Source organism: Tenacibaculum sp. SZ-18, assembly GCF_002813915.1.
GTDB lineage: Bacteria > Bacteroidota > Bacteroidia > Flavobacteriales > Flavobacteriaceae > Polaribacter.
In genome coordinates this window covers 2,084,521-2,315,206 of the sequence record NZ_CP019335.1, presented here as the reverse complement: position 1 = coordinate 2,315,206, position 230,686 = coordinate 2,084,521, and the positions used below count along the sequence as shown (strand labels likewise).

Annotated in this window: 215 protein-coding genes, 4 tRNA genes and 1 riboswitch (2 of these 220 running past the window's edge); of the genes, 128 read left to right on the top strand and 91 right to left on the bottom strand. The window is 31.2% G+C overall.

Annotated elements, in window-relative coordinates; all coding sequences use genetic code 11:
- Nucleotides 1–751, top strand: partial view of a TlpA family protein disulfide reductase gene (locus BTO06_RS10250; RefSeq protein ID WP_100925217.1) — the 3' portion only. The gene continues 287 nt to the left of window position 1, outside the view; only the last 751 of its 1,038 coding nucleotides appear in the window; the start codon falls outside the window, past its left edge; its stop codon occupies nt 749–751.
- Between the two features lie 545 nt (nt 752–1,296).
- Here BTO06_RS10250 and BTO06_RS10245 read toward each other — a convergent pair.
- Nucleotides 1,297–1,944, bottom strand: a complete 648-nt coding sequence (locus BTO06_RS10245; protein ID WP_157811804.1) for a hypothetical protein — start codon at nt 1,942–1,944, stop codon at nt 1,297–1,299.
- Nucleotides 1,945–2,552: 608 nt separating this feature from the next.
- Nucleotides 2,553–3,971, bottom strand: a complete 1,419-nt coding sequence (locus BTO06_RS10240) for a hypothetical protein (protein ID WP_100925215.1) — start codon at nt 3,969–3,971, stop codon at nt 2,553–2,555.
- An 815-nt stretch (nt 3,972–4,786) separates the two neighbouring features.
- Between BTO06_RS10240 and cobW the strand changes: the two genes are divergently transcribed.
- From cobW to cobN, 13 genes are read left to right on the top strand one after another with little or no spacing between them, the layout of a single operon-like run.
- A complete protein-coding gene (gene cobW, locus BTO06_RS10235) occupies nt 4,787–5,899 on the top strand; it encodes a cobalamin biosynthesis protein CobW (protein WP_100925214.1) in 1,113 nt (370 codons plus the stop codon).
- 3 nt (nt 5,900–5,902) lie between these two features.
- Nucleotides 5,903–6,484: a cob(I)yrinic acid a,c-diamide adenosyltransferase gene (locus BTO06_RS10230; protein WP_100925213.1), complete on the top strand. Its 582-nt coding sequence runs from the start codon at nt 5,903–5,905 to the stop codon at nt 6,482–6,484.
- Nucleotides 6,485–6,487: 3 nt separating this feature from the next.
- Nucleotides 6,488–7,189: a precorrin-2 C(20)-methyltransferase gene (gene cobI / locus BTO06_RS10225; RefSeq protein ID WP_100925212.1), complete on the top strand. Its 702-nt coding sequence runs from the start codon at nt 6,488–6,490 to the stop codon at nt 7,187–7,189.
- Nucleotides 7,182–8,549, top strand: a complete 1,368-nt coding sequence (cobJ, locus tag BTO06_RS10220) for a precorrin-3B C(17)-methyltransferase (RefSeq protein WP_100925211.1) — start codon at nt 7,182–7,184, stop codon at nt 8,547–8,549. The genes cobI and cobJ overlap by 8 nt, the downstream gene beginning before the upstream one ends.
- 2 nt (nt 8,550–8,551) lie before the next feature.
- The gene (gene bluB / locus BTO06_RS10215; RefSeq protein WP_100925210.1) at nt 8,552–9,205 is read left to right on the top strand and encodes a 5,6-dimethylbenzimidazole synthase; all 654 of its coding nucleotides are present in this window, start codon (nt 8,552–8,554) and stop codon (nt 9,203–9,205) included.
- Entirely contained in the window at nt 9,205–10,395 is a 1,191-nt protein-coding gene (gene cbiE, locus BTO06_RS10210; protein ID WP_100925209.1) for a precorrin-6y C5,15-methyltransferase (decarboxylating) subunit CbiE, read from the top strand. Before bluB ends, cbiE begins: the two co-directional genes overlap by 1 nt.
- 4 nt (nt 10,396–10,399) lie before the next feature.
- Nucleotides 10,400–12,250, top strand: coding sequence for a precorrin-4 C(11)-methyltransferase (cobM, locus tag BTO06_RS10205; protein WP_100925208.1), 1,851 nt, complete (start codon nt 10,400–10,402; stop codon nt 12,248–12,250).
- Between the two features lie 6 nt (nt 12,251–12,256).
- Nucleotides 12,257–13,000, top strand: a complete 744-nt coding sequence (locus tag BTO06_RS10200; RefSeq protein WP_100925207.1) for a precorrin-6A/cobalt-precorrin-6A reductase — start codon at nt 12,257–12,259, stop codon at nt 12,998–13,000.
- The gene (locus BTO06_RS10195) at nt 12,993–14,093 is read left to right on the top strand and encodes a cobalt-precorrin-5B (C(1))-methyltransferase (RefSeq protein WP_100925206.1); all 1,101 of its coding nucleotides are present in this window, start codon (nt 12,993–12,995) and stop codon (nt 14,091–14,093) included. The genes BTO06_RS10200 and BTO06_RS10195 overlap by 8 nt, the downstream gene beginning before the upstream one ends.
- Nucleotides 14,090–14,803, top strand: a complete 714-nt coding sequence (locus BTO06_RS10190) for a hypothetical protein (protein ID WP_100925205.1) — start codon at nt 14,090–14,092, stop codon at nt 14,801–14,803. Before BTO06_RS10195 ends, BTO06_RS10190 begins: the two co-directional genes overlap by 4 nt.
- Nucleotide 14,804: 1 nt before the next feature.
- Nucleotides 14,805–16,463 (top strand): AAA family ATPase, encoded by a 1,659-nt coding sequence (locus BTO06_RS10185; protein ID WP_100925204.1) that lies wholly within the window; start codon nt 14,805–14,807, stop codon nt 16,461–16,463.
- Nucleotides 16,464–16,465: 2 nt separating this feature from the next.
- Nucleotides 16,466–17,767, top strand: a complete 1,302-nt coding sequence (locus BTO06_RS10180) for a cobyrinate a,c-diamide synthase (RefSeq protein ID WP_100925203.1) — start codon at nt 16,466–16,468, stop codon at nt 17,765–17,767.
- 6 nt (nt 17,768–17,773) lie between these two features.
- Nucleotides 17,774–21,520 (top strand): cobaltochelatase subunit CobN, encoded by a 3,747-nt coding sequence (cobN, locus tag BTO06_RS10175; protein ID WP_100925202.1) that lies wholly within the window; start codon nt 17,774–17,776, stop codon nt 21,518–21,520.
- Nucleotides 21,521–21,565: 45 nt separating this feature from the next.
- Here the strand turns inward: cobN and BTO06_RS10170 are convergent, their stop codons facing one another.
- The 8 genes from BTO06_RS10170 to BTO06_RS10135 all read right to left on the bottom strand — a co-directional run bounded on the left by BTO06_RS10170 (nt 21,566) and on the right by BTO06_RS10135 (nt 29,237).
- Nucleotides 21,566–22,504 (bottom strand): sirohydrochlorin chelatase, encoded by a 939-nt coding sequence (locus BTO06_RS10170; protein WP_100925201.1) that lies wholly within the window; start codon nt 22,502–22,504, stop codon nt 21,566–21,568.
- Nucleotides 22,505–22,514: 10 nt separating this feature from the next.
- Nucleotides 22,515–23,237 carry a uroporphyrinogen-III C-methyltransferase gene (gene cobA / locus BTO06_RS10165; RefSeq protein WP_100925200.1) on the bottom strand — a complete coding sequence of 241 codons (723 nt, stop codon included), beginning with the start codon at nt 23,235–23,237 and terminating at the stop codon, nt 22,515–22,517.
- The gene (locus BTO06_RS10160; RefSeq protein ID WP_100925199.1) at nt 23,238–24,056 is read right to left on the bottom strand and encodes an NAD(P)-binding domain-containing protein; all 819 of its coding nucleotides are present in this window, start codon (nt 24,054–24,056) and stop codon (nt 23,238–23,240) included.
- On the bottom strand, nt 24,046–24,885 hold the full coding sequence (locus BTO06_RS10155; RefSeq protein WP_100925198.1) for a (2Fe-2S) ferredoxin domain-containing protein: 840 nt from the start codon (nt 24,883–24,885) through the stop codon (nt 24,046–24,048). Before BTO06_RS10155 ends, BTO06_RS10160 begins: the two co-directional genes overlap by 11 nt.
- Nucleotides 24,886–25,090: 205 nt before the next feature.
- Nucleotides 25,091–25,284, bottom strand: a riboswitch (cobalamin riboswitch).
- Nucleotides 25,285–25,292: 8 nt separating this feature from the next.
- On the bottom strand, nt 25,293–25,817 hold the full coding sequence (locus BTO06_RS10150) for an AAA family ATPase (RefSeq protein ID WP_100925197.1): 525 nt from the start codon (nt 25,815–25,817) through the stop codon (nt 25,293–25,295).
- A 3-nt stretch (nt 25,818–25,820) separates the two neighbouring features.
- The gene (gene cbiB, locus BTO06_RS10145; RefSeq protein ID WP_232731442.1) at nt 25,821–26,750 is read right to left on the bottom strand and encodes an adenosylcobinamide-phosphate synthase CbiB; all 930 of its coding nucleotides are present in this window, start codon (nt 26,748–26,750) and stop codon (nt 25,821–25,823) included.
- On the bottom strand, nt 26,738–27,760 hold the full coding sequence (locus BTO06_RS10140) for a pyridoxal phosphate-dependent aminotransferase (protein ID WP_100925195.1): 1,023 nt from the start codon (nt 27,758–27,760) through the stop codon (nt 26,738–26,740). Before BTO06_RS10140 ends, cbiB begins: the two co-directional genes overlap by 13 nt.
- Before the next feature lie 10 nt (nt 27,761–27,770).
- A complete protein-coding gene (locus tag BTO06_RS10135) occupies nt 27,771–29,237 on the bottom strand; it encodes a cobyric acid synthase (protein ID WP_100925194.1) in 1,467 nt (488 codons plus the stop codon).
- 390 nt (nt 29,238–29,627) lie between these two features.
- On the opposite strand from BTO06_RS10135, the gene BTO06_RS10130 reads away from it, so the two are divergent.
- The 7 genes from BTO06_RS10130 (at nt 29,628) to BTO06_RS10100 (ending at nt 39,079) form a co-directional block, all read left to right on the top strand.
- Entirely contained in the window at nt 29,628–30,863 is a 1,236-nt protein-coding gene (locus tag BTO06_RS10130; RefSeq protein ID WP_100925193.1) for a sensor histidine kinase, read from the top strand.
- Between the two features lie 499 nt (nt 30,864–31,362).
- Nucleotides 31,363–31,776 carry a response regulator gene (locus BTO06_RS10125; RefSeq protein WP_100925192.1) on the top strand — a complete coding sequence of 138 codons (414 nt, stop codon included), beginning with the start codon at nt 31,363–31,365 and terminating at the stop codon, nt 31,774–31,776.
- A 121-nt stretch (nt 31,777–31,897) separates the two neighbouring features.
- Nucleotides 31,898–34,210 carry a PAS domain-containing sensor histidine kinase gene (locus BTO06_RS10120; RefSeq protein ID WP_100925191.1) on the top strand — a complete coding sequence of 771 codons (2,313 nt, stop codon included), beginning with the start codon at nt 31,898–31,900 and terminating at the stop codon, nt 34,208–34,210.
- Nucleotides 34,211–34,221: 11 nt separating this feature from the next.
- Nucleotides 34,222–34,542, top strand: coding sequence for an Hpt domain-containing protein (locus BTO06_RS10115; protein WP_100925190.1), 321 nt, complete (start codon nt 34,222–34,224; stop codon nt 34,540–34,542).
- Nucleotides 34,543–34,557: 15 nt separating this feature from the next.
- Nucleotides 34,558–35,274 carry a LytR/AlgR family response regulator transcription factor gene (locus tag BTO06_RS10110; protein WP_100925189.1) on the top strand — a complete coding sequence of 239 codons (717 nt, stop codon included), beginning with the start codon at nt 34,558–34,560 and terminating at the stop codon, nt 35,272–35,274.
- A gap of 1,336 nt (nt 35,275–36,610) precedes the next feature.
- Nucleotides 36,611–37,816, top strand: a complete 1,206-nt coding sequence (locus tag BTO06_RS10105; protein ID WP_100926770.1) for a sugar isomerase — start codon at nt 36,611–36,613, stop codon at nt 37,814–37,816.
- Nucleotides 37,817–37,888: 72 nt separating this feature from the next.
- Entirely contained in the window at nt 37,889–39,079 is a 1,191-nt protein-coding gene (locus BTO06_RS10100; protein ID WP_100925188.1) for a glycosyltransferase, read from the top strand.
- A gap of 40 nt (nt 39,080–39,119) precedes the next feature.
- On the opposite strand, the gene bglX is transcribed toward BTO06_RS10100, so the two are convergent.
- Together bglX and BTO06_RS10090 are read right to left on the bottom strand one after the other, a co-directional pair.
- Nucleotides 39,120–41,417: a beta-glucosidase BglX gene (gene bglX, locus BTO06_RS10095; protein ID WP_100925187.1), complete on the bottom strand. Its 2,298-nt coding sequence runs from the start codon at nt 41,415–41,417 to the stop codon at nt 39,120–39,122.
- Nucleotides 41,418–41,547: 130 nt separating this feature from the next.
- Nucleotides 41,548–42,420, bottom strand: coding sequence for an AraC family transcriptional regulator (locus tag BTO06_RS10090; RefSeq protein WP_100925186.1), 873 nt, complete (start codon nt 42,418–42,420; stop codon nt 41,548–41,550).
- 215 nt (nt 42,421–42,635) lie between these two features.
- Here BTO06_RS10090 and BTO06_RS10085 point away from each other — a divergent pair, with 215 nt between their 5' ends.
- The 5 genes from BTO06_RS10085 (at nt 42,636) to BTO06_RS10065 (ending at nt 53,429) form a co-directional block, all read left to right on the top strand.
- Nucleotides 42,636–45,668, top strand: a complete 3,033-nt coding sequence (locus tag BTO06_RS10085) for a SusC/RagA family TonB-linked outer membrane protein (protein ID WP_100925185.1) — start codon at nt 42,636–42,638, stop codon at nt 45,666–45,668.
- Between the two features lie 23 nt (nt 45,669–45,691).
- Nucleotides 45,692–47,233 (top strand): RagB/SusD family nutrient uptake outer membrane protein, encoded by a 1,542-nt coding sequence (locus BTO06_RS10080; RefSeq protein ID WP_100926769.1) that lies wholly within the window; start codon nt 45,692–45,694, stop codon nt 47,231–47,233.
- Between the two features lie 114 nt (nt 47,234–47,347).
- Nucleotides 47,348–50,644, top strand: a complete 3,297-nt coding sequence (locus BTO06_RS10075; protein ID WP_100925184.1) for a VCBS repeat-containing protein — start codon at nt 47,348–47,350, stop codon at nt 50,642–50,644.
- Entirely contained in the window at nt 50,641–51,600 is a 960-nt protein-coding gene (locus BTO06_RS10070; protein WP_100925183.1) for an SMP-30/gluconolactonase/LRE family protein, read from the top strand. The genes BTO06_RS10075 and BTO06_RS10070 overlap by 4 nt, the downstream gene beginning before the upstream one ends.
- A 431-nt stretch (nt 51,601–52,031) precedes the next feature.
- Nucleotides 52,032–53,429: an MFS transporter gene (locus BTO06_RS10065; protein WP_100925182.1), complete on the top strand. Its 1,398-nt coding sequence runs from the start codon at nt 52,032–52,034 to the stop codon at nt 53,427–53,429.
- Nucleotides 53,430–54,167: 738 nt separating this feature from the next.
- Here BTO06_RS10065 and BTO06_RS10060 read toward each other — a convergent pair.
- The 4 genes from BTO06_RS10060 to BTO06_RS10045 form a co-directional block, all read right to left on the bottom strand.
- Nucleotides 54,168–56,267, bottom strand: a complete 2,100-nt coding sequence (locus tag BTO06_RS10060; RefSeq protein ID WP_100925181.1) for a thioredoxin domain-containing protein — start codon at nt 56,265–56,267, stop codon at nt 54,168–54,170.
- Between the two features lie 88 nt (nt 56,268–56,355).
- Complete coding sequence (locus BTO06_RS10055; RefSeq protein ID WP_100925180.1) at nt 56,356–56,781, bottom strand: DUF2147 domain-containing protein; 426 nt, start codon at nt 56,779–56,781, stop codon at nt 56,356–56,358.
- Between the two features lie 24 nt (nt 56,782–56,805).
- Complete coding sequence (locus tag BTO06_RS10050) at nt 56,806–57,333, bottom strand: KdsC family phosphatase (RefSeq protein ID WP_100925179.1); 528 nt, start codon at nt 57,331–57,333, stop codon at nt 56,806–56,808.
- Nucleotides 57,326–58,069 (bottom strand): Rossmann-like and DUF2520 domain-containing protein, encoded by a 744-nt coding sequence (locus BTO06_RS10045; protein WP_100925178.1) that lies wholly within the window; start codon nt 58,067–58,069, stop codon nt 57,326–57,328. Before BTO06_RS10045 ends, BTO06_RS10050 begins: the two co-directional genes overlap by 8 nt.
- Nucleotides 58,070–58,140: 71 nt before the next feature.
- Here BTO06_RS10045 and BTO06_RS10040 point away from each other — a divergent pair, with 71 nt between their 5' ends.
- From BTO06_RS10040 to BTO06_RS09985, 12 genes are all read left to right on the top strand, one after another.
- Nucleotides 58,141–59,292 (top strand): trans-sulfuration enzyme family protein, encoded by a 1,152-nt coding sequence (locus BTO06_RS10040; RefSeq protein ID WP_100925177.1) that lies wholly within the window; start codon nt 58,141–58,143, stop codon nt 59,290–59,292.
- A gap of 1 nt (nt 59,293) precedes the next feature.
- On the top strand, nt 59,294–59,713 hold the full coding sequence (locus tag BTO06_RS10035; protein ID WP_100925176.1) for an OmpA family protein: 420 nt from the start codon (nt 59,294–59,296) through the stop codon (nt 59,711–59,713).
- Between the two features lie 5 nt (nt 59,714–59,718).
- Complete coding sequence (locus tag BTO06_RS10030) at nt 59,719–60,132, top strand: OmpA family protein (protein WP_100925175.1); 414 nt, start codon at nt 59,719–59,721, stop codon at nt 60,130–60,132.
- Entirely contained in the window at nt 60,116–60,346 is a 231-nt protein-coding gene (locus tag BTO06_RS10025; protein ID WP_100925174.1) for a hypothetical protein, read from the top strand. The genes BTO06_RS10030 and BTO06_RS10025 overlap by 17 nt, the downstream gene beginning before the upstream one ends.
- Before the next feature lie 60 nt (nt 60,347–60,406).
- Complete coding sequence (locus BTO06_RS10020) at nt 60,407–60,586, top strand: hypothetical protein (RefSeq protein ID WP_100925173.1); 180 nt, start codon at nt 60,407–60,409, stop codon at nt 60,584–60,586.
- Nucleotides 60,586–61,302, top strand: coding sequence for a bacillithiol biosynthesis deacetylase BshB1 (bshB1, locus tag BTO06_RS10015; RefSeq protein WP_100925172.1), 717 nt, complete (start codon nt 60,586–60,588; stop codon nt 61,300–61,302). The genes BTO06_RS10020 and bshB1 overlap by 1 nt, the downstream gene beginning before the upstream one ends.
- Before the next feature lie 55 nt (nt 61,303–61,357).
- A tRNA-His gene (locus BTO06_RS10010) sits at nt 61,358–61,433 on the top strand.
- Nucleotides 61,434–61,539: 106 nt separating this feature from the next.
- Nucleotides 61,540–62,781 carry a tyrosine-type recombinase/integrase gene (locus BTO06_RS10005; protein ID WP_100925171.1) on the top strand — a complete coding sequence of 414 codons (1,242 nt, stop codon included), beginning with the start codon at nt 61,540–61,542 and terminating at the stop codon, nt 62,779–62,781.
- 475 nt (nt 62,782–63,256) lie between these two features.
- On the top strand, nt 63,257–63,436 hold the full coding sequence (locus BTO06_RS10000) for a hypothetical protein (protein ID WP_100925170.1): 180 nt from the start codon (nt 63,257–63,259) through the stop codon (nt 63,434–63,436).
- Nucleotides 63,437–63,563: 127 nt separating this feature from the next.
- Nucleotides 63,564–64,172, top strand: a complete 609-nt coding sequence (locus BTO06_RS09995; protein ID WP_157811803.1) for a hypothetical protein — start codon at nt 63,564–63,566, stop codon at nt 64,170–64,172.
- A 1-nt stretch (nt 64,173) separates the two neighbouring features.
- Nucleotides 64,174–64,398: a hypothetical protein gene (locus BTO06_RS09990; protein WP_100925168.1), complete on the top strand. Its 225-nt coding sequence runs from the start codon at nt 64,174–64,176 to the stop codon at nt 64,396–64,398.
- Between the two features lie 48 nt (nt 64,399–64,446).
- Entirely contained in the window at nt 64,447–64,956 is a 510-nt protein-coding gene (locus tag BTO06_RS09985) for an SHOCT domain-containing protein (protein ID WP_100925167.1), read from the top strand.
- A 64-nt stretch (nt 64,957–65,020) separates the two neighbouring features.
- Here the strand turns inward: BTO06_RS09985 and BTO06_RS09980 are convergent, their stop codons facing one another.
- Nucleotides 65,021–65,440, bottom strand: coding sequence for a hypothetical protein (locus BTO06_RS09980; RefSeq protein ID WP_100925166.1), 420 nt, complete (start codon nt 65,438–65,440; stop codon nt 65,021–65,023).
- A gap of 104 nt (nt 65,441–65,544) precedes the next feature.
- Between BTO06_RS09980 and BTO06_RS09975 the strand changes: the two genes are divergently transcribed.
- The 15 genes from BTO06_RS09975 (at nt 65,545) to BTO06_RS09910 (ending at nt 74,595) form a co-directional block, all read left to right on the top strand.
- Nucleotides 65,545–65,943 carry a hypothetical protein gene (locus BTO06_RS09975; RefSeq protein WP_100925165.1) on the top strand — a complete coding sequence of 133 codons (399 nt, stop codon included), beginning with the start codon at nt 65,545–65,547 and terminating at the stop codon, nt 65,941–65,943.
- 18 nt (nt 65,944–65,961) lie between these two features.
- Nucleotides 65,962–66,240 (top strand): hypothetical protein, encoded by a 279-nt coding sequence (locus tag BTO06_RS09970; RefSeq protein ID WP_100925164.1) that lies wholly within the window; start codon nt 65,962–65,964, stop codon nt 66,238–66,240.
- 226 nt (nt 66,241–66,466) lie between these two features.
- Complete coding sequence (locus tag BTO06_RS18485) at nt 66,467–66,679, top strand: hypothetical protein (RefSeq protein WP_157811802.1); 213 nt, start codon at nt 66,467–66,469, stop codon at nt 66,677–66,679.
- A gap of 182 nt (nt 66,680–66,861) precedes the next feature.
- The gene (locus tag BTO06_RS09965) at nt 66,862–67,059 is read left to right on the top strand and encodes a hypothetical protein (RefSeq protein ID WP_100925163.1); all 198 of its coding nucleotides are present in this window, start codon (nt 66,862–66,864) and stop codon (nt 67,057–67,059) included.
- A 60-nt stretch (nt 67,060–67,119) separates the two neighbouring features.
- The gene (locus BTO06_RS18480; protein WP_157811801.1) at nt 67,120–67,260 is read left to right on the top strand and encodes a hypothetical protein; all 141 of its coding nucleotides are present in this window, start codon (nt 67,120–67,122) and stop codon (nt 67,258–67,260) included.
- 71 nt (nt 67,261–67,331) lie between these two features.
- Nucleotides 67,332–68,216, top strand: a complete 885-nt coding sequence (locus BTO06_RS09960) for a recombinase RecT (protein ID WP_100925162.1) — start codon at nt 67,332–67,334, stop codon at nt 68,214–68,216.
- Nucleotides 68,217–68,220: 4 nt separating this feature from the next.
- Nucleotides 68,221–69,168, top strand: coding sequence for a hypothetical protein (locus tag BTO06_RS09955; RefSeq protein WP_100925161.1), 948 nt, complete (start codon nt 68,221–68,223; stop codon nt 69,166–69,168).
- 2 nt (nt 69,169–69,170) lie between these two features.
- The gene (locus BTO06_RS09950; protein WP_100925160.1) at nt 69,171–69,452 is read left to right on the top strand and encodes a hypothetical protein; all 282 of its coding nucleotides are present in this window, start codon (nt 69,171–69,173) and stop codon (nt 69,450–69,452) included.
- 17 nt (nt 69,453–69,469) lie between these two features.
- Nucleotides 69,470–69,652 (top strand): hypothetical protein, encoded by a 183-nt coding sequence (locus BTO06_RS09945; protein WP_157811800.1) that lies wholly within the window; start codon nt 69,470–69,472, stop codon nt 69,650–69,652.
- 26 nt (nt 69,653–69,678) lie between these two features.
- Entirely contained in the window at nt 69,679–70,431 is a 753-nt protein-coding gene (locus tag BTO06_RS09940; RefSeq protein WP_100925158.1) for a DUF4373 domain-containing protein, read from the top strand.
- A gap of 1 nt (nt 70,432) precedes the next feature.
- The gene (gene dnaB, locus BTO06_RS09935) at nt 70,433–71,821 is read left to right on the top strand and encodes a replicative DNA helicase (protein WP_100925157.1); all 1,389 of its coding nucleotides are present in this window, start codon (nt 70,433–70,435) and stop codon (nt 71,819–71,821) included.
- A 32-nt stretch (nt 71,822–71,853) separates the two neighbouring features.
- Nucleotides 71,854–72,078, top strand: coding sequence for a hypothetical protein (locus tag BTO06_RS09930; RefSeq protein WP_157811799.1), 225 nt, complete (start codon nt 71,854–71,856; stop codon nt 72,076–72,078).
- The gene (locus BTO06_RS09925) at nt 72,050–72,268 is read left to right on the top strand and encodes a hypothetical protein (RefSeq protein WP_100925155.1); all 219 of its coding nucleotides are present in this window, start codon (nt 72,050–72,052) and stop codon (nt 72,266–72,268) included. Before BTO06_RS09930 ends, BTO06_RS09925 begins: the two co-directional genes overlap by 29 nt.
- Nucleotides 72,246–72,800, top strand: a complete 555-nt coding sequence (locus BTO06_RS09920) for a hypothetical protein (RefSeq protein ID WP_100925154.1) — start codon at nt 72,246–72,248, stop codon at nt 72,798–72,800. The genes BTO06_RS09925 and BTO06_RS09920 overlap by 23 nt, the downstream gene beginning before the upstream one ends.
- Nucleotides 72,801–73,332: 532 nt before the next feature.
- Entirely contained in the window at nt 73,333–74,595 is a 1,263-nt protein-coding gene (locus BTO06_RS09910; protein WP_157811798.1) for a T9SS type A sorting domain-containing protein, read from the top strand.
- A gap of 248 nt (nt 74,596–74,843) precedes the next feature.
- Here BTO06_RS09910 and BTO06_RS09905 read toward each other — a convergent pair whose 3' ends face one another.
- Complete coding sequence (locus tag BTO06_RS09905; protein WP_100925151.1) at nt 74,844–75,056, bottom strand: hypothetical protein; 213 nt, start codon at nt 75,054–75,056, stop codon at nt 74,844–74,846.
- Between the two features lie 92 nt (nt 75,057–75,148).
- Here BTO06_RS09905 and BTO06_RS09900 point away from each other — a divergent pair, with 92 nt between their 5' ends.
- Both BTO06_RS09900 and BTO06_RS09895 read left to right on the top strand, forming a co-directional pair.
- The gene (locus BTO06_RS09900; protein ID WP_100925150.1) at nt 75,149–75,376 is read left to right on the top strand and encodes a hypothetical protein; all 228 of its coding nucleotides are present in this window, start codon (nt 75,149–75,151) and stop codon (nt 75,374–75,376) included.
- Nucleotides 75,377–75,381: 5 nt separating this feature from the next.
- The gene (locus BTO06_RS09895) at nt 75,382–75,606 is read left to right on the top strand and encodes a hypothetical protein (protein WP_100925149.1); all 225 of its coding nucleotides are present in this window, start codon (nt 75,382–75,384) and stop codon (nt 75,604–75,606) included.
- A gap of 145 nt (nt 75,607–75,751) precedes the next feature.
- Here BTO06_RS09895 and BTO06_RS09890 read toward each other — a convergent pair whose 3' ends face one another.
- The gene (locus BTO06_RS09890; RefSeq protein ID WP_100925148.1) at nt 75,752–75,970 is read right to left on the bottom strand and encodes a hypothetical protein; all 219 of its coding nucleotides are present in this window, start codon (nt 75,968–75,970) and stop codon (nt 75,752–75,754) included.
- A gap of 114 nt (nt 75,971–76,084) precedes the next feature.
- Between BTO06_RS09890 and BTO06_RS09885 the strand changes: the two genes are divergently transcribed.
- The 7 genes from BTO06_RS09885 to BTO06_RS09855 all read left to right on the top strand — a co-directional run bounded on the left by BTO06_RS09885 (nt 76,085) and on the right by BTO06_RS09855 (nt 81,648).
- Nucleotides 76,085–76,279 carry a hypothetical protein gene (locus BTO06_RS09885; RefSeq protein WP_100925147.1) on the top strand — a complete coding sequence of 65 codons (195 nt, stop codon included), beginning with the start codon at nt 76,085–76,087 and terminating at the stop codon, nt 76,277–76,279.
- 32 nt (nt 76,280–76,311) lie between these two features.
- Nucleotides 76,312–76,680, top strand: a complete 369-nt coding sequence (locus tag BTO06_RS09880) for a hypothetical protein (protein WP_100925146.1) — start codon at nt 76,312–76,314, stop codon at nt 76,678–76,680.
- A 163-nt stretch (nt 76,681–76,843) separates the two neighbouring features.
- Nucleotides 76,844–77,221 (top strand): surface-adhesin E family protein, encoded by a 378-nt coding sequence (locus BTO06_RS09875; protein ID WP_100925145.1) that lies wholly within the window; start codon nt 76,844–76,846, stop codon nt 77,219–77,221.
- Between the two features lie 173 nt (nt 77,222–77,394).
- The gene (locus BTO06_RS09870) at nt 77,395–78,096 is read left to right on the top strand and encodes a hypothetical protein (protein ID WP_100925144.1); all 702 of its coding nucleotides are present in this window, start codon (nt 77,395–77,397) and stop codon (nt 78,094–78,096) included.
- 277 nt (nt 78,097–78,373) lie between these two features.
- Nucleotides 78,374–79,699, top strand: coding sequence for a tetratricopeptide repeat protein (locus tag BTO06_RS09865; RefSeq protein WP_100925143.1), 1,326 nt, complete (start codon nt 78,374–78,376; stop codon nt 79,697–79,699).
- 76 nt (nt 79,700–79,775) lie between these two features.
- Nucleotides 79,776–80,579 carry a hypothetical protein gene (locus BTO06_RS09860; RefSeq protein WP_100925142.1) on the top strand — a complete coding sequence of 268 codons (804 nt, stop codon included), beginning with the start codon at nt 79,776–79,778 and terminating at the stop codon, nt 80,577–80,579.
- 79 nt (nt 80,580–80,658) lie between these two features.
- Nucleotides 80,659–81,648, top strand: a complete 990-nt coding sequence (locus BTO06_RS09855; RefSeq protein WP_100925141.1) for a hypothetical protein — start codon at nt 80,659–80,661, stop codon at nt 81,646–81,648.
- Nucleotides 81,649–81,681: 33 nt separating this feature from the next.
- Here BTO06_RS09855 and BTO06_RS09850 read toward each other — a convergent pair whose 3' ends face one another.
- Nucleotides 81,682–82,647: a transposase gene (locus BTO06_RS09850; protein WP_100925140.1), complete on the bottom strand. Its 966-nt coding sequence runs from the start codon at nt 82,645–82,647 to the stop codon at nt 81,682–81,684.
- Between the two features lie 243 nt (nt 82,648–82,890).
- Nucleotides 82,891–83,184 (bottom strand): hypothetical protein, encoded by a 294-nt coding sequence (locus tag BTO06_RS09845; protein WP_100925139.1) that lies wholly within the window; start codon nt 83,182–83,184, stop codon nt 82,891–82,893.
- Between the two features lie 32 nt (nt 83,185–83,216).
- Between BTO06_RS09845 and BTO06_RS18885 the strand changes: the two genes are divergently transcribed.
- The 22 genes from BTO06_RS18885 to BTO06_RS09730 all read left to right on the top strand — a co-directional run bounded on the left by BTO06_RS18885 (nt 83,217) and on the right by BTO06_RS09730 (nt 104,552).
- Nucleotides 83,217–83,348, top strand: coding sequence for a hypothetical protein (locus BTO06_RS18885; protein WP_257790633.1), 132 nt, complete (start codon nt 83,217–83,219; stop codon nt 83,346–83,348).
- 160 nt (nt 83,349–83,508) lie between these two features.
- Nucleotides 83,509–83,841 (top strand): hypothetical protein, encoded by a 333-nt coding sequence (locus BTO06_RS09840; RefSeq protein WP_100925138.1) that lies wholly within the window; start codon nt 83,509–83,511, stop codon nt 83,839–83,841.
- A gap of 20 nt (nt 83,842–83,861) precedes the next feature.
- Nucleotides 83,862–84,074 (top strand): hypothetical protein, encoded by a 213-nt coding sequence (locus tag BTO06_RS09835; protein WP_100925137.1) that lies wholly within the window; start codon nt 83,862–83,864, stop codon nt 84,072–84,074.
- Nucleotides 84,075–84,126: 52 nt separating this feature from the next.
- A complete protein-coding gene (locus BTO06_RS09830; protein ID WP_100925136.1) occupies nt 84,127–84,546 on the top strand; it encodes a terminase small subunit in 420 nt (139 codons plus the stop codon).
- A 4-nt stretch (nt 84,547–84,550) separates the two neighbouring features.
- Nucleotides 84,551–86,080 carry a PBSX family phage terminase large subunit gene (locus BTO06_RS09825; protein WP_100925135.1) on the top strand — a complete coding sequence of 510 codons (1,530 nt, stop codon included), beginning with the start codon at nt 84,551–84,553 and terminating at the stop codon, nt 86,078–86,080.
- 159 nt (nt 86,081–86,239) lie between these two features.
- Nucleotides 86,240–87,862 (top strand): zinc finger-like domain-containing protein, encoded by a 1,623-nt coding sequence (locus BTO06_RS09820; protein ID WP_100925134.1) that lies wholly within the window; start codon nt 86,240–86,242, stop codon nt 87,860–87,862.
- Nucleotides 87,843–88,169, top strand: coding sequence for a hypothetical protein (locus BTO06_RS09815; RefSeq protein ID WP_100925133.1), 327 nt, complete (start codon nt 87,843–87,845; stop codon nt 88,167–88,169). Before BTO06_RS09820 ends, BTO06_RS09815 begins: the two co-directional genes overlap by 20 nt.
- A 12-nt stretch (nt 88,170–88,181) precedes the next feature.
- Nucleotides 88,182–88,979, top strand: coding sequence for a hypothetical protein (locus BTO06_RS09810; RefSeq protein ID WP_100925132.1), 798 nt, complete (start codon nt 88,182–88,184; stop codon nt 88,977–88,979).
- A gap of 12 nt (nt 88,980–88,991) precedes the next feature.
- Entirely contained in the window at nt 88,992–90,014 is a 1,023-nt protein-coding gene (locus BTO06_RS09805) for a hypothetical protein (RefSeq protein WP_100925131.1), read from the top strand.
- Between the two features lie 3 nt (nt 90,015–90,017).
- Entirely contained in the window at nt 90,018–90,575 is a 558-nt protein-coding gene (locus BTO06_RS09800; protein ID WP_100925130.1) for a hypothetical protein, read from the top strand.
- Nucleotides 90,572–91,069, top strand: a complete 498-nt coding sequence (locus BTO06_RS09795) for a hypothetical protein (protein WP_100925129.1) — start codon at nt 90,572–90,574, stop codon at nt 91,067–91,069. The genes BTO06_RS09800 and BTO06_RS09795 overlap by 4 nt, the downstream gene beginning before the upstream one ends.
- A gap of 13 nt (nt 91,070–91,082) precedes the next feature.
- Nucleotides 91,083–91,964, top strand: coding sequence for a hypothetical protein (locus tag BTO06_RS09790; protein ID WP_100925128.1), 882 nt, complete (start codon nt 91,083–91,085; stop codon nt 91,962–91,964).
- A 150-nt stretch (nt 91,965–92,114) separates the two neighbouring features.
- The gene (locus BTO06_RS18475; RefSeq protein ID WP_157811797.1) at nt 92,115–92,558 is read left to right on the top strand and encodes a hypothetical protein; all 444 of its coding nucleotides are present in this window, start codon (nt 92,115–92,117) and stop codon (nt 92,556–92,558) included.
- On the top strand, nt 92,555–93,136 hold the full coding sequence (locus tag BTO06_RS09775; protein ID WP_100925125.1) for a hypothetical protein: 582 nt from the start codon (nt 92,555–92,557) through the stop codon (nt 93,134–93,136). Before BTO06_RS18475 ends, BTO06_RS09775 begins: the two co-directional genes overlap by 4 nt.
- On the top strand, nt 93,123–97,043 hold the full coding sequence (locus BTO06_RS09770) for a phage tail tape measure protein (protein ID WP_100925124.1): 3,921 nt from the start codon (nt 93,123–93,125) through the stop codon (nt 97,041–97,043). Before BTO06_RS09775 ends, BTO06_RS09770 begins: the two co-directional genes overlap by 14 nt.
- Entirely contained in the window at nt 97,043–99,247 is a 2,205-nt protein-coding gene (locus BTO06_RS09765; RefSeq protein ID WP_100925123.1) for a hypothetical protein, read from the top strand. The genes BTO06_RS09770 and BTO06_RS09765 overlap by 1 nt, the downstream gene beginning before the upstream one ends.
- A 3-nt stretch (nt 99,248–99,250) precedes the next feature.
- Entirely contained in the window at nt 99,251–101,266 is a 2,016-nt protein-coding gene (locus BTO06_RS09760) for a hypothetical protein (RefSeq protein WP_100925122.1), read from the top strand.
- Between the two features lie 291 nt (nt 101,267–101,557).
- Nucleotides 101,558–102,979 carry a hypothetical protein gene (locus BTO06_RS09750; protein ID WP_100925120.1) on the top strand — a complete coding sequence of 474 codons (1,422 nt, stop codon included), beginning with the start codon at nt 101,558–101,560 and terminating at the stop codon, nt 102,977–102,979.
- Between the two features lie 12 nt (nt 102,980–102,991).
- Nucleotides 102,992–103,207, top strand: a complete 216-nt coding sequence (locus BTO06_RS09745; RefSeq protein ID WP_100925119.1) for a hypothetical protein — start codon at nt 102,992–102,994, stop codon at nt 103,205–103,207.
- Between the two features lies 1 nt (nt 103,208).
- Nucleotides 103,209–103,700 (top strand): phage holin family protein, encoded by a 492-nt coding sequence (locus BTO06_RS09740; RefSeq protein ID WP_100925118.1) that lies wholly within the window; start codon nt 103,209–103,211, stop codon nt 103,698–103,700.
- On the top strand, nt 103,681–104,112 hold the full coding sequence (locus tag BTO06_RS09735) for a DUF5675 family protein (RefSeq protein WP_100925117.1): 432 nt from the start codon (nt 103,681–103,683) through the stop codon (nt 104,110–104,112). Before BTO06_RS09740 ends, BTO06_RS09735 begins: the two co-directional genes overlap by 20 nt.
- Nucleotides 104,113–104,219: 107 nt before the next feature.
- Nucleotides 104,220–104,552: a hypothetical protein gene (locus BTO06_RS09730; RefSeq protein WP_157811796.1), complete on the top strand. Its 333-nt coding sequence runs from the start codon at nt 104,220–104,222 to the stop codon at nt 104,550–104,552.
- Between the two features lie 697 nt (nt 104,553–105,249).
- Here BTO06_RS09730 and BTO06_RS09725 read toward each other — a convergent pair.
- Nucleotides 105,250–106,155 carry a lysophospholipid acyltransferase family protein gene (locus tag BTO06_RS09725; protein WP_100925115.1) on the bottom strand — a complete coding sequence of 302 codons (906 nt, stop codon included), beginning with the start codon at nt 106,153–106,155 and terminating at the stop codon, nt 105,250–105,252.
- An 89-nt stretch (nt 106,156–106,244) separates the two neighbouring features.
- Here BTO06_RS09725 and BTO06_RS09720 point away from each other — a divergent pair, with 89 nt between their 5' ends.
- Nucleotides 106,245–106,892, top strand: a complete 648-nt coding sequence (locus BTO06_RS09720; protein ID WP_198517068.1) for a rhomboid family intramembrane serine protease — start codon at nt 106,245–106,247, stop codon at nt 106,890–106,892.
- Nucleotides 106,893–106,967: 75 nt separating this feature from the next.
- Nucleotides 106,968–107,798 (top strand): caspase family protein, encoded by an 831-nt coding sequence (locus BTO06_RS09715; protein ID WP_100925114.1) that lies wholly within the window; start codon nt 106,968–106,970, stop codon nt 107,796–107,798.
- Nucleotides 107,799–107,834: 36 nt separating this feature from the next.
- On the opposite strand, the gene BTO06_RS09710 is transcribed toward BTO06_RS09715, so the two are convergent.
- A tRNA-Gly gene (locus tag BTO06_RS09710) sits at nt 107,835–107,907 on the bottom strand.
- A 150-nt stretch (nt 107,908–108,057) separates the two neighbouring features.
- A tRNA-Gly gene (locus BTO06_RS09705) sits at nt 108,058–108,130 on the bottom strand.
- 534 nt (nt 108,131–108,664) lie between these two features.
- Between BTO06_RS09705 and BTO06_RS09700 the strand changes: the two genes are divergently transcribed.
- A complete protein-coding gene (locus tag BTO06_RS09700; protein WP_100925113.1) occupies nt 108,665–109,102 on the top strand; it encodes a GNAT family N-acetyltransferase in 438 nt (145 codons plus the stop codon).
- The gene (locus BTO06_RS09695; protein WP_232731441.1) at nt 109,095–109,826 is read left to right on the top strand and encodes an MBL fold metallo-hydrolase; all 732 of its coding nucleotides are present in this window, start codon (nt 109,095–109,097) and stop codon (nt 109,824–109,826) included. The genes BTO06_RS09700 and BTO06_RS09695 overlap by 8 nt, the downstream gene beginning before the upstream one ends.
- Nucleotides 109,827–110,235: 409 nt before the next feature.
- On the opposite strand, the gene BTO06_RS09690 is transcribed toward BTO06_RS09695, so the two are convergent.
- A tRNA-Met gene (locus BTO06_RS09690) sits at nt 110,236–110,309 on the bottom strand.
- A 105-nt stretch (nt 110,310–110,414) separates the two neighbouring features.
- On the opposite strand from BTO06_RS09690, the gene BTO06_RS09685 reads away from it, so the two are divergent.
- Together BTO06_RS09685 and BTO06_RS09680 are read left to right on the top strand one after the other, a co-directional pair.
- Nucleotides 110,415–110,798, top strand: coding sequence for an START-like domain-containing protein (locus tag BTO06_RS09685; protein WP_100925112.1), 384 nt, complete (start codon nt 110,415–110,417; stop codon nt 110,796–110,798).
- A 95-nt stretch (nt 110,799–110,893) separates the two neighbouring features.
- Nucleotides 110,894–111,721, top strand: a complete 828-nt coding sequence (locus BTO06_RS09680; RefSeq protein WP_100925111.1) for an aminotransferase class IV — start codon at nt 110,894–110,896, stop codon at nt 111,719–111,721.
- A 10-nt stretch (nt 111,722–111,731) separates the two neighbouring features.
- On the opposite strand, the gene BTO06_RS18470 is transcribed toward BTO06_RS09680, so the two are convergent.
- The 3 genes from BTO06_RS18470 to uvrA form a co-directional block, all read right to left on the bottom strand.
- The gene (locus tag BTO06_RS18470) at nt 111,732–111,887 is read right to left on the bottom strand and encodes a hypothetical protein (RefSeq protein ID WP_157811795.1); all 156 of its coding nucleotides are present in this window, start codon (nt 111,885–111,887) and stop codon (nt 111,732–111,734) included.
- A 150-nt stretch (nt 111,888–112,037) separates the two neighbouring features.
- Nucleotides 112,038–112,589, bottom strand: a complete 552-nt coding sequence (locus BTO06_RS09675; RefSeq protein WP_100925110.1) for a YqgE/AlgH family protein — start codon at nt 112,587–112,589, stop codon at nt 112,038–112,040.
- A 167-nt stretch (nt 112,590–112,756) separates the two neighbouring features.
- Nucleotides 112,757–115,552 (bottom strand): excinuclease ABC subunit UvrA, encoded by a 2,796-nt coding sequence (gene uvrA, locus BTO06_RS09670; protein ID WP_100925109.1) that lies wholly within the window; start codon nt 115,550–115,552, stop codon nt 112,757–112,759.
- A gap of 811 nt (nt 115,553–116,363) precedes the next feature.
- On the opposite strand from uvrA, the gene BTO06_RS09665 reads away from it, so the two are divergent.
- A complete protein-coding gene (locus tag BTO06_RS09665) occupies nt 116,364–116,948 on the top strand; it encodes an RNA polymerase sigma factor (RefSeq protein ID WP_198517067.1) in 585 nt (194 codons plus the stop codon).
- Nucleotides 116,949–117,202: 254 nt separating this feature from the next.
- Here BTO06_RS09665 and BTO06_RS09660 read toward each other — a convergent pair whose 3' ends face one another.
- Nucleotides 117,203–117,859: an endonuclease III domain-containing protein gene (locus BTO06_RS09660; RefSeq protein WP_100926767.1), complete on the bottom strand. Its 657-nt coding sequence runs from the start codon at nt 117,857–117,859 to the stop codon at nt 117,203–117,205.
- A 35-nt stretch (nt 117,860–117,894) separates the two neighbouring features.
- Here BTO06_RS09660 and bcp point away from each other — a divergent pair, with 35 nt between their 5' ends.
- The gene (gene bcp, locus BTO06_RS09655; RefSeq protein WP_100925107.1) at nt 117,895–118,347 is read left to right on the top strand and encodes a thioredoxin-dependent thiol peroxidase; all 453 of its coding nucleotides are present in this window, start codon (nt 117,895–117,897) and stop codon (nt 118,345–118,347) included.
- A gap of 54 nt (nt 118,348–118,401) precedes the next feature.
- On the opposite strand, the gene BTO06_RS09650 is transcribed toward bcp, so the two are convergent.
- From BTO06_RS09650 to BTO06_RS09630, 5 genes are all read right to left on the bottom strand, one after another.
- Nucleotides 118,402–119,340, bottom strand: coding sequence for a sterol desaturase family protein (locus BTO06_RS09650; RefSeq protein WP_100925106.1), 939 nt, complete (start codon nt 119,338–119,340; stop codon nt 118,402–118,404).
- A gap of 107 nt (nt 119,341–119,447) precedes the next feature.
- On the bottom strand, nt 119,448–120,080 hold the full coding sequence (locus BTO06_RS09645; protein ID WP_100925105.1) for an alpha/beta hydrolase: 633 nt from the start codon (nt 120,078–120,080) through the stop codon (nt 119,448–119,450).
- Nucleotides 120,081–120,085: 5 nt separating this feature from the next.
- Nucleotides 120,086–120,415, bottom strand: coding sequence for a hypothetical protein (locus BTO06_RS09640; RefSeq protein ID WP_100925104.1), 330 nt, complete (start codon nt 120,413–120,415; stop codon nt 120,086–120,088).
- 4 nt (nt 120,416–120,419) lie between these two features.
- Nucleotides 120,420–121,679 carry a dihydroorotase gene (locus BTO06_RS09635; RefSeq protein ID WP_100925103.1) on the bottom strand — a complete coding sequence of 420 codons (1,260 nt, stop codon included), beginning with the start codon at nt 121,677–121,679 and terminating at the stop codon, nt 120,420–120,422.
- Nucleotides 121,676–123,610 (bottom strand): BatA domain-containing protein, encoded by a 1,935-nt coding sequence (locus tag BTO06_RS09630; protein ID WP_100925102.1) that lies wholly within the window; start codon nt 123,608–123,610, stop codon nt 121,676–121,678. Before BTO06_RS09630 ends, BTO06_RS09635 begins: the two co-directional genes overlap by 4 nt.
- 116 nt (nt 123,611–123,726) lie before the next feature.
- Between BTO06_RS09630 and bshC the strand changes: the two genes are divergently transcribed.
- The gene (gene bshC, locus BTO06_RS09625) at nt 123,727–125,337 is read left to right on the top strand and encodes a bacillithiol biosynthesis cysteine-adding enzyme BshC (protein ID WP_100925101.1); all 1,611 of its coding nucleotides are present in this window, start codon (nt 123,727–123,729) and stop codon (nt 125,335–125,337) included.
- Nucleotides 125,338–125,345: 8 nt separating this feature from the next.
- Here the strand turns inward: bshC and BTO06_RS09620 are convergent, their stop codons facing one another.
- The 6 genes from BTO06_RS09620 to BTO06_RS09595 all read right to left on the bottom strand — a co-directional run bounded on the left by BTO06_RS09620 (nt 125,346) and on the right by BTO06_RS09595 (nt 130,180).
- Nucleotides 125,346–126,254 (bottom strand): peptidoglycan DD-metalloendopeptidase family protein, encoded by a 909-nt coding sequence (locus tag BTO06_RS09620; RefSeq protein ID WP_100925100.1) that lies wholly within the window; start codon nt 126,252–126,254, stop codon nt 125,346–125,348.
- Nucleotides 126,255–126,317: 63 nt separating this feature from the next.
- Nucleotides 126,318–127,625, bottom strand: coding sequence for a peptidoglycan DD-metalloendopeptidase family protein (locus BTO06_RS09615; RefSeq protein WP_100925099.1), 1,308 nt, complete (start codon nt 127,623–127,625; stop codon nt 126,318–126,320).
- Nucleotides 127,618–128,001: a BlaI/MecI/CopY family transcriptional regulator gene (locus BTO06_RS09610; RefSeq protein ID WP_100925098.1), complete on the bottom strand. Its 384-nt coding sequence runs from the start codon at nt 127,999–128,001 to the stop codon at nt 127,618–127,620. The genes BTO06_RS09615 and BTO06_RS09610 overlap by 8 nt, the downstream gene beginning before the upstream one ends.
- 99 nt (nt 128,002–128,100) lie before the next feature.
- Nucleotides 128,101–128,640, bottom strand: coding sequence for an RsmD family RNA methyltransferase (locus BTO06_RS09605; protein WP_100925097.1), 540 nt, complete (start codon nt 128,638–128,640; stop codon nt 128,101–128,103).
- Nucleotides 128,641–129,468 (bottom strand): DUF3822 family protein, encoded by an 828-nt coding sequence (locus tag BTO06_RS09600; protein ID WP_157811794.1) that lies wholly within the window; start codon nt 129,466–129,468, stop codon nt 128,641–128,643.
- Complete coding sequence (locus tag BTO06_RS09595) at nt 129,443–130,180, bottom strand: hypothetical protein (RefSeq protein WP_100925095.1); 738 nt, start codon at nt 130,178–130,180, stop codon at nt 129,443–129,445. The genes BTO06_RS09600 and BTO06_RS09595 overlap by 26 nt, the downstream gene beginning before the upstream one ends.
- A 106-nt stretch (nt 130,181–130,286) precedes the next feature.
- Here BTO06_RS09595 and BTO06_RS09590 point away from each other — a divergent pair, with 106 nt between their 5' ends.
- The 3 genes from BTO06_RS09590 to BTO06_RS09580 all read left to right on the top strand — a co-directional run bounded on the left by BTO06_RS09590 (nt 130,287) and on the right by BTO06_RS09580 (nt 135,325).
- A complete protein-coding gene (locus BTO06_RS09590) occupies nt 130,287–131,714 on the top strand; it encodes an ATP-dependent DNA helicase (protein ID WP_100925094.1) in 1,428 nt (475 codons plus the stop codon).
- A 77-nt stretch (nt 131,715–131,791) separates the two neighbouring features.
- On the top strand, nt 131,792–134,290 hold the full coding sequence (locus tag BTO06_RS09585; RefSeq protein WP_100925093.1) for a PIG-L family deacetylase: 2,499 nt from the start codon (nt 131,792–131,794) through the stop codon (nt 134,288–134,290).
- Nucleotides 134,291–134,377: 87 nt separating this feature from the next.
- On the top strand, nt 134,378–135,325 hold the full coding sequence (locus tag BTO06_RS09580; RefSeq protein ID WP_100925092.1) for a hypothetical protein: 948 nt from the start codon (nt 134,378–134,380) through the stop codon (nt 135,323–135,325).
- A 25-nt stretch (nt 135,326–135,350) separates the two neighbouring features.
- On the opposite strand, the gene BTO06_RS09575 is transcribed toward BTO06_RS09580, so the two are convergent.
- The 9 genes from BTO06_RS09575 to BTO06_RS09535 all read right to left on the bottom strand — a co-directional run bounded on the left by BTO06_RS09575 (nt 135,351) and on the right by BTO06_RS09535 (nt 143,827).
- A complete protein-coding gene (locus BTO06_RS09575) occupies nt 135,351–136,967 on the bottom strand; it encodes a class I SAM-dependent methyltransferase (RefSeq protein ID WP_100925091.1) in 1,617 nt (538 codons plus the stop codon).
- Nucleotides 136,968–137,104: 137 nt separating this feature from the next.
- Nucleotides 137,105–137,860, bottom strand: a complete 756-nt coding sequence (locus BTO06_RS09570; protein ID WP_100925090.1) for a hypothetical protein — start codon at nt 137,858–137,860, stop codon at nt 137,105–137,107.
- On the bottom strand, nt 137,847–138,332 hold the full coding sequence (locus BTO06_RS09565; protein WP_232731440.1) for a DUF922 domain-containing protein: 486 nt from the start codon (nt 138,330–138,332) through the stop codon (nt 137,847–137,849). Before BTO06_RS09565 ends, BTO06_RS09570 begins: the two co-directional genes overlap by 14 nt.
- A 231-nt stretch (nt 138,333–138,563) precedes the next feature.
- A complete protein-coding gene (locus BTO06_RS09560) occupies nt 138,564–139,325 on the bottom strand; it encodes a hypothetical protein (protein WP_100925088.1) in 762 nt (253 codons plus the stop codon).
- 44 nt (nt 139,326–139,369) lie between these two features.
- Nucleotides 139,370–139,915, bottom strand: coding sequence for an NUDIX hydrolase (locus BTO06_RS09555; protein ID WP_100925087.1), 546 nt, complete (start codon nt 139,913–139,915; stop codon nt 139,370–139,372).
- A gap of 2 nt (nt 139,916–139,917) precedes the next feature.
- Nucleotides 139,918–141,078: an aminotransferase class V-fold PLP-dependent enzyme gene (locus BTO06_RS09550; protein ID WP_100925086.1), complete on the bottom strand. Its 1,161-nt coding sequence runs from the start codon at nt 141,076–141,078 to the stop codon at nt 139,918–139,920.
- Nucleotides 141,079–141,189: 111 nt separating this feature from the next.
- Complete coding sequence (locus BTO06_RS09545) at nt 141,190–142,281, bottom strand: M42 family metallopeptidase (RefSeq protein ID WP_100925085.1); 1,092 nt, start codon at nt 142,279–142,281, stop codon at nt 141,190–141,192.
- 59 nt (nt 142,282–142,340) lie between these two features.
- Nucleotides 142,341–143,153 carry a lysophospholipid acyltransferase family protein gene (locus BTO06_RS09540; protein ID WP_100925084.1) on the bottom strand — a complete coding sequence of 271 codons (813 nt, stop codon included), beginning with the start codon at nt 143,151–143,153 and terminating at the stop codon, nt 142,341–142,343.
- A 38-nt stretch (nt 143,154–143,191) separates the two neighbouring features.
- Nucleotides 143,192–143,827: an NUDIX hydrolase gene (locus BTO06_RS09535; RefSeq protein WP_100925083.1), complete on the bottom strand. Its 636-nt coding sequence runs from the start codon at nt 143,825–143,827 to the stop codon at nt 143,192–143,194.
- 99 nt (nt 143,828–143,926) lie between these two features.
- Here BTO06_RS09535 and BTO06_RS09530 point away from each other — a divergent pair, with 99 nt between their 5' ends.
- The gene (locus BTO06_RS09530; RefSeq protein ID WP_232731439.1) at nt 143,927–144,208 is read left to right on the top strand and encodes a hypothetical protein; all 282 of its coding nucleotides are present in this window, start codon (nt 143,927–143,929) and stop codon (nt 144,206–144,208) included.
- On the opposite strand, the gene BTO06_RS09525 is transcribed toward BTO06_RS09530, so the two are convergent.
- Both BTO06_RS09525 and BTO06_RS09520 read right to left on the bottom strand, forming a co-directional pair.
- Nucleotides 144,205–144,516 carry a DUF6787 family protein gene (locus BTO06_RS09525; RefSeq protein WP_100925081.1) on the bottom strand — a complete coding sequence of 104 codons (312 nt, stop codon included), beginning with the start codon at nt 144,514–144,516 and terminating at the stop codon, nt 144,205–144,207. The two genes, BTO06_RS09530 and BTO06_RS09525, sit on opposite strands and share 4 nt — an antisense overlap.
- Nucleotides 144,517–144,609: 93 nt before the next feature.
- Nucleotides 144,610–145,251: a DUF937 domain-containing protein gene (locus BTO06_RS09520; RefSeq protein WP_100925080.1), complete on the bottom strand. Its 642-nt coding sequence runs from the start codon at nt 145,249–145,251 to the stop codon at nt 144,610–144,612.
- Between the two features lie 160 nt (nt 145,252–145,411).
- On the opposite strand from BTO06_RS09520, the gene BTO06_RS09515 reads away from it, so the two are divergent.
- The 6 genes from BTO06_RS09515 (at nt 145,412) to BTO06_RS09490 (ending at nt 151,060) form a co-directional block, all read left to right on the top strand.
- The gene (locus BTO06_RS09515) at nt 145,412–146,737 is read left to right on the top strand and encodes a dicarboxylate/amino acid:cation symporter (protein WP_100925079.1); all 1,326 of its coding nucleotides are present in this window, start codon (nt 145,412–145,414) and stop codon (nt 146,735–146,737) included.
- Between the two features lie 118 nt (nt 146,738–146,855).
- The gene (gshB, locus tag BTO06_RS09510; RefSeq protein ID WP_100925078.1) at nt 146,856–147,887 is read left to right on the top strand and encodes a glutathione synthase; all 1,032 of its coding nucleotides are present in this window, start codon (nt 146,856–146,858) and stop codon (nt 147,885–147,887) included.
- The gene (locus BTO06_RS09505) at nt 147,877–148,719 is read left to right on the top strand and encodes a sulfurtransferase (protein ID WP_100925077.1); all 843 of its coding nucleotides are present in this window, start codon (nt 147,877–147,879) and stop codon (nt 148,717–148,719) included. Before gshB ends, BTO06_RS09505 begins: the two co-directional genes overlap by 11 nt.
- Nucleotide 148,720: 1 nt before the next feature.
- The gene (locus BTO06_RS09500; protein WP_198517066.1) at nt 148,721–149,047 is read left to right on the top strand and encodes a hypothetical protein; all 327 of its coding nucleotides are present in this window, start codon (nt 148,721–148,723) and stop codon (nt 149,045–149,047) included.
- A complete protein-coding gene (locus BTO06_RS09495) occupies nt 149,048–149,878 on the top strand; it encodes an N-formylglutamate amidohydrolase (RefSeq protein WP_100925075.1) in 831 nt (276 codons plus the stop codon). It begins immediately after the preceding gene.
- Nucleotides 149,879–149,899: 21 nt separating this feature from the next.
- A complete protein-coding gene (locus BTO06_RS09490; protein ID WP_335755671.1) occupies nt 149,900–151,060 on the top strand; it encodes a flavohemoglobin expression-modulating QEGLA motif protein in 1,161 nt (386 codons plus the stop codon).
- On the opposite strand, the gene BTO06_RS09485 is transcribed toward BTO06_RS09490, so the two are convergent.
- The 3 genes from BTO06_RS09485 to BTO06_RS09475 are packed head-to-tail and all read right to left on the bottom strand — an operon-like array spanning nt 151,038 to nt 152,823.
- Nucleotides 151,038–151,757 carry an SMI1/KNR4 family protein gene (locus BTO06_RS09485; protein ID WP_100925073.1) on the bottom strand — a complete coding sequence of 240 codons (720 nt, stop codon included), beginning with the start codon at nt 151,755–151,757 and terminating at the stop codon, nt 151,038–151,040. The genes BTO06_RS09490 and BTO06_RS09485 overlap by 23 nt on opposite strands.
- Nucleotides 151,757–152,407 carry an HAD family hydrolase gene (locus BTO06_RS09480; protein ID WP_100925072.1) on the bottom strand — a complete coding sequence of 217 codons (651 nt, stop codon included), beginning with the start codon at nt 152,405–152,407 and terminating at the stop codon, nt 151,757–151,759. The genes BTO06_RS09485 and BTO06_RS09480 overlap by 1 nt, the downstream gene beginning before the upstream one ends.
- Nucleotides 152,407–152,823, bottom strand: coding sequence for a thiol-disulfide oxidoreductase DCC family protein (locus BTO06_RS09475; protein WP_100925071.1), 417 nt, complete (start codon nt 152,821–152,823; stop codon nt 152,407–152,409). Before BTO06_RS09475 ends, BTO06_RS09480 begins: the two co-directional genes overlap by 1 nt.
- Before the next feature lie 125 nt (nt 152,824–152,948).
- Between BTO06_RS09475 and BTO06_RS09470 the strand changes: the two genes are divergently transcribed.
- The 5 genes from BTO06_RS09470 to BTO06_RS09450 all read left to right on the top strand — a co-directional run bounded on the left by BTO06_RS09470 (nt 152,949) and on the right by BTO06_RS09450 (nt 160,045).
- The gene (locus BTO06_RS09470) at nt 152,949–153,650 is read left to right on the top strand and encodes an ABC transporter ATP-binding protein (RefSeq protein WP_100925070.1); all 702 of its coding nucleotides are present in this window, start codon (nt 152,949–152,951) and stop codon (nt 153,648–153,650) included.
- 1 nt (nt 153,651) lies between these two features.
- Nucleotides 153,652–154,881: an ABC transporter permease gene (locus tag BTO06_RS09465; RefSeq protein WP_100925069.1), complete on the top strand. Its 1,230-nt coding sequence runs from the start codon at nt 153,652–153,654 to the stop codon at nt 154,879–154,881.
- A gap of 5 nt (nt 154,882–154,886) precedes the next feature.
- Nucleotides 154,887–156,128, top strand: coding sequence for an ABC transporter permease (locus BTO06_RS09460; RefSeq protein WP_100926766.1), 1,242 nt, complete (start codon nt 154,887–154,889; stop codon nt 156,126–156,128).
- Nucleotides 156,129–156,159: 31 nt separating this feature from the next.
- Complete coding sequence (locus tag BTO06_RS09455; RefSeq protein WP_100925068.1) at nt 156,160–157,278, top strand: efflux RND transporter periplasmic adaptor subunit; 1,119 nt, start codon at nt 156,160–156,162, stop codon at nt 157,276–157,278.
- 181 nt (nt 157,279–157,459) lie between these two features.
- Nucleotides 157,460–160,045 (top strand): T9SS type A sorting domain-containing protein, encoded by a 2,586-nt coding sequence (locus tag BTO06_RS09450; protein WP_100925067.1) that lies wholly within the window; start codon nt 157,460–157,462, stop codon nt 160,043–160,045.
- A gap of 463 nt (nt 160,046–160,508) precedes the next feature.
- Here the strand turns inward: BTO06_RS09450 and BTO06_RS09445 are convergent, their stop codons facing one another.
- Together BTO06_RS09445 and BTO06_RS09440 are read right to left on the bottom strand one after the other, a co-directional pair.
- Nucleotides 160,509–161,396 (bottom strand): 3-hydroxybutyryl-CoA dehydrogenase, encoded by an 888-nt coding sequence (locus BTO06_RS09445; RefSeq protein WP_100925066.1) that lies wholly within the window; start codon nt 161,394–161,396, stop codon nt 160,509–160,511.
- A gap of 26 nt (nt 161,397–161,422) precedes the next feature.
- Complete coding sequence (locus BTO06_RS09440) at nt 161,423–162,388, bottom strand: Gfo/Idh/MocA family protein (protein ID WP_100925065.1); 966 nt, start codon at nt 162,386–162,388, stop codon at nt 161,423–161,425.
- A gap of 119 nt (nt 162,389–162,507) precedes the next feature.
- Here BTO06_RS09440 and BTO06_RS09435 point away from each other — a divergent pair, with 119 nt between their 5' ends.
- Nucleotides 162,508–163,149, top strand: coding sequence for a protein-L-isoaspartate(D-aspartate) O-methyltransferase (locus BTO06_RS09435; protein ID WP_100925064.1), 642 nt, complete (start codon nt 162,508–162,510; stop codon nt 163,147–163,149).
- A gap of 172 nt (nt 163,150–163,321) precedes the next feature.
- Here BTO06_RS09435 and BTO06_RS09430 read toward each other — a convergent pair whose 3' ends face one another.
- The 10 genes from BTO06_RS09430 to rlmD form a co-directional block, all read right to left on the bottom strand.
- A complete protein-coding gene (locus BTO06_RS09430) occupies nt 163,322–163,858 on the bottom strand; it encodes a hypothetical protein (RefSeq protein WP_100925063.1) in 537 nt (178 codons plus the stop codon).
- A 69-nt stretch (nt 163,859–163,927) separates the two neighbouring features.
- Nucleotides 163,928–164,089, bottom strand: coding sequence for a hypothetical protein (locus BTO06_RS18465; protein WP_157811793.1), 162 nt, complete (start codon nt 164,087–164,089; stop codon nt 163,928–163,930).
- Nucleotides 164,090–164,112: 23 nt separating this feature from the next.
- A complete protein-coding gene (locus BTO06_RS09425; protein ID WP_100925062.1) occupies nt 164,113–164,967 on the bottom strand; it encodes a substrate-binding domain-containing protein in 855 nt (284 codons plus the stop codon).
- The gene (locus tag BTO06_RS09420) at nt 164,968–165,837 is read right to left on the bottom strand and encodes a nucleoside phosphorylase (RefSeq protein ID WP_100925061.1); all 870 of its coding nucleotides are present in this window, start codon (nt 165,835–165,837) and stop codon (nt 164,968–164,970) included.
- Entirely contained in the window at nt 165,837–166,760 is a 924-nt protein-coding gene (locus tag BTO06_RS09415; RefSeq protein ID WP_100925060.1) for a DUF1835 domain-containing protein, read from the bottom strand. The genes BTO06_RS09420 and BTO06_RS09415 overlap by 1 nt, the downstream gene beginning before the upstream one ends.
- Before the next feature lie 173 nt (nt 166,761–166,933).
- Nucleotides 166,934–167,257 (bottom strand): translation initiation factor, encoded by a 324-nt coding sequence (locus BTO06_RS09410; RefSeq protein ID WP_100925059.1) that lies wholly within the window; start codon nt 167,255–167,257, stop codon nt 166,934–166,936.
- Between the two features lie 2 nt (nt 167,258–167,259).
- On the bottom strand, nt 167,260–168,207 hold the full coding sequence (locus BTO06_RS09405) for an isopenicillin N synthase family dioxygenase (RefSeq protein WP_100925058.1): 948 nt from the start codon (nt 168,205–168,207) through the stop codon (nt 167,260–167,262).
- A gap of 61 nt (nt 168,208–168,268) precedes the next feature.
- Nucleotides 168,269–168,943 (bottom strand): DUF6048 family protein, encoded by a 675-nt coding sequence (locus BTO06_RS09400; protein ID WP_232731438.1) that lies wholly within the window; start codon nt 168,941–168,943, stop codon nt 168,269–168,271.
- Between the two features lie 25 nt (nt 168,944–168,968).
- Nucleotides 168,969–169,454 carry a DUF6452 family protein gene (locus BTO06_RS09395; RefSeq protein ID WP_100925056.1) on the bottom strand — a complete coding sequence of 162 codons (486 nt, stop codon included), beginning with the start codon at nt 169,452–169,454 and terminating at the stop codon, nt 168,969–168,971.
- A 6-nt stretch (nt 169,455–169,460) separates the two neighbouring features.
- A complete protein-coding gene (rlmD, locus tag BTO06_RS09390; RefSeq protein WP_100925055.1) occupies nt 169,461–170,912 on the bottom strand; it encodes a 23S rRNA (uracil(1939)-C(5))-methyltransferase RlmD in 1,452 nt (483 codons plus the stop codon).
- Between the two features lie 134 nt (nt 170,913–171,046).
- Here rlmD and BTO06_RS09385 point away from each other — a divergent pair, with 134 nt between their 5' ends.
- From BTO06_RS09385 to rocD, 3 genes are all read left to right on the top strand, one after another.
- Nucleotides 171,047–171,610 (top strand): RNA polymerase sigma factor, encoded by a 564-nt coding sequence (locus tag BTO06_RS09385; RefSeq protein ID WP_100925054.1) that lies wholly within the window; start codon nt 171,047–171,049, stop codon nt 171,608–171,610.
- Nucleotides 171,597–171,980, top strand: coding sequence for a DUF6768 family protein (locus BTO06_RS09380; protein WP_100925053.1), 384 nt, complete (start codon nt 171,597–171,599; stop codon nt 171,978–171,980). Before BTO06_RS09385 ends, BTO06_RS09380 begins: the two co-directional genes overlap by 14 nt.
- Before the next feature lie 141 nt (nt 171,981–172,121).
- Nucleotides 172,122–173,363 carry an ornithine--oxo-acid transaminase gene (gene rocD / locus BTO06_RS09375; RefSeq protein WP_100925052.1) on the top strand — a complete coding sequence of 414 codons (1,242 nt, stop codon included), beginning with the start codon at nt 172,122–172,124 and terminating at the stop codon, nt 173,361–173,363.
- Between the two features lie 42 nt (nt 173,364–173,405).
- Here rocD and BTO06_RS09370 read toward each other — a convergent pair whose 3' ends face one another.
- From BTO06_RS09370 to BTO06_RS09350, 5 genes are all read right to left on the bottom strand, one after another.
- Entirely contained in the window at nt 173,406–176,378 is a 2,973-nt protein-coding gene (locus BTO06_RS09370; protein WP_100925051.1) for a DEAD/DEAH box helicase, read from the bottom strand.
- Nucleotides 176,379–176,527: 149 nt separating this feature from the next.
- Complete coding sequence (locus BTO06_RS09365) at nt 176,528–176,863, bottom strand: CCC motif membrane protein (protein ID WP_100925050.1); 336 nt, start codon at nt 176,861–176,863, stop codon at nt 176,528–176,530.
- Nucleotides 176,864–176,874: 11 nt separating this feature from the next.
- Nucleotides 176,875–177,135, bottom strand: coding sequence for a DUF2752 domain-containing protein (locus BTO06_RS09360; protein ID WP_232731437.1), 261 nt, complete (start codon nt 177,133–177,135; stop codon nt 176,875–176,877).
- Nucleotides 177,136–177,196: 61 nt separating this feature from the next.
- A complete protein-coding gene (locus BTO06_RS09355) occupies nt 177,197–177,580 on the bottom strand; it encodes a VOC family protein (protein ID WP_100925049.1) in 384 nt (127 codons plus the stop codon).
- A gap of 8 nt (nt 177,581–177,588) precedes the next feature.
- Nucleotides 177,589–177,912: a YbaB/EbfC family nucleoid-associated protein gene (locus tag BTO06_RS09350; protein WP_100925048.1), complete on the bottom strand. Its 324-nt coding sequence runs from the start codon at nt 177,910–177,912 to the stop codon at nt 177,589–177,591.
- Nucleotides 177,913–177,978: 66 nt separating this feature from the next.
- Between BTO06_RS09350 and BTO06_RS09345 the strand changes: the two genes are divergently transcribed.
- Both BTO06_RS09345 and BTO06_RS09340 read left to right on the top strand, forming a co-directional pair.
- The gene (locus tag BTO06_RS09345; protein WP_198517065.1) at nt 177,979–180,141 is read left to right on the top strand and encodes a S9 family peptidase; all 2,163 of its coding nucleotides are present in this window, start codon (nt 177,979–177,981) and stop codon (nt 180,139–180,141) included.
- A 68-nt stretch (nt 180,142–180,209) separates the two neighbouring features.
- Nucleotides 180,210–181,208, top strand: coding sequence for a PLP-dependent cysteine synthase family protein (locus BTO06_RS09340; RefSeq protein ID WP_100925047.1), 999 nt, complete (start codon nt 180,210–180,212; stop codon nt 181,206–181,208).
- A 164-nt stretch (nt 181,209–181,372) separates the two neighbouring features.
- Here BTO06_RS09340 and BTO06_RS09335 read toward each other — a convergent pair whose 3' ends face one another.
- On the bottom strand, nt 181,373–182,605 hold the full coding sequence (locus BTO06_RS09335) for an exo-beta-N-acetylmuramidase NamZ family protein (RefSeq protein WP_100925046.1): 1,233 nt from the start codon (nt 182,603–182,605) through the stop codon (nt 181,373–181,375).
- 6 nt (nt 182,606–182,611) lie between these two features.
- On the opposite strand from BTO06_RS09335, the gene BTO06_RS09330 reads away from it, so the two are divergent.
- On the top strand, nt 182,612–183,844 hold the full coding sequence (locus BTO06_RS09330) for an ABC transporter permease (protein WP_100925045.1): 1,233 nt from the start codon (nt 182,612–182,614) through the stop codon (nt 183,842–183,844).
- 165 nt (nt 183,845–184,009) lie between these two features.
- Here the strand turns inward: BTO06_RS09330 and BTO06_RS09325 are convergent, their stop codons facing one another.
- Both BTO06_RS09325 and BTO06_RS09320 read right to left on the bottom strand, forming a co-directional pair.
- Nucleotides 184,010–184,873 carry a hypothetical protein gene (locus tag BTO06_RS09325; protein ID WP_157811792.1) on the bottom strand — a complete coding sequence of 288 codons (864 nt, stop codon included), beginning with the start codon at nt 184,871–184,873 and terminating at the stop codon, nt 184,010–184,012.
- Between the two features lie 333 nt (nt 184,874–185,206).
- Nucleotides 185,207–186,820, bottom strand: a complete 1,614-nt coding sequence (locus BTO06_RS09320) for a CTP synthase (RefSeq protein WP_100925043.1) — start codon at nt 186,818–186,820, stop codon at nt 185,207–185,209.
- A 218-nt stretch (nt 186,821–187,038) separates the two neighbouring features.
- Here BTO06_RS09320 and rpmH point away from each other — a divergent pair, with 218 nt between their 5' ends.
- From rpmH to BTO06_RS09285, 7 genes are all read left to right on the top strand, one after another.
- Nucleotides 187,039–187,200 carry a 50S ribosomal protein L34 gene (gene rpmH, locus BTO06_RS09315; RefSeq protein WP_028891113.1) on the top strand — a complete coding sequence of 54 codons (162 nt, stop codon included), beginning with the start codon at nt 187,039–187,041 and terminating at the stop codon, nt 187,198–187,200.
- Nucleotides 187,201–187,325: 125 nt separating this feature from the next.
- Nucleotides 187,326–190,178 (top strand): carbamoyl-phosphate synthase large subunit, encoded by a 2,853-nt coding sequence (carB, locus tag BTO06_RS09310; protein ID WP_100925042.1) that lies wholly within the window; start codon nt 187,326–187,328, stop codon nt 190,176–190,178.
- A 134-nt stretch (nt 190,179–190,312) separates the two neighbouring features.
- A complete protein-coding gene (locus BTO06_RS09305; protein WP_100925041.1) occupies nt 190,313–190,768 on the top strand; it encodes a MarR family winged helix-turn-helix transcriptional regulator in 456 nt (151 codons plus the stop codon).
- A gap of 9 nt (nt 190,769–190,777) precedes the next feature.
- Nucleotides 190,778–191,908, top strand: coding sequence for an efflux RND transporter periplasmic adaptor subunit (locus BTO06_RS09300; RefSeq protein WP_100926763.1), 1,131 nt, complete (start codon nt 190,778–190,780; stop codon nt 191,906–191,908).
- Nucleotides 191,909–191,911: 3 nt separating this feature from the next.
- A complete protein-coding gene (locus BTO06_RS09295) occupies nt 191,912–195,070 on the top strand; it encodes an efflux RND transporter permease subunit (RefSeq protein ID WP_100925040.1) in 3,159 nt (1,052 codons plus the stop codon).
- A complete protein-coding gene (locus BTO06_RS09290) occupies nt 194,989–196,407 on the top strand; it encodes a TolC family protein (RefSeq protein ID WP_232731436.1) in 1,419 nt (472 codons plus the stop codon). Before BTO06_RS09295 ends, BTO06_RS09290 begins: the two co-directional genes overlap by 82 nt.
- A gap of 75 nt (nt 196,408–196,482) precedes the next feature.
- The gene (locus BTO06_RS09285; protein WP_100925039.1) at nt 196,483–197,130 is read left to right on the top strand and encodes a hypothetical protein; all 648 of its coding nucleotides are present in this window, start codon (nt 196,483–196,485) and stop codon (nt 197,128–197,130) included.
- A gap of 63 nt (nt 197,131–197,193) precedes the next feature.
- On the opposite strand, the gene BTO06_RS09280 is transcribed toward BTO06_RS09285, so the two are convergent.
- The 6 genes from BTO06_RS09280 to pyrR all read right to left on the bottom strand — a co-directional run bounded on the left by BTO06_RS09280 (nt 197,194) and on the right by pyrR (nt 202,827).
- A complete protein-coding gene (locus tag BTO06_RS09280) occupies nt 197,194–199,599 on the bottom strand; it encodes a TonB-dependent receptor domain-containing protein (RefSeq protein WP_100925038.1) in 2,406 nt (801 codons plus the stop codon).
- A gap of 123 nt (nt 199,600–199,722) precedes the next feature.
- Nucleotides 199,723–200,661, bottom strand: a complete 939-nt coding sequence (locus BTO06_RS09275) for a ribonuclease Z (protein WP_100925037.1) — start codon at nt 200,659–200,661, stop codon at nt 199,723–199,725.
- Nucleotides 200,658–200,978, bottom strand: coding sequence for a T9SS type A sorting domain-containing protein (locus tag BTO06_RS09270; protein ID WP_100925036.1), 321 nt, complete (start codon nt 200,976–200,978; stop codon nt 200,658–200,660). Before BTO06_RS09270 ends, BTO06_RS09275 begins: the two co-directional genes overlap by 4 nt.
- Before the next feature lie 21 nt (nt 200,979–200,999).
- On the bottom strand, nt 201,000–201,332 hold the full coding sequence (locus tag BTO06_RS09265; protein ID WP_100925035.1) for a hypothetical protein: 333 nt from the start codon (nt 201,330–201,332) through the stop codon (nt 201,000–201,002).
- A 5-nt stretch (nt 201,333–201,337) separates the two neighbouring features.
- Nucleotides 201,338–202,270: an aspartate carbamoyltransferase catalytic subunit gene (locus tag BTO06_RS09260; protein WP_100925034.1), complete on the bottom strand. Its 933-nt coding sequence runs from the start codon at nt 202,268–202,270 to the stop codon at nt 201,338–201,340.
- A 2-nt stretch (nt 202,271–202,272) separates the two neighbouring features.
- On the bottom strand, nt 202,273–202,827 hold the full coding sequence (gene pyrR / locus BTO06_RS09255) for a bifunctional pyr operon transcriptional regulator/uracil phosphoribosyltransferase PyrR (protein ID WP_100925033.1): 555 nt from the start codon (nt 202,825–202,827) through the stop codon (nt 202,273–202,275).
- A 139-nt stretch (nt 202,828–202,966) separates the two neighbouring features.
- On the opposite strand from pyrR, the gene BTO06_RS09250 reads away from it, so the two are divergent.
- Nucleotides 202,967–204,595 carry a SulP family inorganic anion transporter gene (locus BTO06_RS09250; protein WP_100925032.1) on the top strand — a complete coding sequence of 543 codons (1,629 nt, stop codon included), beginning with the start codon at nt 202,967–202,969 and terminating at the stop codon, nt 204,593–204,595.
- 397 nt (nt 204,596–204,992) lie between these two features.
- Here BTO06_RS09250 and BTO06_RS09245 read toward each other — a convergent pair whose 3' ends face one another.
- The 9 genes from BTO06_RS09245 to BTO06_RS09200 form a co-directional block, all read right to left on the bottom strand.
- Complete coding sequence (locus BTO06_RS09245; protein WP_100925031.1) at nt 204,993–205,370, bottom strand: class I SAM-dependent methyltransferase; 378 nt, start codon at nt 205,368–205,370, stop codon at nt 204,993–204,995.
- Nucleotides 205,371–205,379: 9 nt separating this feature from the next.
- Entirely contained in the window at nt 205,380–205,817 is a 438-nt protein-coding gene (locus BTO06_RS09240; RefSeq protein WP_100925030.1) for a toxin-antitoxin system YwqK family antitoxin, read from the bottom strand.
- A 115-nt stretch (nt 205,818–205,932) separates the two neighbouring features.
- Nucleotides 205,933–206,226 carry an STAS-like domain-containing protein gene (locus BTO06_RS09235; RefSeq protein ID WP_100925029.1) on the bottom strand — a complete coding sequence of 98 codons (294 nt, stop codon included), beginning with the start codon at nt 206,224–206,226 and terminating at the stop codon, nt 205,933–205,935.
- A gap of 7 nt (nt 206,227–206,233) precedes the next feature.
- Nucleotides 206,234–206,620: a hypothetical protein gene (locus BTO06_RS09230; RefSeq protein ID WP_100925028.1), complete on the bottom strand. Its 387-nt coding sequence runs from the start codon at nt 206,618–206,620 to the stop codon at nt 206,234–206,236.
- A 565-nt stretch (nt 206,621–207,185) separates the two neighbouring features.
- Nucleotides 207,186–207,659 (bottom strand): hypothetical protein, encoded by a 474-nt coding sequence (locus tag BTO06_RS09220; protein WP_100925026.1) that lies wholly within the window; start codon nt 207,657–207,659, stop codon nt 207,186–207,188.
- Nucleotides 207,660–207,668: 9 nt separating this feature from the next.
- On the bottom strand, nt 207,669–209,405 hold the full coding sequence (locus BTO06_RS09215) for a M14 family metallopeptidase (RefSeq protein WP_100925025.1): 1,737 nt from the start codon (nt 209,403–209,405) through the stop codon (nt 207,669–207,671).
- Nucleotides 209,402–210,352 (bottom strand): TonB family protein, encoded by a 951-nt coding sequence (locus tag BTO06_RS09210; RefSeq protein WP_100925024.1) that lies wholly within the window; start codon nt 210,350–210,352, stop codon nt 209,402–209,404. Before BTO06_RS09210 ends, BTO06_RS09215 begins: the two co-directional genes overlap by 4 nt.
- A 12-nt stretch (nt 210,353–210,364) precedes the next feature.
- A complete protein-coding gene (gene coaD, locus BTO06_RS09205; protein WP_100925023.1) occupies nt 210,365–210,820 on the bottom strand; it encodes a pantetheine-phosphate adenylyltransferase in 456 nt (151 codons plus the stop codon).
- 6 nt (nt 210,821–210,826) lie between these two features.
- Complete coding sequence (locus BTO06_RS09200) at nt 210,827–211,801, bottom strand: D-alanine--D-alanine ligase (protein WP_100925022.1); 975 nt, start codon at nt 211,799–211,801, stop codon at nt 210,827–210,829.
- Nucleotides 211,802–211,911: 110 nt separating this feature from the next.
- On the opposite strand from BTO06_RS09200, the gene BTO06_RS09195 reads away from it, so the two are divergent.
- Together BTO06_RS09195 and BTO06_RS09190 are read left to right on the top strand one after the other, a co-directional pair.
- Nucleotides 211,912–212,469, top strand: a complete 558-nt coding sequence (locus BTO06_RS09195; RefSeq protein WP_100925021.1) for a PASTA domain-containing protein — start codon at nt 211,912–211,914, stop codon at nt 212,467–212,469.
- Between the two features lie 37 nt (nt 212,470–212,506).
- A complete protein-coding gene (locus tag BTO06_RS09190; RefSeq protein WP_100925020.1) occupies nt 212,507–213,544 on the top strand; it encodes an RluA family pseudouridine synthase in 1,038 nt (345 codons plus the stop codon).
- 418 nt (nt 213,545–213,962) lie between these two features.
- Here BTO06_RS09190 and cmk read toward each other — a convergent pair whose 3' ends face one another.
- Together cmk and porQ are read right to left on the bottom strand one after the other, a co-directional pair.
- Nucleotides 213,963–214,652 carry a (d)CMP kinase gene (gene cmk, locus BTO06_RS09185; RefSeq protein ID WP_100925019.1) on the bottom strand — a complete coding sequence of 230 codons (690 nt, stop codon included), beginning with the start codon at nt 214,650–214,652 and terminating at the stop codon, nt 213,963–213,965.
- Nucleotides 214,653–214,681: 29 nt separating this feature from the next.
- Nucleotides 214,682–215,731, bottom strand: a complete 1,050-nt coding sequence (porQ, locus tag BTO06_RS09180; protein ID WP_100925018.1) for a type IX secretion system protein PorQ — start codon at nt 215,729–215,731, stop codon at nt 214,682–214,684.
- Between the two features lie 162 nt (nt 215,732–215,893).
- Between porQ and BTO06_RS09175 the strand changes: the two genes are divergently transcribed.
- The 3 genes from BTO06_RS09175 to BTO06_RS09165 all read left to right on the top strand — a co-directional run.
- Complete coding sequence (locus BTO06_RS09175) at nt 215,894–218,131, top strand: gliding motility-associated C-terminal domain-containing protein (RefSeq protein WP_100925017.1); 2,238 nt, start codon at nt 215,894–215,896, stop codon at nt 218,129–218,131.
- Nucleotides 218,132–218,136: 5 nt separating this feature from the next.
- Complete coding sequence (locus BTO06_RS09170; protein WP_100925016.1) at nt 218,137–219,987, top strand: PorP/SprF family type IX secretion system membrane protein; 1,851 nt, start codon at nt 218,137–218,139, stop codon at nt 219,985–219,987.
- Nucleotides 219,988–220,082: 95 nt separating this feature from the next.
- Nucleotides 220,083–230,686: the 5' end (the start) of a T9SS type B sorting domain-containing protein gene (locus BTO06_RS09165; protein WP_100925015.1), read on the top strand. It continues 14,992 nt past the right edge of the window; only the first 10,604 of its 25,596 coding nucleotides appear in the window; it begins with the start codon at nt 220,083–220,085; its stop codon lies beyond the right edge, outside the window.

The following is a 230,686-nucleotide window of genomic DNA, read 5'->3' as shown; positions in this document are numbered from 1 at the left end:
GCTCTTTATTTCCTCTAATAGTAACATAATACTTTCAATAGATGAGAATCAACTTTTTGAATCTGTAAACTATTCTGGGAGTTTTGAGACACCTAACAACTTCTTAGCCTTTTCCAAGAATTACCAGAACGAATTGACTCAAATAGTTCGCAATGGAATAGAGGAGGATAAGCTAGAGAATATGATTAAAGAAAAAAGTAATTTAATTAATGAAAAGGGAAAAGCTTTAAAAATAGTCGATAGCCTTAGCTCTTATGTTGACCAAAAATTCAATGACTTTTCCGAAATTCTTAAGCAAAAAAACATCAAATACTTATACAAAGCCTCACTAATTGGTAAAATTGGTAACGATTTTAAATTCAAAGATTTAAAGAACAACGTTAAATCATTAAAAGACTTTAAAGGGAAATATGTTTATATCGATGTTTGGGCAACATGGTGTAAACCTTGTAAAGTAGAGTATCCTTTTTTAAGAAAGTTAGAACAATATTTCTCCAAGAGCAATGAAATAAAAATAATTTCGGTAAGTACCGATGAAAAGTTTGAAAAATGGAAAAAATATATCGATGAAAATTCAATTGAAGGTACCCAACTTTATTCGGGTGCAAATTCAGATTTTGTTAAATTTTACGATATTGGTGCTCTACCAAGATTTATATTTTTAGACAAAGAAGGTAAAGTTATTAATCCTGAAGAGATAAGACCATCTAACCCTGGATTATTGGAAAAACTAGAGGCAAACCTTCATTAAAACATGACTACAAAAGATTTAAAGAAAATTTATAAGCAAAACAAGATCGGAAACAGTATTACAGAAGAGAATCATTGTTACGAAAATGCAATTACTGAACGTATTTACTGAATTTTAAAATACCAATTATATCTCGACTAGGTCTTTGATAGCATACTACATGGAAAGCGTGTAACATTAAAATAAACAAAAAGGTTATAGAAAGATTGTGATTTTGAAGTCATAAAGTGACTCGTATGATAATCATTCTCGAAGAATTGTCAAGATAGGATCTGTATGAAATCATTAACGACAATTTATACATTAACAAGTTCTTATAGATAGAAAAAGCGAATTGGTTTACACTTCAGTAAACCCATTCGCTAATTTTATTTGTTAGATGATCTAATTGTCAAAAGGCTTCTATAATCTGGTCCATCAAAAAATTCGATCTTACAAAGATTATAGTACGTCTAGACCATTTAAGGTTTCGCTAGGAACGTTTTTTTTATATTGAATACCAACAAGCTTATTTAATGATAAAAAAGCAAGCTTTAACTCAAATACTAAAAAGCTCTTTGCTTCACTAAGGCTTTGACCATTCTTCTTACAATTCTCCTTGCAAGTTGGTCAGGCTTCGTATCTGGGCTTCCATTTGTAGCTCTTCCTTCAACCACAGCAACAGGGGCACTAAAGCCATCTTTTTTAGAATAAATTGTTAAACGTAAACTCATTTCGGTAATGAAATTAACGTTTTGTGTTGTACTTACAGAACCAGATGAAGAATTAGAATTTGCTTTGTATTTTCCCGCCCATCCATTGTTAGTTGCAGAGCTTGATCTTTCTCTTTTATTGTTTACCGAAGAATATGCAGAGGAGGTGGTTCTGCTCATCGTAGCCTCTGAAGAATCTATAACATCAACTGAGATTAAGGTTTTAATATTATTCTTGTCGAGGGTTTTTGCAAAAGCATCCTCAGATACTTCAGAACCTGGAAAGAAAAGAGAATTGTAAGATTTTATCTTAGCTCCAGCATCCGTAAAGTATTCGAGAGTTTTACTCATCAATTTTGCCTTTGCTTCATCAAATGAAATTAAGGTAGCTCCCTCTATTGAGTGATAGAGATCCCCGTATTTATATATTTTGTTACCAATTTTTTCTTGAGCTGTCACAAACGAAGGCAACACTAGTAATAATAAAAGTAGACGTTTCATAGAGTCTGATTTACAATTTAAATTATTTTAAAACCCACAAATATTACAATAAATTTTTGGGTTGACAAAAATACCAAAATTCAGCTAAATATGGAAAAAAATATGCTTGAATAAATTTAAAAATAGTTGGTTTTCAGATAGTATCATTAACCTAATATCTAAGAATAGATAAAAAGACAAATTGAAATTGAATGAAATGACTAATGAAAGTGTAAATAGAATGCCAAAAATAACGATCTTCAATATAGCATACTATTTATTGCTAGTTCTAACCTATTTACAAACATCCTCAACGTTTATTGTTCTACTTTTCTTTTTCTTAACTTCGTACTTAAAGGCACAAAAGAATATGCCGACATTGTGCTGAATATCGGAGTTTTTACAAATAGATTCTGATATAGTAGTGGTTTAGATGGGATTTTTCTGTTCTATTTTTAGAACAGAAGTCAATTAGAAATTAATATTATCATTTATGATGATTTTAGTGATACCCGAAACAATTGATTAGAAGCGGAATTCAACGAAGGTTAAATGTATAAAAACTATGTCGATCACAATAAGCCTTACTAGTTTAGGTAAGGCTTTATTTATTAGTTTTCTTTTTTTCATTAAAACATTTTTTTGTATTCCTTTGAGTCAATTACTTTGTTAATATGATCTTTAATTGCGACTGTTGTACTCGTCATATTTCCTTCTTTCGACTGGATTGTATACTCCATTATATATCCATCTATAACTCCTTTTTCTTGAACAAACCAGTTTGGTAATTTGATACTTGGAGCGGCCCAAAAGTTAATTTTTGTGGTACTATCAGCCATTGCATACTCATAACAAATTGTACCAAGAATAGTCTTAGAATTCCCTGTTTTTTTTAATTTTTTGTAATTATACTTGTTCATTTGATTGGTTAAGTCACTCATTTTTTCTTGCCCCATCATTCCATTGGACAAACGCATTTTCATACCATTACTTTCTACAAATATTTGTACATTTTCATTATCCATAACAATAATAGATTCTCCTTCCATTCCTCCGCTTGAATATGCTCCTAGGTCCGCTCGTATTGCGATATATTTTGCGTTGGGATTTAATAGATAGGATATTTCATAATTTTTGTCTTCTTTTGGAACTGTAATTTTTGTAATTGTTTCGTGACTAAATTGATAAATTCCAGGTGTTGTAGTGTGAGTATTATTAGTGTCTAAATTGTCTAATTCCCTAGATGACGGCTTATCATTTTTAGTATTATTTTTAACAATGGTTTCTTGATTTTGAAATAGAGGAGTTTTACCATCGATATTTCCACTTACAGTAGCGTCATATGGTATCTTATTATAGATTTCATTAGTTGAATTTTTGTTAAGTTTTGTAAGAGAGGTCCTTCCAGAAAAACTAATTTTAATGTTGTTATCAGAAATTTCATCAATATGAACTTCTCCTTTGGTGATATTGTATTTTTGATAATTTTCTGTGATAGCACGACTAAAACCATCTTCTGATTCTTTATTGTAAGGAAGTGTTGGGTCATACCCAACTTTGAGTGATGCTTCCTCTGGAATTTTAAAAGTAGCTTTCGTCTTTACATTGTTTTTCAAGTCCTTATTTGTAACTAGAGTGAGAAAAAAGCCATCATAAACATCTGCTTTATGTGACCACCAATTTCCATAAATGTTGTAACCTGTATTGGTTTTATCTACTTTTATCTGTCTAACTTCTGTTAAAGTTATATTTCCATAAGTTTTGGAGTGATTAATAGTTACATCACCAAAATCTTTTTCTTTTAAACTTGTCGCTTCCTCTTTTGGAGCTGTTTTTCTTTTTTTATTTTCTTTAGTTTCTACAGTTTGATCTATTGTTTTATCAATTTTTGTGTCAATTTTTTTATCGAGTTTATTGATAACTTTATTTTCAATACTTTTTGCCTTTTGATTAACTCTATTCTTTAATCGTTTAAAAAATTGTGCATCAGCGATTTGAATTGATGTTACGAAAGCGATAAAAAAGAATATGTGGAATTTTGATTTCATAATAAGTACATTTATTTACTATTTGTGTCTTCATTTAGATAAATATTAACAGTAAGGTTATTTTTTAGAAATTAATTTTCATTTAATTTTTGTATCAATAAATTAAAAATGAAGTACTAATGATAAACTCAGAATAAATAAAGAGTTAATTATGACAAAATTTTTCATCCTGAATATTTCAATTTTGGATTATGCGTTAATTTGAAACGAAATATTCAATCTATTTGTTTTGGTGGCTCGCTCAAATAAAAGAATAATATCATTCCTTACATATTGTTTTATTTTAAGCGTAGATATTAATTTACAATCTAAATGCAATATGGTTTTTAAAAGAATTAATACAAACTAGAAAATCTTGAGTGTCCAATACAACTTGAAGATTCCTAAATGATTTAAAGAGGAAAATGTATAAAACCACAAGTATATAGATAAAATACTGGATTACGAGTTGTGTTTTTGACAATTATTGGAAAATTAAATTGATAGACTAGTTTGGTAATAGTTGGGGTTCTCTGTGATATAAAATAATAGATAACAGTAAATTTAATTTTAAGATTATTTTGAATTCAAAAAATATAACCTTTTGATATGTTTATACATAAACAGGTGTAGTTTTATGTTTAATTAGTTAGAATTCTTTTTGAAGGTGTATCGTTAATTACGAAATTTTATCATGATTGAGTAATATATTTTAGAAGATTGGAAGATTTCTATTTTTTCAAATAACATATTTTAAATATAATTTCTTTGTGTAATTACTGTTTTAAAAGAAATTTAAAACCCGTATTTTTGACTCAAATAAATCTGAAAATACCATGTTTACAAACAAAATACCAGTAACCATTATAACCGGATTTCTAGGGTCTGGTAAAACTACATTAATTCATCAAATAGCAAAAAATGCCAATGGTAGGCGTTTAGCAATCATCGTGAATGAGTTTGGAGAGTTAGGAATGGATGGAGAGATTTTAAAAGGAAATGACTGTGGATGTGAAGAAGAGAATATTTTAGAATTAAGTAATGGGTGTCTCTGCTGCACTGTACAAGAAGAATTTTTACCAACAATGCTTCAGTTAATGGAGCGCAAAGATCAAATTGATCATATCATTATAGAAACATCTGGTTTAGCTTTACCTAAGCCATTAGTTAGAGCATTTAATTGGCCAGATTTAAAACCGCAAATTACAGTAGATGCAGTTGTTACTGTTGTGGATAGCGTGGGGCAAGCTACTGGAGAAATTTGTGATAGAGCGAAAGTTCAAGAGCAACGTTTAGCAGATGATAGTTTAGATCATGAGTCTTCAATTGAAGAATTATTTGAAGATCAATTGTCATGTGCGGATTTAGTAATCATGACAAAGTCAGATTTAATAGATGAAGAAAAATTCAATGAAGTAAGAGATATTATTCAGAATAAAATTGGAAATCAAATTAAGATTATTTCTGGTGTAAAAGGAAATATTCCTGTTGATGTTATATTAGGCTTAGATGCGAAATCTGAAGATTTCATTGAAGAAAAACATTCACACCACGAAGCAAATCATCACCATCACGACCATGATCAACATGGACATCATCATCATCACGAACACGATCATGACCATCACCACCATGATCACGATCATGATGATACAATTAACTCATTAGTATTATCGGTTAAAGTACCACATACACCAAAGCAATTAATAAGAGCTTTAGAAGAGCTTGTTGCGGAATTTGAAATTTATAGAATTAAAGGTTTTATTGACGTGCCATACAAACCTATGCGTATGATTGTCCAAGGTGTTGCAAGTAGATTTGAAAATTATTTCGATAGAAAATGGAAAGAAGGAGAAAATAGGGGAACTCGTTTAGTTATTATTGGAGAACAATTAGTTGAAAGCGATTTAGAGAAAGCAATTGAAAGTAAATTAACTGTTATAGCTTAATAAATGAAGATATATACAAGAAAAGGAGATTTAGGAAAGACTGGAGTTTTTGGAGGAAAACGTACTTATAAAAATTCTGCGAGAATTGAATGCATTGGAACTTTAGATGAGGTAAACTCAACAATCGGTTTATTAAGAGCAAAGTTAGGCCCAGAACATGAATGGCAAAATAATTTACATCGTATTCAAAAAGATATGATGGATATGATGTCACATTTAGCACGTCCATCAGATTCTAAAAAAGAAAATCCAAATCCGAAACCTATTGATGGTGCAGAATTCTGCGAGGAATGGTTAGATGCTCTAGAAGGAAGTATTAGTTCACCTTCAGACTATTTTATTTTACCAGGAGGAAACGAAATTTCTGCCTTATGTCATGTATGTAGAACTCAAATCCGTAGAGGAGAACGCACTTTAGTAACCTTAATGCAGGAAGATTCAGAAAGTGTTGAAGAGTATATTATGGCATATGTGAATAGATTATCGGATTTATTTTTTACTATGGCTAGAGCTGAAATGGATAAAGAAGGTGTAGCAGAAGAAAAATGGCAATTATTTCTTTACAAACGAAAGAAGAAAAAATAACCTATGGTATATGGAGTGGCTTTAGGCCCAGGTGACCCTGAATTGTTAACTATAAAAGCATTACGTATTTTACAAGAAAGCGATGTTATATTTTATCCAGGTTCTACTTTTAATGGTGTTCAAAAGAGTTTCGTTTATCCGTTACTAGAGTTTCATAATTTAAGGAATAAAGATCTTAGAGGGTTCTATTTAGAAATGTCCGATGATAGATCACAATCAAAAAAAATTTATGAAACTACAGCTTTTGAAATTCAGAAATTAGCTAATCAAGGAAAGAAAGTAGCAATTGTTTGTGAAGGAGATTTGAGTTTATATGCTTCTTTCACTTACATAATGCAACATTTACAAATATTAAACGTACCAATTTCGTTAATACCAGGAATTAATTCCTTTAGCCTAGGAGCGGCAAAACATCAAGTTCCATTAAGCCTTTTAAACGATAAAATCGCGATAGTACCGAGAGTAAAAACCATTGAAGAGATTGCAACATATTTTAATAGTGTAGATACTTTAGTATTAATGAAAGTAAAAACAAGTTGGAAGCATTTTTACGATCAATTGAAAACACAAACATGGCAATTTTATTATTGTGAACGTTTAGGAACAGATCAAGAGTATATCACCACGAACTTACAAGAAATTTCAGAGAGAGAAATACCGTATTTCTCCCTTTTAATTATAAAAAACAACAGAATAAATGATTAAAGTTGTTGGAATAGGTCCGGGAAATCATCAATATATGATTCCTATGGCTGCAGAAGTAATTGCAAAAGCAACAGTAATTATTGGGTATCATTACTACTTTCAATTCATTCAACATTTAATAGAACCTAATGCAGTTTGTATTGGAAAAGAGTTAAGTGAAGAAGAAAAAAGAGCAGAAATAGCAATAGAATATGCTCAAAAAGGAGAAAATGTAATTGTTATTGGTTCTGGAGATGCCAGTATTTACGCAATGGCTTCTATTGTATATCAGAAAGTAGCAGAACAACAATTAGAAATTCCAGTAGAAACTATTCCAGGGATTTCAGCATTTATTACAGCAGGAAGCAAACTAGGAGCAATTTTAGGACATGATTTTTGTTGTATTTCTCTGTCTGATTTAATGACATCATGGACAACTATTGAAAAGAGAATAAAAGCGGCAGCTCAAGGTGATTTTGTTACAGGATTGTATAACCCAAGAAGTAAGAAGAGATATTGGCAATTACAAGCTTTAAAAAACATCTATTTAAAGTATAGAGAAGCATCAACACCTATCGCTATTTGTAAGCAATTGGGAAGAACAGAAGAAAATATTCAAATAACAACGCTAGGAGAATTAAATGTAGAAGACGTAGATATGTTCAGTGTTGTCATGATTGGAAATAGCCAAACATTTAGGTATAGAGATCATTTAATTACACCAAGAGGATATTTAAATAGAAAACCAGAAACCGGACAAGAAATTCAGGATGCAAGCTTTAGAGAAATCTTAGAGAATTTACCTGAAAAAAATCTAGATAAAGATCATTTATGGGCAGCTATTCGTTGTATCCATACTTCAGGAGATTTCGATTATATCAACTATATAGAAACCTCGAAAGGAGCTATTGAAAAATGGAATGATTATTTGAAGAATGGTGGAGTAATTGTTACTGATGTAACTATGGTAAAAGCAGGAATCACAAGAGCTTTTACTGGAAAATATAACAATGAAGTTGTTTGTTTGTTAAATGATGAAGAAACGCTAAAGCTAGCAGCAGAAGAAGGATTAACCAGATCTCAGGCTGGGATTAAACGTGCTGCTATGAAATATCCAAACGCATTATTTGTAATTGGAAATGCACCAACAGCCTTAATTGAAATTGTAGATCAAGTTCATGAAGGAACAATACAACCAGTAGGAATTGTAGGAGCACCAGTAGGATTTATAAATGTGATAGAATCTAAAGAACGTTTAAAAATGCAAAAAGAGACTTCATTTGCGCTAATTACAGAACGGCGTGGTGGAAGTAATTTTGCAGCAGCTATTGTAAATGCAGCTTTTACTTTTGATGAAGTTTCTAAATTAGAATTATCCTAAAGATGGAAAGTGAAACACAACGTTTTTTCAATGAAAAAGAACAACAGGTTCTAGAAGAAATTCTACTGCATCGTAGAGATGTTAGAGGAAATCATTTTAAAAAAGATCCTATTGGAGAAGAGGATATAGATAGAATTTTACAAGCTGCCCTAGCTGCACCATCAGTTGGATTTTCACAGCCTTGGGAATTTGTTATTATTTATGATGAAAAAACTAAAAAAGCGATACGTAGTTCATTTCAAAAAGAAAATGAAAAAGCAATAACTCAATTTTCAGATGAAAAGCAACAAAAATATCTTCAATTAAAGTTAGAAGGAATTACTGAATCTCCATTAAATATTGCGGTGTTTTACAAGCCTAAAAAAGAACCGGTATTAGGACAAACAAGTATGCCGAATATGGGGAAATACAGCGTAGTTTGTGCAATTCAAAATATGTGGTTAATGGCAAGGTCACTAAATATAGGCATGGGTTGGGTAAGTATTTTAGACCCTAAAAAAGTGAAAGATATTTTAAATGCTCCTGTTGACAATCAATTAATTGGATATTTATGTTTCGGTTATACAGATAAGTTCTATAATAAACCCGAATTAGAAATTAAAAAGTGGGACTATAAAAAGTTTCAGCAAGAAGTTGTAATTCAAGAAAAGTATTAATGATATTTCATGTAATTGGTATAGGGAATTCAAAACCTGTTTTTTCCAATGAACAAAACGAGTTAATTAGAAATACAAAGGTTTTTAGTGGAGGTAAACGTCATTTTGAATTGGTTAAAGATGTACTTCCCGAAAACTACCGATGGATATATATTAAAAGTCCTATGGTAACTGTATTTCAGGAGTATGAAAGTTTACAAACCAATGTTGTGATATTTGCTTCTGGAAATCCATTATTTTATGGTTTTTCAAACACACTTCAGAATAAATATCCAAATGCTGTAATCCATACTCAGCCTTATTTTAGTTCGATTCAATTACTAGCAAATAAAACAAATACCAATAGTAATGAGTTAATAGCGGTTAGTGTACATGGAAGAACTTGGAAAGCACTAGATGCTGTATTAATTCAACAAAAAAGTTTGATTGGCGTATTAACAGATGTGGTTAAAAGTCCAAAGGCAATAGCAAAGCGATTACTTGAATATGGATTTACAAATTATAAAATAAGTATCGGAGAAGATTTAGAAGGTGAACAGGAAAAAGTTCAAACCTTAAAATTATCAGAAGCTCTAAACAACGATTATCATAAATTGAATTGTGTGTTATTGCATAGAATAGAGAAAAGAGAAAAGCATTTTGGAATTAAGGATGGAAATTTTAAAGGATTACCAGGTAGACCCAATATGATTACGAAAATGCCAGTTCGGTTAACGACTTTACATTTATTAGAAATACTAAAAACAAAAGTATTTTGGGATATCGGATTCTGCACAGGCTCAATTGCTATTGAAGCAAAGTTGAAAAATCCTAATATAGAAGTTATAGCTTTTGAAAAAAGAGAAGAATGTGAAGATATACTTTATCAGAATCAAAAAACATTCGGAGTCCCAGGAATTCGAGGAGTTATAGGTGATTTTTTTGAACAAGATATAGAAAATTATAGTCAACCAGATACAGTTTTTATTGGCGGACATGGAGGTAGATTAGAAGAGTTGCTAAAAAAAGTGAATCAAGTCATTACTCCTAATGCAATTATTGTTATGAATACAGTGAAAGAAAGGAGTAATAAAATATTTAAAGAGAGTTGTAAAATCCTAGGATGGGAATTAGTAGAAGAGATAAATTTAACCTTAGATTTGCATAATCCGATATGCTTATTAAAAGCAACTAAAACAGAAGGAAAGTAATAGTATGGCAGAGCAAGTTTTAAAAGTAGCAATTATCAGTTTTACAGATAAAGGATCAGATATTGCTATAACATTACAAAATGAGTTTTACAGAAGTAAAGTTTTTACAACAAGAGCAGTTGAAGAAACAAAAGATATAAAACGGATTGATTCTGTAAAGGAGTTAATAGAAGCTTCATTTCATAAATACGATGCTTGGCTTTTTATTGGAGCTTTAGGTATTTGTGTGCGAAGTATTGCAAATGTAATTCAAGATAAAAAAACAGATCCTGCGGTAGTTAATATCGATGATCAAGGAAAATTTGCACAGTCTGTGTTAAGCGGACATGTAGGTAAAGCGAATGAACTAACGGCTCAAATTAGTAGAATATTACAAGCAACTCCTGTTGTTTCGACATCTAGTGATTTACAAGATTTGTGGAATTTAGATATGTTAGCAGAACAATACGGTTGGACTCAGAAATGTAACACCGAATTAAATACTATAATTTCCTCATTTGTTAACAGAAAACCGATTGCTTTAGTTTTAAAAGTAAAAGATAAAGGAACTGAATTTTTAGAAAAAACCTGTCCGGATTTTATTACCATTTATTACAGTTTAGATAATGTCGTTAGAGACAAATATGAAGCTTTAGTATATGTAGGTTACGAGTTAATTGAATTAGATTTACCGACATTAGCATTTTATCCAAAATGTATTGCACTAGGAAGTGGTTGTTCTAAGGATATTGAACCAGAACTCTTTGAGAAAATGTTACGTGAGGAGTTGCAAAAGCAGAAAGTGGCAATTGAAAGTGTAATGGCTATTGGTTCTGCTGATATTAAAGCAGAAGAACAAGCTTATCTCAACATCGTTACCAAATTAGATATTCCACTAATTACCTATAATGGAGACGAACTTAATAGTATCGATGTGGCAAATCCATCAGAAGTAGTTAAGAAAAAAGTAGGAGTTTATGGTGTTTCCGAAGCATCTGCAGCCTTAATCGCTAGTGAAAGTGAATGGTTGGTAGAGAAAACAAAAGTAAATACCGATTCTGGTAAAAAATTCACTTATGCAATCAGTTTAGTTACTGATTTTGCTAGAAAACCAAGCATTGCAATTGTTGGAGCTGGTTCTGGAGATCCTGACTTTTTAACTTTGAAGGGTCAGCAATTATTGGAGGAAGCAGATTGTATTTTATATGCTGGGAGCTTAGTTCCAGAGGAATTAACACATATGGCAAAAGAAGGTGCTTTGGTTCGAAATTCTGCTTCGATGACTCTGGAAGAACAAATAGAAATTGTGGATAGTTATTATGAGCAAGGAAAAAAAATAGTAAGGTTACATTCAGGTGATCCTTCTATTTATGGAGCAATTCAGGAACAGATGACCATTTTTGACGCCAAAGGATATGACTATTTTATTGTGCCAGGAATTTCATCGTTTCAGGCAGCTGCCGCTTATTTAAAATCCGAGTTTACCATTCCAGAAGTTGCCCAAACAATAATTTTAACAAGAGGAGAAGGAAATACACCTACACCTGAACATGAAAATATTGCTGATATGGCAAAATTGCGTGCTACAATGTGTATTTTTCTAAGTGCAGGAATAGCAAAGAAAGTTCAAGGGGAACTACTAGAACATTATCCACCTGAAACTCCTTTAGCCGTATTATACCGAGTAAGTTGGAAAGATGAAGAGGTATGGACAGGGAAACTGACAGAATTGACTCAAATAATAAAGGATAATAAATTAACTAGAACGGTTTTAATAGTTGTTGGAGAAGCTGTTGGTGCAAGAAAGAATAGGTCTTGGTTGTACGATGATAATTGGCATCACATTTTTAGGAAAAAGGCAAAACTTGTAAAATAGTTTAATATGATACTGGTTTTTGGTGGAACTACAGAAGGCAAGCAAGTAGCATCATTTTTAGATGAAGCTTGTATTCCTTATTACTATTCGACCAAAACGAAAGTTTCATTTAAAGGTAAAGGAATTCCGATAAATGGAGCATTAACAAAGCATGAATTAGAGCAGTTTTGTATTGCTAATAATATCAAATGTATTGTTAATGCTTCTCATCCATTTGCTGAAATTCTTCATGATACAGTTGCTTCAATTGAAAATGATATTCCAATAATTCGTTTCGAAAGAGAATTTACCGCAAGAGTGAAACATAAACTTGTAACCTATACAAATTCTTATGAAGAGTCACTATGTGAATTTAATAAAAGACAGTATAAATCAATATTAGCACTTTCTGGAGTTCAGACAATCACTAGGCTCAAATCATATTGGGAAAATAATAAATCTTGGTTTAGAATTCTGGATAGAGATGTTTCCAGAAGTATTGCAAAAAAAGCAAATTATCCTTCGTCACAATTGCTTTTTGGATATCCTCAAAATGTAGAAGAGGAAATTAATTTGTACAAAGAGCTTAAACCAGATATAATATTTACGAAAGAAAGTGGAGTGAATGGAAAATTAGATCAAAAAATTTCTGCGGCGCTTAAAACTCATATTCCAATAGTTATTTTAAAAAAGCCTTTGGTGTCAAATAGGTATCTTTGTATAAATTCTATTGAAGAATTGAATCAAACGATTATAGCATATATTGAGTGATTTACAAGAAATACCCGATAAACCTCTTCGCAAAGGATATACAACAGGAGCTTGTGCTACAGCTTGTGTAAAAGGAGCTTTATTAGGTTTAATCTCTCAGGAGAAACAGGACAAAGTATCAGTATTACTTCCTGTGGGAGAAACAGCAATCTTTTATCTAAAAAATGCTACTATTTCTAAAGAAAGAAGTGTAATTACTACTGTTAAAGATGCTGGTGACGATCCGGATGTTACCCATCTTGCAGAAATTACAGCCAAAGTTTCATTCAATACAACTAAGAAAATTATTTTTAAAAGAGGAGAAGGTGTTGGTTTAGTAACTTTACCTGGATTGGAAATAGCTGTTGGTGAACCAGCAATTAATCCTGTTCCTAGAAAAATGATGACTACAGTATGTCATAAAATGTTATCAGATTATAACCTTACCGATAAAGGAGTTACTATAGAAATTTCTGTAAAAGATGGAGAAAAACTAGCAAAAAGAACGTTAAATGGTCGTTTAGGAATTTTATATGGAATTTCAATTTTAGGGACTTCTGGCATCGTAACTCCGTTTTCTGCGGCGTCATACATAGCGAGTATTCAACAAGGAATAGATGTTGCCTTGGCAAATAATAAAACTCAATTATTAATTAATTCTGGCGCAAGAAGCGAAAAATCACTTCGAAGCATTTTTCCTGATTTCCCAGAAGTAGCTTGTATTCATTATGGAAATTGGATTCAAGAAACTTTTGAGAAAATCCAGAAAGAAAAAGCTATAAAAATTGTGAATATGGGAATCATGTTAGGCAAGGCTTCTAAATTAGCTAAAGGTCATACAAACACACATAGTAACAAAGCAACTTGGGATAAAAACTTTATTTACAAACTGGCTTTAGATTCTGGTTATAATGAAGAAATTTCTAGTAAGGTTTTAGCACTAAATATGGCAGGTAGGTTGCAAGAAATCTTTACTTTTGATGCAGAAGAACCTTTTTATCAAATGTTACTTCAAAAATGTTACGAGCATTGTTGTAAAATAGCGCCAAATGTGACATTGAATTTGTATTTAATAAACAACAACAACCAAGTTATATCCTATAAAAAAGTATGAGTTTTTTAAACTTTACACGTCCATTAATCGCGGGAGTTTTACATTCTTTTGAACCAGATCACGTTTCTGCCGTTTCAGTATTAGCTGCGGAAAACGCAATTAACAAGAAAAAAGTAACTTTAAAAACTGTTTTTACAGCTTCACAATGGGCTTTTGGTCATTCTGTTACTTTATTACTTTTCGGAGGAATAGCATTATTATTTAGATCGGTATTATTATCATTTATCGAAGACATCTCATATTTTGCTGAATTGGCAGTCGGACCAATTATGATTTGGTTAGGAATTACAGCAATCAGAAGAAATCATAAATTAAAAGACATGATGTCGGATCACAAAAAAATTGAAGAACATGAACACGATCCGAATAATATAATTCACTTACATGGTAAATCGGGAGAGGAAATAGCAATGAATCCAATCAATAGATCTTTTTGGGTCGGTATGTTACATGGTTTAGCAGGTACTGGAGGTGCATTAACATCTGCGTTAGTAATTAGTGCAAGTACAATTGCTGAGGCGATTTGGATTTTAGTTATAGAATCTTTGGGTGTTATTTTTGCCATGGCTGCCTATAGTTATGTGCTTATTTTTACGATGAGTAGATTTATAGAACGAAACATGTCAATTTTTAAATGGTTAAATGCATCAATAGGAATTATATCAATAATAATTGGAGGCATTTGGGTATATAAAACTTTATTAGGTTAGTATGCAAAACAAAATTAATTTTCCATTTACAGCAATTGTCGGTCAAGATGATTTTAAATTATGTTTGCTACTGAATCTAATAGATCCAACTATTGGAGGAGTTTTAGCAACTGGAGATAAAGGAACAGGTAAAACAACCACGGTTAGAGCATTAAGTCAATTAATGGGAGAAGATTTTCCGTTTGTAAACTTACCTATTGGCGCAACTGAAGACCGTGTATTAGGAAGTGTAAATTTAGAAGCACTTATTAATCAGAAAAAAACTATTGTAGATAAAGGTTTATTAGCAAAATCACATCAAGGATTTTTATATATAGATGAAATCAACTTGTTGAATGACTACTTAATGGATGTGCTATTAGATGCTGCTGCATCTGGTGGATATCATTTAGAAAGAGAAGGGATCTCTGAATGGTTAGATAGTAGATTTTGCTTAGTTGGTACAATGAATCCTGAAGAAGGAGAATTACGTCCACAGCTAAAAGATAGATTCGGATTAAGTGTTGCTATTTCAACACCAAAAGATATTAAGCTTCGAAAAAAAATAGCATTACAACGTTTAAATTTTGACACGAATTCTACTGAATTTTATGAACAATTAAAAGAAGAAGAATCAGTATTAAGAGCAGAAATTATTTCAGCAAAAAATAAATTAGTAGACGTAGTATTAACAGAAAAAGTACAAAACGAAGCTGCTAAATTAACTGTTGAAGCCAATGTAGAGGGATTAAGAGCAGATATACTTTTATTAAAAACTACTAGAGCTTATGCAGCTTTATTAGGAGAAAGTGAAACTACAAAGGCAATGTTATATAAAATAGCTCCTTTTGTTTTAGCGCATAGAAGTAATGATTTTACTCCGTCAAAGGATAAAGAGAATTCAAGTGAGCGGACTTTAAAAGAAGAAGAGAAGAAAGAAAATAAAGAGCTTCAACAAGGATCAAATTCGTTTCAACTTCCAGAGAATATTAAAAATGGATTACAATTTTCTATTCCGCAGGCGTCAAAAAAAAAAGTAGAAGCACTACCAACGAATAATGAACTTGTAAAAAGTCCATACATTGCTAAAGAAGCAGATCATTTGGCAATTGTTAAGACAATTAAAAATTATATTGTAACTCGAAAGTTTACCAAGATATATCAACAGATTTCTGAGAAAGCATCGGCTAAAATTGTTTTTTTGTTAGACACTAGTGCTTCTATGGCAGTTGATAAACAATTAGGTTTTGTTAAAGGCATTATTCAGAAAACAATAGCTTCTTATCCTTCAAAAAAGATTGAATACGCTATTGTAGTTTTAGAAAATTCATCAGCAAAAATTTTACAATATTTTACTACAGATAGTAAGCGAATTCAAGAAGCTAGTTATCAATTAAAAGCTGGAGGTAAAACAAACTTAGGAAGTGCTTTTTTGAGAGTGTTTGAGTTGTTGAAATCAATAAATACTAAAACCGTACAACTATTTGTATTAACTGACGGAAAAATTAATGCGGGTCATGAAAGTCCATTTGATTTTGCTGTGAAAAATTACAAAATGTATTTGTCTAAATTATCAAATACTACAATTGTAGATACAGAAAACAGTTTTGTGAAACTAGGCAAAGCAAAACAATTGGCCAAAGCTTTAAATTTACGATATGTACCTTTTTCATCTTTATAATTATGGCAAAGGCATTTTTAATAGCAGCTCCTTGGAGCAACTCAGGAAAAACAACGATAACACTTGGTTTAGCTCGTTACTTTAGTAATAAGAACTATAAAGTACAAACTTTTAAATGCGGACCAGACTATATAGATACAATTCATCATTCCAGAGCAGCTAGAAGATCAAGCATCAACTTAGATAGTATAATGATGTCAGATACGCATATTCAAGAAGTATTCACAAAATATACTAATAAAGCTGACATTTCTATTGTTGAAGGCGTTATGGGATTGTTTGATGGAGCAGTTAAAGACAAAGGAAGCTCGGCTGAATTGGCAAAGAAACTTAATATTCCAGTCGTTCTAGTAGTTAATGCAAAGGCAATGGCCTATACGATTGCTCCAATTTTATATGGATTGAAAACGTTTGATCCTGAAGTTAAAATAGCAGGAGTATTGTTCAATTTTGTGAGAACAGAATCTCATTATGCATTTTTAAAAGAAGCTTGCGAAACCGCTGGAATTCCTTCTTTAGGATATATTCCTCCAAGCGACGATATTAAAATTCCTTCGAGACACTTAGGTTTACATATTGAAGATAAATTCGAAGAATTAATAGAAAACGCAGCAAGTCATATTGGTACACATACTAATCTAAAAGAACTTTTAAATGTTGCGACCTCGATTAAAAAAACTTCGATTGAAGATACAAAGAAACAAGTTAATCTTTCAGAAAAAAAGACTTTAAAAATAGCTGTTGCTAAAGATGAAGCATTTACATTTACTTATGTCGAAAACTTAGCCTATTTAAAACAGTTAGGTGAAATAACGTTTTTTAGTCCAATTCACGATACGAAACTACCTAAGGCTGATATTATTTATTTAGCGGGAGGGTATCCAGAGTTATACTTAGAACAATTAAGTTCGAATACTAAAATGAAAACAGCTATAAAAAATGCTGCTGAAAATGAGATTAAAATTTTGGCAGAATGTGGAGGAATGATGTACTTAGGAAATCAAATTATTAATGGAGAAGGAGATTCTTTCACCATGACAGGAGTTTTTGATTTTAGTACAACAATGGAGCAAAAGAAATTACATTTAGGATATAGAAAAGTTGTTTTTGAAGACGAAACGATTTGGGGGCATGAATTTCATTATTCCTCGATGATTCATGATAAATACAATTCTACAGCAAAAGTTTATACAGCAAGAGAAAAAGAAATAGCAACTAAAGTATTTTCATACAAAAATGTGATGGCAAGTTACATTCATTTGTATTGGGGAGCAGGAAACTTTAATTGGTTTACAAAAAAATAGAAAATTATGCATTTAATAGCAACAATACCTGGAGGTTGGAATCCAGACGATGACGGAGTTTTTTACATTGAACAAAAACCAGGAGATATTGTTTTTTTAAGTGCAGGTGATACCGAAATACATACGGTAAATGAAGCTTATAAAACACTTTATGCCGAAGAAAGTGATACACTGCCAAGTTTACGTATGACCAATTTGGTATATCTAAAACAAGAATTGACTATAGATAATTATGTAGAAGATGTTTTAGAAAAAGCGAAAGTTATTGTTTGCAGTCTCTTAGGAGGAATAAGTTATTATAAATATTTGGTTGAATCGTTAGTTGAACTACAAGAAAAAACCAATTGTGTGTTACTTTTTATTCCCGCTCATGAGCCCGATTACGAATTGATGAAGTTGTCTTCTGTACCAATACAAACGGTGCATCATTGTAGACAATATTTACAACAAGGAGGAAAAGCAAACGCAATTAACTTTTTAAATTATATCCGTAAGAACTTTTTCAATCAAACTGTTGAGGTAGTTACAGCTGAACAAGTAGAGGACTTATTCTTATATACATTTGACAACGGAATTGTCACACAAGAGGAATTAGATTTAAGTTTAGCTCATAGCCAACCAATAACAATTTTATTAGCATATAGAACTCATTTCTTGGCCAATAACTTAGAACCTTTAGAAGTTTTAAGCCAATCTTTATTAAATCAAGGAATACAGCCTGTTGTGGCTTTTGCGAATAATCTGAGAGATACTGATACCTTGTTTAATCTTGAAAAACTAATGACGAATTCAGGCACTAGAAAAATATCAGCCATAATTAATACAACAGGATTTACAATTAAATCTTCTGATACTACAGATTTTATATTTGATAGATTAGGAATTCCTGTTTTACAAGCCATTTTTTCTACTACAAATAAAACAGTTTGGGAAGAAGGTATGTTTGGTCTTCCACCTACTGATATTGCTATGAATGTAGCTTTACCAGAAATTGATGGAAGAATTATAGGTAGAGCAGTATCTTTTAAAAAAGAGGTTCAAAAAGATGAAATTACCGATAGTACAATCGTAAAATATGAAGCTCACAAACCAGCTTGTGAATTTATGGCGCGATTGGCAAAGAACTGGATTAAATTACAAGAAAAGAAAAATGGAGAAAAACGAGTAGCTGTTATATTACCTAACTATCCCAATAAGGATAGTCGATTGGCTAACGGAGTAGGGTTAGATACACCTGCAAGTTGTACCGTTCTATTAAATGCATTACAAGAAGCGAATTATAATTTAGGAGAACAATTACCACAATCTGGAACAGAGTTAATGCATTGGATTACCCAGGTTACAACCAATGATATTAGCACAACACAAACTCGTCCTCACGCAATTATATATGGTTTATCAGATTTTAAAAAACGATTCGCTAATGTTTCAAAAACATTACAAGAAAAGATAATTGAACAATGGGGAACTCCAGATAATGATCCTTATTTTACAGAAGGAGGTTTTATCGTTTCCGGATTTTTATTAGGAAATATTTTTATAAGTATTCAGCCTTCCAGAGGTTATAATCAAGATCCTCAAGCAATTTATCATTCTCCAGATTTAGCTCCAACATATCAATATTTAGCCTATTATTTCTGGTTACAAGATACATATCAAGCAGATGCTGTGATTCATTTAGGAAAACATGGAAACTTAGAATGGTTGCCAGGAAAAAGTGTGTCTTTAGATCCTAAAACTTGTTTTCCAGCGATGTTATTCGATGCGTTACCGCATTTTTATCCATTTATCATCAATGACCCGGGAGAAGGAACTCAAGCAAAACGAAGAAATCAAGCTGTAATTATAGATCATTTAATTCCACCGATGACAAGAGCTGAAAGTTACGGGAGTTTAATGAAACTAGAGCATTTAGTTGATGAATATTATGAAGCTTCAAATTTAGATCCGAAACGATCAAAAGCTTTAGAGAACGAAATTGCCAATTTGGTTAAAGAAACTAAACTGAATGTTGATTTAGGAATTACTTCGGATGATGTAGATGAACTTTTGGTAAAATTAGATGGATATTTATGTGAATTGAAAGAAGCACAAATTCGTGATGGATTGCATATTTTCGGAAAAGCTCCAGTTGATGAACAATTAATTGATTTATTAATTGCTTTACACAGAATGCCAACTTACGAGCAGAAAGGAATAACACAAGTTTTAGCCGAAGATCTTGGAATAGAACAAAATATTTTAGCATTAGATTATGCTGAAAAATTAGAGATAAAGATTGGTGAAAAAAAATGCAAAACTGTAGGTCAAGTTGTTGAGCAATTAGAGTTTATAGCAAAACAACAACTGATACAATTTTTAGATGCAAATATTTTATCTGAAACATACCCTAAACTAAATGAAGTTTTAGCAATCATAAAACATAAAACCTTAGTTGCTGTACACAACACAACTGAAGAAATTACAAATTTATTAGAAGGATTGAATGGAGCGTATATTCCTTCTGGTCCGTCAGGAGCTCCAACAAGAGGACGTGTAGATTTATTACCAACAGGTCGTAATTTTTATTCAGTTGATGTTCGAACAATTCCTACCGAAACTGCTTTTCGTTTAGGTGAAAAAAGTGCAAAACTAATAATAGATCGTTATATCCAAGAACATGGAGATTATCCCGAAACAATTGGAATTTCTGTTTGGGGAACCTCTACAATGCGAACTGGAGGAGATGATATTGCTCAAGCCTTTGCTTTAATGGGTGTAAAACCAATTTGGAAGAATGCTAATAGAAGAGTAAGCGATTTTGAAGTTATTCCATTACTTAAATTACAACGTCCAAGAGTAGATGTTACATTACGTATTTCTGGTTTTTTTAGAGATGCTTTCCCAGATGTAGTTAATTTATTCAATACTGCTGTAGCTAGAGTTGCTGAGTTAGATGAATCTTTAGAGGAAAACCCGATTCGTAAACGATTTGTAGAAGAATCTAACGATTGGAAAGCAAAAGGTTTAGTTGAGGAAGAAGCTAAACAACGCGCTTTATATCGAGTTTTCGGATCTAAACCAGGCGCCTACGGCGCAGGTTTACAAGCTGTGATTGATGAGAAAAATTGGGAAACACAAGAAGATTTAGCCAAAGTATATATTAATTGGAGTGGTTATGCTTATGGAAATTCTAAGAAAGGTGTTTCAGCACACGAATCATTTACAAACAGGTTGCAAGCGATGCAAATAGTAATGCATAATCAGGATAATAGAGAACATGATATTTTAGATAGTGATGATTATTATCAATTCCAAGGCGGACTAGCAAATGCTGTTGCTACCGTAAAGGGAAGTGAAGCTGAAGTATATTTCGGAGATCATTCAAGGCCAGAAACGCCAAAAGTAAAAACATTAAAAGAAGAGTTGTTAAAAGTATATCGATCAAGGGTGATAAATCCAAAATGGATTGCTGGTGTGCAGCGCCATGGGTATAAGGGAGCTTTTGAAATGGCGGCAACTTTAGATTATTTGTTCGCTTATGATGCAACTACAAACTTGATTGATGATTTTATGTATGAAGGTATCACAGAGCGTTATTTGCTAGATAAAAAAAATAGAACCTTCATTAAAGACAACAATCCGTGGGCGTTAAAAGATATGAGCGAGCGTTTGCTAGAAGCAATTCAACGTGGTATGTGGCAAGAACCTTCAAGCGAAATTAAACAACAACTAGAAGATCTATACCTTGAAGGAGAAGGAATTGTGGAGTAATATAAAATAGGCTAATCCAAGAGTATTAATCCATTAGATTCTCATTTAAATTCCTAAAATCTTTTTAATTGTATTACTGATACCTCCTTTCGTTTCTCCGGGTTTTTCATCTTCTTCAAATAAAACACCTTTAACATTTAAATGGTGTCCCATTTGCTCTTGACCTAAATATTCTTCAAAACCAACAACTTGCTTTCGGTATTTACACATCTGGCAATTCATATTAGCCATACCATTTTTAGCCTCATCTAAACGCTCATCAAAAGCTTTTAAAATTAATTCATCAGTCCCAAAAGGATCGGTATAAATGTATTCATGTTCAGACTTTTCATGCATGGCGGCAACTGCTCCGTAAATACGTTCCAATAATACACCGGTAAAGAAGAAAAACGGGATGATAATGGTACGTTTAAATCCTAATTTATTTACCAATTCTAAACTCTCTTTTACATTCGGATAAGCAGTTCCGCTGTAACCAACAGTGGCAAAACCAAAGCCTAAACCTTCCCAAAGCATATTCATTAATTTAGCAACATCACTATTCGCATCAGGATCTGTTGTGCCTCTACCTACCACAATTAAACATGTTTCTTTTCTATCTAAAGGAGTAAGTTTTGCTTCAGTTTCTGTGATTCGTTTCACGGCTAAATCCAATAAAAAAGAGCTCACACCAATATGTTTTGCCATTGAAATAGTTAGGTCATCGTGGTAAGTTTGTAAGGTGTTTAATTCAAAAGGAATATCATTTTTAGCATGCGATCCAGCAAACAAAATTACAGGTAAAGCATATATTTTTCGAACTCCATTTAAATACATTCGTTCAACAGCTGCTTCATAAGTTGGGTGGTTAAACTCTAAGAAACCATAATCAACTTCGTATTTGTCTTCATAACGTTCTTTTAAAACGGTAACTAATCTTTTAAACGATGTAACAGCAGCCGCTCGTCTAGAACCATGCCCGCATAATAAAATTCCTTCTTTCATTGGTTTTGTTTTAATGGATTGGAGTAGCTCCAATAATAAAAACTACAGGCATTGGAATAGCACTATCGGCTATTTTGCTTTCTATATTAGCCAAAGTACCTGTAATAATTTGTTGATTTTCTCTTGATACGTTTGAAATAGCGTTTACTGGAATCGTCTCATCTTTACAAACTTCTAAAAGTTTTGGAATAATTCTATGTAAACTTTTTAATCCCATATAAATAGAAATCGTATTTCCTGCTTTTAGCATATGTGCAATTCCGTTGAGTTGTTCAAAAGAATAATCAGCAGTATGAGCAGTACAAATGAGCATTGCATTTGAATGATTTCGTTCTGTTATAGGGATATTTAATGTGTTTGCAGCTGCAATTGAAGCGGTAATTCCAGGAACTACTTCAAACGGTAATTCATGTTTTACTAAGTATCGAGCTTCTTCAGCAGCTCTCCCATAAATATAAGGATCGCCTGATTTTAATCGTATTACTTTTTTGCCCTTTAAATAATATTCGTGTAACAATTGATTAATACGATCTTGTCTACTAATTTGATCTGATTGATCTCCAAATTTTCGACCTACATATATTTTCTCAGCAGCAATATTTAAATCTAAAATATTTGAAGAAACTAAGTTGTCATGTAAAATAACATCAGCATTTTTAATCAGTTTATAAGCTTTTACTGTTAGTAATTCTGGGTCTCCAGGACCTGCACCTATAATAGTTATCTTCTGCATTTACGAAACAAGAATTAAAGGATCTGGATATTTATAGTTATACTTTAGTAACATTTTACTTTTCGTGTTTGATATCTTTTTAAACTCAATACGGTCAAAAGCTTTAAATTCAGGAGGAATTAATCCCTCTTTTTCAGCAGCCAAAGTATAAAAAGTTTCTCGTAACGGATGCTCATCAGCACAACCATTAATTATAGTTCCCCAAGCATTTTCAGAAATAATAGCATTGATTAATCCGATACAATCATCTTGATGGATTACATTGATCGGAGCTTTACCATTTGCAACTTCTTTTTTCTTTGCTAAAAAACGTCCTGGGACTCTATCATAACCAATCAATCCAGCTAAACGAAGAATGGTAAGATTATTTCTCACATGTGCTTGTAAAAGTTGTTCAACAGCTAAAACTGCTTTCCCTGATTCTTTTTCAGGTTTGTTTTCTATGGTTTCAGTAACCCAATCGTTTGTGTTTTGGTATACAGAAGTAGAACTAACAAAAATTACTTTTTGTTCTGGTTTTATATATGGTAATATTTCTTTTATTTGTTCTTGGTACACATTGAAAATATTAGGAATACGTTTAGGGGGAAAATTGATGATAACTACTTCACTGTCTGAAAAGAATTCAGTCACTAAAGTTTTCTCATAGGATTCACCTAACTTAAACACGAAAGGAATAATATTACGTTCCTTAAGTGTTTCTTCTTTTGAATGTGATGTTGTTGAGCCTTTTACTCTATAATCTCTATCCATTAAATATTCAGCTAGAGGCAAACCAAGCCATCCACATCCTAATATGCTAATTTGTTTATTGTTCAACAGGTAAAACTATTTTAGGTTTTTTACTATCCATACTTAGGTAAATACTAAGAATATATTCCCAAAGTGTATTATTATTTTTTGGAATTCCCAATGATACTAAAAATTTTCCTTTCCTATTCTTTAAACGAATATGAGCAATGTAATCAGTGTCTTCTTGCTTCCAGATAACTTCTGCAACACCAACTTTTCTATCTTTAATTTCTTGAGTAACATCATTTTCCATTACTTTAGTAATCGGACCAATGGCTAATATTAAATATGTTTCTGGTCCTTCTACAACAATATCAAAATCGTCGGTATAAGTAACCTGATGCGATTGTGTGATTATTTTCTGATTTTCATTTGGAAAATTTACTTGAATATTAGATGGTGTTTCAAAAAGTTTTTTAAATAGTGGGTATAGAAATTGATCTGAAGCGGGAGAACGAGCTACTAATGCATTTCCATAATCTTTATCATCTTTCTCCTTAAAAACAATTGGTTTGACAGTTCTTTCATTTTCTGAATCCATTACTTCATCTCCATCTTTATACAAAAGATATGAATCGATATGTTTATTTTCATTGATATGAGTATCGATAATTTCAACAGCTTTTTCTGGAGTTACGTTTTTATACCAGTAATTTCCAGGTTGTACGATCCAAGTTGGAGCGTCTTCACAACGACCATTACATCGAGTTCTAATACTGTGAGTTTTATCCCAAAGTCCTCCATTTCTTAGATGTGCTCTGGCTTCACGAACAGCCATTTCACTTTTCGCTTTTTTACACGAACCACCATCACAAAATAAGAAAGTAGTTGTAGCTTTTGATACATCTTTACCCATATTTTATTCAATTTTTTGATTTTGACAATATGAGAATATGTTGTTTTTAGTATAATTATCAGTCTTTCGATTTTGAGATGATAAAAATACACTGCGCAATACTAATCTTTTCATTATTAAAAAAGAATTTTAGGCAGGTAATTTGTAGAAAACGCTACGTAATGTGTAGTTTATAATTTTCCAACTCTTTACCCGAGAGTTATTGATTATTTAATGAATTTTGGCAGGTCTCCTGACTCAGTTCTAAAAACATCGCCTTCCCACCTAATTGGTTTATTAAGCAGTGGCATCTTGATCTTTTTTTAAACGAACTTTACAGTTGCGGGAACAGTTTTGGATTTACACCAAATTCCCTTTTAATTTTTATTTTCATAAAAAACCTTAATCCAGTGTAAAAATAATGCTTTTTAATTTAACAAAGTGTTAATAAATTCTACACGTTTTTCAACTGTTGTTTTTGGTATTTCTAAAATTTTAAATCCTAAACTAATGTAAGTTTTTAACAATAACTGTTCTAATTCTTTTGCTTCTCCAAAAGTCTGTAATCTTTGTTCGTCTTGAGTATATATTTCCTTCCAAAGTGGACAGAATAAGACTGTTTTATGATAAAATTTGTGATAATTAAAATCTAAAAAGTCATCAGAAACAGGTTGTTTTTTTAATAATAAATAGGCAATGTTATCAGCCAAACCTCGATCTACAAAAGCATGTTTAAAAATAGGTGTACTCAATTCTTTAATAGTTTGTTGGTAAACAAGATTTGTAAAACCAAAAACATCTTCCCAAGGAGTTTTATTACTGTTTTTTTTCTGTTCAGAAATTATAATTTTTCGAGATACTTCCTCAAAAACAGTGTGATCGTTTTTCTGTAACCTATTAATAAGTGTCGTCTTACCAGTGCTTGGTGCTCCTGTAATAATGTATCTTTTCATATATCACCAACAAAGGTAGCAAAAGACCCCAGTTATACTAATAAAGAAAAAAGTAGTAAATTGATTTATTCTTGATACTGTATAAAAATCGTTATCCTCAATTTTACGATCATATATTCCTATAAATGGTTTTTGTACAAGTCTACCGTGATAATAATTTGGACCTCCAAATTTGGATTTTATAATATAGGCTAATGCTGCTTCAGGATATCCTGCATTTGGACTTGTATGCTTTTTCCCTTCTTTAAAAACACTAAGTGTATATTTCATTTTTCCTGAAATAAAGAGCATAATTATCGCTGTTATTCTTGATGGAATATAATTAAAGACATCATCCAGTTTCGCAGCAAATTTTCCAAAGTAAAAATAACGTTCATTTTTATAACCTATCATGGAGTCTAAGGTATTAACCATTTTATACAACATAGCGCCAGGGACTCCAAGTATTATATAAAAAAATAGAGGAGCAATTACACCATCACTTAAGTTTTCGGATAAAGTTTCAAAAACAGCTTTTTTAATTTGTTGTTCATTCAATTGAGAAGTATCTCTTCCTACAATCCACGACAACCTTTTTCTCCCTTGTGTAATTCCTTTAGCTAATTCATCAAAAACAGCTTTTCCTTCTTCAATCAAACTCTTATTAGCAATGGCATAGAATAAAAATATACTATGAACTATTATATATACAATAGGATACGGTTTTAATAGAAATTCTATAAGGTAAAATGAAAGAAATGTACCTGAAGTAAGTATTAAAGTTAATAACATACCTTTTGAAAATCGAGATTGACCTTGGTTCAATTTTCGTTCTCCAAATGCAATTAAATTTCCAAATAAACGAATGGGATGTGGTAACCATCTAGGATCACCTAAAATTAAATCTAATATATAAGCAATAATTAAAGGAATTAAAAACATTAACTGTTCCATGAGCATAAAGCTTTAATTAATAAGGTGTTTTTTTCCGGAGTTTGACTGGCAATTCTTATATAGTGCTCATCTAAAGACCTAAAGTTTGAAGCGTTTCGTATCAATAGTTGATGACAATTGATTAGATATGATTTTAATTCTGAAGCTTTTGGTTGAGATAAACGAATTAAAAAATAGCTTGTATTTGTAGGAATTACTTCAAAGTCATCCAGTTTGTCTATCTCATTTTGTAATATTTTTGCATCATAAAAATACGATTCAAAATCAGGTAGAATTTTGTTATAGTTTTTAAAAATGAATTGACCAGCTTGTAAAGCAAGACTATTTACATTCCAAGGCATTTTATGTTGTAAAAGTTTATTAATAATAGATGAGGAACTCAGTATATATCCTAATCGTAAACCTGGAATGCCAAATAGTTTTGTTAACGATTTTACAAGAATAATATTTTGATATTCTTTTAGCAAGTCAATACAAGATATAGAATTGCTTGTAAATTCAGTATATGCTTCGTCGATTACAAAATAGGTATTAGGATATAATGTTGCTATAGTAGCAATTTCTTCACTAGTATTTTCAAAACCATCAGGATTGTTAGGGTTACAAATAAAAGCGAGTTTTGCAGTGAATTTATGTTGGAGAATAGATTTACGCTCAATAAACTCTAACTGTAAATTATTAGCTTTTCCGGCTTGTTCATATTCAGAAAAAGAAGGCGTGCAAATGGTAGTATTACTTCCGTAAAAAGCATTGGTAATTAAATAAAAAGCTTCAGTTGCTCCGTTAGTTACCAGGCAATTTTGATTGGAAGTATTATGATGTTTACTAAGTAGTTCAATAAAATCTTCACTGCTGGGAGCAGGATAACTTTCTATTAAATCTAGTTGTTTTCTTAAATGTTCTTTAAGCTCTGTATGAGCGCCTAAATTAAATACATTAGAACTGAAGTTTGCTTTAAAATCAATTCCATTAAACTTATGCGTATCGTCTCCGTGGCCGTATTCTATCATATATTAAAAACTACGAATGCATTTGACGGATAATATAATCTATGTCTAAATTCGATTCTAAATGAATGGCAAGCTTATCATAATTATCTTCCTTATATTTTTGGTAATCGAAAGTTGTTGTGTTTTGTTTAATGCTAAAATTACTCAAAAGGTCATTAATAACTATGCTATTATCAAAGATTCCATGAATGTAAGTTCCCCAACAATTTTCATCAAAATATCCTTCTAAATTACCATTAAGAGTGTTTAATTTTTGTTGATAATCAAAAGTAGTAATTCCCATATGAATCTCATAACCAGTACAAATATTAGGGTATTCTTTGAATTTAAAATTACACTGTAATGTTGTTTTTTCTGAAGCCATTGTTGTGTCAGCGGGTATAATTCCTAAGCCAGGTATGGTTTGGATTTTATTTTCAACATGATGTGGATCAGAGATTGAACGTCCCAACATTTGAAATCCACCACAGATACCTATAATTTTTTTCTTACGTTCATATGCATTCAAGATTTCTTTAGCGATCCCAGCATTTCGTAAAAATTGCATATCAGAAATTGTATTTTTACTCCCTGGAATAATAATAATTTCTGCTTTTTTAAGGTCTTCTGGATTTCGAGTGTAAAATAAATGCACTCGTTCATCTTTTTCTAGTCTGTTAAAATCAGTAAAATTAGAAATAAACGGTAGTAATATTACAGCAATATTAATTTTTCCAGAATTGAAAGCTTTATTTTTAGTGTCTAGGGCTAAAGAATCTTCCTCTTCAATGTATATATCCTTGGTAAAAGGAATAACTCCTAATACTGGAACATTAGTAAGTTCTTCAATCATTTGTTTTCCTTCTTCAAATAAAGAAATGTCACCTCTAAATTTATTAATAATGATTCCTTTAATTAATTTTCTTTCATCTTCATCAAGTAATTCAATGCTGCCATAAACACTTGCAAAAACACCTCCACGATCAATATCTGCAACAAGATAAACATCAGCATTCGCATACTTAGCCATACGCATATTTACAATGTCCCGATGTTTTAAATTTAATTCGCTAATACTTCCGGCTCCTTCTAAAACTATTGGATTAAATTGTTCCTGAAGATTATTAAAGGCTTTTTTAACTTCTTTAAAAAGTTCTTGTTTGTTATTCCCTAAAAAATAGGAACGAGCAGTTTGATCTCCGATTGGTTTTCCGTTTAAAATGACCTGAGATTTGTTTGCTCCTGAAGGTTTTAGTAGAACGGGATTCATTTCTGTAGTACATGAAATTTTTGCAGCTTCTGCTTGTACTGCTTGTGCTCGTCCAATTTCTAATCCATCTTTAGTTACAAAACTATTTAAGGACATATTTTGTGCTTTAAATGGAGCAGGAGTAAATCCTTTTTGTCTTAAAATGCGACAAATACCAGTTACTAACATACTTTTACCTACATCAGAGCCAGTTCCAACTAGCATTATTGGACGTAATTTTTGAGTCATTATAAATTTCAAATTAAAACGCTAAAATAGTAAAGATTCTTCATGAATTGCCTTCTTGTCAGAAAGACACAAGTTTAATTACTGTCGTTATCAGAATAGGTCTTATTGGTTTTTAGTAAGGCTTTTGTGTTTTAATTATAGTTCTTCACATTATTCTATTATCCATCATTAGAACATATTCTTATTTTCTGTGAATTTGAGGAATACAAAAAGTAGTTTTACCAAGTGCTTTCTTCATTTTTCCAAATGAAAAATAAAATTTCTTTCATTCGGTTGATTAGGTTATATTTATATTTAACATCGATTCTTGAATGGCAGAGCCCTTTTTATATTGTTTCGTAGAATTAATATAATCCTCTATTGTTTGTCATTCTTTCAAAAAAATAACTTATGAAAAAAGCGCCTTTACCTCAAAATGAAGAAAAAAGAATTGAAGCTCTAAAAAGTTTTAATATCCTGGATACTTTACCTGAAGAGGCTTATGATAATATCACTAAAATTGCTGCTCAAATATGTGATGCCCCAATAGCACTGGTTTCTCTAATAGATCCAGATAGACAGTGGTTTAAGTCTGCTTATGGCATTGAGGTAACAGAAACCTCTAGAGATCTCGCTTTTTGTGCTCATAGTATTTTGGAGCCTGATAGTTTATTTATTGTTCCTGACGCAACTAAAGATGAACGTTTCCGTGATAATCCTTTAACAAAAAATGATCCAGGTGTGATTTTTTACGCAGGAGCTCCTTTAAATACCAATGAAGGTTATCCGATAGGAACTTTGTGTGTAATTGATAATAAGCCTCGAAAATCTCTGTCGGAAGGACAAAAGGAGTCGTTAAAAGCTTTGTCGCAACAAGTCATGAGATTGTTAGAATTAAGAAAGAAAAATGATATTTTAGAACAGGCAAATAAGGAGATTACAAGATTAAATGATGAGCTAAGTCATTTTGCATATCGATTAACACATGATTTAAAAACTCCGATTCGAGGAATTAATTCTTTGGCTGAATTTATAAAAGAAGATTTTGAGGAATCGAGTAATTATAAAGTAATGGAGTTGATTGATTTGATTTCTTCTAAAACAATTTACATGGAGTCAATGATTGAGCAATTATTACAGTATACTAAGGTTACAAATATTGATTTAAATTTTGAGAAGTTTAATTTGAAATCCATGTTCGCTGATATCTTGAAAAATTGTGATTTAGAAAATAAGATAAAGTTAAACTTTTCAGATATAACTCAGACCATCACACATTCTAAAATATCCTTTATCCAAATTTTTCAAAATCTTTTAACGAATTCTCATAAGTTTTGTGACGAAAGTCAATGTAATGTAGTAATTAAATTTAGCAAAACAGATGAGTTTTTGAAGTTCGTATACATGGATAATGGTCCCGGAATTTTGCAAGCATATCGAGATAAAATATTCTTAATATTTGAAACTTTAGAAAATGATAATTATCAAAGTACTGGAATTGGTCTAGCAACGGTAAAATCAATAGTTTCAAGGTTGGGTGGTGATATTTCCTTAACAGATCGACCTGATGGAGAGAAAGGAGTTTGTTTTGTTTTTACAATCAGAAGTTCGACTTATTTGAAAAATATTAAAGGAAGAAACTATTAGATTTTTGGAAATAATTGAATGAAGGTCAATAAAATTCACTGTTTCTATTTTTGTTAAATTCATAGGTTAATGTGGTTTTATAGATGACATAAATTGAAAACTAATATTATAAACTGAAAATAAAAGACTTTTTGTACAAAAAGGGGTAAATAAATAGGGTGTTCTATTAAAAATTAGAAAGCGCGTTTTACGCAGATTTTTATACTTATGTGTTCATTAAGTATAGTTTATATGAGAGTGGAGGGAGCTTTTATGTTGGTAGACTTTAAAGTTGCTCCTTAGAAAGGAAATAGAGTTCCTTAGAGGAGCTAATAAAAGGATAATATTTTGGTTTTATGATGACTAGATAAAATTGTATTTTGACAGTTAAACCTTATTTTACATCAACTCATCTATACTTATTGTTTTTTTATCGTTTAATAACATAGGTTAACCTAAAGAATGTAATCTTTTCATTAAATTATCTTAAATTGCATGTAGGGATTAAATAAACTTAGGAATGCAAAATGTATTAACGATCATGTTAATTGAAGATGATCAGATTGAAGTCATGAAATTCAATCGGATCCTATCCAAGATGGATTTAAAACACAATGTAATAGAGGCTCACAATGGAGAAGAAGCTTTAAATCATTTATATAAAAAAGAAAACCTTCCGAGTATTATTCTTTTAGATCTTAATATGCCTAAAGTAAATGGCATTGAATTTTTAAGAATTTTAAAGAATGACGATGTGTTGAAATATATACCTACAATAGTTTTAACTACATCAAATAATTATAAAGATATCTTCGAATGCTATAAAATTGGCATTGCCGGCTACCTCGTAAAGCCATTAAAATATGAAGATTATAAAAATAAACTAATAAAATTATTATCTTACTGGAGCGTTAATGAATTGATTACGGTTTAAACTTAAGCTGTCAATAAAAATTTTTGCTTTACCATTAGTATTTAAACTTGTAAATTCTTTCATTTCACAACATACATTATTTATCAAGGTAGAATTTAAAAAAATTCTAAAACTAAAGTTTATGAACGAGAATGAATTTCTAAGTTTAAAGAAAGCTTTAGAGGAGGAGCGAATTGCAAGAAAACTAGCCGAGCAAAAATGTGTCGAGTTGGAGGAGAGCTTTCTTCGCAAGGAATCTGAGTTTAGAGGCGTTTATGAGAATCTTAACGATGCATTTGTGTTAATCGATTTGTTCGGAAATGTGTTAAAGATGAATAGCATCGCACAAGGATTATTCGGATATACTTATGATGAAAATAATCCCTTAAATCTCTTAAAGCTTGTTCATTCTGACGATTATGAATATACCCAAGAAGCATTTAGAAAGCTGATGAAGTTTGGAAAGTACTCTAAGTATAGATCTCGAATAATTGCAAATGGAAATATTGAGAAAATCCTTGAGGTAAACTGTAGTTTAGTTCGAAATAAGGATAATAGTATTATTGGAGTCCAAGGGATTGCAAGAGATGTAAGTCAGGAAATTGAAGTCCAAGAGTTGTTAGAACAACAAAAGAAGCAATTAGATATTATTTTCAATAATTCTCCTGTGGGTATTGTTTTATCCAAAGAAAAAGATGATGATTTTCTGCTAATTAATAAAGCTATAGGCGACATGTTGGGGTATTCAATGGAGGAACTCCAAAATGTGAAGGTAGATCAGTTTACTCATCCAGATGACAGAGTGATTTCTCGCAGATATCGAGATCATTTAGAATCTGGAAAAATAGATAGTTTTAATATGGAAAAACGATACATTCGAAGAGATGGTGAAATTCTATGGGCAAAAACTATCGTGAATTCTGTAAAAAACTCCGAAGGCAAAGTAAATTTTCAAGTAGCAATTGTTGAAGATATAACAGAGAATAAAATTGATAAAGAGAAGTTAATAGAATCTGAAAACAGATTATCTTCTTTAATATCTAATTTAGATAGTGCTGTGCTATTAGAAAACGAAAAAAGAGAAATCTCTATAGTTAATAAGAAGTTTTGTAACATGTTTGGAATCTCGGTTCCAATTGAAAGTCTCATAGGTAAGGATTGTGGAAATTTATTTAAAGAAATTAAAAAGTATTTTGAACAGCCTGATAAATTAGAATATCGAATCAATAAACTTATAAAAGATAAAAAAGTAATCCTTGGGGATGAACTACGATTAAAAGATGGTAGGATTATAGAAAGAGATTATGCACCTATTTCTCAAAATCTCGAATATAAAGGTCACCTTTGGACGTACAGAGATGTTACTTTATCTAGAAGTTACCGAAAGAACTTGGAGGCTCAGAAAAAGAGGTATAGCAATATTATAGCAAATCTTAAATTAGGTTTAGTTGAGTTAAGTAATGAAGGTAAAATTTTGTCGGCAAATAAGAGTTTTGTTAAAATGACAAGTTTAGACGAGGAAGAAATTTTAGGTAAGAGTTTACGAGGTTTATTTAAAAGAGAACGTATTAAAGATTTAATACAACAGCGTAATAATGATAGAAGAGAAGGTAAAACAGGTTCCTATGAATTTAAGTTTATTAATAATGCAAATGAAGAAAAGATATTACTGGTGAGCGCAGCTCCAAGTTATAGTGTTCGAGGTGAAATGACTGGTTCTATTGGAATTATTTTGGATATAACTAATATTAAAAAACTGGAATCTCAAAAAGAAGCGCTTTTAAAAACTCTAGAAAGAAGAAATGTTGAACTGGAGGAATATGCTCATATTGTTTCTCATGATTTGAAATCTCCTTTAAGAAGTATATCTGCGCTTACAAGTTGGCTGAAAGAAGATTATGGAGATAAGCTAGATAGGGATGGTGCGAAAAATATTGACTTAATACAAGAGGTGGTTCAAAAAATGGAGAGTTTGATTAATGACATATTAAATTATTCAAGTATTAAAGAAAAATCTGAAGATCTTGAGAAAGTTGATATGTATGAATTAATTCAGGATATCAAAAAGTTGATATTTGTGCCAAAGCATGTAAGTATAAATATCGATGAAAATCTACCACTAATCCGGGCTGATAAAGTAAGAATTCAACAACTTTTTCAAAACTTAATTAGTAATGCTGTTAATTACTCTGATAAAGATGTAGCTTATGTTAATATCAAATATAAGGAAAAGAGAAAGCATCATATTTTTATGGTAGAAGATAATGGTGTCGGAATTCCTAAAGAGTATCATGAAAAAATCTTTCAAGTTTTTGAATCCTTAGGTAATCATAAAGATTCTACTGGAATTGGATTGTCTATCGTGAAAAAAATTGTTGATGTGTACGATGGAAAGATATGGGTAGAAAGCGAGGAAGGAAAAGGAACTACGTTTTTTATACAATTTAAGAAATAATTTAAAATCAAATGATTATTGAACAGCCAAATATTAACTACATTAAGGAGCTTTCTTGTGGTGATGTTGAGTTTGAAGAGAAAATGGTGTCAATTTTAAGAAGAGAGTTGCCAGAAGAGATGAAAAACTACTTAAAAACATTGGAAATCAACGATTTAAAACAAACAGCTGAAATCGTACATAAAATTAAACATAAAATTAGTATTTTAGGACTGGAAAAATCATACGAGTTTACAATTCGATACGAAAAAGAGCTATTAAACGGTGATAAAAGCAATCACGAAAACTTTTTTAAGATTTTGGCTACTATGTCTGATTTTTTGACCAAATAAATAAATACATCCTAAATGAATTGTTTAATTATTGACGATGAATCTGCTGCTAGAGCTATAGTAGCACAGTTGTGCAAAAATGAGGGAAACTTAACCGTTGTTGATCAATTTTCTAATGCTATTCAAGCAATAAAATATTTGAATCAAAATGAGGTTGATCTTATCTTTTTAGATATTCATATGCCTGATTTTACTGGTTTCGATTTAATACAAACGTTAAAGAATCCACCTAAAATAATTTTAACAACTTCGGATGCTAAATTCGCTATTGATGCATTTGAATACGAATGTATCGTAGATTATTTGGTAAAACCAATTACACTTAAGAGATTCCAAAAGGCAATAGAGAAAGCTAAAAAGATTTCTACCAAAATTCCAGTTCAGGAAGTTACTAGTTTAAATGGAGAAGCTAAAGAAGAAGAATCGCAGCTATATATTAATATTGATAGAAGATTAATTAAAATAGAAATACCAAGTATTTATTTGGTTGAGGCTAAAGGGGATTACATTTTAATTAAAACAGATACAAAAAACTACACTGTTCATTCGACTCTGAAGAAAATTGAAGAAAAATTGCCAAAAGATTTATTTTTAAAAGTACACAGATCTTACATCATTAATTTAAAAAGGATTATTGATATTGAAGATAATAGTGTTTTAATAGCTAACGACGTAGTACCAGTAAGCAGGTCAAATAGGTCTGAACTTATGAAAAGATTAAATTTACTTTAATCATTTAGTTATAGAAAAGAAATTTTATAGCATCGATTTTATAGTAAAGAGTTTTTTGTCGTTTAGTCCACATATATTCTCATTTTATCTACACTAACAAACCAAATAGCAAACTGGGTAAATTTATATCAGAAGTCTGTCTTATCTTTAAAACGTAATTAAGATTGACATTTTAAACATTACATTAAAACATTTATAAGTTTTTTTCATTTTAGAGTTCTTCAGCTCTGTAAAATTGAAGGTTTTTAGATTTATTTGGTTGATAATAAAACCCTTTCATACTTCGCCAATATGAAAGGGTTTTATTATTTTACAATATTGATTTTATTCGATTATCTCTATTGATAAAAATGTTTATCCAATAGGTATTTACTGATTTCTCTAATTTTAGCTTTTAGAAAAATATGTCCAAATAATACTCATATTTATTGTTTTTTGAATTGTATTTAAGATTGTTATGTTTTGTTAAAGTATATTTTTTTTGAAAAAAAGAGAATTTTAACTCTGAACCTAGTTGAACTTGATGAAATCCAAAATTTTAGATTTATTTGATTTATTCATAGAAGCCCTTTCATACTTTATTAAAAATGAAGGGATTCCATTATGACCTTTATTTATGTTGTTGATATAGTTTTAAAGGATTTTTGTTTTCACAGTTTATCGAGTGTTGCAGACAGCTGGTCTAATATAGTAGTTCGCTACAACGAAAAACAACAGTTTTTCCCTTGAATTGAGTGTATCTTTGAAACGTAGTTAAGTTTTAGTTTTTTTTCATTTAAAATACATTTAAAGAAAAAATAATTAAAGGTTTTTAGATTTATTTGGTTGATTAAGAACCCTATTGCCATTCTTCTTGTGCAATAGGGTTTTTCCTTTCCCAGAATTTAGTTAAAAGTAGAGCTTTTTCGGTTTATCGAATGTTTACTACCGTTAATCTATAGTTGTGAATGCACTTAGCGAATTTACAATTCTCAAATCGTAAGTCTTATATACTTTTGGAGAGTACAATAAAGCGTATATTCTATGTTTTGTGTACAAAAATATTTGTTTTTCATTCATTGAAAAACACACTTCATAAAATTGAAGGTTTTTAGATTTATTTGGTTGATTAAAAACCCTTTTACACCCCCAATGTGTAAAAGGGCTTTTTGTTTTTATGATGAATATGATTTTTTAAAAGCTTTTGTTTTATTACTACTTGTGTTTTTTTTATTCATAAAAAAATTAACTCTACATTGTTTTTATAGGTATATTTATGTAACTTAGAATGTAAACAAACTACCCCGAAAGCTTGAAAATTTTAAATAACAAATTGCTAACTCCAGAGAGAGTATTCATGCTAAGTGCAATTATCGTTAATGGAGGGAACTACTTATATAATTTATTAATTGGTAGAATTCTTGGACCAACAAAATTTGCCGATGCAGCTATTTTAATAACCTTTCTTTTGGTGTTATCTTTTATTGCGATGACTTTTCAATTGGTAACAGCAAAATATACTGTGCTTTTTGATAATAAGGTTTTTGAGCGATTTATGTTGTTTATTTTGAAAAGAGCGGTTCTTTTTGGAGTTGTCGTTGGTGCTTTGATTGTAATTTTTTCGAAACGACTTCAAGAGGTTTTTAATACTCATAATGCTATTATGTTTGTAGTATTTGGAGTAAGTGTGCCAATCTATTTTTTGATGAGTGTGAATAGAGGTATTTTTCAAGGGTGCAAAAATTTTTTAAAATTAGCTATTACATACCAAACGGAAATGATTTCTCGTTTATCAATTACTCTTTTACTATTGTATTTATTTGTTGAGATTGAATCCTCAATCCTCATTTCACTTGGCATCATCATTTCTTTAGTTTTTGGGTTGTTACCATTAAGTAGAAGTATGTCTTTTTTTAAAAGTGGAATTTTAAGTGATAAGAATAGGGAAATTGTTTATAAGTTTTTGTTGCTTACTGCCTTTTATGAGTGTACGCAAATCATTATAAATAATAGTGATATTCTATTGGTAAAGACCTATTTTGATAATTATAATGCTGGATTGTATGCTTCTCTAGCTTTAATTGGTAGAGTTGTGTATTTTATTGCTTGGATGTTTGTTATGTTGTTATTGCCTTCGGTGGTAAGCAAACAGAAAGAAGGAATTCCTCATAAAAATGTTTTGTTGAAATATGTCGGTTATATTTCATTGCTTTCTGGCTGCATCGTATTGGTTACGTTTTTATTTCCAGAGTTTGTTGTTGGTGTATTATTTGGAGAGGCTTACCTCGGTATTGCTTCTCTTTTGTGGCAGTACGCATTAGCTACTTCAATATTTGCTGTCTCTAATGTCTTTGCATATTATTTTTTATCTCTTGACGAGTATATACCGGTAATTTTAACTGGTATTCTAGGAATTGCACAAGTTTTTTTAATAGTTTTTTTTCATGAGTCGTTGAATGAGATAGTGATTATGCAAATTATTGCAATGAGTATTCTTTTAGTTGTACAGTTGTTGTTTTTCTATGGAAATACCAGCAATAAAACAAAACAAATCGAAAGTTAAAACTTGCCTATCTATATATAAACTAACCTCTCTATTAGGTGTAGTACACTTAATAGATAAACAAAGATTAATATGAAATTAGCCATTGTTACTGCGTTTCCCCCGAGTAAAGTCACGCTAAATGAATATGGATATCATTTAGTGAAACAATTTAGATTAAAAGATAAAGTTGATGAATTAATTTTATTAACTGATGAAACTGTGACTAAAGACGATGTTCGTTTTGACGAAAACGGATGTAAGATTATTGTGAAGAATTGTTGGAAATTTAATAGTCATAAAAATATCATTTCGATTAATAGAGCGGTAAAAGAAACTAAGCCAGATGCTGTGTTATTCAATTTGCAGTTTTTAAAGTTTGGTGACAAGAAAATTCCAGCGGCATTAGGATTATTAACTCCTTATATCTGTAAATCAAAGAATATCCCTACGATCGTTTTGTTACATAATATTTTAGAACAAGTAGATTTAAATAGAGCTGGTTTTACTAAAAATATACTGCTTCAAAAGGTTTATGGCTTAATAGGAACTGTTTTAACCAAGTTTTTATTATCTGCTGATTTAGTTGCTTTAACAATTCAAAAGTTTGTGAATACTTTAAAAGATAAATATAAAACAGATAAAGTAGTTCTTGTTCCACACGGTACATTTGAAATGATCGAAGAACCAGATTATACTTTACCTTCTGGGCCAAAACAAATTATGGCTTTTGGAAAGTTTGGAACGTATAAAAAAGTAGAAGTTATGATTGAAGCTGTTGAAGAGGTGAGAAAAAGTACTTCCGAAGATTTAGAAATTGTTGTAGCAGGAACTGATAGTCCGAATACACCAGGCTACTTAGATAATATGAAAGAAAAATATAAAAATGTTCCTGGGTTACGATTCACGGGTTATGTGGCCGAAGAAGATGTTCCTATCATATTTAACGAAAGTACAGTTGTGGTTTTTCCTTACACCTCTACTACAGGGAGTTCTGGGGTATTACATCAAGCGGGAAGTTATGGAAAGGCAGTTATTATGCCTGTTTTAGGAGATTTGAATGATTTAATCGAAGATGAAGGATATCGCGGAGAGTACTTCGAGGCAGATAATGTTGATTCTCTAGCTCAAGCAATTAAAAAAGTTGTAGAGAACGATTCTTACAGATTGAAATTAGCGAAAGCGAATTATAAGGCAGCAACATCATTGCCAATGTCGGAAATAGCAGAAATGTATTTAAATCATTTTGAGGCAATTCAAAAGAAAAAAAAGACTGATTATTAGAAATTATTAATCAGTCTAATTTATAGTAACGAATCACTATTTATTTAAGAACAAAAGTTTCTTTTAAAGTCTCTGTAGAATTTCCTCCGACAAAAACTTCAAATTCACCAGGTTCTACAACAAATTCACCATTTGCATTAAAAAATCCTAATTCATTATTGTTTAGTGTGAATTCGATTGTTTTTGATTCTCCTTTTTTAATTTTAATTAATTCAAAACCTTTTAATTCTTTTACAGGTCTTGTAATACTTCCAAATAGGTCTCGGATATAAAGTTGTACTACTTCTTTTCCATCATATCCACCAGTGTTTGTTATTTTTACAGACACCGTTAAATTGTTACCTTTATTAATTTCCTTACTACTTACAGTTAAGTCTGAATATTCAAATTTAGTATAACTTAATCCGTAACCAAATGGATAAAGCGGTGTGTTTTCAGAGTCTGTATAATGAGACCAGAAGACATGAGGTTCACGATTTGGTCTTCCTGTGCTCTTATAGTTGTAATAAATAGGGACTTGACCAACATTTCTAGGGAAAGTCATCGGTAATTTTCCACTAGGATTGTAATCACCGTAAAGTACTTGTGCCACAGCATTTCCAGTTTGTGTTCCAAGTTGCCAAGCTTCCACTATAGCTGGTATGTTTTTGTCTGCCCATTCAATTGCTAATGGTCTTCCGTTATTGAGAACAAGGACGACGTTTTTGTTTACGGCAAATACTTTTTCTAGTAATTCTTGTTGCTTACCTGGTAGGTCTAATTCAGTTCTACTTCTACCTTCTCCACTTTGAAATCCGTGTTCTCCTAAAACCATAACTACGACATCTGCACTTTTTGCTATTGAAATTGCTTTTTCGATATCATTGTCATTAATTGTTTTGTTTATAGTTAGAGGTTGAGTAAAAGCTTCGTTACCAGTAATTAAGTCAATTCCTTTTTGGAATGATAATTTGTTTCCTTTGTATTTAGACATTCCCTCATAAACAGAAACAGCAGAATTATCTTCAGAGGCTAACCTCCAGCTACCAAGCGGACTATTTTTATCGTTGGCTAGAGGACCAATTAACGCAATTTGTTGTCCTTCTTTTTTAAGAGGTAAAAGATTATTTTCGTTTTTTAATAGAACAATTGATTTTTTAGCGACATCTAAAACAGCTTCATGATGTTTGGCATTTCCGATATTTTCTTTTTCATTAGTAGAATCACAATATTTAAAAGGATCATCAAATAATCCTAACTCGAACTTTACAGTTAATATACGTCTTACTGCGTCATCAAGAATACTTTCTTTTACCGTACCATTTTTAACAAGACTTGTCAATTCTTCGATATATACATTTCCTTCCATGTCCATATCAGAACCAGCAGTTGAAGCAATACGAGCGGCTTCTTTTTTGTCTTTGGCATGTCCCCAAGCAATAAGCTCATTTAAAGAGGCCCAATCAGATACTACGAAACCATTAAAATTCCATTTTCCTTTTAAAATTTCTCTCTGTAAGAAGCTGCTTCCTGTTACAGGAACACCATTTAATTCATTAAATGAGTTCATAAGAGTTCTAACGTTTTTATCGACAGCTGCTTTAAACGGTGGGAGCACAATATTATAAAGAGTTGCTGTTCCTATATCAACAGTGTTGTATTCTTTTCCAGCTTCAGAAAACCCGTAGGCTGCAAAATGTTTCGCACAAGCCGCAATTGTGTTAGGTTTTGATAGGTCATCTCCTTGAAAACCTTTAACTCTCGCTTGAGCAATTTTCGAGCCTAAATAAGGGTCTTCACCGGCTCCTTCCATTACTCGTCCCCATCTCGCATCTCTAGAGATATCCACCATAGGAGCAAAAGTCCAGTTAATTCCAGCTGCAGAAGCCTCAATTGCTGCTACTCTTGCTGAGTTTTCTATCGCTTCTAAGTCCCAACTTGCGGATTCAGCAATAGGAATTGGGCTTAATGTTTTATAGCCATGAATAACATCAAATCCAATAATTAAAGGTATTCCAAGTCTGGTTTCTTCTACTGCAATTCTTTGAACTTCTCTTACGTTTTCAGTTCCACGAACATTTAGCATAGAACCTACCCAACCTTTTCTTAAGTGGTCGTACTTTTTTTTGGCATTACCCTTTTTAGGGATAGGTCCAGTAACATCCCAAAAACCATTATATTGATTCATCTGACCAACTTTTTCTTCAATTGTCATCTTTGAAAGAAGTTGACTCACTTTTTCGTTTACCGTCTCATTTTTTGTGTCTATCATCAAATTATCTTTTTTATCACCTGAGCATCCAGAAATAAATACCACAGTAGCATACGTTAAAATCATTTTTCCTAAATGACGTTTCATGAATTCTTGTTTTAGAAAAGTGATGTAAATTTATGATAGATAGGTGTAAAAAAATTCGCTCAAATAATCAAAATATGATACTTTTTTAATTTTTATTGTATTTTTTTGAAATCTATTTGACAAAATAATACTACAATGCTTTTTGGATTCCGTTGAATTCAGATCGAAATTCACTAGGTGTGTTGTTTTTGATTTTTTTAAACATTCTATTAAAGTTAGCTAAATTATTAAAACCGCATTTGTAAGCTATTTCTCCAACGCTTAAATCTGTTTCCAGTAATAATCTGCTTGCGTAACTAACTCGAGTGCTGTTGATGTAGGATATAAATGTTTTGCCTGTTCTTTTTTTGATGAAACGATTGAATGATACTGGTGTCATGTTAATTAGTTCTGATATTTCATCCAGAGTTATTTTTCTTTGGAAATTTTTCTGAACATATTCGTATACCTTTTTTATTTTATCACTATTTTCAAAGTCGTTATAATTTGAAAATGAAGTTGATAGTAATTTTTGGTTTCTTGAGTTTGATAGGTCGTGAAGTATGGAAATGAATTCTAAGAAATAGTCAATTCCAGAGATTTTCGGTAATTCCATTAATCGAGGCATGAGTTCTTTGATGGTTTTTTCTGAGAAAGAAATTCCATGTATTGATCTGTTTAACATGTCTCTTATTGATTTGAAAACCCTTCTTGATAAAAGTTTTTCATCTAATAAATCATTATGTATATGAATAGTGATTTCATGAATTTCTTTGTTGGTGCAGTTGTGTAATTCCCAACAATGTGGGAGGTTCGGTCCAACTAAAACAAGTTCGTAATCGCCGACTTCTCCCATGTGATCTCCTATGACTCTGCGTACTCCTTTTCCTTTATGGATAAAATTAAGTTCGTATTCGGGATGGAAATGCAAGGGGAAATCGAATTCGTCTTTTATTCTATAATATACTAAAAAGCTGTCGGATGGCGAGAGTTGAGTTATCTCTCTGTGGATGTTTTTGTTCATGGTTTGTCTATTTTTTTGTGTAATAATATTAAAAAATTATTAATGATTGATAAAATTATATTGATAAATTGTTAATATTGAGTATATTTTTGTGTAAAACAAATTAGTTTACTGATAAAAGTAGTTTTCAAATTGTTAGTTTTAGTTATTAGAATAATAATTTAGATACTGAATAGTTACTTTTTAGTCAAAAAAACGCCAAATTAATTATCAATATGAAAAAAAATATCTTTAAGTATTTTTTACTAGCGCTCACGTTCGTATCCTCAATAGCGGCAACTGCGCAAGATGTAAAAGGGGTAGTCTCTGATGCTTCTGGAGATCTTCCAGGAGTTAATGTATTAGTTAAAGGAACTAATAGGGGTGTCGAAACTGGATTGGATGGATCTTATGTTATAAAAAATGTAAAATCAAATGATGTTTTGATTTTTAGTTTTATAGGTTATAAAACTGTTGAAGTTCCTATAAATGGAGAATCTGTAGTAAATGTAACTTTAGAAGAAGATTCAGATACATTAGAAGAAGTAGTTGTTGTAGGTTATGGAACTAAAAAGAAAAGCTTGGTTACAGGTGCTATCTCTAGTATTGATAGTAAAGAAATTAAAAGTATTTCTAATCAAAGAGTAGATCAGGTTTTACAAGGTAGAGTTTCTGGTGTGACAGTTTCGTCTTCTTCAGGTTCTCCTGGCTCAGGAACAAAAATTAGAATTAGGGGTACAGGTTCAAGTGGAAGTGCAGATCCTTTATTTATTGTAGATGGTATGAAGGTTTCTACAATTGATAACATTGCACCATCTGATATAGCTAATATAGAGGTGTTAAAAGATGCTGCTTCTGCTGCGATTTATGGTACTGAAGGAGCAAATGGTGTAATTATTGTTACTACTAAAAAAGGAACAAGAGGAGGTTTGCAAGTAAACTTCAATACACAAATTGGTTTTCAATTTGTGAATACAGATATGGAGCTAATGAATGCTTCACAATTTGTTACGTATTTAAATGAAGCAGGAAATGCATCAATTGTAAACAATGGTGTGGATACAAATTGGATTGACGAAACTTTTGATACTGCATTTATGCAACGTTATGATGTTAGTTTATCTGGTTCAATGAAAAATACATCCTACTATTTTTCTGGTTCTCATACAAATCAAGAAGGTGTCGTTGTGGGTGATAATTCTTCTTTTAAAAGAAACACCTTCCGTTTAAATATTCAAAGTCAAGTTACAGATTGGTTAGAAATAGGTGTAAATTCGAATACTTCATTTATTGATAGAAAAGGTATTGTTGAAAATAGTGACACCAGAGGTGTAATTCAAAATATGTTAATCATTGATCCTTTAACTCCTGTAATTTATACTGATGGTGTGCCAGCCGATGTGTTTGATCGTTCGGAAGCTAATGGAGTTCCTGTTTTAAGAGATAAAGATGGTAATGTTTATGGGTATCCAACATATTCAACTGGTGAGGTAATTAATCCAGTAGCTTATGCTAACGCAATTCAAGAGAATATAAACGAAAATGATCAGTTTTTAACGACTATTTATGGGAAGTTTAGCATTATGGAAGGATTGACTTTTACTTCAAGATATGGTTATGAACAAAATCAATTTTTAAGTCAACGGAATACAAATGCTTATTACGTTGCTTCAGAGGCAGCAAATACCCAATACAATATTAACAGGTCTAAACAAAATTTTAGAAGATGGTTATGGGAAAATTTTGCGACTTACAACAAGTCATTCGATAATCATAACTTTAAATTACTTGCAGGGTATTCTGCAGAACAAAGTAGAAGACCGGCATTTACTAATGAAGCTTATTCTATTGCGGTAACAGATTTTAACGGTTTCAATATTAATTCACCAACAACAATTTTTGACCAAAATTCTCCAATACAATTAGCATATAGAGATAATTTAGTTTCAATTTATGGAAGATTATCTTACAACTATATGGGAAAGTATTTGTTTGAAGCATCTGTTAGGCGTGATAAATCAGATAAGTTTCCAGCAGGTAATAGAGCTGCTGTTTTTCCATCATTTTCTGCAGGATGGTTAATGTCTAAAGAAAATTTTTGGAGTGATGAGTCTGCTATTAATTATATGAAATTAAGAGCAAGTTGGGGTCAAAATGGTAATAAAAATAACTTAAGAGGTAATGCAGATATTATTGCAATTACAAATCAAGTAGGTGGTTTAGGTTTAAACTATTTAGGAAATGTAGGAGCTCAAATTACAGGTTTTGCTAATGAAAATTTAGTTTGGGAGACTTCTGAGCAATTGGGTTTCGGTGTTGATTTAAGAGCTTTTAATAGTAAATTGAATTTCACTGCTGATTATTACAAGAAAACAACAAACGATTTAGCTTTTGTTGCTGGTGAGTTAATTACACCAGGTTCTGCTGGTTTTGTTTCAAATGATTTTAATGGAGGTACAGTAGTTAATCAAGGTTTTGAATTCGAAGTAGGATATTCAGATACTACTGAAAGTGGATTTAGTTACCAAATTAACGCAAATTTATCTACCTTAGACAACGAGGTTACAGAGATTCAATTTGTTCCAGAAGGTACGTCAATTGTTGGTGCTGGAGCCCCTCAGAATGCTGACGGTGTTACAAGATTTACAGAAGGTTTACCAGCTTGGTATTTTTACGGTTATAAAACCGATGGAATTGACCCTGCAACAGGGGAAATTAACAGAGTTGATACAAACGGAGATGGAAGTATAACTAATGATGATAAAACTATGATAGGTTCTCCACATCCAGATGTGTTATTTGGTGGAAATATTAGATTAGGGTATAAAGGTTTTGATTTCAATGTACAATGGCAAGGAACTATTGGAAATGAAATTATAGCAACATATCACCAACCATCTCGCCCAATTACCAATAAGCCTTTACATTTCTTTGAAGGAAGATGGACAGGTGCAGGAGATTCTAATGCGACTTTCCCTTCACCAGGAAATATTACCTCAGCGTATGATACTGATTTAGTAGTGGAGGATGGATCTTTTATGAGAATCAAACAAATTCAATTCGGATATACTTTACCGCAAAGTATTACCGATAAATTACATGTAAGTAGTTTGAGAATGTATGTGTCATTTGATGATGTATTCACATTTACAAATTACAAAGGACTTGATCCGGAAATAGGAAACTTCGGATTTAATGATATAGGTGTTGATAGAGGGTTTTATCCAACTGCAGCAAGAGCTTTATTTGGTTTCTCTCTTAACTTTTAATGACTAAAAACTTACACAAAAAAATGAAAAGAACGACTTATTTCATAGCATCTGTTTTATTTCTAGGTGCTGTTTCATGTAGCGAAGATTTCACAAATAATCCTCGTGAAGATGTTCAAGATCTTGCAACTTTCTTTTTAGAAGAAGAGAATGTAGAACAAGCCGTAATTGGTGTTTACGATTTAATGCAATATAATTATAGTAGAGATTGGCATAGTGCTTTCTTGGTAAAATTGTTACCTGGTGATGATGCAAATGCAGCGGGAGGGAATTCAAATGACCAGCCACAATTGCAGGATATTGATGATTACGCAAATGTGGCAACTTCAAACCCTTCAATAGAAAGTGTTTGGAACTTGTTTTACCGAACAATTGCGATGTCTAACTTAATTATTGAAAACTTACAAGAAAGTAATTTGGCTAATAAAAATAAAGCTATTGCTGAAGCCAAATTCTTTAGAGCTTGGTGTTATTTTGAGTTAACTACAATGTTTGGTGATATTCCATTGCGTTTAACAGTACCAAAGGGAGCCGAAGATTTTGGATTGACTAAATCAAGCAGGACAGAGGTGTATGTAGCTATTGAAAGTGATTTAAATGATGCGATTGCAAATTTACCTGAAAAATCTGGAATCGCCGATCCTTTCAGAGTATCGAAAGGGACAGCTCAGGCTGTAATGGGAAAAGTGCTAGTTTTTCAGGAGAAATATGCTGAAGCTATTCCGTTTTTTGAATCAGTAATTAATAATCCATCTCACGATTTAGAACCAACTTCAGGTGATGTTTGGTCGGTTAATAATGAGTTTGGTATTGAGTCGTTATTAGAAATTGGATTTATTTCTACAACTGGAAGAGATTGGGGGAATGTTGCTTGGGGAGGAAGAAACGAAAGTAACTTACATATCCAGTTAATGGGGCCAAGAGGAGATGGTATTTTCGGTGTTGGTTCAGTTGGTCTGTTAAATGGTTGGGGATTCAATTTGCCAACCAGTAAGTTGGCTAATGCTTTTGATTCTGCGGGTGATACAGATCGAAAAGGAGCTACTTTAATGACAGAGGCTGAGTTAATTGCAGCTGGTGGTTCTGTTGATGCATCTGCCGCAACAGGAGGTGTTATTTGGGATTATGAAGGAGCGATTAGATTAAAATATGCAACAAAATCAGAAGATACTAGTGACGATGGTGTTAGAGAATTAAACTATAGTACAAACTTTCGATTATTAAGATATGCAGAGGTTCTTTTATTAGCTGCTGAGGCTTATAACATGTCAGGAAATGATTCTCAGGCGAGAATTGAGTTAAATAAGATTAGAAATAGAGCTGGATTAGCAGATATTCCATCTTCAACTGCTGGTAACGATTTATTTGATGCAATTGTAAATGAGAAGTTTTTAGAGTTAGCTCACGAAGGTCAACGTTTTTGGGATTTAGTTCGATGGGGAAGAGCCTCAACAGAATTATCAGGTACGGGTTATTCAGTTAAGAATAATTTGTATCCTATTCCACAAACAGAGATCGATAAAAATTCTGAGTTGACTGCTGCGGATCAGAATCCAGGATATTAAGTTTGTGAACTTAGATTATTTGTAGATTGTATTTGAATTAATAATCTAATTATAAGTAAAGCAGTATGAAAGTGCATACTGCTTTACTAATTTTAATCAATATCTTATTCCATAATGAAAAAAGTAACTACGCTTTTTTTACTTGTATTAATTGTTATTAATTGTGCTAAAGTTGAAAATCTAAAAAGGAACAGAAAAAAGTTTGTTCAGCTTTCCTCAAGTAAGTCACAAATTCATTTCAGTAATACACTAACAGAAACTGATTCTTTAAATTATTTCAAGTATACTTCAATTTACATGGGAGGAGGAGTGTCTGTTGGTGATGTAAATAACGATGGATTATTAGATATTTTCTTTACAGGAAATCAGGTTTCAAATAGATTATATGTTAATAAAGGGGATTTAACTTTTGAAGATATTTCTGAGTCAGCTAAAATTGCAGGTGATTCAAGATGGTACACAGGTTCGACAATGATAGATATTAATAACGATGGTTATCTAGATATTTATTGCTCTGTTGCGGGAAAAGATGGGAATAAGAAGAATCAACTTTTTATAAATAATAAGAATAATACATTCACAGAGTCTGCAGAAAAATATGGTCTAGCAGATGAAGGAAATTCTGTTCAAGCTACGTTTCTAGATTATGATAATGATGGTGATTTAGATATGTATTTAGCTAATTATCCAATGGCACATCCTTCAACTCCAAATATGATTTATAAAAATCGAATGCAAAATGTTAAAGATGTTGAGTCGGATAAGCTATTCGAAAATCAAGATGGAAATTTTATTGATGTTACAGAGAAGGCTGGAGTGAAAAATTATAGTTTTTCATTGGGTATTTCTGCAGCCGATTTAAATAATGATGGCTGGACAGATTTATACGTTTCAAACGATTACAGTATACCAGATTTCATGTATATGAATAATCAAGATGGTACTTTCAAAGAAGTAATTAAGGAAGCAACTAGTCAAACTGCTTTTTACGGAATGGGAATTGATATTGCGGACATCAATAATGATGGGCACTTAGATATTTTTCAAGCTGATATGGATTCAGATGATAATAGAAGGCAAAAGGCTAATATGTCGAGCATGAATCCAAGATTGTTTTATGAAACTGTTTTGTACGGTTTTCATTATCAATACATGCACAATTGCTTGCAATTGAATTCTGGTTATAACGAAAACGGAATTCCGAAATTCTCTAATATTTCACGATTAACGGGAACATCTTCTACAGATTGGAGTTGGGCTCCATTATTTGCAGATTTTGATAATGATGGATACAAAGATTTATATGTAACTAACGGAACAAGAAGAGAGGTGAACAATAAAGATTTTTTTAATAAAATCGATGGTGAAGAATTTAAAGAGGTGTCTCTTCTAGAAAAAACAAAAATGATCCCTAGTGAGAAAATAGACAATTTCATGTTTAAAAACTTAGGAGGAATTGAATTTAAAAAAGTAAATAGCGATTGGGGAATTTCTCATGAAGGATTTTCGAACGGAGTAGCTTACGCAGATTTAGATAATGATGGTGATTTAGAAATTATTGTAAATAATATTGATGAGGAGGCAACCATATTTAAAAATACTTCTTCTGAAGATAAAAACTTCTTGAAAGTACAATTGAAAGGTAATGAGAAAAATACTTTCGGATTAGGAGCAAAAGTGTTCGTTTATTCAAAGGATTCAAAGCAAGTTCAGGAGTTAACACTAACTAGAGGTTTTCAATCTTCTGTAGCTCCAGAATTACATTTTGGTTTGAATAAACAGAAGAGTATTGATAGTGTTAAAGTCCAATGGAATTCTCAGAAATCTCAAATCATAAAAGATGTAAAATCAAATCAAACTCTAGTTTTTGATTATCAAGAGGCTGATGAAAATTATGCTACAATAAGTTTACAAGAAAAGATGTTTACAACGAATTCTAATTTCAATAATAAGATTAAACATACCGAGAATTTACATGACGATTTTGAAACGCAGATTTTACTTCCTCACAAAATGTCAACATTAGGACCAGCAGTAGAGGTTGCGGATCTTAATAAAGACGGATTAGAGGATGTTTTTGTTGGCGGTGCTTATGGAAAATCAGGTGAATTGTATTTCCAAACTACAACTGGTTTCGAGAAACAAAATCAAAATGCATTTAAGCAAAATCAATTATCGGAAGATGTTGGTGCATTATTTTTTGATGTAGATAATGATAATGATTTGGATTTATATGTTGTCAGTGGAGGTTATGAGTTTGACGAAGACTCAAAAAGATTGAAAGATCAGCTCTACATCAATAATGGATCAGGTGAGTTTGAAGATGCTTCCAATTCATTACCAGAATTGTATTCAAGTGGATCCAAGGCTTATAATATAGATTTCAATAGAGATGGGAAACAAGATATTTTAGTTCTTGGTAGACAAATTCCAGGTAAATATCCGTTGCCAGCTTCGTCGTTTTTATTAAAGAATACTTCTGATTTAAACACTATACATTTTGAAAATGTAACGAACGATTCTGCTCAAGGTTTACTTGGTTTAGGGATGGCTACAAGTGCTGTGGTGACCGATTTTAATAACGATTCTTGGGATGATATTATAATTGTTGGAGAATGGATGCCAATAAAAGTATTTAAGAATAATAAAGGAGCTTTTGAGGATGTATCGGAAGAATTAGGATTATCAAGAGATACTACAGGATGGTGGTGGAGTATTCAGAAAGAAGATTTCGATAATGATGGAGACATGGATTATATTCTAGGTAATAATGGTCTTAATTATAAATATAAAGCTTCGGAAGATGCAACTTTTGATATTTATGCTAAAGATTTCGATAAAAATTTCACTTCAGATATTGTGTTGAGTTACTATAACAAAGGAAAGCAATATCCAGTAAGAGGAAAACAGTGTTCATCAGAACAGATTTCTGGAATAAAAAGAAAGTTCAAAAGTTATGATGCTTTTTCAAAAGCAACGCTAATAGATGTTTACGGTAAAAAGAATTTGGAAGATGCACTGCATTATCAAGTCAAATCTTTCGCTAGTATTTATCTAGAAAATAAAGGAAGTCAATTTGTGCGATATGAGCTTCCAATAGAAGCGCAGTTTTCGAGTATTCAGCAGATAATTGTAGAAGATATTAATAACGACGGGAATATGGACGCAATTATTGCGGGGAATCTCTATAATTCAGAAGTTGAAACTCCACGAAACGATGGTAGTTACGGACTAGTTTTAAATGGAAATGGAAAAGGTGAATTCAAAACCTTGTCAATTGAAGAAACAGGATTCTTTGCTTCGGGTGATGTAAAAGATTTAAAGAAAATATCAATAGGAAATACTCCTCATATCATTTCAGTAAAGAATAATGATTATTTGGAGTTTATAAAATTCAATAAGAAACAATGAATAAACTAGGATTATTTTTATTGGTATATCTTTTAGTTTGTTGTAAAGTAAATGAAAGAAAAGAAGGTAAAGTGGAGCTAGCAATTAAAATAAATGCTCAATTGGGTGAAGGTGCTTTTTGGAATTATAAGTCAGAAGAATTGTATTGGGTAGATATCGAAGGAAAAAAATTACACATATTCACTCCAAAAACAGAGGAGAATAAGACTGTTAAAATGCCTTCTAGAATTGGAACTGTTGTTCCTACGAATAAACAGAATAGTGCGGTTATAGCTCTAGAAGATGGAATCTACATTGTAAATACGAACACTAGTAAGTTAACCTTATTAATAGATCTTGAATCAGATGCCACTGAAAATAGATTTAACGATGGTAAATGTGATCCTAATGGCAATTTATGGGTGGGTTCAATGCATTTGCCTCAAACGCATCAAAAGGGAAATTTGTATAAAATTGATGGATCTGGAAACGCGAGTAAAATGCTAGGGAATATTACCATTTCGAATGGAATAGTATGGACTAGCGATAAAAGAACAATGTATTATATAGATACGCCAACGGGTCAAATTAAGGCCTTTGATTTTGATAACAAGAAAAATACAATTACCAATGAACGTATTGCTGTTACCATAGATCCTAAAGATGGATTTCCTGATGGAATGACTATCGATGAAAATGATATGCTTTGGGTAGGAATGTGGAATGGAAATGCGGTAGCAAATTACAATCCTAATACAGGTAAGTTAATTAAGAAGATTAAAGTTCCTGCGCATAATGTTACTTCATGTGCGTTTGGTGGAGAGAATTTAGATGTTTTATATATCACAACAGCAAGCACAGATATGACGGATGAAGAACATAAAAAGTTTCCTTTAGCAGGTTCCGTATTTAAAATTCAATTGAAAGAAAAAGGAGTGAAAGGAAGTTTTTTTAATTTGGTAAATAAATTGAAGTAAATCTTAATTCAACATACGAAGCCTAGAAATAAAAAGAATTTAATGTAAAAGCAATTTATAATTTAGTCTTTTTGTGTCAGCGTAAATCAGTTGTTATAATGAATAAAAATCTAAAAGCTGTTATGTTAATATCCATCTTGGATTTATTCTTTTTATAAATAGTTTTAGAAAAAAACAAATCAATTTTAATAGAGGTGAATTTAAAGTTGTGTTAGGAGAAGATAAACGGAACTAAAAAAACGTGGTAAGAGCTTTATAAGCTTTCTTTTGGTTTTGATTTGCTTTGAAGTACAATTAAAAATTATCAACACAAAAGAATATTGAATAGAGGCTTGTGAGGAATTTTTGTTATACATAGAATTTGAAATGGAAAAGCAACCATTTTTATTAGTAGTTTATAGCACTAAATATCGAATAAATAAAAATATAAAATGTCAGAAACAACGAAATTGTCAGTCAAAGAAAAAATAGGATATGCATTAGGAGATACTGCTGCTAACATCGCATGGAGAACTATCGGTCCTTTTTTACCCATTTTTTACACGGATGTTTTTGGTTTAGGAACAGCTGCGGTTGCAACTTTGCTTTTAGTGATTCGTTTAGGTGACGGTATTACTGATTTGATAATGGGTAATATTGCTGATAGAACAAGCACAAAATGGGGGAAATTCAGACCTTGGTTATTGTGGACTGCTTTACCATTTGGAGTTGCTTTAGTATTACAATTTACAACTCCAGATTTAGGCTTGTCAGGTAAATTGTTTTGGGCGTATGCAACATCTATATTTTATACATTAGCCTATACCGCTAATAATGTTCCATATTCGGCATTAATGGGAGTAATGACCCAAAACGTTGAGGAGAGAACAATATTATCGTCCTTTCGTTTTTTTGGAGCTTATCTGGGAGGAATAATTGCTACTATTGGTGTGATTTCTTTAGTCGATTTCCTTGGGAAGGGAAATGAGAACTTAGGATATCAATACACCATGTATGTACTAGCTTTTATTTTAGCTACTTTTTCGTTTATTACCTTTTATACTACAAGAGAACGTGTAAAAGCTGTAAAAACAGATAATATTTTTAAAGATTATAAAGATCTTTCTACGAATAAACCTTGGTTGATTTTGTTATTTATAGGATTTGTATTCGTAACATATAACATTATCAAACAAAGCTCAATAATGTATTATTTTACACATTATGTGCAAGATGAAAGTGGGTTTTTTGGAGCACTTACTAAATGGGGAGGCAAAAATGGACTAGCGGGATTGTATTTACTCTCGTTATTAGTTATATCTATGATTTCAACAGTTTTTGCTCCAATATTGACAAAGTATTTTGGAAAAGTAAGATTATTTATGTTGAGTATTTTGTTTTCAGCAAGCTTCGCTGGAGCAATGTACGTATTAGAGCCAAATGAAATCGGATCAATTTTTACACTAGGGATTTTATCTGAATTTGGAGCTGGATTAATGCCAATTTTATTTTTTGCAATGTTGGGTGATTCAGCTGATTATTCTGAATTAAAAAATGGTAGACGAGCAACAGGATTAATTTTCTCTGCAGGGACATTTGCTATGAAATTTGGTTCAGGTGTGGCCGGTGCGATAACATTAGCGGTATTGAATTTGTATAATTATGATGGACAATCTTTGGTAAAAACTCCTGAAATGTTAGAGGGAATAAAATTGAACATGAGTGTCGTTCCGGGATTATTTGTTTTATTGGCTATAGTTGCACTGTTGTTCTATCCTTTAACTCCTCGAGTTATGAAAGAGATTGAGAGAGCGTTACAGCAAAAAAGAGCAGAAAGTGTTACAGAATAAAAGAATAATATTCTTTTTGTCACATGGTTTGTTTTTGTGTAGCTGTACAAAATCTAAAATTATTTTTTCAGATAGTTTTGAGAATGAATTCCTAGATGAGTGGATCAAAAGTGGAGAAGGAAAAATGTATTTAGACACTTCAAAATCCTATTCAGAAAAAAATTCAATTAGTTTTTAAAGTTATTTGGAATTTTATGAAAAAAGGAAAAAGAAATGGTTTCCCTTACAATGTTTTTTCAATAGAAAATCGAGTAATGCTATATCTCTGATTGAAGGAGAGTTTGTGCACGAATTAAAGTCAATTGATATTGATAAATATTGTTTAGTTATTGATGATAATCAAAATTGAAACGTTCCTGTTTTAAACAATTTCCATTTGCTTGGAATGATTATCAACAAGGTGGAAATTCTAGAAAAAATTTGAATAATTCTGTTATTTTTTAAAAGAGGTTAAATTAGAGAATACTGTTATTCCTGAGTAATTAGTTATTATAGACAGCTGTAATGAGGTTTCTATTTTCACGGAAATGACGTTTTTTTTAAGTAATCTTTTAGTATACGACTTGTCGTTCCTACGTATATTGGAATCTGATGAACATTAAAAAAGAAATTTCATTGCTCATTACGAAGCTTAAGAAGCTGAAGTAATCTTTTACTTTCATCTTAAATTTGATTTAGATAAAGAAGGTTGCCATAAAAAAACTCTATTTTATACTATTTTTTTGCAATGAAATAACATCAATTCCTCATGAGTTGAATTGCTCTATCAATATCTTCAGTAGGTAATTTACAAGCTTTATTAACGCAGACATAAATTAAAGTTTTGTCCACATTGTATCGATTTAACAGAAGAGGTAACTCACTTTTTTGAGTACTTCCAGAAATCAACATATTAGGAGTGTATTTTCTTTGAAACAATTCTTTTGTTTTTTCAATAGCTCCCTTACCGCAAATAACAGTTTCAAAATATGGAGCTGTAAAGTTCAAATAGTTGTCTAGCCAGTTTGAATATGCGTGTGGGTATTTTTCAATTTTCGTTTCCATATTATGCAACATGGTTTTACTCAGTGCTAAGTACTCTTTGTTTTCAAAATAATGACTTAATAAGAGTAGGTTTTTACTCATTACAGAATTAGAAGAAGGAATAACGATATCTTCAATTTCAAAGTTATTAGCAATTAAACCAAAACTCTTCTTGGTTGAATATTTAAAAAGCTCCTGTTCTGCATCAAAGAAAATGTCAAAACTTACTTTAGCTAATGTATTCGAAATATTAAGCCAATTTTCGTTTAGCGTAATCTGATACAATGAGATATATGCGTTAATCAATAATGCATAGTCTTCTAAATAACCATCAATCTTTTTATTGCCTTTACCAATTGTTCTTAAAACATTTCCTGCTTTATCAATAGCTCCATTTTGTAGTGCTTTTCCATTTTTAATGGCTTTTTCTTTAAATTTTTCATCTCCAAAAACTTTGAAAGCATCCACATATCCTTGTAATAAAAGTGCATTCCAAGAAGTTAGAATTTTCGTATCTAAGGAAGGTTTTTGTCTTTTGAGTCTTGCTTCTAAAAGTTGTTTGTTCCAATTCATAACCAGATTTTTAAGCTTTTGAATGGAAATGTTGTTTGCTTTGGCAAATTCAGAATTAGGAGTTCTTTTGACTAATGCCGATTTACCTTCAATTTTTTCTATTTCATTAATTCCGTAATACGAATCAAAGAGTTTTTTGTTTTGGGTAATTAAGGAAATTAACTCTCCATTTGTCCAAGTGTAATATGCTCCTTCTTCCAATTTATTATGTTCATTAAAACTATCAGCATTTAAAGAAGAATAATACAGTCCATTTGCATGGAATTCTTTCTCGATAAATTCAATAGTCTTGTATACAATTTCTTTATATAAAGGTTTCTTGGTTATTTGATAAGCAATAGAATACAATGAGATGAGTTGGGCATTATCGTATAGCATTTTTTCGAAATGTGGAATGTGCCATTTGTTATCAACAGTATATCTGGCAAAACCTCCTTCTAAATGATCATGTAAACCACCCAAAGCCATTTTGTCCAATGTGTTAGTCACAAAATCAAGAAGTTTAGAGTCATTATTTTGATAAGCGTAACGCAATAAAAACTGATAGTTATTCGGTCTAGGAAACTGAGTTGATCCTATAAAGCCACCATTAATTGTATCCAGCTTTTCAAACCATAAATTCACATTTTTATCTAATGTTTCTTTAGAGAAATTGGTTTCTGAACTGTTCTTGCCAATCACTTGAAGTGACTTCATATCATTTGCTAATTTTTCGGCAAAGTCATCAGTCTTTTCTGGATTATTAGTATAAAATAATTGAATGTTTTTAAGATTTTCTAACCATTCATCTTTTTCAAAATACGTTCCTCCCCAAACAGGTTTACCATTAGGAAGAATTATACAGTTTAAAGGCCATCCTCCATTACCTGTCATAATTTGTACAGCAGTCATGTAGGTTTTATCAACATCAGGATGTTCTTCTCTGTCTATTTTAATATTGACAAAGTTTTCATTCATGAACTTTGCTATCTCTTCATCTTCAAAAGTTTCTTCCTCCATTACATGGCACCAATGACATGAAGAATAACCAATAGATAGTAATACAAGTTTGTTTTCTTCTTGGGCTTTTTCAAGATATTTAGTATCCCAAGGAAACCAATTTACTGGATTATGGGCATGTTGCAGTAAATATGGACTTGATTCATGTATTAAACTATTAGTATGTTTTTCTTTTGATTGAGAACAAGAAAAAAGAAACAATACTATAATAGGATAGAGGAAGTGGTTTTTATTCAGTCGCATAACCCAAATATAACGATTAGGAAATCACTGTAAACAAAAAGAGATTGCCAAAAATGACAATCTCTAGTATGATTTTTTCAAAGAATATTTATTTCTTTCTAAACCAGTATGCAGTTCTTCCAAGTAAAGAGAAACCAATATATCCTCTAATTTTTAATTTATCAGCTTCTACAAGTTGAATGTAACATTTATATTTTTTCCCATTTTTAGGGTCTAAAATTTTTCCGCCAGACCATTCCTCTCCGTCTTTTTCTAGTCCAGTTAAAATATTCATTCCTAATATTTTTTGGTCTTTGTTCTTTCCGCTACATTTCTCACAAACAGCGTTTTGTCTGTTTTGATCTGTTATTTCTACAATCTTAGCATATGCTTTTCCTTCTTTTTCATACACTTCAATTACACTATCGACTTTACCTGTTTCTTCATCTCGGTTTTCCCATTTTCCGAAAATGCTTTGCGCACCTACAGTTGTTGCAAACGCAACTAATAAAAATGTAAATACTACTTTTCTCATATATGTAAATTTAATTTGTTCTTGTTAATCGTACTGTGCATCAAAATTATCTTTCCATTTCTCTTGAACACGCATTACTTGTTCAATAACATCTCTTGCACAACCTTCACCACCGTTTTTATCGGAAATATAAACTGATATTGCTTGCAGTTCTCTAACAGCGTCATTAGGGCAACAAGGAATTCCAACTTTTCCCATTACTGGTAAATCTGGAATATCATCTCCCATGTACAAAACGTTTTCTGCTTTTAAATCGTATTTTTCAACTAACTCTTTATATTGATTTATTTTAGTGTGTGCTCCTAAATAAATATCAGTGATTCCTAAGCCTTCCAAACGTTTTCTTACTCCTTCATTTTTTCCTCCAGATATAATACAAACACGATATCCTGATTTTACAGCAGCTTTTAAAGCGTAGCCGTCTTTTATATTCATTTGACGAACCAATTCTCCGTTTGGAAAAACAGTTACAATTCCGTTTGTTAATACACCATCAACATCAAAAATAAATGTTGTTACGTCGTTAAAAAGTTGTTTATAGCTTTTATCCATTTTGGATTGATTTTGTTATAAGTTGATATATTTCTTTTTGTTTGATATCCAGTAAATTTAGATGTCTTTTAATAGTCTCTTGGTCATTACGTTTTGCAGGACCAGTTTGTGCTTCATTTGGAGAGACTTCTTCAATTTTCAAAGCAGTTTCTTTTATCAATGGCAACAATACTTCAAAAGGAACATCGTATTGGTTGCAAATATCATTCCCAATTTTATACATATGATTGGTGAAATTATTTACAAATACGGCGGCAACATGTAATTTACTTCGTTGTTCAGAGGATATTTTATAAACTTTTGGAGAGATGTAATGAGCAAGTTTTTCTAATAAACTTAGGTCTTTAGTGTTCTCAGCTTCAATACACAATGGAATTTCATTAAAGTCTACAGGTTTTGTTTTCGAAAAACTTTGAAGCGGATAAAAAATACCTTTTCGACCTTTATTTTTTAATGAGTTTATAGAAACACTTCCAGAAGTATGTGTTACTAATTTATTTTCAGGTAATTGATTCGATAATTCACTTATGGAATCATCGGAGATAGCTATAATGTACACATCTGCATCTTCTAACAAGGCTAAATCATCTGTTAGAGAAACTTTGTTTTGAAAATGGTTGATAGATTTTACATTTCGTCCATATAATTGTTTTAAAGTAACATCTTTAGAAGCTAAAAAAGCTTCTGCCAAATGATGTGCAACGTTTCCTCCTCCAAGTAATACAACAGATATCATAATAGCGAAGATATTGAATTTATTTGAAGCTGTAGAATGCTTTTAGTAAATTGGGGGACCAAATATTTATTATGAAAAAAACAGATCAACTTGGAATAAATACTATTTGTACGCATGTAGGAGAGTTAAAAGATGAACAATTTAAAGGGGCTGTTTCTCCGATTTATTTGTCTTCTTCTTACCAGTTTTATGATGTTGATGTTAAAAGATATCCTCGATATTTTAATACACCAAATCAAGAAGTACTATGTAAAAAGATTGCTGCGTTAGAAAAAACTGAAAATGCATTGATTTTTGGTTCAGGAATGGCAGCTATTAGTACAAGTTTAATGGCTTTTTTACACAAGGGAGATCATGTTGTTTTACAAGAAACTTTATATGGAGGAACTTATAACTTGGTAGTTGAGGAATTTAATAAGTTTGGAATTGAGTATACGTTTACAGAAAGTTTAGAAATTGAAGATTTTAAAAAAGTAATTCGATCGAATACAAAAGTTGTTTTTATAGAAACACCCTCCAATCCTCTGTTGAAGTTAGTTGATATTAAAGCGGTAGCAGATTTGGCAAAGAAACATGGGATTGTTAGTATGATTGATAATACTTTCGCTTCTCCTATTAATCAAACTCCAATTGATTTTGGTATTGATATTATGATTCATTCGGCTACGAAATATATGGGAGGACATTCCGATATTTTAGCTGGAGCAGTCGCTGCATCTAATGAGCATATTGATAAGATTTGGAATATTGCAAAGAATTTTGGAGGAAGTTTAAGTGATTTTACCGTTTGGATGCTGGAAAGAAGTATAAAAACCATGAATTTACGTGTGAAATGTCAAAATGAAAATGCGTTAAAAATGGCGAATTATTTAGAGCAAAATCCTAATGTTGATAAAGTGTATTATCCGGGATTAGAATCACATGAGAATCATGAACTAGCGAAAGCGCAAATGAAAGGTTTTGGAGGTATGTTGTCTTTCGAATTAAAAGAAGGAATTGATTCTATGGAATTTCAACGTAATCTAGAACTAATTAAACCGTCTATGAGTTTGGCTGGAGTTGAAAGTACTTTATTAAGCCCATCTCAAACATCCCATGCTTTATTGTCTCCGGAAGAAAGAGCAAAACAAGGAATTAAAGATGGATTAATTCGTTTTTCAGTAGGAATCGAAGAAGTAGAAGATTTAATTGCTGATATTGAACAAGCAATAGGAAAGTTGTAGTATGAATTATAAAGTTATAGTATCTATTTACTTGACGTTTTTATGTTTTGGATTGCAAGCGCAAGTAAGGTCGAATAAATCTTTAAACTCATTGGGTGATGATATTCAATTTGTTTATAAGGACACAATTTTAGAGAAAGGATCGATGGAGAAAATAAAGGAGGTGGCGGAGATTTTAAAACAAAGTGATAAAAAATATTATGTAGATAGTCATACTTGTGTTGAAGGTAATCAAAATGATAATTTTTTATTAACTAGAATAAGAGCTTCGATTATAAGAAAAAAACTAATTGAGTTGGGTGTTGATTCGTTAAAAATTACTCCTAGAGGTAGAGGTGAAATGTTTCCTGTTTATATTGTTGTTTCTCCTCGACATAATTTTAAAAATAGAATCATCCGATTTACAACAAGAAAGCAGTAAAAATTATGAGTAGATTAATGTTATTTGTTTTTCTATTTTTTTTAAATTTTATCAGTTTTGCTCAAAAAGAAAAAGAAGATGAATATTTGAAAAATCTAGCAAAAAAGATTCAATTTGAGAATAAAGAATTGTATTTCAAAGAAGGTTCTTTAGAGGCAATGAAGGATGTCGTGCATTATATTAATTCAAATGAAGGTTATTATTTAATTACTAGCAATACAAGTCTAAACGGTAGCGCTAATGCAAATCAAAAACTGACTAGTTTTAGGGCTAAAATGATAAAAAGACTAATGGTCAATCTTGGCGTAGATTCTTTAAAAATTAGAGTTGCAGGTTTAGGTGAAAATTACCCGATTAGTTCACATCCTTCAAAAGAAGATGATAGAATAGAAATAACGGTTTATGAAAAGAAAAAGTAAATTAAATTATAAAGAAGTTTTCTTTTTAGTCGGATTTCTGATTAGTTTGAGTGGAATTGCTCAAAAAGAAAAGAAAGACAGATATCTAAATGGTATTGTGAAAAAGATTGGGTTCAGAGGTAAGCAAGCTGTCTTTACGGAAGGATCGTTAGATGCTATGAAGGAAATGCTACTTTACATAAATAATAATGAAAGATATTATTTATTGGAATGACATACTTCAAGTGATGGACGAAAGGAAGAAAATCAGGAGTTAACTGATAAAATTGCAGGAATGATTGAAAGGATTCTGATTAATTTAGGACTAGATAGTTCAAGGTTTACTGTTATCGGAAAAGGAGAATTATTTCCTTGCTGCTTTTCTCCAACTAGGGCAGGTAGATATAGAAACCGAAGAGTTGAAATCAAAGAAATAAGTGAAGAAGAATTAATAAAATTAAAGAATAGTAAGTAATGAAACTAGATATATTAGCTTTTGGAGCGCATCCAGATGATGTAGAATTAGGTTGTTCAGCAACTATAGCGAAAGAAATTTCTTTAGGGAAAAAAGTAGGAATTGTAGATCTAACACGAGGTGAATTAGGTACGCGAGGTTCTGCGGAGCTTAGAGATATAGAGGCAACTAACGCGGCTAAAATATTAGGAGTTTCTGTTCGTGAAAACCTTGGTTTTGCTGATGGTTTCTTCGTAAATGATAAGGAGCATCAGTTAGAAATTATAAAAATGATTCGTAAGTACAAGCCTGAAATTGTTTTATGTAATGCAATTGATGATCGTCATATCGATCATCCAAAAGGAAGTAAAGTGGTTTCTGATGCTTGTTTTTTGAGTGGTTTGGTAAAAATTGAAACAGAACTTGACGGTGAAAAACAAGAAAAATGGAGACCGAAAGTTGTGTATCATTACATTCAGTGGAAAAACATTGAGCCAGATTTCGTTGTGGATGTTACAGGGTTTATGGATAAAAAAATAGCTTCCGTTATGGCTTATAGTTCTCAATTCTTTGATCCATCAAGTAAAGAACCAGAAACACCAATTACAAGTAAAAACTTCACAGAAAGTGTAGAATACCGAGCAAAAGACCTTGGAAGGCTTATTGGAGTGGATTATGCAGAGGGCTTTATCACAGAGCGTTACGTTGCGATAGAAAATTTAAGTAAATTAAAATAAAAAAATGTTTGGTCACATTTAAGAAAAGAATTATATTTGCACCCGCTAGATAAATGGTGATTGTAGCTCAGTTGGTTAGAGCGCCGGATTGTGGTTCCGGAGGTCGCCGGTTCGAACCCGGTCTTTCACCCAAATCTCGAAGCCCTTTGTTCAAAAGGGCTTTGAGGATTTTAAAAATTCCTTTGATTCTCCATTTTTTTATTGCCGTGTCAGCTGTCGTGTCAAAAACTTTGACTCATGACTTCAAAAAAAATTACATTAGTAAACGGTTGCTACGTAACAAAATTTAAAGTTTTTCCTTCAAATTGGAGAACAGGCGGAAAAGAATTACTTCTAAAAGATTGGATAATTTCATATTATTTTCATGATCCAAAACAAGATATAGAGCTTTTTAATTCTGGTAAAAGAATTCGTGTTAAAGGCATGAATGAATTCAAAACACTTACACAAAGAAGGGAAGCGACTGGAATAATTATTGATTCAATAAAGCATAGTTTAACAATTGAAAACTATAATCCCATTTCAGACAGTTATATGACTTGTGATAGTAAGTTATCCGTAATTGATGAGGACACTTCTATTATTGAACTCCTTAAATATGCTTTAAGTCTAAGGCAAGTTTCCAAGGAATACAGACAAGAAATGATTACTCTTATAGATAGAGTAGAAATTTCCTTAATTATTCTGGGGTATCAATTTATGAATATTACTGAATTTTCTAGAAAACATGTGAAAGCTGTTTTAAGAGATCAGCAGATGAGAAATAAAATTTCAAATAAGAGATATAATAAATATAAATCGATGCTTAGCTCACTCTTTAAAGAGTTGATTGAAGAAGAAATTATTGAATACAATCCAACATCTAACATTAAAAAATTAACGGAACAAAAAAATGTACGTGAGGTCTTAACTGATGATGATCGAAAATTAGTTTACTCTCACTTAAAAGAGAATTATTATACTTTCTGGAGGTTTATGATGATTTACTTTTCTTCAGGAGCTAGAATAAAAGAGTTGCTTCGTATGAGGGTGAGCGATGTAGATTTGAATAAGCTAGAATTTAAGGTGTATGTTTTAAAAGGCGGTCAAAATAAGGAGGTAATAAAGCCAATTAATAAGAATGAATTATACCTATGGAAAGAATTGATTAATGAACAAAATACTGATAGAATTGTTGTGAATTCAAGCTTTTTTATATTCTCTTCAAATCTCCAAAAAGGTGAGAAGCAAATAAGGAGAGAACAGATAACAAGAAGATGGAAAACCCATGTAAAAGATAAGTTAGGTGTTACCGCAGATTTCGCTTCTTTAACACACTTATATGCTGATACTGTTGCAAGTGAATTAGACTTAAAACATGCTCAAAAATTAAGATCACATACTACCGATAGAATGATGAAGAAACACTATGCAATAAACGAAAGTCAAAGACAGTTAGAAAGACTTAAAAATATTGATATACGTTTTGTTGTGGAGTAGAATTAAAATCAATAAAAAGCTCGTTGATTTTGGGAAGCTACCAAATATATAACAAATGAAGACTAGTGATTTACATGTACTAATGGTTTGTTTTTCTTGTCTTAGAGTGATGATGTTAAATTTGGCTAATTGATTATTATTTATAATTATTACGTTTGATTTATGTTTAAAACTGTAATAAGTCGCATAGTCGACTAAGGGTAAACCCTGAGATGAAAATAAGGGTATTTCCTACTTTTGAGAAATTATATAAGTTTATAATATTGTAAAGGATAAGGGAGTTTATAAATTTATAATTGTAGGTCAATCAAAAAATGATTAAAATTGTAATCCCTATAAAAAATTGTATTAATCCGTTTCCGCATAAAACTAACTGTTGAAAAACCGTTGGTAACTGAACTTGTACACATGCTATTAACGTAGTTTAATGTGTTAACTTTACTATAGTTATTAATTAAATTTAAATATAGTAAAGATGAAAAATTTAGGAAAAAAATTAGTGGTAGTATTAGTAGTAGTATTCGGATCATTAGCATTAGGAAGCTGTACTGATACTTCAAAAGAAGTAGAAGAATTATCTCAACAAAATGAATTACAACTTATCGAGCCAGGAAACGACGGAACGATCGAAACAGAAGACCCAGAAGAAGAATAAGAATATTTTATTCCCTTTATTGCAAGGGACATTCCTTTTTTTTATTGTTTCACTTTCCTTATTCCATATTTTCTTTAGCCCTAAAAGCGAGATGTATGGTGTTTACTCAAAACAGTACAAGGACAAAGTGAAAGAAAGAAATAAAGTTTTATTAGATCATTTTGAAAAAAATGGTGATGATAAAGCCAAGGAGATTTACATGTCCTACAAAAAGGAATTAAAAGAAATTAGTAATAAAAGAAAGGCAGAAGCTATTGCATTCTCATTCAGAGGAAGGAATAGTTTCCACTTTTGGATTTTTGTTTTTGGTTTAGTTACCGCAATTTTCTATTTCTCATGTAAATCATTACATGATGAATTTTCGAGAGGGAGTACTTTCAAACATCAGTTTGTTTCTCTTACTGGGATTGGAGTATCATTCTTCTGGTTTATTCATTTAATATTCTTCACACAAAATGACTTTAATAAGCACACATATTTTTACGCCATTTTTGGGTGTGCTGTGCTTTTAACAGTGTTTACATTTTATTTGGTTAAACACTTCACTTATAAAGACCAAGCAATAAACAATCTTACGAATCTCCTAGTTAGAACTAAAGAAGATCACTACGAAAAAGTAGCCGTTAAAGCTTATTACGCAGAGAAAAATGATAAACCTATTATATCTTTAGATACCACTAAACAAAATATTAAAGATTTTGATAAGGATGTAGAAGAAACTATAAAGGATTTATGATATGAGAAGTTCCCTGAAAAATAATATCATTGTTAGATTTTTACGTAAGCTTTTTCGAGATAGAGAAGTAATTACAAAAGACCAAAAGACAAGACTGACAAGACCGACTTTAGTAGAAGTATGTAAGAAGGTAGCTGAAGAAGAAATGAAAGAAGATAAACTTAAATCTTCTCTCAAACATAAAATAGAAGCTTTAGCTAAGGATTTAGACACTTTAGATGTATAAATAATATAGAAACTAAAAATACAATTATTCAAACTAAATTATCTACTAATGAAAATTAAAATATCACTAATAGCACTTCTCGTTACATTAGCTTCATTTAGTCAAAAAAAAGTTGAAAAACTTAAAGAGTATACCGCTCCTAATGGGGTAAATTATAAAATAGGAGACGAAATCACACTTAACAGAGGTTCAAATGATAACGGATCATTCAATTATGTTATGATTGGAGGTTGGGCAGCGTCAACTGCTAAATTACCAGCTACAAATAGTGGATTGGTTGTAACAATAAAAAAGATTAAAAAATATAACAAGAAAAGATATAAAGGCGTTGTCTTTACAGTAGGTGGAGGAAATATTACCAACTATCTAATAATGATTAAAGAGGCGATTGATTCTTGTGAAATAACTCCATGTAAAAGCGAAAATGAAAAAGTTGTAAAAACTGAGAGTAAATATGATAAGATAAAAAAGATTAAGGAGTTGTTAGATGATGGAGTCTTAACTAAAGAAGAGTTTGAAGCTGAAAAGAAGAAAATACTTAATTCAAAGGACAAATAATAATAAATAAAAATACTCTTTTATATTATAGAAAAAAGGCTCAATATTTAACTGAGCCTTTTTTTTATTTCTTCTTTAGTTCGTCTACAAGTTTAGTTAACTCATCAATCTTATCGTGCATGTTTTCAAGAGAATCTTGATTGTTTTTAGATTTTAAAATTCTATATAAAGCATCAATCTTAGGATTAGAAGTAAAATCGTCTATATACATAATGATATAGTCTAATATATCCTCTTTACTGAAATGCTGTAAATCGTTGTATTCGTAGCTTAAATTCATTTCACCTTGACCAGAAATCAACCATTCTTTATTGATTCTTAATTTGTCCGAAATGATATTTACATAAAAATCTTTAACATTATTTCTCTGAATAGCTTTTCTAATTGCATCACCACTAATACCTCCAATAAGGTCAGCCAGAGCCTGATAACTCTTGCCTTTTTGCTTTCTTAAAAATTCTAATCTTTCCCCTACTGTATTCATTAAAAATGTTAAAATTTAAGAATTATTCTTTAAAATTCTTGTTTATTCTGAAAATGTCCGTATATTCGTAATGTAAAAACAACAACAACAAATATAACATAAAAATGGAAACTTCATTAAAAATTCAAGATTTATCGATCACCGGAGAGATAATGACTTCACAAAAGGAGTTAAAGCTAAATAAAGTTTTGCCTTTCAGTTTATTAGTAGAGATAAAAAGCACTTTAGAAAACTCTCAAATCAGCCTTTTTTCTGACACGGCAACTGTTTTAACTGACGATTCAGATTTAGTTATTGATGCTACCGTAAACATTGATGGAGATAGTGAAGAGATTTATGTTTACAAGAATGAAGAGGAAATTGAGTTAACACAAAAACAAGCTGATTACATCATTGGATTTATGAAGGGTTTTCATGCTTATCATTTCTCTGGAAGTGTAAATACAAGTTACAGTTATGATATGTATGACTATAACGGAGTGAAGCTAGTAGATTTCGTGTAACCCATAAACCAACCTCACATGAACTTAGAATCAACTAATTATCAAGGAATACTTAATAATGGAAATAAATTCAAATTAAGATCTAAAACATCTTATAACGAAATATTCAATCAATTCTGTTTAATGGTTTCAGTAGAAGAATTCATTTACGATGGTTGGTTTACAGATTCGGATAAAACAATATCTATCTGGTACACTAGACCTGAAGAAAGACTTGAAAGCTTTAATACTTGCATTAAAGAATTAGAAAATAGAATTGGTTTTAAGCTAAGTAAAAACAATCTAAAAGCAGCCTAAAATTTGAAGGAAACAGAAGAACTTAATGAGATTGACAACATCAAGAGACTATATAATTTAATTAATAACAAGGATAGTTTTAAAGAGTTCGTCTCAGAGGAGTTTAAAATAAAGCTTAACACGGTTAATACTAACTGGTTTACAACTAAGAGATATTACATACCAGAGAAGCATTGGAGTAAGCTAATACAGATAATGCAAAACTGGATAAGAAATCAAAAGTAAAATGCAAAAAGAACACGATTTAATACTAAGAGCCTATGACATGATTTCACAGGGAAATGAGTTGGTTTCTAGAGGTCAGAATATTTTAAAATCAATCACGGAGAGTGCTGACATAAAGGAGAATCAAAGGAAAAATTCTAGAACCAGCTCGCTATCCCTTGAAACTAAAAATAGGTTGAGAAATCGTGTAGGAAATAGATCATCAAAAAGATAAACAAGTTCTCATTTATGCCCTCTCTCTGAGTTTAGTATTGGTTATTGGTTTTTTTGTGGGAGAGGGCTTTTAAAAGATTAAGGACAGTAGGAAGAAGTAATTTTTCATTGAATAGTTATTTGGTTGTGAGTTTACACGGAGGTTTTACTGTCGCCTCCTTCTTTTTAAAAAAATAATTAAAAATGTATTACAACGAAGAAGGTAAAGATGTTACAAGGCACATAATTAATAATAGAACATTATTAATCGAAGGAGAAGATTTGGAGACGAGAGATTTAGCTGATTTAAAAGCTAAAGAAATGAAAACTTCATCATACGAAGTCTTTAAGAAAAATGACAACGGGAGGTTAAGCTTCATTGGTTATGGAATCCCAAAATAGGCGATCAACTATAGGTTGGGGGACTGGTATTTGGTCGCCTTAATATTAAAAACAAAGAAAATGAATTTTGAATTATTAAGTGCATTGACAGCATTCTTATCTCTTGGGATTGCAGTTTACTACTGGAGACTTTCAGAAAAGTTATACCAAGAGAATCAGGATATTATTAAACATCAAATTAAGAAAGAAAAACAAAAATAAAAATAACGATTCCAGTTGATGGGTGCGATTACTTCAAACCCTGACTGGAAAAATTAAAACAACTGGAAAAAATGAGTACACAATTATCAACAAAGGATTTATTTGGACAAAAGTCTATACAAGAAAGATTTGAAAAATTACTTGGGAAGAAAGCACCTGGTTTTATCTCTTCCGTATTACAAGTAATTAATGGTAATAGACTTTTAAAAAACGCTGATCCAAATACAGTGTTAAATGCAGCAGCTACAGCAGCGATTTTAAACTTAGAGATAAATCCAAATTTAGGCTTTGCATGGATTGTTCCTTACAAAGGGCAAGCACAGTTTCAAATGGGATGGAAAGGTTTTGTACAACTAGCATTAAGAACAGGTCAATACAAGAGGATTAATGTTACTGAAGTTTATGAAAATCAATTTACTTCTTTTAATCGTTTGACAGAAGAATTAAATGCAAATTTTGATGTAGTTGGAACAGGAGAAATCGTGGGTTATGCTTCTTACTTTATGTTGAATAATGGTATGGAGAAAATGACGTATTGGAGTAAAGAAGAAGTTACAAATCACGCAAAAAAATATTCCAAAGCTTATGGTAAATCTCATTCTCCATGGAGTGATAAAGATCAATTTCATGCAATGGCTAAAAAAACTGTTTTGAAAAATATGATTTCGAAATGGGGAATCATGTCTATTGAAATGCAAAGGGCGCAATTGGCTGATCAATCTGTTCAAGAGAATGAAGGCAATTATCAATATATAGATAATGGTCATACTATAGATGTAACGCAAGAATCTATAAATGAGGAGAATGCTCGTATTAAAGAATTTATTAATAAAGCTGAATCAATTCAAGAATTGAAAGATGTCCAAGATTCTCTAGATAGAGAACAAATAACTCTATTTGATCAAGACCTCAAAAATAGGGAGAGTGAGTTACTTCAAAATGAACTTATAAACTAACATTATGAATTTCGATAATTATTTATTCAGACCTCATGCGATTGTTAATATTATGGGAGGAATTCCAAAACCATTAACAGAGAATCAGGAAAATACTTTGTCTGATTTAAAGAAAAGGTATGATGATGGAGAGAAACCATTAACGGAGAAACAACTTTCAACTTTAGGTGGGCTATTAGCAAGGAAAAATGAAAAATGTAAGTTAACTGATGGTTCTAAAAAGTATCTAGAAAGGCTAGTATATGAAACCTTGACGAAAAGGAGTTCAAGAGTAAAAAACAAGTACACTGATAAAGGAATTCAAGGCGAAGATAAATCCTTTACTACTTATTCAAGATACATCGACAAATTAATGTTGAAGAATAAAATTAGGAAAGAAAATGATTACTTCTCGGGCGAATGTGATAACGCCCAGGCAAAGATTAGGGATATAAAAACTTCATGGTCTTATGAAACTTTCCCACTGACGGATTCTAAGATAAAGAATAAAGGATATGAATGGCAATTAGATTGTTATATGGATCTATGGGGATTGAAGGAAGCTGAATTAATTTATGTCTTAATTGATACGCCAAGTCGCTTGTTAGAGGATGAATTAAGAAAATTGGATTGGAAGTTTTTCTTATTTAATCAAGATGCTGTCATTAAAGGAGATAAAGAGAAGGAATTAGTTGTAGAAACTATTTGTAATCACATTTTCACTACTCAAGGATTAACAGAGTTTATAGAAACTACCTCTTTCAATATTGAGTTAAGTTGGTTTGAAGGTGTTTTTGTGGAGATACCAGAAGAAATGAGAGTAAAAGTATTTCGTCATGAGTATTGCGAGGTTAGAAATAATCAATTAAAGGAGATGGTTGGTTTAGCTAGAAAATACATGAACGAAGTTCTAATGTCAATACCAGAAAATCAAAAAAGGTTAGTAGAGTTAATCGATAAAAAAGCAGCTTAAATATGCCATCAACTTCAGCTATAGTATTAAAAAAAGAAAAGATAAGTATTGTTAGAGGAAAAGGACTTCCAAATACTGAGAGAATTGATTTAATAGTAATGCCTGAAGGTCAAACAAAGGCTTGTCGTTTTCAAGTTAGAAAGGATAAGTATTCACTTTTAGAAAATATTAATGTTAAGGACTTTATACTAATTCATTTCATAATGGAATTTAATGAAGTTTTGAGAAGTGGAGAGAATAGAAGATTCGATAACAATATTTTGATAGGGTTAGAGAAGTGTTGATTTTAAAAGGAATTACTATGGAAGTTGTATTGACAATAGGGGATTATGTATATCCAGGGGGCTACCTTAATAATTTACAATTATTCATAGAAGAAGAGATAAGAGAAGGAGATCTATCAGAAAATCAGTTAGAAAAATTGAAAGGAGAAAAAAGAAGAGTTGAGGCTCAATTAGACCAATTTAGTAAAAGTAAATTTTAACAATTTAAACAGTTCTTTATCAAATTATGGCTAGACCAATAAAAAACGGTCTAGACTACTTTCCTTTCGACACTGACATATTCAGTGATAGAAAAGTTAGGAAATTACTTAAGACTCATGGTTGCAAGGGTTTTACAGTGTTTAGCCTCGTGCTTTGCGAGATATACCGAGGAAAAGGGTGTTTCGTCTTGTGTGATGATGATTTTTTGTTTGATGTGTCAGACAAGCTAAATATTGCCGAAACCGTAGTAAATGAAACAATAAACTTTTGTGTCTCTAATGGGCTTTTCAATAAGCGTGTTTTTGATTGTGAAAGAATTCTTACATCTGCATCCATACAAAAAAGGTATATCTCCGCAAAACGTGGTAAGGTAGTTATAGACACGAAAATAAATGTTCTTGAAACAGAAACCTCAGTTAATGTAGCAATAACCCAAGTTAATGAAACAGATAGTACACAAAGTAAAGTAAAGGAAAATAAAGTAAAGAAGAGTAAAGAAAGTACTATCACATCGAATGTCTTAAAGCCCATTGAACAATTATCTATTGAATACTTAAAAAACCAACGAGTATGTAATGCTGTTATAAACAATAAAAAAAACAGAATTCAAGATTTAACCCATCTAAAAACCAGAATAAAGGAGTTCGTTAAAACTTTAGAGGAGAGGAACACATTAGTAAAAACGGAAGAGGATTTTGCGAGTCATTTTAGAAACTGGCATCTGAAGTCTAAGGAACAAAAAACACATAATCATACAGATACAATACCACTAGTTTAAAATGGAAACAGAATTGAAAATATTGCCAAAAGCAATAGATTTAGAACAGGCTGTATTGGGAGCTATGTTAATTGATTCTTCTTCCGTAGGAATAATCATTGATGTTTTGCACGAGGAAGTATTTTTTGAGCCAAGAAATAGAGAGGTTTTTTCTTCAATAAAAAGATTGTTTTCCGAATCTAAGGCTATAGATATGCTTACTGTCTCTAGTGAGTTAAAAAGATCAGGTAAAACCGAGAAAGCAGGAGGTGTTGTTTATCCTATAGAGCTAAGTCAAAAAGTAGCATCCTCAGCTCATATTGAATATCATTCTAGAATATTGATTCAGACATACATTCAGAGATCAATAATTGTATCCAGTCAAAGCTTTTTGAAGGAGGCATATAAGGATGATGTTGATGTATTCAAATTACTAGATAAAACATATGACTTTCTTAATAATATAAGTGAATTAGCTGTTAAGAAGAATGAAGTAAGGTTTTCCGATATAGTGGATTATGTAAAGGAGAAAGGGAAAAAAATATATCGTGGAGAAATTACTCCAGGTTTAATAACACCAATAAAAAAATTAACAAATAGTTCTGGAGGTTGGAGAAATGGGGAGTTAATCATATTAGCAGCTAGACCAGGAATGGGGAAGACAGCCTTCGCTTTAAAAGCTGCTTCTACTCTCATGATGCTTGAAGTTCCAACAGCTTTCTTCTGTTTAGAGATGAGTAAGGAAACATTAGTGAGCAGAATAATTTCAATGGAGAATAAGATTCCACTTTCTAAATTCAATAAAGAAGGTATTAATGATGAAGATGAGAAGCTGGTAGATAGGTATCATCAGATCATTAAATCTAAACCATTATTAATTGATGATACTACTAGTTTATCTATCGAGCAACTTCAGATTAAAGCCCAAAGATTAAAGAGCGTGTATGGAATAAAGATATTGATTGTTGATTATTTGCAATTAATGACTTCTAGTAGTGTGAAATTTAATAGAGAACAGGAAATATCAAAGATTTCTAGAGGTCTGAAAACTATCGCTAAAGATCTGAACATCCCTGTAATTGCATTATCTCAATTATCTAGAGCTGTAGAGTCTAGAGGAGGAACTAAGCGTCCTTTGCTGTCAGATCTTCGTGAGTCGGGAGCTATTGAGCAAGATGCCGATATGGTTGGGTTTTTATATAGACCTGAATACTATGGAATGACCGAATGGGATGAAGAACATACTTCATGTCTTGGAGAGGCTGAATATATAGTAGCTAAAAATAGGAATGGTGGTCTAGTCAGAGCTAGAATGAAGTTTGAAGCTGAGTATACATTGTTTAGTGATCTAGAAAAAGACGAAAATTTTCAAGATCAGATTCAGGGAATAAGTCCAGAGGAGGCATTTTAGTTATGTTGAAATCCATTGAAATATCAAAAGCAATGTCTCTTTGTATTAATAACGGGGTTAGAATTTATCCGGTTACTTCAATGGGAAAGTATGTTAAAATTCAAGTAAATAATAATGGTAGAAAGCATACATATCCAGAAGAACTTCACAGGACAAAGGATATTAACAAATCTATTATCGAGAAGTATAAATATTATTCAAATAAAATTTTAAAACAATTTGAATTTCATGAAACTATTACAAATTATAAAAAATGAGACTGAGGTTTTTATGGAAAGATTACTGGACATGAAAATAGGAGAGAAGATCAAGTTTAAAACACTTCTTGATTTAGAATTGTTCTCCGAAAAAAGCGGAAATCCACCTAATACTTTATTTGATATGGACTTTAAAAACGAAGAATTTATCCTAACAAAACTTTGTGATGAAACTGGAAAAGTCAATTAACAGTTTAAGGCTAGTAACGATTTTAATGTTGCTCTATGTTTTGGGTTATACTTTCAAAGCTTACTATCTATTTTACGAAGCTTTAGGTGTAAACATTACCAACGAAAATAACAGGGTTATTGCTTCTCTTTTTAGTGCCTTAATTGCAGCTTCGTTTTTATTGGTTTCATACATCCATAAGGACAAATTGAAGATTAAAAATGTCTCGTATTACATCTTTTTCATTGATGTTGCCATGATGCTATTCATCTTAAGAGTATTTCAGAGTTCCGGTGTTGTGTTATTCAGGTCAATTTTTATAAGTGTGTTTTATGCCTTGATAGGACTGGTCTTAATAAGCATATACAAAGCAAAGTATGAGCAAGAGTTAGCAGAAGTTGAGCAAAAAGAAGCTAGAGAAAAGCTACTTGAAAAACACAAATGTGTATGTGGAGCAAGGTTCGAAAATGCAAGTCAATTAAGCGGACATAAAGCCCATTGTAAAATCTATAAAAAGCATAAAGAAAGTGAAGAACAGAAAGATAAAGTGTGATCAAACAATGTGTGAAAATCACCAAGGATGTACAACAGAGGGATATGTGAATTGTAAAACAAATCCTTTGATTGTAAAAGGGAAATGTTTGAGTTCAATCATAATATTAAAGGCAAAATCATTGTCGTAACGAATGAAATAATGATTAGTATTTCAGAATTATCAACTAAGGATCTCAATAATGTGGCTTCAATTTGGGCAATAAAAAGAGAACTGCCTCATCGTCATTACATGAATCTTTTGAAGAGAGTAAGAAAGGGAGAAATCGAAGTTGATGAATTACCTCTGTTTATTTGTAAAATTCTCAATGAGTTGGGGTATGAAATACCAATTATAAAAATAGTGTAGGTTCTCCGATACCTCAAAGGCGGAAAGTTCATTGACATAATTGTAGTAAATAATATTTTTTTCTAATTTTACTAGAAAGGTATATACATATTAATACGTCGATTTCTATACCAAATCGGGTGTATAACGACGTATTTTATGCGTATATAAACAAGTTACCTGCAAGCTGAAAAAAATGAAAAATATGAAATATCACTTTATAATAATCACCTTATTCTTAGCAATTTCAAATTGCTTTGGACAATACGAAGGACCAGTTCCAGCAATCACAAGTGGTTATGGTTCGTTTGGAACAAATGGAATTTCAGTATCATATATTACAAACGATAATTTCTTAGCACGGGACATTTCAGTCTTTTATCCAAAAGGCATAACAACAGCCGTTCCGACTATTTTCTTTTTACACGGATGGGGGGGGATTTACCCATCATTTTCCCAAGAAACTATCAATAACTTGGTTTCAAATGGATACGCTGTAGTACATGTGCCGTACAAAAGCTTTGGAGTTACCAATGCGGAAAGATATACCACGCTATTTGATGGCTTTGTCAAAGCAGCCCAAAATCTACCGAACATAATTGACACTTCACGCGTAGGTTTTTATGGTCACTCGCTTGGTGGTGGTGCTGTTCCGAGAATATCGTATAGGCTATTTACTGAAAATAATTGGGGTGCAAATGGAAAATTCATTTATTGTGATGCCCCTTATTATTCATTTGAGCTAGGAACGAGTTCTCTTGCGAATTTTCCGACCGATTGCAAGATGCTAACTGTTCTTTACGATAAAGATGACATTAACGATTTGAGAATGGGAATGGATGTTTTTAATAATATATCCATTGATAGCAATAACAAAGATTGCATTATCGTTTATCCTGACTCTGTTTCGGGATACGTTTATGAAGCGAATCACAGTGAAGCAGCGCAGTACACAACAAATAGTGTGTATAATGCTTATGACTATTACATTACATTTCGGTTACTCAATGCACTTGCAGACTATACTTTTACAGGTAACTTGACAGCTAAGGATATTGCACTTGGAAATGGAAGTGCTGCCCAAGTGAGCATGGGGTCACAATTAAACCCACTAACAGTTACAGATAACCCCTCACCAATTTATCCTGAATCGATATATACGAATCCTTGTAGTGACCCAATAAATGAAAGGACTGCATTTTGCTCAGCAATTCTTTCATTGAATGAAATTGATAGTCAATCAGAAAACATCAGTATTTATCCAAATCCTACAGAAAACCAATTAACAATAGATATTGATGAAATCCAATCGGAATTTACTGTATCAATATTTGATATGAATGGAAAACTTATTCTTGAAAGTTCAAATCAAAAAATATTAGACTTGAATGTGATAGAAACAGGAGTCTATTTTATACATGTAAACATAAATAGCAATCTTTCAAGCTATAAATTGATTAAGAAATAAGAAAGCCAGCAGGTAACAATGTATATAAAAAATAGGCGAAACAGCAATAAATTCAAAGCTTTTAGCTCTTATCAAACTTTGTGCTTAACCGAAAGTTTAATGCTTCGAAATCACCTACTTTTCATATACTAACCGTTAATATTATTTACTACAAACACCTTAATTAAGGTGTTTTTTTATGTCTAAAATTTTAGAAACAAATTATAAACTAATTGTAGTTAAAATAAAAGCTCCCTAAGGAGCTTTGATTAAGATAATTCGCTAAGTTCTTCTTTTATACAAAAGAATTCATCTCTCTTTGGAACTCCAATTGGAGCAACCCTAGATACTAAGAAATCAAAATTTCCAGAATGACCATTTTCAGAACTGGAAAACTCGGATTTCTCAAGAACTATTCTAACTGGAAATGATTCATTACTCGTAGCTGAAGTGAACTTGTAAGTTACATCTTTTTCTAACATATAATTTGATTTTAAAAATTGATAGTAACAAAAATAAATATAAAAACAACACACTCATTTTTGAGTAAAAAAAGAAAAAAATTAATGAAATTATGATTTGGAGAGATAAAGAAAATAATGAAATCAAAGATGGAAACACACTCCTTTTTACTTTAGAAGATAAAGTTGAAAAAACAGGTTTCAACAAATTTGTAACAGATGTTCAATTGTGTTTTTGGAGTGATATTGAAAAGAGGTATATCCCTTTTTCTGAACAATACGATCATACTTTTATCAAAGAAAGTGAGGTAGTCAAAAATCAAGTAAACCAAAAATATTAAAACTGATGACAAAAAATGATTTAATTGCGAAATACAAGCCATACCCAACTTATGTTCAGATTGCTAAAGAAGGTTACGAAGTAGGTTTAAAAGAGGGTAGAGAAGAAAATAAGAACCAATTAATAAGAAATCTCGAGAAAGAAAACGAAGAACTCAGAGCTTATAAAATCAGTATGGAAAGCACATTACATGATCCAGAAAAACTAGCTTGTTTAATTGGAGGTTTATAAAAGGTGGTGAAAAAATCTATCAATCAAAATTTTAGTGCTTGTGTTTGTTTTTTCGGATGTAGCTATTCAACCATACTCCAAAAAGCCAGATAATTATTAGAATGGGTATGTAAATAAGATCTTTCATTAAAGTTTCATGATTAAACTATCGCGATAATTTTTGAATAATGTATTTAGTACCTGATTTGGTTGTGTATTCAATTTTATCAGATTCTTTAAATTTTCTGAATAGGGAATCATATCCGAGAACTTCGGAGTCATATAGTTTTAATTGAACACATAGTGGTCTTAATGTAGTATCCCAAATAACAACTCCCTTTTCAGGGATTGAAGCCGTGTAAAATTTATTTGCTTTTAATGCCATGCTACAAATGTATATATTAATTACAAAAAAAAGTAACTTTTATTTGTAAAATAGCTTGTATAACAAATAAAAGTAACTTATATTTGTAGTGTAGTTATAAAACAAATAGAAATTATGAACTTTCAATTAAAATTAAACAAGGAGAAATTACAATCTTTAAATGGACAATTAGCCTATGCTAATGAGGCTTTATGTCAATCGGATATTAAAGATTGGGAGATTAAAGAGTTTGAATTTGTGAAACAAGAAGTAGAAAAGGATATTGTTAAAACTAAAGCCTTAATTGAAAGAATAATAGCAATAGTATAATACAAAGGTTGAAAGTTGCTTAAAAAATAAGTATGAATTACGTAGGTCAATCATTTCATAGTATGCAATGTGGTCATGCATGTATTTCTATGATAACAGGAGAATCAATTCAAGAGATTTGTAAAAATCTTCAAAACAATTGGTCATTAAGTCTAAGAGGAGACATAATGTTTTATCTGAATTCTAAAGGTTATAAAACAAGATTGGTTCAAGGAGTAGATATAACTCTTGATGAAATTCCTAATGATTCAGTAGTAAGGTTTCAATACCCTAATGAAATAGGTCATTTCGTATTAAAAAGAAACAATAAGTTCTATGATCCTAATATAGGAGAAGTTCTTAAATACAAAGATGATCATGTTGTTACACATTGGTTGCAATATCAAATTATAGAAAAGTAGCTATTCAGTAAAAACAAAAAAGTTAGCTTTTCATATTACACTGTTTTTGTAAATATCTTTATTTTCAATATTTTTGAAATTGTCCCGATAAAAAGAATATGTAGCATCATATTAGGTGTTATGTATGCTTGAACCAAAAGATAAATAAGACTAAAAACATTATATGAAATATTTAATAATCCTATTTTTTGCATTTAGTTTAAATAGTAATTCACAAACTTCGGATTGGAAATTGCTAGAGGAAAATGAAGAATTTAAAATCTTTACCAAAGATCATTCTAAAAAATCAGCATGGTATATGATGGAATACAAAAAGATTAAAATTGAGGAAACCATTTTAGGCAATAAACAGAAAATAAAAAGGGTTCTTATACTTCATGAGTTTGATTGTGAAAATAAAATGATGGGAACTTTAGCCGAAATAAGTTATGATGAAAATGGAAAAACTATAAACTCAAATGATTACGGAAAATATGCAGATTTAAAGCATGTTATTCCTAATACACTTGGAGAAAGGATATTATATAATTTTTGTAATTGATGGTCTTATTAAAATTAATTTCTCTAAGGAAATAATTTTCGATATTTTTGAAATCACCCCGATAAATATTAACACTAAAAAAATCCTATAGTTCTCGTTGTTCTTAATAATCAATCGATATAGAGAAATACATACCGATATAACGAGTTTTATCACATTAAAAACCAAACATTATGAAAACTTCAAAAATTACTCTAAATCTTCTTTTCTGTATTTTATTTACCAATTTGATTCTTGCTCAAAGTACATCAGATTACATTTCCTTTACTACACCATATAATTATGATGGGAATATTTATCACGTAGGCGATGATAATAAAATATCCAAAGCGGCTGTGAATGATTTAGCTCATGACAAAACATTACTAAAATCCTTTTCAAATATAGTATCTAATGTAACCGTTTATCAAATGACTAAAGAAGGAAAATTAGATGTTCTTGGAGTTGGTGTTTCAGTAAAAGACAAATATTATCAAGTAATCTATGATTTTTCTCAAACACAAACTTTAGATACCGACTTTAAAGAATATGAATCAATTTTAGTAGGTGTTGGTGTTAGAATGGTGGCTAAAATAAAGACTTTAAAAGCAGGTATAAATTTATCAAGTCCTTTTAGTTTAGTAGCAGATATTGATAAAGTTGAAGGAGCATTGGAAGTAAGAGTAAGTGGAATTGGTTCACAAAAAATAAATGATTTAATTCCGACTACTTCTGATTTATCACCTGCATCTATTTCTAACGCTCTACAAGCTGTTGCATCAATAAAATCACATATGTATGATAAGGAAACTATAATCAATCCTCAAATATTAGCCTATAGCTTAAAAGGCAAAAAAATAAATCAAGGTGTTACTAAACTGACAATAAATAAATAATAACTGCATACAACATTGTCTATAAGTAATTGAGTTTTCAAGTACATTTAAATTCAACAAGACAATTCAATAATCTCCTGAAGTAATTCCTCGGGAGATTTTTTATTAAGACGTACTATAAATTTATTTCCTAATAGAAATTATTTTCAATACTTTTGAGAAATACCCCGATAAATAGAAACACTAAAAAAATGCTATAGTTTTCGTTATCCGGAATATTTAATTGATAAATAGTAATATTTATGCAGATATAACGAGTTGTGGTTAATTAGATAAAATGAAATTATTCGGATTCAATAAGAAAATAAAAGAGCCAAAGTTTCGAATAACGGAACCTGATAGAGATTGGGTTGAGGATAATTTTAAATGGTTGATTAAAGTATTTGGCTACCCTAGTAGACAAAGTGAGCAAATTCTTATTACGGATAAATTCTTTCCAAAGACCTTTTCAACCAGTGATTTAATAGTCCAAAACTTGATTGAAGACCTCTGCAACTTGCTAGGAGTAGATTCTATTAAAATTAGGTTTGAGCTGCACGAGGATTTACGAGATGTTTATGGGATGCCATTTGAAATGGAAGGCAAGCCATTTGAAACTGAAACAGAGGTGACGGAGAACAATTACAAAATTCACATTGCCAAAAGTATTTCTAAACGACCAAACCGACTCGTATTTAGTCTAATTTATGAATTCATTAAAATTCGACTAAAAGAAAATAAACTGCAATACGACACAGGAGATGATACTTCATTATTCATATTTATTGCAGGAATCTATTTCGGCTTTGGAATTCCACTTTCTCAAAACTTAACTGATAGAGGAAGAATTGATGATGGATTTTGGGAAACCAAATGGAACTATGTTTCTGAAATGCCAAGTGAAGTAATGGCTTTCGGATTAGCAACTTATTCGAAGCTAATAGAACAAGATAATCCAGAGTGGAAAAATGAACTGTCTCAAGAAAATAAAATACTATTTGAAGGTGCTATTGCTTTTCTTAATGATTCGCCTTCGACAGTTTTCAGTAAAGCTGAACTTGATGCCAATGATTTATTTCATTTAGCTGACCAAGAGTATAAAAAAGGTAATTATGAAGAAGCTATTTCCAACCTTCAAAAAATCTTATTTCTAACGAACGATGAATTGCTAAAATCTGATGTTTACAATAATATTGGATATTACCAGATAAGAAGTGGTGCCTATGAGAAAAGCATTACAAATTTTGACAAAGCACTTCAAATAGATCCAAATTACGGTTTTGCCTATGACAATTTAGGATACTCCTTAATCCAAATGGGGCAAATAGAAGAAGGTAAGCAACAACTTGAAAAGGCTTTGAAAACGGAAAACAATGACAATGCCTATACATACAGAAACTTAGCCTTGTATCATCTAGCTAAAAATGAATTAGAACAAGCTGAGTCAAATTTTAAATTGGCTTTTGAATCCGAAACTGTTCCAGTCGACCTTTTGGAACTACATTACGCAAATTTCCTTATCAACCAGGGGGAAACTGAAAAAGGTATTGAGTACTTGGAGAAAGCCGTTGAAAAAGGTGAACCAGAAGCTATAGAACGAATGAACGAAATAAAGAAAAACTAACCACAACAAAGTGTATAGTGCATACCCTGCGGGATACGCACCATACACAAAACGTTAGTAACAATTAAAAAAAATAATGGAAATAAGAAATAAAGTACTTGGATTATATTTATTAAAAGATGAGTTAAATTATTTTCATGAATCTTTAAATAATGAATTTAATCCCATAAAGAAATTTAGATTAATAAAACAAAACCTCATTGTATTAAATACTTTTATTGAGTCTTTAAATAAATTCAATTTATATCTAAGAAACAATGATGAATTAAAAGATAAAGCGAGAAGCATTAGAAAAAGAGGAGGTTTAATTAATCATATGAGAAATAAAATTGGAGGACATTTAGATGAAGATATATTAAAAAGAGCAGCTCAATGGTCACCTGATTTTTTTTCTAAAAAAAATAAAGAAAATAAAACAGCTCAAATATTTATTGGATATAAGACAATATTGGAATCTTCAATCAATTCATATATTGATATAAATGATAATAAATTACAAAAAGAATTCGGAATAGAAATAGATTTAATGATTCCATCAGATTGTGAAATTTTTTTTAATTATTTAGGTTGTTTAAATGTTGATTCAATTAATTGGATATCAAATATAATTGAAGTTTTAGAATTAGATTTTGAATACTTTGATGATGATGAATTAATAAATAATTTTAGGATAGCTTCATATACTGACTTTAATTTAAAAAAAGACTTCAAATTACCAGAATTAGAAGAAATTGAAGATAATGAAATGGCAGATTTACTTATAGAGGCAATTAAAGAAACTGATTTATTAAAAAAAAATGAAAAATTAAATGATTTGATATTAAAACTTGAACAAAATAATGAAATGTTAAAAAAGGAATTAAAAAATAAAAGTTGCTAACAAAGTGTAAATTTCACTTCCTGCCGCAGGCGCAACACAGGAAGCAAAACTTACACAAACCGTTACCGACAATATAAGAATGCCATACAAAATAGAGGAATTAGATTTTAAAAGAGATGTAAAAGGTGAACAAGTAAGAACTCGGAAGATTTTTGAAAATTTAAAAGAAAAAGCGATAAACAATATAAAACTAACGGAGCATGAAAAAGATTTTTTTTGTTTGGGCGTCAAATTATCACAACTTGAAGACGGTTTTGTTAAAGACTATGACTGTTGCGAAAACTTTAGATTTAAAAGTTTATACCTTACTTACTTTAAGGATTTAACGGGTAAAAGTACTTATGAAAAAGTTAGAGGTACTTATTTATATAATCCTTCAGTATTTGAAATAAAGAAAGACCTGAAATTTCTTGATTTAATAAAGGAAAAATGGTATAAGACAATTAATATTACTAAGCACCGAGAGAAATTATTATCAGAAATATCAAAAGAGGTAAGAAATGATTTAAAGGAATTAGAAAAGAAAAAGGGTAAGTTATTTTTTAGACGTGATAAAGAAAAATATACCCTAAATAAAAAGAAGATATTACTCCAGTCTAAATACATTTATTGTATTTCTCTTCAAATTTTTGAATTATTTGATAACAAAGAATTTATTATTACACTCAATAAGACAAAAATTGAAATAAATGAATTCAGTATTATCCATATCCTGAATAGACATTTTGCAGAAATTACTAAAGTTAATACCACAAAAACTTTTCATAATGAGGATTTTGAACCTAAATTATTAAGTAAAAAATTGAAAGACATTTTTAATGAAATTGATAACTCTGGAATTTATGCCGGAGAATCTATAAATAAAATTTCTTTTCAGTACAATGGAACAGATTACCAAATATGGGTAAACAAAAGAATTAAACAAATTAAAGGAAAAGGAAATGTTGAATTTAATCGTTTAGAAACTTTTTACCCTTTAAAAGACCAACAGGAATTAACAAAACTATCTACTAATTATGATTTACATAAAATCAATGACGATTTATATGTATATAAGAAAAAACTGTAGGTAACAAAGAACTGAGATAAAAAACAAGCATTTTTAGCTTAATTTTGACACAAAGTTTTCATCATAAGGCAAACCACTTTTTACAATAGCAAAAGCCTGTTTTAATAACTTGTTACACACTGCTATTAATGCTAATTTCTTACTCTTCCCTTTAGCTACTAGACGTTGATAAAGTGCCTTACAAGCCTTATTATATTTATAAGCATTAAAACTACACATGAATAATAAATTCCTGAGTTTAGTATTACCTATTTTACTAATTCTAGGTTTCCCTTTTATACTGCTACCTGACTCTCTAATGATAGGGGTGATTCCTGCGTAACTACATAATTCTTTTGCTGAATCAAATCGTTGAAATCCATCGGTAAATACAATTAATGCTAAGGCTGTTTTAGAACCAATACTTGGAATTGATGTAAGTAAACTCAATTCTTTTTGGTGTTCTTCTTTTACCTTTAGGGTCAATAGTTCTTCTAAACTTACAACCTCTTTATTCAGCGATTTTAATTGTTTCTTCAATGATCTCAAAACAAATTTACTCGGGATTCCTAAAACTTCTTCTCCATGGATTTTATTCTTTAACTGAGTACGCTGCTTCGTATAAACACTTAATAAACGTACTATTTGCAAGCACTCCTGTTGAACTTTACTCTCTCCTTTCCATAAACTTGGCGACTGACTTAATGCATAATTATATATTTGTTTTGCATCACTCTTGTCTGTCTTTATTTTTGAAAGATTCATTTGAATATAACGCTTAATCTTTAGTGGATTTTCAACACAAACTCCAACTCCATTTTCCAATAAAAAATATGCTAAACGAACATGATAATAACCTGTTGACTCCATAACACATATACTGGAATATGAAGTCATTTTTAATAGCTTTTTAAAACCCCTAATTGAATTACTAAACTGATGAAAATTACCTTGATGATCATAAACATCTAAAACATCTTTACTTACATCAATACCAAAATATACTGTATTTTTATTCATAGAAAAAAAGATTAGAAAGAAAACTATTGACAATTCAACAACTTAAAATCGAGATAATATTCTCATAGAACTGAACGAATTTAAAATAGTAAAGCATAGGGATTATCAATGTTGACGAAATCTAGGTTTCTCGGTGTATCATAACCTTATTCTACGCTTTTTTCTTTCTGATTAATAAATCTAAAATTAATATATTGCTAACTTAAGTGGTGTATAATTAATTGCAACTGAAATTCTATTTCATCAATAAGAAAGTTCAATCATCTCCTGTAGTAATTCTTCAGGAGATAGTTTTTTAGTAAGTCTTTCCAAGTTCTTTTCAGCTTTAGAAACATGACCAAATAAGGAGTGCGATACTCCAATCTTTTTTATAAGATTAATAAAATATTCTAATGCTATTATGTTCTGATAGCGAACAAACTGATCAGCGTTTAAGTGTGGCACACCTTGACTTTTAACTACGTTGGAGAAATACTTTGAATACATATTGCAAAGTTCGTTATAATTTGTAGCATTGATTGCTTGATTTTGTAGCATGTTAATAAGTCTTTCCAAATTCAAACTAAATATTGGCTATACAGCTACAGTTATTATATAGTTTTATTAGTAAAAAGTTCGTTGATTATCCAGTAAGAAAAAAAAGAGGAAAACCAATGAATGATGCTGAAGGAATTGAACCTTTTTTCTACCCGGAACAATAGTCTTTATTTTAATAAATATATAGTTGGTCTTGAAATTATTACTTATATTTACTTAGTTAATCAAGTCAACTGACTTGTTTTCATTTTCTGTTTTAATTAATTTATTTACAACAGCTTTCCACAGACTTCAACAGACTTCTTTTTTTAAGAAAGAACACAGTTGAAAAAGCACATTCAAATTTATCATAAAACGTTAGGTTTAGATTTTTGTGATTATAGACCTTCGGAACTATCTAATGCTCCAGGAGTTGATTTACACCATATCGAATGTAAAGGTATGGGAGGGAATCCATCTGGAGACAAAGACCGTATAGAAAATATAATAGCTCTAACAAGAGAAGAGCATATTAAATACGGAGATAAGAAACACTTCATGTCATTTCTCTTTAAAGCTCACATGAGATATTTAGAGAAAAGAAAAATCCCATTTGACAAAGAATACATTTTACAAAAGATAAAGGCATACGAAGCTGTATGCGAAAACACCTATTAACATAGTAAAGAAAGCTAAAGATGGAAATAATCAATAAAAAAATATTCATAGAAGGAAAGGAGACAAGAGATCCTCAATTAATTGGTTTTGCAATGTTGGACCTATTAGATAACTATGATGAAGTTTCAATTATTTTTAAAAACAAAGAGACAAACGATTTTGTAAGTTTCAATAAAGAACTAGGGGAAAATCTAAAAGAAAACGGAATTGAACCTCCAAGAAAGGCATGTTAGAATTAATACTATACATGATCTTCATATTAGCAATTCGTAAAAGAAGAGAATAATGGGAAAAAACAAATACATAGAGACTCCTGAGAGAATGTGGGAACTCTTCACTCAGTATAAAGAAGATGTAGATACAAATCCATTAACTAGAAAGGATTGGGTAGGAAAGGATGCGGAAGTAGTTAATAGAGAATATACAAGAGCTTTAACTATGGAAGGTTTCGAGTGTTTTGTAATGAATCATACAGAAATAACCTATCCAGACTTAACAGAATATTTCGAAGGAAAGAATGAATCTTATAAAGATTATTTCCCTATCTGTTCACGTATAAGAAGAGAAATAAGAAAGGATCAGATAGAAAAAGGATTGGCAGGATTAATAAATCCAAGCATTACCCAAAGATTGAATGGTCTAGTAGATAAGAAAGAAACTAGACTAGATATAACTGAATTTTACGTAGGAGACGACGAAGATTAGATTAATGCCAAAGGTTAAATTAAAATTCAATTGGAAGTTATTTAATCCTAACTTTCATCATTTAGAGAAAGAGCTTACCAACATATACAGAAGATTTATTTGGTGTTATGGAGGCTCTTCTTCAGCAAAATCTTATTCTGTTGCACAGGCTATTCTAATAATTGGATGTTTAATAGAGAATTCAGATACATTAGTTTTTAGAAAAGTATCAGCAACTATTGATGAGACGATTTACAAGGACTTTAAGAACATTATTTATGATTTAAAACTCGATAGGTTCTTCAATTGTCAAGCAAAGAAGATTAAGTGTGTCAATGGAAGTCAAATTGTATTTAAAGGATTAGATGATCCTGAAAAAATAAAAGGAATTTCATCGTTTAAGAGGGTTGTGTTAGAAGAAGTGTCTGAGTTTGATTATGCAGACTTCAAGCAGATTAGAAAGCGTTTAAGAGGAATAGAAGGACAGCAGATTGTTTGTATGTTTAATCCTATCAATAAAGAACATTGGATTAAGAAGAAGGTTTTTGATATGGAAGAGCAAAACCAACTTTCTAAATCTTTGGTAGATCATAATGGAGTCTTAAGACTGAATGTTGAAGAAAAATATACTCATGTTTCGGAGAAATGGGAAGGAGGGAAAATAAAAGTCAATGGAGAGGAATATCCACCGAATTTTGTAGTTATCAAATCAACTTATCTAAATAACTTTTGGGTTGTTGGTTCTCCGTGTAAAAGCTTTGGCTTTATAGATATTCAAACCATAGCAGATTTTGATCATGATAAAAAGACGGATTATAATTTTTATTCAATATATGCTTTAGGTAATTGGGGTAAACTTAATAAAGGAGGTGAGTTTTATAAGAAGTTTAAAGCTGAAAAACATGTTACTGATAGAATACCTTATGAATCAAATAAACCACTACATATTTCCTTCGATGAAAATTTGCATCCGTATTTATCCTTATCTATTTATCAGGCTAGTGGTCTAAGGTCATGGAAGATTGACGAGATATGTTTAGAGCATCCTAATAATTCATTGGCTCATGTATTGAAAGAATTCAAACGTAAATATCCACCAAATAGAGAAAAGGTTTTTCTATATGGGGATAGAACCAGTTTAAAAGGAGATAGTAAATTAAAGCAAGGGGAGAACTTCTTTACTTTGATAGAAGATAGTTTAAAATCGGATGGCTATACTATTACAAGAAGGTTACCATCTAAAAATCCAAGTGTAAGTAGTAGAGGAAACTTTATTAATGAAATCTTTGAAGAGAATATCTTCGGTATTGAATATCTCATTTCAGATAATTGCACCAAAACTATAGAAGATTACGAAAGTGTTAAAGAAGCTCCCGACGGAACTAAACTAAAACAAAGGACTAAAGATCCTGTAACAAAAATCACCTACGAAAAATATGGACATCTAACAGATACAGACGACTATTTTATTTGTGAGTACTATAAACTTGAATACAACAAGTACTTGGGTAAAAGAAAAAAACACATCGTTTCCAAGCCAATTAATAGTCATTAAAAATATTATTTAGAATAATTCTAAATAAGAAAATAATTCATATATTTGTATTGCTTATTACTCTGATACACATTGGTGTAATGGGCAACCTATCAGTTTTAATAAGCATAGAAATCCTATTCACCATGAGTAGGATTTTTATTTTAAAACTGTTTGTCAATGACATTATCTACTGAAGAGATAATTGAAATAATCAAAAGCAACCCTAATAAAGCATCAATTACTGAGGCAATAAAGCAGCATAACGAGTTGAATATGCATGTTAATGCTGTTGGGGTACATGAACATCTTGCTTCGCTAAAAGATTATGAGACTGACTTACAAATTAAAGTAGGATCTAAAATTATAGAGTCAAACAAAGGTTTATATAATTCTTTATTAAATCCAACTACTAAAGTATTTTCTGCCAAAGGAGGAACAAAGCGCTATGAGTTACCTAATTCCTCAAAAGATAAATTTAGAGAGGAGCTAAACAATGTTGCGCATGGTCTAAATGTTAGAAAGTGGTTAGAAAAGAAAATATTCAATAAGTATATAACTGATCCTAACGGAATCATATTTATAGAGGTAGAGAATGAGAATCCTAAAGCAACTTTTAAAAGCATTACATCTATTTATGATTATAAACTAGTTGGGCAAAAAGTAGAATATGTTGTTTTTAATCCATTCAAGAAGGATGAAGACTCTGATAAATTTTATTATCGAGTAGTAGATGATCTTAACGATTACATCTTTGAAAAAGATAATGATACAGTAAGGTTAATTGAAGAGGAAACATTCGAGAACCATTTTAATGAGTGTCCTGCGATTGTTGTCTCGGATATTTTCGACGATGTTTCGGGAATAAAATCTTCATTTGTAAGTAACACTCTTGAAAAAGCTAATAAATTTTTATACGATAATTCAGTACACTCAAAACACAAGCTATTATTTGGTTTCTCTAAATATTGGGAATACGGTATAACTTGTAATACATGTAGTGGTGAAGGTGTTGTCAGAGGTGAAGACGGTGGAGAAGTAGAATGCTCCTCATGCCATGGAACAGGTGTACGTTCTTTAGGTGATGTAACCGACAAACGAGTGATTCCATTACCTATTGATAAAGAAAGTCCAGTATTAAAAGAGTTTTCAGGACATGAAACACCAGACCTTGATATTTGGAAACAATACAAAGAGGATTTAAAGGATCATAAGAAAGAGTTATACAAGGAACTTTGGAATGTAAATTATACCATTGAATCTCAAGGTCAATCTAAGACAGCAACTGAGGCTGTGATTGATGTTCAACCCATAAATGACAAGTTACACTCTGTTACTGATAATTTCGAAAAGTTAGAAAAGTTTGTAACTGATCTATATGGAGTTTTTCACTACGAATCGCAGTATAAAGGTAGTTCTATTAATTACGGAAGAAGATATTTAATCGAAAGCCCAGATGTTTTATGGAAGAAGTTATGTAATGCAAAAGCTGAGAAAATGCCTTATGTGTTCTTAATAAATCTTACCAAAGAATATATCCAATCACTTTACGCAAATAATGAGGAAGAATGTGCTATTCAGATGAAATTACTGAAGATAGAACCTTTTGTCTTCATGACTATTGACGAAGTGGTAAAATTAAACATTGATTCTATTGAAAAGAAAAAGAAGATATACTTCCAAGAATGGTATAAATCTAAATCAGAAACCCAATTATTACTAGGAAGAAAGGAAGAATTAGAGAAAGATCTAGAGGTATTTATTAATACAAAATCATACAAAGATGAAACAAAAAAGATTTAAAGAAATCGACAACAAAGGACAGGTTTGTCGTGTAGTAACTATTAACCAGGAGACTGCGAACAGATTAACGAAAAGTAAGAAGCACGAATTTACTTACGAGTTAGAAAAGAGAGAGTCTAATGAAGAATCTAAACTAATTGTTCTAAATGACAAGCAGTTCGATTTAAAGTTAGTCATTAATTCTTATAACCAATTAGAAGGTGTTGCTAAGATTAATAAGAATACTGGAGAAGAGAAAGTTTTAAAAGCCATTGAAGCTTTAGAGGCTGAAGTTAAAGAAGCTTTGGTTTCTAGTTTAACAAAATAATTTTTTTCCAGAATGAAAAGAGAAGAATTTATAAAAAGTCTAGCAGATACGCTAAAAGTTGATGCCAAGTTACTGGCGACCGAATTAAACAAAGAAAACGACATCAAGTTTGAATTACCAAAATTGAACTCATTTACAGATGAAGAATTATCTACGAGAGATGAGAACATCAAAAAAGTTGGTTATGACGAAGGTGTAACAGTTGGTTTTGACCGATCAGCGAAAAAGATAAAAGACATTTCTGGAGTAGAAGTTGAAGGAAAAGATATTACAAAGATTGTAGGAGCAATTGTAAGTAAGGCAAATACAGAAGCTAAGATTGAGCCAGACGCTAAACTTCAGGATGCATTGGATTCTATTACTAAACTTCAAGGTACTATTTCATCTTTAGAAGGAGAGCGAGATAAAGCAGTTGGAGATTTCCAATCATTCAAACAACGACAAACTATTCTAGCGGCAATTCCACAGAATACTGTAGGTCTGTCAAGTGAAACTATCTTAACAGAAATGCAAGCGCAAGGGTATTCTTTTACAGAAGAAGGAGTTCATTTGAATGGAGACTTAGTAAAGGATGATAAAATGCAAAATCCCATTCCTATGGTTGATGTATTTAATCAGTTCATGACTGATAAAAACTGGTTAAAGAAATCTAAACCAGGAAGAGGGGGAGATGATACGGCAGGTGCTACACCTGTTAATTACAAACAATTTATTGAACAATGTGAAAAGGATGGAATTAATCCAGCAGGAGAAGAAGCTATTGCACGAGCGAAAGAACTAGCTATGGATAATCCAGAGTTTTACGATTAAAAAAAATAAAAAATGTCATATAGTCAAACAGAGCTTTTAAAAGCAATCACCAAAGCAAATGGAGCTTTTCAAGAGGCTGAAATGCGCGAATTAAAAAGAGGGGCTTTAAATGTTTTCAGAGCGAACGAACCGCAAGTGTTTGTAAACTCAAAAGAGATGAAAAAGTCAGATTCTCAACCAACAAAAGCAATTTTATTTGCTAGAGATTATCAACCTTCAGGTGATACAAGAAAAGCTGACCACACTATGGGAGATTTAGGTAGTACGATGGAAAAAGATATTTCTTATAGTACAGTATCTCAGGTTTTTAAAGTGTCACATAAATTGGCAGATAGAAATCAAATGAGTTATGAAGAGATTTTTAACAATAAGCTTAGAAACGCTCTTTTAAACTTATATAGAGACGAGAATCAAGCAATTATTGATTGGTTAGCATTAAACAAGTCGCAGGTTGCAAGTAATGAAACTTTGATGACTTGGAACCCTACTAGTTTTGTATATGAGAATACAAATTCATCAGAGGAGAAGGAGTTTTTAGGTCAAAATATTCAAGCTGCAATGCGTGCAAACGGATATGATGGAGCTTATGATATAATTACAGATCAGAGAATGTTCGCAAATCTTCAAAAGTTAGGTTTTAATGGAGTTTCAAATGCTGATAATACAGCAGCTCAACTAAGTGGATTAACTATAGTTGAAGAAATAAAGGCTTCAAATGCGACTTACGGTGGATTCGGTTATGGAATGTTGAAGGGTATGGTAGGAATGTCTTCTTGGATTCCTTCTAAGAACAGAAAAGGTGATGGAAACATTGACGGAACTGCTGGTCTTTTCGCTACTATGATTGATCCTATTTATAACACTCCTTTAGCGGTACATGTTACTAGAAAAGTTGCAGATACACAATCTACTGGTGGAGAAGCTCAAGATATTGTTGATTTCTATGAAATATCTAGAGATAATACAATTGGAGGAGCTTTCTTAAGTACAGCTAATGAGTCAGCAGTTTTCGCATTTGGTCAACTTAAATCATAGTTAGTGAATCATTTAGAAGCATATGAATTATTAAAAACTCGTGTTGAGTGGAAAACTCCTCTTAACACTAGTTTTAGTTATTTGAATTTTAACTCACCTGAAAGTGGTCGTTACCTACAGGAAGAACATTCAAGTGTTCGAATTCCTATTATTTATGAAACGATTGTTCATATTGATATTACCAATACTCAATTCAAGGATGAATTAGATTCATTAAAGAAAAGAGCGATTCTTCAAATGCTTCATGATGTTTTCTATGACCAGAAAGAAATAAAGGAAATCTGGATAAATGAAAATATTTCTCTTTTTGATTATGCTATCATTTTAAAAAACACATCATCAGTATTGTTTGATATTCTAAACAGTACTCGAATTAATCTTACTGAAAAATTTAACACCAATAATATCAAACGTTGGTTTATTGATTTAAACGGTATTAATGATAAAGAGAATGGTGTTTTTGTGAAAGGTTTTATAAGTAGATATAAAAGAGAAATTGAAAGGATTCGTAAAGTATTATTTATCAATCAGAAGTATCACAAAATTGTAACTGCAAGATGATAGTACTTAAGATTAATCCAGTAGGAATTGATAGAGAAATACAGAATTTACAGAAGTATTTAGAATCAAAACTTTCTACTTGGAATTTGGAGATTTATGGGAGAGTCGAAACTATAGAGAATAAACTTCATATTCATTTTAAAAGAGATGATTATAAGGAAGTGTTAGTGTTAAATAATTCTTTTAGTGGTAGAGTTTTTTTCATCGACTCAAATAGTTATACGGTAAGTAGAAATAGAGTTAAGACAAAGCTAGAAATTGTTTTTCTGCTTGATTTATCAAAGATTAAAACTGGGATCTCTCATAGATGTGATGAAGAAGTTAGGGTTGAGTTAATCGAGTTGATTAGTAAAAAGATAGGTGATGATATTAATGTAAGTAAAGGTCAGGAAGTTTTGAAAAATTATCAGACTGAATTAACTGATATGCAACCTTATCATTTTATTGGCATTTCGTTCGATTATACTTACTCTCAAAATAATTGTTTTAAATAAAAAAATACCAAAAATGGCATATATCGGATTATGTACAAATAATAAAAAGAAATCTAAGAATACTGGAGCTTCTGATCAATGTTTAGAAAGTAGATTAAAACTACCTGTATTATCAAATGGGTTTAAGTTTCCAGATGTTAAAGCATTTAAAAATGTTGATGTATGGAAAGCTGCAATAGCTTCAAAAAGTTTAGTGCCTTTGTATGATGTATTTGAGTTAGCTGATGCTAGTACTGAGGATACAAAGTATGAGACAGGAAGTTTTTCACGAGTTGTAGAAAAAGGAGTTGAGAAAATCACCTTTGAGTGTTACTTGAGTCCTTGTTCATATGAAGCTTTGAAGTCCTACGAAGATACTGAATATGACGAGTTATTTGAATTCAATGCAGAAGGAGATTACTCAGGAGTTTTTGATAAAGACGGAAAGAGTGTTCGAGGGAGAAAGATCACAAATTTGAATGTTACTCGAATGAGGGCAACAAAAGAAAAAGTTCCTTATGTAAAAGTTGAAATCACTTTTCAAGATAAGGATGATGTTCTAGATCAAGTTATTGTTTCTGGAGACTTAACAAAAGAGGATTTAGAAGGCATCTATGATATTAATATAGATGTTATTGAGTCAACAATGACATCTTTAAAGTTCAAAGTAACTTCGGGATGTGCAGGAGGAACAGAAGTAAATACTCTTACAACTGATGATTTAGAGGTTAGACTTGCTGACGGAACATTATATCCTACTTCATTTATAAATCCTATTGATAGCATTTATGAAATGACAGGAGCGGAGTTTGTTTCAGGAATGGAATTACATTCTAAAGGTACTGGACCCGTTATTGTTCATTCTAATGCAATGTATGAAGCTGAACCTGTAAGTTTAACTATACCCTCTAATTAATGGAGAATTATAAAGGGATAGTCTTTGAGAAAGGATATAATCGTCCTTTCTCGGACTTTAAAAAAGAGTTTGGAGGTACTTTATATTTTAAAAGAATCCACCCAAACAAGAGAGAAGAAGAGCTGAAGAAAGCATATAAGGTAGCCACTCATGGGAACAATTCACGATCTTCAAGAAAGGGCAAAAAAGCTACGTCCACGGAAGATAAAGAATGATTTATATTCTTTCATTAGGACTCTTGAAGAAGAACTTGCAGCATATAATAGGGCTACAATAAATCAGGAAAGTGAAGATATTTTCGGGAAACCGTTGGGGTTTTATTCAAAAGCAACAGAATTAATCACAAACGGAAGAAAGAAAGCAGGTGATCCCTTTGATTTATTAGAAAGTGGAGACTTTTTAGATGGTTTATATGCTAAAGTTGATAGGGATAATGTCTTTTTTGACTCAAGAGATTCTAAGAGAAAAGAGGTTTTAAAACACCTGTTATCAAACAATGTTTTTGGATTACAAGATGCAGATAAGAATAAGGTAGTAGACACTAGGTTACTACCTTATTTTCAAAACTATTTTAGACGAGAGTTTTTATTATGATTTACGATTCTATTGATGTCATACCGGCTAAACTTTTTTTTAGAATTCTTGAAACTGGTGAAACTAGGTTATTGGGAAATGGAGAGAATTTAGAAGAAGTTAAACTCTCGGAAGCATGGGGAAAGATATTACATGAATACGAATTAGTAGATACTGACCAGAATAGTAAAAAAATACTTGAATTATCAACCCAGATAGAATCTATTAGGTCTAAAAGAATGTCAATTAAGTATGCTGTTTTGGCTTTGAAATACAGCAAGGATCAAGAATTAATTGAGCTTTTAAAGTCTTACAGATATAAACAATCAAATGAAGATTTTACAGCATTTCTCAATCGAGTGGAACGAGAAAATTCAAATGAATTAGTAAAGATTTCAAAGTATGAATCTCAACTAGATAAATTAAAGGGAGATGACCTACAAGAGCAAACCTCGTTTGATGAAGTTGTTATTAGTTACTCAGTTATAGCAGGTACAGGATTTATTGACACTAATAAAATCACACTTTCCCAATATTTAGCATTAATAAAAGTAGGAACTCAAAAAATACAAGCTTTAGAAGAAGATGTCGAAAGGTAAAATTAGTTTTAGTGATTCAATTGACGAAAAGATTTTCCAAATAGGAAATGATTTAGCAAAGAGTTTACAACCTGGTATTGATAAGGTCGAACAATTAAAAGGAGTTTTTGATGCTTTAAAATCATCAGCTCTTGCTCAATCTGAGATAGAGAAACAATTCAAGATTTCTAAAACTAGAAAGGATTTTCTGGAAATAAAAAAGAAGGAAGCTCAGGTTAGTCAGATTTCTCTTAAGGCTAAAATGCAAGAGGAGAAATTGAGGCAAACTATAATTAATACGGAAAAGAAAGAAATTGAATTAGCGAATAAAAAAGAAGCAGTTCAAAGAAGAAACAACAAATTAACCTTAGAAGAAAAAGTTCAAAATCAAGCTCTAAATCGAATTAAACGACTTCAAATTCGTGAACAATTGGGTCTTGTTGATGCTTATGAGAAACTTAACAGAAAAAGAACAGAAGCCCAAAGGAAGCTCAAAAATTTACTCAGTTCAGAGAAACTCAATGAACGACAAATTCGAAGAGCGAGAGCAGAATATGAAAAGTTAAATAATAGAATTTCTAAGGTTGACAATGCAACTGATGAGTTTAGTAAGAATATAGGTAACTATTCTTCTTCATTAAATTCTTTAAAAGGACTGTTGGCGAGTATCGCAACAAACTTTGGATTGATTGGAGGTTCATTTGCCTTTATTCAAGTTATGCGAAATGGATTAAAGATTATTCGTGATTTTGAAAAACAAAACGCAACACTTGCAGGAGTATTGCAGGTTGAAAAAGAAGAATTGAATGATCTGAGAGATAGTGCAAGAGAATTAGGAGAAACCACAGTTAAAACCGCAGGAGAGGTAACTACTTTACAAATTGCCTACGCTCGATTAGGTTTTAGTCAGAAGGAAATTTTAGATTTAACAGAATCTACAATTCAAGGTTCTATTGCGTTAAATTCCAATCTTGAAAGTACCGCAAAATTAACAGGAGCAGTTGTCAATACTTTTGATGACTTATCTACAACCGATGCGCCAAAAATTTTGGATGTTCTATCCTTGGCTACAGCAAAAAGTGCGTTGGACTTTGAAAAACTTGAAACAGGAATTCCAATTGTTGCGGGTGCTGCTAATTCTGCGGGAATACCTTTCACGAAATTAGTTGCTTTAATGGGTAAGCTCTCGGATGCAGGTATTGATGTATCTACTAGTTCAACTGCATTAAGGAATATATTCATAGAAAGTGCTGCGCAAGGTTTAAACTATGAGCAAATCTTAGAGAAGATTAAAGGAAGTCAAGATAAGTTAACAGCTTCTAATGATGAATATGGTAAAAGAGCTGCTGTATCTGCTTCTATTTTGGCAAACAATATAGATCAAACTAAAGAACTTGATTTAGCTCTTCAAAATGCTGGAGGAACTGCTGAAGGAATGGCGAATAAGGAACTTGATACTCTTGATGGAGCTTTACAATTATTGAAGTCGGCTTGGCAAGGAATAATTCTAGAGAATGATAAGGCAACAGGAACTTCTAATGTACTTAAAGAAGCTATTCAGTTTCTTGCAAATAATCTAAAGTTAATTGTTAAAGTAATTACAACTGCAACTGGTCTTTGGTTAGCTTACAAAGGAGCAATTGTAGCTGTTACTATTGCAAAGAGATTAGCAACATCTTTTACTGTAGCATATAGAATAGCAATAGTAGCACTAAATAGAGGTTTGATTCCTACTATTAAGAACCTGAAGTTGTTTAGAGTTGCGTTATCAAATCCAGTAATTGCAGCAGCAGTTGTAACTATTAGTGCTATTGTTATAGCGTTTAGAAAAATGAGTTCTGAAATGACTATTGCAGAGCGAAAAACTAAATTATTGAACAATGCGAGAAAAGAAGCTAAGAAGGCTATTTCTAATGAAAAGGCAAGTATTGATACTTTAATTAATACTGCTAAAAACGAAAATTTATCAAAGGAGCAAAGACTTAAGGCAATTCTAGATCTAAACAGTATTAGTCCAGAATATCTGGGGAATATTACTTTAGAAAATATCAATACAGAGAATACCACTAAAGCTATAAAATCTTATATCAAAGAATTAGATAAAAAAGCTCTTGCTCAAGCTTTAGCTGAGAAAAAACAGGAATTATATCAAAAGTTAATCGATGCGGAAAGTAAATCTATAGAGGACAATGTCAAATGGTATGAAAATGTTACAAATTTAGTTTTATCTCTTGGTGATGCACGTAAGGCAGCAGGTAAAAGTGTGAAAGATGGAATTCAGAACCGAAATAATGAAATTTCAGGAATTAAGGAAGAAATCAAAGCTATTGATAGCCTTATAAAAAAGAAAACGGAATCGGGCGAAATTTCTATAGGAGGAAGAAAAACTAAAGATCAAAAATCTAATAAAGTTACCAATCCAGATGACAATAAAAGAAGGTTGGAAAGAGAAGCGTATGAATTGGCTAAGTTTAGAATTGAAAAAGAAATAGAGTTACAACAAGAAATTGTAAAGAATGAAGAAAAGACATCTTTAGAGAGATTTGATTCCATAAAAACTAGGGTTGAAGCGGAGAAGAAGTTAGCAGAGTTAAAAAAGGAGTATTTATTATCTAATGAAAAACTTACGGCTAATGGGAAGCTTCTAATAGAGGAACAGTACCAAAATGATTTAGATAGTATTCGAAATCGTGAAGATGAAAGTTTAGTAGATCTTGAAGTCGAGAAAGAAAAAAGAAAGGCTGAGAGATTAAAAGATGAGCAAGAAAAAGCCTTAAATGATAAGCTTAAGTCAGAACATGAAGCATTTTCTAAAAGACAAGGTGTATATGAGAATGAAGAGAACCTTGTTGAGTTAAGGGAAAAGAGAATTGCTGAGATTAAGAAAGACTATGCTAAAAAGGCATTAGATTTTCAAATTCAAGCAATTGAAACTCTTTTAAATAATGAGCAGTTATCTGCCGAAAAAAGAGCAAAGTACGAGAGAAAATTATCTAAAATTAAGCTTGAAGTTGCTAAGATTTCATACGAAGATTTTATTGAAAAAAGTGATGGTGAAGTAAAGAAGACTGCGGATAAAGTAGATAAAATACTCAATATTTCCAGTCAATTAAACTCTGGTATTTCAGAATTATCAAATTCATTGTTTGGTACGACTATATCAAATATTGATGCTGAGATAGAAAAGAATGACGAAAAGTTTAGTAAGCAACTAGAAAATGAATCGTTATCTGAACAAAACAAAAAATTAATAGAGGATAAAAGAGAAAAAGAGAAGCAAAAGTTAGAGAAGAAAAGGAGAGCTGAAGAAAGAAAGCAAGCCGTTTTTAACAAGTTATCTGCTGCTGCACAAGCTGGAATCAATATCGGTCTGGGAATTACAAAGGCTCTTGCACAAGGAGGTTTTATACTCGGTATTCCTCAAGCTGCAATAGTTGCAAGTCTTGGAGCAATTCAATTAGCTTCCATATTATCTCAACCTATTCCGAAATATAAGCATGGTAGAAAAGGAGGACCTGCCGAGTTTGCTGAAGTTGGTGATGGTTATGTACATGAAGTTGTTGAGAAAAAAAACGGTGAGTTCTACATTACCCCAAATACTCCAACATTAACTTATTTAGAAGAAGATGACAAGGTTCATAGTAACATGGATGATTTTATTAAATCCAGAACACCAAAACAGTACGAAGAACTTTTTCGTAAAGGAAAATTGAGGTCAATAGACCAGAATGGAAAAAGAGCTATGGATCATAATCGTTTGGTAGTAGTTAAGAATGATTTGAATGAAAGATTGTTAACTAAGGTTATTAAGGATGCATCCAAAAGTACAGAGCAAAGTGTTTTAAGAGCTATAAATAAAAGTCTTCTTGGAACGAAAATTCATGGAGTTGTAAATATAGAATCGAATGATCTTTATAATAAATTCTAATGACGCTGATTACATTAAATACAAATATTGAAAGACATTATCTCCAACATGAGGATGATGTTCAACCTGTCTTAGTTGAAGAACCAATTGGATGGAAAGACAATTCAAATCAAGGCTTAAGTAGAAGTAAAGATTCTGATGAGTTTATTTCAAAGTCAGCCAAGCAAATTAAATTCATCGGTAAAGGGAGAGACTACATAAAAACCATCGAAAGTATTTATGGAACTAGAGCTAAAATTAGATACATTATTGTTAAGGAAAACCCAGAGGATTCATATGATTTTTATAAGGATATTTACTTCTTAGATCTTAAGACTTTTAAGGATAAATCTGGTCAAATCGAAGTAAAAGCTAATGAAGGAGGAATGGCTTCTGTGATTAAAAACAGGAAAGGGCACAAAGTTGAATTTGATAGAGAAACTACTATTGACGGTAAAGAAATTCAAAAAATTCCCACTCGTAAATTATTGTTATCTGGTAGAAGGATTTTTCTAAGATCTATTTTAAAAGAAGAAGGCGTAAGTTTTCAAATGAGAAATGGATCAAAACAAGATTCTAGGGTATTTCTTCAAACAGCAATTCCATTGAAAGTACTAAGTAGATCACATGAAGAAATTAAAGATGTTTATGCCGATGAATTCAGTCAGCAAAAAACTAAGAATCCAAATTTTGGAAGTATTGGTCTTGTTTTTTTTCTAAGTGCGGAGAGAGATAAAAATATTGACTTAGAATATAATATTGATTTACTACTCAAACGGACATCGTACCGAGGTAAAGAACGAGATGGAAACGTTACTATAAACCTTGTTGTTTATCAAAACAGTGCAGATTTAAACCTAAAAGAAAGAATTGAGATTTATAATTTACAGAATCCACACTCTGTAACTTCAAAAAGAATTCAAATACAGGGTAATAAGTATTTAGAGCTGAAAAAAGGAGATTCGTTAAGTATCGAAATTCTATCACATGCGAGATTGGGAACAGGTTTACCTTATTATAGTTGGGGAAGGTTTGATTGGGATGTAGAAAATTCGAATTGTACAATAAACCTATCCGAGGATAGCGAAGTTAAACCTAGTTATACAGATGTGGTTCAAATTCATGAATTACTGGAAAAGGAAGTTGAAATAATATCCGGTAAGGAAAAATCTTTCTATTCAGAGTTGTTTGGGCGTAAAGAATTAGGTTATGAGAATGATGGAGAGTTTAGTGGTATCACAGTTTCCAATGGACTTTGGATTAGAGGATTTGATTCTAAGGAAGATAAGAAACCTTCAATTTCATTTAAGGAAATATTTGATTCATTAAACGCATGCTGTGGAGTAGGAATGATGATTGAGAAGATCGGTTTTAATGAACGCTTAAGAATTGAGAACCTTGACTTTTTTTACATGCCTTATGTAACGATGGAGTTGCCCTTTGTTGTTAGTGAAGTCGATATTTCGCCTGCTATTGATTTTATGTATAGTAGTTATGAATTTGGTTATAAAAAAGGAGGTGATGGTTATGAAGAAGCCACAGGAATTGGTGAGTATAATGGAAAAGCATCATATAGTAATATCCTTGATCATATAGACCGAAATTTATCGGTTTTATCTGATATAAGAGCAGATTCTTCAATGCCAGAATTTGCAAGAAGAAAGCATAAATCTACACATCCATTGGATGATACTAGATATGACATGGATAATGTTTTTATAGATGCCTTAGAGTCAGAAACAGATATTCTAATTGAACGGAAATGGCAGCATGATTTTGATAAACAGCCAGAGGGAATTTATGATCCAGATAGTGCCACTAATTTGAGATTTACCCCAAGTAAAATGAGAGATCGTAGAAAATTGTTTTTGGCTTCTAGTTTATATCATCATCAAGATTCGGACATTCGATTTATCAGTTCTAATTGTAACTCAAATTTAAAAACGGAGTCAAGCGGTGCTATTAGCAAAGAAAATGGAGAAAAGAAGGTTAGCGAGTATGGTCGCCCAAGATTCAAGCCTTATTGGGTGAAGTTTACTCATCCTGTTAGTTATTCGATGTCAAAGAGATTAAGAAGTAAGGTTATTATTGAAGGTAAGGAACGTTATGTCTTTTATGGAATTCTAAAGTATAGAGTATCTGAAAATGTTTTTAAATATGGTTATTTATTCGAAGTAAAAGAAAAAGGTAAAGGTGAGTGGAAAGTTTTAATGGCAAATAGATAAGTTATGATTAAAAGTAAAATTACAATTGAAATCCCTGAAATGAGTATTGGTGATTATATCATCTTTGAAACTAATATCAATAATACTATTAAAACCTTTCGTGTAGATTGGGTTGCACAAGACTTAGGAAATACTATAATATCATTTTATAATATACTGCATGAGTCATTTCAAATATTTCCAATTCCATTTTATAATCCTATTGAGTATAGTAATAGACTTTCCTTAATTGACAATTTGAGTACTCTTGAAATAACAAGAGTTGGAAATATTATTAATATCCAATCAAATGTTGAGGGATTGAATTTTCAAAATGAGAATTCGAATAATTTAAACGTTGTTTTTTTGGTTGATAATCAAATAGAAGTAAGTGATCCTTTAACAATTGATAGTTATTCTTTTACTCAAGACAATAATAATCCTTGTAGTAATATCAATATTAGCATTAGTACTTCTAAAATTGCTGACGAAATTTTAAGTCCTTATGTAGAGGCTAATAACACGAATAACCCTATTAATTTTAGTTATCTAAGAGGGCAGATTTTAACTTTTACTGTTAAGGATTCTCAAACAGGAGTTCTTACAACTAAAAATATTCGTACCCCACAAATGCTCCTGGAGAATGATATTATAATAGAACAGATTAGTAATAACTTAGGAAACTCAATAAATGTTATTTATTCAAACTCTTCAAATATTAACCTCGATCTTGGGTTACAATATTCAATTGATGGTATAAGCTTTAGTTCGAGTAATGTTTTTAATGTTAGTGAAGGTCCAATAACAGTTTATGTTAAGGATTCCTATGGATGTCAGGTTACCAAGTCAATTAACTTTGTTGATACAACCACCAAGATTCCCTATATCTATATTCCAAAAACAAATTCAATAAGATTTGCAGAAAAGGTGCAATGGGATAATTTGATGACTTTTAAGAATGATGATAATACTTTATCCTATGAAAGTTTGAATGATCTTTCGTTGTCAGTATCTCAGCTTTTTCAAGTTAATGATAGCCCAATAACACAATTGAGAACTAATTATGATAATGTTGATGTTGAGATAATTTCAGAAACTAATTCCGTTATAAATGTTTCGAAAGTGAGAGAGTATCTCAATTTAAAGGATTCTAGAGATTGTATTATCTATGATAGAGGTTACGGAGAAGCAGGAATATATTTTTCTAGTGGATCTATCTATGATTATGATAGCGAAAACAAAATAGGAGACTTTACTCTTAATGGAAGCTTACCAACTTGGTATAAAGTAGGAACATCTATTTTTATTGAAGGAATTGGAGCTGTTGAGATTAAGGCTATAGTTTTTAATGAAGCCTTAAATGCTGAAGTAGCTGTGGTTGATTATAATTATAATCAAAGTCAAACCTTTACTAAAGTAAAATCGATATATGATTTAAGAGCTTTTAATTTATTTGAATTTACTTCTAATTTTTCTCAACATAACAATAAGTGCGTTCAGGTGGTAATTACATTTTCAGATCCTAAATTACCAACCAAGATTTATCATTCGGAATTTTTGCAGATTAAAGAGGTCCATCCTGAGTGTTTACAAATTGAGTATTACAATGAGTATAATGGAGACATTTATTATGAGACTGGAATTAAAAATTTGATTAGAGTTCCAGTAAATGATATTGTTGATTCACCAACAACCGAAGCTGAGATTCATACAGGTGATACAAATATAAGCCTTATTGAAAGTGAATATTATGAAGGTGATGAGTTTACTTTTTTACCTCTGTCTAAAGAACTTTCCAAGAAGTTAGAATTAGCATTATCTCATAAGTTTGTCATTATTAATGGAATTGGATATAAGCGAGCTGAAAATCCAGAAAAAGAAAAGCAAGGAAGAAGTAATTTATATGTTGTAAAAGCTAAAATGATAAAGTCAGGAAGTGCTTTTATAAATAATAGCGGAATAATTCTACAAGAGGAAAATACATCGATTACGATTCCATCAATTATAAATATTGGTAATGGGCAATATGTGGTTATTTAGTCTTTGGACTTTAACTTCTCTAATTGAGACTCAGTAATGTGAAGATGTTGCTCGGTAGTATATTGATTTATCACAATTTTAGTAGGTTTTTCACGGTCATATTTATCAATATTTTTATTGACATCTTTCACGAAAGCCTTCGTAATTCTTGTGGTAATCAGGTAAATAATAAATCCTATTGAAATATAAAATAGCATACTCAAATATAACCAAAACCATAGAGTTTAAATAGCAAAAATATTATTTAGAATGATTCTAAATAAATTGTATATTTGTGTAAAACAGTAATTTATGTCGAGCGTTGAAGCTTTATCTCAAAAGGTTCAAAACCTTACTAATTTGTTTCAAAAATTCATTGATAACTCTAAGAGCTATGCTCAATTAGAAGAAGCTAATGAAGTTGAAGATGGAATGCTGATTGCTGTTTATTCCCCAAATAAGACAAAGCTACTTAAGTACCCTTTTTCTAGTCCAAATTTGACAAGTTATCAAAGTATAAGTCAAAAAGATGAGCCAGAAGGTTATGTTGGATTAGATGAGAACTCACTCATATCGGACGGTTTTATTCCTCAGTTGGAAATTTCGAAGATTGACCTCTTAAAAGATGTTTTTAAGGTGGAAGGGATTATTGATGATGGATTTAGAACTTCCATTTTTGGACCAACCAACGGAACTGAATTAAAGGTTGATGACGATCAAGAGGATATTACTTTAAAAGCTGCTAATAGTATTAATCTCGAAGGAAATACTAATTTATTTGGGAACTTTGAAACCGAAAACAATCTACTTGTGAATACAACTGGAAGTCCTGTTTCGAATTCCTTAGGAACTAAAATATTCCTAAAAGACAATTCTACTTCAACAGGAACTTCAATACCGTTTTGGGTTGATTCAGTTAGACATAACGCTAATAGTACTGATGCTTTTTTTGGTGGTATGTTAAGAGCAGACTATAAAGGAGCTGATTATATTAAAGAGGTGTTTTCCTCTTATCATATAGGTCGTTCATCAGGAACAGGGTTTGTAAACAATCTAGGAGGTGCAATCATTCTAGGGAGTTATAGATCATCAGGAGGATGTGAGACCTTATTTGGTGTTGAAGCCATTGCAAATGTTGATGATTATAATGGTTCTTCTGAAATAACCACAGTTCTAAACAGGTTAACCGCAAAAATCAATGATGCTACGATGGAAATCGAAGATGTTTTCGCAGCTTCAGTAACATTAGATCTTAAGAAAGGTGAGATTGCGAATAGAGCCTATGTACTTGAACTTGACTGTAAACAACCTTCAGTAGCAGATGATCCATTATTAAATGTAGATGGAGACTTTGCTTACATTGGTTGTGACGATATATCATTAAATTTTTCTGCCGGAGGTGGTGCTTATTTTATAAAGTCTGAAGTGCAACTTCCGTCTAAATTAAGTGGTCCATTGATACTTGATGTACCATTATCTGAAATAGTAAACGGAAATAGTAAAAGAGCGATCAATAAAGAGTATTTAGAAAGCTTAGGGCTTCAAACCAATCAAGATGCAAGGATAGAAGTGTATGATAATTTTAATAACGTTACTAGTACTGTTTTAAATCTACATCGTCCAGCAGATCCTATTGGAACTTTTCTCGTAAATAAAAATAATGCACGTAAAGGAGAAGTCTATTACCGACACTCGCAAACAGAATGGATAAAACTAACAGGAGTAGTAATTTAATTTTAAAATATAATGGCAGTTAGAGAAAAGACACAAAAGACTGAAAAATCGGGTATAACTGATGAACAAAAGAAAGAACCATCAGGTTTAACGAACGAACAAAAGAAAGCAATTCAAGTTCTGTTTAATGTTGCTGATTTGGCAGTAAGAAAGGGAGTTTTTAATAATACTGATGATGTTGCCTTAGTTCATTCTGGAAAGTCTATTTTAAATGAACTAATCAAATAAGATGCTTTACCCCGAATCATTAAACCAAATAAAAGAAAGTTTTGAATGGGTTAAGTACCTGTTTTATGCTTTGTTCACCTTTTTAGGTATCAAATCTGATGTAGTAAAAATCTTATTCTGGTTAATGCTTATAGATACATGTTTTGGAATTATTAAAACGTTGTCTTTAGGACTGAAATTCAAGATTAAGAAATTGGCGTTAGGATTTATTTCTAAATTGAGTATTCTTCTAATTCCTATGACTATTGCTCTAATCGGGAAAGGTTTAAGTTTCGATTTTAAATGGTTTGTTACTGCGGTCATGAACATTCTAATTGTTAGTGAAGGAATCTCCATTTTTAGTAATTGGCTTTCCATAAGACAGAAAAAAGAAGTTAAGAATGATGATTTAATAACTAAACTGTTAAACGCTATCAGAAACTATCTATTAAAATTGTTTAATACTATCATTCAAACTGCTACAGATAAAACAAATGAAACTAGCCAAAATTGAAATAGTTAGAAAATGGCAAGATAATTTTCAATCTTCTGGAACTTGTACTATTTATGATGCTGACGGATTTCCTCTTTTTTCAGCTTTATCACTAGAGAGAGGCTGGAGAGATAATAAAAAAAATATTTCTTGTATTCCCGAAGGAATATATCCTGTAGTATTAGAACACTCTACTAGATTTAAGAAAAAACTATGGGAGATTAAAGATGTACCAAATAGATCAGAGTGTAAGTTTCACTCAGCCAATTATTGGCATCAGTTAAATGGATGCATAGCACTTGGCTTTAAATATCAGATGATCGATACTGATAATTACCAAGATGTTTCCGATAGTAAAATGATTATGGATGTATTTCATATTACCCTTGGAAAATTTGATGAAGTTGAACTTCACATAATAAACGATTTTTAAATCTAAGGTTTTCTCTACAATTTATATCCTAGAGCATATTTAAGTTTGTAAAATAATTAAAATCTCAGGGTTTCGTGTACAAATCAATTCGAGTAACATCCTTAGATTTGAAAAAAAATATAGATATGTTTGGTTTTAAGAGAAATAAGAAAAAGAAAATTCAATTAGCAGAAGCATTATCATACAATGTTTTAAGTTACAATTACTCTTCATTAATGAGACTTCAACCTGTACTTAATAGAACTGATGATGAAAACCTAATAGAAGATATTAATGCTGTAATCGATCAAATTCAACATGTAAATAAATTTATAAGAGAAACTTTTAAAGAAGAATTAGATTTGAAAAGAGGAAAAGGAAAAAAAGAATACTTTTCTACAGAAGAAAGAATTAAGTTATTAGAATTTATTTATGAAAATAAAGAATTGAAAGAAAGGTAATGATATTTTGCCGTGTCAATTGCCGTGTCAATTTAAATTTAAAGTACTATTTTAGTGTGATTTTAAAATATTAACACACTGATAAACTGATAGTTAACAATATTGAAAAGAGAGTCTTTGGATTGTGGTTCCGGAGGTCGCCGGTTCGAACCCGGTCTTTCACCCAGTAAAAAAGCTTCTCAACTAGAGGAGCTTTTTTGTTTTCAGTAAACTTTATTTAGAGGAACGGTCTTAGTTGTGTTTAATTGATTAAGAGGTTAAAAAAACTAAAACATCCAGTTAATCAATTAGAATTGAGCAATTAAAACTAATGCAAATAAACAATTTTGGAGGATTCATGCTTATTAGTATTTTTCTTCTTTTTCGATAGTAGTCATTTAAATTATATGAATTTATACTCATCAGGACTATTAGACATTTTAGTGTAATAATATCTATTCACAGTAATAATAAGTTTTGGAAATTTAATAACGTATTTATTTCCATATGATTTAATAAGTCGTACTAATATAGGTTTAGCTTTCATAATTCTTAATTTTATAGAAAAAAAGTAATTGATAAAATCTAATTATTAAAAAAAATCAGACAAAACTATAGGTAAGTTCAGGTAAAAAACAAAAAACGAATGATTAATTAAGCAGAAGAGTGATGAATATAGAAATAAAAAAAAGTGAACTTCGGTTCACTTTTTAAGAATTTATTTTTTCTTATATTTTTCTAACCATTCTTGATATCTATGTTTGTGTTTAAACCTTTTGTGTGTCCAAAGATAGTTTTCAGGTTGCTCTTTAATATTGCGTTCTGTTATTTCAAGGTACTTATCTGTAATTTGGTAATTGTCTAAATCACGTGGATTTTCAGTGATAACTTCAAACGTCGTTTCGTAATAACCTCTTTTTATTTTTTTTGTAGTGTAATTAATTATAGACATATCAAATTTCTTCGCCAATAATTCAGCTCCTGTATGAACGGGAACTTTTACTCCGAAGAATTCCTGCCAGTAATAAGTTTTTTGAATTACTGGAGATTGATCACTCAACAGAATATAGGCTCCTTGTTTACCTTCTTTTATGTTTTTCATCATTTTCGGAATCATTTCTCTGGTTTTATATGCAGTCAAATTAAACTTTGTCCTAGAGTTTTTCATGAAGTTGTTGAAGTATGTATTCTTAATAGGAGTGTAGGCTCCGTAAATATGAATTTTAGAAATTAAAGGCATAGAAACAGACCATTCCCAATTATTTAAATGCGCACCAGTAAGAATGATGTTTTTACCATTTTTAGCGGTGTTATTTAAAACTTCAGGATTCACGAACTTATATCTCTTAGAAACTTCTTTTTCAGAAATAGAAAAACTTTTGATGCTCTCAACTATGAAATCACAAAAGTGGTGTAACGCTTGTTTCGTGAGTTTTTTTAATTCTTCTTCTGATTTGTCAGGAAAAGCTAGTTTTAAGTTGCTAAAAACAACCTTTTTTCGATAACCAACAACATGATATACTAACAAGAATAAAAAGTCGGAAAATGCATATAATAGACGCATGGGAAGTCTGGAAATTATCCAGATAATAGGAAACACTAAAATGTAAATAAATAAATTCATTAAAAAATGATTTTTGCAAATATCGTATTTAAATATAAAATAGAACTACCTGAAACTTTTCATTAATTTTGTCCATTATATTAAGAGTTATGAATAAAATAGTTTTAGGATTGATTGTGGCTAATTTGTTAGCCTCGGTGAAAGGATTTCAAGATCAATATTTCTTTGATAAGTACAAGTTTCAAGTGGGAAAAATATTAAATGGAGAGAAGGTGAGAATGGTTACTTCTGGTTTTTTACATGCCGATTGGGTTCATTTTGGTTTTAATATGTATGCCTTGTATTTATTTGGTAGAATTGTAGGTTATAATTTTTCGGATGTAAATTTCTTGCTAATCTATTTCGGAAGTCTTCTAACGGGAAGTATGTACTCTTTATATCAAAATAAAAATGATTATTATTATTCTGCTATAGGTGCGTCAGGAGCTGTTTCTGGTGTAGTCTTTTCAGCTATAATGTTGTATCCGCAGGAGACATATTCCTTTATGTTTTTTCCATTTATTGAATTTCCAGGTTATGTGTTGGGGGTTGGTTACTTGTTGTATTCCATTTACGGAATGAAAGCTAAATTGGGAAACATAGGACATTCTGCGCATCTAGGAGGTGCTATTGGTGGTTTCGCAATAACTTTATTGTTAATGCCTAGCGTTTTTTATAATGATCCTACTGTTATTACCATAATGGGAGCTATAATTGTTGGTTTGCTTGTTTTTGGTGATAAATTAGATAATTTATAAAGTTACCTATTTATAGGGATTTGTGTCTTTGTTGTCTTGATTAGTTTTACGATAGAACTAATTAAATTTTTTAAAATGGCAAGAGGTATATCTTTACATATCGGTCTAAATTATGTAGATCCAAATCATTATAGTGGTTGGGATGGAAAATTAAATGCTTGTGAATTTGATGCAAGTGACATGGAATTAATTGCAAATTCTTGTGGTTTCAATTCAACTAAATTACTTAGGGAACAAGCGACACGTGAGAAAGTGTTTTCTTTTATAGAAAATGTTTCCTCAGAGTTGAAATCTGGTGATATTTTTTTGGTCACCTACTCAGGGCATGGAGGTCAGGTTCCAGATTATAATAGTGACGAAAAAGAAGATGGCCTCGACGAAACTTGGTGTTTATACGATGGTGAATTTATTGACGATGAATTAAGATATTTATGGACTTTATTTGAAGAAGGAGTAAGGGTTCTAGTTTTCTCAGATAGTTGTCATAGCGGAACCGTAATAAAAGAAATTGGAGATGAGAATCAGATTTTAAGAAGGAGTGATGAATTTTCACAATGGTCAATAAAGTCCATCCCAGATGAAGTTTCAAGTAGAAATTTCTTTAGGAATATAGATTTTTATGAAGGTATTTCTTCTAAAATGGCTAAATTCAAAGGAAAAGAAATCAAGGCTTCAGTTAAATTAATTTCTGGTTGTCAAGACAATCAATATTCCTATGATGGTCGTTTTAATGGTCAATTTACGGGCAGATTAAAAACAGTTTGGAATAGAGGGGCCTTTAATGGTAGTTATAAAAAATTTCATAAAGAAATAGCAGGAAGATTACCAGAGTATCAATCACCAAATTATTTGAATATTGGAAAGCTTGATTTAGAATTTAATAAACAAAAACCATTTCAGATATAAAATAAAAAAACCGAAACAAATGTTTCGGTTTTTTTGAGCGGGAGACCGGGTTCGAACCGGCGACATTCAGCTTGGAAGGCTGACGCTCTACCAACTGAGCTACTCCCGCGTTGGTAATGCGGTAGCAAATATAACATCCTTTTTTAATTCTGCAAACTTTTTTATGGAATGAAACTAAAAGTGAATGCTAGATTACTGTTACTGTTGATAATAAATTTGAAATTAAAAAAAAACCGAAACGAATGTTTCGGTTTTTTTGAGCGGGAGACCGGGTTCGAACCGGCGACATTCAGCTTGGAAGGCTGACGCTCTACCAACTGAGCTACTCCCGCGTTGATATTGCGGGTGCAAATATACTATCCTTTTTTTATTGAACAAGGTTTTTGAGTTTTTTTTTATAATAATCTTAATTCTCACATGAAACGTTTAAAAAATGGAACAGGTAAATCGCCTAAAATTTATTGTAGTAAAATTTACATGATTTAGTATTAGTCCCATAGTTGTTCAATTTTATAGATTCATATTCTTTGTATTTAATGGGTTTATTCATTCATAAAAGAAATTGTTTTCCTAATCCTATTTTTTAAATATTTGAGAAATAATTACGTCACCGAATTTAGTACTCTTACCGATATAATTTCATGTAGAGTTCTAAGGTATGTAAAGGCTAGTTATTTTTCCTTCTTGAGATGCTCTAAGACATTTATAATTTTGGTAATTTACCATTTCTAGAACTAGTATTTTTAGAATTTCTAAAGTAGTTTTTGTTTTTCTAATTGATGAAAGAGGAAAAATAGCTTGAGTATTTTCTTTGTCAATTAGTTTAAAAGTAACATGTTTAATAATAAAATTTCAAAGTAATAATAATGGTTTCCGTAAATAAAATTGATGTAAAAGATACTTACGCTTTAAGGTTAGAAGTTTTAAGAAAAAATATTGATTTACCTTATGAGTTTGATGGAGATTTAGATAATGAAACCTTTCATGTAGGAGTGATAGAAAATGGTAATATTGTTTGTATAGGTACATTTATGAAAAACTCTTTAAATGAATTAAATGGAATTCAATATCAGTTAAGAGGAATGGCAAGTTCTTCTGAGGCTAGAGGAAAAGGTTATGGAAAGTTATTATTGAAGTTTGCGACTAACGAATTGTTAAAATTAAAAGTTAAGTTTTTATGGTGTAATGCTCGAGAAGTTGCAGTTAAGTTTTATGAAAAAAATCAATTTGAAATTATTGGGGATCGCTTTGAGAATAAAGCGGGTCCTCACTATAAGATGTTTAAAACTATTAAGTATGAATAAATTCAATAGATATGTAAGTGTTATTTCTTTGTTTGGATTAATTTCGTTAAGTGGTCAAAATAAGGAAGTCATAATAGAGCCGATAAAAGTAAAAGACAATATTTATATGTTAAAAGGACAAGGAGGTAATATTGGACTTTTTATTGGTGAAGACAGTATGTTCATGATTGATGATCAATTTGCAAGGTTAACACCTAAGATTCTTAAAGTAATTAAATCTATTACGGATAAACCTGTTGCTTATTTAATAAATACTCATTGGCATGGGGATCATACTGGCGGAAATGAGAATATGAGCAAAGAAGGCGCCGTAATTATTTCTCACGAAAATGTCAGGAAAAGAATGAGTGTTGAAAGTGTTGTTCGTGGAAAGAAAAAACCTGCATCACCAAAGGAAGCTCTACCGGTTATAACATTTAGTAAAGATATGATGGTACATTTTAACTGCGAAGATGTATTAGTTAGTCATGTACATAATGCACATATTGATGGTGATGCTCATGTGTATTTTACAACAAGTAATGTTCTTCATATGGGAGATACATATTTTCAGGGTAAATTTCCGTATATAGATTTGTCGAGTGGAGGAAGTATCGATGGTTATATTGCTGCGATTGATAAGGCTTTAATAATGACCGACGATAACACAATTATTATTCCAGGACATAGAGGTTTGTCTTGTAGGAAAGAACTTCTTAGTTATAAAGAAATGTTAGAGACTTAAAGAAACAGAGTGCAAGTACAAATAGTAAAAGGAAAAAGTTTAAAAGAGGTCAAAGAAGATAAGTCAATAACGAAAGAATATGCAGAAGAGTATGGATTGGTTTATTTCATCAGAGGGGATTAGGGCTACAATCTATAAAAGTTTAAAAGAGAAATAGAAGAAAGCATTTAAGGCGCTTTTTTGTTTGACTTTATACACAAAAAAAACCCACTCACAGGATATGGAGTGGGAAAATTGCTATGAAAAAGAAAAAGTGTCTAGAACGTCTCCTAGACAATGTAAAAATAATAAAAAAATCATATTAAAAAAATATTTTTTACTTTTTTAATATGATTTTATGTTCTTAAAATACAAAATCCGTAATATCAATAAGTTATGATTTTACGGATTAAGAATTATCTTCACTTAGTAGCGAAGGGGGGACTTGAACCCCCGACCTCAGGGTTATGAATCCTGCGCTCTAACCACCTGAGCTACCTCGCCATTTGCGGGTGCAAATATAATGGAATTTTCATATTTAGCAATAAAAGAAGTTAATTTTTTTTAAAAAGAATAATTATCTATATTGTACAATAAACTTAAATATAAATGAGTAAAGTTAAATTTGAATTAGAGATACCATTACACGCCTCTCCGGCTTTATTATATCAATATTTCGCAACTCCTTCTGGATTGGAAGAATGGTTTGCAGATAAAGTAAACTCAAGAGGTAAAATCATCACTTTTTTTTGGGATGATAGTGAGGAGGAAGCTACTATAGTCACAAAAAAAGCAGACGAAAGAATAAAATTTAAATGGACGGAAAGTGAAGGTGACGAGAGTTATTTTGAATTTCGAGTACAAGTAGATCCTTTAACTAAAGATGTATCTCTAATTGTTACAGATTTTGCAGATGATGATGATGCCGCAGAAGAGGCAAAGATGTTATGGGAAAATCAAATAGACGAGTTAAGACATTTAATAGGTGCCTAAAATATTCAAAAAATAGAATTGGCTCGACATTTGTCGGGCTTTTTTTGTATGTAATCGCTAGATAATTTAGTAATTTCGCATTCTAAAATTTTCTTATGATTAATTATAACGGAAGTCTTATTACACCGGAAGAATTACAACTAACCCATGAGAATAGAGCTTTTAAATATGGTGATGGAATATTTGAAACAATTAAAGTTCAAAATGGGAAAATTGTTTTTTTAGAAGATCATTATTTCAGATTAATGGCTTCAATGAGAATGCTTCGTATGAAAATTCCTATGACTTTTACTTTAGAGTTTTTAGAAGAACAAATAAGGAAAACAATAACTACTTTTGATAAGAGGGCACTAAGAGTTCGTATAAATGTTTACAGGAAAGATGGTGGTTTATACAAACCTGAAACAAATGAAATTGATTTTTTAATTGAGGTGAAAGAGATTAGTCTAAAGACAAAATCAACTTACAGAATTGATTTATTCAAAGATTTTTATAATTACTCTGGGTTGTTATCAACTGTTAAGACTACCAATAGAATGTTAAATACTATTGCTGCTGTTTATTCAGATGAAAATGATTTAGATAATTGTATTTTATTAAACGAAAGAAAAGGGGTAGTAGAAGTAACTAATGGAAATATTTTTATCGTTAAAGATAACGTTATTAAGACTCCAAGTATTAATGAAGGTTGTATAAAAGGTATAATACGTAAAAAGGTTATTGAAATAATTGAGAAGAATCCTGATTATACTTTAGAAGAAACTTCAATATCGCCTTTTGAGCTACAAAAAGCAGATGAGGTGTTTATTACAAATGCCATTGTGGGAATTCAGCCAGTAACTAATTATAGGAAAAAAGAGTTTAATACGGAGATTTCAGAGAAAATAGGAAAAAGTCTTTCGGTAGTAGTTTTAACTAGCTAAGGTAGCTTTGTCAGTTAAGAAAAATGCTAACGTCAGTTTTATCGACAAAAAAACCTTGATTAGAATATCTGTTTACTGTTAATGTATAATCTGCAATAGCTAAACTTATTGTAAACTCATTTCCGTTCTCGGTAACAAAAGTTAATTTTTGATGGTTTTTTTTCATGACTTCAACATTGTTTTCAACAACGCAATACTACACATATAATGTTTTTCATAAATTTTTATTAGATGTATGGTTGATTATTGTTGGTGAATGGCAAGTGATTAAAGATTTTTAGAAATCACTAAACAAACAGAATAGCCAGATTGGAATCTAGTTCATGGTAATGTCAGCAGGGGCATTTGCCCAAATTTTGTATTTTCCGCCTTTTTGAAGGAGCTGATTTTTCCAAATAGATTCTTCGTCAACTAAGAAAATATTTTGAAAATCATTTTCAGTTATAAACCAAGAATTGGTGTTGAGTTCTTCGTTTAGTTGATTTGCTCCCCAACCAGAATATCCTAAAAAGAATCGAATGTCCGTAGATTCAATTAAATCATTGTTTAATAAGTTCTTTAAGGAGTTAAAGTTCCCTCCCCAGTAAATTCCATTAGCTACTTCAATGCTGTCGGGAAGTAAATCTGGTACTCTGTGAATAAAATATAAGTTGTCTTGCTCAACAGGTCCTCCTTGGTAAACTGTAAAATCACAATATACATCAGGAATTAAATCCTCTAAAACATAGTTAAGAGGTCTATTTAAAATAAACCCTACAGTACTATTTTCAGAATGTTCTGTAAGCAACACAGTGGTACGCTTAAAAGAGTCATCGTTTAATATTGATGGCTCTGCAATTAAAAGTCTGCCTTTTTTAGGGTTTAACATTCGTCTTTTCAATAAAATTCAATAGAAAAATAACAATATTTTTTTAAATTTTTAACTTTTTTTTTGTAAAAAGTGTATCGAACTGCAAGTTTTTTTATTTAGTTATTATAGGTTTTCTTAAAATTTAAAAGTTAATTTGTTTTTTATTAATGACTTAACTTTTGTTTTTACGTAGGATTAATTTTTTCTGCAATGTATTTTGCAGTGTAAGATTTTTTGTTTTTTGCCAATTCTTCAGGAGTTCCTTCAAAAATTAGTGATCCACCTTTTTTTCCACCTTCTAAACCTAAATCAATAATATAGTCAGCACATTTTATTAAATCTGTATTATGTTCAATAACGATTACTGAATGACCTTTGTCAATTAAAGCATTAAAAGAAGAAAGTAATTTATTGATATCATGGAAATGTAATCCTGTTGTTGGTTCATCGAAAATGAATAAGGCTTTATCTTTCGTGTTACCTTTTATTAAAAAAGAAGCAAGTTTAATGCGTTGCGCTTCTCCTCCAGATAACGTGGAAGAAGATTGCCCTAAAGTAACATATCCTAGTCCAACATCTTGAAGTGGTTTTAGTTTTTTCGATACTTTGATTGCACCATGTTCTGAAAAGAATTCGATCGCATCATCAATGGTCATGGTTAAAATATCATCAACATTTTTTCCATTAAAAGCCACTTCTAATACATCTTTTTTAAATCTTTTTCCATTACAACTCTCACATTTTAAATGAACGTCGGCCATAAACTGCATTTCAATGGTAACTTCTCCTTCTCCTTTACAAACTTCACAACGTCCTCCATCAACATTAAACGAAAAATGTTTTGGTTGATAGTTTCTAATTTTAGATAACTTTTGCTCCGATAAAAGCTTTCGAATATCATCGTATGCTTTTACATACGTTACAGGATTAGAACGTGATGATCTTCCTATTGGGTTCTGATCAATAAATTCAACATGTTTTAAACTTCCATAACTTCCTTCTACATCTGAATACTGCCCAACTTTATCACCATATCCAACAAGTTTTTTTTGCATAATTGGATAGAGAATTTTTTTAACTAACGTACTTTTTCCACTTCCAGAAACTCCAGTAACCACTGTTAAGTTGTTTAGCGGGAAGGTAACATCGATATTGTTTAAATTATTTTCACGAGCTCCTATAACTTTAATAAAGTTTTTCGTTTTTCTACGTTTCGTAGGAACCTCTATTTTTAATTTTTCAGATAAATAGTTTGAAGTAAGTGAGTTTGATTTTAAAATATCTTCATAGCTTCCTTCAGCTACAACGCGTCCACCATACGTTCCAGCTTCTGGACCGATATCAATAATGTAGTCTGCTTCTTTCATGATTTCTTCATCATGCTCTACAACAATTACAGTGTTCCCTAAATCTCGTAAGTTCTTTAATACTTTAATTAAGCGCTCAGTATCTTTAGGATGTAATCCAATACTTGGTTCATCTAAAATGTACATGGAACCTACTAAAGAACTTCCTAACGAGGTAGCTAAATTAATTCGTTGACTTTCTCCTCCTGATAGTGTATTTGAGGTTCTATTTAAAGTTAAATAACTTAAACCAACATCAACAAGAAAACCAAGTCTATTATTAATTTCAGTTAACAAACGCTTGCCAATTTTTTCTTCGTATTTATTTAATTTTATTGATTTAAAAAATGCTGCAAGTTCATCCAATGGAGCATTTACTAAGTCTGATATAGTTTTGCCATACACCTGAACATAGTTAGCTTCTTTACGAAGTCTCTTTCCGTCGCATTCGGTACACTTTGTTTTTCCTCGATAACGAGAAAGCATAACTCGATTTTGAATTTTATAACTTTTCTCTTCTAGTGTTTGAAATAAATGATGAATTCCATAAAATTTAGATGTTCCGTTCCAAACCAAATCTTTTTGTTCATTAGTTAATTCAAACCAAGGTTTGTGAATGGGTATATTAAATTCAGAAGCATACAGAATTAACGCTTCTTTATATTTTTTGTAAGAGTCTGTTTTAAAAGGAAAAATAGCATCTTCATAAATTGAGAGTCCAGTATTTGGAATCACTAAATCTTCATCTATTCCAATAACACTTCCATATCCTTCACAAGTAGGACATGCTCCATATGGATTGTTGAAACTGAATAAATGTGTATTGGGTTCTAAAAATGTAATGCCGTCTAATTCAAATTTATTACTAAACTCTTTACGGGTATTGTCTCCTAAATTTTCAATCACACAAACTCCTTTTCCTTCAAAAAAAGCAGTTTGAGTAGCATCAGCTAAACGATTAAAAAAATCTTCGTTATGTTGAATGATAATTCGATCAACCACTAATTCTAGTAATTCATCTTTATAATCATCTGTAGGGAATTTATCAATTCTGTAGACTTTGTCGTTAAATTTTAACCTAGCGTATCCTTGCTGTGTTAACACTTTTAATACGGTTGCTAAATCTCTTCCTTCAGGAATTGAAATAGGAGCTAATAATAAAAGTTTGGTGCTTTCATCAAGCTCCTTAATGTGATTTATAACATCCGTTACGGTATGTTTTTTTACCTCATTTCCTGAAATAGGAGAGAAGGTTCTACCAATTCTTGCGTATAATAATTTGATGTAATCATAAACCTCTGTTGATGTTCCAACCGTAGATCTTGGATTTGTAGAATTCACTTTCTGTTCAATCGCAATTGCTGGAGCAATTCCTTTGATGTAATCCACTTTAGGTTTATGAAGCTTACCTAAAAACTGTCGAGCATAAGATGATAAGCTTTCCACATATCTTCTTTGACCCTCTGCGTATAATGTATCAAAAGCTAGAGATGATTTACCCGAACCAGATAAACCTGTTATAACAACAAATTTGTTTCTAGGAATAACAACGTCTATATCTTTTAAATTGTGAAGCGAGGCTCCTTTTATGATTATATTTTCTTTAGGATTTACTTTAGAAATATCAACATTCATATACTCGAAAAATAAGTTGTAAAAATAAGGCTTTCCAATGTGGAAAAGAAATTGAAATAGGTGAAAAGAAAAACTTCTTCTTAGTCATTAAAGAGAAGGAGTTGTGAAATAGACATGAATGTTTGTTAAACTATTAGAAGAGAATTTGATTCATATAAATCTTGAAAGGATCTGTAAACTTCACTCTTTTTAAATAAGATTATTTTGTTCGTGACATTATCATCTGTAAAATTAAGTTTTTAAATGTAGTTTTCTTTTACTTTCATTTGATCTTTGGAGATTTTTTTGTTTTAATTTTGTTTTTTATGTGGCAATATTTGTACTCAAGTTGGTGAATATTCTTAGCTGCAAAATGGAATAATAGATGCTACAAAGTTTGTATTTTGAAGCCATATCATTCATATAAATAATTTGACTTTTTATTTCAGAAATTACCTCTAATCAAGAAGTTGGTGATTCAAATTCATATATATCATACATCTAGTACGAGAATAACAATAAAAAAGGTTATGTTAAAAGTTTAATTATAGTCTGTTGATTTTTTATTTTTGATTTACAAGCGTTTACATTCTGTTTGTTTTGATATAATTTAAGTTAAGCAACTTAAATTATAAATGAACTGTGATTTTTTAATGGTTTTTTGTATTTTTATATTATTTCTTTAAAAAATATTTGGTTTTCTTAAGAGAAAAACACATATTTGTCTAATATATTATGTATTAAATCGTTAGGCCTATAGTTAAAAACTACTTTTAAAATTATTATTATTTCAACTGAAGAGTCAAGTACTCTTCGTTTTAAAAGTAGAATTATGTTAAGGAGTCAATGTGATGATAGCGTTTTAGTAAAAGAGTATATTAATGGAAAAGAAGTTGCTCTAGAGCTTCTTATAAAAAAGCACCAGCAAAGAATATTTAGCTTCATTTATAGTAAAGTTCAAAATAGAGATATTACTGAAGATGTATTCCAGGATACTTTTATTAAGGTAATTAGAACATTAAAAAAAGGTAATTATAACGAAGAAGGAAAATTTCTGCCGTGGGTAATGAGAATAGCTCATAATCTAGTTATTGATCATTTTAGAAAGAATAATCGTCTACCTAAGTTTAATAACTCTGATGAATTCGATATTTTTTCAATCATAAGTGATAATACTTTAAATGCTGAAAAACGTATTATTAAAGATCAAATTTTAGCAGATGTAAGAAATTTAATAGAAGAATTACCTGAAGAACAAAAAGAAGTATTAAAAATGCGTATGTACATGGATATGAGTTTCAACGAAATTTCAGAATCTACTGGCGTGAGTATAAATACAGCATTAGGAAGAATGCGTTATGCGTTAATTAATTTGAGAAAAGTTATTGAGAAAAATAAAATTATTTTAGTTAATTAATACTAAACCAATAAATTGAGCGTTATTAATACAAACATTTTTACTAAATCAAATATATGGCGCACATTTACTCAAGTAAATCATCAAATTATAAGATGAACCCAAAACAAAAAACAGTAGAGTTTTTATTAAACTTTTCTAAAAGCTTCAAAACAGTAAGGACAAAAGCGAATGTTCTCATTGAATTGAATTTGAATTAAGAGTGAAAAAGCTTCAGCCTGAGAACTGAAGCTTTTTTATGTTATTCTTGCTAACTATTTCTTTTTTGAATTATATTGGTTAATAACAGATTTTCTTCCAATTGTTGATGTAATTATATCATTTTCCAGCTTCCAACCTCTTGCAGGTGAATATTCTCTTCCATAATAAATAATTTGTAGGTGAAGTTTATTCCATATCTCCTTTGGAAACAATCTTTTGGCATCTTTCTCAGTTTGCGCTACACTTTTTCCATTAGTTAAATTCCAACGAAACATCAATCTATGGATATGTGTATCAACAGGAAAGGCAGGGATGTTAAAAGCCTGTGCCATAACTACACTTGCAGTTTTATGTCCAACAGCTGGTAATTCTTCCAAAGCTTCAAAACTTTGTGGAACTTCTCCATTATGTTTCTCAATTAAGATTTTTGATAGTCCATGTATTCCTTTCGATTTCATTGGAGAAAGTCCCACTGGTTTTATGATTTCTCTAATCTCATCTACCGTAAGTTTTATCATGTCATAAGGATTATCTGCTTTCTTAAATAATAAAGGAGTAATTTGATTTACACGTTCATCGGTACTTTGAGCGGACATTAATACAGCGATTAATAACGTATACGGATCTTTATGATCTAAAGGAATTGGAGTTTCAGGATATAGATTTTCTAGAGTATCAATTACAAACTGAACTTTTTCGGACTTGTTCATTTTTTCAGTATTTTTACTTAACAAAAATACGAATTATGACTACACTAAAAATAGGTGATAAAGCACCAAATTTTGAAGCTAAAGATCAAGCGGGAAACACAATAAAATTATCTGATTACCAAGGGAAGAAATTAGTTTTGTTTTTTTATCCAAAGGCTAGTACTCCTGGTTGTACTGCTGAAGCTTGTGATTTAAGAGATAATTATCAAACTTTCCTAGCTAAAGGATATGATGTTTTAGGTGTGAGTGCGGATAGCGCAAAACGTCAACAAAACTTTATCAACAAAAATGAGTTGCCATTTCCTTTATTAGCAGATGAAGATAAAGCGGTGATAAATGCTTTTGAAGTTTGGGGACCGAAGAAATTTATGGGTCGTGAATATGATGGTATCCATAGAACAACTTTTGTAATCGACGAAAACGGAGTTTTAGAAGATGTTATTTCCAAAGTAAAAACCAAGGAACATGCAAATCAAATTCTTGGATAGTAATAACCAATGATTAGGTATAAAAAAAGACTACGAAAACGTAGTCTTTTTTTATTAATCATTTTTGAAATTTAGTTCTTTCTGTAATTCTTTACTGGTTTGAGAACTCCCATCATGACTCCATCCTGGTGGCATAAAAACATATTTTAATCGTGTTCCAAGTGGTAAGTTTTTCTTTCGATGGAAGAAATCTTTATAAATTTCTTTCCATTCATGAAAAATAATATTGATTGGTCCTTTATCTTCTATAGGTTTTGTTAAACCAAATTTTAATTTTTCATATTCTATTTCATCTTCTTCCGCTTGAAATGTACCAAATATTCTATCCCAAATAATTAAAAACATTCCCATGTTTTTATCTAAATATTTAATGTTGGAAGCGTGATGAACTCTGTGGTGAGAAGGAGTTACAAAAATGTATTCCCAAACTCTTAACAAGAAACCAACGAATCCTTTTCTATTATTCTTTTTAATAAAGTTGGTATGACATAACGTTCCATAGTTTTGATTCATTGCATATGCAAACATAATGTGTAATGGTTGAATTCCTATTAAAATTAATGGTATTAGGAACATGAATCTGTAAAATGGTTGTAAAACAGGAGATCTAAATCCTGTTGAAATATTGTAGTATTCTGAGTTATGATGTGTTACATGAACTGCCCAGAAAAACCTAGAATGATGATCTACATAATGATGAATATAATACAAGAAATCTTGACCTACAAAGGCGATTATCCAATATAAAAACCCTGTATTTTCCCAATTAAAGAACCGGTATTCATAAAAGAAATCCATTACAATAAAGGAAGTAACATACATAATGCTGTCTAAACCAACATTAACTAAAGCAAAATAAACATTTGTAGAAACATCTTTAAATTCATAGTTCTTAGCTTTTCTTTTGTAGCTAAAGTACATCTCAAAACCAATTGCTAAGGCACATATTGGAACGAACCATATGTAAGCATTTTGGTGAGTGAAAATATCCATATATTATTTTTGTTTTAGGGGTTCAACAACTTCATTTAATCTTACGCAAAGGTAATCTATAAAGACTTACGAGGATTGATTTTAGATAATATTTGTTTATATCAAAATTATAATCTCCTATCAATCCACTCTTTGAAACTGTAAAAGTTTTGAGGAGCAACACCATGGCCAATTGGGTATTCGGAATATTCCGCTTTTAAAGATAATCTAGATAAATGTTCAGGAGCTTTTCTCGCCCATGTTACAGGAATTACTTGATCAACCGAACCATGAGAAATGTAATAGTCAGTTGTAATTCCTTTTGAGATTTCTAAAGGAATTAACTCTTCATTTAAATATCCACTTAACGCAATAACGTGTTGTACTTTATTTGGGAAATTTAAACTTAAAGAATAGCTTAATATTGCTCCCTGACTAAAACCTAATAAGAATATTTTATTAGGATCATACTGTGTTTTAAGCTCATCAATAAAAGATGATATTTTTTGAACAGACTCTTTTGCTTGTCCAATATCAGAAAATTTATTTTCGTCGGCATCAAAATTGATTGCGTACCATGCATAACCTCCATAACCCATTTCATATGGAGCTCTTACACTTATAATTCTTAATTCATCTGGCAACTCTTCCGCAAAGGAAAATAAATCGTCTTCATTACTACCGTAACCGTGTAATAAGATTAATAAATTATTATCTCCGGTAGTAATTTTAGGTTCTCTGACCTTGTAATATAAACTCATGTATATTATAAACTTTTAAACCAATCTTGGAATTGTGCACCAAAAACTGGAATTAATTTTTTGTCTCCCGATAAACATCCGATAAAACTTATAATCCAGAATAATACCAAAATAACACCTATAAACCATTTAACAAATCCACCAAAGAAACTATAAATTAGCCATCCATTTAAAAAGGCTAATAAATCCCAGCCTAGCATTTGTCTTACATAAAAACTGGTAAATTCGTTTTGCCTTTTAAGATTTAAAATCCAAGCGATTACAGTTCCGACAAACCAAAAGTGAGAAATTAAGGCAAGCGTTTTACCTTCTTCTACAGATGTTAAGTTTTTCATATTTTTAGGTATTTAATAAAAGTTGATTATTAGCATAAACTCCGTATGCTTTTCCTTTTAAATTATGTCCTATAAATATACTGTTTTTTGAAGTTGATAAAATATCTTCTTCTGTAAATGTGTAAGTAATCTCTGGATTGAAAAGTGAAATGTTCGCTTTTGAATTTACTTCAATAGAAGTATTTTCTATTCCAAATATCTTTTTTGGGTTTTCAGTGAAGCATTGAATAACAGTTTCTAAATCTAACTTTGTGAGTAAGGCTCCAAACGCACTTTCCATTCCGATACTTCCACTTTTTGAAATTGAAAACTCTACTTTTTTATGTTCAATATCAATTGGATTATGATCAGATGTTATGATATCAATTGTTCCATTTTTTACACCTTCAAGTAAAGCTTCCACATCTTTGTTAGTTCTCAAGGGAGGATTTACATTATTTTTTGCATCAAAACCAAGCAATGCATCATCTGTAATAACCAAATTATGAACAGCAACACTACAAGTTACATTTAGTCCTTGAGATTTAGCTTGTTTAATTAAGGATACCGATTTAGCTGTAGATATTGTTGGTATATGTAATTTTCCTCCTGTATATTCCAATAAAAATAAATCTCTAGCAACTTGGATTTCTTCAGCAAGACTTGGTATTCCTTTTAATCCTAACTTAGTAGAGTTCAATCCTTCATTTGCAATACCTTCACCCGCTATTTTTTTATTCTTAGGAAAACTTAAAACTAAACCATCAAAGTTTTGAGCATATAATAAAGCGATTTTTAAAAGATTATCATTTTCAATAGGTCTTTTATAATCACCGAACGCAATTGCTCCAGATTGTTGCATATCGTACAATTCGGCCATTTCAATACCTTCACTTTTTTGAGTTAAAGCTCCAATTGGAAGGACGCTAACGGGACTTTGATTAGCTTTATTAATTAGGAATTCTACTGCTGATTTATTGTCAACAATCGGACTTGTATACGGATTTACTGCAATTTGTGTAAATCCGCTTTTGCCAGCAACATGTACTCCGTTTTCAATTGTTTCTCTTTCTTCATATCCTGGTTCACCTAAACAAACACTCGAATCAAACCATCCTTTAGAAATATGTAGGTTTGTTAAATTGATTTCATTGTAATCACTATTAGTCGGGATATTATCTGCAATTTCTGAGATAATACCATCAATAATTAAAATGTCTTTAGTTTGTTTATGAAATGCACTAGTCGTGTCTATGATAGTCGCCGATTTTAGTAGCGTAGTCATACTTTAAAGTATTTTAGAATCAAAGTTTCTAGCAACAAAGATACAATGGCTAATCCTAAAAACCATTTCCAAAGCCAATGAACTTTATTTTTTTGAGCTATTTTTTTTGCAGTTTCTTTAACTGATGATGAAACTGTGACATTTTCGTTATTGGTGAACTCATTTAATAAGTTTGTAAAGTCTAATGAACTTTCAGTTTTTTTATTGTTAAAAGCTATAGTTTGAATTGGATTATTCTTGTTTGTAATTGTATAAAAACCTTTGTTTTCAGGAAGTTCATTCGTTGTTAATTTTACTTTGTTCTGAAAAGTTTGTTGTAAAGGAATAAATGAGTTCTGTTGTTGATTTATCGTAAGAATATCATCTTTATTTAATTGAACATTAACTTCGATATCATTATTCTCTTGTAAACGATAATATAATTTTGATAGTTGTAAACTCTCTTGTCCAATATTATAAAACACAGGGACGATTAACGGTGAATTTGTAAAATTACTGTATTCTTTATTGATAGGTGAAGAGAACCAATACATTTTTGAATTAGCCAGTTTTACTTGAGAAACAAAGCTAGTATTGTTTTCTAAACCAATAATTTGGCTTGAGTTCGTAAAGTTTGTTAGAAAAGTTGTTGTAACGAAAGGATATTGAAAATTCCTCACTTGTTTATCAAATACGTTTTTTAAAAGCGGATGATTAAAATTAATTGAAGTAATTTTTAACGAGTCACTTTTTTTGTTCTGAATGTTTCCAGCTGAAATGTTTTTTAAGAATACATTGTATGAGTTTAAATCACTTTTTAGATTTGGAATTACGATTAAATGTCCGCCATTCTTAGTGAAAGTTGATAATCCTGTTGTTAAGCTTTGAGGAATTTTTTCTAGTTCATTTAAAATCACCAATTGCTGTTGTTCAATACTATTATAATTAACATTTTGAGAGGAATTACTCGTAAAGTTAAATTCATCCGATGTATAAATTCTGCTAAGGAAGTCATTTGATTCTCCTATTGCTAAAACATTGATTTTTTCATTTGAATTTAAACTAAAGAAAAAACTGTTATCGAAGTTATAAGTATCTTTAAAATTAATTTCTAACCTTCCTTTGAAAGGATTGGTTCTTTCAATTGAGAAAGAAATTATTTTCTCTTCATTTTCTTCAACCTTAAATGTTTGTTTTCCGAGTAATTTTTTATCGTTGTAAAGAGCAATTGGAATGTTTTCTTTAGAAGCTCCTTGATTGGTAACAATCGCATTTATTACGATTGTTTTAGATTCATTTTGATTAACAAATACACTGTCAATTGATAAATTACTTTTTAATACAGGAGTAACTTGAACTAAGGTTAAAGGAAGTTTCTCATTTAAAAAATCTTCTTTTTTAGTATTTTGGAAATCTGAAATTAAAATGTTTTCGGTAGTATTTTTTAAACTTGAAATTTTTAATAAAATCTCGTCTGTTGTTAGGTTTTTAGTACTAGACTTTACCTTTTTTAATTGTGATTTGAATGCTTCAGAAGAAATGTTTTTGTAAAAATGGGTATTAGTTAACAGACTATAGTTGGCATTTTCAACTAAATTATCAATTAAATCTTGAGTGGCAGTTCTTAAAATATTTCCTGAGTTGCCATTGGCACTTGTACTTAAAGAATTATCAAGATAAATAAAACTATGCTGGGTAACTTCTTTTTCTTTGTTACTGAAGAAAGGTTGTGCAAAAGCAAATACAATTCCAGTTATTAATAGCATTCTACAGAATAAAAGAAGCCATTTTTTTATTTGAGAGCTTTTACGGCTTTTAATAATTAGCTTCTCTAAAAAAGCGACATTCGTAAAAGGAACTTTTTTAAACTTTCGTAGTTGGAATAGATGAACCAGAATTGGAATAATTAGTAATGAAAGAAAATAGAGAAATTCTGGATGTTTGAACTGCATAATCAAATTTATTTCACCGTAAAAATAGAGAAATAGATTAATAAAATTTTGTTAAGAAGCAATACAAGTTGTGAGCAATCATGTAAATTTGTTACTTTATTTTAAATTTTCCGCGAATGTCTTTAACCGAATGTGATTGTAGCACCTATATTCCTTTTCAAAAAACAGGTTTTTTCTCTACAATAATGTGTGATTATCTTCAAAAGTCAGATAAACTAACTTCTTTTTATGGTAATTTTCCGAGTATTGAAAATTTTGAAAATCAAATAAAACTTAAGCAACAAACATTTTCTAAAGACACAAGAGACATTTTAGTAGGTGCGCTAAAAAGACAATATCAGAGAATCGATATTTCAGAAAAGACAGCTAAGAATTTCGAGTTACTTTTAAAAGAGAATACCTTTACTGTAACAACAGGGCATCAGTTGAATTTGTTTACTGGTCCGCTTTATTTCCTTTATAAAATTATTTCAGCAATTAATTTGGCAGAAGAGTTATCGTTAAAGTATTCGAATGCTAATTTTGTTCCTGTATATTGGATGGCTACAGAAGATCATGATTTTGAAGAAATTAATTATTTCAATTTTAAAGGAAAGAAAGTTCAGTGGAACTCTGATCAAACAGGTGGTGTAGGAAGATTTTCTACAAATGGTTTAGATCGAGTTTTTGAAGAGTTTCAGAATTATCTAGGAACTTCAAGGAATGCAACCTTTTTAAAGGAATTATTTACTAATGGATATTTAAAGCATAATAACCTAGCAGACGCAACACGTTACATAGCAAATGAGCTATTTGCTACTTATGGTTTGGTAATTGTTGATGCTGATGATGTAGAGTTGAAAAAGCGCTTAATTCCTTATGTAAAGGAGGATTTATTTAATGAAACTTCATTCAAAGCTGTTAGTGGAACTAATGAGGAACTTGAAAAGAATTATAAGATTCAGGTGAATCCAAGAGAGGTTAACCTATTTTATCTAACAAATGATTTACGGGAACGTATCATTTTTGAAAATGATAAATTCAAAGTAAATAATACCAATATTGAGTTTAGTAAAGATGAGATTGAACAAGAATTAGAAAATAATCCAGAACGTTTTTCTCCTAATGTGATTATGCGTCCACTTTATCAAGAAGTAATTTTACCAAATCTTTGTTATATTGGCGGAGGAGGAGAACTCGCTTATTGGATGCAATTAAAACAATATTTCAATACAGTAAAAGTTCCTTTTCCAATTTTACTACTAAGAAATTCGGTTCAGGTAATTTCAAAAAAGCAATTTAGAAAATTAGAATCTTTAGGTATTTCGGTACGAGAATTATTTTTAAAACAAAACGACTTACTTAAAAAGAAAGTTACCGAGAATTCAAACGTTAGTTTCGATTTTTCTGCGCAAAAGAAGTTCTTGGAGAAGCAGTTCAATAAATTGAGAGAAATAGCAAATCAAACAGATGTTTCTTATGTGGGAGCTGTTAATGCTCAAGAGAAAAAGCAATCAAAAGGATTAGAAAATCTTGAAAAACGTTTATTGAGAGCTGAGAAGAGAAGACAGTCTGATGTGGTTAATAGAATTATAAACATTCAATCTGAAATTTTACCTGGGTTAGGTTTGGAGGAACGAAAACGAAACTTTTCTGAATATTACTTAGAATATGGAGATGATTTTGTAGTGGCTTTAAAAGATAAATTAAAACCACTACAATTAGAGTTTTTTGTATTAGTGAAATAAAGATGCGTCTAAAGAATTAGACGTTGACCTATTTTTAAAGTAGATGTCTTTCTAATTTTATTTGTCTTGCAAATCCTACGAATAGGTACATGATTTTTATAAGCAATTTCGGATAATGTGTCTCCTCGTTTTACGATGTAAACTTTACGTTTCCTTTTTTTGTATGCCGTAACTTTTTCAAAAGTATCTAGAGTAACGAGATCACTTTGTCTTGTTGAAATATGATAATAAGGAGTAGCCCAATCTTCCGTTACCCAAATATTTTTTGATCGTATGGTTGTTTTATTCTTGAAATTAAAAATATGTTCAGGGTTTATATCAATACCACTATAACGTATTTCTAAGTGTAAATGACTTCCGCGTGATCTTCCTGTATTACCACCTTTGCCGATGAGTTCACCTTTTTTTACAATTGTATTTACCGTTACATCGTATTTAGATAAATGAGCATAAACAGTTTCTAAACCATTATAATGTCGCACAACAATCGTTTTTCCATGTCCTGGATGATAACCAACATACCGAACCTTTCCGTCTAAAACACTATATACATCATCACCAGTAATTAGATCTATATCAATTCCACGATGCGCTCTTCCTCTGCGCCAACCATATCTAGATGTTACAACATGTTTACGTGGAATTGGAGACGCGTAAGTTGTGTCAAGAAAATTAATTTCGAAAGGAAAAGAAACTTTTGTAGAACGATATGGATTAAAATGAATAGTGTCCCAATTACGAGCAAAATGAATGTTACTTAGACTATCTTTTTGCTTTTTAATTTTAGCTGATTGTTTTTTATACTTGTTAATTATGTTAGGTAAATGGATTAAATTCTTGCTAAAATCTTGCCCATATCCGTTACGAAATATTAGTAGTAATAAAGATACCAAAATGGTTCTCTGTAAATGTTTCATAGATAGTACTAAATGTATTTTGTTTTTAAATTTATGTTTGGTTAAGTTGAATTGAATTGATTGTTAATCCATAAAATTAATTGGATTTACAAAGTTCCCGTTGTGTTTAATTGCATAATGTAAATGAGGACCAGTAACCATTCCAGTTACTCCAGAATAACCAATAATTTGTCCTTGTTCGACTTTTTGATCTTTCTCACAATTGAATTTACTTAAATGTGAATAAAGCGTTTGATATCCGTTTTTATGTTTAATAATAACTAGATTACCCCAGTTTCCTTCATACGAGGCACTAGAAATTATTCCATCAGCAGTAGCGATTATCGGAGTTCCTATTTTTGCTTTTATATCAATACCATCATGATGACGAAGTGATTTTAATATTGGGTGTTTCATTGGTCCATATTTCGCTGTTATATCCTTTTTCGTTGTGTTTTTAATAGGTGAAATCGATGGCTTTTCATTTTTTAATTTCTCAATAACTGGAAACAAAACATCAGCCTTCGTAAATGAGACTAGAAATAATAGCATTATAGGTACAATAGCTAAATATTTTAATTTATGATTTTTATGAGTTTTAGATGTTGTTATCATATGAATACGTTTTTTAAGGTTTGAATTACCGAAGTAGCTATACAAATATGGTTTAGTTGTGTTTTCTATTTCTTCTCGTATTAGGTTTAAATAATCTATAATATTAATGTTGTGATCTTCTACTAAGTTTCGATCAACTTGATATTCATGAATTGTTTTTAGGGATTTTCTGTATAAATAGACTAGTGGATTAAACCAGAAGAGTGCAATAAATAACTCTGTAAAAATTAGATCATAGGTATGTTTAAATTCTACATGACTTTTTTCATGTTGGATGATGATTTTATTCAAGTTACATTTATATTTCAAAGGAATAAATATCCAGTTAAAAAAGGCAAAATATACTGGTGTATTCGTAAGTATCAATTTGTATGATTCCTTTTTAATTACTTCTGAATTCCGTTTAAGGACCAATAATTTATGAGCGGAAAATATGATCTTAGATAAAAAAAATATAATCCCCAAAAGGTATATGGAAGTAATGATAGTAATAAGGTTTATTTCATGGGAATAGATGCGCGAATTATTAATTATCTGTGCATTATTACTAGTAACATTAGCTAATTCAACAAAGGCAGGAATTTCTATATTTTGAGTTTGAATGGGAATAGAAGTTTCGATTATTCCAATAATAAAGGAAAATGGAATAATCAGAAGTAATACTATTCTATTTAATTTGTGGAAAGTTGTATTGCTTAAAATGAATTTATAAGTCCCATAAAGTGTACTAAAAACAATACTGACTTTGATAATAAATATGATAAGAGAATTATCCATTTTCCTTTTTTATATTTTCTATTTTTTTTTCAATTAGATCTTTAATTTCTTCTAATTCAGATAAATTCAAATCTTCATTTTTGGTGAAATATGAAGCGAATTTACCAGATGAACCGTTAAAGAAACTAAAGATGATATCATTCATGTATTCAGAAAAATATTTTTTCTTGCTTACTAAAGGATAATATTCTCGGGTTTTGCCAAAGGTTTTATAATCGAGAAACTTTTTCTTTACTAATACACGAACAACAGTGGAGATGGTCGTGTAAGCAGGCTTTGGTTCAGGAAATTGTTCAACAATATCTTTTAAGAAAGCTTTTTTTAACTTCCATATAAACTGCATTATTTGTTCTTCGGGTTTGGTTAACTTATTCATAAGGCAAATATATGTTTTTTTATTACTATGACTATAGTTATAGTAATAAAAATATATTAAAGTCATCAAAGCTTTTATTTAATAAAGGTTATAGAAGATTTAGTCTAATTCAAAAAAGCTAAAAACACTACCTCCATAACGTTTTTGATAGCTTAATTTGGGATGCGAAGAAATATCTGTATGCTTTGAATGTTCTACTATTAATGTTCCTTCTTCGTTTAATAATTCTTTTTCAAAAACAATATCAGCAATTTTTAAAAATTGTGAGTCTTCAAAATCATAAGGAGGATCGGCAAAAATTACATCTGTTTTAATTGTAGTCTTTTCTAGAAATTTAAAAACATCACTTTTAAAAGTAGTAATATTTAAATCTAACTCTTTTGCTGTTTGATTGATGAATTTGACACAACCGTAATGTCCATCTACTGCATAGATAGTCTTAGTGCCTCTTGAAGCGAATTCATAACTAATATTACCAGTACCAGCAAATAAATCTAATACCGAAATAGAATCAAAATAATAGAGATTATTCAAAATATTGAATAAAGATTCTTTTGCCATATCAGTGGTTGGTCGCACAGGTAAGTTTTTCGGTGCGCTAATTCTTTTACTTTTATATTTCCCTGAGATTATTCGCATTTAGGATAATAATAGATAATTTGAATGTGGTACAAAGGTTTCAGAATTTTGTAAGAAATCACAATTAAATTCTAAAAACTTAATATTACTTATGTACTCTTTTAAGAATGTAAAAGTATCAGAATTTTCGGAAATACTTCCAAGGAGTTGAACTTGTATCGATAATAAGTTTAATTCAAGTTGCTCAGAAACAAATAGAATATAGTAAAGAAAGTCTTCTTTTGAATTATATTGAAAACTGTTGTAGAGCGTAAAATTTGTGTTTTTGAAAACTATAACATCTAAGGTAGTTTCATTAACATGAACATATAAAGTATCCGAGAAACTTCCTTTCTGAACGTCAAAGATTTTTTCAATTAGTATTGACGAATGATGTTTAAATTCAAATTCACCAAAATTTTGGAATAAGAAGTTATTGATATTTACATACGGAATGTATACATTTTTTGCATTAAGAGAAGGCAAATTATCAAAAGTAATATAGTCTGATTCAAATGTTTTTATGTTGAAATCTATATATGTTTTTAAGTTGTCTTCATCAAAAAATTCAGATGGAATTTGCGTAGTTAGTTGATTTTGGTGTATAGCAATAATTTTATCAAACTCTACTTGTAATTCCTTATCTGTTTCAAAAATAGATTGGATTTTTTCAAGTAAAAGATTTGGTGATTCAATTGAACGATCAAACAAATATTTTGTTAATACAATAATTTCATTATTTGTAATATCCTTCACACAAAAAGAAAATCCATCCAAACTAAATTGGATGGATAGACTCTTATTTTTTGATGAAATGTCTTTATTATTTTTCTGAATCAGTTTTTTCATCTCCATTATCGTAAGACGGAGGCCAGTTACCACCAGTTGAAACTTCCTCTAAAGAACCTACAGAAACAAACTCACCTTTAATTTGGTCAGCTTCAATAGCTTCTAATTCTTGTTTTATTAAGTGGAATGGTAATCCTTTTAAAATTTCTTTCTTATCAGTTTTAGCTTCAAACACAGGTACGAATAATCCCGTGATTTTTTCGATTTCTCCAGTTGACATCTCAAATTCCTTTTCTGTACCAGGAACTTTAAACATTTCCTTATAAGGTCTATTTGTGAAATATTTCAGAGCTGGTTCAAATCCCGTAGTATCAATTTGCTTTACAGAGATTTTTTTAGTGATCCCACCACCTAAAACTAATTCTTTCTCAACATTAATAGTCTCAGTAATGACAAGCGAGTCATTTTCAATGAAATTAATTAAGCTTCCTTTATCTTTAGCAAAAACTCCTTTTGCATCTTTGAATTTGATTTGAGCATCTCTAATCAATTTTAACTGATCGATAACTTTAGCATAGCGAACCTTCTTTTCTTTGTTAAATTTGATAGGCTCCATAACTCCATTATAGATCAAATAAACCAAATAACCTGCAGCTAATAATAATAATACAGAAACTAAACCTCTTAATTTTAGTGGTATAAATTTTACTATTACAAAAGCTAAAAGGATTGCGACTATGACAGCTGCTACAATCGTTAATATTAAATTCATTGTATCTAGATTTTTTTATGATATGTACGCAAATCTACAATTTTTTTTCAATCATGAAAACAAATATTTGCAAATACAGTTATCTTTGATTTTTTATTAAAAAAACATGATCAAGAATCCTGCCGATTTTTACAAAGAGCTATTACAAAAGTTTTCTTACAAGCCTACAGAACGCCAACTTGAACTTATTGATAATCTCTCTCATTTTGTTTTCGATAAGAATAATCAGTCCTTGTTTCTACTAAAAGGATACGCAGGTACGGGAAAAACTACCGTCATAAGTACAATTGTTAATAGTTTATGGAAAGTTGGAACCAAAGCTGTCCTATTAGCTCCCACAGGACGTGCAGCAAAAGTAATTTCGGGTTATTCAAACAGGCAAGCTTTTACAATTCATAAGAAAATTTACTTTCCTAAAAAACAATCTAGTGGAGGTGTAAGTTTTGTAATGCAGCCTAATAAGCATTCAAACACAATATTTATAGTAGATGAAGCCTCTATGATTTCTGATCAGGTTCAAAATGCAAAACTATTTGAAAATGGATCGGTTTTAGATGATTTAATTTCATTTGTCTATTCTGGTAAGAATTGTAAACTTTTGTTTATTGGAGATACCGCACAGTTACCTCCAGTCAAGTTAGATGTAAGTCCCGCCTTAGATAGGGATAAGTTGTCTTTCCATTATAATAAAGATATTTCTGAAATTGAATTAGATGAAGTTGTTCGTCAACAACAGGATTCTGGGATTTTAGCAAATGCTACAGACTTGCGATTGCTGATCCAAAATGAAGGTGTTGATTTTCAGTTCGACTTAAATTATCCAGACATTGTTAGGTTGCAAGATGGATACGATATTCAGGATGCTATAACACAAGCTTATGATGGTGATATTGGTGTCGAAGATACAGCAATTATTGTTCGATCAAATAAGAGAGCAAATCAATATAATGAACAAATTCGTACTAAAATTCGTGGACAGGAAAATGAAATTTCTGTAGGTGATTATGTAATGGTAGTCAAGAACAATTACTTTTGGTTAAAAGATTCGTCATCAGCAGGATTTATTGCAAATGGAGATACTTGTGAAGTTATGAGGATCATTCAAATTAAAGAATTATACGGTTTTAAGTTTGCAGAAGTTGAAATTAGAATGATTGACTACCCTGATATGAAATCATTTGAAACTGTTTTATTATTAGATACCTTAACAAGTGAAAGTCCGTCATTAACTTATGAAGAATCTAATAGGTTATACGAAGCTGTAAAAGAAGATTTTGCCCTTGAAAAATCTAAATACAAACAGTTCTTGGAAATCAAAAAGAATAAATATTTTAATGCTTTACAGGTAAAGTTTTCGTACGCAATGACTTGTCATAAATCTCAAGGTGGTCAATGGAAGACAGTATTTATTGAACAACCTTATTTGCCAGATGGAATTAGTGTGGAGTACTTACGCTGGTTATATACAGCAGTGACTAGAGCACAGGAAAAATTATATCTCATAGGATTTAGCGATGATTATTTTATCGATTAAAGTGTTAGCATTTTGTTAAACTCGGTTGGTTGATTATTAAAAAGAGTACATTTGTTAGTCAACTTTAACTATTAAAAATGAACAAAAAGTCATTTATTTTTATTTCATTTTTGCTGATTTTTTCTTCAGTGATTGCGCAAAAGCCCCAAAAGTTAACTACAAATCAGATTTACGAAAAAGTACAGAAACTTAATTTTTTAGGATCTGCGTTATATGTGGCTGCACATCCAGATGACGAAAACACACGTTTAATTGCATACTTGGCGAATAACATTAAAGCAAGAACAGCATATTTATCTTTAACTAGAGGTGATGGAGGTCAAAATTTGATTGGTCCTGAAATTAGAGAATTGCTAGGTGTAATTCGTACACAGGAATTATTAGCGGCTAGAGGAGTAGATGGAGGAGAACAACGTTTTTCCAGAGCAAATGATTTTGGATATTCAAAACACCCTGAAGAAACGTTTAATATTTGGGATAAGGATAAAGTGTTGTCGGATGTAGTTTGGGCAATAAGAAAATTTAAGCCAGATGTGATTATCAATCGTTTTAATCATAGAACGCCGGGGACTACTCACGGACATCATACAGCTTCAGCCATGTTGAGTGTTGATGCTTTTGATTTAGCAGGTGATAAAACAAAGTATCCAGAACAATTAAAGTATACTGAAACCTGGCAACCAAACCGATTATTTTTCAATACTTCTTGGTGGTTTTATGGAAGTAGAGAAAATTTTGAAAAAGCAGATAAAAGCAAAATGCTCAACTTTGACATAGGAGTTTATTATCCGTTAAAAGGAGTTTCAAATAATGAATTGGCTTCATTAGCCAGTAGTCAGCACTTGTGTCAAGGATTTGGTAGATTAACAAACAGGGGAAGCCAAACGGAATGGGTGGAGTTTTTAAAAGGAGAATTTCCTAAAGATAAAAAAGACTTATTCTCAGGAATTAATACGACTTGGAACAGAGTAAAAGGAGGAGGAGCCATTGGAGATATTTTATATGATGTTGAGAAAAACTTTGACTTTGTAAATCCTTCAAAACACTTACCAAGTTTACTTAAAGCATATGCTTTAATTGATAAGTTAAAAGACGAACATTGGAAAGCAATAAAGTCTGCAGAAATCAAAGAAATTATAGAAGCTTGTTCTGGTTTATATTTAGAAGCATCTGCAAAAACTTCTAGTTCAACCCCAAATGCTTCAGTAAAAGTAGATTTTGAAGTGTTAAATAGAAGTAGTGTTTCAATGGATTTAACTTCTATAGAATGGTTGCCAGCTAATAAGACTGTTGCCAAGGATATTGATTTACTTACGAATGTAAGACAAAACTTCACAGAAGATCTTTCTTTAATGGGAATTGCATATTCTGATCCATATTGGTTAAAAGATAAGTGGGGATTAGGAATGTATACTGTGAAAAATCAAGAATTAATTGGTAAGCCAGAAACGCCACGACCTGTTCAAGTGAAATTCAATTTAATCATTGAAGATACACCTATTTCATTCACGAAAAATGTGGTGAGAAGATATTCTCAACGTGATAAAGGAGAAATTTATGAGCCTTTTGAAGTGTTACCGAAAGTAACAACAAAATTAAAGGATAAAGTAATCATCTTCTCAGATGATAATACTAAGAAAATTGCGGTTGAAGTAAGATCAGGAGAAGCAAATATTCAAGGGAATGTTGCTTTAGAAGTTCCAGAAGGATGGACTGTTACTCCAAACCAAGCTTCGTTTACAATTGAGCAAAAAGGAGATAAAAGAGTTGTAGACTTTACAGTTTCTCCTCCAAAAGGACAATCAGAAGGATATATTAAAGCCGTAGCTACAATTAACGATGCTACTTTTGATAAAGAATTAATAGAGATTAACTACAATCATATTCCAAAACAATCTGTTTTAATGCCATCTAAAGCGAAAATTGTTCGTTTGGATATCAGAAAAGAAGGAAAATCTATTGGTTATATTCAAGGTTCAGGAGATGCTGTTCCAGAAAGTTTACGTCAAATTGGTTATACAGTAACAGAAGTTTCACCAGAAAGTATTAACGAAAATTCTTTAGGAGGTTTTGATGCAGTAGTTGTTGGGATTAGAGCATACAACACAAAGAAAGTTTTACAGTTTAAGCAAAAACATTTGTTAGAATATGTGAAAAATGGTGGTAATGTTATTGTTCAGTACAATACGAATAGAAGAGTAGATGTAAAAGCTCCTTATAAATTAAAATTATCTAGAGATAGAGTTACTGATGAACGTGCTAAAGTAACAATGTTAGCTAAAGATCATGAAGTTTTAAATTATCCTAATAAAATTGAAGCTAATGATTTTGAAGGCTGGGTTCAAGAAAGGGGATTGTATTTTCCGAATAACTGGAGTTCAGAATATGAGCCCATTTTAGCAATGAATGATAAAGGTGAATCGGCAAAAAAAGGAAGTTTATTAGTAGCTAAATATGGAAAAGGAAATTATATATACACAGGATTGAGTTTCTTTAGAGAATTACCTGCAGGTGTTCCTGGAGCGTATAAATTATTCGCTAATTTACTTTCACTTAAGGAGAACGAAATTAAGTAATTAATTACTTGGAATTATAAATATTAACCTCGAATTAAAATTCGAGGTTTTTTGTTTTCCTATATTTACTTTTCAATACAAAAGATAATGAAGAGAGTTATATTCTTATTAATTGTACAACTTTTAATTAGCTGTAATAATAATGAAAGTTCAACCGAAATAGAAAAGCTAAAAAAGCAATTATTGCAAAAGGAGGAAGTAATTTCTAATTTGACCAAAGAGGTTGAAAAGTTAAGAATTCCTCGTGATTCAGTTGTTGATGATTACTATCGTTTTGTGAAATCTACAAACGATGAAATAAATGTTGCTGAACAATTATTCGGAGGAAAAGAAAATGTAATAGATGAAAAGTTTTTTGCAGATACATTGGGTATTTCGGATAACCTTCTAGTTTATGAACATACATCTACAATTTCTCAATCTTCCAACTCTGATTTTGAAGGGGTTTTAAAAGATTTTGATCAAGAAATGAGTGCTTATGGGAATGATTATTTTGTTCGAGTTATGACATTTTTTAATGGAGAAAGCTTGTCTTTAGAAACAGAAAACTCAAAAACTAATATTCATATACTAATTCAGCCAACAGAATTGGGGTACGAGAATAAAACGTTCGTAATTTCAGATTTTTTTGATGTCAAAATTTTGTCTTTAGAGAAAAGTGATTCAAACAAATTAGAGGTATTGTTTGAACATGGAGTTTATCCTAGAAAAAAAGAAACAATCATCATAAGTCCAGAGTTGGTAAAATTTAAAGAGGATGCTAAGCTTATAAATTTAAATTTACTTTATGGTGTTTGGGCTTATGATATTAAAGATCAGCACGCAGAGTTTATGATTAATAAAGATGAGTTTTACTTAGCTGATACAGATGGTGATGGTTCATTTAAATATTCTATAAGAGATAATTTGCTTAAAGTTTTTTACAACGAAGCAACTCAGGAAGGCGAGTTGATCTCTGTAAGTCAAGATTCTTTAAAAATTAAATGGAAAGATGCTTTAGAGGTAACTAATTATGTTCGTTTCTCAAAAGATTGACCAAAAGAGAAAGGTTTAATTCAATTTATTTCGACTCAAACAAATTAATAGAAACCGTCGCCAAATCTGAATTTGGAAATTTTCTAAATGTTGCATCATCTGAAGTCAAACCAATTTCTTTCATAGCTTTCATATATTCTTCAATTTCAACAATATATTGATCTGAATAGCCATGTGTAGCATCGTAAGCTGTTGCGGCAGTTTTACCAATATTTTCTTTTACTAGTTCAGGTTTCGAGGTATGTAATTCAATTAATAATAAACCGAATTTATTTACAAACGGTTTCCATTTATTGAAGTGCTCTTTCAAGGATTCAATAACTAAGTTGTTATTAATACGAACACCACGATACGCATAAGCTCCGGAACAATCTGTGGAAGCAATTTTTCCATTCAATTTCGGTTCTTCCCAAATTCGATTATGATCTAAGAATGTTCTTACATTCAGCAAATCCGATAAATCGATTCCGTATTTTTCATTCAAATCTTTCGACATGGCAGCTGGATTACCGATATCTCCCCAAATTACTTTTGCCCAAATATCTGCTTGAACTAAGTTCTGACGAGTTATTTTTAAAGCAGCCTCGTTATAATCGATACCAATTAATAGTAGAGGATAATCTTCTAAAACTTTTCCGCGTTCGGTTTGATTTTCAATTACATTGAATAAATGTTTTAAAAATGCTCCGTTTCCACAACCAACATCTAAAATCCCTTTAGGCTGTTCTTGGATTGGTTTGTTGAATAGTTTTATAATGATTTCATCAATTACTTTAAAGTACGATGCGTGTGCACCACCACTTCCCCAAACATTCATTTCTCTATCTACGTGAATTTCTTCATTCCCAATTCCTTCCGATCTAAAAATTGTAGGATCACCAAAAATGAATTTATCTAATTTTCTTAAGGTTGGAATGTACGAAACTGTAACACCATAAGCACTGGCTCTTCTCGCAAAGAATAAGCCTTTATCCGTAAACTCATAAGATTCTCCTGTTTTTGAAAACCATCCTAAATAAGTCAATATATCAAGCAATCGACCAAAGTTTTCAGGATCTTTATGAAATTCTTCTGCTTTGAATTTTGTTTGCATAAAGTACTTATGAAACATTCCTTTCATACCTAATAAAACTAAAGTCGGACCAACTATAATTCCTTCAATATGAGCTAAAATTTGATGTTGAATTTTTGATGTTTGCTCATCTTTTGCAATAGTAATTCCAAAATTGTTTTTATAATTCTGGAATAAACTTTCTAATTTTCTGAAAGGTTCAATTTCAAATTTTCGAGAACTATATTTCTCAGAGTATTTCAGTAGTTCTGTTGCTTCTCGGTACATGTGGAAATGAGAGAACGAGATTTCAGATAATTCATTTGTAGAAATTGTTACCGTATTTGTGTCATTATCTACTTTATATTCTAACCAACCTTGCGAAGCAAAAGTTCTTAATGCAACATTTAAATATCCTTCATTTGCTTTAAAGGTTTTTGAAAGCTCGGTAATATCAGTTTTTTTTGCTTTTAACAAGTGTTCTGTAATTCCTTTTTCATGTAGTTCATGAGCTGCAGGACAGGTTACGATTCCATCTAAGTGACGAAATAATTTTCCTCTTAATTCAGATTTTTCTTGTTTTGAAAGCATATTTAAAAGTTTTAGTTGGTTGATTGTTATTTCTTAAATTTAAAAATTAAGCTGTACAATCAATAATTTTTTTTCTAAAAAAAAACTCACCTTTTAAAGATGAGTTTTGATTTTTTATAGAAAAGAGAGTAATTGAATTACTCCTTTTTTACTTTCTTAGATTCTATCAGAGCTATTAGTTTAGTTAAAGCACTTTTAATAGAATTTGATTCTGTCTTATTTAGCATTAAACTAGCTTTTTCCTTAAGAGAATCATATTTAGCATTAGGATAAAGTTCTACTAAATCTGTGAAATATTTTGAAATTCCGTTAGCATAAATATCTTGTTCCTTTTTTGTCAAAGATTTTTCTTCATTTACTAAACTCAAGTAATATGAGTAATTTGTAGAAAGTGTATTAACATTAGAGTTTACAAGATTTCTTATCTCTTTAGAATTAGGATCATCCGAACCTTCTATAATTTCGTCATTCCCTAGTTTGAAATACCTTAACTGTAATCCTAATCCAAACTGCCAAACAGCTAGCATTTCCTTTCCATAAACATACATGTCCTTTCTATCTCTCTCTTGATAGATTGACGACATATCTTTCCAGTGAGAAAAGAAATCAGTAGCAACTTTGTTTTTATGTTTTAGACCTAATTCAGTATCGTCTAGAACTACTTTGAAGTTTTCCTCATCAGTTAGTTTTTCAACAATTATTCGTTGTTCAGGATCATCAAATGTTGGTTTCTTTTCATCGTTTAAATATCCAAATCTTAAATCAAGAATTGCTTTGTCATAATCATTTAAATCCCAGAATCTTTTTTCAATTGGAAATTTGTGTTTTTCTTCTGCACAATTTGCAAATCCAATAGCAATTAAAAGTATTAGTATTACTTTATTTTTTTTCATGTAATGTAATTTTTGATTTTTTAAAATGATTCAGCAAAGTTAATAAACTATCTATTTCTCTTTCATATCGTTTTTGTTCGCTATGTACATAACTGTGAAAGGTGTTATAGTCATATTCTTGTTGATATTTACTTTCTTCTTTTTCAATAGAATTGAGAATATAGTCTATATTACTTTTATTTTTAGTCTTCAATTTAGAAATCCTTTCTTTAGCTTTTCTTACAAAAAGCTCGGTAATCTTGAAGTGATATTTTTCATGACTTAAAAGGTCCTTACTATAAGTCTTTTTATTATAAACGAATGATCTCGAAGGATGAAAAAGTGCATCTATAGAAACTGAATCTTTGTCTATATCTGTATCAATACTAGTAACTATATATGCAAACCTTGTATTTCCGTATAAAGACTTTTTAAAGAAATTTAATCCCCTAAAATTGTCAAAAGTAATTTTATCGTATTCACTAAATTTCATTGGTTTTTGATAATTAAAATAATTAGTATGACTAATTATAAAAAAGAAAACCACTGAAGGTATTAGTATATAAACACTAATTTTTAAAAACCTGTATAATTTTTTTAAAGGTAGTTTATTCCCTTTTTTACTTTCTCGTATTACTATGATGAGTTGGTAAAAAACAGGAGAGAAGTAAATTAATAAGACTAAGGTTGCAACTAAATTTTCATTCAAATTATCGAAGTTTAATTATGCATTCGTTTTCTTTAACTTGATATAATTGATGGACTCAACTAATGATTCTAAAGAAGCTCGAATTTCTTTTGATTTCACTTTCTTTAAAACAGCTTTTGCTTTTTTCTCAATACGTTTATAATCTGCTTCAGGGTGTTGCATAATTAGTTTCGTGAAGTACGTGTCAATTCCTTGTATAAAGAACTCTTTTTCGTTCTCATAAAAAGCATCTTCGTCTTTAATTAAATCCATATAACGGGAGAAATTCTTGAATAATTCCTCCATATTTTTATTGATTCGTTTAAGAACCTCGTCTTCGCTTGAATTAGCCGAAAAGGTATGAATTGCATTGCTTCCAATAGTGAAGTATTCCATGTGAAAATCTAAACCAAAATGCCAAACGGCTAGTAGTTCTCTTCCGTAAATATATTTTCCTGATTCATCTTTCTCTTCATAAATTCCAGTCATGTCTTTCCATTGATCAAAAAAGTCATGTGCGAATTTATTTCGTTCTCTTAAGCTAATTGAAGAATCATCTAAAATTACTTTGTAATTCTGTTTGTCGATTAATTTTTCAACAATAATTCTCTTTTCAGGATTGTCTAAAGTAGGTTTTGGTTCATTATCTAGGTATCCAAAACGTAAATCAAGTATTGCTTGATCGTAATCATTAATGTCCCAATATTGCTTTTCTATCGGAAAATTATGATTATTACCAGTACAATTGTAAAAAATAGTGGTGATTGTTAATAATAGTAATGTTTTACTTATTTTCATAAGTGGCGATTTATTTTTTTGATTTCGCCGCAAATGTAAGGAATCTATCTGTTTAGTTGTGAATTAATTGCATTAAAAACAGATTCGTAATATTCACTGTATTCTGGAAGTAAAACATTCTCATATTTAGCAGTGTTTTTAAGAATTTCTAGCTCAAACAATTTTAGTTCAGCGACTTCACTTGTTTGAATAATTAATTTATCTATCGAGACTGTAAGTTCAGATATAAATACATGATGAAACTCATTATCAATTATTCCGTTTGCATGATTTACTTGATGTTTGCGTGTGCCAATTTTTTGAAGATTTTCCGGTTTTATGATGAAACCTATTTCTTCTTCAACCTCTCTTAAAGCAGCGACTTCAATTTTTTCACCAGCGGCAATATGACCGGCCACAGAAATATCCCATAAACCAGGAAACACTTTTTTGGTTAATGCTCGTTTTTGTAATAATATTTCTCCTGTAGAAGTATAAATCCAAATATGAACAGTAGGGTGGAAGTAACCGAATTTATGTGCTTCTGATTTTAAACATGTTTTACCAGTATAGTTTCCTTGTTCATCTACAATGTCAATAAGTTCATCCATAGTTATTGTATCTCAGATAAAAAGTATTCAGTAAGTCGATTAAATTCTTCTTTTGTATTGTATAAATGACAGGAAATACGAACATAATTCCCACGATAAGAAACAAAAATCTTCTCTTGTTGTAATCGATTTTTCAAACTTTCCATATGAATGGTTTCAGGTAGTTGAATTCCAAATAAATGTTTAGCTCGGAAATCATCGGTTTCTATAAAACATCCAACTTCTTTTAATGTTTGAACAAACTCAGAGGTAATTTCATAACAATAGTTTTGGATATCATTCGGATTCCAATGGAGTAATTGAGTTAACGCAGCGATTTGCATTTCGGTATAAATAAAACTTCCGTGTTCACCAACAGAATATCTATTTGCTAAAGGTTTATATTTCGGTTGATAATTGGTTAAACCACTTAAATTTTCACTGTCTAATCGATTGGACCAATTTTCTTCAATAGGAATTCCATTGTCAAAATAAGAGCCAAAATAAGTGTACGCGCATCCGTAAGGGCCGAATAACCATTTGTAACCTGCACACACTAATGCATCAGGTTGCAGCTCTTCAATAGAAAATGGTAAAGCTCCAACTGATTGACTTCCATCAATTATAAATAAAGAATTTTGCTTGAAACATTTTTCTCGAATTGCTTTTAAATTAAATAGAGTTCCGTTAGCCCAGTGTATATTTCCCATTGCAACAACGGCTGTTTTAGTAGAAATTGAATTCAAAATGTTTTCATTCCATTGTTTTCCTTTATCTGAATTAGTTGTCGGTTGTTCGGCAATTTTAATTACGGCATTAAATTTATCTGCTAAACGTTCCCATACATAATAGTTGCTCGGGAATTGTTCTTCGATAAGAAGAATTTCGTCACCTTCTTTTAGTTGAATATTGTTAGCAACTGTGGCTAATCCATAAGAAACAGAAGGAGTACAGGCGATTCTATTATAATCTTTTGCTTTTATAAGTTTTGCAAACAGTTTTTTGAGTTTAACAATCGGATCAAAATAACGATCGGCCGTAATTAGGTAAGGATGGCTTTTCTCTTTTACAGCTTTAATTCCAGCTTCTTCTATACTTTTAAATGAAGGAGATTGACTCGCGATATCTAAATAGGTAATATCATCAGGTAGGTTAAATAGATCTTTTTGATTTGTTAAACTCATTTTAAATGCATTTCTTGTAAGAATAAAAAATGTCACTTTGAATACTTGTTAAATCTTTACTGGATTTTTCAAGCGATTCAAAATGACACAATTCTATAATCTCTGTTAATATTATTTAAAGTAAGAGAAATCTTCTCCGTCTTCAATTTTTAGTAGTGCATGATAAATCATTTTAATAACGTTTTCTACATCTTCTTTATGCACCATTTCAACAGTTGTATGCATGTAACGTAAAGGCAATGAAATTAATGCAGAAGCAACACCTCCATTACTGTAAGCAAAAGCGTCTGTATCGGTTCCTGTAGCTCTTGATAAAGCTGATCTTTGAAAAGGGATGTTATTTTCTTCAGCTCCTTCAATAATTAAATCTCTTAATTTTTGTTGTACTGCTGGTGCATAAGCAATAACTGGACCTTTACCAATTTCTTGATGACCTTGTTTTTTCATGTCAATCATTGGCGTGGTAGTATCATGAGTTACGTCTGTAACAATAGCAACATTTGGTTGAATTGTTTCTGTAATCATTTCAGCTCCTCGCAATCCTATTTCTTCCTGAACTGAATTTGTAATATATAATCCGAACGGAAGTTTCTTTTTGTTTTCATAAAGTAAACGAGCAACTTCAGCAATCATGAATCCTCCCATTCTATTATCTAAAGCACGACAAACAAATTTATTTTTATTTAAAATGTGAAATTCATCTGGATATGTAATTACACATCCAACATGAACTCCAAGTGATTCAACTTCTTCTTTATTTGCGCAACCAACATCAATAAAAATATTGTCTTGTTTTGGTGGAGTTTCGTTTCCTTTATCTCTAGTATGAATTGCAGGCCAACCAAAAACTCCTTTTATAATTCCATTTTTTGTATGAATATTCACAACTTTACTAGGAGCGATTTGATGATCACTACCTCCATTTCTTACGACATAAATTAATCCTTTGTCGGAAATATAATTTACATACCAAGAAATTTCATCTGCATGTCCCTCAATAACAACCTTATATTTTGCATCAGGATTGATAACACCAACTGCACTTCCATAAGTGTCTGTAATGAATTCATCAACATAAGGTTTTAGATAATCCATCCAAATCTTTTGTCCTTCCCATTCATATCCAGTAGGAGCTGCGTTGTTTAAATACTTCTCTAAAAAATCAATAGAGTCCTTAGTTAATATGGTCTTATTTTCTGACATAATTTGATTTTAATATTTTTCTTTCTTTGGTTATTTTTATTCTTTTCTTCTTCCTTTTTCTAATTATCAGCACCCCAAAAACGTCTACTTTCAATATATTCTTCTTGTTCCTTTAATTGTTTTGGAGTTAATACTTTCAAGAATGAAGGATGTTGCTCTATAGCGTACTCAATTTTTTCAACGATATCACTAACATCTTCATTTTCATAATCAATTTTAAGGGGTTCTTTTATAACCATTGATTGTAAAACATTACGTTTCTTAATCATAAGTCCTTTTTTATCAAAAGATCTTCTAAATCCATCGATTACAATAGGCACAACTGTTGGTTTGAAAGTTTTAATAATATGAGCGGTTCCTCTTCGAATAGGTTTAAAAGGTGTAGTAGTTCCTTGAGGAAATGTTATAACCCAGCCATCCTTTAATGCTGTTCCAATATTTGAAATGTCAGACATTTTAACCTGTCGGTTTACATCTTTACCTGCACTTCGCCATGTTCTCTCTACTGAAACTGAACCTACATAAGCAAAAATTCTAGGGAGTAAACCTGATTTCATCGTTTCCCCAGCAGCAACATAATATAGATTTAATTTTGGTTTCCATAAATAACCCACGTTTTTAATATTATCATCTCTACCTTTTAATGCTGCATTGAAAACATGAAACATGGCAGCCACATCTGCAAAGTAAGTTTGGTGATTAGAAATGAATAAAATATTCTTGTCTGGTAATTGTCTAAGTATTTCAGAACCCTCAATTTGAAGTTCGTTAAAGCTTCTATATCTACCATGAGAAATAACTCCCAAAATTTGAATTAAGAAACGTTTGATAAATAAAATATGACCAAAAGGATTCCTTTTAAGTAGGGGCATAAACACTAATTTAGTTAAACAAATTTATAAAAACATTTTTATTCAATTTCCTTCATTAAATCTTTTATTTCAGATAACATCATTGCAGTGGCTCCCCAAACAATATGATCGTGAAATTTAAAACACGGAACCTCAATCCCTTTCATGTATGATGTCTCCATAATGATAGAAGAGATGTTTTCATCATTTAAAAGTGCAGCTGCTTCAATTTCAATTAGTTTTGCTACCTCTTTATTTGGAGTTAAAGAAGGTTTTTCATTTAAAAAACCAAGAAAGGGAGTAACCATAAAATTGCTAGGTGGAATATAAGTATCCGATAATTGTCTAATAACTTTTACTGAATTTCTATAAACACCAACTTCTTCTTCTAACTCTCTGAGAGCCGTTTGTCTAATATTATGGTCTCCCTGATCGTATTTTCCACCAGGAAAACTTATTTGAGCAGAATGTGTTCCGTTGTAACTAGCTCTTTGTGTTAATAAAAAAGTTGTTTTATTTTGTTCATTTGGATAAAACAAAGCCATTATAGCGGCTTTTCTTGGATTACTGTTTTTAATTTTTTCTTCAGAGATTTTAATTCTCAAATCTGGCACCAACTTGAATTGAGATGCCAGTCCTCCCAAAGGTTTTGTTTTTAAAAGACTAATTTGATCTTTAAAATGAGAAAATTTCATGAATGCTGTTACTTTTATGAATTTTTTGTGTCTAATAAAGTAGTTTGAGAAACATAACTATCCGCATACTAATAAAATATGAATATAGAGAATAAATATATGAAATTGCTACTTGGAATTGTTTTTGACGTAATAGGTTTCACTTCTTACGTCATTCCTGGGATAGCAGAGTTAACTGATATCATTTGGGCACCAGCCTCCGCATATTTAATGACCAAATTGTACAAAGGCAATAAAGGTAAAATTGCTGCAATTGTATCTTTCTTGGAAGAAGTAATGCCATGGTTAGATATCATTCCTACATTCACATTAATGTGGTTTTTTACCTATGTTTTTAATTCTGACAAAAAGAAGGAGACAATAAAAATTATCGAAGTTTAACTTTTTTTATTGAAAAGAAATCCAAAGCCTAATCTTGCTAAAAACTTTTTTTCAAATTCCCAAAAGAAACGAAACTGACCAAAAAGCCAACCAACTATTGGTAAAGTAGTTTGGTAAATAGGAAATATTAAAATAATTCGAAGTGGGTAATAAATCCAAGGATTTATTGTTTCAGAAGATAAGCCAAGGAAAGCAGTAACTGGTTTTGCAATCCACGCGGAAAAAGAACCGTTAATTGCAAAAACAATTAATATAGCTACAACATCCCAATTCGTTTTTAAACCCCAACGTTCCTTTAGTTTTTCCAAAATAAAAAAATAAATATTTGCTGATGCAAAAATATATAAAAGAAAAAGGGTAAACAAATGTGTTTACCCTTTTGTTATTATGTAGATTGAATCTTATTTCTTACCAAACAGTCCACCTAAAAGTCCACCTAATAAGCCTCCAGATTTCTTTTGACTAGCACCAAGTACCATATCAGCAACATCATCAATAACACTACCGTCACCATCAGCATCTAATATTTTTTCAAGGAAATTTTGTTCGTTTTGTGTTTTACTTCCCCCCAACATTCCACCAAGTAAACTCTCAAGTCCACCTGAATTATTTACTTCGCTTTGTCTAGATTGTTTACCCAATAATCCCATTAAGATAGGAGCAGCAGTTTGTAAAATATTTCCAACAGCTCCAACATCCATACCAGCTTTTTGCCCAAGAACTTGTTGTACACCTTGTTGTTTAGAGCCTAAAATATGTCCAAGAATCTTTCCTCCATCGTCTACAACTTCCTTATTAACTCCTCCACTAAATAAATCATCAAGATTGTTTAAAATACCACCATCATGTTTATTTAAAGCTCCCATCAATCCTTCAGCTCCTTGTGGAGTTGTAGCATTACGTTCCATGGCTTTCATCAGCACAGGTAAAGCCATGGTAAGCACACTTCCTGTTTTGTTGCTATCTTGTCCAGTTGAACCAGCAACACCACTAATGATAGTTTTTCCCATTGGGCTATTTAATAAGTCTAAGATTCCTTCCATTTTCTATTAGTTTTTGTTTAATTAATATTTTGATAGTTATATTGACACAAGATACAAAAAGAAGTCACATGTTTTTTTTGAATTTTTAACTGATAAATATTTTAAATACTAATTGTAATCAATTTTATATTTTTACAAGCTTACAAACCAATATAAAGAAATGAAGAAATTAGCACTACACTGGAAAATTATCATTGGAATGATACTTGGTATAGTTTTCGGTTTTATAATGAATTCCATCGATGGAGGAAAAGGATTTGTCGCTGATTGGGTTGCTCCATTCGGAAAAATATTTATCAATCTTTTGAAGTTAATAGCTGTACCTTTAATTCTAGCGTCTTTGATAAAAGGTATTTCAGATCTTAAAGACATTTCTAAAATAAAATCAATGGGATTAAAAACACTAGGCATTTATATTGCTACAACTATGGTAGCTATTATTATTGGTTTGAGTATCGTAAATGCTGTAAAACCAGGCGAAGGAATGTCTAAGGAGACTATTGAGAAGATTAAAGAGAAGTATGCTGATAATACTGGGGTTAAAGATAAATTAAATAAAGCTTCAAAACAAAAAGATGCAGGACCTTTACAGGCTTTAGTAGATATTTTTCCTAGTAATATTTTTAAGTCATTTGTGAATGCTTCAATGTTACAAGTAATCTTTTTTGCTTTATTTGTGGGAATTAGTTTATTGCTAATTGCTGAAGAAAAAGCAAAACCCTTAATTAGCTTCTTTGATTCATTGAATGAAGTTGTGATGAAAATGGTTGATTTAATTATGTTGTTCGCTCCTTATGCTGTATTTGCTTTATTAGCTAATGTTATTATTGCATTTGATGATACTGAAATACTAATTAAACTATTATGGTATGCTTTATGCGTGATATTTGGTTTAGCGTTAATGGTGGTTTTTTATCTTTTAATTCTAAAATTTTATGTAAAAAAGTCACCACTATGGTTTTTGCAAAAAATAAGTCCAGCTCAGTTATTAGCATTCTCAACAAGTTCTAGTGCGGCAACACTACCAGTTACTATGGAAAGAGTGGAAGAACATGTAGGCGTAGATAAAGAAGTTTCTGGTTTTGTATTACCAGTTGGAGCTACGGTAAATATGGATGGAACTAGTTTATATCAAGGAATTGCAGCTGTATTTATTATGCAAGTTATTTGGCCTGAAGGATTAACCTTTACTAATCAGTTGACAATTATTTTAACAGCCCTATTAGCTTCTATTGGTTCTGCAGCGGTACCAAGTGCTGGAATGGTAATGTTGGTTATTGTTTTAGAATCGGTTGGTTTTCCAAGTGAATTATTACCTATTGGATTAGCCTTGATTTTCGCTGTTGACAGACCTTTAGATATGTGTAGAACAGTTATTAATGTAACTGGTGACGCAACAGTTGCCACTTTGGTAGCGAAATCAGTTGGTAAGTTAGGTGATCCAAAACCAAAAAATTGGGACGATAATTATGATTTAGTAAAATAATTTTATAAGCCTTATATATTCAAAAAAAGAGTATTTTTAAAACACCATTACAGTGAAAGTAATCGGTGTTTTTTAGTGAAAAAAGTAAATAGAAACTAACTTAAACCTATTAGAGCAAATGAATATTTGTTTTTTAATGTATCCTTGGGAAGAAATTATACCAGATAATGATTCTTCATTAACACTAATACATGAATGTGCCAAAAGAGGTCATGGAGTGGCTATTTGTACACCTTCGAATTTAACAATTAGAAATAGTGTTACCAATGCTTTTTGTACTATTATCAATCGAATGGAAAAGGTACCTTCTTCTTCAAAATCATATTACAAAAAGGCGACAACAAGGGAGGAGATGCTACCTTTAGCTGGTTTTGATGCAATTTTTATGAGAGCGAACCCTCCATTAGATCCATTAATGTTAAATTTTTTAGATTCTGTAAAAGATGATGTGTTTATTATTAATTCAGTACAAGGTATGCGAGAGGCGAATAATAAACTCTACACCGCGGTTTTTGAAGATCCAAATAATGATATTATCCCAGTAACACACGTATCAAAAAACAAGAATTATTTAATAAAAACAATTGAAGAGTCAGATTCTGATAAAATGATTTTAAAACCCTTAAATGGTTATGGAGGTTCAGGTGTTATTTTAATTGAAAAATCAGCAATGGGAAATATTAATTCTTTGTTAGATTTTTATATTAGTAAAAGTGATGGTTCCTCTGATTACGTAATTCTTCAAGAGTATATTGAAGGTGCGGAAAAAGGTGATGTTAGAATTTTACTTTTAAACGGATTACCGATTGGTGCGATGAAAAGAATTCCAGGTGAAAAAGATCATCGTTCAAATGTTACAGCTGGTGGTAGAGTTGAGAAACATCGATTAACTCAAGCTGAAAAAATATTATGTAAAAAAATAGGACCGAAATTAGTTAAAGACGGTTTGTACTTTGTTGGTATTGATGTGATTAATGGTAAGTTAGTAGAGGTTAATGTAATGAGTCCAGGAGGAATTACATATATCAATAAAGTTTCAAAGGTTAAATTACAAGAGAAGGTTGTAGATTTTCTTGAAAGTAAAATTTTAGAAAAAAATGCTGCTTTTAGAAGAATGACAGATCTAAAGAAACAAGTTGATGAAGCTTAAAGTTATTTCGCCAATTGTAACTGTTGATTGGTTACATGAACATATAAAAGCTAATAATGTAGTTGTTTTAGACGCTACAATAAAAAAAGTCGGTTCTTCGGAAGAAGATTCAGATAATAAATATTTAATTCCAAATACTAGATTCTTTGATTTAAAGAACGTTTTCTTGGATAAAAATGATGAGTTTCCAAATACAATTCCTGAAGAAAACGATTTCGAAGAGCAAGTTATAAACTTAGGGGTAAATATCGATTCATGTATCATTATTTACGATAATATAGGTACTTACTCTTCACCACGCGCTTGGTGGTTATTTAAAGTATTTGGGTTTCATAATGTAGCTGTACTTAATGGCGGATTGCCAAAATGGATTCAATCTGGTTTTGAAGTTGCAGATAAATATATAGAAGGTTTTACTAAAGGTAATTTTACAGCTAATTTAATTCAAGAGCTAGTAACAAATTATCAACAAGTTTTTGAAAATATTACTTCCAATGAAAACTGCACAATTGATGCAAGATCAAACGAACGATTTTTAGCAAAGGTGCCAGAGCCACGTAAAGATTTAAAAGGAGGTCATATTCCAAAGTCAGTAAGTTTGCCGTATACAGAGGTTCAAGAAGATGGAGAAATGAAGCCGAAAGAAGAATTAATCAGAATGTTTGATAAAATTAATTCAGAAAACAAGAAATTTATATGTACCTGTGGATCGGGTATTACAGCTTGCATTTTAGCATTGGCTCTTGAAATAACAGGTAAAACTAACTATTCGGTATATGATGGCTCGTGGACTGAATGGGCAAGTATGCCAAATTTACCAATTGAAAAATAATATGATTATAGAATGGACTAGGGCAGAGTTTGAAGCTTATGTTTTATTATATGCAGCGCAATGTAATTTATTAGAAACTGAAGAAGAACGAAAATATATTCTTTCTAAAGTAGACGAAAAAACATTTAATAAAGTACATACACAAATTGTGTTTGATAAAGAGGAAGATATCATTGAAAATATCAGAGAGTATTTATTGATGAATAAATATTCACTAGAAGAAAAGAGAAATTTAATTAATGATATAAAAGAAGTGTTCTTTGCGGATGGAACTGTTGATAAAATGGAGAAACAAATATTTGTTGTCTTACAGAAAATTTTGAAGTAAATGATAAGGTTATCTGTCAATGAAATAATAAATAAAATTCGAAAAGAAGAACTTTTTGAAGCTGTCTCTAAGGATTATTCTTTTGTAATAAAAATTGAGGAATATGTACCTTTTGTTTGTGCTGCTGTTCATGATGGACATCAGTTTAGAAAGGAATTGTGGAGCAATTGTTTGCATACTGAGTATGATCGTTGGTATGAAGAAGATCCATGTACTAAAGAAATGATAATTGATCAACCGATTGTAATAGCTGGGTTGGATTCTCGTTTTGAATATGATTTAAACAGAACTCCAGAGTCTGCAATTTATCATGATGCTTGGGGAAAACAACTGTGGAAAACTGAGTTATCAACGGAGGTTAAAGAAAAGAGTTTGACTAAGCATAATCAGTTTTATAGCGTTGTAGAAGCTTTAATTGAAAAATTAGAGTCAAAGTATAACCATTGTATCGTTTATGACATGCATAGTTATAACTGGAAACGTTGGGATAGAGAAGTGCCAACTTGGAATTTGGGTACAAAAAATGTTGATGAAACTCGATTTGCAAGAGACATTAATTCTTGGAGAAATTTATTGGAGAAAATGCCACTTCCAAATGATATTAAATCTACTGCAAAAATTAATGATACTTTTCAAGGTAATGGTTATTTCTTGATGTTCATAACATCAAGGTTTGAAAACACATTAGTATTAGCAACAGAAATCGCAAAAGTATATTGTGACGAATTGAATCAGGTTATTTATCCTGAAGTGGTGAACGCAGTAAAAAGGTATTTAAATAAATCGCTAAAAGTTCACGCATCAGACTTCTTTAATAGACATAAATATTAAATTTGCGGGTTAGAATTTGTAATGATGATTGATACTACGGTGAATACAAAAAAGCTTTTTGAAATTGACCAGCGAATAGATAAGCTCGTTAAAAAGATAGAATTATTAAGATATGTAAATCCTGTAAATATTGAAGAGGAAAAAACAAAATTCTTTAGTTCTAAATATTTAACTGATCCTAATTTCGTTTATCCTGAGCGCGACTTTGATAAGTTTAAATTACACAGTGAGTTTTTTGCCTTACCGCTTGAAGATATTGAAGATCAGAAGATTCGTGATTTGTATGAGGATATCATTTATTTCTATTCAGGATTAATTCAATGTATTGAAACTATAGGAGAAGGCAATAGATTTTATTATAATAGTTTGCGTTCTTTTGGTTCACCAACAGAAGATGATGTGGAAAATGCTAAGTTTATTCTACATTTTGAGGATGAGGATACAAGCAGTGAAGCTTTTAAGCCGAAGTATACCTCTAAAGAATCAGAGCAATTTTTTATTGATTATGGTAAAAATTACGATTTTGATTTTAGTATTACTCACTCTAGAAAAATGAGTGCTATTGCCATGGTTTTAAATAGTACGCGTTCATTAGTTTTAAAAGAAAATTACAAGTATTCTGATAATGAATTGGCCATATTAACAAATCATGAAATTGGTGTTCACATGGTTACTACTATGAATGCTTTAGAACATCCATTAAAAATATTTTCTCATGGATTTCCAGGGAATGAAGAAACTCAGGAAGGCTTAGCTGTTTTCAGCGAATATATGTCAGGAAATTTGACTTTAAAACGTTTGAAAGAATTGGCGTATCGGGTAATGGCGGTAAATGGATTAGCTAAAGGATATTCATTTTCAAAAACTTTTAGATCATTACACAATACGTTTGATTTAAATAGAGAAGATGCTTTTTATATCACGGCGAGAGCTTATCGTGGAGGAGGGTTTACAAAAGATTATTTGTACTTAACTGGATTAAAGAAAATATACAATTATTACAAGGAAGGTAAAGATTTAGGAATTTTACTCACAGGAAAAGTAACGTTAGAATATGCCAGTCAAATTGAATATTTAATTCAACAAAAATATGCTGTATCTTCTAAATATTTAACTAATTCTTACAATAAAAACAATAATACTAACGAAACAATAAACTTTATTTTAGATAACTTGAAGTAGTTACAACTTTTCTACTTTCAGATAAAGTTTCTTCTCTGTTTTTTATTGCTGAAATTACATCACTCTTGCTCATAACTAAGAGTTGTAACCATTCAGAGAATTCTTTAACAGAGTATCTGATAGAGTTATTTTCAGTATCAATAAAAACTAAAGGCCATTCGTTATTTTCATTTAAGTCATTAGTTACCCAGTACCAATCTCCTTTCCTTTTTTTATTTTTGGTTAATGCCAATAACGCGCTTGTGGTTACAGTTCCTTCACTTGTCTGTAACTCATCTGGAAGATTGTTAAATTGATCCTTGATAAACATTGTTTTCTTGGTACTCAGAATAGAGGTGTCATAGATCATTTCTCCACCATCACCAAAATAGGTCAAGAATAATTTATAAGATTCGGGAAGTGTTAGGTTTATTTTTTTCTCAAAGCTATGAATGTTTTCTTCTGTCAGTTTAGTCCCAATATTTTTATGTTTGTTGTAATCGTCTGCTAAGTTTATAATTAAGTCCATGGTAGTATCTTCAATTAAAGATGACTGCTTAATAGAATCAATCTGTTTTTTTGCATTCTTTATGAGCATTTTATCAGATATATTTCTATCAATACTTGAAGAAATATCAGTGTTTTTCAGATAAATAAACCCAAAAACTAATGCTATTAAAGTACAGGTGAAAAAAGATTTTAAAGTAATTTTTTCCATTAGCAAATTTCAGTTAATTCCTCATAATTTGAAATCACTAGGTTTGCATTTTCTAGTGTTTGATTTGTAACTAAAGGATTTTTATATCCTACAACAAAAATACCAGCATCATTAGCCGCTTTAATTCCATTATCAGAATCTTCAATAACAATACAGTTGTGTCTTTGATGTCCACCTAAAACAGCCGCTTTTTCGAATATCTCAGGATGAGGTTTCGAGGCTTTCAAATCGGCTCCACTTATTTTAGCCTTAAAATATTTGTGTAAATCAAATCGATCAAATACTCTATTAATATTTACCATTGCTGAAGACGACGCTAATACTAAGGTATAGCCTTTGTTGTAAAAATACTGAATCAATTTTTCAACACCTTCAATCAATTGTAAATTCGGGTCGTTTTCAAAAAAATTGACATATCTTTTTCTTTTATTTTGAACAAGTTCTTCAGGGATTTCGCGTAAACTAAAATGTGAAACTAATTTTTGAAAAGCATTTAACGTAGAAGAACCTGTCATCGATTTATATAACTCTTCCGTTACATTCAATTCTAAAGCTTCAAATACTTCGTAGTAAGCTTTTCTATGTAACTCTTCAGAATCAATAATTACACCATCCATATCAAAGATTACACATCTTAAATCTTGTATCATTAATCTATAAATTTTGATAATAAATCTGGAGTTGGAATCATACATTGATCTTTTTTACCAAACCATTTGTAACGATTTTTTGCGATAATATCGTAAACAAAATCTCTAATAAACGAGGGGAAAAACAATAGAAACTTACTTACCTCCCAAATTCCTCCAAATGTACCAATTATTTTTAAAGCAGCAGTAGATTTTAAATAATAAGCAATTTTGGGCTCAAATAAAATAATAGAATCCACTTTTGAAGTATCAATTTTTAGGTCTTCTATTATTTTTTTACCCATTTCGGATTGTAAGGATGTAAAGCGGAAATTATCTTTTTTATCAAGTTTAATTATTCTTAATACAGTTTGGTTACATAAGTTGCAAACCCCATCAAATAGTATAATTTTTTTATTTTCCGGAAGCTCTATCATTCTGCTGATTATTTTTTTTCAAAATTACAATAACTTTCTGTAACATATTTTAAAATTGAGCGTCTAGTCATTGTAAGTTCGTAAAGTGAGTACACTTATAACTTACATTAGAAAAAACTAACTATATGATAAAAATAGAAGGACTACATAAATCTTACCCAATCGGTAATGATTCTCTTCACGTTTTAAAGGGACTCGATTTGCATATTAAGGAAGGAGAATTCGTATCTATCATGGGATCTTCTGGATCGGGAAAGTCTACACTACTTAATATTGTTGGATTACTAGACTCTCATGATGAAGGTAATTACTTTTTAAATGGACAATTAATTCAAGATTTAAATGAGAAAAAAGCGGCGATTCTTAGAAACAAGTTTTTAGGTTTTGTATTTCAATCGTTTAATTTAATATCATATAAAACAGCAGTTGAGAATGTAGCTTTACCATTATACTATAAAGGTATGGGAAGAAAGGAACGTTTAAAAATTGCTCAAGAATATCTTGAGAAAGTAGAGCTTGGACCTTGGGCAAATCATCTTCCAAATGAATTGTCGGGAGGACAGAAACAACGTGTTGCAATTGCAAGAGCATTAGTAACGAAACCTAAAGTAATTTTAGCGGATGAACCAACAGGAGCATTAGATTCTAAAACTACTGATTCTGTGATGGATTTGTTAAAAGGTATAAATGACGAAGGAATGACAGTTTTCGTAATTACACACGAGGAAGAAGTTGCAGCACAAACAAATAGAGTTGTTAGATTAAAAGACGGTGTCATCATCAGCGATGAGTATACAAATAAAAAAGAATTGAAAAAAGTTTACTAATATGTTTGATATAGATTCTTGGCGAGAGATATTTCAAAGTATTAATAAGAATAAACTTAGAACAATACTTTCTGGATTTACAATTTCGTTTGCAATTTTATTATTTACGTTGCTTTTCGGAATAGTAAATGGACTTCAAAACTTTTTTACACAAGCGTTTGTTGATGATGCTAATAATTCCATGTTTGTTAGAACTTGGAAAACCTCAAAACCTTATAAAGGATTACAATCGGGGAGAAGAATTCAATTAAAGAATAAAGATCTTGATTATATAGTTGAAAACTACGAGGATAAAATTCAGTATATATCAGCAAGAAAGTATTTAAGTGCACAGGTTGTTTATAAGAATAATCAAGATAACTATAATATTAGGGCTGTACATCCAGATCACAGGTATTTAGAAAAAACGATAATTGATGAAGGGAGATTTATAAATCAATTAGATTTAAGTCAAAAAAACAAAGTTATTGTTATTGGTAGATTGGTTAAGAAAGATTTGTTTGGAGAGAGAGTTGCTTTGGGTAAATATGTTAATGTTAATGATATTTCATACAAGATTGTTGGAGTTTTTTCTGATGAAGGTGGAGACAGAGAAGAAAGAAATATTTACATGCCAATAACAACTGCTCAAAAATTATATGGTAATAACGATTATATCGATAATATCTTAATAGGTTATAATCCTAGACTAACTATCGATAAGGCTTTAGCTTTTGGTAATGGATTAGAAAGAGATTTAAAACAAAACCTAGACATTCATCCAAATGATCAAAGTGCCTTATTTATTAGGAATATGGCTGAAGCCAATAAAGGAGTAGGTCAATTAACTGCAGCACTTTTTTTTATTGTGATTTTTGTAGGATCAGGTACTTTGATAGCAGGAATTATTGGTATCAGTAATATTATGATTTTTTCTATTAAAGAAAGAACAAAAGAATTTGGAATTCGAAAGGCTTTAGGGGCTAAACCAATTTCAATTATTAGTATGGTTGTTAAAGAATCATTATTAATCACAGGTTTGGCAGGTTATTTCGGACTTTTACTCGGAACTTTTATACTAGACCAAATAGGTGACGGACTTGAGAAGTATTTTATTTACAACCCAAGTGTAAGTTCAGGAATAGTCGTAGGAGCAACGATTATCTTAATTTTAGCTGGATTACTTGCAGGATATTTGCCAGCTAAAAAAGCAGCACAGATTAAACCAATTGTAGCACTAAGAGCAGATTAATTATGATTAAATTTTTATTTGATTCAGATACTTGGCAAGAAATTTACGGAGGTATTCGTAAGAATAAAACACGCACAGTAATTACAATTATAGGTGTTTTATGGGGTATTTTTTTACTGGTTGTTCTATTAGGAGCTGCTAGAGGAATGGAGAATAATTTTAAAAATTTATTTGGAGATTTCGCTACAAATAGTTTAGTTGTTTGGACACAAAGAACTGATAAACCATTTAAAGGATATCAAAAAGGAAGAAGGATACAATTAAAAACCAAAGATGTAGAAGTATTAAAAGAAGAATTCGATGGAAGATTAAAGTACATTGTTCCTCGATGTCAAACTATGAATCTTTTGGTAAATGGTTTTAAATCTGGAGATTTTCAAGTAAGTGGAGATTATCCTGTTTTGGATAAAGTTCAAAAGAAAAATTTGATTTATGGAAGATTCCTGAATCAAAACGACATAAAAAATAAAACCAAAGTAACTGTAATTGAGGAAAATATTTATAAACAGTTATTCGAGAAGAACGAAAACCCTATAAATCAGTATATCATAATTAATAATGTAAATTATAAAGTAGTTGGAGTGTATAAGTCTGGCGCAATTGATTTTGATGGTGATACAGCCTACATACCTTTCACTACTTTTCAACAGATTTACAATAGAGGTAATAAAATTGATTGGATGATGATTACTGCTCAGGAAGGAGTAGATATTGAACAATTTGAATCGGATATTCAATTAACATTAAAGAATTTACATACTGTAGACCCAGAAGATAATAAAGCACTAGGTGGAATTAATTTAGCTAAAGAAATCGGTAAATTTACGGGTTTCTTAACTGGAATGCAGTTTTTAACATGGTTCGTTGGAATTGCAACTTTAATTGCAGGTGTTTTTGCTATTGGTAATATCTTATTAATTACTGTAAAAGAACGTACCAAAGAAATTGGAATTAGAAGAGCCTTGGGAGCAACACCTTTAGAAATTAGACTACAAGTGATTTTAGAATCTGTATTTTTAACAGTTGTAGCAGGAATGTTGGGTATAATTTTCGGAGGGCTTATTTTATATGGGATAGACCGAGCTTTTGCCACTGGTCCAGATGCCGCATTATTGAACCCAACGGTTAATATTCCAATAATACTAGTGGCATTCGGAATACTAATTGTGCTAGGAACGTCTATAGGTTTAATACCAGCATATATGGCAACTTTAGTGAAACCTATTGAAGCCCTAAGAGAGGAGTAAAAATAATAATCAGACTATATAAATAAACAAAATGAGTAAAAGAGCAAAAATTATATTAATAACTGTGTTTGTGTTATTTGCAATCGTATTAATTTGGTTTGCGAAAAAGAACAAGAAAAATATTGTACAATTCGAAACTGAAAAAGCTTTTAAAACAACTATTGTTAAGAAAACAGTTGCTACCGGTAAAGTGGTTCCATTAGAAGAAGTTGAAATTAAACCTCAAATTGCAGGTATCGTTGATAGAATTGTTGTAGAAGAAGGTCAAGTTGTGAAGTCAGGTGATTTATTAGCAACAGTAAGAGTGGTTCCTAATGTAGAAGCATTGAACTCTGCTAACAATGAAATTAAAAATGCTAAATTGGCTTATGATAATGCTAAAACTCAGTTTGAGCGAAATAAAAGTCTATTTGAAAGAGGTGTAATTGCACGTCAAGAGTTTGAAAATTCAGAGTTATCATTTAACAATGCCAAACAACGTTTATCTAATGCTCGTTCAAATATGGATATTGTTAAGAGAGGAACTACTGCTGGATTAGGTAGTGCAGCCAACACAAATATTAGAGCAACTTCTTCTGGAATGATTGTAGAAATCCCAGTAAAGAAAGGTTATCAGGTTATTCAAAGTAATAGCTTTAACGCAGGTACAACAATTGCTACGATTGCTGATATGAAAAAAATGATTTTCGAAGGAAAAGTAGATGAATCTGAGGTTGGTAAATTAGTAAAGGGAACTGAATTGCAAGTTTCTTTAGGAGCAATTGAAGATAAAAAATTTCCTGCTCAGTTAAACTTTATTGCACCAAAAGGAACAGAAGAAGGTGGGGCGGTTCAGTTTAAAATTAAAGCGGATGTAGCTTTAGATGCTAATTATTTCATTAGGGCGGGTTACTCTGCAAATGCAGATATTGTTCTAGAGCAAAAAGATAGTGTTTTGGCCATTAAGGAAGCGTTATTACGTTTTGACAAGAAATCTGAAAAGCCATATGTAGAAATCAAAACAGGAGAAGATTCATTTGAAAAGAAAGAATTACAGTTAGGTATTTCTGATGGAGTCAATATTGAGGTGAAGTCTGGAATTACTTTGGAGGATGAAATTAAAATTTGGAATAAAACTTCTAAAAAGGAAAAAGATAATGATAAAGACTAACTAAAGTATAGTTTAGTGGTAAAAAAGGCATCTCATTGAGATGCCTTTTTTTTTTACAATTTTTTATCATATGAAATTGGTTTCTAGTCTACAGTAAATATACTGAAGATGTGTAGTATTCACTATCTAGAAATAATAAATCGTATTTTAAAAGAAGCCTAATAAAAAACAATACAGTCTTATGAAAAAAAATTATCTGCAGTTAAAATACTTTTTTTGTCTCACCTTTATTTTTTTAGTTAGTACTGAGGTATTGGCACAAGCTAGTGAACCTTTTAATTGTGTTACAGAAGCTTATTTATTTCAAAGTAATGATGTTTATGCACAAAACTTGGCATCTGGTATAGCCACACTTGATGGTATAGATATAGACCCTTCAGTTATTAATGGTGTTGGATATAATCCTGCCGACGGATACATTTGGGGTTCGTTGAAAAGTCCTTCCAATACAATCGTCAGAATTGGTAATAATTATGAGGTTACCAAATACACAATCAATAATGCACCATACTCCTATGTAGGAGATGTAAATCATAATGGTATATATTACTTAAAAAATGGAAGTTCGGGATTATATAAAATTGATTTAGATCCTTCATCACCAACATATTTAACAAATATTGGTACAATGACCCTTTCCCAAGCGATTACAAATCATGATTGGGCATTTAATGCCGCTGACAATATGTTGTATACAGTAGAAAAATATTCTAATAAATTATATAAAATTAATCCAAATACAGGAAATGTGGAAGATTTAGGCGAAATTCCGATTCTTTCAGGATTAAATTACACTTACGGTGCAGTATATTTCGATGTAGATGGAAATTTTTATATATCTGCTAATCAAACAGGTACAGTATATGTTGTTTATGGAGTTCAAAATGTTAATAGTAGTGCCGATATGGTATCTAATCTTTTTGCTTTTGGTCCAGCAAGTTCACAAAACGATGGAGCAAGGTGTCCAACTGCTCCAGTACCACAAGAAGATTGTACTAATGGAGTTGATGACGACGGAGATGGTTTAGTGGATTGTGATGACCCGGCTTGTTCAGGAGTTGCATCATGTCCAGAAATAACACCAATCACATCAGGTAACAATGGTGGACTTGAGAGTAATAATAGATTGTCACATCAAATCAATCAAAGAAATTTAAATAGACTCAAATCAAATTATAAATTTGATAGAGCCGCTGCAAAAAGAGTATTTAAGCGACCAACATATGGTAAAAAAATAAGTAATATAACCTTATGGGATTTTATCCCAATGGATATTTTACAAGGTACAAGTGTTATTGAAAGTTCACCCGAAGATTTAGCGGATATTACAAATGCAGTAGAAGTTTTATCTGTAGATTATATTACACCAAACAATGAAGGTTTAGGAACAATTTTGGTTTTAAAAACCGAAAATTCAGTTTACGAACATACAAAACATATCTGTGACCGTTTTACAGGTTCAGAATTATTGTCTGTTTCTAACATGGAAATCAATGACGAGGTATTTATAAAATCAATTGTTAAAAGACCAGATGGAGGTATTGAATACGTGGCAAGCTTTTCCGTAGCTGAATCAGAAGATAATACATCTTATATTGTTGAATCACATTGGAATTTAGACAAATATTCAAATAAAGGATTTTATAATTTCCAGATATGGGCTAGTAATATTGATGATTTGTATAATCTATCGCAGGAGGTTTTACGTTTATTAAGCATTCAAAAAAGTATATCATCTTACATAAGCTCCGAAGCACCACCTGTATTTGTTCGAAAAGCAAATTACTATAGTGGTAAGATTGATTTAGAAATTGTAAGTACTATAGGAGCGACAACCATCTCAATTGACGGAAATAAAAGAGGAACTGAAACATCAACCGCAGAAAATATCCAGTTAAACATTGATTTAGAAGGAACTCTAAATAATGTAATGTTAGATACACAAAATTTATATGATTTTGGATTCAGAATCTCTAATGAGTTCGATGCAACTCCTGATGATTTATTTTTATCGGACGGAACATGGGGAATTGATTACAGTTCTGAACCGTTTTTAAGCAATTTTACAGTTACTCAAAATACAGAAGATTTTGGAGCTGACGATTTAGGTGTGGAAAGGAATATTACAGCTAATTTTATTGCTGATCAAGATGTTTCTATTTATAGGTCATTAACTCCAAAATTTGAACAAGTAGATGTTTCGGATTATAACTCACTTTCGTTCTTAGCAAAAGGAACTGGACAGTTAAAAGTTATGTTGCTTCGTGAAAGTATATCTAGCTGGGAGGATCAGCCTAATATTACCATTAATTTATCCTCTACAGAGAAAGAACATATTATTTTATTGTCAGATTTAATATCGAGTGCTAAGCAAGTTAATAATGGTTTTAATGATATCAAAACATTATTCTTTACGCTTCTGTCTGATGGAGGTTTAACTGAGAATAAAACATTAGAAATAGGGAATGTTAAGTTTTCTAAATCTGCTTCTGCATCAGTCGATGATATTGTAACTAAAAATAATGTGAAAGTAATGCCTAACCCTGTGGGAGAGGTAACTAAATTAGTATTTAGCTCTGATATGAATAGCAAATTAAAATTTGAAGTATACAATATTTTTGGGAAGCAAGTACATAAAGAAACTTATAATGCCAATGCAGGGAACAATACTTTAGTATTTAAAAGAAATAATTTAGCTGTTGGATTGTATTTCTTTAAGATTTATTCTGGTACAAAAACATGGTCAGGTAAATTAATATTAAAATAAATATGGTAAAATAATAGTAATGTATGACTACTTTTTCTTTGAATCCTCATTCTATTCTTATTTATCGATAAAATGATACCATTTATCGTGTAAGGTACTACTGTAAGTCTAAAAGTTCTATCTCAAAGAACAATTACTTAGTAATTTAGCGGGGTCAAAAAAAAGAATAAAACCTTAAAAAAAAATCTAATATGAACACTTTTCAACCTATAATAGATCAATTATTAAGATTATTATTTGGAGTATCAAATTCAGAATTAAAAGTAAAGAGTATACCAGTTTTCGTAAGATATAATTAAAGACCCTTTTACAAGTAACATTCCCCCCTTTAGATTCCCCGATAATCATCAATTGTTTCCCCTTTAATTACTTTTTAGTAATTAACACTTATATAATCCCCAATTAAAAAAAGAACTCATCCGAGTTCTTTTTGTTTTATAACGTTATATGTAAGTAATTTTAATTAGCTAAATATTTTAGCAACAGTTTCAGCTTTTCTGCTTTCAGAGTAATCGTAAAAACCTTCACCAGATTTAACCCCTAATTTACCGGCAGTAACCATGTTTACTAGAAGTGGACATGGAGCGTATTTTGGATTTTTGAATCCTTCGTACATAACGTTTAATATAGATAAGCAAACATCTAAACCAATAAAGTCAGCTAATTGTAATGGTCCCATAGGATGAGCCATTCCTAATTTCATTACTGTATCAATTTCTTTTACACCAGCAACTCCGTTATATAATGTTTCAATTGATTCGTTAATCATTGGCATTAAAATACGGTTTGCTACGAATCCAGGGTAGTCATTTACCTCAACAGGAACTTTATTAATTTCTTTGGTTAAGTTCACAATAAAGTCATTTACTTCATCAGAAGTATTATACCCTCTAATTATCTCTACCAATTTCATAATTGGTACTGGATTCATAAAGTGCATTCCGATAACTTTCTCCGGACGAGAGGTGGCCGCAGCAATTTGAGTAATTGAAATAGAAGAAGTATTAGTAGCTAATATCGTATCTTCAGGACACACTTCATCTAATTCTTTAAATATTTTTAGTTTTAGGTCTACGTTTTCAGTCGCAGCTTCAACTACTAATCCAGCATATTGAACACCGCTTTGAATATTAGTGTACGTAGTAATGTTATTTAAAGTGTTTGTTTTATCTGCTTCTGATATTTTCTCTTTGGCTACCATTCTATCTAAGTTCTTAGAAATAGTAGCTATACCTTTATCCAAAGCAGCTTGTGAAACATCAATTAATTGCACGTTAAATCCAAATTGAGCAAAAGTGTGGGCAATACCATTTCCCATTGTTCCTGCACCAATAACAGCAATATTTTTCATGAAAATTAAATTTTAGTTGTTATATGTTATTTAGAAAAACAATCAATTATTTTCTGAGCTACTCGTAATGCTTCTGTTCCTTGAGTTAAAGAAACCACAGGGGTAATATCCTGATGAATTGCATCAGCAAATGAGTCCAACTCATCTAAAATTGCATTGTTTGGTTCTATTTTTGGGTTTTCAAAATAAATTTGCTTCTTAATTCCCTCTGCGTTTTGTAAGATCATAGCAAAATCATCAGGAGTTTCTGGTGCATCTTTCATTTTAACTACTTCAGATTTTTTCTCAAGGAAATCAACGGAGATATACGCGTCTCTTTGGAAGAAGCGAGTTTTTCGCATGTTTTTCATGGAAATTCTACTTGAAGTTAAATTTGCTACACAGCCATTTTCAAATTCGATTCTAGCATTGGCAATATCTGGAGTTTCAGAAATAACAGAAACACCACTTGCAGAAATATTCTTTACTTTTGATTTCACTACAGATAAAATAATATCAATATCATGAATCATTAAATCTAATACTACTGGAACGTCAGTTCCGCGAGGATTAAATTCAGCAAGTCTGTGTGTTTCAATAAACATAGGCATTTCAATAATATCTTTAACTGCTTTAAATGCAGGATTAAAGCGTTCGACATGCCCAACTTGACCACGAACATGGTTTTGACTTGCTAAAGTTTTAATAGCCTCAGCTTCCTGAAGTGTATTTGTAATTGGCTTTTCAATAAAAATATGCCTTCCCTTTTCAATCGCTTTTTTAGCACATTCAAAATGAGAAAGAGTCGGAGTAACAATATCAACAACATCAACAGCGTCAATTAAGCTATCAACTGAGTCAAATAAATGGTATCCGAATTCAGCGGCTACTTTTTGGGCATTCTCTTCATTAGGGTCATAAAACCCAACGAGTTGGTATTTTTCTGATTCTTGTAATAATCGAAGATGAATTTTTCCAAGATGGCCTGCTCCTAAAACTCCGGCTTTTAGCATATATAATTAAGTTTTAAATGATTGCTGATTTTTTCAAATCAACGCTAACAAAGATACACTTTTATAGATTTTTTCTATGAATAATTACTACTTTTAAAAACACAAAAATCAACTTTTTTTTGAGAGATACTACCAAACATCAAGGACTTAGAAATCAATTAGCGAATGTGTTATCGGGAAAAGGAATTACCGATGAAAAAGTATTGAATGCTGTTAGAAAAATTCCAAGACACCTCTTTATAGATAGTAGTTTCGAGGATCATGCGTATCAAGATAAAGCTTTTCCTATTGCGGCAGATCAAACTATTTCTCATCCTTACACAGTTGCATTTCAATCTCAAGTTTTGGAAGTTAAAGAAGGTGATAAAGTTTTAGAAATAGGAACAGGTTCGGGCTATCAGACAGCAGTTTTGTTAGAATTAAGAGCAGAGGTTTATACGATAGAACGTCAACATGAACTTTTTAAACGAACTTCATTGTTCTTGCCAAAAATTGGTTACCGGCCGAAGAAGTTTATATTTGGTGATGGTTACAAAGGTTTACCAGAACAAGCACCTTTTGACAAAATTATCGTAACCGCAGGAGCACCTTTTATTCCTAATCCGTTATTAAGTCAATTAAAAATAGGAGGGAAGTTGTTAATTCCGGTTGGAAACAAAACTCAAATTATGACTTTGCTACTTAGAAAATCGGCAAAAGAATTTGAGAAACATGAGCTCGGAGATTTTAAATTTGTTCCAATGTTGAAAAAGAGGAATTAATAGTTTTCAAAATCTTCTTTTTTAACTTGAACATCATTCTTTATTACATCTAAATATGAAACCTGGATTTTGTTGGATTTGACATAAATCAATTGGTTGTAGCTATAGTTATATACTGGAATGTACAGTCGAAGACTCAAACTGTCTTTTTCAGTTAAATCATCTCTACTAATTAGATAAGGAAGCTGATCTTTTTTGAAATAATGAGAGGTTTATTGTAAAATAAATCATTGATTGTATCGCCTTGTGTCTTTTTACGATGATCGTAGCTTAGATGGTTTTTTATTAATTCATAGTAACCTATTTCTTTTTCGAAACTTTCTAAAGGGTTTATTGAGAAATACCCTATACCTGTTCCACAATCCATTCCATCTTTATAATCATCTTGAAGATATGGGTAGTAAGATTTAGATCTTAAATGAAGGAAAAAAATAGAGTCATTAACAGGAAATTTAACTTTCCATCTGTATGTCTTAACAAAATATGGTTTTAAGCTTTTATTTTTGAAATTAATAAGAAATGAACTATCAGATTTTTTAATTTTTAACTCAAGATTATCAGATTGAATCTCTTTTCTTTCGCTATAATCGGGGAAGTATCTTCGAAAAACATCTACGTTGAAATATCCTCGAAAAACGTAGAAGTCAATTAAAATTAATACCAAAAATAATGCTATGACTACTTTAGCAATTTTTAAAACCTTTTTCATTTACAAAAGGTAATAAAAAAACCCGCCTAAAGAAGCGGATTTATTGAATTTGAAAAAAGAACAATCAACTTAATCTGCTGCCGCATCAGCAACAACAATCTCCTGTTGATAGTTTTGTTGAGTTTGCTTGGTTTTTGTGTTTTGTGATAAGCCACACGGAGCTGTACTTCCACACGAGATTAATCCTAAAGAACCAACAATACAAATTGCAATAAATACTACTCTTTTCATTTTATCTTATTTAGACGTTAAATTTACAAATTTTTAATTAATCTTCCAGAATTAATCTTTTCGGATATAACGTTGAAGCCAACCATTTTATTTTGAATGCGAGTCAATAAATTTTTGGTTATTGGTTTTCCGTCATTCCATTCTGTTATAGATAACCATTCCTTAATGTCTTCAAGCTGTTGTTCGTATCTGATTGATAGCGTTTTATCAATATCTTTGATCTCTTTGAAATTAGAAGTGCAATTATTTAGAATATCAATTATAGTTTTAATTTCTTCAGGGTGATTTTCTAAAACTTCATCTCGTATTGCAACAACAAAGCATGGCCATGGAGTGGGGCAATCGCCTAATCTTCTGAAGATCCCTTCATCAACATAAGGTTTTGTCGTAAAATGTTCCCACATGAAATAATCTGCGTCTCCATTAGTAAGTGCATCGATTCCTCCTTGGAGGTTTTTAACAACTTTGAATCTAAGTTTGGTAATATCCCAGCCATTATTGTACGCATTTACAATTGCCATTAAATGTGAACCAGAACCAAATCTACTAATAGCAACAGTAGCATTTTCAAGGTCATCAATACTTTTGAATTTAGATTTGGCTCCTACATGAATCCCCCAAATTAATGGGCTTTTAACGTAAGTTTGTATGATTTTTGAAGGATTCCCGTCAATAATGTCTTTGATAATTCCCTCAGTAAGAACAATAGCAATATCAATATCACCTTCTCTTAAAGCTTTACACATTGCACCTGTACCTCCAGGGAAATCTTGCCATCTAAGGTTTATTCCCTTCTTGGTGTATTCTTTATTTTTTAAAGTAATATACCAGGGGTAGTTAAAATGTTCAGGAACGCCACCAACTTTTAAATTCAGCATTTATTCAACTAGTTTATCTAACGTGTATATAATTAAGTCTTCTACAATTTTTTTCGGATCTTCACTAAAAGTTCCGTTTGCTCTATTTGCTAAAATAGCGTTCATAGAACAAGCTTTATGTCCAAGTAGTTTAGATAAACCGTAAATAGCAGAAGTTTCCATTTCTAAATTGGTAATTCTATGACCATTATAATTAAAGCTATCAATTTTTTTATTGATGTTTGGGTCTTGTAACGAAAGTCTTAAAACACGACCTTGTGGCCCATAAAAACCTCCAGCAGTAGCAGTTATTCCTTTAAAGGTTATATTTGAAAATAATCTACTCTCTAGTTCTTTAGAATTATCAATAATTATAGGTTTTGCTTTTCTTACGGACCAATCTGTATGTTTTATAAAAGCCTTTTCAATTTCAGGAATAGAAATATCTTCTATTTGATACGCATGAAGCATTCCATTAATATCAAGAGCGTGTGAACTTAGTAAAAAAGAATCAACAGGAATATCATTTTGTAATGAACCAGATGTTCCAATTCTAATAATATTTAAAGCTGTGTGTTCCTTTTTAACTAATCTAGTTTCTAGATCTATATTAACTAAAGCGTCTAACTCATTTAAAACAATATCAATATTATCGGGTCCAATTCCAGTTGAAACAACTGACAATCGTTTTCCTTTGTAAAATCCCGTAGATGTTTTAAACTCTCTTTTCTGAGTTGTAAACTCTATTTTGTCAAAGTGCTCAGTAACTTTATCTACGCGGTCTTGATCTCCAACAAAAATAATATCGTTAGCAATATGTTCAGGTTTTAAATTTAGATGGTAAATACTGCCATCTGGATTTAAAATAAGTTCAGAATTTTGAATATTCATTAAGATGTTAATTTCAATAACTTGTCGTTAGCATTCATATACAGATAGCTGTATTTTTTTGCCCCGCCAAGATACGAAAAATCAGAACGTAATTCTCTATAGTAGTTAATTTGATTATTAAGAAGTTGAATACCGTCTTCGCTAAGTTTAACTGGATTTAATGAAGAAAATAAATTTCTGAGCTCTTTTATCTTGTTTTTGTATTGAATATCACCAAATCCGTAAACTTGTTGTTCTTTAAGCAATTTGCTTACAAGTTCATTTTCAGATTTTAAGTCTGCTTTATGAGCAGCCTGGATTATGTTATTTTCAATTTTATTTAAACCATTTTCTATTGAAGGGAAACGTTTAAGATGTGCGTTAATAGCATCCGATAAGTAAATGAAAGGTGAAGAAGGATTAAATTTATGTACGGTTTCCAATCGTAATGGACTGTCAGAACAGTATAATTGCCAGATATAATCGGCATATTCAATATCATCTTGTGAAAGTTGAGTTCTGTTTAAATACAAATTAGCAAGTTCCTCTTTAGATAAATGACCAATATGATTACCAGAAGCACCTGCGTGAACAATGGTAATTTTACTTCCTTTTCGATATTTTTTTAACCAGCTAACAACAGCTAACATATTTATTTGACAGAATAAATCGTAATCAAACCAAAGTATAATTTCATCTTGATTTTGTTTACATAAATTTCTGTACTCTTTTAAAGTAAAATCAATGAATGTTTTTTTGGTCACTTGATAAACATTGCTAAAGAAGTCAAACCGAGTTTTCCAAAAATCTTCACTTCCAACATCTGCAGTTGTTTTTCCCTCACATAACATTTCACGCCAAGTAATAATTTCGCCTTTAATGTTAAGGTTTTTTAAAATTCCAGTTGTAATGTCACCGTTTGTAATATGTAAAAAAGAACTCATTTATAGGGACTTAAAAAATGATTTATCAATATTAATAAAAAAAACAATACTCTTGAGAATATTGTTTTGTTTGTGTTTAACTTTTATTATTTTGGTAAACTTTTTGTTAAAAAAGTGATTTTTTTAAAATAGCCGTAAGGTAATTTCTTTAAAGTATTAAATAGTTTAAATATTTATCCACCAACTCTTTTAACCTTAAATCCTCTTTCTTTAAGAATTTCCATGATTTTATTGCGATAATCACCTTGAATTATAATAGTATCATCCTTAAAACTACCACCAACAGAAAGTTTTGTCTTTATTTCTTTAGCTATTTTTTTAAAGTCCGAAGTAGCTCCATTATAACCTTCTATTACCGTTGTCGGTTTTCCTTTACGTTTTTCATATTTACAAAGTAAAGGTTCATCTTGTAACCAGACATCAGATTTTTCTTCTGCTTTTGGTTCCTCAAATTGATGATCAGGAAAAAGGTTTTTAAGTTGATCTTGCAAATCCATAATTACTTTATTAATCCTAATTCTCTTAAGCGTTCGTTTAAAAAGTCACCAGCTGTAATATCTTCAAACTGTTTCGGGTTGTCAGCATCAATACATTTATCTAATACGTCTAATTTCATTTCAGAAATTGGATGCATAAAGAAAGGAATTGAGTAACGAGAAGTTCCCCATAACTCTTTTGGTGGATTCACAACTCTATGAATAGTAGATTTCAATTTATTGTTACTATGTCTTGATAACATATCTCCAACATTAATCATTAATTCATCTGGTTCTGCGATAGCATCAATCCATTCTCCTTCATGATTTTGAACTTGTAATCCTTTACCATGAGCTCCCATTAATAAAGTAATTAAGTTAATATCACCATGTGCAGCTGCTCTAACGGCCCCTTTTGGTTCTTCGTGAATAGGAGGGTAATGTATTGGTCTTAAAATACTATTACCATTAAATATATATTGATCAAAATAGGTTTCTTCTAAACCTAAGTGTAATGCTAAAGAACGTAGTACAAATTTTGCAGTTTTCTCTAACATTTTATAAGTCTGTTTCCCAACATCATTAAATTCAGGAAGTTCTTCTACGGTAACATTTTCTGGATATTCTTCTTCTAATTTTGGGTTGTTTTCAACATATTGTCCGAAATGCCAAAATTCTTTTAAATCTCCTTCTTTTTTCCCTTTAGCACTCTCTTTACCAAAAGAAACATAACCTCGCTGACCTCCAATTCCTGGAATTTCGTATTTCTGTTTAGTTTCTACAGGCAGTTCAAAAAACTTCTTTATTTGTTCATACAAATTATCTACCAGCTCATTATCTAAAAAGTGTCCTTTTAGAGCAACGAAACCTATAGTTTCGTATGCATGACCAATTTCACTAATAAATTTTTGCTTTCTACTTTCATCTCCAGACAAAAAGTCTCTCAAATCAACGCTAGGTATTCTATCCATTGTTAATAAGTTTGTTTGTTACTTAATGTAAAGGTAGTAAAATAGGAGGTATGCTCGTGAATTATTTATTAACAAAAGGAATCAAGTAGGTCAAAGTATAATTGTAACCAAAACCTGTGCTACTATTTAATATATCATTAAATCCTGGTGCATATAAAGTTTTAAAACCAATTTGATCTTCTATTGCAGTAGCGATTTTAAATGATCCACTAAATCCTATAAATAAATTTTTAAACGTTTCTACTTTAATTCCAAAAACAAATTCTAACCATTGTGCAGTTAGTCCTGTCTCAGTTACTGGTGTATTAACCGGTGTACTAGGAAAGTAAATTGGAACATTCACATCTCCCGTAGTTACATTTGGATTGTAACTTCGCAAAGTATGATCGAATAATGCGACTCCATATCTTCCTCCAACATAAATTTCATTATTCATATCTAACCAGTTATTGTAGGTGTTGTAATTAGCTCCAACTCGAATATAATTTCCTTTGGCGGAAGAGGTGGTAAAATCTTCAAAAGTAATTTCTTCTTCGTAACCGATTTCTGCAGCTAAATACCATCTGCTTGAAATTCGATAATCTCCTACTATTTCAAGTCCATTATAACTTTTGTCGAAAAAGCTGAGACTAGCTTTACTTAGATCGACACCAAGCCTTAAACCATAACCTGTTTTGTATACTACAGTATCTTTAGGTTGTTCCTTGTTGATTCCTATGTTTTGTGCGTTTAACAAGTTAAAACAAAGAACTAAACAGATGCTAATGAAAAATGTTGACGTGCGCATTTTCTTGTGAGTTTATTGTTTCTAAAGTTGTTACTGATAGCCCATCAATCCAACCTGTTTTTTCGAATGTTAAGTTGTTAAAAATAAATCTAAACCCACATGATCTTGATAGGTATTCTTCTTCTGGAGTATATCTAATAGTTAATGTGGCAGTTTCATTTCCAATTAAATTTCCATCAGATTCATTTCTTTTAAAGGTGTAAATTGTTTCAGTTACATTGGTATTTAGAGGAATGGAAATACTATCAACAGATCTATTAGTATACAAACTATCTGTTTTTCCATTAGCTATTATAGAGAGCCTTTGCACAATTTTTAGATCATCATTCACATCCTTATCGTAAAAACGAAGAATTAAGTTAGGCGTGGGTGAACTAATTTCACAAAAATCATCAGTATCACAAGCTGAAATTGTGAACGTAATAATGCTAAAAAAAAATAGCTGCTTTAGAATTTTCATGTAAATTTATTTTTCAAACAATACTACAGTTTCAATATGAGAAGTATGTGGAAATTGATCGACCATACTAATCTTTTTCAAGTTATATCCTGCTTCAATTAATTGCTCTGTATCTCTTGCTTGAGTTGCTGGGTTACAAGATACATAAACCATTCTATCCGCATTTAGATTTATGATTTTTTTAAGTGTTTTTGGAGCAATTCCAGCTCTTGCTGGATCTAAAATTATTGTTCTGATTTTATTTTTAAATTCAGGATGCTCGAATAAGAACTTACCAACATCAGCAGCATAAAACTCAACACCTTCTATGTTGTTTCTTTTGGCATTTTTCTTTGCGTCAGCAATAGCAGAAGCTACAATATCAACTCCAATTATTTTTGTGTTACTTCCTTTGGAAGCTAATATTTGACCAATAGTTCCTGTTCCACAGAATAAATCCATCACAACAGTATTATCAATTGCATCTTTATTTTCTAAAGCATATTCAATTACTTTAGAGTATAGTTTTTCTGCGGATTTAGGATTAGTTTGAAAGAAGCTTTTCATGCTGATCTCAAAATTCAATCCTAATAATTCCTCTACAATCTTATCTTTCCCATACACTAATTGAATACTGCCTGAAGTCGCGATTGTTCTATCTCCCGTTTCATCATTTATAGAATGCAATAATCCAGCTACACGATCACCAAATAGTTTAGTTAAATAATGCGCGAACTTATCCAAGTTAAATTTGTCTAAATCTCCTGAAGTAGTAACTAAATTAAATAATAATTTATTTGTCTTGTATGATTTTCTAACTACAAAGTATCTGAAAAAACCTTCTTTTCTAGGTCCATGCCATGGAGCTAATCCTGTTTCCTTACAGTAGGTTTTTATATTTTTGATATTGTCCTCAACAGCTTTATCAAATAAACCAGAATCTTTTTCAAGATTTACACCCATCCACCAAACACCACGTTTTTTAAAACCAAGTGTAAATTCATCTACATCAGTATTTTTCTCTCTATCAAAACCAATTGCAGAGAAACTATATTCCATTTTATTTCTATAATGAAATAAGTTTGGAGAACTTACAAACTCATCAAATAAATCTTCAATATTAGCAACTTTACCGATTCTTTTAAATAAATCTAAAGTACTTGTGTGTTTATAATTATGCTGCTTTTCTACTGGAAGTTTTATATACGGTGCACCAGGAATTTCTTGATAATCCATGGCAACTTCATCTTCAGATGATTTAAGAACTTCAATTAATTTGCATTCTGCGTATTTCTTTTGAGATTTTGCAACTCTGGCTTTAACTAATTGACCTGGTAATGTATTTGGAACAAAAACTACAAACTCTCCTAGTTCTGATCTTATTTTCCCGATACCTTTTCCACCAAAAGCATAATCTTCAATTAGTAACTCAATTACTTCTCCTCGTTTAACAAATTTATTGCGTTCTCTTCTTGGCATCTATAATAATTTTAAGGACTGCAAAATTAGTAAAACTTAGCAGTTTGAATCGTTTATTTTGAATTTTAAAAAGTAATTTTAAAAAGATTTGAACCTTTTTATTTTTTCATCGTCCATACTATGAATTCTAATTAATGAAAAACAAGGATAAAGAAATAGATACAAAATTGATTTTAGACTATCAGTCTGGTAAGTCTTCTGCATTTATAGTATTAGTAAAACGTTGGCATGTAGGGTTTTGTAAACTTGCATGTTTTTATGTAAAGGATAGGGATGTAGCTAAAGACATTGCCCAAGAAAGTTGGACGATTATTTACAATAAACTTGAAGATTTGAAAGATCCAATGAAGTTTAAAAGTTGGGCAATTAGTATTGTAACCAGAAGAGCAATTGATTTTTTGAGAGCGCAAGAACGAGAGCAAAAAAGAAAAATTGAGTACCAAGCACTTGTGTCGAATAATCAAGATGAAACAGAAGGTGATAGAGAAGAAATAAAACGAATTCTTCTTCAAGAAATACAAAAGTTAAGTAGCGATCATCAGCAAGTATTACAGTTGTTTTATGTTGAAAGTTACTCGTTAAAAGAAATAGGAAATACATTAGGAATATCTGTCGGTACTACAAAGTCAAGATTATTTCATGCCAGAGAACAGTTGAAAAAAGTAATATTAAAATATAGAAAAAATGGAAGAATTTAAAGATTTAGATGAGTTAATAAAAGAAACATTAACTAAAGAAGAAGCAAGATTTTACGATGAACTTGATGAGCAAAACATGTGGCAAATGATGTTTGGTATATTTAAAGGGAAAAATAGTTGGGTTACTATGTTAATAGCAATTGTTCAGCTACTTTGGTTTGGAGTATTCGTATACTGTGCAATTCAGTTTTTTAACGCGACAGAGACCAATGATTTAATTCGTTGGGGAGTATTTGGTTCTTTAAGCATAATGGCTTCTTCAATGCTGAAATTTTATACTTGGATGCAAATGGATAAAATGGCATTATTAAGAGAGATAAAACGTTTAGAATTGCAAGTTTCTTCTTTGTCGGGAAAATTATCTGAGTAACATTTTACGGCGGAATTAATATTTAATAAATTGCACCTCTCTAGGGATGATTTCTCTCCCACGCTGCTTTTTCGGAGCTCTTCGAAAGAATAAAGGTACAGTAGGAATGGTTATTTTATGAATTTTTAAAAAATTAAGGAAATGGCTGTTTTAGGAAAATTAACGTCACAGCAAGCAATCGATTTAGAAAACAAGTATGGTGCCCATAACTACCATCCGTTACCAGTTGTATTAAGTAAAGGTGAAGGAGTTTATGTTTGGGATGTAGAAGGAAAGAAATATTACGATTTCCTATCGGCATACTCTGCGATAAATCAAGGACATTGTCACCCAAAGATTATTAAAGCTCTGGTGGATCAATCTGAAGTATTAACTCTTACTTCGAGAGCATTTCATAATGATGTTTTAGGTCAGTATGAAAAATACATTACAACTTTATTTGGTTACGATAAAGTTTTACCAATGAATACAGGAGTTGAAGGAGGAGAAACAGCTTTAAAACTATGTAGAAAATGGGCATATAAAGTAAAAGGAATTGAAGAGAATAAAGCAAAGATATTATTCGCAGAAAATAATTTCTGGGGAAGAACTTTAGCTGCTGTATCATCTTCTACAGATCCAAGTGCTTACAATGATTATGGGCCTTATTTACCTGGATTCGAAATTGTAAAGTACAATGATTTAGAAGCTTTAGAAAAAGCTTTAGAGGATCCAAATGTTGCTGGATTTATGGTAGAGCCAATTCAGGGAGAAGCTGGAGTAATGGTGCCAGATGAAGGGTATTTGAAAAAAGCTTATGAGTTATGTAAGACAAAGAATGTATTGTTTATTGCAGACGAAGTTCAAACAGGTATTTCAAGAACTGGTAAATTATTCTGTTGTCAACATGAAGATGTTAAACCAGATATTTTAATTTTAGGTAAGGCTTTATCTGGGGGAGTTTTCCCAGTTTCAGCTGCTTTAGCAGATGATGAAATTATGATGACCATAAAGCCTGGAGAACATGGATCTACATTTGGAGGAAACCCATTAGCTTGTAAAGTTGCAATGGCAGCATTAGAAGTTGCTGTTGACGAAAAGTTAGCGGAAAACGCTGAGCGATTAGGACAAATTTTCAGAGATGAGATGAGTAAGCTAGTTGATGAAACAGAACTAGTAAACTTAGTTCGTGGTAAAGGATTATTAAATGCAATTGTAATTAATGATACAGAAGATAGTGATACAGCATGGAACATTTGTATGAAGTTACGTGATAACGGTTTATTAGCAAAACCAACTCATGGTAATATCATCAGATTTGCTCCACCGCTAGTAATGAATGAAGATGAGTTAAGGGATTGTATTTCTATCATTAAGAAAACAATTATGGAGTTCGATAAATAAAAGATTCAACTGAAAAAAAACCTCACAATTTGTGAGGTTTTTTTATGCCATTTCGTAAATATTTAAATGTTTTCTCAAAACACCTGATGGTGTGTTTTGTGTTTCATCAAAAATTCTTGTGTCTCCAAATAAAATAAAACTGTCTTTAGCTCTAGAAACGGATACATTTAACATGTTGGGCTTGTTATCTTTTTCGAAGAACATCGTTCCTTCGTCTTCATTAGTGTAAACTGAACTGAATAAAATGATACTTCTCTCGGCACCTTGTAACGCGTGTACAGTTCCTAGTTTTATATCATTTACTTTAAATCCAGCTTCTATTAAGGCTTTAGAAATTTCTCCTTTTTGACTTGCAAATGGAGTAATAATTCCTAATATAGATTCAATTTTTTCAATACCATAGGCATTTTGAATTGTCTCTTTATTTTGTTGTAACCAAGTAATGATTGCTTTTACTTCCTTAATATTCTGGCGACTATTATATTTTCGTTCGCTCACACCTTCAATATGATAGGCCATCATAGAAGGAAATGCTTGATCTTCTCTTGCTATTCCTTTCATAGGTTTTAAAATACCATTGTATGCAAGTTCATTACAAAAATTTATGATTTCATCATTACACCTTCGATGTTCCAATAATATTAATCCTTGTTCTTTTTTATCTTCAATTGGAGTTTCGTATTCACAAGAATTTTGAGCTATTTTCATAATACATCCGTTAGACGCTAAAAGCCCAGCTTCTTTTAAATATTCCATGTCTTTCTCGTGTTCAATAATATTTAAGCTAAATAAATTCCCCTTATCAATTCGAGAAGGGATAGACCAAATAGGTTCTATTTGTTTTAAATCTCCAACGACAAATGCTTTTTTAGCTAAGGCAAATACAGGAATACTAACTTCAGGTGTTACTTGTCCCGCTTCATCAATGATTAATAAATCGAGAAAGTTGTATAAAGGGAAGTATTGAAAAAGTGGTTTCCCATTTTCATTTTCCCCTTGAAATTGACTATACAAAAAATGACTTGGAGCTGTATAGAATGTTGCTACAAAACAAGGAGTTAACATTGCTCTACGTTTCCATTTTAAAGTAATAGCCTGTTCACCAGTTCCTCTTTCTGTATCTTCTTCTAAAACTTTTCTTGTTGCAAGTAACCATCTTCCTTCCCAGTAATGAGTTGCTAATAAAAATGCTTTGTGTCGAATAGATACATCGATTTCATCATAATAGAATCTCGGTGTGTTGTTCTTTGAATGTAATTTCTCAAATTCAGATTTCCAAAGATACTCTTCTTTTACAATTGGAAAACTTCTAATGTTTGTTTTTCTTCGCCAGTCTTTGAGTTTTAAATTTGCTTGAAGAGCGATGTTTAAATGTTTCAGAAGTGCTTTAATTAACTGATTTGTCTTTGTTTTATCACCTAGTATTGAATCTTTTATTTTGAACGTATATTGAGAGTTTTTGTCTAATTCCTCGTTTGATGTTGTGAAGTGTTTATTAATTAATTCAAGGAAGTCAGGTTTTTTATGAGTCGCTTTTAAAGATGTTAAAATTGTTCTCCATTCATTTAATTTGGTGATGTTAAAATTATCTTTATCAATATAATCCTGCTTTTTAAAAAGTGAATTATTAATGAAATTAATAGATTTTATATAATTTTTTGGATAGTCAACACTATCAATAAGAAGCTCTTCAAGGGTTACAATTTCATCTTGAATGTGTTCAATAGCTTCTTCAAGATCTTGAGTTTGTTTATTGAAGTAATTATTGAATTTTGTCAGAAAATAATATTCGGCATGATTTAAATATTCTTCGTTTTCAAGATTACATAAAGTACCTTCATGTTTAAATAAGTTTCCTTTCAAGAAATTGATGTCGCCCAAATACTTTTCGTTTTTTCCATTGGAAGGTAAGTAAGTTGCGTATCCTTTAAAATCTGAGATCCATCTCTCTGAAAGTTCAGGCAAACTACTTTTTGAGTTGATAAAGCTATCGATAATATTCGTAACTGCTTGATTATTGTTTGAACAGGCTAGAACAATCGGTGCTTCGTCACCAATAATTGCACTTCGAACAACTTCTGTGGCTACTAAACTTTGTAATAATGTTGTTTTTCCAGTTCCAGGAGGTCCATTTACTGCCGTCACAGAACTTTCTTCGGCGGATAAATGTGAGAGAAGAGTTTTACGTTGACTTATCGATAATGGGAAATAATCAGACATTTGACCTAAATGTAAGTGATTGTAATTTAGGAAATCGTAGTCTGTAATGGCATTTCTTTTATTTATTTTGGAAGGATTAATTATTTTTGATAGTAAAGGTAAATCTTCTTCGTTTTCTAGTAAATTTTCATATAAGAAAAGAATACTTTTTGCTGTAGAAATTTTAGAACTAACTGCAAAATATGTGAGTTCGTGATGTGTCGTATATCTTTCTGTTTTATAGTTGTATAAATTTTTAAAAGTTATAGTATAAAAAACCTCATTAATATAACTCCAATATTCGTTCCAAGGAATTTTCTCATCTTCATATTCTGGTTCTGGAACTTCTATTTCTTTTGCGTCAATTACGGTATCGGTAGAAGTGAAAATAAAGTCATTTTTTACATCAGCCATTGGCGTCATATAATTACGAACAATCAAAGGGAATAAATCTTTTGGAGTTGATAATTGACCTAATCTATTTACAATTGCGTAAATCCAAAACGGGTGAATTATTCTTTGTTTGAATTTTGTGTTGTCAGTTTGATATTCTAAATGGAAAGGAGCAATTAAAATTTTGGTTTCCTCAATATTATGCCAATTAGTATTTTCTTTTTGTGAAATTCCACGAATACGATTAATTCTTCTTTCTTCAGCATCGATAATAGTAACAGCCTGTTTCGGATTGATAAAAGCATTGCTTAAATCAGAATTATTTTGATATTGTAGATTCTTGATTTTTGCAATATCAACAGCTAAATTTTCACTATCAGTTAAGCTGTTTTTGTAGTATTGTAACCAGTTTTTATTCCCCATTATTATTTCCCCAAAATTTTATACAAGATGGCGAAAATAGGATTTTTAAGAACTAGTGAATTCTTTTTTTATTCTTTTTTATTAACGAAAAAAGCAGACGAATAGGTCTGCTTTAAATACTATTTAAAATATATTTATTTTCTTAATTTTTATTGTAATTCATTCAATTTTTCTTGTAGTAGTTCTGGGTTTTGTAACGTTTCCCATCCAATAAATGAGATTGCCCAAATTATGTAAAATAAAAATAAGATATTTAAGACAAGTCCGATAATAGCTAATATTCTTCCTGTATTTAAGTTAGAAAAATTAGTATAAACACTCGGATTTGCGTCATATAAACGTTTATCTTGTTTATATAATACCAAAGCAATAATACCTATAATTAATCCTAGGATTCCATAACAACAACAAGTAATAATTGATAAAATACCTAATACTAAAACAATAGTTGCGTTTGGAAGTTTTCTTTGTTCGAATTCAAACATGTTATGTGTTTTTAATTTATTAATTTATTCATTTTTAAAACATAGGCAATTATTAAAATTACTACATTTAGAATTCCCAAAATCAATAAGACTTTAGAAGTGATTTTTTTCTTCAATATAAAATGAGCAAGAATAGCCAATGAAAAAAGTAGGGTGGTATATATTGCGGGAAACATATAAAACGCTTCTTTGAATTCACCTTTGCTGACCATTACCACAGACCTTTGTAAACCGCATCCAGGACAATCAATACCAAATAATTTTTTGTTCATACATGGGAGCATGTAATCTTTTGTGTTATTTTGTGCAGGTTGGTGCATTGTACAGAGGTTATTAATCGTTTTTAATTTTCCACGGTGGATTGATTCTATTTTTACCACCAAAAAATAGAATCAATTGATTGCCATCTAAATCTTTAAGTTTAGCTTCTCTCCACAGCCAAGGTTCATCTTTTGGTTCTTGATCAAATTGAATCCCGTGCTCTTTTAGTTGTTGAACTTTTTTATCTAATTTTTCGCATTCGAAATAAATATAAACTCCGTTTCCTTTGGGTAATTCCTCTACTAAATGAATTGAGAAAGTAGATTCTCCATTAGGACATTTGAATCGCGCATAATGAGGCAGGGCTTTTACAATTAGTTGTAAACCTAATTTCTGATAAAACGGAATTGATTTGGTTAAATCTAGAGAAGGAACAGTAATTTGATTTAGATTCATGTCGTTGTTTATTTAAACATGTCCATTCCAGGTATATTTGGCATACCACTTTTGGCAGCAACAGCCATTTCTTGGTCATTTATTTCACCAGCTCTTTTTAAAGCTTTGTTTAAAGTTAATATTAGATAGTCTTCCAATTCCTCTGAATCATTTAATAAACTATTATCAACCGAAATGGCTTTGATTTCTCTATTAGCAGTTACAGTAATTTTAATATTTCCATCAGCACTCGCTTCATCAATTAAAACACTATTTAATCGTTGTTTTGTTTCTTCTACTTTTTGTTGAGCTTGTTTCAGCTTATCCATCATTCCAGATAAATCTCCAAACATAATTTATAAATTTTTTAATCTTATTACGTTACAAAATTACTACATTACAAATCTAAAATAAATCAAATGAAAAAAATTCTTTTATACGGTATTGGTATAAGTGTTATTTTTGCTTCCTGCAAAAAAGAGAAGATGATAAATAAAACCACTCCGCCAGTAGCTGAGAAACAACCAAAAAAACTAGAAAAGCACGGAGATGTCCGCGTTGACAACTATTTCTGGATGCGTTTAACTGATGAACAAAAGAACGCAGAAACTAAGGACGAACAAACTCAAAAAGTGTACGATTATCTTAATGCTGAAAATAAGTATTTTGATGATGAAATGGGATATACCAAAGATTTTCAAGAAGGCTTGTTTGAAGAAATGAAAGGTAGAATTAAGGAAGATGACGAGTCTGTTCCATATAAAAGAAATGGGTACTATTATATCACTCGATATGAGAAAGGTCAACAATATCCTATTTATTCGAGAAAAAAGGAAACTTTAGAAGCGGATGAAGAAATTATGTTCGATGTGAACAAAGAAGCGGAAGGACATGAATATTTTCAGTTAGGAGGTTTAAATGTTTCTCCTGATAACAAATTATTGGCTTTTTCTACGGATACCGTAAGTCGTCGTCAGTATTTTATTCAGGTTAAAAATTTGGAAACTGGTAAAATTTATAAAGATAGAATTAACAATACTACAGGGGGCAGTGTTTGGGCAAATGATAACCAAACATTATTCTACACTAAAAAAGACCCTGTAACATTACGTAGTTCTCAAATTTTTAGACACGTTTTAGGAACTGATGAGTCAGAGGATGTATTAGTTTTTGAAGAAAAAGATGAAACTTTTGGGGTTTTTGTTACGAAAACAAAATCAAAGAAGTATTTAGTAATGGGGTCTTACAGTACGGTTTCTAGCGAATATCAAGTTTTAGAAGCAGATAATCCAACAGGAGATTTTAGAGTCATTCAACCACGCGAGCGTGATTTAGAATATGACATCGCACATTACGACGATCACTTCTACATAAAAACAAATAAAGATGGAGCGACTAATTTTAAGTTGATGAAAACTCCAGAAACTAAAACCACCAAGGAGAATTGGGTTGATGTGCTTCCTCATAGAGAAGATGTGTTTTTTGAGGATTTTTCGATTTTCAAAGACTATTTAGTTTTGGAAGAAAGAAATAACGGTTTATTTAAAATTAGAATTAAACGTTGGGATGGTACAGAAGATTATTACTTACCATTTGACGAAGAAACATATTCTGCAGGAGTATATTCTAATCCTGATTTCGATACAGATGTAATTCGTTATTCATATAATTCAATGACAACTCCTAGTTCTGTGATTGATTTCAATATGAAAGATCAGTCTAAAGAAATTAAAAAGGAGCAAGAAGTTTTAGGAGGGAAATTCAAAAAAGAAAATTACGTAAGTAAAAGAATTTGGGTTACTGCCAGAGATGGCGAAAAAGTTGCATTATCAATTGTTCATAGGAAAGATACCAAAATTGATAAAAATACCCCAGTTTTACAATACGCCTATGGTTCTTACGGATATACAATTCCTGATGGGTTTTCAACTACTCGTTTAAGTTTATTAGATCGTGGTTTTATTTTCGCTTTAGCTCACATTAGGGGAAGTCAATATTTAGGAAGAGAATGGTATGAAGACGGTAAAATGTTAAATAAAAAAAATACATTTACCGATTTTGTAGACTGTTCTAAATATTTAATAGATAATGGTTATACTTCTCCAGAGCATTTATATGCAATGGGAGGATCTGCTGGTGGATTATTAATGGGAGCTGTTGTAAATATGAATCCAGAATTATACAATGGAGTGATTGCTGCTGTTCCTTTTGTCGATGTGATTTCGACAATGTTAGATGATAGTATTCCTTTAACAACAGGTGAATACGATGAATGGGGAAATCCAAATGATAAAGAATATTATGATTATATCAAATCATATTCTCCGTATGATCAAGTTGAAGCAAAAGAATATCCAAATATGTTAGTGACTACCGGATTACACGATAGTCAAGTTCAATATTGGGAACCTGCAAAATGGGTAGCTAAATTAAGAGAGTTAAAAACAGATAATAACCAACTTTTTTTACATACAAATATGGAAGCTGGACATGGCGGAGCTTCTGGAAGATTCAATTCTTTAAAAGAAACTGCAAGAGAATATAGCTTCTTTTTAGCTTTAGAGGATAAGTTAGAAAAATAATTATATTTTTGCATCGATTTAAAACCTGATGGTAATCACTATCAGGTTTTTTTATGAAGAATTTTTTGATGGACAGAAACAAAGTTATAGTAAATTCGGTACTTGATTTAATAGGACAAACTCCCGTTGTTAAATTTCAACGAATTACTAAAGATTTACCAGGAACTTTTTATGCAAAAGTAGAGGCTTTTAATCCTGGTCAATCTGCAAAAGATAGAATTGCTTTACATATTGTTGAAAGTGCTGAAAAAAAAGGGATTTTACAACCAGGCATCAGTACAATTGTAGAGACTACTTCAGGTAATACAGGGTTTAGTTTAGCTATGATTAGCTTAATAAAAGGTTACAAATGTATCCTTGCCGTTAGTGATAAATCTTCTAAAGATAAAATTGAAGTTTTAAAAACAATGGGAGCGGATGTACATGTTTGTCCTGCGAATGTTCCTGCAGATGATCCAAGATCTTATTACGAAACCGCTAAAAGACTTCATAAAGAAACACCAAAATCAATTTATATAAATCAGTATTTTAATGAATTAAATATTGAGGCACATTATACAACTACAGGTCCTGAAATTTGGGAGCAAACACAAGGAAGAATTACCCACTTTATCGCTGCTAGTGGAACTGGAGGAACAATTTCTGGTACAGGAAGGTTTTTAAAAGAACAAAATCCCAATATTAAAATTTTAGGGGTAGATGCAGTTGGATCGGTTATTAAAAAGTATCATGAAACAAAACAATTTGATCCGAAGGAAATTTATCCATACAAAATTGAAGGATTAGGAAAAAACTTGATTCCTACAGCTACAGATTTTGATATTGTTGATGTTTATGAAAAAATAACGGATAAAGATGCAGCTTTCGCTTGTCGCGATTTAGTAAAACAAGAAGGAATGTTTTGCGGTTACACTTCAGGAGCAGTAATTCAGGCTACAAGGCAGTACGCGGCAAAAGGAATGTTCGATAAAAATAGTGTTGTTGTGATGGTTTTGCCAGATCACGGAATTCGTTATATGGATAAAGTTTATTCTGATGATTGGATGAATCAACAAGGTTTTATTTAATGTTACTTGAATGCATTTCCGATAATTTGATAAACCTCATTACTTATGAAATAAAATAATTTTCACATCTTAGATTCGATGTGGTATTAGATTATATTTATAGTGAAACTAAGTCATCGTTATCTCCTCAAGTTAAAAAGTAATTTCTTTTCTAGAATATATTTCTACTTATAAATCAGATATTTCTCTCTAACCTTCTTGAATTTATCTAAATCCTTTTTCCAAGATTTTTTTATTTCTGGTATCGAAAGTCCTTTCTCGATTTGATTTTGCAATAATGTCGTTCCTGCCAGCTTTGTGAAAAATTGGTTAAAGAACTCTTCTTTCTTATTTGTTTGTTTATAGGCTTTTATGAGCCATTGTAGGTCTAATTTTGATAGATATTTTGATGCACTCAGATTTTCACCGTAACATACCTTTCCTTTGTGTTTTGGGTATTTAGCTCCTTCGTTAGGTTTTGGAGTAAATGTATAATTCATTTCTTTTAAATATGGCGAACCGTAAATTTGAAATTGAGCATTGGTTCCTCTTCCAGCCGAAATATTTGTTCCTTCAAAAAAACATAAACTAGGGTAGAGATTTATAGAAACATCATTTGGTAAGTTTGGAGAAGGTTTAATAGGTAAACTATATTTTTTATAGTGCGTATAATTTTCAATAGGAATTACAGTCAAGTCGCATTTAACACCTTTTTTCATCCATTTTTCACCATTAATCATTTGTCCGTATTCACCAATTGTCATTCCATATACTACAGGAACAGGATGCATTCCGACAAAACTTTGATGTTCCATTTCTAATACTGGACCATCAATATAATGTCCATTTGGGTTTGGTCTGTCTAAAACAATAATGGGAATGTTATTTTCAGCACAAGCTTCCATTACATAATGCAATGTGGAAATGTATGTGTAAAAACGAACACCTACATCTTGTATGTCAAAAACAACAACATCAATGTTTGCTAGCTGTTCTTTTGAAGGTTTTTTGTTTTTTCCGTACAGTGAAATAATTGGCAATCCTGTTTTACTATCAATACCATTTTTAATATGTTCACCAGCATCCGCTTTTCCTCTAAAACCATGCTCAGGAGCAAATACTTTTGCAACTTCAATTTCTTTAGAATTGTGAATGTAATCAACTAAATGAAACGAAGTGATATTAGCCTTGTATTTAGATTTCTTTTCAATAATAGAAGTTTGATTAGCAATAATAGCAATTCGTTTGCCCTTTAAAAGCGGAATATATTTCAAAGTACTGTTTGCCCCAGGTATTATTTTTTCTTCAGCTATAATTTTATCATCTTCATTTTTATTTGTTTGTTTGCAAGAGACATCAGAAAAAATACTGAGAATAAACAAGAATAAATATGTACTTTTGATGGTATTATAAATCATGAATTTTTGAATTACGAGTTATTTATTGCTAAGCGAATTGTTGCAGGTAAAGAGCATAAAAATAGTATATCATCACCAATAATAAAAATTGCCATTGTTGCTATAATTTTAGGGATTGCAATTATGCTAATTTCAGTTTCTGTGAGTGCTGGTTTTCAACAAAAGATTAGAGCAAAAATTGCGGGTTTTAAAGGTCATATTCAAATTACAAACTATGACAATAATAATTCAGATGTTTCTACCGTACCAGTAAATCTTGACCAAGATTTTTATCCAACTTTTAAAAATATTTCAGGAATAAGAAAAGTTCAACCTTATATAAATAAGGGTGGAATACTAAGAACTCCAACAGATTTTCATGGAATTGTTTTTAAAGGAGTTGATGCAGATTATGATTTTTCATTTTTTCAAGAATTTTTGGTTGAAGGTAGATTACCAAATTATGATCAAAAGAGGAATAGAGAAGTGCTAATCTCTAAATCAATAGTAAATAGTTTACAACTCAAGTTAAATGATACGTTGCAAGCTTGGTTTGAAAGTGCTACTAGTACAGGATTTAAAATGCGTAAACCAGTAGTGGTAGGCATTTATGATACAGGTTTTGAAGAATTTGATAACGCAATTATTGTTGGTGATTTGAAAGAAGTTCAAAGAATCAATAAATGGAAAGAAAATGAAGTAGGTGGTTTTGAGGTAATGATTGATAATTTTGATGAATTAAATGAAAAGGGAGATCAAGTATATAGTTCGATAGGTACAACTTTGAATGCAACTACAATTACTGATAATTATCCTGCAATTTTTGAATGGGTGAATTTATTTGATAATAATGTTTGGTTTATTATAGCAATTATGGTGATTATCGCTGGAATAAATATGATTACAGCATTGCTCGTTTTAATTCTTGAGAGAGTTCAAATGATAGGAATACTAAAAACACTAGGAAGTTCCAATTGGGAAATCCAAAAAGTATTTTTGTATAATGCTTCCTATTTAATTGTACGTGGTTTAATATTGGGTAATATAATCGGAATTGGATTACTACTTATTCAGAAGTTTTTTAAAATTATTCAACTAAATCCTGAAACTTATTATGTGTCTACTGTTCCTATAAATATTAATTTATTTCATATTTTAATTCTTAATGTTGGAACACTTGTTTTATGTTTGGTGATGTTGATTGTTCCCTCTATGATCGTTTCTAAAATACACCCTTCTAAATCAATTAAGTTTGAATAAAAAAGGGATCTGAAAAGTCGTTACATAAAATATATTCAAGATTATTTAACTTTTTAAATAATATTATTAAAATAACTTAAATTTAAAAGATACCTTCATCTTATTAAAAACAACGGCCTTTCAGATCTCTTTTTAATTGAAAAATATTGTGAGATCAGCTAGTTCTTAAAAATAGAAACCTTGTATATGTACACCTTGTAATTTACTCCCTCTAGGATTTCCAGCTACTCCAGGTGAAACAATCCATGGTTGCCATCTACCATTACTATATACTTGATATAATAAAAGATCAAATAATTTTTCATTATTGTCTACGTTGGGAAGCATTTCAATTTGCAAAGCTTCAGCATGTTTACCCGATTTCCATGCTTTAATTCCAGTGCTTGGATCACTATCTAACGTTACCCAATTAGACCAAGTACTATTTGCATCTGAGAAAGCCCTAAGACGAACAGGATAATGAGTTTCCATAATTCGTTCCCAAGGATTTGAGTTGTCCCTTATACCAAAACTAAACCCCCACATAGCTTGTTTAGCTCCTCTATACTTTGTTTTTCTATGACCAACTCTAGTAGAAGAAGCTATGTTGGGGTTAAAACTTTGAGATTTTTTATCACTACTAAAATAACCGTTGCGGGCGTTTTTCCACCTTTGAAACCTCCATTCGAAACTTAAAGTAAAAGGAACTCTAACCATTTCATTTCTTTGAACAATTTTAGATTTGAAATTATTTTGAAGAGCTTTTTCTGGAGATACTTTTAATAATCCTGTTGTAGAGTCATAAGTATTTAAAAAGGCTTTAGAGGCTTCAAAGCCTTTTATCTTTTCAATTTCATTATTTATTATTGTCACTAAATCACTAGGTAGTGATGTAATAATTTTTTGTTGACTGTCCTTTAATACAAAGAATACAGAATTTTCAGTAGAATTTTCAGTCATGTTTTCTATACCTTCATTGTTATTACAAGATTGAAAGATAAAACTAAGTGATATGACTAGTATTAGTGCGAAAATAAAATTTCTTTTCATGATTTTAAGATTTATTAGATGTTTTAGATTTACTAGATGTTTAAAGACAATCAAATATTTTGTCTTTTTTAACTGAACTTAAGTTTGTTCAAAGTTATACAATCCTTAAAAAAAACTTTTTTTTCTCATATAAATGTGACCATTTTCACAGAAAGAGGTATGAATAAAATGAGAAACTAAATTAAATTTTTTCAATTAGGGACAAAATATCTGTTTTCAGGGACTAAAAATTATAATATAAATATTTTGTTTGAAAAAAGTAATTGCAAAAAAAACATCAACTACAAATTATATAATTGTAATTGATGTCTTCAAACTATAAATGAAGTTTTATTATTTCTTCGAATAATTTATAGCTGCTTTAATAAAGCTTAAAAATAGAGGATGTGGATTTAACACAGTACTTTTGTATTCTGGGTGATATTGCACTCCAACAAACCATGGGTGAGTTGGAATTTCTACAACTTCAACTAAACCTGTTTTAGGGTTAATTCCTGTAGCGATCATTCCAGCAGATTCGATTTGAGTTTTATAATCACTATTAAACTCATATCTGTGTCTGTGACGTTCGCTAATATTATTGTTTTGATACGCTTCGTAAGCTTTAGATTCTATTTCTAAAGTACAATCCCAAGCTCCTAAACGCATTGTACCTCCCATATTTGTAATTTCCTTTTGTTCTTCCATTAGGTTAATTACAGGATGAGCTGTATTCTCGTTCATTTCTGTAGAGTTTGCTTCTTTTAAGCCTACAACATTTCTTGCATATTCAATTACTGCCATTTGCATTCCTAAACAAATTCCTAAAAACGGAATATTATTTTCTCTTGCATACCTTACGGCATCAATCTTTCCTTCAATTCCTCTTTCGCCAAAACCGGGAGCTACTAAAAGTCCATCTAAATCGTTTAATTTACTTTCAACATTCCCGTTCTCTATCTCTTCAGAGTGAATCCAACGAACATTCACTTTTGTCTCATGAGTAGATCCGGCGTGAATAAATGCTTCAGTAATTGATTTATAGGAATCATGTAATTCTACATACTTTCCAATCAATCCTATCTCAATAGATTGTTTTGGGTTTTTATATTTTTTTACGAAGCAGTTCCATTCACTAAGTGCCGGTTGCTTCTCAGAAGATAGTTCTAATTTTTTCAACACCACAGAATCTAAACCTTCTTCGAACATTAAATTTGGAACATCATAAATAGTTTCAGCGTCTAAAGATTGTATAACATCTTCTTTCTTTACATTACAGAATAAGGCAAGCTTTCGCTTAATATCCTCTGAAATTTCATGCTCTGAACGACAAACTAAAATGTTTGGACCAATTCCACTTTGCATTAACATTTTTACAGAGTGCTGTGTTGGTTTTGTTTTCAACTCACCAGCTGCAGCTAAATAAGGAACAAGTGTTAAATGAATTACAATAGCGTTATCTTCTCCCAATTCCCATTGTAATTGTCTAACTGATTCTATGTATGGTAATGATTCAATATCACCTACTGTACCTCCAATTTCAGTTATCACTATGTCATATTTACCTGTATTCCCAAGCAATTTAATTCTACGTTTAATTTCATCAGTTATGTGAGGAATAACCTGAACAGTTTTTCCTAAGAACTCTCCTTTACGTTCCTTGTTTATTACCGATTGATAAATTCTACCTGTTGTTACGTTATTCGCCTGAGAAGTAGGAATATTTAAAAAACGCTCATAGTGACCTAAATCTAAATCCGTCTCAGCGCCATCATCCGTTACATAACACTCTCCATGTTCATATGGATTTAAGGTTCCTGGGTCAATATTAATGTAAGGATCTAATTTTTGTATTGTAACCGAGTATCCTCTTTCTTGTAATAGTTTCGCTAAAGAGGCGGCAATAATACCCTTTCCTAAGGAAGAGGTAACTCCTCCAGTTACAAATACATATTTTGTGTTGTTCATGCAGTATTAGGTTTGCGCAAAAGTAATAACATTGACAGTTTTCACAATAAAAATCTGAGAAAATTCGATGAGTTTTGAACTAAAAAAAAATATCGCAAAAAAAAATATTTAATAACTTGTCAAGTTGAAAAACAGTTGTATATTTGCAAACGCTTTTAGCAGTCGGAATTTCACTATTAGCAATAATTAATTTTTGAATATTTCAAGTTTATTTTAAAATGAGTAAAAGAACTTACCAACCATCGAAAAGAAAGAGAAGAAACAAACACGGTTTCAGAGAAAGAATGGCTTCTGCTAATGGTAGAAAAGTATTAGCTAGAAGAAGAGCAAAAGGAAGAAAAAAGTTATCGGTTTCGTCTGAATCAAGACCGAAAAAATAATGATTTAGAGTTGTTTATATTAAGGTGTTACTTTTTGTTAGTAACACCTTTTTTTATACCTAATCAATTAATATTTATATTTTTACAACACAACAAGCAAAACACGCAAAAACAAAACAACACAAATGCCTAAGAGAAAAGACCTAAAATCGATTTTAATTATTGGATCAGGGCCGATCGTAATTGGACAAGCATGTGAGTTCGATTATTCTGGTTCTCAAGCTTTACGTTCTTTAAGAGAAGATGGAATAGAAACGATTTTAATCAATTCTAATCCAGCTACAATCATGACCGATCCTTCAATGGCTGATCATGTGTATTTATTACCTTTAAAAACAAAATCTTTAATTCAAATTTTAAAGGAACATCCACAAATTGATGCTGTACTACCTACCATGGGAGGACAAACAGCTTTAAATTTATGTATTGAAGCTGATGAGAAAGGTATTTGGGAAGATTTCGGAGTTGAAATTATTGGAGTAGATATTGATGCTATTAATATTACAGAAGATAGAGAGAAGTTTAGAGAGTTAATGGGACAAATAGATGTACCGATGGCTCCTCAAGCAACAGCAACTTCATATTTAAAAGGTAAAGAGATTGCTCAAGAATTTGGTTTTCCATTATGTATTAGAGCATCATTTACATTAGGTGGCGCAGGAGCTTCAATAGTTTACAATGAAGATGAGTTTGAAAAATCATTAACAAGAGGATTAGAGATTTCTCCTATTCACGAGGTAATGATTGATAAAGCTATGATGGGATGGAAAGAATATGAGTTGGAGTTATTACGCGATGATAATGATAATGTTGTAATTATCTGTTCTATTGAAAATATGGATCCAATGGGAATCCACACAGGAGATTCAATTACAGTTGCGCCGGCTATGACACTTTCTGATAAAACATATCAGAAAATGCGTGATATGGCAATTAAAATGATGCGTTCTATTGGTGAATTCGCAGGTGGATGTAATGTTCAGTTTGCTGTTTCTCCAGACGAGAAAGAAGATATCATTGCGATTGAGATCAACCCACGTGTATCTCGTTCTTCTGCCTTAGCATCTAAAGCAACTGGATATCCAATTGCAAAGATTGCTGCTAAATTAGCTATCGGATATACGTTAGATGAGTTAGATAATCAAATTACAAAATCTACTTCTGCTTTATTTGAGCCAACATTAGATTATGTAATCGTAAAAATTCCTCGTTGGAACTTTGATAAATTCGAAGGTTCTGATAGAACTTTAGGTCTACAAATGAAGGCTGTAGGTGAAGTAATGGGAATTGGACGTTCTTTTCAAGAAGCTTTACACAAAGCTACTCAGTCTTTAGAGATTAAACGAAATGGTTTAGGAGCTGATGGTAAAGGTTATAAAGATTACAACCAAGTAATTGAAAAATTAACTAACGCTAGTTGGGATCGTGTATTCGCAATTTATGATGCGATCGCAATGGGAATACCATTAAGTAAGATTTACGATATCACAAAAATTGATATGTGGTATTTAAAGCAATATGAGGAATTATTCCAATTAGAAAAAGAAATCTCTACATATACAATTGATACTCTTGATAGAGAATTATTATTAGAAGCTAAGCAAAAAGGATATGGTGATCGTCAAATCGCTCATATGTTAGGTTGTTTAGAAAGTGAGGTGTATAAGAAGCGCGAAGAGTTAAAAATTAAGCGTGTATATAAGTTAGTTGATACTTGTGCTGCAGAATTTAAAGCTCAAACTCCATATTACTATTCAACATTCGAAAATGAAGTTGAAACTGCAAACGGAGACAAACTACCTGCGAATGAAAGCGTCGTTTCGGATAAGAAGAAAATAATCGTTTTAGGTTCTGGACCAAATAGAATTGGACAAGGAATTGAATTTGATTACTGTTGTGTTCATGGAGTTTATGCTGCTAAAGAATGTGGTTATGAAACAATTATGATTAACTGTAATCCTGAAACTGTTTCTACAGATTTTGATACAGCAGATAAATTATACTTCGAGCCCGTATTCTGGGAGCATATTTATGATATCATTAAGCATGAAAAACCAGAAGGTGTAATCGTTCAGTTAGGTGGACAAACAGCTCTTAAATTAGCAGAAAAGTTAGATAGATACGGAATCCCAATTATAGGAACAAGTTATAAATCGTTAGATCTAGCCGAAGATAGAGGGAGTTTTTCAACATTATTAAAAGACAATAATATTCCTTATCCTAGATTTGGTGTTGCAACAAATGCAGATCAGGCTTTAGCTTTAGCTGATGAGTTAGACTTCCCAATCTTAGTTCGTCCATCTTATGTATTAGGAGGTCAAGGAATGAAGATTGTGATCAATAAAGAAGAGTTGTTAGAGCACGTTGTAGATTTATTACGTAAGATTCCGAACAACAAATTATTATTAGATCACTATTTAGAAGGAGCAATTGAAGCGGAAGCTGATGCAATTTGTGATGGAGAAAATGTGTATATTATTGGTATCATGGAGCACATTGAACCATGTGGAATTCACTCTGGAGATTCAAATGCAACATTACCACCTTTCAACTTGGGAGAGTTAGTAATGGAGCAAATTAGAGAATACACTAAGAAAATCGCATTATCGTTAAATACAGTTGGTTTAATAAACATCCAGTTTGCAATTAAAGACGATAAAGTTTACATTATTGAAGCAAATCCAAGAGCTTCTCGTACAGTTCCATTTATTGCAAAGGCATACAAAGAACCTTACGTAAACTATGCAACGAAAGTAATGTTAAGAGAAAATAAAGTAACTGATTTTGATTTTAAACCTGAGTTGGAAGGTTATGCAATCAAACAACCAGTGTTCTCATTTAATAAATTCCCAAATGTTAATAAGAAACTAGGGCCAGAAATGAAGAGTACTGGGGAAAGTATCTTATTTATTGATAGTTTAAGAGACGATGACTTCTATGATTTATATTCAAGAAGAAAAATGTATTTAAGTAAATAGACTGAATAATTTTATAATTTAAAAACAGCCTGAAGATATTTTCTTCAGGTTTTTTTTAACAGAAACTTAACTAGTTGTATATACAACTAAATTAAACTTTTGAACTACTTTCGCATCTTAAAATTCAGATTTATATGGATTTAGAAAAAACATTGGCACCTTGGTTAGGAAAAACAATGAAAATGATTGATAATCTTATTCAAGACCTGTTTTATGAACAAAATATTAGCCTAACTAAAACGCAATGGGTTTTATTGAAGAAGTTACACGAAAAGGATGGAGTAGCACAACAAGAACTCGCTTTTTTAACTGGTAGAGATAAAACTTCACTCACCAGATTAGTGAATACAATGGAAAAGAAGAATCTTGTGGCAAGAATACCATCGAAATCGGATAAACGAATCAATCATGTTTTTTTAACAAAGAATGGAGAATCTTTATTTAAAGAATCTCTGCCAATTATTGAAAAGTTTGTTACCGCGTTACAGGAAAATATTTCTGAAGAAGAAATCAATTTAACTATAGCAGTTATAAAAAAAGTACAAGAAAACCTAATATCAAAATCAATAAAAGGTTGTAATAGCAACTAAATGTTTAATATGAGAAAACTAATCATTACTGGAGCAGGACTGGCCATTTTGGCTTTATCATTTTTACTGTATAATTTCTTTAAAAATAGTAAGAAAAACCCAAATTCTAAAGCAACTAAAATAGAGAAAACGGTTTTTGTTGATGTTGCACAAAACTCAGAAATTCCTATTGAAATTACCGCTAATGGAAACTTAATAGCCAAAAATAAAGTAGATGTTTACTCTGAAGTACAAGGAGTTTTACAAACTACCGGAAAGGATTTTAGAGTCGGTACAGCTTATCAAAAAGGACAAACCTTATTAAAAATTAACAATCAAGAATTTTATGCTTCTCTTCAATCTCAAAGGAGTTCGTTACAAAATTTGATTGCATCCGTTATGCCAGATCTTCGTTTAGATTATCCAGAGTCATTTGAAACTTGGAATGCATATTTGCAGAATTTTGATATTAATAACACTTTAAAGTCTCTACCAAAGGCAAAAACATCTAAAGAAAAGTATTTTATTTCTGGAAAGAATATCTATGTAACTTACTATAACATAAAGAATCTGGAAGTACGTTTGGGTAAATACAATATTAAAGCACCATTTAGTGGGGTTTTAACAGAAGCCCTAGTAACCGATGGAACTTTGGTAAGAGCAGGTCAGAAAATGGGAGAGTTTATTGATACTTCTGTATTTGAATTGCCACTGTCTGTGAGTGCGAGTTTTGCAGATATGTTAGTAAAAGGTAAAAGCGTAGAATTATTTAATCTTGAGAAAACCAAAAGTTGGAAAGGTACTGTTACCAGGATAAACGGAAAGATTGATCAGTCTTCACAAACAATCCAAATATTTATTGAAGTAAAAGGTGAGGGTTTAAGAGAGGGAATGTACTTAGAAGCAAATGTAACTACAAAATCTGTTCCTGAAGCTTTCGAACTTAACAGAAAGTTATTGGTTGAAAACAAAGCTATTTATGTAGTAAAGAATGATAAGTTAGATCTTATTACTGTTAATCCAGTTCATTTTAATGAGAACTCTGTAGTTGTTAAAGGAATTACCAATGGAGAGCAAATAGTTTCTAAATCCATTGCAGGAGCTTATGTTGGTATGCCTGTAAAAATATTTTCGGAGAAACAACAATCTGATAAAAAGTAAGAAATGAAAAAAATAATAGCATATTTCATAAAATATCCGGTTGCAGTAAACATAATTATTCTTGCATTCGGAATTTTAGGTTATTTTGGATATTCAACACTGAAATCTTCTTTCTTTCCATTAACAAGAGCTAAGTTTATAACAATTAATGTAGTGTATCCCGGAGCATCTCCTCAGGAAATAGAGGAAGGAGTTGTGTTAAAGATTGAAGATAATTTAAAAGGATTAGTTGGTGTTGATAGAGTTACTTCTACCTCCTCTGAAAATGCAGCTAGTATTACTGTAGAAACGTTAAAAGAGTATGATATTAACGTTGTTTTAGCCGATGTCAAAAATGCAGTAGATAAAGTTCCTAATTTCCCAACGGGAATGGAACCACCGGTTGTTGCAAAAAGAGAGAATATCGCTGAAACTATTAGTTTTGTTGTGACAGGGAATCAAGTTCCTTTAAAATCTTTAAAATCTATAGCGAGAGACATTGAAAGTGATATTCGAAGACTCGATGGAATTTCACAGATATCTATTTCGGGATATCCAGATGAAGAAATTGAAATAGCAGTTCGAGAGAATGATTTATTAGCCTATAATTTAACATTTAATCAGGTAGCAAATGCAGTGTCATCAGCAAATATTCTTACAACAGGTGGATCGGTAAAAACAGATGCTGAAGAATATTTAATCCGAGCTAATAATAGGTCATATTATGGAGACGAGTTAGATAACTTGGTGGTAAGAGCAGATGCTTCTGGAAGAATTATTAGATTAAAAGATGTAGCTACTGTAAGAGATATATGGAACGAAACACCCAATAGAAATTACTACAATGGTAATTTAGCGGTTCGTGTTCAAGTAAGTAATACAAATAGTGAGGACTTATTAAGCACTGCTGAAAAAATTAATGAATATATCGAGAAGTTTAATGAGGAACATCAAAATATAAAGATTGAAATTACACGTGACTCTTCAATTACTTTAAATCAGCGTACAAAATTATTATTTAAAAATGCTTGGCAAGGAATGTTGTTGGTAATGTTATTTTTATCACTTTTTTTGCGTCCTCGATTAGCATTTTGGGTGGCAGCTGGTTTACCTGTAGCTTTTTTCGGAATGTTTATGTTGGCTGGATATTTTAATATCACAATCAACGTATTGTCATTATTCGGAATGATTATCGTAATTGGAATTTTAGTAGATGATGGTATTGTAATTTCTGAGAATATATATCATCATTTTGAAAAAGGAAAAAATCCAATTCAGGCGGCTATTGATGGAACCATGGAAGTAGTACCACCTATTATTTCTGCAATAACTACCACCGTTTTAGCATTTTCAGTATTCTTCTTTTTAGATGGAGATATTGGAGAGTTTTTTGGCGAAGTAGCAACAGTGGTTGCATTAACATTAATTTTATCTTTGGTAGAAGCATTAATTATTTTACCTGCTCACGTTGCACATTCTAAATCGTTAGATAGAAATCAAAAACTATATAAATTCAATAAATATGCTGAAAAAGTAATGAATTTTATGAGAGATAAAATTTATGCACCAGCACTTAAATTCGTATTAGAATTTAAATTTTTCGGATTGGTAATTCCAGTTTCTTTATTGATGATTACCATGGGAGCATTTGAAGGAGGTATTATTAAAGGAACTTTCTTCCCTTCAATCGCCAGTGATCGTGTTTCCGTAAATTTAACAATGCCACAAGGGACAAGTGAGAAAATTACAGACAGTATCATTTCAGTAGTTGAAGATAAAGTTTGGGAAGTAGAAAAAGAATTTACTAAGAAATATGCAGTTGAAGGAGAACCTGTTGTTGAAAATGTTTTGAAGCAAATTGGTCCAGGTTCTTCCCGAGCTTCTTTGCGAATCAATTTATTACCAGGAGAGGAAAGAACTTTCGGTTCTAGAGAGATTACAAATGAAATTAGAGATCGAGTAGGAGAGGTATATGGAGTTGAGTCATTATCGTTTGGTTCGGGTGGAAATTTTGGAGGAAGTCCTGTTTCTGTCTCTTTATTGAGTAACAATATTCAGGAATTAAAGGCTGCAAAGTCCGAATTGAAAGAGGAGCTCAATAAGAATCAAGAATTAAAGGATGTTGTTGACAATGATCCGCAAGGAATTAAAGAAATAAACATAAAGTTAAAAGACAATGCGTATTTATTAGGTTTGACCTTAAATGATGTAATGTCTCAAATTCGCAGTGGTTTCTTTGGAAGGCAAGCACAACGTTTTCAACGTGGACAGGATGAAATTAAAGTTTGGGTTCGGTATGAACGAAATGAAAGATCTTCAATTAAGAATTTAGACGATATGCGAATTGTAACTTTAACAGGGGCGAGAGTTCCACTTAACGAGATTGCTACTTATGAAATTGAAAGAGGTGAAATATCAATAAATCATTTAGAGGGGCAAAGAGAAATTAAAGTAGATGCCGATATGAAGGATGCTCAGGCTAGTGCGACAGATGTTCTTACTGATATTAAAGAGAGAATAATGCCGCAAATTAAAGCTAAATATCCATCTGTTACGGCTTTGTATGAAGGACAAAATAGAGAAGCTTCAAAGGTTTCTGATTCTGCTACATTAGTTGGTCCTGTGATCTTATTATTAATTTATATCGTAATTGTATTTACATTCCGTTCTTATGGTCAACCTTTTATGTTATTAGTAATGGTACCATTTAGTTTAATCGGTGTAGCTTGGGGTCACTACATTCACGGCTTTGCTGTAAACATTCTTTCACTTTTGGGGATTATAGCACTTATTGGAATCATGGTAAACGATGGATTAGTTCTCATCAGTAAATTCAATAGTTTCTTAAAAGAAGGAATGAAATATGAAGATGCTTTATTCGAAGCAGGAAGATCAAGATTTAGAGCAATTTTCTTAACTACAGTGACCACAGTAGCAGGATTAGCACCGTTAATTTTTGAAACAAGTAGACAGGCACAGTTTTTAATTCCAATGGCAATTTCTATTGCTTATGGTATTGTTATTGCGACTTTCTTAACCTTGTTAACATTACCAGTTTTATTATCAATTTCTAATTATACAAAAGTATATTTCTTCTGGTTATGGGAAGGAGTAAAACCAAAGAGAGAAGAAGTGGAACGAGCAATAAAAGAATTAAAATCAGAAAACGAAGAATTAGCATAAAAGATAAAATGATGAGAAAACATATAATAAATACACTAAGCGTATTTTTGATTAGTACTACTTTTTATGCACAAGAAGTTTTAAGTAAACAAAAAGCCTTCGAATTAACCATGGCTAACAACTTTGATATAAAAGTGATAAAGAATAATCTTGCTATTGCAGAAAATAATAAAAGTATATACAATAGTGGTTATTTACCTTCTATTACGGGAAATGTAGGAGCGAGATATACTAATAACGATACAGATATTGAATTTCAAGATGGAACTTTGAATTCTGTAGCCGGTGCAGAGTCAGAAAATTACAATGCATCTATCGGTTTAAATTATGTCATTTTTAATGGTTTCAGTAGGCAAAATACCTTTAAGCGTTTAAAAGAAAGTTACAACTTATCTGAATTGCAAGCTCGTCAAGTAATGGAAAATACTATTATAACCTTATTTATAGCTTATTATGAAGTTGGTAGATTAACTGAAAATGAAATTACTCAGAAAGCAGCATTAACTATTTCAAAAAAGAGATTAGAGAGAGCAAAGTATGGTTTTGATTATGGACAAAGAACCAAACTTGATGTTTTAAATGCAGAAGTTGATGTTAATAACGATAGCATAAGTTACATCGATATTCAAAGGCAATTGAACAATGCGAAGCGTGATTTAAATGTAGTTTTAGGAAGAGATGTAAATACTGCTGTAATGGTTGATACAAATGTTTTATATGATCTTAAGATGAATTTGGCCGACATTTCAAAAGAAGCGAGAAATAAAAATGCTAATTTATTACAATCAAAAAAGAATATTGAGTTAAGTAAGTTAGATGTTAAAATTAATCAAGCTGGTTGGATGCCAAATGTAGGTTTAACAAGTTCTTATGCCTGGAATAGAAATACAGGAGATGCAACGAATGCTTTTAGTCCAATTAGCAATACACAAACTGGTTTAAGTGCTGGGGTTAATTTAACCTGGAATCTTTTTGATGGAGGTAGAACAAGAACGAATGTGAAAAATGCTAAAATAGCAGTAGCGAATCAAGAAATTAGAAAGGCACAGTTACAAGATCAATTAGATCGAGATGTAAATAATGCTTGGGAAACATATCAAAATAGGTTATTTGCTTTAAAAGCTCAGGAACAAAATGTGATAACTAGTACGTTGAATTTTGAACGATCAAATGAAAGGTTTAAACTTGGTCAAATTTCTTCTATTGATTTTCGTCAGGCTCAAGTTAATCTGATAAATGCTGAGTTAAGCAGAAATAATGCAAAGTTTGTCGCAAAAAATGCTGAATTACAGTTATTACAGTTGGCTGGAATTATATTAGATCACAATAACTTCTAAAAAAGCCAAAGAAAAAACTTCTTTTTTTTGATATAAGATTGAAAAGTTTTATCTTCTTTAAGAAATTTAGTTAAAATGAAGGATTTAATATTGTTAAGTTTATTATTAATTGGTTCTTTGACATTAAGCTCACAGGTATTACCAGGTGTACCTGTATCTGGTTTTCCAAGTGGAACAACAGCTCAAATTCAAGCAATAACTAATCCAATAGAAAGTATTATTGCCTATAGTACTAATGATAAGAAATTCTTTTATTTTAATGGTTCTGAATGGAATCCTTTGAATGAACCAAGTTCTTTAAATACAATAGTTTTAAATAGAACTGGTGGTTACACATTACCCAATGCTACGGATACATACTTTAACTTTCCAATAAACGGGTCTCATGTACAATCCATAGATTCAGATTTATATACTGTTATAAGTGATGGTACTATTAGAGTTTCAGAAGCAGGAATTTATTTAATTAGTGCTGAGTTGTCTACATCTAATATGCCAGCAGGAAATACGAAGTATATTATTGGAGCTTTTAGAAATGGAGGATTAATGGGATACTTAACAAGAGGATTTACAAGTTTACCATCAACAGACTGGTGGGGTGGAACAGGTGTTTTAATGTATAATTTAAATGCTAATGATCAAATCAGTATACGATACGTATTGAATGCTGGAATTACTTTAAATGGAAGATTTATGAATATAGGAATAACTAAAATAAAATAACAAAAAGCCGAAGTATATACTTCGGCTTTTCTTTGGTGATTTAACTAATCTTTTACCCTTCAATTAAAAGAATCCACCACCTTCTTCTTTTTCATTATTGTCTCTTCTTCTTCTTGATTTAGCTTTGTTCTTACCACCACCAAATCTGTAGTTAAATCCTAGGTAAGCAGTTCTACTTTCCCACTTAAATTTTCCGTTTTGAGTGAATGGATTATCTGATGCAAATTGAAACTGCATAGTGTTAAAAATATCGTTAACTCTAAATGTCACGTTTCCTTTACCTCCGAATACGGTATAATTAGCTCCTATATTTACCATTTTCATAGGGTCAACTTTCCATTGAATATCTTCAACTGAACCACGATACATCGCAAATAATTGTAATCTCAACCTTTCAGAAACTGTAAAACTGTTGCTGATTCTAGCGTTAAACACTTCATTTTGCACCTCTAATCTAGGTGCCGATGGATTTGATAAGTCAGCTATTCCAAATTGCTTCTGAGAATAGAAATCCATGCTTGCATTTGCTCTCCACCATTTTGCGATTCTGTAGTTAGAAGATAACTCAACTCCATAAGCGTCAGTGTCATCAAAGTTTTGAAATGTTAAAATCTGACGAATATTTGATGGATCAGCTGGATCTTTATAAGTTACTCTAGAAATTACATCATTAATATTTCTGTAAAATGTTCCTACTGTAATAGAACCTCCTTTAATTTTTCTTGTATAATTTACTTCAATTGAATTTGTAAATTGAGGTAATAAGTTCTCATTACCAACTGAAGTAATTAAAGGCGTACTCCATTCTCTGATTGGATTAACTTGTTGAATGTTTGGTCTATCAACACGTTTACTATAACTTAATTGAAATTGATTCTTTTCAGATGGATTATATGTGAAAAAAGCTGATGGATAAATGGTAAATATATCATCCGTTACTGTTTCTGTTTCAATTGTTTCTACGTTGAAAATTCCATCAATATTAAATTGTTCTAATCTTGCTCCTAATTGCATCGTTACTTTACCGAATGTATGACCGTAATTTACATATCCAGAAAAGATTTTTCTGTCATAGCTAAACGAGGAATTATTAAAATTAGCTTGGTTAGTCACATTTGTGTTATCAGTTCCGTCAGCACGGTATTCTAATCCTAATTCTAATTTTCCTTTTTCAGAAATTGGGTTCGTATAATCTAAATTGATTAAAATGTTATCTCTTTCATTATTAATATCATTGAAATAATTTAATTCATTATCTGTTGGATTCAATAAATCATTATTCACTAATAATTGTGGAGAATCATTTACTGAGTAAGTTGATTCGAATTCAATGTTGTGACCTTTCTTGTCAAAATCGTGTTTAAAGTTTACATTGTAAGTTTGGTTATGACCATTATTATCTTGTCTGTTAGGTGCGTTGCTAATTAATGTGTTTGAAGCATCGTTTACTAAAACCCTACCATTTGTATTATTAACCGACCAGTTTTGAGTTGTATAGAATGAAAAAGTATTTCTATCATCAATGTATACATCAGCTCCAATTTTAAACAAATGAGATTCATTTTCATTCTTGAATAAAAAATCTTGAAAGTTTACTCCATCTCTGTTGATAAATCCAAAATTAAAACGATCACCACCATTAAAGCCATAATTACCGAAGAAGTTCACTTTTCCCGTCTTATAGTTCATGTTTGTAGAAGCGTTGTAACGTACATAATGTCCAGTTTCAATACCAGTATTTATTGAACCATTGAATCCCATATTGGCATTTTTGTTTAGAATGATGTTAATAATTCCGCTCATTCCTTCTGGGTTGTATTTAGCAGATGGATTTGTAATTAATTCAACACTTTTTATCGAAGATGAAGGCAATTGTTTTAGTAATTGAGCGGCAGGAATATTTGTTGGTCTTCCATCAACTAATACACGAACATTTTCGTTTCCTCTCAAACTAATATTTCCAGTTTGGCTATCAACACTAACCGATTGAACATTATTTAATAATTCAGAGGCTGTTGCTCCGGCAGAGGTTAAATCTTTACCAACATTAATTACTTTACGATCTACTTTCTGCACAACCGTTGATGTTTCAGCTCTAACTTCAACTTCTTCCAGTGTTGTAGAATCTTCTTCTAGTGTGATGGTGCCTAATTTAATATTTCTATTTTTAGATTCAATTATAATATCTCTGCTTACAGTTTTGTATCCTATAAATTGTATTTCAACAATACTTTTTCCTTCTGGGATTTTACGAACGTTAAATATCCCTTTTTCATCAGTGATACCACCTGTTAAAACTTTTTTTGCTGTATCGCGAATGATAATATTCACATATGGTAATGGTTCTTTCGATAATTTGTCTATAATTTTTCCTGAAATTTTCCCTGGTTTGGGTAGATTTTCTTTTTTCATTTGCGCAATTGTACTTGTACTTAAGGCTAATACAAGTAATAATAAAATTTTCCTCATTTCTTATGTTATTTGTTGTAGTTCTTCAATGCATAAAAGACTACAGGAAGATGAGTTTCGTTACTTCCGTTAACAGTGTTTAACGAATTCTTAACAAAATCAATATAACAGAAAAACTAGTAATTAAACGTGTGCAGGTACTTTTGAAGAACAAGTAAAAACTCCTCCAACCCTTGCTAATTCAACACTTTGAAAAACAGTTTGAGCTTCTTTTTTGAAGAGTTCAATGTCGGAATATCTACTTGAATAATGTCCAATAATTAATTTACCTACGGCTGCTTCTTTGGCAATAATTGCCGCTTGTTCAGCTGTAGAATGTTTTGTCCTTTCACAAAGATGTTCTAATTCTTTTAAGAAAGTTGCTTCATGATATAAAATATCAACATTTTTTATGATAGGTATAATATCTGGTTTAAACATTGTATCACTACAAAATGCAAAACTTTTAGGGTTTTCAGGAGCAATTGTTAATTCTTCGTTAGCAATTATTTCTCCCGAACGCAACATGAAATCTTTACCAGCTTTAAGATTGTGATAATCACAAATTTCGATTTCATCGTATTGTTTAATATTGTCTAAATGTAGATTTCTTGATTTGGGCTTTTCTCTAAATAAATAACCGTTAGTATACACTCTATGATTCAAAGGTATGGTATGAACAGAAACTTTATCATCTTCAAAAATCAATTCACTTGTAGTAGAAGTTAACTCGTGAAATACAATTTTATATTTCACATGAGACATTGATAGTTTTAGTTGTAATTCGGTAATTTGTTTTATACCCTTGGGGCCATATATATGCAAGTCCTTTTCTCGATTTAATATTCCGAAAGTTGAAAGTAAACCAATTAAACCAAAGAAATGATCACCGTGTAGATGAGAAATAAAAATCTGATTAATTTTTGAAAATCCTACTTTATATTTTCGCATTTGACGCTGTGTTCCTTCACCGCAATCAATCAAAAAATGTCTGTTATTTATATCTAAATACTGCGAGGTGGGATGTGCATTTACTCGTGGTGTGGCTGAATGGCAGCCTAATACTGTTAATTTTAAACTCATCTAATTACAAAACGTTTAGAAATTACTTCTTTTCCGGTTTGAATTGCGTAGATGTACATGCCTGAACTTAAATCATTTCTTTTAAAAGGAAGCTCATTTTTTCCACGATGAGCTGAAACTTTCTTCGTAAAAACTGTCTTTCCAAGTATATTTCTAACACTAATCAAAACTTCTTGTTGGGTAGTTGAGTTAAAAGTTATAGTGGTTGAATTGTAAAAAGGATTTGGTGATGCCACCAATTTATTCACTGATTTTTCCTGTGAAAAAAGCAATGAAGCACACATAATAGTAAGGATAAAAAGTAGTTTTTTTATCATATTTTAAGGGGATGTTAATCATTAAAAACCTAAATCTCTTTGAATATTTTCCATTTCTAACACGTCTTCTGCTTCCTGTAATGTAGGAACAATGTTAAATATCTCAGGGAACTTATCCATGTCAACATTTTGATATACAACAATAAAAGATGTGCCGTTTTTTCGATGTATATCAGCATATTCCAAAAATAACGAAATTTCCTCCTCATTTGCAACAAGATTCGATGAAATGTTGATAATAACGTTGTTTTTTGTTAAATCTTTATGTTGATTAGAAAAAAAAGTGAAAAATTCTGAGAAAGAAAATTCTTCAGAGCTAATTAATACATATCCTTCTTTATGTTCGATTTTCATAATAACTATCTTTTTATTTGTTGCGCTAACAAATAAATAACAGCCATTCTTACGGCAACTCCGTTTTCTACTTGATTAAGTATGATAGACTGTTTACTATCTGCTACATCACTTGTTAATTCAACACCTCTGTTAATAGGTCCTGGATGCATTATAACAATATCTTTGCCAAGATTATCTAATATTTCTTTATTAATACCGAAAAGTTGTGTGTATTCTCGTGTGGAAGGGAAGTATTTAATATCCATTCTTTCATGCTGTACACGTAATACATTTGCAACATCACACCATTCAAGAGCTTTTTTTAAGTTTGTTTCTATCTCAACACCTAAACTCGATAAAAATCTTGGAATCAAAGTAGTTGGTCCGCAAACTTTTACTTGTGCTCCTTGTAATTGAAGGGCAAATATATTTGATAACGCTACTCTTGAATGTAAAATATCTCCTACAATAACAATCTTTTTTCCTTTTAAATTAGAGTTTAAAGCATTTCTCATAGAAAAACTATCTAAAAGGGCTTGAGTAGGATGCTCATGCGTTCCGTCACCAGCATTTACAATTTTCGCGTCAACATGTTTTGAGAGGAAAACTCCAGCACCAACATTTCCATGACGCATAACCACAATATCAACTTTCATAGATAAAATATTGTTTACTGTGTCAATAAGAGTTTCTCCTTTTTTGACAGAAGATTGTCCAGCAGAAAAGTTGATTACATCAGCAGATAAACGTTTTTCCGCTAATTCAAAGGATAATTTGGTACGCGTACTGTTTTCAAAAAATAAGTTAGCTATCGTAATATCTCTAAGAGAAGGAACTTTTTTAATCGGTCGATTAATTACTTCTTTAAAATGAGCTGCGGTTTCAAATATTAGCTCTAAATCATTTTTGTTTAGATATTTAATTCCTAATAAATGTTCTACACTTAACTGCTTCATTATTATTCTTTCTTAGAGTTTTTAGGTACTAAGTATATTTCGTCTTTTGAATGTGTGTCTTTCCAGTTTACTAATACTTTTTCTTCATTAATAGCATCTACTTGTCTTCCCCGATAATTTGGTTGAATAGGTAAATGCCTACTAAATCTACGATCTATTAAGACTAACAATTCAATACTTATTGGTCTTCCAAAAGCTTGTAATGCCGTTAATGCTGATCTTACGCTTCTTCCTGAGTATAATACATCATCAATAATGACGACTTTCTTATTTTCAATCAAAAAATCAATTTTTGTTGGAGTAGCTTCTAAAGGTTCATTCTTCCTTCTGAAATCATCACGGTAAAAAGTAATGTCTAATAATCCTAATTTAAGATTTTCAATGCCATACTCTTTTACTAAAATCATTTTTAAGCGTTCAGCTAAAAAAGTGCCTCTTGGTTGTAAACCAATCAAAACAGTATTAGAAAAGTCGTTATGATTTTCGATTAGCTGGCACGCTAGTCGATGCAGAATAATTTCGATTTCTTTAGAAGTAAGTAGTGTTTTTCTGCTCATTTTATGCTATCAATTTGCATGATAGTTTCAATATTCAAAAGTAGTACAAAAATGCCTCAGGGCAAAATTAAACTTTAAGAAACCTTTAACGTTGAAATAATATCTATATTTGCGCTCTTTTAAAATTAAGAAAACAATTATGGCTGAGTTTATTACCAAACGAGTAGGGAATATTAGAAATGATGTTTTATCTGGAATTACAGTTGCACTTGCATTAGTTCCAGAAGCTGTAGCATTTGCATTTGTAGCAGGTGTTGATCCTTTAGTGGGATTATATGCAGCTTTTATGATTGGTTTAATTACTTCGATTTTTGGGGGAAGACCAGGAATGATTTCTGGAGCAACAGGTGCACTAGCAGTTGTAATGGTAAATTTAGTGGCAGAAGGAAATGCGATGGTAGCGGCAGGAGAGAATCTTGGTTTGTATTACTTGTTTTTAACGGTAATATTAATGGGAGTTATACAAATGTTAGCTGGAGTGTTTAAACTTGGTAAATTTGTTCGTTTAATTCCACATCCTGTAATGATGGGATTCGTAAATGGTTTGGCAATTGTTATCTTTTTGTCTCAATTGGGAATGTTTACCAAGAAAGTTTCTGGAGAAAAAATTTGGTTACAAGGAGCAGAATTGTTTTTAATGATTGGATTTGTTGGATTAACAATGCTAATTATGTGGGGATTACCAAAAATTAAAGCAACAAAAAAATTACCAGAAGCATTAATCGCAATATTAGTAGTTTCTGCTATTGTGATTTTTGGTGGATTAGATATGGCTACAGTTGGATCTTTTATTAGAGAAGGTGGAGGAGAAGGATTAAAAGGTAGTTTTCCTGTTCCAGTTTTAGAAACATTCACTAAAATTCCTTTAAACTTTGAAACTTTCACATTTATTTTTCCGTATGCCTTAATCTTAGCTGCTATTGGATTAATTGAAAGTTTAATGACATTAAATTTAATTGATGATATTACTGAAACTAGAGGAAACTCAAACCGTGAGTGTTTAGCTCAAGGAGGAGCTAATATTATTACTGGTTTATTTGGTGGAATGGGAGGTTGTGCTATGATTGGTCAATCTATTATTAATATAAAAGGCGGTGGACGTGGAAGACTTTCTGGAATAACAGCTGCAGTTTTCTTATTGATGTTTATTCTATTTGCTTCCTCTTTAATTGAACAAGTTCCAATAGCAGCTTTAGTAGGCGTTATGTTCATGGTGGTTATAGGAACATTTGCTTGGAGTAGTTTTAGAATAGCTAATAAAATTCCACTTGCAGATTTAATCGTATTAATTTTAGTTTCATCACTTACGGTTATTTTCGATTTAGCAATAGCCGTAATTGCCGGTGTTATTGTAAGTGCATTAGTTTTCTCTTGGGAGAATGCTAAAATGATTAGAGCTCGCAAAAGAATGAGAGAAGATGGTACCAAAGTTTATGAAATTTGGGGACCTCTTTTCTTTGGGAGTATTTCTTCCTTTAATGAAAAGTTTGATGTAAAAAATGATCCTGATAATGTACTTATCGATTTTGTGGAAAGTAGAATTTCAGATCATTCTGCATTAGAAGCATTATTTGTCTTAGTTGAGAAGTATCAATCTGCTGGAAAAACTATTAAATTAAAACACTTAAGTGAAGATTGTAAAGTGTTAATGTATAAGGCTAGTGATAAATTTCATAATGTAATAATTGAAGATGTTGACGATCCAAGATATCATTTAGCTGCAAATCCAGAAGCGTTTCCAAAACCTTTGAATGAATATAAATTTTAAATAAAAAGTTCCTGATTTTTCAGGAACTTTTTATTTTTAATTCCCACAAGTTTATTGCGTTTTTCCATTGGTTATTTCTCTCTAAAATATGGTGCAACACGTCTAATTTATTTTCTTAGGTATTTCCTTCACGAAAGAAGCTGTTTATTAGGAATAAGAACAATCGGTTTCTGTCTTTTTCATATAAATCGAATTGCTGTGTATACCTTTGAATGGTAAAGAATAACATGCCATTTGGTTTTTTAATTCTGTAAAGCTCTTTGAGCCAATTGTACTTACACAAAAAGAAATATGTGAATGCTCACATTTCATAAATTAAATCGAATTACCTATTTGACAAGATGGAGCAGGAGCAACTAGATTTAGTGTACATTCAATATTATATATTTTCAGAATACTATTTTACATATTTAGGATTATAGTCACATCCAAAATATTCGTTCGTATTACCTGCAATTATTGGTAAATGGCGTAATATTCTTCCCGTACCACAACCCCAGTCAAGAATCCTAGAATTTTCTAACTTTTTAAATTCAGAAACATGATCTACTAACCATTCAGCCGTTGGAATTCCATTTGTATAGAACTTTTCATAGTTGAGTTGAAAAGTTTCATAGATATAAAAGTCTGGAGGTAACTTTACGTCAGGATTATTTTTTTTGAAGGCTTTATTACTTTCCTTGTTTTTAAATTTTTGACGATAAAAATTCAATTGCTCTACTAAAGGAAGTAAATTAAAATGTGCTAAAAAACGTTTGACTACTATTTTTTTCATACGCCAATACTATTGATTTTGTGTTTTAGTTTGACTGAACTCCTGTTCTGTAATTATCTTATTTAAGTCCCAAAATTGTTCTTTCCACAGAGTTCCGTTCTCATGAAATATTTTCCACTTTCCATGCTTCAAGTCATCTTTAAAACTTCCTTCTGCGCTTAATTTACCATTTTCACGATTATATACTTTCCATAGCCCATTTCTTTTGTCATTTTTCATAGGACCTTCTCCAGCAAGAAAACCATTGTCATGAAACCATTTCATTTGGCCGTTGGCTTTTCCGTTTATATAAACTCCTTCTGTGGCTAATTCACCATTTTCCCAATAATCTTTCTTAATTTCTTTAATTATTTCTACAGCAGGTTTTTGCTCTTTTGCTTTTTGTTCTTGCTTACAACCAAGTAAAGAGAATAGTGAAAAGAAAAGTAAAATAGTTGCGTAACGCATTAATTAGAAATTTTAAAAACAGGTAACCTCATGTGAGCAGGTTCGTAATGTGGTGTTTGCATATACACCCAGTTTAATTGTGCTCTTGGGTTTTTAGCAAATGTGGTATCTGTTTTTATTTATTTTCTCCTTCAGAGTAGTTAATTATTGAGTCATAAATAATTTCTTGAAGGATACTAGAAGCATTTTCAATTATTATACGGTTATAAAAATCTTCAGGCTTCATTTTAAAATAAATTTCTCCAAAAATTCTTTTAGCACTTTTTGTAGACATTGTGATTATATCCTTAAAATTTAACTTAACGGTTTTGTTATTATCTATAAGGTTTATAAGTTCATCATAAATAAGCTTGCTCTCTTCATCAGAAATTACAGGACCATATTTTTTATTTAATTCTATCTGTATCATAATTTTATCAATTTGAGAAATTTATTTTTGGCTTAATAGTATCTAACCTTCTATTCTCAATTAAGATATCTGCAATATTAATACCATTTTTTACTGGAATACTAAGATAAATAATAGTGCCGACCCATTTAGGAGATCTTAATATTTTTTCTTTACCATATCTTGAGGTAAAGGAATAGTTTGATGAAAATACTTTTAGATGACCATCATATCTATTAAGTATTTCTTTTATTAGCCATAAACCATACCCCATATGACTAGAACTTGGTTTTGATGTTACATTTTTTTTAAAAGCTTCTCTCATCAAATCAGATTCATTAAAAGTTGAATATTTTTCTAAAGATTTCAATGTGTGAAGTAATCCATTAGCTGTGTCAGCACATGCTATTTCCACTTTTCCTTGTGTCCCTCTAGCGAGTATAATTGATTTAGTATCAAGTACGGCATGGTTTAGGAAATTGGATGAGATTTCTACCGCACATTGAAAAACAGCTTCTATAAATTTATTATATTCATTACCATAAAAGGCATCTAAAGTTTCTTTAAATTTAATATCGAATTTTTTTTTGCTATTAGAATTATTTCTAGTTAAAACCTCTGGTGCAATTAAAAAATTATCTTTTGTTTCTACTTTTAATTTTTTTAACTCATTGTCTAAGTTTTTATTTCTGATATAAGCATTTATATAGTTCTCAAAGCCAAATTTTTCTGTTAATTTAGAAATTGGAAAGCTTTCGTTGTTGAAATTTGTTTATGGATTGTAGAAACATTTTTTTTCAACTGAAAATTCGATAAACTTATACAGAACTAGTACTCCAACAATATCCACTTTTTCCACTTTTTCGAAGTTTAGGAAAAATCTTGGTTTCCTTTCATCTATTAAGTCAAAAACAAAATTTAAACTTTGAATAAATTCGTTTAAATAATTTATGGTTAATCTTTTTGGTAGTGTTATAAGTTTAGAGCTCATCTAAGCTTTTTTTTAGTAAGAAAAAAAAACTTTTTTCTTGCATTATATTCTTTTTTTCAGGTCTTTCAATTAAATCAAATAGATAATCTCTAAAATTTTTAATGTTTTCTTTTGATTTGTTAGATAAAAAGATCACTTCTTCAGAAATTATCAATTTATCCAACTCATTTATATCATCAGGCGTAATACTATCATTGAATAAATTCTTTTTGCATAAAGCGCTGAATGTTGAATTAAGTTCTAGAATTATTTTTATGATTTTATCAGCTATATTTTTCTTAACGTGAGCTTTAACTTCATATTCTTTGGCTTTTTTTTCAATTCTTTCTTGAATATAATAAGCGACAAAAATACTCGCTATAATATTTATCACTAAAAGAATATTGGTTAATGTATCATCTTGATTTAATATTACTTCTATTTTTTCTGGAAGTTGAGGATCATTATTTAATAAATGTTTCATTTTTGGAGGTTATTGAATTTTAAAAATAGGTAATCTCATATGGGCCGGTTCGTAATGTGGTGTTTGCATATACACCCAGTTTAATTGTGCTCTTGGGTTTTTAGCAAATGTGGTATCCGTTTTTATTTTAGTATCGAACTCCGCTTTTAATAAAGGATTTGAATTTAAAAACTCTTCTGCTTTATCTTCAAAAACATAAGGAGAGAATCCTTCTTTTCGCTGTAAAATGGTGTCAAAAAAGTTCCAATTAAAGAAACTATCCACAGCTTCTGCTTCTAAAGTTTCTAATAAATATCGAACTCCATTTTGGTTTGTTGCAATTAAATAATCTCCTTTGGAAAATTGAATTTCTTGAACTGACGACTTTACTTCAGTATTGTAATGTAAATAATGCCCCTCATAAGGAGAACTAAGCGTTTTAAAGTTTTTAATATGATTAACTTCAACACTTAAGATTGTATCTTGTTTAAATCGAGTGAATTCAATTTGGTTATCTTTTAATCTATCAATTACTTCACCCCAACCTTGCGGAATTATATATGCTTTAGGAATTACAACTTCTTTAGTTGTTTTGAAGTTGTTGTAATAATTTATTTCCTTCTCGAAAGGCTTTGACTTATCATAAAACAATCTTTTTCCAGTAGTAACTTTACTATCAATATATGAACCTTCATATCCTTTAAATTTAAATTGAGAAGGATTTTCTCTATCTACAGAAAACCTAATAGGATATATTTTATTATCAATTATATTACGAACCGCATTATTACGTAAGTCTTTAACTTTTTTAGAGTTTTGTTCTGTAAAGTCCAGCATAGATAGCATTAACTCATAAGTTTGTTCTACTCTAATTTTATAAGGTTTCAACATATGGGTTTCAACCATCATCCCAAAAGTGTTAAAAAGAGTAGTATAACCTGTTGAATAACGAGGAGAATCCATAAACTGAGACCAACCTTTATCTGGAGTACTTCCCCAAACATTTACATAAGGAGTAATTGGTATATTTTTTTGTTCCAATGAAGTCTCTAAATATGGTCTAATTTTCGTTTCAAGAAACTGTCCAAGTTCACCACCTAACTTATTGTGTTGTGTAAATAAATGTGTAATTGTATACTGGTAGTCTGCTCCATTACTCACGTGATTATCAATAAATATATCTGGATTTACAGTATGGAATATTCCAGCAAAAGATTTTGCATTTTTTGTGTCCTGTTTTACAAAATCTCTATTTAAATCAAAATTTCGTGCATTTCCTCTAAATCCATATTCTTTAGGACCATTTTGATTTGCTCTGGTGTGGGAATTTCTGTTCAAAGCTCCTCCAATATTATAAATAGGAATTACACATATTAATGAATTTTTATAAGCTTCTCGAAGAGAATTGTTTTGAACAATATCTCTAAGCATCATCATTGAAGCGTCAATCCCATCTGATTCACCTGGATGAATACCATTATTGATTAAAATTCTATTCTTTTTAGAATTTTTAATTTCGTTTTTAGTGATTGTTCCATTTGCGTTAAAAACGACTAAATGTAATGGATTTCCACTATCGGTTTCACCAAATTCAAATAATGATATTTCTGAATAACTCGAAGCTAAGTCTTTGTAATAGGAAATTACATCATTATAAACTGGTGTTTCAGTTCCTTCAGATTTTTCGAAAACTGTAGTGAAATTAACTTCTTGTTTTGTTTGACACGCAAAGCCTATTAGAAGAGCTAGAATTGTAAGTTTTTTCATAAAACGAATGGGATTGTAAAATTAGTCGCAGCAAGTTGACCTCTTTCTTTGCCTGGTTTCCAAGCTTTCATTTTTTGTAATACACGTTTGATTTCTTTTTCAAGATCAGGGTGCGTAGATTTTTTGACTCTTATATTAGTTACTTTACCTGCTTTACTAATTTTGAATAAAGCATAAACCCTTCCATGAAAATTACTTTTTATTAAGGTATCTGGCACATTAAAATTATTTGCAATGAATCTATTAATCTGTTTAGGGCCTCCAAGATATTTAGCTCTTTCAAATATTTTTTTGTATTTGTATTTTTTCCCTTGTTTATCCCAACTTTTTCCTTTCGTCAATTTATCATTTTCATAATTCTCTTCAAAAATTAATCTTTCTGAATCTTTCTTTTGCCAGGTTCCTACTTTCTTACTATTCTTTAATTCTCCAAATTCAATAATATCTGTATTCTTTGGATGATATAGAAATAGGGTACCACTTCCATTTTTAACAGTTTGATTTCCTTTTAAATCCCAAGCGTCAATAATCTTAGAAGATATATAGTTTTTTTTCTCTCTTTTATAAAACTCCGTATAGTTTAATAATTCATTTTTAAGGTAAAAGTCCCAAAGCCCAACTCGATAACCTTTGACGTAATTTCCTTTACTGTGAATCTCTCCGGATCTGTAATAGGTTATGGTTTTACCATTAGACTCTAATTTTTTAAGATTTTTTATGTGTGTAGTTTTATCCTTTATAATTGTATCATTATGGCGAAAATAAAGATCTACTAAAATTGATTTTGGTTTAATTTCTCTAATAACTGCATATCGATCGCTTTTTAATAAAGAAATTTTTTGAGATTTATAATAAATAGTATCTCCGACTATATAGTTTTTAGTTTCTTGTCCAAAAAAAACTGTTATGCTAAATAGGAAAAGAATAAATAAAATTTGCTTTTTCATAGTTGTAATAAATTACGATACTCTTACAGAATCAGGAACTAAACCAGTATAATCACCATTATTTCTAATAACGTCTCTAACAATAGAAGAAGAAATATAACTTTTTCCTGATGATGTTAATAAGAACACAGTCTCAATTTCTGATAGTTTTCTGTTAGTGTGAGCAATGGCTTTTTCGAATTCGAAATCAGCAGGATTACGTAATCCTCTTAAAATAAAATCAGCTCCAATTTCCTTACAGAAATTTACCGTCAAACCTTCATAAGTAACCACTTTTATTTTAGGTTCATTTTTAAAAGCTTCTTCAATAAACTGTTTTCTTTTTTCTAAAGGGAACATATATTTTTTATCAGCATTGATACCGATAGCGATAATTAATTCATCGAAAAGTGTAACACCTCTTTCAATAATATCGAAATGTCCTAAGGTAATTGGATCAAATGATCCTGGGAAAATAGCACGTCTCATGTATGGTTAGTTTAGTTGATTTTGTATTGCGTTATCAAAAAGTTCACTCATGGAAATTCCGGCTTCATTGGCCTGTTGTGGAAGTATACTTTCCTCTGTTAAGCCAGGTACAGTATTCATTTCTAAGAAATGTGGTTCACCATTTACTAAAATATACTCAGATCTTGAAAAGCCACTCATGTTTAAAACTGCATATACTTTTTTAGCGATTAATTCAACTTTTTCTTTCTCTTCTAAAGAGATTCTTGCGGGAGTTATTTCTTGAGACTTACCTTCATATTTTGCTTCGTAATCAAAGAAGTCATTTTCAGAAACTATTTCTGTCATTGGTAAAACTAATACTTCATTATTATACTCAATAACACCTACAGAAACTTCAGTTCCTTCAAGGAAACTTTCAATTAGAATTTCATAATCTTCTTGATATGCTTTGTTAATAGCATCATCTAATTCATGTATTTCATAAACTTTAGATATCCCAAAACTAGAACCTGCGTTATTTGGTTTTACAAAACAAGGTAATCCAACTTTTTCAACTATTTCATTAGGATTAAAAGAGTTTCCTTTATTTAAGTATACTGATTTGGCAGTTGGAATATCGTACTTCTGTAGCACACTTAATGTATCACGTTTATTAAAAGTTAATGCCATTTGGTAAAATGGAGCAGAAGTATGTTTTATTCCAAGTAAATCGAAGTATGCTAAAATAGATCCGTTTTCTCCTGGTGCACCATGAATAGCATTAAAAACACAATCGAATATTATTTTGTTTCCGTTAATTTCGATTGAAAAATCATCCTTATTAACGGAATGTTTATTTTCATCAGAGTCAATATAAAACCATCCTTCTTTTACTATATGTATTCGGTATGAATTATACTTTTCAGTATTCAAATGTTTATAAACTACATTTCCACTTTTAATAGAAATCGCTACTTCTGATGAGTAGCCTCCCATAATAATGGCGATATTTTTTTTCATTACGATTAATTGATATTACAAACTTACCAAAAAAAGTATTTTAAAATCTGCTGTTTTTAATTTAGTATTATTTTTAATGTACATTTGTTTCATCTTACAAAAAATAGATTATGAAGTTTATTCAATTTTTAAAAAGTAGAACGTTTTTTATCCAAGTAGGTTTAGCTATTGTTGGATTATTATTGTTCGTTTTTTTATTACAATGGTGGTTAGGTTTTACAACAAATCACGATCAAAAAATTCAAGTTCCAGATTTAAATAAAATGGGGTTGTTGGAGGTTGATAAAAAACTTGAAGAATTGAATTTGGATTATGTAGTTATTGATAGTGCTAGTTATAATCCAGATTATCCTGGGAAGTCGGTTATTGAACAAAATCCTGAGGCAGGTGACTTTGTAAAAGAAAAAAGAAAAATTTATTTAACATTAAATCCAACAAAATATAAAGACGTTTCAATTCCGGATTTAAATGGTAAAACAAAAAGACAAGCAATTACTCATTTAGTCTCGATTGGATTTTTAGTAGGAGAGAATTTTACTTATGTTCCAGATATAGGAAAGGATGTTGTAAGAGGATTGAAACATGAAGGAAAACAAGTTGGCTTGGGAGATAAGTTGCCCAAAAAATCAGTAATTAATTTAATTTTAGGTGACGGAAAGGGGAATTAGTGTGTCTGAGTTAAAGAATTTAAGAATATTTACATAAATGCAGGAGGAAAGTCACGATTTACAGGAAGAGAATTCTGAATTATACGAACATTACCGGTTTACCGCAAATGATGGACAAGAGCCGTTGCGTGTGGATAAATTTTTAATGAACTTTATTGAAAACGCGACACGAAATAAAATTCAGCAAGCAGCAAAAGCTGGGAATATTTTGGTGAATGATGTGGCTGTAAAGTCGAATTATAAAGTAAAGCCGAAAGACATGGTTCGTGTTGTTTTAGCACATCCACCACATGAAAATTTATTGGTAGCTGAAGATTTACCGATAAACATTGTTTACGAAGATGATGATGTAATAGTGGTAAATAAAGAGCCTGGAATGGTTGTTCATCCCGGACATGGAAATTATACTGGTACTTTGGTAAATGGATTAATTCATCATATAGAAAATCTACCAAAGAACAGTAACGAACGCCCTGGATTAGTTCATCGAATTGATAAAGATACAAGTGGTTTATTAGTGGTTGCTAAAACTGAGTATGCCATGGCACATTTGTCTAAACAGTTTTTTGATAAAACAACCGAGCGCTTATATCATGCATTGGTCTGGGGAAGCGTGGAAGAAGATTCAGGAACAATAGTAGGACATATTGGTAGAAGTATAAAAGATAGAATGCAAATGTCTGTTTTTCCTGATGGAGAGTTTGGAAAGCCTGCTGTAACGCATTTCCGAGTTTTGGAACGATTTACTTATGTTACTTTAGTAGAATGTAAATTAGAAACAGGAAGAACCCATCAAATTAGAGCGCATTTCAAATATATTGGACATACTTTATTTAACGATGAACGTTATGGTGGCGATCAAATTTTAAAAGGAACCACATTTACAAAATACAAACAGTTTGTAGATAATTGTTTTAAGGTATTACCACGACAAGCTTTGCACGCAAAAACTTTAGGGTTTGTTCATCCAACATCAGGAGAGTTTATGCAGTTTGATTCTGAAATTCCAGACGACATACAAAAATGTTTAGATAAATGGAGAAGATATTCTGTTAACTCTAACGAAATAGAATAACATTTTCCAATCGCTGAGAATCGTGTATTTGAAAATTATTTAGTTATAGTACTGAATAATCAACTTTCAAATAAGAGGAGTCATTTCAAATTAGTCCTCTTTTTTTGTGAGCTTGTTAATAATTTTTTAAAAATATGCTAACTGATTTTTTTTGAAATGAGTATTGATGAAGTGATATTACTAAATCAAATTTTTCCCTCAAAACATATATTTTTTTGATTTAGTTATTCAGCCATATCTTGAGGTTTTACAACTTCCTTTTAATGTTTTTTATTCTAACAAGATTATTTTAAATTAATATATAATGAATGTAAAGCTAGAACTTTAAACGTTTATCAGATTGTTAATGATTAAGACAAAAAAGGCTTAAATTATAAAAGCGATGAAAGTAGCTAATTTTACTTTTTTATAAAAATATTTAGAGTCTATCATTTACAAGCCTCATTATTCTTTCGAATTGTTCTGTTAGTCCCATATCCGAATTGTCAAACTGCACAGCGTCATCAGCTTTTTTTAACGGAGAGTCTTTCCTTGTAGAATCTATATGGTCGCGTTCTTGTACGTTATGAAGAATTTCTTCATAGTTTACTTCGTCACCACGGTTTATTAATTCTTTATATCTTCTAGTTGCTCTTTTATCTGCGGAGGCAGTCATGAAAAGTTTTAGTTCAGCATCAGGAAATACCACCGTACCAATATCTCTTCCATCCATTACAATTCCTCTTTCTTTACCCATTGCTTGTTGCTCTTGAACTAATTTTTTTCTGACTTGAGGAACTTCGGACACTTTACTCACGAGTTTAGAAACTTCGATAGTTCTAATTTCTTTTTCAACATTAGAATCGTTTAAGTACATTTCTGCAAATCCTAATTCAGAATTGAACTTAAATAGTAATTTAATATGAGGTAAAGCGCTGATTAGACTTTGTGGATCAAAAGTATTGTTTGTAATTATTTTATTTTGCATTGCATACAATGTAACAGCTCTGTACATTGCTCCAGTGTCAACATAAATGTAATTTAATTTTTTTGCAAGTTGTTTCGCTATGGTACTTTTTCCTGTAGAGGAAAATCCATCAATGGCTATAATTATCTTTTTATTGCTCATATGGTAGTTTGGCAACAAAGATAATTAAGTTAATATTTTGTAGAAATATTTCTTCTGTAATTTTTATTAAAGTCAATAGTTAATCCAAATGTGCTTACATTAGATGCAGAATGATAACGTGAATAGGCGTAATTAAGTTTGATTTTATTCATGCGTAATCCGAATCCAAAAGAAATACCTCCAAAAGTTCGAACGTTTTGAACTTGTAATTCTTTTCCTCTTCTAAAATTATATCCAACTCTCAAGTTTACTGCTCTTTTAGGGAATAATTCGGCGCCGATAATAATATGTCTAAAAGCATTGTCTAAAAAAGAAATTTCTTCTTCAGTTATATTACCTTCCAAATCAGAAATTGAATTAGACGGGTTGGCTGTACTGATATTCCATTGTTGTAAATTATCTATTGTTCCATATAAGCGGATTGGTACATTCTCCAACATGTAAGACCCTCCAATAGCTATTTCAAAAGGAATTTTTTCAGAGATTCCGTTAAATGTTGATAATTGTGTTCCAATGTTTCTCAAAGCTACAGAAAATATGTAAGGTTTTTCAATATTATAATAGATAGCGCCAAAATCTACTGTAAAAGCACTTGAAGAGAAATAGGCAATTGAAGAATAAATTAATCTGGCATTTGCTCCAATGCTTATGCTGGTGTTAGGTATTTGATAAGCATATCCAAATGATATTCCAACATCACTTGCTCCGAAAGTTCCAGTTTCATTTCCTTCTTCATCTGCTTGTATTAGAGTTCCATAATTTATATAAGTAATATTAGAATGAAATGTAGGTGAGTGTCTATTAAAACGATGTGCGTATGAAATCGATCCAATAGAAATATCAGCTAAATAACTTGTATAATTAACAGAAAGTTTACGGTCTAAATCTATATTAATTGAAGCAGGATTCCATTTTGGTTGATCCACATCATCTATTAATGTTAAGACTTTACCACCTAGTGCAATTTGTCTAGCGTCTGTAGTTGTATTTAAGAAAGCAAAAGAGCGTGTTCCTGCAACTTGAGAAGTGACAATAACAGTCAAGAAAAAAATTATAATAGAAGTGATTTTTATCAGCATTATTGGTAAAAAATATAATAAGTCTGCTAAATTAACGGAATATTTATAACTATAGTGTTTTGACACCGAATAACGGGAAAATTAATTAGGCTTTTAACAAAAAATAAATATATTTGTACGTTAGGTACAGAATGTGCCTAATTTTAATAGTCCCCATCTATTATGTGTAAGTACTTGAAAACAAATCTAGAACTGATTCTCAAGCTGGCGATTCTATTGCTAAGCCTTAATATTTATGGGCAAACTATTGATAAACCTATCTTAGGATTTTCTTCTGCATGTGGTTCCGATGGGTTTAATAATTTTAACTTCAGTTTTGTTTTTAGGGATGGTCTTTTTGATACAAATAATACATTTAATGTTGTTATTTCTGATGAGAACGGAGATTTTGGAGCGAATCCACCTGTGATTTTTAGTATTACAGATTCAAATGTTAACACCTTTCCAACGAATCCTGTTGATGGATCATTTAGTGTTCCTGATGATGCATTTGGAACTAGTTATCGAATAAAAGTAATAGCTAATAGTCCAAATATTGAAAGTCCTCCTTCGGATCCTTTTGAAATGTATCGTATTTCTTCAGAGCCCCTAATTTTAAATGAATTCAACGACGACTTAGTTTTGTGTAACGGAGTTGCTGAGACTGTTTCCTTGAATTTAACAGATCCTAATGTTGAGTTTATTTGGTACAGGAATAACACACCAATTACCTCTCAGTCTAGTTCTTCTTTGACTATAACACAACCAGGAGAGTATTATGCAGAAATTAATTATGGGGGTTGTCCTGATGCTGTAATATCTAATAAAGTTATTGCGAGAGTGGTAAATTCGTCTTCCATAACAATTCAGGGAGACAATACTGTAGAATTATGTGCGGATCAGGCTTATGATTTAATTGCAAGTATAGATGACCCTTCGTTTATATATAAATGGTTTAAAGATGGTAATGAAATTACAGGTTTACCTGATTATACTCCCATTTACACGACTCCAACAAGTGATCAATTTGGAGTTTATCATTTAGAAATAGAAATCTCTGGATGTTCTAGTAGATCTCAGGATGTAACATTAGAGCAAAAGTCTGATGCCGGTTTCCCTGTGGAAATAAGCGGAAATCCTACTGAAATAGTTTTTCCAAGTGAAGAATTCACCTTAACTGTAACGCATGAAGCTTCTGGTCCAGTAGATATTAAGTGGTTTGATGCAAATGGAGAAATTCCTGGAGCTACAGGAGATACATTAAATGTTTCTGGTCCGGGTGAATATTATGCTGAAGTTACAGAATCAGGAGGGGATTGTCCAGTTTCAGTGTTGTCAGATATTCGGGAAATTCTAGGAGTAAAAGAAATGTTTGTAACTATTAGATCAGGCACTGATTATGATGAGTGTGTTTCGGCTTCAACAGAGTTGACTATGGTTGGTATCAGTGTTATAGCTACTGATGATAATGAGTATGATGTATCACAAGAAAAAATAGATAAGCTTTTGTCTCCTGATTCGACTGGTGCAATTATAATGAGATTCCAATGGTACAAAAACGGAACTACTATAACTGATGCTGAATCAATTTTATATAATGTAAATTCATATGCTGAAAATGATGAATATTATTTGAATTTAGAAGTGGGTTCGTTGTCTGCTGATTCAAATATTTTAGATATACTATTAGGTGTGGGAGAGGTACAGATAGTTTCTTCTTCCGTATCAAATGCACTTTGTCCAGGAGAATCTATATTCCTAAGTATTACAGATTTTACTGGATATAGTTACACATGGTTTAAAGATGGTATTCCTATTACAGTTTCAGATCCTCTAAATATTGAGGTATCAGAAATAGGTTCATATAGTGTGACTTTAGATGGCTTTGGGTGTCAAATTAATATAGCTGAAGTAGAAATTGTGGAATTTGATGATACAGTTCTAGAGGTGAGTCCATCTACTAACGCCGTACTTCCTGTTGGAGGTTCTGTAACTTTTGAAGCCAGTGGAGCTGACTCTTATGAGTGGTATGACGAAGCAGGAAATTTATTGTCAACTAACGAAACCTTAGAGGTAAATACATTAGGGACTTATATAGTTATTGGAACAGTTGGTGGATGTACAGCTCAAAGAGAAGTCAATGTGGTTGAGGATGATGGGAAATTAGTTATACCGAATATTATTACACCGTTCAATGGAGATGGGATTAACGATAAATGGGAATTACCTAATCGATTTGCTTTTCAAACAAATGTACAGATACTAATTTTTAATTCAAAAGGGGAAGAGGTTCTTAATACAACCGATTATCAAAATAATTGGCCAGAGGACAATAATTTAAGAGATGGGATGTTATTTTACTTTAAAGTTATAAGAGAAAATAACTTAATTAAGGCAGGAACCATTTCAATATTACAATAATTTATATGGTAAAAAACATTACTTTATTTGTATTATTTGCATTACTTCATTTTACATGCCAAGCTCAGGTAAGTGTAAGTGAAGATGAGTATAATGGTTTTTCGTCAAGAAGTTTTATGCAGTTTAATAACTTTATGACAGTTCCTACGTTTTCAATATTGCATAGAGAGACTGCTACAATTGAAGCAATTTCAAGAAGTTCAAATATAGAATTTCAAGATGCTTCAAGACTTCATATTGTAAGTTATTCGGGTAGAATGAGGAGAAATGTGGGAGGAGGTATTGCAGTTTTTCAACAAGAGATAGGAGTATTTAAAGATTTTGGAGCTGTAGCAAATTATGCCTACCAACTTAAATTAGGAGGAAATAAAAAATTCACATTTGGTTTTAACTTTTTTTATAGTAGAAGAAGTTTAGATAATCCAAGAATTCTCACGAACGGAGATGATCCTTTAGTTAATAATTATCAAGATAAACCGGTTGTTGTTTTTCAGCCTGCAGCTACAATGTCGTTTGGTGATTTAGATGTAGGTTTATTTTTTGAAAACTTAGGGGATTTTAATTTAAAATCTAGTGAGTTTGTAACAGATTTTGGAGATAAGACCATTTCTGGTCACGTTGCTTATACTTATCGATTTGAAAATACAGGAGGCTTATTAAAGGATATGACTTTAAGAGGTTTAGGTGTAGCACGCAGATTAAAAGATGATTTTTCTTATGCAGGGAATCTTTTGTTAGAATTACCTCAGGCTGGTTGGGTTAAATTTGGTTACGATAAAATATTTGGACTAAATGCTGGTATTGGAATTAATCTTACAAAAAATTTAGGTATTGGTTTTTCGTATGAGAATCAGAATAATTTAGGAGGTACTAATGAGGTTGGTATCTTGTATCGTTTTGGTAGGAATAGAGGAAGAGGATTCTCTAGACAAAAACCTGAAGTAACAATATTATTACCAGAAGACGAGAAGCCTGAGATTACTGATAGACGAAGAAATAATTATGAAGATCCTGAGCATAATGACCTATCTGATGAGTTAAAAATGGCTCAAGATTCTTTAAATAGCTTACATAAAAAAGTAGATGAGTTATTGAAGTTGGTTCAAAATCAACCTATTAGTAAAGAGAGAATTAAAGAGGTCCCAGCAAGAACTCCAAGAGCTGATAGAGATCAATCCTTACCAAGAAGAAATACTAAACCATGGAGAGAACAGGCAATTATTAGAACAGGTGGAGGAGCCGGCACAATGTATTATACCGCTATTGAACAATATAAATCTCTTAAGAGAGCTCAGGATAAGGTTAAGAAATACAATAGAAATAAGAGAAATAAATACAATGCACGATATGTAAAAGATCCCAAGTATAATGTGTATGTTGTTTACATTGATAGACATAGTAAAAAAGAAGATGCAGAAGATCAGAAACATGAAATTAACGGCACAACTAAAGGAACTGAGGGAGAAGATGCTGATAATGATTTAGGAATCAAGAAAGAGAAAGGTGGAGATAAAGTGTATGTAATGAAAATTACCCTAGGAGCACAAGGTGAAACATATAAGGAGAAAAAATCTCAGCCACCGGCAAGAGTGCGTGCCATGAAAAATCCTACCGGAGAGATTCCTCCAGGGTATTATTTAGTGGTGAATGTATTTAGTAAAAAAGCATATGCAGATAGATTTCTGGACGAGCTTGAAAGTGACGGGATTAATGCAGATTTCTTTATCAATCCTGAAACTGGGATGCGACACGTTTACATTTTAAAAACGGATAATAGAGCAGAAGCTATTCAACAGTATAATAATAATTTAAAAGGTAAATACTATGATAGAAAGAATATAATTGAAATTAAATAACGAACATCTCATATAGTTTCCAGTTTAAATTTTTTTTATATAAATTTCTTTTCATACCTTAAAAAGAGTAAAAAATAATATTCAAATCCCCAAAAATGAATAAAAAAATACTTACACTATTTGTATTTCTTTTAGGTTCTATATTATCATTTGCCCAAATTGATAGAACCACAAAGAAAGCTCTTAATAAAGTTCCCGTGGGAAGTGGTTTTAAGACAAATGCATATAAAGAAAAGGTCGATAGATCATTATTAAGAAAACCAGATGTACCTTTTACCCAAAGATTAACTGCAGGTGGAATAAATGTTCAGGGTAATATTACTTTCGTTGGAAATAATATCCTGAACAGAGATACAGAAAATTCTCCTTGGGACTTTAATTTTGTGGATCCTGAGACCTTAATTGTTGGTTCTGATTTAACAACCAATCTTACCCCAGATGATCCGTATGATTCGGATTTAGTTATTGACTATTTTGGAGGTTACTACGTTATAAATAACGGTAACTTTTTTATGGATTATATTGATATTGATGATATCGAAGGTATTTCTGGCTTCAATTCCACATTTTCATCTTCAAAGTCAACTTTAAATTTACCAAATTGTTCAAGAGTAGTTTATGCAGGGCTTTATTGGGCAGGAGTTTTTCCATATGAAACATGGGAGAGCGAAGGAACAAGACCTGGAGATTACAGAGATATAAAATTTAGATTACCAGGAGGAGATTATCAAGATATAAGTGCTGATGAGGTTATATATGACAATGGTACACCGACACAAAGGCCTTACGTTTGTTTTAAAGATGTAACAACAGATCTTCAAAATTTATCCGATCCAAATGGAGATTATTATGCTGCGAATATCAGAGCTACTACAGGATGGGATGCTAACTATGGTTTAGGAGGAGCTGCAGGTTGGGTATTAGTTGTTGTTTACGAAAATTCAACACAGTCGAGTAAAAATATTTCTATTTTTGATGGTTTTTCAACTATTGATGGGTCTAATAGTACAGATATTAGTTTTTCGGGCTTTACCACAGTGCCCTCTGGACCTGTAAGAACTCAGTTACTTACTGCAACTTTGGAAGGTGATACTTATATTTCAGGAGATAATTTACAGGTTCAAGATGTATCTTCAAACTATAATAATATTTCCACGCCAAATAGGAATCCTCAAGACAACTTTTTTAATGGAAGTATAACACAATATGATAATTTTGTAACAACAAGAAATCCTGACAGTGAGAATACTTTAGGTTTTGATATAGATTTATTTAACTTAAGTAATCCGTCTAATTCTGTTATTGCAAATAATCAAAATAGTCTGAACGCTAGATTTACTACTGGTGGGGATGTTTATTGGCCGTTTTTAATCGGTATGGCAATAGAGATTATTGAACCTGATATTCAAATGGTTAAAAGTATTGACGACGGTGCAGGTAACAATATCGCAGGTTCTAATGTAGGTTTAGGTAGTGATTTATGGTATAATGTAAGTTTCCAAAATGTTGGAACGGATGATGCCGAGAATACGGTAATTACTGATAGACTTCCTGTAAATGTAGATTTAATAGCTTCAGATATTTCTGTTCCAGCTGGTGTAACCTACACCTATGATCCTCCAGTTTTAGCCAATGGATTTAGAGGAGAATTAGAATTCACGATTCCAGATAGTCTTGTTGAAGAAGGAGGATCAATACATAATATTAGGTTACATGTGCAAGTTGTTTCAGACTGTAATCAATTGAGAGATGTATGTTCTAATGTTATTGAAAATCAGGCTTTTGCTAGATATGAAGGTATTCAAGGGGGAGTGGTTGTAAATAATGCACCAAGTGTTTCTGGAATTGATGCATGTAATTTCGGAATTACTGGTACTTCTAACTTTCTGGTAGATACCAGTGGCTGTAGTTTTACTCAGAATGTTTCATTATGTGGTCCATCAGTGGAATTAATTCCAGGTTCTGGTTTTACGTCGTATGAATGGTCAGATTCTTCTGGTAATATAATTGGAACGGGAACAACACAGATAGTGACTTCTCCAGGTACTTATACAGTTACAAAAGTAAATCCTGCTGGTGTTCCAGCGGCTTGTGTTACTTCAAATGAAACTTTTATAGTTTCACCTTTTGGAACAGGAACCAATCCAATTGCAAGTTTTGGTGATAATATTTTAACATGTCCTAACAATGGTTTAGAGTTAGTAGAAATTTATTTATGTGGAGATTCTGATTCTAGGGAAATTATAACGGGTGTAACTGCGCCCACAACAGTGAGATGGCAAAGACTCAGTTCAAGTTGTACTCCAGATCCTGATCCAAGTTGTCCAAATCAAACAGCCTTGTGTTGGGAAGATGTAACGACAGATGTAAACGCTACAACTAGAAGTTTTTCAGATGCAGGACAATACCGATTGGAAGTAACAGAGCCAGGAGGCTGTTTTGATCGTTACTATTTTAATGTGTTTAAAGCAACGATTAATCCGACAATCGTTACGGAGGATATTATTTGTGGAAATGCAGGAGGTATTACTATTAATAATGTTCCTTCAGGATATGAATATGCAATAGTTACTGCGGGTGGTCCAGTTCCTCCAGATTCTTCTTATCAAGGATCGAATACTTTTTCTATTACGACTGCTGGAAATTATGACATTTATATAAAGAATGATGCAACTTCGTGCGTATATCCTTATCCAGGATATCCAATTAACTCAACAGACATTGATGTAGATGTAACTACAAGCCCGATTCTTTGTGCTGGGGATTCAGGAAATATTAATGTTCAAATAAATAGCAGTATACCAAGCCCTTACACTTATACTATTTCCAATGGAGGTTCTGTAGTAAGTACTTTTGGTCCAACTGTAGATACTTCTAGAGATTTTCCTGTGACAGGGTCTGGCGTTTACACGGTTCAAGTTACCACAGCAGACTGTAGTTTTTCCGAAGATACGTCTGCATTTACAGTTCCACCAGCTCTGAATATTTCTGCAGTTGTAACAAAAGACATAAATTGTAATGATGGCATTATCACGTTATCTGGAAATGGAGGTACCCCAGGTACAGGTTATAATTTCGCTGTTTGGTCATATACGGGGTCAGGAACATCAATTTCATATTCGAGTGTTTCAGATATTCCTTCTACAGAGTTTTTTACAGGAACAACTTATACGATTCCAAGCGGTGAGGAAGGTACTTATGAATTTATTATTGTCGATGCAAACAACTGTTCGCAAGTATCATCTGCGGTAACTGTTGTTTTGGAGGATCCGCTTCAATTCACCACCGTAGTTGATAACCCAAGCTGTGATGGTGCAACAGATGGAAGTATTACCGTTAATTCTACAACACCTCCTGGGTTAATTGGCTATAGTTTGCAATATAGTATAGATGGAGGCGTAACTTATGGAGCATCAAATAGTTTTACTGGTTTATCTCCAAATGCCTATACAATAGATATACGTGCTACTAAAGGAGGTTTTACCTGTGATTATACAGTAGGTCCTATTGATATTACAAATCCTAGTTCATTGTCAGGAAGCGCGAGTTTAACACAAATATATACTTGTACACAAAATGGTCAAATTACCTTTACTGCTGCAACTGGAGGAGCTGGTCCATACACTTATGGTCTTAATGGAGTTTATTCTACAGACCTAGTATATAATAATTTAACAGAAGGTATTTATTCAATTTCTATTAGAGATACCAATGGATGTCAATTAAATTTACCCGATATTGTTATTGATCCTCTTCCAACAGAGCCAACATTTACATATAATGTTGTTTATAATTGTGACGGAACAGGAAATGCAACAATAACTCCAACTGATGCTAGTTATACTTACTCAGTTGGTGGAATCACACAAACATCAAATGTTTTTAACAATTTACCTGTCGGTAACACTACAGTTACAGTTGATTATGGTAGTTCATGTACAACAGATGTTATAATCGGAATTTCTCCAAATCAACAATTTACAGGTTCTCTCCTCGGGAGTACTGATTCTACATGTAATGGATCGGATAACGGAACAATAGAAGTATCTGCTTCTAATTTAACAGGTTCTACTTATGAAGTATCAGTTGACAATGGAATAAGTTGGTCAACTACAGGAGATAACCCATATAGAATTGTTGGTTTAGCTGCAGGTACGTACGATGTAATTATTAGAGAAACATCAGGTTCAATTTTTTGCGACATCAATTTAGGTCAAGTTACTATTGAAGAACCAGATTTATTAGAGGTAACAGGAACAGTAACTACTGATCCAAGTTGTATTAGTGGAGGAACGGCAACAGTCTCTGTTCAGGGTTCAGGTGGTTTTCCACCTTACGAATATAGTATTGACAACGGAGTTAACTGGCAAACTTCTACAGTATTTGCAAATTTAGCACCTGGCATTTACATAGTCAATATTAGAGATGCGAATTCTTGTACAGAGTGTGGATGTTCTACCAATCCTTTTGAAAATGGAGGATTTGAGGACACAAGTGTACCAGTTACAACATTTAGAATTGTTGATGAGAATCAAATTGCAGGCTGGGAAACTACTGCAGCAGATAATAGGATTGAAATTTGGAGGTCAGGATTTAATGGAGTCCCAGCGTCAGAAGGAAACCAATTTGCTGAATTAAATGCAAATTTAGTTTCTTCGCTTTATCAAGAATTCTGTACCCGTGAAGGTGATGTAATTAATTGGTCTGTTGATCACAGAGGTAGATCAGGTGTTGATGTTGCCGAAGTTAAAATTGGAGGTACTTTATCTACAGCTACTGTAGTTGAAACCATGTCAGATGGAACTTCTGGTTGGGGTTCTTATTCTGGCAGTTATACTGTTCCAGCAGGACAAACAACTACAATAATTGCATTTGAGGCCGTTTCAACTGCTTCAGGAAGTATATCTGTTGGTAACTTTATCGATAATGTGAGCATGACTGTTAACCAAGTTGGTTGTACACCATTCGAAATTGTTATTCCAGATCCACCAACAGTTACACATACAGCAGTACCAACGGCATGTTATGATGGAACAAATGGTCAGATTACGATAACGGCTAATACTGGTTCTGGGGATTACAATTTTAGTATTGATAACGGAGCAAGCTGGCAAGTTCCAAGTCCAACAACTTCAACGAGTTATACGTTTACTGGATTAGCACCAGGGACATTTACAGTTTTAGTTAGAGATGGATTTGGTTGTGTATCAACAGCTTCAACAGAGACAATCAATACACAATTATTAGGAACAGTTGCAAGTACACCAGTTACATGTAATGACGGAAGTGTGACAGTTACAGCAAGTGGAGGAGATGGAAGTTATGAATATTCTGTTGTACCGACAGGAGATGCTACTTCTTTCCAGACAGGAAATGTTTTTGCTATTTCTACAGCTGGAGATTACGATGTCACGATACGAGATGGATTAAGTTGTACCTATACAGAGACGATTACAGTTGGATCAATTACAAGTCCAAGTGTTGTTGCAACTGCAACACAACCAAGTTGTTCTGGCGATACAGGTTCGATTAGTATCAATATTTCAGATGGAGTTGCAGACTATACAGTTACTGTTACAAGCACAGGAACAGCGATACCAGCAGCAACTTCAAGTGATGTTGTTCGTAATTACACTGGATTAGCTGACGGAGATTATGATTTTGTAGTAACAGATGCTAATGGATGTATTTCCTCTACAGCAAGTGTTACTATAGCAACACCAAATCCTATAGTAAGTAGTGCAAGCTTAACTCAGTCATATAGTTGTTTACAAAATGGTGAGATCACTTTCGTAGGAGCTACAGGAGGAACAGGACCGTATACATATGGAGTAAATGGAGTTTACTCTACCGATTTAGTTTATAATAATTTAACTGAAGGTACTTATGTTTTAACCGTACGAGATTCAAATGGCTGTCAGTTAAATTTAGCAGATATAGTAATTGCACCATTACCAACAGAGCCTACATTTAGTTATAGTGTTTCTTATAATTGTGATGGAAGTGGAAATGCAACACTTACACCGACAGACCCAAGTTATACTTATACTTTAGGCGGAAGTACCCAGACTTCAAATGTATTTAACAATTTACCAGTAGGAAATAGTACAATTACAGTTGACTATGGAAGTTCATGTACTACAGATGTTATAGTAACTATTCAACCAAATCAAGAATTTCGAGCTCAACTTTTTGATAGTATTATGGGTGCTACTTGTAATGGTGGAAGTGATGGAGAGTTTACTTTGAATGTTTCAAACTTTACAGGAACGTATGAATATAGTACAGATGGAGGTACAACATATACTACTGCAGGTACTTCGCCAATTACTGTAACAGGGCTTTCCGCTGCGACTTATGATGTAAGAGTTAGACCTAATGCTGCCTCTTCATCTTGTGAAAGAACACTTTCGGTAACTATTGGAGAACCAACAGTTGTGGTTGCTAATGGTATTATTACAAAAGAAGTAACATGTAATCCTGCAATAGGAGCAACGATTGAGCCGAGTGCTACAGGTGGAAATGGACCTTATACATATCAATTAGATGGATCAGGATCATTTCAGACTGGTTCATTTACGGATGTTTCAGCGGGAGTACATACAGTAATAGCCCAAGATTCAAATGGTTGTTTATCAGCAGTATTTAATATTACGGTAAATCCTTCAACTAATCCAACACATACAGCTGTTCCAACGGCATGTTATGATGGAACAAATGGTCAGATAGCAATTACAGCATCAGGAGGATCAGGAAGTGATTACAATTTTAGTATTGATAACGGAGCAAGCTGGCAAGTTCCAAGTCCAACAACTGCAACGAGTTATACGTTTACTGGATTAGCACCAGGGACATTTACAGTTTTAGTTAGAGATGGATTTGGTTGTGTATCAACAGCTTCAACAGAGACAATCAATACACAATTATTAGGAACAGTTGCAAGTACACCAGTTACATGTAATGACGGAAGTGTGACAGTTACAGCAAGTGGGGGAGATGGAAGTTATGAATATTCTGTTGTACCGACAGGAGATGCTACTTCTTTCCAGACAGGAAATGTTTTTGCTATTTCTACAGCTGGAGATTACGATGTCACGATACGAGATGGATTAAGTTGTACCTATACAGAGACGATTACAGTTGGATCAATTACAAGTCCAAGTGTTTTTGCAACTGCAACACAACCAAGTTGTTCTGGCGATACAGGTTCGATTAGTATCAATATTTCAGATGGAGTTGCAGACTATACAGTTACTGTTACAAGCACAGGAACAGCGATACCAGCAGCAACTTCAAGTGATGTTGTTCGTAATTACACTGGATTAGCTGACGGAGATTATGATTTTGTAGTAACAGATGCTACTGGATGTATATCCTCTACAGCAAGTGTTACTATAGCAACACCAAATCCTATAGTAAGTAGTGCAAGCTTAACTCAGTCATATAGTTGTTTACAAAATGGTGAGATCACTTTCGTAGGAGCTACAGGAGGAACAGGGCCGTATACATATGGAGTAAATGGAGTTTACTCTACCGATTTAGTTTATAATAATTTAACTGAAGGTACTTATGTTTTAACCGTACGCGATTCAAACGGCTGTCAGTTAAATTTAGCAGATATAGTCATTGCACCATTACCAACAGAGCCTACATTTAGTTATAGTGTTTCATACAATTGTGATGGAAGTGGAAATGCAACACTTACACCGACAGACCCAAGTTATACTTATACTTTAGGGGGAAGTACCCAGACTTCAAATGTATTTAACAATTTACCAGTAGGAAATAGTACAATCACAATTGACTATGGAAGTTCATGTACAACAGATGTTATAGTAACTATTCAACCAAATCAAGAGTTTACAGGAAGTATTACAGGAAGTACAGATAACTATTGTAATACAGTAGGAAACGGGACAATATCAATTACTGTAACTAACTTCACAGGAGGAGATTATGAATATTCTGTAGATGGAGGAGCCAATTACATCCCTATAACAGCATCACCATTTATTATTGAAGATTTAGTTGCGGATACATATGACATTTATATAAGAGATACGAGTGCTTCAATTTCTTGTCCGGTAAGATTAGGAGAGGTAATTATTTCAGATTTGACTCCTTTAGATGTTACTGCAATTATTACAACACCAGCAACCTGTGCAACTACAAATTCAGGAGCCACAATTACGGCAACTGCGACAGGAGGATTCCCTCCTTATGAATATAGTTTAGATGGAACCACTTGGCAGACTTCAAATATATTTACAAACGTTGCTCCCAGTACAACACCTTACCAAGTTTTTGTTCAAGATAGCAGGGACTGTAGTACATGTGATTGTTCTGCAACACCACCATCTTCTGGTGGGGGTGCAACAGGAACTTGTACTCCTGGATTTTATCAATTAATATCAGGTGTATTAAGAATTATTGATCCAATAACAGGAAATAACGAATTTGTATCAAATCCAACAGTTTCAACTAATTCGCTTGCAATTAGTCCTAATGATTATTTCATGTATGGTATTGTAGATGTGACAAATAATCTTTATCGTATGGATAGAGATGGTGTTGCAACCGTTCTAGGTCCAATTACCAGTGGAGGAGCTCCACTGAGTTTTACAAGGAGACCAAATATTGCATTTTTTGATCAAGCTGGAAATCTATGGGTAAATAATACTTCAAATACACTAGCAAGAATCAATGTCACAACACGAGAAGCACAAATCTTTAATGTTTCTTGGGGGGGAAATCGCGCTGCAGATTTAGTAGTTATTGGTGGAAGTGCATATGGAGCGAAAGGTAATCAACTTTTAACACTTGATTTATCATCAAATCCAATTATTGTGAACAGAACTACCATTGATGGAGTTTCTGGTTCCGGGTTCGGAAGTGTATTTACAGATGCCTTGAATGATTTGTATATCTTCAGTAATTCTACAGGGGAGGTATTTAGAGTTGATGATTACACAACATCTAATCCCTCAGGAGTAAAGTTGTATCAAGGAACACCTTCCGGTGAGAATGACGGGGCTTCTTGTCCAGATGCCTGTGTTCCAGTTGATTTTGAATGTGTTTCAACAGATTTTACAACAATTACGGTAAATCCTTCAACTAATCCAACACATACAGCTGTTCCAACAGCATGTTATGATGGAACAAATGGTCAGATAGCAATTACAGCATCAGGAGGATCAGGAAGTGATTACAATTTTAGTATTGATAACGGAGCAAGCTGGCAAGTTCCAAGTCCAACAACTGCAACGAGTTATACGTTTACTGGATTAGCACCAGGAACATTTACAGTTTTAGTTAGAGATGGATTTGGTTGTGTATCAACAGCTTCAACAGAGACAATCAATACACAATTATTAGGAACAGTTGCAAGTACACCAGTTACATGTAATGACGGAAGCGTGACAGTTACAGCAAGTGGAGGAGATGGAAGTTATGAATATTCTGTTGTACCGACAGGAGATGCTACTTCTTTTCAGACAGGTAACGTTTTTGCTATTTCTACAGCTGGAGATTACGATGTAACGATTCGAGATGGATTAAGTTGTACCTATACAGAGACGATTACAGTTGGATCAATTACAAGTCCAAGTGTTGTTGCAACTGCAATACAATCAAGTTGTTCTGGCGATACAGGTTCGATTAGTATCAATATTTCAGATGGAGTTGCAGACTATACAGTTACTGTTACAAGTACAGGAACGGCGATACCAGCAGCAACTTCAAGTGATGTTGTTCGTAATTACACTGGATTAGCTGACGGAGATTATGATTTTGTAGTAACAGATGCTAATGGATGTATATCCTCTACAGCAAGTGTTACTATAGCAACACCAAATCCTATAGTAAGTAGTGCAAGCTTAACTCAGTCATATAGTTGTTTACAAAATGGTGAGATCACTTTCGTAGGAGCTACAGGAGGAACAGGACCGTATACATATGGAGTAAATGGAGTTTACTCTACCGATTTAGTTTATAATAATTTAACTGAAGGTACTTATGTTTTAACCGTACGCGATTCAAACGGCTGTCAGTTAAATTTAGCAGATATTGTAATTGCACCATTACCAACAGAGCCTACATTTAGTTATAGTGTTTCATACAATTGTGATGGAAGTGGAAATGCAACACTTACACCGACAGACCCAAGTTATACTTATACTTTAGGAGGAAGTACCCAGACTTCAAATATATTTAACAATTTACCAGTAGGAAATAGTACAATCACAATTGACTATGGAAGTTCCTGTACAACAGATGTTATTGTAACTATTCAACCAAATCAAGAATTTCGAGCTCAACTTTTTGATAGTATTACGGGTGCTACTTGTAATGGTGGAAGTGATGGAGAGTTTACTATGAATGTTTCAAACTTTACAGGAACGTATGAATATAGTACAGATGGAGGTACAACATATACTACTACAGGTACTTCGCCAATTACTGTAACAGGGCTTTCCGCTGCGACTTATGATGTAAGAGTTAGACCTAATGCTGCCTCTTCAACTTGTGAAAGAACACTTTCGGTAACTATTGGAGAACCAACAGTTGTAGTTGCTAATGGTATTATTACAAAAGAAGTAACATGTAATCCTGCAATAGGAGCAACGATTGAGCCGAGTGCTACAGGTGGAAATGGACCTTATACATATCAATTAGATGGAGCTGGAGCATTTCAATCAAC

What these genes read in the sequence shown, in the direction of transcription:
- BTO06_RS09405 (WP_100925058.1), bottom strand. Translation starts at nt 168,207, where the DNA reads ATGGATAGAATACCTAGCGTTGATTTGAGAGACTTTTTGTCTGGAGAT.
- BTO06_RS09555 (WP_100925087.1), bottom strand. Translation starts at nt 139,915, where the DNA reads ATGGATGAACTTATTGACATTGTAGATGAACAAGGAAACTATACTGGT.
- BTO06_RS09370 (WP_100925051.1), bottom strand. Translation starts at nt 176,378, where the DNA reads ATGGGGAATAAAAACTGGTTACAATACTACAAAAACAGCTTAACTGAT.
- bshC (WP_100925101.1), top strand. Translation starts at nt 123,727, where the DNA reads ATGTCTTTAACCGAATGTGATTGTAGCACCTATATTCCTTTTCAAAAA.
- BTO06_RS09805 (WP_100925131.1), top strand. Translation starts at nt 88,992, where the DNA reads ATGTCATATAGTCAAACAGAGCTTTTAAAAGCAATCACCAAAGCAAAT.
- BTO06_RS09500 (WP_198517066.1), top strand. Translation starts at nt 148,721, where the DNA reads ATGATTATAGAATGGACTAGGGCAGAGTTTGAAGCTTATGTTTTATTA.
- BTO06_RS09595 (WP_100925095.1), bottom strand. Translation starts at nt 130,180, where the DNA reads ATGAATTTAATATTAACGATTGTAGCAGCTGTCATAGTCGCAATCCTT.
- BTO06_RS09195 (WP_100925021.1), top strand. Translation starts at nt 211,912, where the DNA reads ATGAAGTTTATTCAATTTTTAAAAAGTAGAACGTTTTTTATCCAAGTA.
- BTO06_RS09415 (WP_100925060.1), bottom strand. Translation starts at nt 166,760, where the DNA reads ATGAGTTCTTTTTTACATATTACAAACGGTGACATTACAACTGGAATT.
- BTO06_RS09275 (WP_100925037.1), bottom strand. Translation starts at nt 200,661, where the DNA reads ATGAGTTTAAAATTAACAGTATTAGGCTGCCATTCAGCCACACCACGA.
- BTO06_RS09880 (WP_100925146.1), top strand. Translation starts at nt 76,312, where the DNA reads ATGAATTACGTAGGTCAATCATTTCATAGTATGCAATGTGGTCATGCA.
- BTO06_RS09950 (WP_100925160.1), top strand. Translation starts at nt 69,171, where the DNA reads ATGCCATCAACTTCAGCTATAGTATTAAAAAAAGAAAAGATAAGTATT.
- BTO06_RS09770 (WP_100925124.1), top strand. Translation starts at nt 93,123, where the DNA reads ATGTCGAAAGGTAAAATTAGTTTTAGTGATTCAATTGACGAAAAGATT.
- BTO06_RS09540 (WP_100925084.1), bottom strand. Translation starts at nt 143,153, where the DNA reads ATGCCCCTACTTAAAAGGAATCCTTTTGGTCATATTTTATTTATCAAA.
- BTO06_RS09190 (WP_100925020.1), top strand. Translation starts at nt 212,507, where the DNA reads ATGCAGGAGGAAAGTCACGATTTACAGGAAGAGAATTCTGAATTATAC.
- BTO06_RS09215 (WP_100925025.1), bottom strand. Translation starts at nt 209,405, where the DNA reads ATGAAAAAACTTACAATTCTAGCTCTTCTAATAGGCTTTGCGTGTCAA.
- BTO06_RS09610 (WP_100925098.1), bottom strand. Translation starts at nt 128,001, where the DNA reads ATGAATAAGTTAACCAAACCCGAAGAACAAATAATGCAGTTTATATGG.
- BTO06_RS09810 (WP_100925132.1), top strand. Translation starts at nt 88,182, where the DNA reads ATGAAAAGAGAAGAATTTATAAAAAGTCTAGCAGATACGCTAAAAGTT.
- BTO06_RS09945 (WP_157811800.1), top strand. Translation starts at nt 69,470, where the DNA reads ATGGAAGTTGTATTGACAATAGGGGATTATGTATATCCAGGGGGCTAC.
- bluB (WP_100925210.1), top strand. Translation starts at nt 8,552, where the DNA reads ATGGAAAGTGAAACACAACGTTTTTTCAATGAAAAAGAACAACAGGTT.
- BTO06_RS09355 (WP_100925049.1), bottom strand. Translation starts at nt 177,580, where the DNA reads ATGAATCTAAATCAAATTACTGTTCCTTCTCTAGATTTAACCAAATCA.
- BTO06_RS09420 (WP_100925061.1), bottom strand. Translation starts at nt 165,837, where the DNA reads ATGAATATTCAAAATTCTGAACTTATTTTAAATCCAGATGGCAGTATT.
- cobA (WP_100925200.1), bottom strand. Translation starts at nt 23,237, where the DNA reads ATGCAGAAGATAACTATTATAGGTGCAGGTCCTGGAGACCCAGAATTA.
- BTO06_RS09260 (WP_100925034.1), bottom strand. Translation starts at nt 202,270, where the DNA reads ATGAAGCAGTTAAGTGTAGAACATTTATTAGGAATTAAATATCTAAAC.
- rocD (WP_100925052.1), top strand. Translation starts at nt 172,122, where the DNA reads ATGGCTGTTTTAGGAAAATTAACGTCACAGCAAGCAATCGATTTAGAA.
- BTO06_RS09900 (WP_100925150.1), top strand. Translation starts at nt 75,149, where the DNA reads ATGATTTGGAGAGATAAAGAAAATAATGAAATCAAAGATGGAAACACA.
- BTO06_RS09985 (WP_100925167.1), top strand. Translation starts at nt 64,447, where the DNA reads ATGAAAATTAAAATATCACTAATAGCACTTCTCGTTACATTAGCTTCA.
- BTO06_RS09890 (WP_100925148.1), bottom strand. Translation starts at nt 75,970, where the DNA reads ATGGCATTAAAAGCAAATAAATTTTACACGGCTTCAATCCCTGAAAAG.
- BTO06_RS09865 (WP_100925143.1), top strand. Translation starts at nt 78,374, where the DNA reads ATGAAATTATTCGGATTCAATAAGAAAATAAAAGAGCCAAAGTTTCGA.
- BTO06_RS10100 (WP_100925188.1), top strand. Translation starts at nt 37,889, where the DNA reads ATGAAATTAGCCATTGTTACTGCGTTTCCCCCGAGTAAAGTCACGCTA.
- BTO06_RS09970 (WP_100925164.1), top strand. Translation starts at nt 65,962, where the DNA reads ATGAACTTAGAATCAACTAATTATCAAGGAATACTTAATAATGGAAAT.
- BTO06_RS09650 (WP_100925106.1), bottom strand. Translation starts at nt 119,340, where the DNA reads ATGGATATTTTCACTCACCAAAATGCTTACATATGGTTCGTTCCAATA.
- BTO06_RS10025 (WP_100925174.1), top strand. Translation starts at nt 60,116, where the DNA reads ATGAAAAGAAAAAGTAAATTAAATTATAAAGAAGTTTTCTTTTTAGTC.
- BTO06_RS09465 (WP_100925069.1), top strand. Translation starts at nt 153,652, where the DNA reads ATGTTTGATATAGATTCTTGGCGAGAGATATTTCAAAGTATTAATAAG.
- BTO06_RS09220 (WP_100925026.1), bottom strand. Translation starts at nt 207,659, where the DNA reads ATGAAACATTTATTAAATAATGATCCTCAACTTCCAGAAAAAATAGAA.
- BTO06_RS09845 (WP_100925139.1), bottom strand. Translation starts at nt 83,184, where the DNA reads ATGCTACAAAATCAAGCAATCAATGCTACAAATTATAACGAACTTTGC.
- BTO06_RS09440 (WP_100925065.1), bottom strand. Translation starts at nt 162,388, where the DNA reads ATGCTAAAAGCCGGAGTTTTAGGAGCAGGCCATCTTGGAAAAATTCAT.
- cbiE (WP_100925209.1), top strand. Translation starts at nt 9,205, where the DNA reads ATGATATTTCATGTAATTGGTATAGGGAATTCAAAACCTGTTTTTTCC.
- BTO06_RS10055 (WP_100925180.1), bottom strand. Translation starts at nt 56,781, where the DNA reads ATGAGAAAAGTAGTATTTACATTTTTATTAGTTGCGTTTGCAACAACT.
- BTO06_RS09585 (WP_100925093.1), top strand. Translation starts at nt 131,792, where the DNA reads ATGAACAAAAAGTCATTTATTTTTATTTCATTTTTGCTGATTTTTTCT.
- cobN (WP_100925202.1), top strand. Translation starts at nt 17,774, where the DNA reads ATGCATTTAATAGCAACAATACCTGGAGGTTGGAATCCAGACGATGAC.
- BTO06_RS09530 (WP_232731439.1), top strand. Translation starts at nt 143,927, where the DNA reads ATGAAATTGCTACTTGGAATTGTTTTTGACGTAATAGGTTTCACTTCT.
- BTO06_RS09580 (WP_100925092.1), top strand. Translation starts at nt 134,378, where the DNA reads ATGAAGAGAGTTATATTCTTATTAATTGTACAACTTTTAATTAGCTGT.
- BTO06_RS09345 (WP_198517065.1), top strand. Translation starts at nt 177,979, where the DNA reads ATGAAAAAAATTCTTTTATACGGTATTGGTATAAGTGTTATTTTTGCT.
- cobM (WP_100925208.1), top strand. Translation starts at nt 10,400, where the DNA reads ATGGCAGAGCAAGTTTTAAAAGTAGCAATTATCAGTTTTACAGATAAA.
- BTO06_RS09695 (WP_232731441.1), top strand. Translation starts at nt 109,095, where the DNA reads ATGAATAAATTCAATAGATATGTAAGTGTTATTTCTTTGTTTGGATTA.
- BTO06_RS09795 (WP_100925129.1), top strand. Translation starts at nt 90,572, where the DNA reads ATGATAGTACTTAAGATTAATCCAGTAGGAATTGATAGAGAAATACAG.
- gshB (WP_100925078.1), top strand. Translation starts at nt 146,856, where the DNA reads ATGAATATTTGTTTTTTAATGTATCCTTGGGAAGAAATTATACCAGAT.
- BTO06_RS09745 (WP_100925119.1), top strand. Translation starts at nt 102,992, where the DNA reads ATGGCAGTTAGAGAAAAGACACAAAAGACTGAAAAATCGGGTATAACT.
- BTO06_RS09875 (WP_100925145.1), top strand. Translation starts at nt 76,844, where the DNA reads ATGAAATATTTAATAATCCTATTTTTTGCATTTAGTTTAAATAGTAAT.
- BTO06_RS09715 (WP_100925114.1), top strand. Translation starts at nt 106,968, where the DNA reads ATGGCAAGAGGTATATCTTTACATATCGGTCTAAATTATGTAGATCCA.
- BTO06_RS09680 (WP_100925111.1), top strand. Translation starts at nt 110,894, where the DNA reads ATGATTAATTATAACGGAAGTCTTATTACACCGGAAGAATTACAACTA.
- BTO06_RS09445 (WP_100925066.1), bottom strand. Translation starts at nt 161,396, where the DNA reads ATGAAAAATATTGCTGTTATTGGTGCAGGAACAATGGGAAATGGTATT.
- BTO06_RS10245 (WP_157811804.1), bottom strand. Translation starts at nt 1,944, where the DNA reads ATGAAACGTCTACTTTTATTATTACTAGTGTTGCCTTCGTTTGTGACA.
- BTO06_RS09640 (WP_100925104.1), bottom strand. Translation starts at nt 120,415, where the DNA reads ATGAAAAACTTAACATCTGTAGAAGAAGGTAAAACGCTTGCCTTAATT.
- BTO06_RS09210 (WP_100925024.1), bottom strand. Translation starts at nt 210,352, where the DNA reads ATGAAAAAGCAAATTTTATTTATTCTTTTCCTATTTAGCATAACAGTT.
- BTO06_RS09930 (WP_157811799.1), top strand. Translation starts at nt 71,854, where the DNA reads ATGTCTCTTTGTATTAATAACGGGGTTAGAATTTATCCGGTTACTTCA.
- BTO06_RS09790 (WP_100925128.1), top strand. Translation starts at nt 91,083, where the DNA reads ATGGCATATATCGGATTATGTACAAATAATAAAAAGAAATCTAAGAAT.
- BTO06_RS09635 (WP_100925103.1), bottom strand. Translation starts at nt 121,679, where the DNA reads ATGACTACGCTACTAAAATCGGCGACTATCATAGACACGACTAGTGCA.
- BTO06_RS09280 (WP_100925038.1), bottom strand. Translation starts at nt 199,599, where the DNA reads ATGAGGAAAATTTTATTATTACTTGTATTAGCCTTAAGTACAAGTACA.
- BTO06_RS10060 (WP_100925181.1), bottom strand. Translation starts at nt 56,267, where the DNA reads ATGCGACTGAATAAAAACCACTTCCTCTATCCTATTATAGTATTGTTT.
- BTO06_RS10115 (WP_100925190.1), top strand. Translation starts at nt 34,222, where the DNA reads ATGATTATTGAACAGCCAAATATTAACTACATTAAGGAGCTTTCTTGT.
- BTO06_RS09850 (WP_100925140.1), bottom strand. Translation starts at nt 82,647, where the DNA reads ATGAATAAAAATACAGTATATTTTGGTATTGATGTAAGTAAAGATGTT.
- BTO06_RS09365 (WP_100925050.1), bottom strand. Translation starts at nt 176,863, where the DNA reads ATGTTTGAATTCGAACAAAGAAAACTTCCAAACGCAACTATTGTTTTA.
- BTO06_RS09765 (WP_100925123.1), top strand. Translation starts at nt 97,043, where the DNA reads ATGACGCTGATTACATTAAATACAAATATTGAAAGACATTATCTCCAA.
- BTO06_RS09820 (WP_100925134.1), top strand. Translation starts at nt 86,240, where the DNA reads ATGACATTATCTACTGAAGAGATAATTGAAATAATCAAAAGCAACCCT.
- porQ (WP_100925018.1), bottom strand. Translation starts at nt 215,731, where the DNA reads ATGCTGATAAAAATCACTTCTATTATAATTTTTTTCTTGACTGTTATT.
- cmk (WP_100925019.1), bottom strand. Translation starts at nt 214,652, where the DNA reads ATGAGCAATAAAAAGATAATTATAGCCATTGATGGATTTTCCTCTACA.
- BTO06_RS09870 (WP_100925144.1), top strand. Translation starts at nt 77,395, where the DNA reads ATGAAAACTTCAAAAATTACTCTAAATCTTCTTTTCTGTATTTTATTT.
- BTO06_RS09535 (WP_100925083.1), bottom strand. Translation starts at nt 143,827, where the DNA reads ATGAAATTTTCTCATTTTAAAGATCAAATTAGTCTTTTAAAAACAAAA.
- BTO06_RS09630 (WP_100925102.1), bottom strand. Translation starts at nt 123,610, where the DNA reads ATGCAGTTCAAACATCCAGAATTTCTCTATTTTCTTTCATTACTAATT.
- BTO06_RS09265 (WP_100925035.1), bottom strand. Translation starts at nt 201,332, where the DNA reads ATGAAAATCGAACATAAAGAAGGATATGTATTAATTAGCTCTGAAGAA.
- BTO06_RS09895 (WP_100925149.1), top strand. Translation starts at nt 75,382, where the DNA reads ATGACAAAAAATGATTTAATTGCGAAATACAAGCCATACCCAACTTAT.
- BTO06_RS18475 (WP_157811797.1), top strand. Translation starts at nt 92,115, where the DNA reads ATGGGAACAATTCACGATCTTCAAGAAAGGGCAAAAAAGCTACGTCCA.
- BTO06_RS09450 (WP_100925067.1), top strand. Translation starts at nt 157,460, where the DNA reads ATGAAAAAAAATTATCTGCAGTTAAAATACTTTTTTTGTCTCACCTTT.
- BTO06_RS10135 (WP_100925194.1), bottom strand. Translation starts at nt 29,237, where the DNA reads ATGACTCAAAAATTACGTCCAATAATGCTAGTTGGAACTGGCTCTGAT.
- BTO06_RS09395 (WP_100925056.1), bottom strand. Translation starts at nt 169,454, where the DNA reads ATGAAAATTCTAAAGCAGCTATTTTTTTTTAGCATTATTACGTTCACA.
- BTO06_RS10035 (WP_100925176.1), top strand. Translation starts at nt 59,294, where the DNA reads ATGAATTATAAAGTTATAGTATCTATTTACTTGACGTTTTTATGTTTT.
- BTO06_RS09380 (WP_100925053.1), top strand. Translation starts at nt 171,597, where the DNA reads ATGGAAGAATTTAAAGATTTAGATGAGTTAATAAAAGAAACATTAACT.
- BTO06_RS10180 (WP_100925203.1), top strand. Translation starts at nt 16,466, where the DNA reads ATGGCAAAGGCATTTTTAATAGCAGCTCCTTGGAGCAACTCAGGAAAA.
- cobJ (WP_100925211.1), top strand. Translation starts at nt 7,182, where the DNA reads ATGATTAAAGTTGTTGGAATAGGTCCGGGAAATCATCAATATATGATT.
- BTO06_RS10045 (WP_100925178.1), bottom strand. Translation starts at nt 58,069, where the DNA reads ATGATATCTGTTGTATTACTTGGAGGAGGAAACGTTGCACATCATTTG.
- BTO06_RS09385 (WP_100925054.1), top strand. Translation starts at nt 171,047, where the DNA reads ATGAAAAACAAGGATAAAGAAATAGATACAAAATTGATTTTAGACTAT.
- BTO06_RS09200 (WP_100925022.1), bottom strand. Translation starts at nt 211,801, where the DNA reads ATGAAAAAAAATATCGCCATTATTATGGGAGGCTACTCATCAGAAGTA.
- BTO06_RS10230 (WP_100925213.1), top strand. Translation starts at nt 5,903, where the DNA reads ATGAAGATATATACAAGAAAAGGAGATTTAGGAAAGACTGGAGTTTTT.
- BTO06_RS10075 (WP_100925184.1), top strand. Translation starts at nt 47,348, where the DNA reads ATGAAAAAAGTAACTACGCTTTTTTTACTTGTATTAATTGTTATTAAT.
- BTO06_RS09645 (WP_100925105.1), bottom strand. Translation starts at nt 120,080, where the DNA reads ATGAGTTTATATTACAAGGTCAGAGAACCTAAAATTACTACCGGAGAT.
- BTO06_RS09475 (WP_100925071.1), bottom strand. Translation starts at nt 152,823, where the DNA reads ATGATAGAGCTTCCGGAAAATAAAAAAATTATACTATTTGATGGGGTT.
- pyrR (WP_100925033.1), bottom strand. Translation starts at nt 202,827, where the DNA reads ATGAGCAGAAAAACACTACTTACTTCTAAAGAAATCGAAATTATTCTG.
- BTO06_RS09665 (WP_198517067.1), top strand. Translation starts at nt 116,364, where the DNA reads ATGTTAAGGAGTCAATGTGATGATAGCGTTTTAGTAAAAGAGTATATT.
- BTO06_RS09675 (WP_100925110.1), bottom strand. Translation starts at nt 112,589, where the DNA reads ATGTTAAACCCTAAAAAAGGCAGACTTTTAATTGCAGAGCCATCAATA.
- BTO06_RS18470 (WP_157811795.1), bottom strand. Translation starts at nt 111,887, where the DNA reads ATGAAAAAAAACCATCAAAAATTAACTTTTGTTACCGAGAACGGAAAT.
- BTO06_RS09720 (WP_198517068.1), top strand. Translation starts at nt 106,245, where the DNA reads ATGAATAAAATAGTTTTAGGATTGATTGTGGCTAATTTGTTAGCCTCG.
- BTO06_RS09410 (WP_100925059.1), bottom strand. Translation starts at nt 167,257, where the DNA reads ATGGATTTGCAAGATCAACTTAAAAACCTTTTTCCTGATCATCAATTT.
- BTO06_RS09760 (WP_100925122.1), top strand. Translation starts at nt 99,251, where the DNA reads ATGATTAAAAGTAAAATTACAATTGAAATCCCTGAAATGAGTATTGGT.
- BTO06_RS09660 (WP_100926767.1), bottom strand. Translation starts at nt 117,859, where the DNA reads ATGAACAAGTCCGAAAAAGTTCAGTTTGTAATTGATACTCTAGAAAAT.
- BTO06_RS09270 (WP_100925036.1), bottom strand. Translation starts at nt 200,978, where the DNA reads ATGATAAAAAAACTACTTTTTATCCTTACTATTATGTGTGCTTCATTG.
- BTO06_RS09960 (WP_100925162.1), top strand. Translation starts at nt 67,332, where the DNA reads ATGAGTACACAATTATCAACAAAGGATTTATTTGGACAAAAGTCTATA.
- BTO06_RS10185 (WP_100925204.1), top strand. Translation starts at nt 14,805, where the DNA reads ATGCAAAACAAAATTAATTTTCCATTTACAGCAATTGTCGGTCAAGAT.
- rlmD (WP_100925055.1), bottom strand. Translation starts at nt 170,912, where the DNA reads ATGCCAAGAAGAGAACGCAATAAATTTGTTAAACGAGGAGAAGTAATT.
- BTO06_RS09725 (WP_100925115.1), bottom strand. Translation starts at nt 106,155, where the DNA reads ATGAATTTATTTATTTACATTTTAGTGTTTCCTATTATCTGGATAATT.
- BTO06_RS09855 (WP_100925141.1), top strand. Translation starts at nt 80,659, where the DNA reads ATGCCATACAAAATAGAGGAATTAGATTTTAAAAGAGATGTAAAAGGT.
- BTO06_RS09990 (WP_100925168.1), top strand. Translation starts at nt 64,174, where the DNA reads ATGAGAAGTTCCCTGAAAAATAATATCATTGTTAGATTTTTACGTAAG.
- BTO06_RS09815 (WP_100925133.1), top strand. Translation starts at nt 87,843, where the DNA reads ATGAAACAAAAAAGATTTAAAGAAATCGACAACAAAGGACAGGTTTGT.
- BTO06_RS09245 (WP_100925031.1), bottom strand. Translation starts at nt 205,370, where the DNA reads ATGAAAAAAATAGTAGTCAAACGTTTTTTAGCACATTTTAATTTACTT.
- BTO06_RS18480 (WP_157811801.1), top strand. Translation starts at nt 67,120, where the DNA reads ATGAATTTTGAATTATTAAGTGCATTGACAGCATTCTTATCTCTTGGG.
- BTO06_RS09565 (WP_232731440.1), bottom strand. Translation starts at nt 138,332, where the DNA reads ATGAAATTTAGTGAATACGATAAAATTACTTTTGACAATTTTAGGGGA.
- BTO06_RS09605 (WP_100925097.1), bottom strand. Translation starts at nt 128,640, where the DNA reads ATGCGAATAATCTCAGGGAAATATAAAAGTAAAAGAATTAGCGCACCG.
- BTO06_RS10190 (WP_100925205.1), top strand. Translation starts at nt 14,090, where the DNA reads ATGAGTTTTTTAAACTTTACACGTCCATTAATCGCGGGAGTTTTACAT.
- BTO06_RS09825 (WP_100925135.1), top strand. Translation starts at nt 84,551, where the DNA reads ATGCCAAAGGTTAAATTAAAATTCAATTGGAAGTTATTTAATCCTAAC.
- BTO06_RS09860 (WP_100925142.1), top strand. Translation starts at nt 79,776, where the DNA reads ATGGAAATAAGAAATAAAGTACTTGGATTATATTTATTAAAAGATGAG.
- BTO06_RS09290 (WP_232731436.1), top strand. Translation starts at nt 194,989, where the DNA reads ATGGGAAGGAGTAAAACCAAAGAGAGAAGAAGTGGAACGAGCAATAAA.
- BTO06_RS10005 (WP_100925171.1), top strand. Translation starts at nt 61,540, where the DNA reads ATGACTTCAAAAAAAATTACATTAGTAAACGGTTGCTACGTAACAAAA.
- BTO06_RS09240 (WP_100925030.1), bottom strand. Translation starts at nt 205,817, where the DNA reads ATGCGTTACGCAACTATTTTACTTTTCTTTTCACTATTCTCTTTACTT.
- dnaB (WP_100925157.1), top strand. Translation starts at nt 70,433, where the DNA reads ATGGAAACAGAATTGAAAATATTGCCAAAAGCAATAGATTTAGAACAG.
- BTO06_RS10150 (WP_100925197.1), bottom strand. Translation starts at nt 25,817, where the DNA reads ATGAAAAGATACATTATTACAGGAGCACCAAGCACTGGTAAGACGACA.
- BTO06_RS09975 (WP_100925165.1), top strand. Translation starts at nt 65,545, where the DNA reads ATGGAAACTTCATTAAAAATTCAAGATTTATCGATCACCGGAGAGATA.
- bshB1 (WP_100925172.1), top strand. Translation starts at nt 60,586, where the DNA reads ATGAAACTAGATATATTAGCTTTTGGAGCGCATCCAGATGATGTAGAA.
- BTO06_RS18485 (WP_157811802.1), top strand. Translation starts at nt 66,467, where the DNA reads ATGCAAAAAGAACACGATTTAATACTAAGAGCCTATGACATGATTTCA.
- BTO06_RS18465 (WP_157811793.1), bottom strand. Translation starts at nt 164,089, where the DNA reads ATGAAAAGAGTAGTATTTATTGCAATTTGTATTGTTGGTTCTTTAGGA.
- BTO06_RS09885 (WP_100925147.1), top strand. Translation starts at nt 76,085, where the DNA reads ATGAACTTTCAATTAAAATTAAACAAGGAGAAATTACAATCTTTAAAT.
- BTO06_RS10110 (WP_100925189.1), top strand. Translation starts at nt 34,558, where the DNA reads ATGAATTGTTTAATTATTGACGATGAATCTGCTGCTAGAGCTATAGTA.
- BTO06_RS09590 (WP_100925094.1), top strand. Translation starts at nt 130,287, where the DNA reads ATGATCAAGAATCCTGCCGATTTTTACAAAGAGCTATTACAAAAGTTT.
- BTO06_RS09700 (WP_100925113.1), top strand. Translation starts at nt 108,665, where the DNA reads ATGGTTTCCGTAAATAAAATTGATGTAAAAGATACTTACGCTTTAAGG.
- BTO06_RS09235 (WP_100925029.1), bottom strand. Translation starts at nt 206,226, where the DNA reads ATGATACAGATAGAATTAAATAAAAAATATGGTCCTGTAATTTCTGAT.
- BTO06_RS09615 (WP_100925099.1), bottom strand. Translation starts at nt 127,625, where the DNA reads ATGGATAATTCTCTTATCATATTTATTATCAAAGTCAGTATTGTTTTT.
- uvrA (WP_100925109.1), bottom strand. Translation starts at nt 115,552, where the DNA reads ATGAATGTTGATATTTCTAAAGTAAATCCTAAAGAAAATATAATCATA.
- BTO06_RS09505 (WP_100925077.1), top strand. Translation starts at nt 147,877, where the DNA reads ATGAAGCTTAAAGTTATTTCGCCAATTGTAACTGTTGATTGGTTACAT.
- BTO06_RS10050 (WP_100925179.1), bottom strand. Translation starts at nt 57,333, where the DNA reads ATGGATAAAAGCTATAAACAACTTTTTAACGACGTAACAACATTTATT.
- BTO06_RS09965 (WP_100925163.1), top strand. Translation starts at nt 66,862, where the DNA reads ATGTATTACAACGAAGAAGGTAAAGATGTTACAAGGCACATAATTAAT.
- BTO06_RS09340 (WP_100925047.1), top strand. Translation starts at nt 180,210, where the DNA reads ATGGACAGAAACAAAGTTATAGTAAATTCGGTACTTGATTTAATAGGA.
- BTO06_RS10105 (WP_100926770.1), top strand. Translation starts at nt 36,611, where the DNA reads ATGCTAAGTGCAATTATCGTTAATGGAGGGAACTACTTATATAATTTA.
- BTO06_RS10070 (WP_100925183.1), top strand. Translation starts at nt 50,641, where the DNA reads ATGAATAAACTAGGATTATTTTTATTGGTATATCTTTTAGTTTGTTGT.
- BTO06_RS09925 (WP_100925155.1), top strand. Translation starts at nt 72,050, where the DNA reads ATGAAACTATTACAAATTATAAAAAATGAGACTGAGGTTTTTATGGAA.
- BTO06_RS09480 (WP_100925072.1), bottom strand. Translation starts at nt 152,407, where the DNA reads ATGATACAAGATTTAAGATGTGTAATCTTTGATATGGATGGTGTAATT.
- BTO06_RS09910 (WP_157811798.1), top strand. Translation starts at nt 73,333, where the DNA reads ATGAAATATCACTTTATAATAATCACCTTATTCTTAGCAATTTCAAAT.
- BTO06_RS09250 (WP_100925032.1), top strand. Translation starts at nt 202,967, where the DNA reads ATGGCTGAGTTTATTACCAAACGAGTAGGGAATATTAGAAATGATGTT.
- BTO06_RS09360 (WP_232731437.1), bottom strand. Translation starts at nt 177,135, where the DNA reads ATGAACAAAAAATTATTTGGTATTGATTGTCCTGGATGCGGTTTACAA.
- rpmH (WP_028891113.1), top strand. Translation starts at nt 187,039, where the DNA reads ATGAGTAAAAGAACTTACCAACCATCGAAAAGAAAGAGAAGAAACAAA.
- BTO06_RS09775 (WP_100925125.1), top strand. Translation starts at nt 92,555, where the DNA reads ATGATTTACGATTCTATTGATGTCATACCGGCTAAACTTTTTTTTAGA.
- coaD (WP_100925023.1), bottom strand. Translation starts at nt 210,820, where the DNA reads ATGAGACGTGCTATTTTCCCAGGATCATTTGATCCAATTACCTTAGGA.
- BTO06_RS09300 (WP_100926763.1), top strand. Translation starts at nt 190,778, where the DNA reads ATGAGAAAACTAATCATTACTGGAGCAGGACTGGCCATTTTGGCTTTA.
- BTO06_RS10240 (WP_100925215.1), bottom strand. Translation starts at nt 3,971, where the DNA reads ATGAAATCAAAATTCCACATATTCTTTTTTATCGCTTTCGTAACATCA.
- BTO06_RS09685 (WP_100925112.1), top strand. Translation starts at nt 110,415, where the DNA reads ATGAGTAAAGTTAAATTTGAATTAGAGATACCATTACACGCCTCTCCG.
- BTO06_RS09740 (WP_100925118.1), top strand. Translation starts at nt 103,209, where the DNA reads ATGCTTTACCCCGAATCATTAAACCAAATAAAAGAAAGTTTTGAATGG.
- BTO06_RS09295 (WP_100925040.1), top strand. Translation starts at nt 191,912, where the DNA reads ATGAAAAAAATAATAGCATATTTCATAAAATATCCGGTTGCAGTAAAC.
- BTO06_RS09940 (WP_100925158.1), top strand. Translation starts at nt 69,679, where the DNA reads ATGGCTAGACCAATAAAAAACGGTCTAGACTACTTTCCTTTCGACACT.
- BTO06_RS09430 (WP_100925063.1), bottom strand. Translation starts at nt 163,858, where the DNA reads ATGAAAAAGGTTTTAAAAATTGCTAAAGTAGTCATAGCATTATTTTTG.
- BTO06_RS09830 (WP_100925136.1), top strand. Translation starts at nt 84,127, where the DNA reads ATGGGAAAAAACAAATACATAGAGACTCCTGAGAGAATGTGGGAACTC.
- BTO06_RS10200 (WP_100925207.1), top strand. Translation starts at nt 12,257, where the DNA reads ATGATACTGGTTTTTGGTGGAACTACAGAAGGCAAGCAAGTAGCATCA.
- BTO06_RS09570 (WP_100925090.1), bottom strand. Translation starts at nt 137,860, where the DNA reads ATGAAAAAAAATAAAGTAATACTAATACTTTTAATTGCTATTGGATTT.
- cobW (WP_100925214.1), top strand. Translation starts at nt 4,787, where the DNA reads ATGTTTACAAACAAAATACCAGTAACCATTATAACCGGATTTCTAGGG.
- BTO06_RS09285 (WP_100925039.1), top strand. Translation starts at nt 196,483, where the DNA reads ATGAAGGATTTAATATTGTTAAGTTTATTATTAATTGGTTCTTTGACA.
- BTO06_RS09905 (WP_100925151.1), bottom strand. Translation starts at nt 75,056, where the DNA reads ATGTTAGAAAAAGATGTAACTTACAAGTTCACTTCAGCTACGAGTAAT.
- BTO06_RS09485 (WP_100925073.1), bottom strand. Translation starts at nt 151,757, where the DNA reads ATGGAAAAAATTACTTTAAAATCTTTTTTCACCTGTACTTTAATAGCA.
- BTO06_RS10130 (WP_100925193.1), top strand. Translation starts at nt 29,628, where the DNA reads ATGAAAAAAGCGCCTTTACCTCAAAATGAAGAAAAAAGAATTGAAGCT.
- carB (WP_100925042.1), top strand. Translation starts at nt 187,326, where the DNA reads ATGCCTAAGAGAAAAGACCTAAAATCGATTTTAATTATTGGATCAGGG.
- BTO06_RS09335 (WP_100925046.1), bottom strand. Translation starts at nt 182,605, where the DNA reads ATGATTTATAATACCATCAAAAGTACATATTTATTCTTGTTTATTCTC.
- BTO06_RS09495 (WP_100925075.1), top strand. Translation starts at nt 149,048, where the DNA reads ATGATAAGGTTATCTGTCAATGAAATAATAAATAAAATTCGAAAAGAA.
- bcp (WP_100925107.1), top strand. Translation starts at nt 117,895, where the DNA reads ATGACTACACTAAAAATAGGTGATAAAGCACCAAATTTTGAAGCTAAA.
- BTO06_RS10155 (WP_100925198.1), bottom strand. Translation starts at nt 24,885, where the DNA reads ATGGGTAAAGATGTATCAAAAGCTACAACTACTTTCTTATTTTGTGAT.
- BTO06_RS09550 (WP_100925086.1), bottom strand. Translation starts at nt 141,078, where the DNA reads ATGAGTTTAACAAATCAAAAAGATCTATTTAACCTACCTGATGATATT.
- BTO06_RS09750 (WP_100925120.1), top strand. Translation starts at nt 101,558, where the DNA reads ATGTCGAGCGTTGAAGCTTTATCTCAAAAGGTTCAAAACCTTACTAAT.
- BTO06_RS09835 (WP_100925137.1), top strand. Translation starts at nt 83,862, where the DNA reads ATGGAAATAATCAATAAAAAAATATTCATAGAAGGAAAGGAGACAAGA.
- BTO06_RS10020 (WP_100925173.1), top strand. Translation starts at nt 60,407, where the DNA reads ATGATTGAAAGGATTCTGATTAATTTAGGACTAGATAGTTCAAGGTTT.
- BTO06_RS09955 (WP_100925161.1), top strand. Translation starts at nt 68,221, where the DNA reads ATGAATTTCGATAATTATTTATTCAGACCTCATGCGATTGTTAATATT.
- BTO06_RS09620 (WP_100925100.1), bottom strand. Translation starts at nt 126,254, where the DNA reads ATGAAACATTTACAGAGAACCATTTTGGTATCTTTATTACTACTAATA.
- BTO06_RS10085 (WP_100925185.1), top strand. Translation starts at nt 42,636, where the DNA reads ATGAAAAAAAATATCTTTAAGTATTTTTTACTAGCGCTCACGTTCGTA.
- BTO06_RS09325 (WP_157811792.1), bottom strand. Translation starts at nt 184,873, where the DNA reads ATGAAAAGAAATTTTATTTTCGCACTAATACTAGTCATATCACTTAGT.
- BTO06_RS10120 (WP_100925191.1), top strand. Translation starts at nt 31,898, where the DNA reads ATGAACGAGAATGAATTTCTAAGTTTAAAGAAAGCTTTAGAGGAGGAG.
- BTO06_RS09520 (WP_100925080.1), bottom strand. Translation starts at nt 145,251, where the DNA reads ATGGAAGGAATCTTAGACTTATTAAATAGCCCAATGGGAAAAACTATC.
- BTO06_RS09600 (WP_157811794.1), bottom strand. Translation starts at nt 129,468, where the DNA reads ATGAAAAAACTGATTCAGAAAAATAATAAAGACATTTCATCAAAAAAT.
- cbiB (WP_232731442.1), bottom strand. Translation starts at nt 26,750, where the DNA reads ATGGAACAGTTAATGTTTTTAATTCCTTTAATTATTGCTTATATATTA.
- BTO06_RS09920 (WP_100925154.1), top strand. Translation starts at nt 72,246, where the DNA reads ATGAAACTGGAAAAGTCAATTAACAGTTTAAGGCTAGTAACGATTTTA.
- BTO06_RS09455 (WP_100925068.1), top strand. Translation starts at nt 156,160, where the DNA reads ATGAGTAAAAGAGCAAAAATTATATTAATAACTGTGTTTGTGTTATTT.
- BTO06_RS10125 (WP_100925192.1), top strand. Translation starts at nt 31,363, where the DNA reads ATGCAAAATGTATTAACGATCATGTTAATTGAAGATGATCAGATTGAA.
- BTO06_RS09320 (WP_100925043.1), bottom strand. Translation starts at nt 186,820, where the DNA reads ATGAACAACACAAAATATGTATTTGTAACTGGAGGAGTTACCTCTTCC.
- BTO06_RS09175 (WP_100925017.1), top strand. Translation starts at nt 215,894, where the DNA reads ATGTGTAAGTACTTGAAAACAAATCTAGAACTGATTCTCAAGCTGGCG.
- BTO06_RS10090 (WP_100925186.1), bottom strand. Translation starts at nt 42,420, where the DNA reads ATGAACAAAAACATCCACAGAGAGATAACTCAACTCTCGCCATCCGAC.
- BTO06_RS10065 (WP_100925182.1), top strand. Translation starts at nt 52,032, where the DNA reads ATGTCAGAAACAACGAAATTGTCAGTCAAAGAAAAAATAGGATATGCA.
- BTO06_RS10170 (WP_100925201.1), bottom strand. Translation starts at nt 22,504, where the DNA reads ATGAAAGAAGGAATTTTATTATGCGGGCATGGTTCTAGACGAGCGGCT.
- BTO06_RS10080 (WP_100926769.1), top strand. Translation starts at nt 45,692, where the DNA reads ATGAAAAGAACGACTTATTTCATAGCATCTGTTTTATTTCTAGGTGCT.
- BTO06_RS10030 (WP_100925175.1), top strand. Translation starts at nt 59,719, where the DNA reads ATGAGTAGATTAATGTTATTTGTTTTTCTATTTTTTTTAAATTTTATC.
- BTO06_RS09515 (WP_100925079.1), top strand. Translation starts at nt 145,412, where the DNA reads ATGAAGAAATTAGCACTACACTGGAAAATTATCATTGGAATGATACTT.
- BTO06_RS09575 (WP_100925091.1), bottom strand. Translation starts at nt 136,967, where the DNA reads ATGCTTTCAAAACAAGAAAAATCTGAATTAAGAGGAAAATTATTTCGT.
- BTO06_RS09490 (WP_335755671.1), top strand. Translation starts at nt 149,900, where the DNA reads ATGATGATTGATACTACGGTGAATACAAAAAAGCTTTTTGAAATTGAC.
- BTO06_RS09350 (WP_100925048.1), bottom strand. Translation starts at nt 177,912, where the DNA reads ATGTTTGGAGATTTATCTGGAATGATGGATAAGCTGAAACAAGCTCAA.
- BTO06_RS09470 (WP_100925070.1), top strand. Translation starts at nt 152,949, where the DNA reads ATGATAAAAATAGAAGGACTACATAAATCTTACCCAATCGGTAATGAT.
- BTO06_RS09305 (WP_100925041.1), top strand. Translation starts at nt 190,313, where the DNA reads ATGGATTTAGAAAAAACATTGGCACCTTGGTTAGGAAAAACAATGAAA.
- BTO06_RS09980 (WP_100925166.1), bottom strand. Translation starts at nt 65,440, where the DNA reads ATGAATACAGTAGGGGAAAGATTAGAATTTTTAAGAAAGCAAAAAGGC.
- BTO06_RS09545 (WP_100925085.1), bottom strand. Translation starts at nt 142,281, where the DNA reads ATGTCAGAAAATAAGACCATATTAACTAAGGACTCTATTGATTTTTTA.
- BTO06_RS09560 (WP_100925088.1), bottom strand. Translation starts at nt 139,325, where the DNA reads ATGAAAATAAGTAAAACATTACTATTATTAACAATCACCACTATTTTT.
- BTO06_RS10040 (WP_100925177.1), top strand. Translation starts at nt 58,141, where the DNA reads ATGAAAAAAACAGATCAACTTGGAATAAATACTATTTGTACGCATGTA.
- cobI (WP_100925212.1), top strand. Translation starts at nt 6,488, where the DNA reads ATGGTATATGGAGTGGCTTTAGGCCCAGGTGACCCTGAATTGTTAACT.
- bglX (WP_100925187.1), bottom strand. Translation starts at nt 41,417, where the DNA reads ATGAAACGTCATTTAGGAAAAATGATTTTAACGTATGCTACTGTGGTA.
- BTO06_RS09170 (WP_100925016.1), top strand. Translation starts at nt 218,137, where the DNA reads ATGGTAAAAAACATTACTTTATTTGTATTATTTGCATTACTTCATTTT.
- BTO06_RS09735 (WP_100925117.1), top strand. Translation starts at nt 103,681, where the DNA reads ATGAAACTAGCCAAAATTGAAATAGTTAGAAAATGGCAAGATAATTTT.
- BTO06_RS10140 (WP_100925195.1), bottom strand. Translation starts at nt 27,760, where the DNA reads ATGATAGAATACGGCCACGGAGACGATACGCATAAGTTTAATGGAATT.
- BTO06_RS10000 (WP_100925170.1), top strand. Translation starts at nt 63,257, where the DNA reads ATGAAAAATTTAGGAAAAAAATTAGTGGTAGTATTAGTAGTAGTATTC.
- BTO06_RS09425 (WP_100925062.1), bottom strand. Translation starts at nt 164,967, where the DNA reads ATGCTGAATTTAAAAGTTGGTGGCGTTCCTGAACATTTTAACTACCCC.